The 230,686-nt window shown below is 41.7% G+C and carries 186 protein-coding genes and 2 tRNA genes (2 of these 188 running past the window's edge); 67 read left to right on the top strand and 121 right to left on the bottom strand.

The window, feature by feature from the left end; all coding sequences use genetic code 11:
* Together F2B13_RS13515 and F2B13_RS13510 are read left to right on the top strand one after the other, a co-directional pair.
* Window positions 1-174, top strand: the 3' end of a protein-coding gene (locus F2B13_RS13515; protein WP_149273955.1) for a 3'-5' exonuclease. The gene continues 540 nt to the left of window position 1, outside the view; 174 of the gene's 714 nt are visible here — the last part of the coding sequence; its start codon lies off the left edge, out of view; the stop codon is at window positions 172-174.
* 71 nt (window positions 175-245) lie between these two features.
* Window positions 246-713 (top strand): FKBP-type peptidyl-prolyl cis-trans isomerase, encoded by a 468-nt coding sequence (locus tag F2B13_RS13510; RefSeq protein ID WP_149273953.1) that lies wholly within the window; start codon window positions 246-248, stop codon window positions 711-713.
* A gap of 58 nt (window positions 714-771) precedes the next feature.
* Here the strand turns inward: F2B13_RS13510 and F2B13_RS13505 are convergent, their stop codons facing one another.
* Window positions 772-1,746, bottom strand: coding sequence for an endonuclease/exonuclease/phosphatase family protein (locus tag F2B13_RS13505; RefSeq protein WP_149273951.1), 975 nt, complete (start codon window positions 1,744-1,746; stop codon window positions 772-774).
* Between the two features lie 74 nt (window positions 1,747-1,820).
* On the opposite strand from F2B13_RS13505, the gene hflX reads away from it, so the two are divergent.
* Complete coding sequence (gene hflX / locus F2B13_RS13500) at window positions 1,821-3,032, top strand: GTPase HflX (RefSeq protein WP_149304424.1); 1,212 nt, start codon at window positions 1,821-1,823, stop codon at window positions 3,030-3,032.
* Between the two features lie 528 nt (window positions 3,033-3,560).
* On the opposite strand, the gene F2B13_RS13495 is transcribed toward hflX, so the two are convergent.
* From F2B13_RS13495 to F2B13_RS13435, 13 genes are all read right to left on the bottom strand, one after another.
* Window positions 3,561-4,496 (bottom strand): DUF3078 domain-containing protein, encoded by a 936-nt coding sequence (locus F2B13_RS13495; RefSeq protein WP_149273947.1) that lies wholly within the window; start codon window positions 4,494-4,496, stop codon window positions 3,561-3,563.
* Window positions 4,497-4,552: 56 nt separating this feature from the next.
* A complete protein-coding gene (locus F2B13_RS13490) occupies window positions 4,553-5,080 on the bottom strand; it encodes a DUF2480 family protein (RefSeq protein WP_149273945.1) in 528 nt (175 codons plus the stop codon).
* 110 nt (window positions 5,081-5,190) lie between these two features.
* On the bottom strand, window positions 5,191-5,523 hold the full coding sequence (locus F2B13_RS13485; RefSeq protein ID WP_149273943.1) for a DUF59 domain-containing protein: 333 nt from the start codon (window positions 5,521-5,523) through the stop codon (window positions 5,191-5,193).
* Between the two features lie 65 nt (window positions 5,524-5,588).
* Window positions 5,589-6,011: a SufE family protein gene (locus F2B13_RS13480; protein WP_149304423.1), complete on the bottom strand. Its 423-nt coding sequence runs from the start codon at window positions 6,009-6,011 to the stop codon at window positions 5,589-5,591.
* A 117-nt stretch (window positions 6,012-6,128) separates the two neighbouring features.
* Window positions 6,129-7,343 (bottom strand): aminotransferase class V-fold PLP-dependent enzyme, encoded by a 1,215-nt coding sequence (locus tag F2B13_RS13475; RefSeq protein WP_149304422.1) that lies wholly within the window; start codon window positions 7,341-7,343, stop codon window positions 6,129-6,131.
* Window positions 7,344-7,439: 96 nt separating this feature from the next.
* Window positions 7,440-8,087: a porin family protein gene (locus F2B13_RS13470; protein ID WP_198440129.1), complete on the bottom strand. Its 648-nt coding sequence runs from the start codon at window positions 8,085-8,087 to the stop codon at window positions 7,440-7,442.
* Window positions 8,088-8,574: 487 nt separating this feature from the next.
* Window positions 8,575-8,793 (bottom strand): hypothetical protein, encoded by a 219-nt coding sequence (locus F2B13_RS13465; RefSeq protein WP_149304420.1) that lies wholly within the window; start codon window positions 8,791-8,793, stop codon window positions 8,575-8,577.
* Between the two features lie 120 nt (window positions 8,794-8,913).
* Entirely contained in the window at window positions 8,914-10,230 is a 1,317-nt protein-coding gene (sufD, locus tag F2B13_RS13460) for a Fe-S cluster assembly protein SufD (RefSeq protein WP_149273933.1), read from the bottom strand.
* Between the two features lie 61 nt (window positions 10,231-10,291).
* A complete protein-coding gene (gene sufC / locus F2B13_RS13455; RefSeq protein ID WP_149304419.1) occupies window positions 10,292-11,044 on the bottom strand; it encodes a Fe-S cluster assembly ATPase SufC in 753 nt (250 codons plus the stop codon).
* Window positions 11,045-11,090: 46 nt separating this feature from the next.
* Window positions 11,091-12,536, bottom strand: a complete 1,446-nt coding sequence (gene sufB / locus F2B13_RS13450) for a Fe-S cluster assembly protein SufB (RefSeq protein ID WP_149273928.1) — start codon at window positions 12,534-12,536, stop codon at window positions 11,091-11,093.
* A gap of 47 nt (window positions 12,537-12,583) precedes the next feature.
* A complete protein-coding gene (locus F2B13_RS13445; protein WP_149273926.1) occupies window positions 12,584-12,913 on the bottom strand; it encodes a HesB/IscA family protein in 330 nt (109 codons plus the stop codon).
* A 150-nt stretch (window positions 12,914-13,063) separates the two neighbouring features.
* Window positions 13,064-14,410, bottom strand: a complete 1,347-nt coding sequence (locus F2B13_RS13440; RefSeq protein WP_149273924.1) for a hypothetical protein — start codon at window positions 14,408-14,410, stop codon at window positions 13,064-13,066.
* Window positions 14,411-14,435: 25 nt separating this feature from the next.
* Window positions 14,436-15,680 carry a choice-of-anchor B family protein gene (locus tag F2B13_RS13435; RefSeq protein ID WP_232622894.1) on the bottom strand — a complete coding sequence of 415 codons (1,245 nt, stop codon included), beginning with the start codon at window positions 15,678-15,680 and terminating at the stop codon, window positions 14,436-14,438.
* Between the two features lie 155 nt (window positions 15,681-15,835).
* On the opposite strand from F2B13_RS13435, the gene thiL reads away from it, so the two are divergent.
* Complete coding sequence (gene thiL, locus F2B13_RS13430) at window positions 15,836-16,888, top strand: thiamine-phosphate kinase (protein WP_149273921.1); 1,053 nt, start codon at window positions 15,836-15,838, stop codon at window positions 16,886-16,888.
* A gap of 46 nt (window positions 16,889-16,934) precedes the next feature.
* Window positions 16,935-17,945 (top strand): alpha/beta fold hydrolase, encoded by a 1,011-nt coding sequence (locus F2B13_RS13425; RefSeq protein WP_198439699.1) that lies wholly within the window; start codon window positions 16,935-16,937, stop codon window positions 17,943-17,945.
* Window positions 17,946-18,405: 460 nt separating this feature from the next.
* On the opposite strand, the gene F2B13_RS13420 is transcribed toward F2B13_RS13425, so the two are convergent.
* Window positions 18,406-18,624, bottom strand: coding sequence for a hypothetical protein (locus F2B13_RS13420; RefSeq protein ID WP_149273917.1), 219 nt, complete (start codon window positions 18,622-18,624; stop codon window positions 18,406-18,408).
* A gap of 272 nt (window positions 18,625-18,896) precedes the next feature.
* Between F2B13_RS13420 and brnQ the strand changes: the two genes are divergently transcribed.
* Window positions 18,897-20,183, top strand: coding sequence for a branched-chain amino acid transport system II carrier protein (gene brnQ, locus F2B13_RS13415; protein WP_149273915.1), 1,287 nt, complete (start codon window positions 18,897-18,899; stop codon window positions 20,181-20,183).
* Between the two features lie 6 nt (window positions 20,184-20,189).
* On the opposite strand, the gene F2B13_RS13410 is transcribed toward brnQ, so the two are convergent.
* Window positions 20,190-20,855: a VOC family protein gene (locus F2B13_RS13410; protein ID WP_149273913.1), complete on the bottom strand. Its 666-nt coding sequence runs from the start codon at window positions 20,853-20,855 to the stop codon at window positions 20,190-20,192.
* 109 nt (window positions 20,856-20,964) lie between these two features.
* Window positions 20,965-22,260, bottom strand: coding sequence for an aminopeptidase P family protein (locus F2B13_RS13405; RefSeq protein ID WP_149273911.1), 1,296 nt, complete (start codon window positions 22,258-22,260; stop codon window positions 20,965-20,967).
* A gap of 341 nt (window positions 22,261-22,601) precedes the next feature.
* Here F2B13_RS13405 and F2B13_RS13400 point away from each other — a divergent pair, with 341 nt between their 5' ends.
* Window positions 22,602-25,466 (top strand): beta propeller repeat protein, encoded by a 2,865-nt coding sequence (locus F2B13_RS13400; protein ID WP_232622893.1) that lies wholly within the window; start codon window positions 22,602-22,604, stop codon window positions 25,464-25,466.
* Window positions 25,467-25,854: 388 nt separating this feature from the next.
* Here F2B13_RS13400 and F2B13_RS13395 read toward each other — a convergent pair whose 3' ends face one another.
* From F2B13_RS13395 to F2B13_RS13365, 7 genes are all read right to left on the bottom strand, one after another.
* Window positions 25,855-26,400, bottom strand: a complete 546-nt coding sequence (locus tag F2B13_RS13395) for a type 1 glutamine amidotransferase domain-containing protein (protein WP_149273909.1) — start codon at window positions 26,398-26,400, stop codon at window positions 25,855-25,857.
* A gap of 129 nt (window positions 26,401-26,529) precedes the next feature.
* On the bottom strand, window positions 26,530-27,015 hold the full coding sequence (locus F2B13_RS13390; RefSeq protein ID WP_149304418.1) for a very short patch repair endonuclease: 486 nt from the start codon (window positions 27,013-27,015) through the stop codon (window positions 26,530-26,532).
* 112 nt (window positions 27,016-27,127) lie between these two features.
* Window positions 27,128-27,874, bottom strand: coding sequence for a succinate dehydrogenase/fumarate reductase iron-sulfur subunit (locus F2B13_RS13385; RefSeq protein WP_149273905.1), 747 nt, complete (start codon window positions 27,872-27,874; stop codon window positions 27,128-27,130).
* Between the two features lie 62 nt (window positions 27,875-27,936).
* Window positions 27,937-29,940 carry a fumarate reductase/succinate dehydrogenase flavoprotein subunit gene (locus F2B13_RS13380; protein ID WP_149304417.1) on the bottom strand — a complete coding sequence of 668 codons (2,004 nt, stop codon included), beginning with the start codon at window positions 29,938-29,940 and terminating at the stop codon, window positions 27,937-27,939.
* A 2-nt stretch (window positions 29,941-29,942) separates the two neighbouring features.
* On the bottom strand, window positions 29,943-30,611 hold the full coding sequence (locus F2B13_RS13375) for a succinate dehydrogenase cytochrome b subunit (RefSeq protein WP_149273901.1): 669 nt from the start codon (window positions 30,609-30,611) through the stop codon (window positions 29,943-29,945).
* A 792-nt stretch (window positions 30,612-31,403) separates the two neighbouring features.
* A complete protein-coding gene (locus F2B13_RS13370) occupies window positions 31,404-31,793 on the bottom strand; it encodes a DUF2721 domain-containing protein (RefSeq protein ID WP_149273899.1) in 390 nt (129 codons plus the stop codon).
* 2 nt (window positions 31,794-31,795) lie between these two features.
* Window positions 31,796-32,785 (bottom strand): ThuA domain-containing protein, encoded by a 990-nt coding sequence (locus tag F2B13_RS13365; protein WP_149273897.1) that lies wholly within the window; start codon window positions 32,783-32,785, stop codon window positions 31,796-31,798.
* A gap of 178 nt (window positions 32,786-32,963) precedes the next feature.
* Here F2B13_RS13365 and F2B13_RS13360 point away from each other — a divergent pair, with 178 nt between their 5' ends.
* Entirely contained in the window at window positions 32,964-34,124 is a 1,161-nt protein-coding gene (locus tag F2B13_RS13360; RefSeq protein ID WP_149273895.1) for a methionine aminotransferase, read from the top strand.
* A 2-nt stretch (window positions 34,125-34,126) separates the two neighbouring features.
* Here the strand turns inward: F2B13_RS13360 and F2B13_RS13355 are convergent, their stop codons facing one another.
* The 7 genes from F2B13_RS13355 to trhO all read right to left on the bottom strand — a co-directional run bounded on the left by F2B13_RS13355 (window position 34,127) and on the right by trhO (window position 41,870).
* Window positions 34,127-34,672, bottom strand: coding sequence for a GNAT family N-acetyltransferase (locus tag F2B13_RS13355; RefSeq protein ID WP_149273893.1), 546 nt, complete (start codon window positions 34,670-34,672; stop codon window positions 34,127-34,129).
* 406 nt (window positions 34,673-35,078) lie between these two features.
* Window positions 35,079-35,732, bottom strand: coding sequence for a 3-oxoacid CoA-transferase subunit B (locus tag F2B13_RS13350; protein ID WP_149273891.1), 654 nt, complete (start codon window positions 35,730-35,732; stop codon window positions 35,079-35,081).
* A gap of 61 nt (window positions 35,733-35,793) precedes the next feature.
* On the bottom strand, window positions 35,794-36,495 hold the full coding sequence (locus tag F2B13_RS13345) for a CoA transferase subunit A (protein WP_149273888.1): 702 nt from the start codon (window positions 36,493-36,495) through the stop codon (window positions 35,794-35,796).
* A 133-nt stretch (window positions 36,496-36,628) separates the two neighbouring features.
* Window positions 36,629-38,971: a penicillin-binding protein 1A gene (locus tag F2B13_RS13340; protein WP_149273886.1), complete on the bottom strand. Its 2,343-nt coding sequence runs from the start codon at window positions 38,969-38,971 to the stop codon at window positions 36,629-36,631.
* A gap of 7 nt (window positions 38,972-38,978) precedes the next feature.
* Entirely contained in the window at window positions 38,979-39,485 is a 507-nt protein-coding gene (locus F2B13_RS13335; protein WP_317131619.1) for a gliding motility lipoprotein GldH, read from the bottom strand.
* Window positions 39,454-40,659 (bottom strand): PSP1 domain-containing protein, encoded by a 1,206-nt coding sequence (locus F2B13_RS13330; RefSeq protein ID WP_149273884.1) that lies wholly within the window; start codon window positions 40,657-40,659, stop codon window positions 39,454-39,456. The genes F2B13_RS13335 and F2B13_RS13330 overlap by 32 nt, the downstream gene beginning before the upstream one ends.
* A 179-nt stretch (window positions 40,660-40,838) precedes the next feature.
* Window positions 40,839-41,870, bottom strand: a complete 1,032-nt coding sequence (gene trhO, locus F2B13_RS13325) for an oxygen-dependent tRNA uridine(34) hydroxylase TrhO (protein WP_149304416.1) — start codon at window positions 41,868-41,870, stop codon at window positions 40,839-40,841.
* 624 nt (window positions 41,871-42,494) lie between these two features.
* Between trhO and recA the strand changes: the two genes are divergently transcribed.
* The 6 genes from recA (at window position 42,495) to F2B13_RS13295 (ending at window position 49,869) form a co-directional block, all read left to right on the top strand.
* The gene (recA, locus tag F2B13_RS13320) at window positions 42,495-43,502 is read left to right on the top strand and encodes a recombinase RecA (protein WP_149273880.1); all 1,008 of its coding nucleotides are present in this window, start codon (window positions 42,495-42,497) and stop codon (window positions 43,500-43,502) included.
* A 195-nt stretch (window positions 43,503-43,697) separates the two neighbouring features.
* Window positions 43,698-44,126 carry a hypothetical protein gene (locus F2B13_RS13315; RefSeq protein ID WP_149273877.1) on the top strand — a complete coding sequence of 143 codons (429 nt, stop codon included), beginning with the start codon at window positions 43,698-43,700 and terminating at the stop codon, window positions 44,124-44,126.
* A 163-nt stretch (window positions 44,127-44,289) separates the two neighbouring features.
* Window positions 44,290-44,859: an RNA polymerase sigma factor gene (locus F2B13_RS13310; RefSeq protein ID WP_149304415.1), complete on the top strand. Its 570-nt coding sequence runs from the start codon at window positions 44,290-44,292 to the stop codon at window positions 44,857-44,859.
* Between the two features lie 33 nt (window positions 44,860-44,892).
* The gene (locus tag F2B13_RS13305; RefSeq protein ID WP_149304414.1) at window positions 44,893-46,488 is read left to right on the top strand and encodes an outer membrane beta-barrel protein; all 1,596 of its coding nucleotides are present in this window, start codon (window positions 44,893-44,895) and stop codon (window positions 46,486-46,488) included.
* 712 nt (window positions 46,489-47,200) lie between these two features.
* Window positions 47,201-47,674, top strand: a complete 474-nt coding sequence (locus tag F2B13_RS13300; RefSeq protein WP_149304413.1) for a (2Fe-2S)-binding protein — start codon at window positions 47,201-47,203, stop codon at window positions 47,672-47,674.
* Between the two features lie 20 nt (window positions 47,675-47,694).
* Window positions 47,695-49,869, top strand: a complete 2,175-nt coding sequence (locus F2B13_RS13295) for a xanthine dehydrogenase family protein molybdopterin-binding subunit (RefSeq protein WP_149304412.1) — start codon at window positions 47,695-47,697, stop codon at window positions 49,867-49,869.
* A 48-nt stretch (window positions 49,870-49,917) separates the two neighbouring features.
* Here the strand turns inward: F2B13_RS13295 and F2B13_RS13290 are convergent, their stop codons facing one another.
* Window positions 49,918-50,658, bottom strand: a complete 741-nt coding sequence (locus tag F2B13_RS13290) for a lysophospholipid acyltransferase family protein (protein ID WP_149304411.1) — start codon at window positions 50,656-50,658, stop codon at window positions 49,918-49,920.
* Between the two features lie 73 nt (window positions 50,659-50,731).
* On the opposite strand from F2B13_RS13290, the gene trpS reads away from it, so the two are divergent.
* The 4 genes from trpS to F2B13_RS13270 all read left to right on the top strand — a co-directional run bounded on the left by trpS (window position 50,732) and on the right by F2B13_RS13270 (window position 59,251).
* Complete coding sequence (trpS, locus tag F2B13_RS13285) at window positions 50,732-51,700, top strand: tryptophan--tRNA ligase (RefSeq protein WP_149273865.1); 969 nt, start codon at window positions 50,732-50,734, stop codon at window positions 51,698-51,700.
* Window positions 51,700-52,653 carry a M28 family metallopeptidase gene (locus tag F2B13_RS13280; protein ID WP_149304410.1) on the top strand — a complete coding sequence of 318 codons (954 nt, stop codon included), beginning with the start codon at window positions 51,700-51,702 and terminating at the stop codon, window positions 52,651-52,653. The genes trpS and F2B13_RS13280 overlap by 1 nt, the downstream gene beginning before the upstream one ends.
* A gap of 147 nt (window positions 52,654-52,800) precedes the next feature.
* Entirely contained in the window at window positions 52,801-56,472 is a 3,672-nt protein-coding gene (locus tag F2B13_RS13275; protein WP_149273860.1) for a carboxypeptidase-like regulatory domain-containing protein, read from the top strand.
* A 238-nt stretch (window positions 56,473-56,710) separates the two neighbouring features.
* Window positions 56,711-59,251, top strand: coding sequence for a TonB-dependent receptor plug domain-containing protein (locus tag F2B13_RS13270; RefSeq protein ID WP_149304409.1), 2,541 nt, complete (start codon window positions 56,711-56,713; stop codon window positions 59,249-59,251).
* Window positions 59,252-59,599: 348 nt separating this feature from the next.
* Here the strand turns inward: F2B13_RS13270 and dprA are convergent, their stop codons facing one another.
* Window positions 59,600-60,703 (bottom strand): DNA-processing protein DprA, encoded by a 1,104-nt coding sequence (gene dprA, locus F2B13_RS13265; protein WP_149273856.1) that lies wholly within the window; start codon window positions 60,701-60,703, stop codon window positions 59,600-59,602.
* A 105-nt stretch (window positions 60,704-60,808) separates the two neighbouring features.
* Between dprA and F2B13_RS13260 the strand changes: the two genes are divergently transcribed.
* Window positions 60,809-61,768 (top strand): HU domain-containing protein, encoded by a 960-nt coding sequence (locus tag F2B13_RS13260; RefSeq protein WP_149304408.1) that lies wholly within the window; start codon window positions 60,809-60,811, stop codon window positions 61,766-61,768.
* A gap of 78 nt (window positions 61,769-61,846) precedes the next feature.
* On the top strand, window positions 61,847-62,359 hold the full coding sequence (locus tag F2B13_RS13255) for an acyl-CoA thioesterase (RefSeq protein WP_149304407.1): 513 nt from the start codon (window positions 61,847-61,849) through the stop codon (window positions 62,357-62,359).
* 29 nt (window positions 62,360-62,388) lie between these two features.
* On the opposite strand, the gene F2B13_RS13250 is transcribed toward F2B13_RS13255, so the two are convergent.
* The 19 genes from F2B13_RS13250 to F2B13_RS13160 all read right to left on the bottom strand — a co-directional run bounded on the left by F2B13_RS13250 (window position 62,389) and on the right by F2B13_RS13160 (window position 81,656).
* Entirely contained in the window at window positions 62,389-63,225 is an 837-nt protein-coding gene (locus F2B13_RS13250; protein WP_149304406.1) for an aldo/keto reductase, read from the bottom strand.
* Window positions 63,226-63,284: 59 nt separating this feature from the next.
* Window positions 63,285-64,514, bottom strand: a complete 1,230-nt coding sequence (locus F2B13_RS13245) for a murein hydrolase activator EnvC family protein (protein ID WP_149304405.1) — start codon at window positions 64,512-64,514, stop codon at window positions 63,285-63,287.
* A complete protein-coding gene (locus F2B13_RS13240) occupies window positions 64,504-65,304 on the bottom strand; it encodes a DUF4292 domain-containing protein (protein ID WP_149304404.1) in 801 nt (266 codons plus the stop codon). Before F2B13_RS13240 ends, F2B13_RS13245 begins: the two co-directional genes overlap by 11 nt.
* Before the next feature lie 12 nt (window positions 65,305-65,316).
* A complete protein-coding gene (locus F2B13_RS13235; RefSeq protein ID WP_198440128.1) occupies window positions 65,317-66,219 on the bottom strand; it encodes a tetratricopeptide repeat protein in 903 nt (300 codons plus the stop codon).
* 97 nt (window positions 66,220-66,316) lie between these two features.
* Window positions 66,317-66,751 (bottom strand): dUTP diphosphatase, encoded by a 435-nt coding sequence (gene dut, locus F2B13_RS13230; protein WP_149304402.1) that lies wholly within the window; start codon window positions 66,749-66,751, stop codon window positions 66,317-66,319.
* A gap of 69 nt (window positions 66,752-66,820) precedes the next feature.
* Complete coding sequence (locus F2B13_RS13225; RefSeq protein WP_149304401.1) at window positions 66,821-68,308, bottom strand: lipopolysaccharide biosynthesis protein; 1,488 nt, start codon at window positions 68,306-68,308, stop codon at window positions 66,821-66,823.
* A 313-nt stretch (window positions 68,309-68,621) separates the two neighbouring features.
* Entirely contained in the window at window positions 68,622-69,845 is a 1,224-nt protein-coding gene (locus F2B13_RS13220; RefSeq protein ID WP_149273836.1) for a TCR/Tet family MFS transporter, read from the bottom strand.
* A 112-nt stretch (window positions 69,846-69,957) separates the two neighbouring features.
* Complete coding sequence (atpG, locus tag F2B13_RS13215; RefSeq protein ID WP_149304400.1) at window positions 69,958-70,818, bottom strand: ATP synthase F1 subunit gamma; 861 nt, start codon at window positions 70,816-70,818, stop codon at window positions 69,958-69,960.
* A gap of 77 nt (window positions 70,819-70,895) precedes the next feature.
* Window positions 70,896-72,476 (bottom strand): F0F1 ATP synthase subunit alpha, encoded by a 1,581-nt coding sequence (gene atpA / locus F2B13_RS13210; protein ID WP_149273832.1) that lies wholly within the window; start codon window positions 72,474-72,476, stop codon window positions 70,896-70,898.
* Window positions 72,477-72,535: 59 nt separating this feature from the next.
* Window positions 72,536-73,075: an ATP synthase F1 subunit delta gene (atpH, locus tag F2B13_RS13205; protein ID WP_149304399.1), complete on the bottom strand. Its 540-nt coding sequence runs from the start codon at window positions 73,073-73,075 to the stop codon at window positions 72,536-72,538.
* A 60-nt stretch (window positions 73,076-73,135) separates the two neighbouring features.
* Window positions 73,136-73,636, bottom strand: a complete 501-nt coding sequence (locus F2B13_RS13200; protein ID WP_149304398.1) for a F0F1 ATP synthase subunit B — start codon at window positions 73,634-73,636, stop codon at window positions 73,136-73,138.
* An 85-nt stretch (window positions 73,637-73,721) separates the two neighbouring features.
* On the bottom strand, window positions 73,722-73,913 hold the full coding sequence (atpE, locus tag F2B13_RS13195; protein ID WP_089889166.1) for an ATP synthase F0 subunit C: 192 nt from the start codon (window positions 73,911-73,913) through the stop codon (window positions 73,722-73,724).
* A gap of 94 nt (window positions 73,914-74,007) precedes the next feature.
* A complete protein-coding gene (atpB, locus tag F2B13_RS13190) occupies window positions 74,008-75,135 on the bottom strand; it encodes a F0F1 ATP synthase subunit A (protein ID WP_149273826.1) in 1,128 nt (375 codons plus the stop codon).
* 114 nt (window positions 75,136-75,249) lie between these two features.
* Window positions 75,250-75,642: a DUF6168 family protein gene (locus F2B13_RS13185; protein WP_149304397.1), complete on the bottom strand. Its 393-nt coding sequence runs from the start codon at window positions 75,640-75,642 to the stop codon at window positions 75,250-75,252.
* 243 nt (window positions 75,643-75,885) lie between these two features.
* A complete protein-coding gene (locus F2B13_RS13180) occupies window positions 75,886-76,119 on the bottom strand; it encodes an AtpZ/AtpI family protein (protein ID WP_149273821.1) in 234 nt (77 codons plus the stop codon).
* Window positions 76,097-76,579: a bactofilin family protein gene (locus tag F2B13_RS13175; protein WP_149273819.1), complete on the bottom strand. Its 483-nt coding sequence runs from the start codon at window positions 76,577-76,579 to the stop codon at window positions 76,097-76,099. The genes F2B13_RS13180 and F2B13_RS13175 overlap by 23 nt, the downstream gene beginning before the upstream one ends.
* A gap of 3 nt (window positions 76,580-76,582) precedes the next feature.
* Entirely contained in the window at window positions 76,583-79,135 is a 2,553-nt protein-coding gene (gene porW, locus F2B13_RS13170; RefSeq protein ID WP_149304396.1) for a type IX secretion system periplasmic lipoprotein PorW/SprE, read from the bottom strand.
* A 324-nt stretch (window positions 79,136-79,459) separates the two neighbouring features.
* On the bottom strand, window positions 79,460-80,155 hold the full coding sequence (locus tag F2B13_RS13165) for an ABC transporter ATP-binding protein (protein ID WP_149273815.1): 696 nt from the start codon (window positions 80,153-80,155) through the stop codon (window positions 79,460-79,462).
* A 28-nt stretch (window positions 80,156-80,183) separates the two neighbouring features.
* A complete protein-coding gene (locus F2B13_RS13160; protein WP_149304395.1) occupies window positions 80,184-81,656 on the bottom strand; it encodes a DUF5687 family protein in 1,473 nt (490 codons plus the stop codon).
* Between the two features lie 136 nt (window positions 81,657-81,792).
* On the opposite strand from F2B13_RS13160, the gene F2B13_RS13155 reads away from it, so the two are divergent.
* Window positions 81,793-82,842 (top strand): ferredoxin--NADP reductase, encoded by a 1,050-nt coding sequence (locus F2B13_RS13155; RefSeq protein WP_149304394.1) that lies wholly within the window; start codon window positions 81,793-81,795, stop codon window positions 82,840-82,842.
* A gap of 101 nt (window positions 82,843-82,943) precedes the next feature.
* On the opposite strand, the gene F2B13_RS13150 is transcribed toward F2B13_RS13155, so the two are convergent.
* From F2B13_RS13150 to F2B13_RS13130, 5 genes are all read right to left on the bottom strand, one after another.
* On the bottom strand, window positions 82,944-83,765 hold the full coding sequence (locus F2B13_RS13150; RefSeq protein ID WP_317132011.1) for a patatin-like phospholipase family protein: 822 nt from the start codon (window positions 83,763-83,765) through the stop codon (window positions 82,944-82,946).
* Complete coding sequence (locus F2B13_RS13145) at window positions 83,749-84,114, bottom strand: hypothetical protein (protein ID WP_149304393.1); 366 nt, start codon at window positions 84,112-84,114, stop codon at window positions 83,749-83,751. Before F2B13_RS13145 ends, F2B13_RS13150 begins: the two co-directional genes overlap by 17 nt.
* A 3-nt stretch (window positions 84,115-84,117) precedes the next feature.
* Window positions 84,118-84,417: a thioredoxin gene (trxA, locus tag F2B13_RS13140; protein ID WP_149273807.1), complete on the bottom strand. Its 300-nt coding sequence runs from the start codon at window positions 84,415-84,417 to the stop codon at window positions 84,118-84,120.
* 18 nt (window positions 84,418-84,435) lie between these two features.
* The gene (locus F2B13_RS13135) at window positions 84,436-85,362 is read right to left on the bottom strand and encodes a DnaJ C-terminal domain-containing protein (RefSeq protein WP_149273805.1); all 927 of its coding nucleotides are present in this window, start codon (window positions 85,360-85,362) and stop codon (window positions 84,436-84,438) included.
* Between the two features lie 109 nt (window positions 85,363-85,471).
* The gene (locus F2B13_RS13130) at window positions 85,472-86,995 is read right to left on the bottom strand and encodes a Do family serine endopeptidase (RefSeq protein ID WP_149273803.1); all 1,524 of its coding nucleotides are present in this window, start codon (window positions 86,993-86,995) and stop codon (window positions 85,472-85,474) included.
* A gap of 397 nt (window positions 86,996-87,392) precedes the next feature.
* Here F2B13_RS13130 and F2B13_RS13125 point away from each other — a divergent pair, with 397 nt between their 5' ends.
* The 4 genes from F2B13_RS13125 (at window position 87,393) to F2B13_RS13110 (ending at window position 90,686) form a co-directional block, all read left to right on the top strand.
* Window positions 87,393-88,079: a TIGR04282 family arsenosugar biosynthesis glycosyltransferase gene (locus F2B13_RS13125; protein ID WP_149304392.1), complete on the top strand. Its 687-nt coding sequence runs from the start codon at window positions 87,393-87,395 to the stop codon at window positions 88,077-88,079.
* Window positions 88,080-88,258: 179 nt separating this feature from the next.
* Window positions 88,259-88,594 (top strand): arsenosugar biosynthesis-associated peroxidase-like protein, encoded by a 336-nt coding sequence (locus tag F2B13_RS13120; protein ID WP_149273799.1) that lies wholly within the window; start codon window positions 88,259-88,261, stop codon window positions 88,592-88,594.
* A 153-nt stretch (window positions 88,595-88,747) separates the two neighbouring features.
* Window positions 88,748-89,803 carry an arsenosugar biosynthesis radical SAM (seleno)protein ArsS gene (gene arsS / locus F2B13_RS13115; RefSeq protein WP_149304391.1) on the top strand — a complete coding sequence of 352 codons (1,056 nt, stop codon included), beginning with the start codon at window positions 88,748-88,750 and terminating at the stop codon, window positions 89,801-89,803.
* 265 nt (window positions 89,804-90,068) lie between these two features.
* A complete protein-coding gene (locus F2B13_RS13110; protein WP_149304390.1) occupies window positions 90,069-90,686 on the top strand; it encodes a TetR/AcrR family transcriptional regulator in 618 nt (205 codons plus the stop codon).
* A gap of 9 nt (window positions 90,687-90,695) precedes the next feature.
* Here the strand turns inward: F2B13_RS13110 and F2B13_RS13105 are convergent, their stop codons facing one another.
* The 3 genes from F2B13_RS13105 to F2B13_RS13095 are packed head-to-tail and all read right to left on the bottom strand — an operon-like array spanning window position 90,696 to window position 93,156.
* A complete protein-coding gene (locus F2B13_RS13105) occupies window positions 90,696-91,739 on the bottom strand; it encodes a glycosyltransferase family 9 protein (RefSeq protein ID WP_232622892.1) in 1,044 nt (347 codons plus the stop codon).
* A complete protein-coding gene (locus F2B13_RS13100; protein WP_149273793.1) occupies window positions 91,726-92,328 on the bottom strand; it encodes a DUF4254 domain-containing protein in 603 nt (200 codons plus the stop codon). The genes F2B13_RS13105 and F2B13_RS13100 overlap by 14 nt, the downstream gene beginning before the upstream one ends.
* A 33-nt stretch (window positions 92,329-92,361) precedes the next feature.
* Complete coding sequence (locus F2B13_RS13095) at window positions 92,362-93,156, bottom strand: DUF6427 family protein (protein WP_394348971.1); 795 nt, start codon at window positions 93,154-93,156, stop codon at window positions 92,362-92,364.
* Window positions 93,157-93,339: 183 nt separating this feature from the next.
* Between F2B13_RS13095 and F2B13_RS13090 the strand changes: the two genes are divergently transcribed.
* Window positions 93,340-93,561, top strand: coding sequence for a DUF6341 family protein (locus F2B13_RS13090; RefSeq protein WP_149273789.1), 222 nt, complete (start codon window positions 93,340-93,342; stop codon window positions 93,559-93,561).
* Between the two features lie 51 nt (window positions 93,562-93,612).
* On the opposite strand, the gene purD is transcribed toward F2B13_RS13090, so the two are convergent.
* The 3 genes from purD to F2B13_RS13075 all read right to left on the bottom strand — a co-directional run bounded on the left by purD (window position 93,613) and on the right by F2B13_RS13075 (window position 97,263).
* The gene (gene purD / locus F2B13_RS13085; RefSeq protein ID WP_149273787.1) at window positions 93,613-94,884 is read right to left on the bottom strand and encodes a phosphoribosylamine--glycine ligase; all 1,272 of its coding nucleotides are present in this window, start codon (window positions 94,882-94,884) and stop codon (window positions 93,613-93,615) included.
* A gap of 242 nt (window positions 94,885-95,126) precedes the next feature.
* Complete coding sequence (locus tag F2B13_RS13080; RefSeq protein ID WP_149273785.1) at window positions 95,127-96,494, bottom strand: sugar transferase; 1,368 nt, start codon at window positions 96,492-96,494, stop codon at window positions 95,127-95,129.
* A 22-nt stretch (window positions 96,495-96,516) separates the two neighbouring features.
* A complete protein-coding gene (locus F2B13_RS13075) occupies window positions 96,517-97,263 on the bottom strand; it encodes a glycosyltransferase family 2 protein (RefSeq protein WP_149273783.1) in 747 nt (248 codons plus the stop codon).
* 194 nt (window positions 97,264-97,457) lie between these two features.
* On the opposite strand from F2B13_RS13075, the gene F2B13_RS13070 reads away from it, so the two are divergent.
* The 5 genes from F2B13_RS13070 to F2B13_RS13050 are packed head-to-tail and all read left to right on the top strand — an operon-like array spanning window position 97,458 to window position 103,383.
* Window positions 97,458-98,147, top strand: coding sequence for a DUF4956 domain-containing protein (locus F2B13_RS13070; RefSeq protein WP_149273780.1), 690 nt, complete (start codon window positions 97,458-97,460; stop codon window positions 98,145-98,147).
* A 15-nt stretch (window positions 98,148-98,162) separates the two neighbouring features.
* Window positions 98,163-101,171 carry a hypothetical protein gene (locus F2B13_RS13065; RefSeq protein ID WP_149273778.1) on the top strand — a complete coding sequence of 1,003 codons (3,009 nt, stop codon included), beginning with the start codon at window positions 98,163-98,165 and terminating at the stop codon, window positions 101,169-101,171.
* On the top strand, window positions 101,146-101,868 hold the full coding sequence (locus tag F2B13_RS13060; RefSeq protein ID WP_198439698.1) for a polyphosphate polymerase domain-containing protein: 723 nt from the start codon (window positions 101,146-101,148) through the stop codon (window positions 101,866-101,868). The genes F2B13_RS13065 and F2B13_RS13060 overlap by 26 nt, the downstream gene beginning before the upstream one ends.
* A complete protein-coding gene (locus tag F2B13_RS13055; RefSeq protein WP_149273774.1) occupies window positions 101,831-102,496 on the top strand; it encodes an inorganic diphosphatase in 666 nt (221 codons plus the stop codon). Before F2B13_RS13060 ends, F2B13_RS13055 begins: the two co-directional genes overlap by 38 nt.
* A complete protein-coding gene (locus F2B13_RS13050; RefSeq protein ID WP_149273771.1) occupies window positions 102,493-103,383 on the top strand; it encodes a metallophosphoesterase family protein in 891 nt (296 codons plus the stop codon). The genes F2B13_RS13055 and F2B13_RS13050 overlap by 4 nt, the downstream gene beginning before the upstream one ends.
* On the opposite strand, the gene wecB is transcribed toward F2B13_RS13050, so the two are convergent.
* Window positions 103,380-104,465 (bottom strand): non-hydrolyzing UDP-N-acetylglucosamine 2-epimerase, encoded by a 1,086-nt coding sequence (gene wecB / locus F2B13_RS13045; protein WP_149273769.1) that lies wholly within the window; start codon window positions 104,463-104,465, stop codon window positions 103,380-103,382. The genes F2B13_RS13050 and wecB overlap by 4 nt on opposite strands.
* A 355-nt stretch (window positions 104,466-104,820) precedes the next feature.
* Between wecB and F2B13_RS13040 the strand changes: the two genes are divergently transcribed.
* Together F2B13_RS13040 and F2B13_RS13035 are read left to right on the top strand one after the other, a co-directional pair.
* The gene (locus tag F2B13_RS13040) at window positions 104,821-106,119 is read left to right on the top strand and encodes a fibronectin type III domain-containing protein (protein ID WP_149273767.1); all 1,299 of its coding nucleotides are present in this window, start codon (window positions 104,821-104,823) and stop codon (window positions 106,117-106,119) included.
* Window positions 106,120-106,140: 21 nt separating this feature from the next.
* Window positions 106,141-107,274, top strand: a complete 1,134-nt coding sequence (locus F2B13_RS13035; protein WP_149273764.1) for a WD40/YVTN/BNR-like repeat-containing protein — start codon at window positions 106,141-106,143, stop codon at window positions 107,272-107,274.
* A 1-nt stretch (window position 107,275) separates the two neighbouring features.
* Here F2B13_RS13035 and F2B13_RS13030 read toward each other — a convergent pair whose 3' ends face one another.
* From F2B13_RS13030 to F2B13_RS12965, 14 genes are all read right to left on the bottom strand, one after another.
* Window positions 107,276-108,379: a glycosyltransferase family 4 protein gene (locus F2B13_RS13030; protein WP_149273762.1), complete on the bottom strand. Its 1,104-nt coding sequence runs from the start codon at window positions 108,377-108,379 to the stop codon at window positions 107,276-107,278.
* Window positions 108,380-108,431: 52 nt separating this feature from the next.
* Window positions 108,432-109,685: a hypothetical protein gene (locus F2B13_RS13025; RefSeq protein ID WP_149273760.1), complete on the bottom strand. Its 1,254-nt coding sequence runs from the start codon at window positions 109,683-109,685 to the stop codon at window positions 108,432-108,434.
* A complete protein-coding gene (locus F2B13_RS13020; RefSeq protein WP_149273758.1) occupies window positions 109,682-110,923 on the bottom strand; it encodes an O-antigen ligase family protein in 1,242 nt (413 codons plus the stop codon). Before F2B13_RS13020 ends, F2B13_RS13025 begins: the two co-directional genes overlap by 4 nt.
* Window positions 110,924-110,955: 32 nt before the next feature.
* Window positions 110,956-112,206, bottom strand: coding sequence for an oligosaccharide flippase family protein (locus F2B13_RS13015; protein ID WP_262713971.1), 1,251 nt, complete (start codon window positions 112,204-112,206; stop codon window positions 110,956-110,958).
* Between the two features lie 95 nt (window positions 112,207-112,301).
* Window positions 112,302-113,591, bottom strand: coding sequence for a hypothetical protein (locus F2B13_RS13010; RefSeq protein ID WP_149304389.1), 1,290 nt, complete (start codon window positions 113,589-113,591; stop codon window positions 112,302-112,304).
* Window positions 113,588-114,529, bottom strand: a complete 942-nt coding sequence (locus F2B13_RS13005; RefSeq protein WP_149273751.1) for a Gfo/Idh/MocA family protein — start codon at window positions 114,527-114,529, stop codon at window positions 113,588-113,590. The genes F2B13_RS13010 and F2B13_RS13005 overlap by 4 nt, the downstream gene beginning before the upstream one ends.
* Window positions 114,530-114,786: 257 nt before the next feature.
* Window positions 114,787-115,368, bottom strand: coding sequence for an acyltransferase (locus F2B13_RS13000; protein ID WP_149273749.1), 582 nt, complete (start codon window positions 115,366-115,368; stop codon window positions 114,787-114,789).
* Between the two features lie 276 nt (window positions 115,369-115,644).
* Window positions 115,645-116,190: a dTDP-4-dehydrorhamnose 3,5-epimerase gene (rfbC, locus tag F2B13_RS12995; RefSeq protein ID WP_149304388.1), complete on the bottom strand. Its 546-nt coding sequence runs from the start codon at window positions 116,188-116,190 to the stop codon at window positions 115,645-115,647.
* Window positions 116,191-116,202: 12 nt separating this feature from the next.
* Entirely contained in the window at window positions 116,203-117,060 is an 858-nt protein-coding gene (rfbA, locus tag F2B13_RS12990) for a glucose-1-phosphate thymidylyltransferase RfbA (RefSeq protein ID WP_149304387.1), read from the bottom strand.
* 1 nt (window position 117,061) lies between these two features.
* A complete protein-coding gene (rfbB, locus tag F2B13_RS12985) occupies window positions 117,062-118,108 on the bottom strand; it encodes a dTDP-glucose 4,6-dehydratase (RefSeq protein ID WP_232622891.1) in 1,047 nt (348 codons plus the stop codon).
* Window positions 118,083-119,090: a hypothetical protein gene (locus F2B13_RS12980; protein WP_149273740.1), complete on the bottom strand. Its 1,008-nt coding sequence runs from the start codon at window positions 119,088-119,090 to the stop codon at window positions 118,083-118,085. The genes rfbB and F2B13_RS12980 overlap by 26 nt, the downstream gene beginning before the upstream one ends.
* Before the next feature lie 4 nt (window positions 119,091-119,094).
* Window positions 119,095-120,780, bottom strand: coding sequence for a DUF6909 family protein (locus F2B13_RS12975; RefSeq protein WP_149273725.1), 1,686 nt, complete (start codon window positions 120,778-120,780; stop codon window positions 119,095-119,097).
* A gap of 65 nt (window positions 120,781-120,845) precedes the next feature.
* Window positions 120,846-122,342: a GH3 auxin-responsive promoter family protein gene (locus F2B13_RS12970; protein WP_149273722.1), complete on the bottom strand. Its 1,497-nt coding sequence runs from the start codon at window positions 122,340-122,342 to the stop codon at window positions 120,846-120,848.
* 9 nt (window positions 122,343-122,351) lie between these two features.
* Window positions 122,352-123,218, bottom strand: a complete 867-nt coding sequence (locus tag F2B13_RS12965; RefSeq protein ID WP_149273720.1) for a M23 family metallopeptidase — start codon at window positions 123,216-123,218, stop codon at window positions 122,352-122,354.
* Window positions 123,219-123,407: 189 nt separating this feature from the next.
* Here F2B13_RS12965 and tatA point away from each other — a divergent pair, with 189 nt between their 5' ends.
* The 3 genes from tatA (at window position 123,408) to F2B13_RS20490 (ending at window position 127,012) form a co-directional block, all read left to right on the top strand.
* On the top strand, window positions 123,408-123,590 hold the full coding sequence (tatA, locus tag F2B13_RS12960; RefSeq protein ID WP_149273718.1) for a twin-arginine translocase TatA/TatE family subunit: 183 nt from the start codon (window positions 123,408-123,410) through the stop codon (window positions 123,588-123,590).
* A 353-nt stretch (window positions 123,591-123,943) separates the two neighbouring features.
* The gene (locus F2B13_RS12955) at window positions 123,944-126,490 is read left to right on the top strand and encodes an OmpA family protein (RefSeq protein WP_232625237.1); all 2,547 of its coding nucleotides are present in this window, start codon (window positions 123,944-123,946) and stop codon (window positions 126,488-126,490) included.
* Between the two features lie 348 nt (window positions 126,491-126,838).
* Window positions 126,839-127,012 (top strand): DUF6747 family protein, encoded by a 174-nt coding sequence (locus F2B13_RS20490; protein WP_198439696.1) that lies wholly within the window; start codon window positions 126,839-126,841, stop codon window positions 127,010-127,012.
* Between the two features lie 67 nt (window positions 127,013-127,079).
* Here F2B13_RS20490 and F2B13_RS12950 read toward each other — a convergent pair whose 3' ends face one another.
* The 3 genes from F2B13_RS12950 to F2B13_RS12940 all read right to left on the bottom strand — a co-directional run bounded on the left by F2B13_RS12950 (window position 127,080) and on the right by F2B13_RS12940 (window position 131,122).
* Window positions 127,080-128,075 (bottom strand): DUF4837 family protein, encoded by a 996-nt coding sequence (locus tag F2B13_RS12950; RefSeq protein ID WP_149304386.1) that lies wholly within the window; start codon window positions 128,073-128,075, stop codon window positions 127,080-127,082.
* 13 nt (window positions 128,076-128,088) lie between these two features.
* Window positions 128,089-129,771 carry a LysM peptidoglycan-binding domain-containing protein gene (locus F2B13_RS12945; protein WP_232625236.1) on the bottom strand — a complete coding sequence of 561 codons (1,683 nt, stop codon included), beginning with the start codon at window positions 129,769-129,771 and terminating at the stop codon, window positions 128,089-128,091.
* 160 nt (window positions 129,772-129,931) lie between these two features.
* Window positions 129,932-131,122, bottom strand: coding sequence for a phosphoglycerate kinase (locus F2B13_RS12940; protein ID WP_149304385.1), 1,191 nt, complete (start codon window positions 131,120-131,122; stop codon window positions 129,932-129,934).
* A gap of 166 nt (window positions 131,123-131,288) precedes the next feature.
* Here F2B13_RS12940 and F2B13_RS12935 point away from each other — a divergent pair, with 166 nt between their 5' ends.
* Together F2B13_RS12935 and F2B13_RS12930 are read left to right on the top strand one after the other, a co-directional pair.
* Complete coding sequence (locus F2B13_RS12935; protein WP_149304384.1) at window positions 131,289-132,446, top strand: DNA polymerase III subunit; 1,158 nt, start codon at window positions 131,289-131,291, stop codon at window positions 132,444-132,446.
* Between the two features lie 50 nt (window positions 132,447-132,496).
* Window positions 132,497-132,892: a DoxX family protein gene (locus tag F2B13_RS12930; RefSeq protein WP_149275393.1), complete on the top strand. Its 396-nt coding sequence runs from the start codon at window positions 132,497-132,499 to the stop codon at window positions 132,890-132,892.
* 41 nt (window positions 132,893-132,933) lie between these two features.
* Here the strand turns inward: F2B13_RS12930 and F2B13_RS12925 are convergent, their stop codons facing one another.
* From F2B13_RS12925 to F2B13_RS12900, 6 genes are all read right to left on the bottom strand, one after another.
* Window positions 132,934-133,440: an OmpH family outer membrane protein gene (locus F2B13_RS12925; protein WP_149275392.1), complete on the bottom strand. Its 507-nt coding sequence runs from the start codon at window positions 133,438-133,440 to the stop codon at window positions 132,934-132,936.
* Between the two features lie 358 nt (window positions 133,441-133,798).
* On the bottom strand, window positions 133,799-134,647 hold the full coding sequence (locus tag F2B13_RS12920) for a class I SAM-dependent methyltransferase (protein WP_149273710.1): 849 nt from the start codon (window positions 134,645-134,647) through the stop codon (window positions 133,799-133,801).
* Window positions 134,625-135,185 (bottom strand): hypothetical protein, encoded by a 561-nt coding sequence (locus F2B13_RS12915; protein ID WP_149304383.1) that lies wholly within the window; start codon window positions 135,183-135,185, stop codon window positions 134,625-134,627. Before F2B13_RS12915 ends, F2B13_RS12920 begins: the two co-directional genes overlap by 23 nt.
* A 191-nt stretch (window positions 135,186-135,376) precedes the next feature.
* A complete protein-coding gene (mnmG, locus tag F2B13_RS12910; protein ID WP_149273706.1) occupies window positions 135,377-137,245 on the bottom strand; it encodes a tRNA uridine-5-carboxymethylaminomethyl(34) synthesis enzyme MnmG in 1,869 nt (622 codons plus the stop codon).
* Between the two features lie 113 nt (window positions 137,246-137,358).
* A complete protein-coding gene (ybeY, locus tag F2B13_RS12905) occupies window positions 137,359-137,778 on the bottom strand; it encodes an rRNA maturation RNase YbeY (RefSeq protein WP_149304382.1) in 420 nt (139 codons plus the stop codon).
* Window positions 137,771-141,259 (bottom strand): DUF4175 family protein, encoded by a 3,489-nt coding sequence (locus tag F2B13_RS12900; protein ID WP_232625235.1) that lies wholly within the window; start codon window positions 141,257-141,259, stop codon window positions 137,771-137,773. Before F2B13_RS12900 ends, ybeY begins: the two co-directional genes overlap by 8 nt.
* 82 nt (window positions 141,260-141,341) lie before the next feature.
* On the opposite strand from F2B13_RS12900, the gene gltX reads away from it, so the two are divergent.
* Together gltX and F2B13_RS12890 are read left to right on the top strand one after the other, a co-directional pair.
* Window positions 141,342-142,865, top strand: coding sequence for a glutamate--tRNA ligase (gene gltX, locus F2B13_RS12895; protein ID WP_149304381.1), 1,524 nt, complete (start codon window positions 141,342-141,344; stop codon window positions 142,863-142,865).
* Window positions 142,866-143,001: 136 nt separating this feature from the next.
* The gene (locus F2B13_RS12890) at window positions 143,002-143,946 is read left to right on the top strand and encodes an SPFH domain-containing protein (protein ID WP_149273701.1); all 945 of its coding nucleotides are present in this window, start codon (window positions 143,002-143,004) and stop codon (window positions 143,944-143,946) included.
* A gap of 241 nt (window positions 143,947-144,187) precedes the next feature.
* On the opposite strand, the gene F2B13_RS12885 is transcribed toward F2B13_RS12890, so the two are convergent.
* Window positions 144,188-145,870, bottom strand: coding sequence for a glutamine--tRNA ligase/YqeY domain fusion protein (locus F2B13_RS12885; RefSeq protein WP_149304380.1), 1,683 nt, complete (start codon window positions 145,868-145,870; stop codon window positions 144,188-144,190).
* 225 nt (window positions 145,871-146,095) lie between these two features.
* Between F2B13_RS12885 and F2B13_RS12880 the strand changes: the two genes are divergently transcribed.
* The 6 genes from F2B13_RS12880 (at window position 146,096) to F2B13_RS12855 (ending at window position 165,787) form a co-directional block, all read left to right on the top strand.
* Entirely contained in the window at window positions 146,096-148,369 is a 2,274-nt protein-coding gene (locus tag F2B13_RS12880) for a T9SS type B sorting domain-containing protein (protein WP_232625234.1), read from the top strand.
* A gap of 6 nt (window positions 148,370-148,375) precedes the next feature.
* Entirely contained in the window at window positions 148,376-150,481 is a 2,106-nt protein-coding gene (locus F2B13_RS12875; protein ID WP_149304379.1) for a PorP/SprF family type IX secretion system membrane protein, read from the top strand.
* A 1-nt stretch (window position 150,482) separates the two neighbouring features.
* Window positions 150,483-164,177, top strand: coding sequence for a T9SS type B sorting domain-containing protein (locus F2B13_RS12870; RefSeq protein ID WP_149273694.1), 13,695 nt, complete (start codon window positions 150,483-150,485; stop codon window positions 164,175-164,177).
* A 20-nt stretch (window positions 164,178-164,197) separates the two neighbouring features.
* On the top strand, window positions 164,198-165,151 hold the full coding sequence (locus F2B13_RS12865; RefSeq protein WP_149273692.1) for a PorP/SprF family type IX secretion system membrane protein: 954 nt from the start codon (window positions 164,198-164,200) through the stop codon (window positions 165,149-165,151).
* Window positions 165,152-165,239: 88 nt separating this feature from the next.
* Window positions 165,240-165,602 carry a dihydroneopterin aldolase gene (gene folB / locus F2B13_RS12860; protein ID WP_149273690.1) on the top strand — a complete coding sequence of 121 codons (363 nt, stop codon included), beginning with the start codon at window positions 165,240-165,242 and terminating at the stop codon, window positions 165,600-165,602.
* Between the two features lie 114 nt (window positions 165,603-165,716).
* Window positions 165,717-165,787: transfer RNA gene (locus F2B13_RS12855), tRNA-Cys, on the top strand.
* A gap of 37 nt (window positions 165,788-165,824) precedes the next feature.
* On the opposite strand, the gene F2B13_RS12850 is transcribed toward F2B13_RS12855, so the two are convergent.
* From F2B13_RS12850 to rnr, 3 genes are all read right to left on the bottom strand, one after another.
* Window positions 165,825-166,505, bottom strand: a complete 681-nt coding sequence (locus tag F2B13_RS12850) for a LysE family translocator (protein WP_149273688.1) — start codon at window positions 166,503-166,505, stop codon at window positions 165,825-165,827.
* A gap of 126 nt (window positions 166,506-166,631) precedes the next feature.
* Window positions 166,632-167,315: a head GIN domain-containing protein gene (locus F2B13_RS12845; protein ID WP_149273686.1), complete on the bottom strand. Its 684-nt coding sequence runs from the start codon at window positions 167,313-167,315 to the stop codon at window positions 166,632-166,634.
* A gap of 91 nt (window positions 167,316-167,406) precedes the next feature.
* Window positions 167,407-169,599 (bottom strand): ribonuclease R, encoded by a 2,193-nt coding sequence (gene rnr, locus F2B13_RS12840; RefSeq protein WP_149273684.1) that lies wholly within the window; start codon window positions 169,597-169,599, stop codon window positions 167,407-167,409.
* A gap of 622 nt (window positions 169,600-170,221) precedes the next feature.
* Between rnr and F2B13_RS12835 the strand changes: the two genes are divergently transcribed.
* The 3 genes from F2B13_RS12835 to F2B13_RS12825 all read left to right on the top strand — a co-directional run bounded on the left by F2B13_RS12835 (window position 170,222) and on the right by F2B13_RS12825 (window position 172,122).
* The gene (locus tag F2B13_RS12835) at window positions 170,222-170,653 is read left to right on the top strand and encodes an RpiB/LacA/LacB family sugar-phosphate isomerase (RefSeq protein WP_149273682.1); all 432 of its coding nucleotides are present in this window, start codon (window positions 170,222-170,224) and stop codon (window positions 170,651-170,653) included.
* A 96-nt stretch (window positions 170,654-170,749) separates the two neighbouring features.
* Complete coding sequence (locus F2B13_RS12830; protein WP_149273680.1) at window positions 170,750-171,679, top strand: cation diffusion facilitator family transporter; 930 nt, start codon at window positions 170,750-170,752, stop codon at window positions 171,677-171,679.
* On the top strand, window positions 171,676-172,122 hold the full coding sequence (locus F2B13_RS12825) for a GNAT family N-acetyltransferase (protein ID WP_149273678.1): 447 nt from the start codon (window positions 171,676-171,678) through the stop codon (window positions 172,120-172,122). The genes F2B13_RS12830 and F2B13_RS12825 overlap by 4 nt, the downstream gene beginning before the upstream one ends.
* A 49-nt stretch (window positions 172,123-172,171) precedes the next feature.
* Here the strand turns inward: F2B13_RS12825 and F2B13_RS12820 are convergent, their stop codons facing one another.
* On the bottom strand, window positions 172,172-172,546 hold the full coding sequence (locus F2B13_RS12820) for a hypothetical protein (RefSeq protein ID WP_149273676.1): 375 nt from the start codon (window positions 172,544-172,546) through the stop codon (window positions 172,172-172,174).
* A gap of 506 nt (window positions 172,547-173,052) precedes the next feature.
* Between F2B13_RS12820 and F2B13_RS12815 the strand changes: the two genes are divergently transcribed.
* Complete coding sequence (locus tag F2B13_RS12815; protein WP_149273673.1) at window positions 173,053-174,243, top strand: C40 family peptidase; 1,191 nt, start codon at window positions 173,053-173,055, stop codon at window positions 174,241-174,243.
* An 8-nt stretch (window positions 174,244-174,251) separates the two neighbouring features.
* Here the strand turns inward: F2B13_RS12815 and F2B13_RS12810 are convergent, their stop codons facing one another.
* Entirely contained in the window at window positions 174,252-175,310 is a 1,059-nt protein-coding gene (locus tag F2B13_RS12810) for a Gfo/Idh/MocA family protein (protein ID WP_317131617.1), read from the bottom strand.
* A gap of 123 nt (window positions 175,311-175,433) precedes the next feature.
* Between F2B13_RS12810 and F2B13_RS12805 the strand changes: the two genes are divergently transcribed.
* Complete coding sequence (locus F2B13_RS12805) at window positions 175,434-176,990, top strand: sulfatase family protein (RefSeq protein ID WP_198440126.1); 1,557 nt, start codon at window positions 175,434-175,436, stop codon at window positions 176,988-176,990.
* 23 nt (window positions 176,991-177,013) lie between these two features.
* Here F2B13_RS12805 and F2B13_RS12800 read toward each other — a convergent pair whose 3' ends face one another.
* From F2B13_RS12800 to F2B13_RS12780, 5 genes are read right to left on the bottom strand one after another with little or no spacing between them, the layout of a single operon-like run.
* On the bottom strand, window positions 177,014-179,146 hold the full coding sequence (locus tag F2B13_RS12800; RefSeq protein ID WP_149304378.1) for an outer membrane protein assembly factor BamB family protein: 2,133 nt from the start codon (window positions 179,144-179,146) through the stop codon (window positions 177,014-177,016).
* 39 nt (window positions 179,147-179,185) lie between these two features.
* Window positions 179,186-180,049: a fructosamine kinase family protein gene (locus F2B13_RS12795; RefSeq protein ID WP_198440125.1), complete on the bottom strand. Its 864-nt coding sequence runs from the start codon at window positions 180,047-180,049 to the stop codon at window positions 179,186-179,188.
* Between the two features lie 36 nt (window positions 180,050-180,085).
* Window positions 180,086-181,183: an SGNH/GDSL hydrolase family protein gene (locus tag F2B13_RS12790; RefSeq protein ID WP_232625233.1), complete on the bottom strand. Its 1,098-nt coding sequence runs from the start codon at window positions 181,181-181,183 to the stop codon at window positions 180,086-180,088.
* An 11-nt stretch (window positions 181,184-181,194) separates the two neighbouring features.
* Window positions 181,195-182,304 carry a sialidase family protein gene (locus F2B13_RS12785; RefSeq protein ID WP_149304375.1) on the bottom strand — a complete coding sequence of 370 codons (1,110 nt, stop codon included), beginning with the start codon at window positions 182,302-182,304 and terminating at the stop codon, window positions 181,195-181,197.
* Between the two features lie 8 nt (window positions 182,305-182,312).
* On the bottom strand, window positions 182,313-183,041 hold the full coding sequence (locus F2B13_RS12780) for a phytanoyl-CoA dioxygenase family protein (RefSeq protein ID WP_149304374.1): 729 nt from the start codon (window positions 183,039-183,041) through the stop codon (window positions 182,313-182,315).
* 336 nt (window positions 183,042-183,377) lie between these two features.
* Between F2B13_RS12780 and F2B13_RS12775 the strand changes: the two genes are divergently transcribed.
* Complete coding sequence (locus F2B13_RS12775; RefSeq protein WP_149304373.1) at window positions 183,378-184,484, top strand: acyltransferase family protein; 1,107 nt, start codon at window positions 183,378-183,380, stop codon at window positions 184,482-184,484.
* A gap of 293 nt (window positions 184,485-184,777) precedes the next feature.
* Here the strand turns inward: F2B13_RS12775 and F2B13_RS12770 are convergent, their stop codons facing one another.
* Window positions 184,778-186,880: a family 20 glycosylhydrolase gene (locus F2B13_RS12770; RefSeq protein ID WP_149304372.1), complete on the bottom strand. Its 2,103-nt coding sequence runs from the start codon at window positions 186,878-186,880 to the stop codon at window positions 184,778-184,780.
* A gap of 43 nt (window positions 186,881-186,923) precedes the next feature.
* Here F2B13_RS12770 and F2B13_RS12765 point away from each other — a divergent pair, with 43 nt between their 5' ends.
* Complete coding sequence (locus F2B13_RS12765; protein WP_232622887.1) at window positions 186,924-187,844, top strand: 3-keto-disaccharide hydrolase; 921 nt, start codon at window positions 186,924-186,926, stop codon at window positions 187,842-187,844.
* A 6-nt stretch (window positions 187,845-187,850) separates the two neighbouring features.
* On the opposite strand, the gene gloA2 is transcribed toward F2B13_RS12765, so the two are convergent.
* The 4 genes from gloA2 to F2B13_RS12745 form a co-directional block, all read right to left on the bottom strand.
* Window positions 187,851-188,237, bottom strand: coding sequence for an SMU1112c/YaeR family gloxylase I-like metalloprotein (gene gloA2, locus F2B13_RS12760; RefSeq protein WP_149304371.1), 387 nt, complete (start codon window positions 188,235-188,237; stop codon window positions 187,851-187,853).
* An 11-nt stretch (window positions 188,238-188,248) separates the two neighbouring features.
* Window positions 188,249-189,031, bottom strand: a complete 783-nt coding sequence (locus F2B13_RS12755; RefSeq protein ID WP_149304370.1) for an SDR family NAD(P)-dependent oxidoreductase — start codon at window positions 189,029-189,031, stop codon at window positions 188,249-188,251.
* Entirely contained in the window at window positions 189,028-189,915 is an 888-nt protein-coding gene (locus F2B13_RS12750) for an SMP-30/gluconolactonase/LRE family protein (RefSeq protein WP_198440124.1), read from the bottom strand. Before F2B13_RS12750 ends, F2B13_RS12755 begins: the two co-directional genes overlap by 4 nt.
* Window positions 189,916-190,067: 152 nt before the next feature.
* Window positions 190,068-190,808, bottom strand: a complete 741-nt coding sequence (locus F2B13_RS12745) for a carbon-nitrogen hydrolase family protein (RefSeq protein WP_149304368.1) — start codon at window positions 190,806-190,808, stop codon at window positions 190,068-190,070.
* A 157-nt stretch (window positions 190,809-190,965) separates the two neighbouring features.
* Here F2B13_RS12745 and F2B13_RS12740 point away from each other — a divergent pair, with 157 nt between their 5' ends.
* Complete coding sequence (locus F2B13_RS12740; RefSeq protein WP_149304367.1) at window positions 190,966-191,178, top strand: hypothetical protein; 213 nt, start codon at window positions 190,966-190,968, stop codon at window positions 191,176-191,178.
* Between the two features lie 135 nt (window positions 191,179-191,313).
* On the opposite strand, the gene F2B13_RS12735 is transcribed toward F2B13_RS12740, so the two are convergent.
* From F2B13_RS12735 to rnpA, 5 genes are all read right to left on the bottom strand, one after another.
* Window positions 191,314-191,931, bottom strand: coding sequence for a low molecular weight phosphatase family protein (locus F2B13_RS12735; protein WP_149304366.1), 618 nt, complete (start codon window positions 191,929-191,931; stop codon window positions 191,314-191,316).
* A 21-nt stretch (window positions 191,932-191,952) separates the two neighbouring features.
* Window positions 191,953-192,420, bottom strand: coding sequence for a DUF6428 family protein (locus F2B13_RS12730; protein ID WP_149304365.1), 468 nt, complete (start codon window positions 192,418-192,420; stop codon window positions 191,953-191,955).
* Window positions 192,421-192,466: 46 nt separating this feature from the next.
* Complete coding sequence (locus tag F2B13_RS12725; RefSeq protein WP_149273638.1) at window positions 192,467-192,796, bottom strand: ArsR/SmtB family transcription factor; 330 nt, start codon at window positions 192,794-192,796, stop codon at window positions 192,467-192,469.
* Window positions 192,797-193,028: 232 nt separating this feature from the next.
* Entirely contained in the window at window positions 193,029-194,660 is a 1,632-nt protein-coding gene (locus tag F2B13_RS12720) for a S41 family peptidase (protein ID WP_149304364.1), read from the bottom strand.
* Between the two features lie 63 nt (window positions 194,661-194,723).
* Window positions 194,724-195,101: a ribonuclease P protein component gene (gene rnpA / locus F2B13_RS12715; RefSeq protein WP_149273633.1), complete on the bottom strand. Its 378-nt coding sequence runs from the start codon at window positions 195,099-195,101 to the stop codon at window positions 194,724-194,726.
* Between the two features lie 201 nt (window positions 195,102-195,302).
* On the opposite strand from rnpA, the gene F2B13_RS12710 reads away from it, so the two are divergent.
* Window positions 195,303-197,216, top strand: a complete 1,914-nt coding sequence (locus F2B13_RS12710; RefSeq protein ID WP_232622886.1) for a CBS domain-containing protein — start codon at window positions 195,303-195,305, stop codon at window positions 197,214-197,216.
* A gap of 4 nt (window positions 197,217-197,220) precedes the next feature.
* Entirely contained in the window at window positions 197,221-198,420 is a 1,200-nt protein-coding gene (locus tag F2B13_RS12705) for a succinylglutamate desuccinylase/aspartoacylase family protein (RefSeq protein ID WP_149304363.1), read from the top strand.
* 2 nt (window positions 198,421-198,422) lie between these two features.
* Here the strand turns inward: F2B13_RS12705 and F2B13_RS12700 are convergent, their stop codons facing one another.
* Genes F2B13_RS12700 through F2B13_RS12685 form a run of 4 tightly spaced genes read right to left on the bottom strand, consistent with a single transcriptional unit; the run spans window position 198,423 to window position 203,687 of the window.
* The gene (locus F2B13_RS12700; protein ID WP_149304362.1) at window positions 198,423-200,273 is read right to left on the bottom strand and encodes a M1 family metallopeptidase; all 1,851 of its coding nucleotides are present in this window, start codon (window positions 200,271-200,273) and stop codon (window positions 198,423-198,425) included.
* A 6-nt stretch (window positions 200,274-200,279) separates the two neighbouring features.
* Entirely contained in the window at window positions 200,280-201,911 is a 1,632-nt protein-coding gene (locus F2B13_RS12695; protein WP_149273627.1) for a S8 family peptidase, read from the bottom strand.
* Between the two features lie 14 nt (window positions 201,912-201,925).
* Window positions 201,926-202,828 carry an SMP-30/gluconolactonase/LRE family protein gene (locus tag F2B13_RS12690; protein WP_149304361.1) on the bottom strand — a complete coding sequence of 301 codons (903 nt, stop codon included), beginning with the start codon at window positions 202,826-202,828 and terminating at the stop codon, window positions 201,926-201,928.
* The gene (locus F2B13_RS12685; protein WP_149304360.1) at window positions 202,812-203,687 is read right to left on the bottom strand and encodes an MBL fold metallo-hydrolase; all 876 of its coding nucleotides are present in this window, start codon (window positions 203,685-203,687) and stop codon (window positions 202,812-202,814) included. The genes F2B13_RS12690 and F2B13_RS12685 overlap by 17 nt, the downstream gene beginning before the upstream one ends.
* 317 nt (window positions 203,688-204,004) lie before the next feature.
* Here F2B13_RS12685 and F2B13_RS12680 point away from each other — a divergent pair, with 317 nt between their 5' ends.
* A complete protein-coding gene (locus F2B13_RS12680) occupies window positions 204,005-205,888 on the top strand; it encodes a cation:proton antiporter (protein ID WP_149273620.1) in 1,884 nt (627 codons plus the stop codon).
* Between the two features lie 98 nt (window positions 205,889-205,986).
* On the opposite strand, the gene F2B13_RS12675 is transcribed toward F2B13_RS12680, so the two are convergent.
* The 3 genes from F2B13_RS12675 to lepA all read right to left on the bottom strand — a co-directional run bounded on the left by F2B13_RS12675 (window position 205,987) and on the right by lepA (window position 210,989).
* Window positions 205,987-206,220 carry a GTP-binding protein LepA gene (locus tag F2B13_RS12675; protein ID WP_149273618.1) on the bottom strand — a complete coding sequence of 78 codons (234 nt, stop codon included), beginning with the start codon at window positions 206,218-206,220 and terminating at the stop codon, window positions 205,987-205,989.
* 155 nt (window positions 206,221-206,375) lie between these two features.
* Complete coding sequence (locus tag F2B13_RS12670; protein WP_149304359.1) at window positions 206,376-208,976, bottom strand: hypothetical protein; 2,601 nt, start codon at window positions 208,974-208,976, stop codon at window positions 206,376-206,378.
* A gap of 216 nt (window positions 208,977-209,192) precedes the next feature.
* Complete coding sequence (gene lepA, locus F2B13_RS12665; RefSeq protein ID WP_149273614.1) at window positions 209,193-210,989, bottom strand: translation elongation factor 4; 1,797 nt, start codon at window positions 210,987-210,989, stop codon at window positions 209,193-209,195.
* Window positions 210,990-211,093: 104 nt separating this feature from the next.
* On the opposite strand from lepA, the gene F2B13_RS12660 reads away from it, so the two are divergent.
* From F2B13_RS12660 to dusB, 3 genes are all read left to right on the top strand, one after another.
* Window positions 211,094-213,529 (top strand): TonB-dependent receptor domain-containing protein, encoded by a 2,436-nt coding sequence (locus tag F2B13_RS12660; RefSeq protein WP_317131616.1) that lies wholly within the window; start codon window positions 211,094-211,096, stop codon window positions 213,527-213,529.
* A gap of 148 nt (window positions 213,530-213,677) precedes the next feature.
* On the top strand, window positions 213,678-214,934 hold the full coding sequence (locus tag F2B13_RS12655; RefSeq protein WP_232622885.1) for a M28 family peptidase: 1,257 nt from the start codon (window positions 213,678-213,680) through the stop codon (window positions 214,932-214,934).
* Between the two features lie 54 nt (window positions 214,935-214,988).
* Window positions 214,989-215,984: a tRNA dihydrouridine synthase DusB gene (gene dusB / locus F2B13_RS12650; protein ID WP_149275384.1), complete on the top strand. Its 996-nt coding sequence runs from the start codon at window positions 214,989-214,991 to the stop codon at window positions 215,982-215,984.
* 48 nt (window positions 215,985-216,032) lie between these two features.
* Here dusB and F2B13_RS12645 read toward each other — a convergent pair whose 3' ends face one another.
* On the bottom strand, window positions 216,033-217,226 hold the full coding sequence (locus tag F2B13_RS12645) for an ABC transporter permease (RefSeq protein ID WP_149273610.1): 1,194 nt from the start codon (window positions 217,224-217,226) through the stop codon (window positions 216,033-216,035).
* A 4-nt stretch (window positions 217,227-217,230) separates the two neighbouring features.
* Window positions 217,231-217,623, bottom strand: coding sequence for a 30S ribosome-binding factor RbfA (gene rbfA / locus F2B13_RS12640; RefSeq protein ID WP_149273608.1), 393 nt, complete (start codon window positions 217,621-217,623; stop codon window positions 217,231-217,233).
* Window positions 217,624-217,691: 68 nt separating this feature from the next.
* On the opposite strand from rbfA, the gene mce reads away from it, so the two are divergent.
* The 4 genes from mce to F2B13_RS12620 all read left to right on the top strand — a co-directional run bounded on the left by mce (window position 217,692) and on the right by F2B13_RS12620 (window position 221,284).
* Window positions 217,692-218,108, top strand: a complete 417-nt coding sequence (gene mce / locus F2B13_RS12635; protein ID WP_149273606.1) for a methylmalonyl-CoA epimerase — start codon at window positions 217,692-217,694, stop codon at window positions 218,106-218,108.
* 68 nt (window positions 218,109-218,176) lie between these two features.
* Window positions 218,177-218,250, top strand: a tRNA-Ile gene (locus F2B13_RS12630).
* Between the two features lie 268 nt (window positions 218,251-218,518).
* A complete protein-coding gene (locus F2B13_RS12625) occupies window positions 218,519-218,980 on the top strand; it encodes a (2Fe-2S)-binding protein (protein WP_149273604.1) in 462 nt (153 codons plus the stop codon).
* Window positions 218,981-219,031: 51 nt separating this feature from the next.
* Window positions 219,032-221,284: a xanthine dehydrogenase family protein molybdopterin-binding subunit gene (locus tag F2B13_RS12620; protein ID WP_149273602.1), complete on the top strand. Its 2,253-nt coding sequence runs from the start codon at window positions 219,032-219,034 to the stop codon at window positions 221,282-221,284.
* A gap of 449 nt (window positions 221,285-221,733) precedes the next feature.
* Here the strand turns inward: F2B13_RS12620 and F2B13_RS20485 are convergent, their stop codons facing one another.
* Window positions 221,734-221,874, bottom strand: coding sequence for a hypothetical protein (locus F2B13_RS20485; protein WP_198439692.1), 141 nt, complete (start codon window positions 221,872-221,874; stop codon window positions 221,734-221,736).
* Between the two features lie 470 nt (window positions 221,875-222,344).
* Here F2B13_RS20485 and F2B13_RS12615 point away from each other — a divergent pair, with 470 nt between their 5' ends.
* Together F2B13_RS12615 and F2B13_RS12610 are read left to right on the top strand one after the other, a co-directional pair.
* Window positions 222,345-223,703, top strand: coding sequence for an undecaprenyl-phosphate glucose phosphotransferase (locus F2B13_RS12615; RefSeq protein WP_149273600.1), 1,359 nt, complete (start codon window positions 222,345-222,347; stop codon window positions 223,701-223,703).
* A gap of 431 nt (window positions 223,704-224,134) precedes the next feature.
* Entirely contained in the window at window positions 224,135-226,327 is a 2,193-nt protein-coding gene (locus tag F2B13_RS12610; RefSeq protein WP_149273598.1) for a hypothetical protein, read from the top strand.
* A gap of 2 nt (window positions 226,328-226,329) precedes the next feature.
* Here the strand turns inward: F2B13_RS12610 and F2B13_RS12605 are convergent, their stop codons facing one another.
* A complete protein-coding gene (locus tag F2B13_RS12605) occupies window positions 226,330-227,427 on the bottom strand; it encodes a sugar-transfer associated ATP-grasp domain-containing protein (RefSeq protein ID WP_149273596.1) in 1,098 nt (365 codons plus the stop codon).
* A gap of 204 nt (window positions 227,428-227,631) precedes the next feature.
* Window positions 227,632-229,365 (bottom strand): c-type cytochrome, encoded by a 1,734-nt coding sequence (locus F2B13_RS12600; protein WP_149273594.1) that lies wholly within the window; start codon window positions 229,363-229,365, stop codon window positions 227,632-227,634.
* Between the two features lie 86 nt (window positions 229,366-229,451).
* Between F2B13_RS12600 and F2B13_RS12595 the strand changes: the two genes are divergently transcribed.
* Window positions 229,452-229,661: a hypothetical protein gene (locus F2B13_RS12595; RefSeq protein ID WP_149273592.1), complete on the top strand. Its 210-nt coding sequence runs from the start codon at window positions 229,452-229,454 to the stop codon at window positions 229,659-229,661.
* Here the strand turns inward: F2B13_RS12595 and F2B13_RS12590 are convergent.
* Window positions 229,653-230,686, bottom strand: the 3' portion of a protein-coding gene (locus F2B13_RS12590; protein ID WP_149273589.1) for a phenylacetate--CoA ligase family protein. It continues 304 nt past the right edge of the window; the window shows 1,034 of its 1,338 coding nt (coding positions 305-1,338); its start codon lies beyond the right edge, outside the window — the gene reads right to left on this strand; the stop codon is at window positions 229,653-229,655. The two genes, F2B13_RS12595 and F2B13_RS12590, sit on opposite strands and share 9 nt — an antisense overlap.

Here is a 230,686-nt window from a genome sequence, read left to right as displayed (position 1 = left end):
CCTTCCCCAAAACATGATATTGACGGAAGTATGGTACGCAACGTATTCTACGATGACGGTGACCTCGACCGTATTATAACGTATTGCGAACTTGATGTAGTGACTACCGCCCAGGTGTTCTTAAAGTTAAGAGGTGAAGCGTTATTGGATGAGAAAGACATCAAGAGCGTATAAAGCCATCCTTTAAAAAGCCAATGTAAACGGATAATCTTGTTTTACTATATTAGCACTCTCAAAAAATAGCTATGAGATATCTGATGCCCTTACTACTTTGTGTTATGTTGGTCTCTTGTGGAGGCGAGAATAATTCGGAAAATACAGAACCCATCGATTACCGCCAACAGAATGATAGTGATATTCAAGCGTATATCAAGACAAATAACATAGAAGCCCAAAAGAGCGATTCTGGGCTTTATTACGCTATAGAAGAAGCTGGGAATGGCACTCGACCCACTACTACGTCTGACGTCACCGTAGCTTACAAAGGTTACTTTTTAAACCAAAAAGTTTTTGATCAGAGTGATGAGAATGGAATCACGTTCAACCTTCAACAAGTCATAAAAGGGTGGACCGAAGGAATTACCTATTTCAATGAAGGCGGAAAAGGGTTGCTATTAATACCGGCACATCTTGGGTACGGCAGTTTCGACTCTTATGGTATTCCCGGCGGATCAGTTTTAATTTTTGAGATCGATCTCATTTCCGTCAATTGAACCTGCTATTTTAAAATAATTTTCTTTTTAGCATCCTTTCTTACGGTGAATGGCCTTTTTATCGGTTAAATTTTAATTGGATGTACACCGGAAAGTGATCGCTATACCCCCCAATATATTTATTCCCTACATACGTACGAAAAGGGTTGCCCTTGAACCTTCCCCTGAATTCCGTCAAAAATCGTTCATCGAATATATTCGCATGTGCAAAGCTATGGGTGCCTTTTTCATAATTGAGAAATGTATGGGAAAACATAATCTGATCGAACAACATCCATGATCTTCTGTAGTTTGCACTGCCCCGGTCTGGTGACAGAAGCTTCTCCATGGGATTGTAGAGACGCTTCGATTGCATTAAGACCCCAATACTTTCCGATGTTGGACCGTCATTGAAATCTCCCATGATTATAAAGTTTGGGTTGGCCTCCGTACGCTCAATTTTTTCCATGAATCCATTGATTGTTTCCGCGGCCTTTATCCTTTTATGGCAGGTTTCATCGTTTCCCTTTCTTCGGGAAGGCCAGTGGTTGACAAATATGTGGACCCTCTCATTGTTCAACGTGCCAACGACGTACAAGATATCTCTGGTCGTGTCTCTTTGTCCGTTCCCTTCGAAAACAAGCAATGTAATTGGTTCGGAATAAATTACTTCGAAATGATCTTTATGGTATATAAGTCCGCAATCAATTCCCCTTTCATCAGGTGAATCATAATGTACATATCCATAATCGACACCTCGTAATGGATCAGCGCGTAACAGGTCTTCCATTACCGTTTTATTCTCTACTTCGGCCACCCCGATAAGAACAGGTGGGCTTGAGGTTTCGTTATTCCCTATTTCGGAAAGCGTCTTCGCAAGTTTGAAAATTTTCTTTTTATACCTTTTGACCGACCATCTTTTAGTACCTTTTGGAGTGAAATCATCATCGAGCGTGTGTGGATCGTCAACGGTATCGTAAAGATTTTCCAGATTATAGAACACGATTGTGTTCAAATGTCTGCCTTTTTTTCGCTTAAAAAAAGAAAAAATCATAGGTATGTGATTGGGGTATTAAATTTACGAAAATAGGTCGATCAGTATTGCTTAAATTTGCATTTTACAATTCTATGTTAGAAAAGAAAACAATTGACCATGAGAGGGCCGTACTTATCGGCGTCATCAATAGAGAGCAGAATGAGGAAAAAGTAACCGAATATCTAGACGAGCTCGAGTTTTTGACGTACACCGCGGGAGGCGAAGTAATCGAGCGCTTTGTACAGCGCATTGATACCCCAAATCCTAAAACGCTTATTGGAAGTGGAAAAATGGAAGAAGTGGCCCACTTTGTAAAGGAACATGACATTGGCTCCGTAATTTTTGATGATGAGTTGACCCCTGCACAGCAACGTAATATCGAGAAGAAACTACGGTGTAAAATAGTCGACCGTACCAGTTTGATTCTTGATATTTTTGCACAACGTGCCCAAACGAGTTATGCACGCACCCAAGTCGAGTTGGCACAATACGAGTACCTTCTTCCAAGATTAACCGGCTTATGGACACACTTGGAGCGCCAACGTGGTGGTATCGGTATGAGAGGTCCAGGTGAGACCGAAATCGAGACCGATAGACGTATTGTTCGTGATCGAATTTCCCTATTAAAAAAGAAATTGGAAAAAATTGATCGCCAGATGGAAACCCAGCGAGGTAATCGTGGATCCTTAGTACGTGTGGCCTTGGTCGGGTATACCAATGTGGGCAAATCGACTCTTATGAACGTGATCAGCAAGAGCGAGGTCTTCGCCGAGAACAAATTGTTCGCTACCTTAGACACCACAGTGCGCAAAGTTGTCATCGGCAATCTCCCCTTTCTATTAAGTGACACGGTCGGTTTTATACGCAAATTACCTACACAATTGGTCGAGAGCTTCAAAAGTACTTTAGACGAAGTTCGTGAGGCAGACCTCCTATTGCATGTAGTCGATATTTCACACCCTCAGTTTGAAGAGCACATAGCTTCGGTAAACCAAATTTTGGCCGAAATAGATTCTGCAGATAAAAATACCATTATGGTCTTCAACAAAATAGACCTATATAGACATGCGGTCATCGATCAAGACGATATAATAACCCAAAAAACCGAAAGGCATTTCACCATCGATGAATGGAAAAATACATGGATGGATCGACTGGGCGACAACGTTTTATTCATTTCTGCCCTTAATAAGGAAAACTTTGACGAGTTCCGCAAAAAGGTTTATAATGAGGTCAGGGATATTCATGTCACTCGTTTCCCTTACAATAATTTCCTATACCCCGAACATCTTGATCAATATTAATGCCTAGGAGCCGACAGTTCATCGGAGAAAATGGACCTCTTGTATTTTTTACAACAAATTTGTTTTACTTCACAACAATAGTTACTACATATTTCAAAGTAAGCGTAGTTTTACCCTGTGATCAAATGATAGTCTTGACCCAAACCAGATTATAAACTTGACCTACTTTTAAAAGATAATGTGAAAATCGATAGTAAACGACCGATTGTAAAAGTAACTCAAATCGAACCAAACCTACTTCATGAAAAAACCCTCCATTTTGTGGAGGGTTTTTTCATCTTACAGATTAAGAAATACCTTTTAGGCTATTTCACCACAAAAAAAGGGTACTTCACAACAAATATTTACCGAATTGGGTATTGCCTGTTACATTCGTTTTGTATTTGAAATTTAGTGTTAGTCCCAAATAACAACTACTTAACCTAAAGGTTTGATTTTTATTGACTGCAACCAAACTTAACGTACACCTACTTAAAAAAAAAACGCCCCAAAATTTGGGGCGTTTCTTTTATTACCGATTACAAGTTTTTAAAAGGCATAATTAAGCCCGAATAAATAATAGCTCTGTAATTTGTTATCGAGGTTTTCAAAAGTAGGCGTTGGAGTAGGTATCGGAGTTTGTGCCAGCGCAGCGGCCAATGCCTCTTGCTTATTGTTTCGAAGACCAAACTCAAAACCGACACCTATATTCTTCCACAAGGTGTAACCAAAGGAGTTGACCCATGTCCAGTTTGAATAATCTCCACTTTTATAACTCTGAAAGGTGGAAAAATTTGTCTTAAAGTTAACGCTCCCCAAAAACTTTTTGGTATAATCGACAACGATTTTAGCCCCCGCTGAAGATTCATAGACATTATCTCCACTACTGAAAACAAAATTGTAGTTCAAAGGGTGAATTACAACAACCATGTCCGCAATTGGGGTCCATGTTGCCCCGACCCCGAAATCGAGATAGCCTGGATCGTTAAAATTATTAATGATGGACGTTCTGTATTCCCCTAATGCCGAAATAGCAAAGTTCTTGGACAATTTGTACCCGTAAAGGGAGGAAATATTAAATACATCAGTAGTTCCTTCAAAACCCTCCCTATCGGTAGGATCATTCTTGTTGTCTAATTTCACCCATTGAAGATTGATATTTCCCGAATTTCTCCAGAAAAATTTTTCCCTGTCCAAATTAGCAAAGCCATTTACCGTTACTCCGATATTACCCGAAGAATTATCTGGCACCCCTTGAGAGTACCAATTATTGAATTTCGATAAGTTTAGTCCAATGGTTCCAAAAGCTCCTTTTTTCCAGCCTGGAAAGGCATCAATTTTACCTTGTAGTGCGTCTACTCTGCCTTTTATGGCCTTAATAGAATCTTTTTTAGCCGCTTGTTCTGCCTTTAATTCGTCAAGAGTTTGTGCCGAACCCATCGAAAATGCCAGCATGGCAAATAATGTAAATACTAGTTTTTGCATGGTTATAGTGTTTATAATTGAGGCTCAAAAGTAAGAATTGCCAACAAAAATATTCACTACCCGAGATTATTTTTTTTGAAGAGCGGTACGGAAGAGCAAGCCTCTCCGTACATTAAGGACTTAACCACAGGTTGCAATCGTTCAATTGCCAATAAATACGCATTGGGAGGAACCGGCTTTTTACTACATCCTTTTATGATTACCGGTTTATCCTTGAATTCAGAAACATCCAAATTCTCCAAGATAGATTGGTAGAGAAGTGCCTCCATTTCTTCCAATGAACCTTGTATCACTTTTTTGGCATAAGGTTGTAATTTAGTTGCCAGTAGCATAAAGGCCCAACCAGGAACGATAGCATCGGTAGCACAGTATAAAGCCACATAGTGGTCTTGGAATTTCGACCAATCATAAGCGGCTACCATTGCCCTAAATTCTTTTTCCCTAAGAATAAGACCGTCATATAACCATCCTGAAATATCGATCGCTATACGTTCTCCCTTGGGATAATAATCCTCAAGATTGAAAGTTATGAGTTTGCTTTGGGCAACCCGATTCAAAATCGGTTTTTCGTTATTATCTGACATATTTAGAAAATTTGTCGGGTAGGCCAATATCCATAAATTTATGGATAGACTTTTTAAGTTTAAATCCGTACTAAAGGAAAGGAATTAAACACTTCGAGGAGGCGATATATTTATAGCAGACCGAGTTCCAATTTTGCCTCCTCACTCATCAAATCTTGGGTCCAGGGAGGGTCAAAAGTAATTTCTACTTCAGCATCCTTCACTAGATCCAAAGACTTTACCTTCTCCTCTACTTCGACAGGAAGCGTCTCCGCCACGGGACAGTTGGGCGAGGTCAAGGTCATTAAAATCCTTACCTCATTATCTTCGTTGACCAATACATCGTAGATGAGGCCCAACTCATAAATGTCGACGGGTATTTCCGGATCATATATCGTTTTTAGAACTTTTACAATTTTCTCGCCAAGTTCTCTAGTGTCTATTGTTGATGTTTCTTCGCTCATTTTAATAATTTTGGTAATTAGTACAGGGTTTCTTGGATAAGACAATGAAGTTTTCTGAACTGAAACTAGCTCAGTTGCGTCTGATAAGCAACGGCATACAATTTCATTTGTTTTATCATACTTAGCAGCCCATTGGCCCTTGTCGGGGATAGGTGCTCCTTCAAACCGATCTCATCGATAAAACCAGTATCGGCGGCGATAATATCTTGTGGCTTTTGATTGCTGAATGCCCTGATCAATATAGCAATGATGCCCTTCGTAATGATGGCATCACTATCTGCAGTAAAAACCAGCTTATCTTCATCGAGTTCGGCATGCACCCATACTTTGCTTTGACAGCCCTTGATTATATTATCTTCGGTTTTATATTTTTCGTCAATTAATGGAAGTGATTTGCCGAGTTCGATCATATACTCGTATCGCTGCATCCAATCATCGAACATAGAGAACTCATCTATAATTTCCTGCTGTATTTCCTTTATGCCCATGTTTACTTACCCTTTACTACAAAAATACAATAAGTTAAGCTGCTATTCAACGGATTCTAGCAAAAGCATCTTTCGATTTGCCCATAATTCATTTTTATAACGAGCGGAAGGATTTTTTTATTGAAGCATGTCTTTGGCCCGCCGAACCCCTTCTACCAAAGTGTCAATTTCGGTTTTCATATTATAAAAAGCGAAACTTGCCCTAACGGTTCCAGGAATCCCATAAAAATCCATAATAGGTTGGGCGCAATGGTGACCAGTTCTCACGGCAATCCCCAATTTATCAAGAATGGTACCGATATCATATGGATGCAGACCTTCTATGTTGAATGAAATTACCGAAGTTTTATGCTTAGCTGTACCATAAATTTTAAGCCCTTCGATACCCAATAGTTTTTGGGTGGCATAATGAAGTAGCTCATTTTCATACGTTGCAATATCATCAAATCCAATAGAATTCATATAATCAAGTGCCGCCCCAAAAGCAATGCCTCCACAGATATTCGGGGTGCCCGCTTCAAATTTATGGGGTAAATCGGCATACGTTGTCTTTTCAAAAGTGACCTCGGCTATCATTTCACCTCCACCTTGGTAAGGGGGTAATTCGTTAAGCCACTGTTCTTTTCCATAAAGTATGCCTATCCCCGTCGGACCACACATTTTATGGGCCGATACGGTGTAAAAATCAACATCAAGTGCTTGAAGGTCGGCCTTAATATGAGGAGCAGCCTGAGCCCCATCAATTAGTACCTTCGCTTCCACCTGATGTGCTTTCTTGATGATTTCCTCAATGGGGTTGATGGTTCCCAAGGCATTGGAAACGTGATTACAAAAAACAAGCTTCGTACGTTCCGATAGCAGCTTTTCATATTCGTCCATAATCAATACCCCATCCGTATTCATTGGGATCACCTTAAGAATCGCTCCGGTACGCGCAGCTAACATCTGCCACGGCACAATATTCGAGTGGTGCTCCATTGCAGAAACCAAAATCTCATCGCCCCTTTTTAGAATTGATGAATATCCATTAGCGACTAGGTTAATGCCATGTGTCGTTCCCGAAGTAAATATGATTTCCTTGGATTGGGCAGCGTTGAAATGAACTTTTATTTTTTCTCTTGCCTGTTCATATTTGTCGGTAGCCTCCTGCGATAACGTATGTACACCTCTATGAATATTGGCATTGTACCCAGAATAGTAGTGCACGATTGCATCAATGACTTGTTTCGGGGTCTGGGAGGTAGCTGCATTATCAAAATATACCAATGGCCTGCCATTCACTTTACGGCCCAGAATCGGAAAATCAGCCCTTATTGTATTGACGTCGAACATGTTTATTCAATTGAAATGTAAAGATACCTACTGTATTCTAATTCTACGAGGATATATTCTTTAATACGCCCTGTTTGAAGACGGAAGCTTTAGAAATCAATCGAAAATATAATTGATCGAAAGCTGCAGGGAAACATTATAGTTTTGAAGGTTATCTTCACGCCCGTTCAGGCGATTCCGTAGCCCCAAATAAAATCTTGGCGTCATCGAAATATTTGTGCCGAATTTGATATCGATACCGGCCGCGACTCCATAATCTAGAAGAAATTTTCCCGAGGTCGAAGCTTTGCTTTTCGCATTGATGCCATCGGGTTCGTCTAAACTTTTGATTTTGGTGACTTGGTTAAGCAGAAAAGCAAACTGAGGACCAAAATGAACCGAATAACGCTCATTAAGAGCGAATGTGCCCAGCACTGGAATTGCCAAATAGTTGAGCTGAACATTTGTTCGAAAATCGTTTCCGGCAGGGAGAGGAGCTTCACTTTCAATCGAAAAAAGGTCGGAACTGTACTGAAAGCCTTGGGAAACATATAATAATTCTGGCTGTAAGGTGAAACCTTCGGAGAACTCGAACTGGAGGAAAATACCTGCATGACCGGACAACCTAAATTTTACGCCATCGGTCAAATCACCCACTACAGAAGAATAGTTTGCCCCTGCTTTGGCCCCGTAATGCACGTCCTGAGACTGTAAGGGCACGAAATAAAAACAAGTGAGAAGCAAGAACCATTTTAATTTTACCATGTCTAAAACTAGGACAATTTTCCAAAACGGCCAGAAGTACTTCACGGAGCGTTTCAAAGTAAATGCACAAAGGGTCATCGCTTTTATGAAAACCTAGCCTTCGAATGGCATAGAACTAAAGTCTCAAAAACGAAAACTTACCCCAAACTTTAAAAGACTGATATTTTCCTTATAGACATAATCTATAGTCTGTCCCTCATGGGTCATCGAATTTTTTGATTTCAGGTGCGTAATACCGTACTGTGCTTTTAGAAAAAGCTTATTCGACATATCGAACGCTAGTCCGGCATTAGCATTCAAACCCCCGATGGTCTCTCCATAGTCAAAATTGTTTTCGCCATCATAACTTCCAGAAACATCTTCGCTTTACAAAGAATACCCTATACCGAGAAATGGATGTAATCTATGTATGTTTATCTCTCCCAAGATATGGGGTTGTACAAAAAATAACGTTCCGTCAGGCCCTAGGTTCGAACGCCCAGATCGGTTACGAAAAAGCCCACTGTTCAATCCTGCCCCTAACTTCACCAATCCGGTCTATAAAGCTATATTTGATTCCTATATCAATGACCCCATTGTAGTCCCTGAAAGAATTTTCGTCCCCTAGAAGTACTGGATAATTGGCCTCGATAGCCCATTTATGGTCTTGCGCCCAAGAAGAAAGTACCCTTATTAAAAATAAGGTACTGCATACAAATCTTTTCACCCGATACCTTCTGAAAAATACCGATCTGTTTATTCGTTGGAAAAAAGTTTTTTTAATATATCGACGCAAAATTTACCATGCGTTGACGGCCCCTACATTTCTTCTTGGTGGCCAGCTATCTTAGAGATTGAAACCAAGGTTAACCCCTAATTTTTTGGCTATAAGTTTATTGATACGAGTCTTCAATTCAGGAATGCGGACACTTTCCAACACATTGTTGGCAAAGGCGTACATCAACAAAGCTCTTGCTTCCCTCTTTGGAATACCCCTTGATTGAAGATAGAACAAGGCCTCTTCATCTAACTGCCCAATGGTACAGCCATGAGAGCATTTCACATCATCGGCGAATATTTCCAATTGTGGCTTGGAATTGATAGTTGCCTTATCGCTTATCAATATATTATTGTTTTGCTGAAAGGCATCGGTCTTTTGAGCAATTTTGTCAACAATAATCTTTCCGTTGAAGACACCGGTCGAGTTCTCGCCATAAATTCCTTTATAGTCTTGATGACTTTCGCAATTCGGCTGCTTGTGATGCACTAAAGTATGATGATCGACATGCTGCTTTTCCCCTAAAATGGTCACGCCCTTCATCGTGGAGTCGATACGCTCCCCATTTTGATAGAAATTAAGATTGTTACGGATCAACTTCCCGCCAAAACTGAATGTATGTATTTTGACTACACTTCTGCTTTTTTGGTCTATATAAGTGTTGTCTATTAATGAAGCTTTACTATTATCATTTTGAATCTTATAGTAGTCTACAATGGCATTCTCCGCCGCAAATATTTCCGTAACTGAATTGGAGAGCACATCATTGGAAGTTAAGCTTTGATGGCGCTCGATTACCTGTAATTCCGCATTTTCTTCGGCAATGATCAGATTTCGAGGCTGTAGAAGCAAAGATGCCTCGTTACCCGTAGCAAAATGAATAATTTCAATGGGTTTTTTAGGTATCTTGTTCTTTGGTATATAGATGTAAGCCCCTTCCCGGCTAAAAGCGGTATTCAGCGAGGTCAACGACTCGTCGCTAGAAGCGACTTTATTAAAATATACATCAATGACGGGTTTGTACATGGGCTTGGTCAAAGCAGAACTCATCAAACAGATATCCACACCATCATGAGTAGTTTCCGAAAGGTAAGAACTATAGATTCCATCGATGAAAACAATTTTATACGTATCTATTTCGTGTAAGAAATACCGCTTGACATCCCTATATTCCAATGCGTTTTCTTCCTTAGGGAAAATGCTAAAATCAATTTTCTCAAGGCCTTTCAACGATGTGTATTTCCAAGCTTCTTCTTTTTTTGAGGGAAAGCCCTTCATCTCGAAATTCTTCATGGCCTCGGTGCGTACATCGTGCACCGGGTGCTCGATATCCACATTGTTCTCAAACGCCATGAAAGATGATATTAGTTTATCTTTTAAATCCATTTCTTTTTTCATTTGGTAAGGCAGCCTTACATCAGAAGTTTAATATAATTTCTAATGCTAATTAAACTGCCGCCTCGTGTTTCAACCAGTCATATCCCTTCTCTTCTAGCTCTAGGGCAAGTTCTTTACCCCCTGATTTTACGATTTTACCATCATGTAATACGTGTACAAAATCGGGCACGATATATTCTAGCAGACGCTGATAGTGGGTAATCACAATAGTCGCCCTATCTCCGCTTCGTAATTTATTCACTCCATTGGCCACAATTCTCAGGGCATCGATATCGAGACCTGAATCGGTCTCATCTAAAATGGCCAATTTCGGTTCCATCATTGCCATTTGAAATATTTCGTTCCGCTTTTTCTCTCCACCGGAAAACCCTTCGTTCAATGAACGCGACAAAAATTTTCTATCAATATCCAACAGTTCCGATTTCTCGCGAATCATCTTTAACATTTCATTGGCCGGCATATCTTCCATCCCTCTGGCCTTTCTAGACTCATTGATTGCGGTTTTCATGAAATTGGTTACAGAAACGCCAGGAATTTCAACAGGATATTGAAACGATAGAAAGATGCCTTTATGGGCACGTTCTTCGGGAGCGGTATCTTCAAGGTCTTCCCCGTTCAATTCGATAGAACCCTTGGTCACGTCAAACTCTTCCTTTCCGGCGATTACCTCGGCCAACGTACTTTTACCTGATCCGTTCGGCCCCATAATGGCATGTACCTCTCCGGGGTTTACCTCTAAATTGATACCTTTTAATATTTCCTTGCCCTCTACACTTGCATGTAAGTCCTTTATTTTTAGCATTGTGTTTTTGTTTACCTAATTTTTAATCATTTACTTGAGCCAACTCCTAGCCTACCGAACCTTCAAGACTAATTTCCAAAAGTTTTTGAGCCTCGACAGCAAATTCCATGGGTAGTTTATTCAACACTTCTTTACTAAAGCCGTTTACGATCAGCGCAATGGCCTTTTCAGTATCGATACCCCTCTGGTTACAGTAAAAAATCTGATCTTCCCCAATTTTGCTTGTAGTGGCTTCGTGCTCTATTTGAGCCGTTTTGTTCTTCGCCTCAATGTAGGGAAACGTATGTGCCCCACATTCGTTGCCCATTAATAGGGAATCACATTGTGAAAAGTTACGTGCATTCTCGGCCCTACTGTTTATTTGTACCAGCCCCCGATAGCTATTTTGCGATTTTCCGGCGGAAATTCCTTTAGAAATAATTGTACTTCTGGTGTTTTTCCCTAAGTGTATCATTTTAGTTCCCGTATCGGCTTGCTGAAAATTATTGGTCACCGCTATAGAATAAAATTCCCCGATGGAATTATCGCCTTTCAATATGCAAGAGGGGTATTTCCAAGTTACCGCAGAACCGGTTTCTACTTGCGTCCACGATATCTTCGCATTTTTTTCACAAATTCCCCGCTTAGTTACAAAATTAAAGACTCCCCCTTTACCATCCTTACCCCCTGGAAACCAATTTTGTACCGTTGAGTATTTTATTTCGGCGTCATCTAAGGCTATTAATTCAACAACTGCGGCATGTAGTTGGTTCTCATCACGAGAGGGAGCGGTACAACCCTCTAGATAACTCACATAACTGCCCTCTTCAGCAATGACCAGTGTTCTTTCAAACTGCCCTGTTCCGGCCTGGTTAATCCTAAAATAAGTAGAAAGTTCCATAGGGCAGCGTACGCCTTTTGGTATATAACAGAAAGAGCCATCTGAAAACACGGCCGAATTAAGTGCTGCGTAAAAATTATCCCTTTTGGGTACCACGGAGCCGATATACTTTTTTACCAGCTCAGGATGTTCTTGAATGGCCTCCGAAATCGAACAAAATATAATACCTTTTTCTGCCAAGGTCTTTTTGAAAGTAGTAGTGACGGAAACCGAATCCATTACAATGTCGACCGCCACACCAGCCAATTTTTTTTGCTCGTCTACTGAAATTCCCAGTTTTTTAAACGTTTCGAGCAGCTCTGGGTCGACCTCATCCAAGCTGTCGTACTTTGGCTTGCTGTTCGGTGCAGAATAGTATGAAATGTTCTGAAAATCCGGCTTTTTATAGGTAACGTTAGCCCATTCGGGTTCTTCCATTTCCTTCCAATATTTAAAAGCCTCCAACCTCCAAAGTGTCATCCATTCAGGCTCATTCTTCTTTTTGGATATCGCGATTACGATTTCTTCGTTCAAGCCTTTAGGAAATGTGTCGGATTCAATATCGGTATAGAAGCCGTACTCATACTCTTTGGTCTCGAGCTCCTTTTTTAGTTCTTCTTCAGTATATGCCATAAATCTTAGTTAATATATTTAAAGACGGGTGCCTTCAAATGCCAGGTTTATAATGAGAAGCTTTCTCCACAACCGCAGGTTCGCTGTGCATTGGGATTATTAAAGACAAAACCCTTTCCGTTTAGACCACCCGAATATTCCAAGGTCGTGCCGACCAGGTATAAAAAACTCTTTTTATCTACGATGATGCGCACGTCATTATCTTCAAAAACCTTATCAGTCTCTCCTACTTTATCGTCAAATTTAAGCTCGTAAGACAATCCACTGCATCCGCCACTCTTTACACCCACTCGTATAAAGTCTTTGCTAGCATCATAACCCTCTTCGGTCATGAGGAGGACGACCCTTTTTTTAGCTGTGTCAGAAACTTGTATCATTGTTTAATATCATTCTAAATAGGTTACAAATATACGGTTTTAGTAGGGTTTAACCACAGATCATAACATTATTATAACGAATGTCGAAATAGGTTAATTCTATAGATAAAAGTCTAACGTGCGTCTGTAAAAAAGAAGATAGGATAAGGGTTATTTTATTTTAATAACCACCACGTCTGACTTGCCCTTGAAGTCAATATCCGGAAAATCAGGACTGGAGGTCTCACCCACACAAAATATATGTCCTTGCGGGGTTTCTACCACATCAAAACCAAAATCGATTCCAGTACCTCCGAAGGATTTTTGCCACATCATAGTTCCCTGAGCATCAGTCTTTATTATCCAGATGTCATTTTCCCCAACATTGGACGCCAGATCAATATCGTTGCTCTTTGAATTTCCCACAACTATATATCCACCGTCATTGCTGAGGGCTACGCCCTGGGCATCCTCAAATTCCGTGCCTCCAAAGGTTTTTTCCCAAATCAAATGACCTTGATCGTCTATCTTAATCAACCACACGTCGGAAGCGCCCTTATTCATAGAAACATCACTATCGTTACTAAAGGTATTCCCTGCAATGACATAACCTCCATCGGCGCTCTTGACTATATCTTGGGCAATTTCTATTCCGGTTCCCCCGAAGGAACGTTCCCATACCAAATTTCCTTTGCTATCGACTTTGACCACCCAAAAATCATAGCTTCCCTGAGTATCGCTAACATCGAAATCGTCACTTTCCGAAAACCCCGCCAGTACAAAGCCCCCATCATCCGATTGCACTACGGCATGTGCCCTGTCATTATTGGTTCCCCCGTAATACCCACGCCATTGAAGGTTACCCTCTGCGTCAATTTTCGTACCCCAAAACTCACCGACCCCATGTGCGGTCAACCCATTCGTTTTTTCGGTATTTCCATCCGCTCGAGCCGATGTTATATCCAAAAATCCAACAAAAAAGAAACCATCATCATCGGTTTGCAAAATATCATAGGAGTGATCGTGACCCGAAAAGCCAAAGCTCTTTTCCCATTCGATGGTGCCTTGGGCATCGAGTTTCAAGACCCAATTATCATGAAAGCCCTCATTATTGCTGCCATCTCCGTCGCTACTCATGGCATAACCCGTTAAAGCAAAACCTCCATCGGCAGTCTGAACCAAACTTTGACCTCTATCATCCTTACTTCCACCATAGGTCTTACTCCATTGTACCATACCCCCGCCATCCAACTTTAATAACCAGTAATCATTAACTTCATCGGTCTTATGTGACAAGTGTCCATCAACGCTGTTGGAGTACCCCAAAATAGCAAAGCCACCATCGTTGGTATGTATTACGGAATGTGCCGTATCTTCGCCAGAACCCCCATAATTTCTCACCCATGCCACTTCCCCCGAAAAATCGTCGGAGACCTCGTCATTGAGCCCTGCCAACTCCTTGTCATTTGAACAAGACAATAGCAGCATAATGGCCAGTAAACAAACAACTTCTTTCATTTTGAAAGCTTATGTATATATTGTTTCAATTCGACTTTTTTATGACAAAAAGTCCAGCGCTTATATCGCTTACTACGACCTTACCGCTTGTAAAATAAGGGTACACACTCCAAACTCCATCAAACCTGACATCATCGCTGATCGGAAACGTATCGAAAAAACCTGCTTCTACGATTTGTTTTTCTTCAATTTTTGACAGATCCAATATCCTTACCCCTGCGGTATAATTTGCTAGAAAAAAGTCATTCCCCTGAACATAGCCGTTGTGATCAATGGCACTAGTAGGGCCTAAGTAAGTGTCGTGCAATGTTGGGCTATCCAAATCGGAAAAATCAAAAACCAATGTACGTGACTTAAAACCTTGTCTCACCTCGTCGAGCTCATCTCCTAACAAGAAGAACCGATGGTCTTCGGTAAACCATCCTTGGTGCGTGTATTCAATGTTTGGATATAGCACTGTGGCTATCTCTACCGGATTACTTTTATCGGTAACATCAACAACTACAATTTGACTTTCATTGGCGCCAACATAAATCTCCTTGCCGTTATAAGACGGATCTGGGCCTCTATAGGTTATTACCTGTGCATCGTGGGAATATCCTTTTTCTCCATAACCCCCGGCCCCGATGGGGTTTTTAGGGTCTTGGATATTTACAAAATGAACTCCTCCATTAAACGCATCATCCCTGGCCGTGCCTACGACATAAGCAAACCCACTTTCCGCATTGATTACAATATTATGGGCGTTTCCAAAACCGGTGTAGCGGGCATCAGATTCGAATTTTTCAGGGGGGGTTTGAACATTTCGCAATTTGGTCAAATCAAAAACCTGCATACCGTGTTCTTCTGCCTCAGACACAATAAATGCGTGGTCGTTGTAGACCTTGATGTCTCGCCAATCGCTATTAACCGTTGCCGTCGGCAACTTTCCAAGATAAATCAAGTTTTCGGTGTCCGTAATATCAACGAAGGCGGTACCATTATCGAGACCTATCAAGGCATATTCCTTACCCGTTGAAGTGTCCTTCCATCCCCAACTATCGTTGCCGGCATCAGCATCAAAATCCGATAATGAAATATGGCCTAAAAGGTCGTATCCATTACAAGGATATATCCCAGCCATACCATTTTCACAGGGGGCAATACCCTGGGGGTTGTTATCATCGTTCGGATCTTCGTCTTGTATCGCTGCCGTATCATCAGAAGAGCAAGCGAACAACAACAAAGAAAAGCTGATAAAAAAACCTATTTTATTCATGGTACCGCCCATAGTTTTCGTTTCATTAAGCGCCTATTTGATTTTACTTAAGTCTTGCAAATTACCTCAATAATCATACCTAAACAACTATCACCTGCCTTTATAAAACATACGCAAAATACGTAGACACTAGATTACTTTGAAAAAAATACCTTTACTTTTGCCATATGTTAGAAGATAAAAATCAAGAACGTACTTCACTGGAAGCGTTGGGCGAATTCGGCCTTATCGATCATTTGACCAAAAATTTCGCGCTCGTGCACCAGTCGACTATAAAAGGTATCGGTGATGACGCTGCCGTACTCTCCTTTACCGACAAAAATACAGTTGTTACCACTGACCTTCTAGTCGAAGGGGTACATTTCGACCTGAGCTATATGCCTCTTAAACATTTGGGCTATAAGGCAGTAATGGTAAATTTATCCGACATCTATGCCATGAATGCCTCAGCCACTCAAATCACTGTTTCCATTGCAGTGTCGAACCGATTTCCCCTAGAGGCCCTTGAAGAACTATATGCAGGTATACAATTGGCCACAAAGCTTTATAAGGTAGACCTTATTGGAGGGGATACTACGTCTTCGAATACAGGACTATTGATTAGTATAACGGCCATCGGTGAAGTTAGAGATAAACAAATAACCTATCGTAAAGGAGCCCAAAAGAACGACCTTTTAGTGATTAGTGGGGATATAGGCGGGGCCTACATGGGACTCCAAGTTCTAGAGCGTGAAAAAGAGGTTTTTAAGGTCAACCCAAACAACCAGCCCGATCTCTCGCCCTATTCCTATATTGTGGAGCGGCAATTGAAACCCGAAGCCCGAAAAGATATAGTAGAACTTTTGGAAAAACTGAAAGTGGTGCCTACATCAATGATCGATATTAGTGACGGACTTTCTTCCGAGATTTTGCATTTATGTAAAAATAGCGAGGTCGGTTGTGACCTACATGAAAATAAGATTCCTCTAGACCCTACCGTAATAGCGGCTTGCGAAGAGTTTAACTTAGATAGCACCCTAATCGCATTAAGCGGGGGTGAAGACTATGAGCTATTGTTTACGATCGATCAAAAAGACTTTGATAAAATAAAGGGGAACCCCAATTTAACCATTATTGGACACATGACCGATAAGCGTGAAGGGACACATTTAGTGTCTCGAAGTAATGCTAAAATTCCATTGACCGCCCAAGGATGGAATTCACTCAATACATCCAATTAGTACCGTTATTCCGATGCCTATGCCAAGAAGGGTCTTATCGTTCGTTATGCCAATTCTAATTGGGATTTCGGTTTATACCTGTGCTTCGGTTCCGAAGCTTTCGAATCAAACAGAAGAGGCCATAAAGAGCGTTATCAAAGAGCCCATTCCAGATATGGTGACCGGAAAGACCGGTTTGGCCTCTTCTGAAAACTGGAATGTCTGGTACGAAAGTATACTACCGGATAGCAATCCAAAAGGGACCATTATCCTCATCATGGGAGCTGCAAACGACGCCCTGAGTTGGCCTCCTGATTTTTTATCCAAATTTCGAGATGCCGGTTATCGGGTCATACGATATGACCATCGTGGAACGGGACTTACAACGCAAAAAGACGGGGCAAAAGACAAAACCCCTTACACATTGGGCGATATGTCAAAAGATCCCATTGCCATTCTCGATACCTTACATATTCAAAGGGCCCATGTAGTGGGCGTATCCATGGGAGGAATGATTGCACAAAAAGCCGTAATGAAGTACCCTGATCGATTTGAAAGTTTAACCTCAATAATGTCCTCAGGAAATATTTTTGATACGATGTTACCCCCTATGAATCAAGATATATTGCCCAAAATGATTTCGGCGGTAATAAAGCATGGAATGCTCGGGGGCAAAAAGGGGAAAATAAAATTACAGTTCGTCCACAAAAAAATATTGATGGGTGATGCCACAGGGAAAATCGAAGCCAAGCCCCTAGCACAATCGGCATTATACAATCTTGAAAAACGAGATGGTTATCATTTTATAGCTGGCAAGAAGCACCAAAAGGCCATTGAAGCATCAGGGTCTCGTTACGATGGTCTTGCGAGACTCAATATACCGGTACTCATTATTCATGGAGAGAAAGATCCAGTAATACCTATTGAACATGGAAAAAAAATGGCTTCACTAATTGCAACCTCAGACACCCTCTGGTTAGAAAATATGGGACATGACCTTCCTGATATACTCATGGATACTATATGCCATAAGATTTTGAAAACTATTGAAAAAGCCTCTTTGTCTACCGGTAAATAACTGTTCTAATGTAAGCCCTTATTAAGATCAACACATTAGAAATTCATAATCCGAACCATTATTCCAGAATGGGGAACCTAGGGGTGTTGGGGAGACTTTTTTACCCTTTTTTCTTTTCAAGCCATCATTTTCAACCTTCGTATTAGCATTGTGAGTAAGTGGCGGTTACTAAAAAATTCGTTTCTATGATAGTTGAGAAAATGGGAATAAGTGAATTGGCACATGAACCCATAAAATTAAAAACTTGTCTTTGACAACTTGCAAAATATCTTTGAACAAAGTCGAGTGGTTTGAATTGGAAATACCTAAAAATATAAAAATTCCCGAAAAAAAGAGCAGACCTAACTTTACTGTTGTGGGGCAAACGACAGTGGAGAACGAGGTTGCTACTTAATTTTCGGGAATAAGTTAAAATCCTAATTCAAAGAGTATGGACTAGGATTCAGGTGCCAAAGCATAATTAGGCGGCATGCTCTGCTGCCCGATGTCTTCTTTGATAAATATTTTCTAATGTTTTGTTGATGTCTTGCAGCTCCGGTGTCAAAATCGAGAGGTTTCCACTAACGTCTGTAGTCACTTCTTTTCCGCAGTGTATACATTTATATTCCTTGATGTGGAGGGTAACTTTTTTCGACACGGCATAGTGATGGCCAAACAGGCTGCAAAAAAATCTTTTCATGGTTGTAGGTTTAAAACGCTTTGGTCGGTTTTGGGAAACCGCTTACTGCAATAATTGAAAATTTGGATTGGTTTAAATTGTGTTTTTGAACACTTTCATTATACGAACGCACTTAGATATCTTTTATTGAGCATAAAGCACTTATCGAGGTCTTTTTTCGATGAACTGCATTTTTTTCGACCAACGGTATGCTTTCAAAGTTGCTCAGAGGACTTGCCATGCTACGATTTTGGGTATCTTAGTCCGTGAGCTATTGATAAAAGAATACATTTTTGAAGAACATCAAAGAAACCTTGGTAACTGCTTTTGCCCTATTCTCGTTGTTTTTCGGCGCAGGTAACCTGATTCTACCACCACAGTTGGGCTTTAAGGCAGGTGATCTTTGGTGGGTGGTGGCGTTAGGGTTTTGTCTTTCGGCGGTAGTCATACCCTTACTGGGTATTCTTGCCCATGCACAACAGCAGGGTACTATTTATGATTTTGGGAAAAAAGTCTCCCCGGTATTTAGTTTAGTCTATTGTTGTATTGTGTATGCCATTTCCATAGGTCTGCCCTCACCTCGAACCGCATCGGTCACCCATGAGATGGCTATCGCCCCTTTTTTTGATACTCCTTCGTTTTTAACCAGTATGGTTTACTTTTCTTTGGTATTTATATTTGTTTTAAATAGATCCAAGCTTTTAGATATCCTAGGCAAAATTTTGACCCCCGCCATAATTCTTATTCTGGCTATCATAATGGGTGTTGTCTTGTTTTCCGTGGATGCCGATCTTGGCGCAACCACTTTTTCCAATCCATTTACAACAGGAATTCTTGAAGGCTACCAAACCTTTGACGCCATCGGTGCGGTAGTGGTAGGAGCTGTTATCATTGTTTCGATCAATCAGAAGAAGAGCCAAGCTGGCTATACCGAAAAAAAGTTGCTCATTAGACGAGCTGGAGGCCTGGCCGGGCTTTCCCTTTTTCTTATTTACTCAGGCCTTATTTTTTCCGGGGCTACCATGGTCCCCTATTTCGATCCCGAAATTACACGTACAAATCTCTTGACGGGGATAAGCATAAAGACCTTGGGAAATAACGCCCATCTTTTTTTAAGCCTATTGGTCGGTCTTGCTTGCTTTACGACGGCCGTGGGTATCGTTACGGGAACGGCTGATTTTGTTAGGTCCCGTTGTAAAGATTCAAGAAAAGCATATATTCTTACTGCAGTTGTCGGTTGTATTCTGGGTATTGTCATGGGGCAGTTCGATGTGGCCTATATCATAATAGTGGCACTCCCTGCCCTTATGATTATTTACCCTATTACTATTGTACTGATTATTTTAAATGTCTTACCTCGAAAATTGGCCCCTCCTCTTGTGTTTAAAGCCGTCACGGTTTCTACAGTTATCTTTAGTGTCCCTGATTTCTTGGGAAGTATGGGACTGAACAGCTTTGTTGATGAATTATATGGCTATATTCCACTTAGTCAATTTAGTATGGGGTGGGTAGTGCCGGGCGCTCTGGTTTTTCTGATTATTAACATCTGGTTGAAATTCAAGGAAAGTCCCTTCACCTAAATACAACTATAGAAAGGTCAATATTCCTTTCTTAAATGGTGCTTTATAAGGAATGTCCCTCTCCATAAATTCTATTTCAAAATCGGATGAAAAGGGTTTGTCTCCATTCGGATACCAATCTTTTTTGCTCGGATCGATGCATATAAAGAGTCCTTTTTCATCTCCAATGGCACAAAATCGTTCAAATGTTCCATCGAATATGGTCATTTTTGCCGTCTTATTTAGTACATCAAATTGTTGTTCGATATGATTGGTCACCAATCCTATTTCTGACAATTCAAGAAATTGACAAGATTCAAATTCTTGTTCTTTATCATTGTTCAAATTTTTTCGCGCAATCAGTTCCACGATATTTTTGTCTTTGTCATAAAAGTAAATGGACTTGGCATTCCAAGCTTCGAACTTTTGAATTTCGTTGTGGCCGTCCTTTAAGACCGCCACTCTGGATTTAATCCAATTCAGGGCCTCCTCTGCTTTATTGGCCGGTATATTAATTGCAAAATGATAAGGCTTGGCTTCCCTTTTTTCTATCATGGTCATCAAAGAATCGCCTATTTTGAAGGTAAATTCCGAAACACTCGTTTTTTGAATGCCCAATCCTAGAACTTCGGAATAAAAACGGGTCTGCTCCCTTATTCTCGGGGTATACAGCTTGAGTTTCTTGATTACCATATCATAAAGGCGTATCAAAATGAGCCATCATTCTCCCTTCTGCGATCTCCATCTGGAACAAAGTGAATGCTCGAAAAGTTTTTAATGTACTAGATGGAGCCTGTTCTGGTCATGAAGCATTCATCAACTCCTCAATCTCTTCGACCTCAATTGGAATATTGCGCATTAAATTAAATGGATCGCCAGTTTCTTGAATGACAACGTCATCTTCTAAACGAACACCCATTTTTTCATCAGGTATATAAATACCCGGTTCGACCGTAAAGACCATATTAGGTTCCATAGGTGTCTTCAGTTCTCCATAATCGTGTGTATTCAAGCCGATATGATGGCTAGTGCCATGCATAAAATACTTCTTATAGGCAGGCCAATCTTTATTTTCGTTTTGTACATCGGCCTTGTCCAAGAGTCCGAGTCCCAAAAGCTCAGAAGTCATCAACTTTCCACATTCTTTGTGGTACTCGGCCCAAATTGTGCCGGGAACCAACATTTTAGTAGCTTCTTTTTTTACTCGTAAAACCGCTTCGTATACCGATTTCTGTCGCTCCGTAAACTTACCATTTACGGGAATAGTTCGCGTTAAGTCACTAGAAAAGTTCGCATATTCAGCCGCAGCGTCAATAAGGATCAAATCACCATCTTTGCACCGTTGATTGTTCTCAAGATAATGTAACACATTAGCATTGTTGCCAGAGGCAATAATAGGCGGATAGGCGAACCCTTTAGACCTATTGCGTACGAATTGATGTAATAGTTCCGCCTCAATTTCAAATTCCCAGGCACCGGGTTTCAAAAACTCGAGTACTCGTCGAAACCCCACTTCGGTAATATCGCAGGCCTTTTGTAATAAACTGATTTCCTCGGGTTCTTTCACCCCCCTTAATTTCTGTAAAATAGGATTGCTCTTTGCTACTCGGTGTGCCGGGTATTTTTGCTTGCAATCTAATATAAATCGGTCTTCACGGGTTTGGGTTTCAACGGCTTGGCGATAGTGTTCGTTGGTATTGAAGTAAATCGTTTCTGCCTCGGTCATCAAGTCGAAAAAAACCGAGTCGAATTCCTTGAGCCAGTAGACCGTTTCAATACCCGATATATCGGTTGCTCTCTCCTTGGTCAATTTCTCCCCTTCCCAGACGGCAATATGTGCATTCGTCTCACGAACAAATAGTATTTCTCGGTGATTCGCATCCATAGCTTCCGGAAAAAGCAATAACATCGTTTCTTCTTGATCGGCACCGGTTAAATAAAATATATCTCGATGCTGCTCAAATGGCAAAACGCTGTCGGCGCCAATTGGATAAATATCGTTTGAATTAAAAACCGCAATGCTTTTGGGTAGCATAGCAGCCATGAATTTATTGCGATTCTTCTTGAAAAGGTTATTTGGAATTTGCTCGTATTTCATACGTTTCAATATTATTTTTTACTCGTTATGTGCTATCCTTTTTTATTCCATATAATCAACAGCGTATATCATTGATGATTTTTCGCTGAAAAATTTAAATCAAACCAATTTTTCGACATATAGTAATCTTCATGTTGCATTTTACCAAAAATAACGAACTCTAAAACAAAAAAAAGCCCGAAAGGTCTAAAACCTTTCGAGCCTAAATTAAAAGTTGGTTAATTGACCGTGAATTAACAAAATTTTAAGTTATTGCGCAACTTTAATAGAATTTGTTTTCTAAAATACAAGTTATAGTATTATTTTCAGCAGGGTTTAGCTACCCCTCCCAATACAAAGGCATGCGTATCTCAATGTTGAACCAATTTGTACTTTTTGCAACGCTCCTCTCTACATACACGATTATTGCCCAACTTAAACCGACATCTTCACAAGTCATAGAAAGCACCTTTGGCAACTTGAAACAGATGGAAGCCAACTCTTTGGTCAAACACATGCGTCTAAAAAACATCGGGCCTTCCATTATGAGCGGTAGGGTGGTCGATATCGATGTCAATGCCGATAATCCTATAGAATTTTATGTCGGCTATGCCTCTGGTGGGTTATGGTATACTGATAACAATGGCACCTCATTTACACCTGTATTAGACAATTCACCCACACAAAATATAGGTGATATCGCCGTTGATTGGACGACTGGAACCATTTGGGTCGGCACAGGAGAGAGCAATGCATCTCGCTCTTCCTATGCCGGCATAGGAGTTTTAAGATCAGACGACAAAGGTAAAACATGGCAACATATGGGGTTAACCGATACACACCATATTGGCCAAATGCTTCTTAACCCCGAAAATTCGAACGAGATATTGGTCGGGGCTACCGGGCACCTATATTCTAATAATAAGGAGCGGGGAGTATACAAATCCAGCGATGGAGGAACTACTTGGCGAAAAACCCTATTCATTAACGATCAAACGGGTATTATTGACATGGCCAACGTCCCCAATAATTTTGAAATTGTTTACGCCGCGGCCTGGGAAAAAGACCGTAAAGCTTGGGACTTTTTAGGCAATGGTAGTAGCTCCGGTATATATAAAAGTATCGATGGTGGAGACTCTTGGACAAAAGTCTCTGTCGAAGGGAGTGGATTTCCTACTGGGGTAGGAGTCGGTCGAATCGGCCTAGCGGTTGTCAATGAAAATACCGTATATGCCCTCCTAGACAATCAAGATAGGCGAGAAGCATCGGAAGAGGGAAAAGGGCTCTCCAGAGAACTGAACACCGATGACTTCAAATCGATGTCGAGAGAAGAGTTTTTGGCGTTGGACGATAAAAAACTAAACAGTTTTCTTAAAACCAATGGCTTCCAAGAAAAATACAGGGCCGAAAACGTAAAACAAATGGTACGCAGTCATACTATAAAACCGGCTGATGTAGCCCATTATCTTAAAAGTGCCAATGCGATGCTTTTCGAAACGCCGGTAATAGGCCCAGAAGTCTATCGTAGTGACGATGGGGGCATGTCGTGGCATAAGCAAAACACCGAGTATATTGATGACTTTTTTTATAGCTACGGCTATTACTTTGGTAAAATATGGGTAGACCCTAACAATTCCGATAAAATTTACCTTGGGGGTGTGCCTCTTATTGCCTCGGATAATGGTGGCCAGAACTTTGTATCAATCGATGGTGACAATGTTCATGCCGACCATCATGCATTATGGGTCAATCCCAAAAGACCGGGTCACCTTATAAATGGTAATGACGGGGGCATTAATATTTCTTATGATGATGGCGCTTCTTGGATCAAAAACAATTCTCCATCGGTAGGTCAGTTTTACACAATCAATGTCGACAACCAAGGTCCCTATCATGTGTATGGAGGGCTACAGGACAATGGGGTTTGGGAAGGGCCTCATGATGCCAAAGAAGACAACCGTTGGCATCAAACCGGAGACTACCCTTGGAAATCGCTTTTGGGAGGTGATGGAATGCAGGTACAAATCGACAGCCGAAATCACAATATCGTCTATACAGGGTATCAGTTCGGAAATTACTACCGTATCAATAAAGAAGAAAAAAAGCGAAAATATATTCAACCCAAACATGATCTTGGTGACCTCCCTTTCAGGTTTAATTGGCAGACACCTATTGTACTATCTCCCCATAACCAAGATATTGTGTATATAGGCAGCCATAGATTACATCGGTCTATGAACCAAGGAGATCAATGGGAAACCATTTCCGAAGACTTGACACAAGGAGGTAAAAAGGGAAATGTTTCCTATGGTACCTTAACAACCCTTTCAGAATCTCCTTTCAAGTTCGGCCTGCTCTATACCGGAAGTGATGATGGACTCATTCATGTCACCCAAGATGGTGGTGGGAACTGGCTTAAAATTTCAGAGGCCTTGCCGAATGATATGTGGGTAAGTCGCGTGGTAGCCTCTCGTCATAAAAAAGAACGGGTATATGCAGTGCTGAATGGATATCGTTGGGACGATTTTACACCCTATATTTATAAAAGTAACGATTATGGCCGAACTTGGAAGAATATTGGGGCAAATATACCCAACGCCCCTGTAAATACAATTCTAGAGGATACTGAAAACGAAAATCTACTGTTCGCCGGTACCGATAATGGCCTTTATGTTACCTTCGATCAAGGCAACCATTGGGAAGCATTTCAAAACGGCCTTCCTCGCGTTGCGGTGCATGACTTGATTATTCAACCCAGAGCCAAGCATCTCCTTGTCGCTACCCATGGACGTAGTATTTATAGAGCGGACATTGCCCTTCTTCAAGAAATCACCCCAGAAATTTTGAACCTCGACCTGCATCTTTTTGATGTACGAAATATTAAATATTCTGATGATTGGGGCAACCCCAAAAGCCCTTGGGCCAAACCCGATACCCCAGGTCTAGACCTGACCTTTTATTGTAAAAAAGCGGGGCGTTATACGGCCAAGATTCAAACCCTTGAGGGTATTGTAGTAAGTGCAACCGAGGTTGATGCGGATAAAGGCCTCAATGTTATTTCCTATGATCTTGCCTTTTCGAAAGCCGGTAAAGCCTCATTTCTTAAAAAGAACAAGGTGAAATTAAAGAAAGCCAAGGATGGAAAAACGTACTTGCCCAAAGGCACCTATACCATCGAGCTAAAAGGTCAAGGTTCAAGTAAAATGGCAGAATTCAAAATTGAATAGCTTTTAATGAACGAACACAAAAAGGCCCCTTTGATAGGGGCTTTTTTGTAAACAAGTAGGTCAATTGTAAAATTTGGTTCTGAAAATTTCAGTCTAACTTATGAAGGTCAAGCTCGGATTTTTGGGGAAAACCTCGCTCACATTTGGTTAAGTTGTAATTCGATTTGGGGTCTAAACTATCACTTAATAACAGGGTAAAACTACGCTTGTTTTCAGTATCATTTAAATTTTTGTTGTGAACCTTGCCCTCTTTGTTGTGAAAAATATAAGAGGTCATTTTTATCGTTAAAAAGCAGTATTTTTTCTTTCTCTACTGGTTTGTCGATGTTGTATATAAAAAAATCCCGACTTTATGTCGGGATTAATTTATCAGTCAGCTATCTGTACTCTATGCGTGCTGTGCTTCATGTTTACCTTCCTTAATCTCTTCAATCAATTTAGAGTTAAAGGCCGGTAGGTCATTTGGATTTCTACTAGTTACAAATCCTTGGTCAACCACAACTTCTTGATCTACCCATGTGGCTCCCGCATTGATTAGGTCGTCTTTAATAGAACTGAACGATGTCAGTTTTCTTCCTTTAACGACGTCGGCACTAATTAGGAGTTGGGGTGCATGGCATATTGCCGCCACGGGCTTTTCTTGTTTGAAGAAATCGCGTACAAAAATTAGGGCGTCTTCATTTCTTCTCAATTTATCCGGATTGATTACACCACCCGGAAGCATCAGTGCATTATATTCTGAAGCTTTTACTTCAGCTAATTTTCTATCTACTTTATAGCTGTTCGACCAATTTCCATCGGACCAACCTTTTATTTCACCCAGTTCCGGGCTTACGATATCAACCTTGAAGCCTTCTTTTTCCATAGCCTCTTTTGGTGATTTTAATTCACTCTCTTCAAATCCATTTGTAGCTAAAATTGCTATCTTCTTCATGTGTGTGTTTGTTTTAATGATTAATAACTTATTTCATATATAGTATAAGCAAATTATCCCGAAAACTCCGTTAAGGCCTTATTAAACAATAGCAGCTAAAGGTTAAAGGTTTCTTAACCCAGTCTATCTCTAGGTTTCTTCACCCTTTTTAACAATTTCCAAATGGCTTACAACCTCTGAAAGACATCGATCGAGTTCCCTTTTAATTTCAGACTCCCAAAATCTAAATACCGTATAACCTAAACCCTCCAATGCCGAGTTCACCTCTGTATCGCGTTGCATATTCCGTTCAATTTTGGCGATCCAAAACTCTCGATTGGTCTTGACCTTGGGCTTGCGTTCCTTCCAATTATGTCCATGCCAGTACTCCCCGTCTATAAAGATGACCGTTTTGTATTTATTTAGAGCAATATCGGGTTTACCTACTAATTTCTTGTAGTCTATTCGATATCGGTAGCCAGCCGCATAAAGGGCCTTGCGAAAGGTGAGTTCGGGTTTGGTGTTCTTACCACGAATCTTGCTCATTATTTTAGAACGTTCAGGGGTGGTATAAAACCCCGAGGCTTCGTTAAAGCGAGGTACTTTGATACGTTCTTTCGAATACTTCTTCGACATTTTTAAAAATAGCAAGAAGTCTTTACAAAAGCTGTTAACCTAATGTAAAGAAAAATCCCAAAATCGTGTTTCATGATTTTGGGATTATTAGTTATAATATAGGTAGCCTTACTTAGCCTTCTACCGTTGCGCTAAGATATTCACGATTCATACGGGCGATGTTCTCTAGTGAAATTCCCTTCGGGCATTCTACTTCACAGGCGCCCGTATTGGTGCAATTTCCAAAACCTTCGAGATCCATTTGTCGTACCATGTTCTGCACGCGTTCGGTAGCCTCAACCCTACCTTGAGGTAATAGAGCGAATTGTGACACTTTTGCGGAAGTAAAAAGCATGGCACTTGCATTTTTACAAGCTGCGACACAGGCCCCGCAACCGATACAGGTAGCCGCGTCCATCGCTTCATCGGCTGCATGCTTCTCAATAGGAATCGCATTTGCATCAACGGTATTTCCTGAAGTATTTACAGAAATAAATCCGCCCGCCTGTTGTATTCGATCAAATGCACTGCGATCAACGACCAAATCCTTAATTACCGGGAAGGCCGTAGCGCGAAAAGGTTCGATAACAATGGTATCGCCATCGTTAAACTTACGCATGTGCAGCTGGCATGTGGTAACCAGTCGATCTGGACCATGGGGCTCGCCATTGATTTGTAGGGAACACGTTCCGCAAATACCTTCGCGACAATCGTGATCGAATTCTACGGGTTCCTCTCCTTTATTAATGAGTTCTTCGTTAAGTACATCCAACATTTCCAAAAACGACATGTCACCCTCAATCCCATTAATGGAATAGTCGACCATTTTTCCTTTGGAACTAGCATCTTTTTGACGCCATATTTTTAATGTTAATTTCATAGCTACTTAATTTTTCTTTGTCCGTTGCCAGTATTCATTTCCATTGAGAGTACCTATTTGAACTATTTATAACTTCTTGTTTTAAGTTCAATATTCTCATAAGTCAGTTCTTCTTTATGCAATACAGCATCTTTTGGAGCTCCTTTAAACTCCCAAGCGGCAACATATTTATAGTTTTCATCGTCTCGCAGGGCTTCCCCTTCGGGGGTTTGATATTCTTCCCTAAAATGCCCTCCACAGGATTCGTTCCTGTCAAGTGCATCTTTGGCAAAAAGCTCCCCTAATTCCAAGAAATCGGCCACCCTTCCAGCCTTTTCCAATTCTGCATTCATAGCATCCGCTCTGCCTGGGATTTTAACGTTCTCCCAGAAATCTGCTCTAAGGGCTGCTATATCTTCGATTGCTTCCTTCAATCCTTCCGCGTTTCGGGCCATCCCACATTTATCCCACATGATTTTACCCAATTTTTTATGGTAATAATCTACAGAATGTTGGCCATTGCCGGACATTAGTTTTTGTAAGCGCTCCTTAACCGCGGTTTCAGCGGCGTCGAACTCTGGCAATTCGGTCGGAATCTTACCTGTTCGAATATCCTTGGAAAGATAATCCCCTATGGTGTAGGGCAAAACAAAATAACCATCTGCCAAACCTTGCATCAATGCGGAGGCTCCCAAACGATTAGCCCCGTGATCGCTGAAATTTGCCTCTCCGGCGCAATAACAACCTTCGATGGTCGTCTGTAAGTTATAGTCGACCCAAAGACCGCCCATTGTGTAATGTACCGCAGGGTAAATCATCATTGGGGTTTCGTAAGGATTCTCATCAACAATTTTTTCGTACATCTGAAAAAGGTTACCGTACTTTGCCTCGATCACTTTTTTGCCAAGACTGGTAATCTCATTTTCCGAAGCGTCCTTTATACCGTGTTTTAATGCTTCTTCTTTTCCGTAACGTTGAATAGCGGCGGCAAAATCTAAATACACCGCTTCTCCCGTTTTGTTGACCCCAAAACCTGCATCACAACGCTCTTTTGCCGCTCTTGAGGCCACATCCCTTGGCACCAGGTTTCCAAAGGCCGGGTATCTCCGTTCCAAGTAATAATCCCGATCTTCTTCTTTAAGCTGGGTAGGCTTCAACTTTCCCTCACGAATCGCTTTGGCATCGTCTAAATGCTTTGGCACCCATATACGACCGTCATTTCGCAATGATTCGGACATCAATGTCAATTTAGACTGATGGTCTCCCGAAACCGGAATACAGGTAGGATGAATCTGTGTAAAGCATGGATTCGCAAAAAAGGCGCCCCTACGATGGGCACGCCAGGCTGCCATTACGTTACTTCCCATAGCGTTGGTCGACAAAAAGAACACATTACCATAGCCCCCCGTCGCTAGCACCACCGCATGAGCGGAATGACGTTCTATTTCACCCGTCGTTAAATTACGGGCGATAATACCCCTTGCTTTACCATCCACCAAAACGAGATCCATCATCTCATGACGATTGAACGATTGTATTTTTCCACGATTAATTTGTCGGTTCATCGCTGCATAGGCACCCAACAATAACTGTTGCCCAGTCTGTCCCTTGGCATAGAAAGTTCGGGAAACCAGTACCCCCCCAAAAGAACGATTATCTAACAGCCCCCCATATTCACGGGCGAAAGGAACGCCTTGGGCGACACATTGATCTATAATGTTAGCAGATTCCTCAGCCAAGCGGTAGACATTAGCTTCTCGTGAACGGTAATCCCCTCCCTTGATGGTATCATAAAAAAGGCGATAGGGACTATCTCCATCACCCTGATAATTTTTGGCGGCATTGATACCTCCTTGAGCGGCAATAGAATGGGCCCGTCGTGGAGAATCTTGGTAACAGAATGTTTTTACGTTATAACCCAATTCAGCCAAGGTAGCAGATGCCGAGCCCCCAGCAAGGCCTGTACCGACAACAATGATGTCAATATTCCGTTTATTCGCTGGGTTGACGAGGTTAATGTCGTTTTTATGCTTGGTCCATTTTTCGGCCAACGGCCCCGATGGAACTTTAGAATCCAATATGCCCATATCTAATGTGTTATTGGGTTAAAATGATGGTAAAGTGCGATAAAAATGAAGCCTGCGGGAATCACTATCGAAAATATTTTGGTAAACGTCTTAATGGCGGGTGTATATTTGTTATTGACTCCCATTGATTGAAAAGAAGATGCAAATCCATGCCATAAGTGCAATGCCAAAAGTACAAATGCGATGATATATATGATAGTTCGCCAGAAAGGTTCAAATTTAATAACCGTCTCTTCATAGTATCTAGTAGGGTCTTCTGGATTGGCTTCAATGTATTTATAGGCCATTTCATGAACCCAAAAATCGTACATATGAAGCCCTATAAACGCAAGTACTACCAATCCCGTAACAATCATATTCCGTGACATCCATGAGGCATTGGCACTGCCACTGTACTTTTTATATTTTATAGACCTGGCCTTGCTGTTTTGTAGCTCCAAAACAATACCCATCACAAAATGCACTATGATTCCCGCAATGAGCACAGGCTGTAAAATATACTGAACAAGTATATTATAGCCCATAAAATGCGACCACTCATTAAAAGTCTCAGGTGCTATTACCGAGGTAACATTAATGGTAAAATGCTGCGCTAAAAAAAGGACCAAAAAAAGACCCGAGAGGGCCATGACCACTTTTCGGGCTATCGAAGATTTTATCAATCCGCTCATTATATTAGTGTAGATTAGTTTAAAGACTGCTTACAAAATTACTGCATAGGCTTGGCTTTAACAAACTTTGTCTAAAGTTCATACCGTATTTAGAGTGATTTTAAGCTACATCCCTAAACAGTCCCCTTACTTTTGTTGCCCATACTAGTAAATCAGCTGTAAACCCTATACTTTAGACTCACTCTTGGCTCAAGGAATAGCCTAAAAGAATCATAAAATCGTACGTACATATCGAAGAATAGCAGGAATAAATACGAATGTTCGAACGCTAATTCTGACTCATCAAAATTGGAAACCGTTTTCTCACAACTCTTGGTCGCAGCAGTATTAAATAATCCCTACACTTGTCCTAGCCCAATCCATCATAAGTTTCATCAATACCTGTATTACCACACTATCGCTTCGGGCACCACATAAATCGGTGCCTGGAGATGTTCCAAGGCATTAGTTCGTTTTATAAAACTCAAACCTGATTAAATGTAAGGTATTAGCTTAATATAACATGGACATAAAGGAAACTATGCATTCAATAGATGTATAATGGTGCTATAGCTAATCTATGACCTCCCTGCAAAGATTGCAAAAGAAACAGACCGTTCAGTTTACTAAGGAAGGTTAATTATGAAAAAAAATCAAATCTGAACCGGTCGACGGTATTGTTCCTAGAAGAGTCGATTATTTTAAAGAAATCTCAATAGGTGCTCCATCGATTACCGACCAATGGGTCGGACCGCCATGAAAATAAAAGATGGTATGCCAACCAAATACCAATGGATGACTTTACAATGCGTTTTAGCGCTCCATGTCCTTTAATTGTACGGAAAGGGCCTGCGTGGAAAGTTGTACTTCTATAAGTGAGAGTACAAGGGAAACCATTAAGGCCAACAAGCTGACACCAAATATCAAATTGGCCCAAAAGGATAATTTCACATATATAAGCGACATGGTAATCACAGCCAATAAAAAACTGAAGATAGCGGTCGCCTGCATATTTTTGATTATGGAAAGTCGCTTTCTCAGCTGTTTTACCTGTAATGCTATGGCTGGAGAACCCGTTTCCAAGTACTTTTGGTGCAATTGGCGAATCAATGCCGCAATAGCCAGATACCTGGCATTATAGGCTAGCATCGTCAAAGAAATAGCAGGAAAAAGAAGGGCGGGAATACTTAGCGTAAGCTCCATATTTACTCATCAAATTGCCAAGAGCTCGATTTTTGGGCCGTTGGAAAATTTTTTGGGATTTCTTGAGTCACTTTGCCCGTCGCGGCCCATTCGATACCTCGAAGCATGGAGGTCAGAAAACCTACACATTCTATCGAATAATCCGCATGCCCCATAATGTTGTGAAAGACACGCCCTTTGCCATAATCTATTACCATTAACGCCGGTTCGTGCCTACCCGTACCCTTTTTTTCCGAATCAGAATAGGCAGTAGCCAATATCTTCATATGTTTTGCAGGGCCTCGAAGACGGTCGTAAAGCTCGTCTTGGGTATGCATCCATATTTTCGGCATCCCTTTCGTAATAGGGTGGTCGGTTTCTCTTACCTGTATTTGATACTCATGTTGCGGGCCGTGCGAGCCGGCACTACCCGGGGCAGAATCACGCACCTCCTCTCCCGCTTCATTATAATATACGTACGGACCGTCTTTTTCGGTGCGATCTCCCCATCCCCCCAAGCCGATCATCTGATTATAAGCCTCCCACTTTGGGAAGGAATTGTCAGCTGCGTGAAAAACAACCAGGCCCCCGCCGTTGACCATATACTTCTCAAAGTGTTCTTTGGTCTTTTCTGGCCAAGGGGCAGCATTCCATCCAAAATTGCAAATGACTACATCATAGGCTTTAAAATCAGGACTATAATTTGGGTCTTCCTTCGGCTTTTCCAAAGCTTCCGTTTCTGGTATCCCCTCGATGTTATACTTTTCTAAAAACTCTTCTCCGTTCCACGTATAGGCCGAACGCTCCACGTCAACGTTAAATAACCCCGTTTTCTCCATTTCCTTCTTTAGCATATAGGAAATTTTAGGCCATTGAACATGATTATTCTGACCATCTATGATGAGCACATTTATCTTAGAGCCCGATGATTCCATGTCAGCTTGCGAAAAGTTCGAGATCCATACCATAGTAGAAATAAAAAATACGATGACTGTCTTCAGGTTATAATACATAGGATAATTTTTAATTCAATAAATATAAGATATTGAAACCCTTTTGCTCAATAAGTTTGATAAAATATCTTCAATACTATACGCCTTACAGCATTGCATTATCATTTACGATAACTTGTTTTAAAAACGTCTTTGTATCTTCAACACTTCTATTTTTCATATCTAATCAGCTTCAACTATGGCTCCTATCAAAAAACTAACCGGCCCTTCTAAACTACCTGATGTAAAAACGACCATTTTCACTACGGTCGGCAACTTGGCCAGAAAACATGGGGCTATAGATCTTTCACAAGGCTTTCCCAACTTTGAAGCCGACAAAAAACTGATGGAATTGGTTACCCTTGCTATGCACCAAGGCCATAACCAGTACGCTGCCATGCAGGGCTACTATGGTCTTCGGGAGATCATTGCCAAAAAAATCGAAAAGCTTCATGGCAGGGTCTATCACCCAGATGAGGAGGTTACAATAACCGTAGGAGCGACTCAAGCGATATTTACGGCAATCACCGCGTTCGTGCATTCCGGTGACGAGGTCATCGTGATTAAACCAGCTTACGACTGCTATGAACCTGCCATTGTTTTGAATGGTGGAATTCCGGTATATGTGCAGTTGAGCAAAAAGGATTATAAAATTGATTGGGAAGACTTAAAAGGTAAAATCAATACAAAAACCAGAATGCTGATTATCAACACCCCGCATAATCCAAGTGGGCGTATTTTCTCAAAAGACGAGATGCTTCAGCTTCAGGAAATCTTACGGCCGACCGATATTATTGTGGTGAGCGACGAAGTCTATGAACATATTGTTTTTGACGGAGAAGAGCATGAAAGTGCTTCACGCTTCGATGCTTTGGCAGAACGCAGTTTCGTATGTGCATCCTTTGGTAAAACCTTTCATGTAACCGGATGGAAAATGGGCTACTGTGCAGCTCCATCAGACTTAATGCACGAATTCAGAAAGAGCCACCAGTTTGCCGTGTTCTGTGTTGATCATCCTGTACAACGGGCTATGGCCAAATATCTAGAAGACGAGAGACACTACTTGGAACTCAATAGTTTTTACCAAAAGAAAAGGGATTTCTTTTTATCCGGTCTTCAACAAACCAAGTTTAGGTTTACCCCTTCCCAAGGCACTTATTTTCAGTTATTAGATTATTCCGAACTAACCGATGAGCGTGATGAAGATTTGGCCAAACGCTTGATTATCGATTATAAATTGGCCAGTATTCCAATCTCTTCTTTTAATACAGGGCAGCGTAACGATGGCGTATTACGCTTTTGCTTTGCGAAAAAGAAAGAAACTCTAGAAGCTGCCATCGAAATTCTAAGCAACGTATAGGTTTAATGTGTACAATCAGCACAATCATCAACGCGAACATTAAAGCGCATCAGCCAATCTGTTTGCTTATCGTTTCCAACATAGTATGGATGTACGCCAAACTTTGAAAACCCGTGCCGTCGATAAAATTCAATCGCCCTAAAGTTCTTTTCCCAAACCCCTAACCATATAAATTTCTTCCGCCTACGAAGGGCTATTTTTTTTATCTCGTTCAAAGTCCAATGGCCTATTTGTAGACCTTGAAAAAGATGTCGTATGTAAAGGCGTTCCAATTCAATAGCCTCGCTTGATTTAATATCGGTTTGGGCCTCATTCTCGTTAAGTTTCAGATACCCCACCAAATCGGAACCGTTCAAGATAAAATAAAAATCAGAATTGATATTACTCAATTCGGCGCGTAGTCGACTTGGGCTAAATGCGGTATTTAAATAGGCGTTAAAATCATCTGGATTATTCTCTTGCTCGAAGGCTTTCGTAAAAGTGTCTTTTGCAATTTCCGCCAATAAGAATAAATCATCGAGAGTACATTCTTGTAGTCTTGGCGGCATTTCATTTGTTTATCGTCTTCCAAAAATAGTAAAATAAAAAAAGAGCGACCTTTGGGGAGAATCGCTCTTTCTTTTAAATTCTTAAAAAAATTCTATAGCATAAACAACTTTCGTGTCAACATAACGATTCCGCTAAAAAAATCATTCTTGTACACTTGAATTTCTTCTTGGGTTTGGTTCATTTGGGCTTCCATAGGAAATAGGTTTTATTCGATTCGGGTTGACTTACAATCAATAACATTATAAAAGTAACGTGTAAGATCACAAAATTGAAATTCTTGTTGTGAAGTGTTCAAAAAATGTTGTGAAAAAAGTAAATCGTAAATCCTTTTGACAAATCATAAGAAAAAAGGAAGCGTATCTAGAAAGATAGGTGTGTCATATATGGGCCTTCCCTTCAAAAAGGTTATATCACCATTTCAGGTACATCGCCAGTTATGATCATAGTACCCTCAGTAGCTTTTTTGATATCTTCGATACTCACGCCGGGAGCTCTTTCTTTGAGCAGAAAACCTTCTGATGTTACCTCTAAAACGGCCAAGTTGGTCACAATTTTCGTGACGCAGCCCACCCCGGTCAAGGGTAGGGTACAACGCTTTAATAATTTAGAGTGCCCCGCCCTATTGGTATGCATCATGGCTACAATAATATTCTCGGCGGAGGCTACCAAATCCATAGCACCGCCCATACCTTTAACCATTTTACCGGGAATCTTCCAGTTGGCGATATCCCCATTTTCAGCTACCTCCATCGCTCCCAATATGGTCAAATCGACATGTTGGCCCCGGATCATACCAAAGCTGGTCGCCGAATCGAAAAAGGAGGCCCCGGGTAAAGTGGTGATTGTCTGTTTTCCTGCATTGATGATATCGGCATCCTCTTCCCCTTCCAAAGGAAATGGCCCCATTCCCAAAACCCCATTTTCACTTTGAAATTCTACATCGATATCATTGCGAACAAAGTTTGCTACTAAAGTTGGGATACCAATACCCAAATTAACATAGTAACCATCTTTAACTTCTTTCGCAATACGTTTTGCTATTCCGTTCTTGTCTAACACGTTATTAATTTAAAAAGTTTAAAATGAAGTCATTTCTATCATAGAGGTAGAAAAAAACCCATTAAACAGTCTTACGAACTGTGCGCTGCTCGATACGCTTTTCATAATTACGGCCTTCGAAGATACGCTGTACAAATATGCCTGGAATATGAATCTGGTTCGGGTCTAAAGCACCAGCGGGCATCAATTCTTCAACTTCGGCCACCGTTATGGCCGCTGCCCCACACATACAAGGATTGAAATTACGTGCTGTCCCCTTAAAAATAAGGTTTCCCGCCTCATCTCCCTTCCAAGCTTTTACAAAGGCAAAATCAGCTTTAAAGGCTTCCTCAAGCACGTACATTTTTCCATTAAATTCGCGTGTTTCTTTACCCAAAGCAACTTCGGTGCCGTATCCTGCGGGAGTAAAAAATGCAGGGAAACCAGATTGTGCTGCGCGACATTTTTCCGCCAACGTTCCCTGCGGGGTCAACTCTACCTCCAATTCACCGCTCAGCATTTGTCGCTCAAATTCGTCATTCTCTCCAACATAGGAAGAGATCATTTTTTTTATCTGCTTTTTCTGCAGTAATAGTCCAAGGCCAAAGTCATCTACTCCAGCATTGTTGGAAATACAGGTGATATTTTCAATATTCAAGCGAACCAGCTCGGCAATAGCTTTTTCCGGTATGCCGCAGAGGCCAAAACCTCCCAACATAAAGGTCATTCCATTTTCAACGCCCTTGAGCGCCTCTTGTACATTATCAACAGTCTTACGAATCATCTGGTTACAATTTGTGTAAATATTGAATTTAGCCGTTATACAAGTTACGTCTTTTTCAATGAAAAGTGCCCTCGGTCTTATAAGAGATCGAGGGCACTTTTCAGGATAAATGTCTTCTCAAGAATCAAATAATCTAGAAGTTTAAATCTTCAAGATCGTCTTCCACATCAGTTTCTTTTTCAATTTCTTCAGTGATTTTATCACAGTCAACAATAATCGACATATTATCAGGTTCGGTAAAATCGCCATCCGAAATACCTAGTTTTTCATTGGCATAGTTCTTCTTCATGTAAAGACCCCATATGGGCAAGGCCATTGAGGCACCTTGACCATATGTAATGGTTTTAAAATGTTCAGACCTATCTTCTCCACCGACCCATACTCCTGTCACCAAGTTGGGCACCATACCCATAAACCATCCGTCACTTTGATTTTGAGTCGTACCAGTCTTCCCTGCAATTGGGTTGGTAAAATTGTAGGGATACCCTGTGATAATCTCCTTGTACTCGGTGGCATTCTTCTTATAGCTATGACGCAACCGGGTACCCGATCCGCCTTCTGTCACGCCTTTCATCAAATCTATCATGGCATAGGCCACATCTTTACTCAGTACGTCTTTTGTTTCAGGGACGTATTCATAAAGCACCGTTCCATTCTTATCTTCGATTCGGGTAACCATAACCGGCTTTACATAGACACCTTGATTGGCAAAAGTTCCATAGGCCCCTACCATTTCGTAAACGTTAAAATCTGGTGTACCTAAGGCAATAGATGGTACTTCCGGAATTTCCCTTTCCAATCCTAGGTTCTTAACAATGGAAACTACCGATCCAGGCCCGACCCGATCAATCAATTGGGCCGTAACCGTATTAAGTGAGTTGGCCAATGCTTGCTTTAGAGTAAACTCACTTCCAGAATAGCGACCGCCATCATTGCCAGGACACCATTTTTCTGGATTACCGTGTTTGTTGGCTTCAATACAATAAAGAATATCAGGGAATTTATCGCAGGGAGACAACCTTAACTGATCAATGGCCGCGGCATATACAAATGGTTTAAAGGTAGAACCTACTTGCCTCGCACCTTGATACACATTATCATATTGAAAATGCCTGTAGTCAATTCCACCCACCCAAGCCTTGACATGGCCCGTTTGCGGTTCCATAGACATCATGGCGGCCCTGAGGAAGGTTTTGTAATACCGAATGGAATCTAACGGGGTCATGATAGTGTCTTTTTCGTTGCCATCACTATTCCAATCAAAAACGGTCATTTCCGTCTTTTTTGTGAACGAAGCACGAATCTCCTTTTCGGACTTTCCGTTGGCTTTCATCTCCCGCCAACGAGGCGAACTTTTCATAGCCCGCTCCATAATAGCATCAATTTCAGACCTTTCAAGGTCTAGAAAGGGAGCTGTAGGATTTCGATCTGGGGTATTCTGATGGAAAAACTCGGCCTGTAAGTTTTTCATGTGTTGTCGAACAGCGTCTTCTGCATTGGCCTGCATACGGGAATCAATGGTAGTATAGATTTTTAAGCCGTCTAAATACAAACTCCACTTATCCCTTGCTCCCTCAATGGCAGGTTTTGGATTTTTAGCTATCCAATCGTTCATATACCTCTGTAAGTACATTCTAAAATAGGTAGCAAGCCCCTCCTTGTGGGATTCAGGATTAAAATTGATATCCATTTTCAATGCCTGTAAAGAGTCTTTTTCGGCTTCGGTGATATAGTCATTTCTGTACATTTTCTCCAAAACCGTATTTCTGCGGTTGGTAACCAATTCTTCCCTTCTAATCGGGTTATAATATGAGGAATTTTGTAGCATCCCCACAAGAACGGCCGATTCTTCGGTCTTTAATTGCTGTGGTTCCTTCCCGAAATATATTTTCGCCGCAGAGCGTATGCCATCGGCATTGTTCAAAAAGTCATACTGATTGAGATACATGGCGATGATTTCCTCTTTGGTATATTGCGTTTCAAGCCGAGTTGCAATGACCCATTCCTTCACTTTCTGAATAATTCGGCTAATCGGATTTCTCGAAGCCCTTTCGGTAAACAAGAGTTTTGCTAGCTGTTGCGTAATAGTACTCGCTCCACCGTCTTTTCCCAAATAGACAATCGCTCTTAATGTACCTCTCGCATCTATACCCGAATGTTCAAAATAACGTCTATCCTCCGTAGCCACCAGCGCATTAACCAAATTTTTGGGTATACTATCGAAGGAGATCGGGGTTCGGTTATCGTCGAGGTAAAACTTGCCTAAGGTCTTTCCATCCGATGAAATAATTTCAGTAGCCAAATTAGTCTGTGGATTCTCTAAATACTCATACTCGGGCATAGGGCCGAAAATACCCCAAGAGGCCAATAGAAAGAGGAAGACAAAACTTAACACACCCAAGCCGAACAGAAGCCAGAACCATTTAATGAATTTAAAGAAACCCTTTTTTTGTTTCTTTTTAGCAGCCTTTGCCATATGTTATCTAATTGCTTTTTTCAATTTCAAAACCCACATCGGTAATCCCCTGAAGATTTTCAATACCATTTACACTACCATTCTTTCGCATGGCATGTGTGAGCTTCAATGTATATACGCCAGAAGTGGGAAAAACGATGTCTTCTTTATACCACAATTTATTTTCTTTAACACTACCATTCCCTTTTCCTAGCCATGTTCCATCGGGCAGCGCCATTTGATACTCCAGTGTATCCTTCGCCGTTTCACCATTGGGAAACCCAAGCTCGGCAATTAAAAAGAGATTATTGTACCGAAAGGTATTATCATTGCGAACTGAAATGAACACATTATGTCGATCAACAGTGTCGATTCCTGAAAAGCTAAACTCGACAGGGGTATCCTTATTCCAAACCCCATTTTCAGTGGCTTGGTAGTCCGATTTAATGAGGTTCTGGTTACACGAAAAAGCCAGTGTTATCAAAATCGACACAAGCGAAAGCTTACCCGTTTTTTTGCCGCCTATTTTTACCACTTCTGTTGTTATTACCTCTTTTATTATTCGAATGGCCCTGTTTATTTTTAGTATTTTTCCGGTTTCTGTTCCTTTTTCTCTTTGGCCGGTCGAATCGGGTCAGACTGTCCTGGCCCACTACATTCTCAAATACCTTTTCTTCCCTAACGAAATTATCTACGGTATATTCCTCTAGGCTTGCAACTTTTTCCTTCTTTTTATTTTTTTCTAGGATTTGCTGTACCTGTTCTTTGGTAAGCGTATGCCAATTTGAAGGGTCTTCTTTATAAGAAAACCAAAGTAGCCCCTTGAAAATGTCTGTTTTTTGGCAGAAGGCGAGCCCCTTTTCGGTATAGAGTTTAGTATCTTGAGAAGGGAAGTCTTTCAAAGCCTCTAAATACATGTCGAGTTCATAATTGAGACAACACTTAAGTTTGCCACATTGGCCCGCCAATTTTTGTGGATTAAGAGACAATTGTTGATATCGTGCGGCCGAAGTGCTTACCGACCTGAAATCTGTCAACCAAGTGGAGCAACAAAGCTCGCGACCACAAGATCCGATTCCCCCCAATCGCTGTGCTTCCTGTCTGTAGCCGATTTGACGCATCTCAATTCGAATTCCGAAGGCTTTTGCCATATCCTTGATCAGCTGTCGGAAATCTACACGTTCTTCGGCGGTATAATAAAAGGTGGCCTTAGATCCGTCTCCCTGAAATTCGACATCGGATATCTTCATTTGAAGTCGGAGTATAATAGCAATTTCACGCGCTCTCTTTTTAATCTCCTCTTCACGCCCACGACATTTTTGCCATTTGTCGATATCATTTTGGGAAGCCTTTCTATAAATCTTGGGAAGCTCTTTGTCTTTGGGGTCTACTTTTTTGCGTTTCATTTGAACTTTGACTAGCTCACCCACCAAGGTAACCATACCAACATCGTGCCCTGATTGTGCTTGGGTAGCAACAATATCCCCAATCGACAGGGAAAGCTCTTTACCGTTTCTAAAAAACTCTTTTCTACTATTCTTAAAACGCACTTCTACACAGTCGAATGGCTTTTCCCCATTGGGAAGCGACATATTCGAAAGCCAGTCAAAAACTGTTAATTTATTACAACCATCGGTACCACAAGTTCCGTTGTTCTTGCATCCACGAGGTTGTCCGTCCTTACCGGTCGAACAACTACTACAGCCCATATATTATATCTTGATTCGGCAACACCCGTCTTCTGCATGGCAAAAGTACCGTATGAGGCCAAAAAAGGTTCATACTTAATTCAATTGTAAAGGTAATGAATTTTTAATCCGATGTGAAGTAAAAGGATTTCACCCCTTAAGGCACCTATCGCCTGGGTGCATGACACTTCCTTTGCAGCCTATTGTTTAAACTTTAAAACTTCCGACCTACCTTTCTTAAAAATCTTGTTGCTTGCCTTCTTCCCTTTACGCAGCTTTTTTTGCTCTTCGTAGGGCAATTGATGTACTTCTTTACACGCATTCGAACAACAATTGTTCATTTGGTCGGCACATTCCTCGCATTGAATAAACAATAAATGGCAAGCTTCGTTGGCACAGTTCACATGGGTGTCACAAGGCTCTCCGCACTGATGGCACTGTGCGATTATATCATTGGTGATTCTTTCGCCCCTACGGTGATCGAACACAAAATTCTTTCCCAAAAACTTATTTTCAAGGTTCTTTTTTTGAACTTGTCGGGTGTATTCAATGATTCCTCCTTCCAACTGATATACCTGTTTAAACCCTTTATGTTTGTAATATGCACTAGCCTTTTCGCAACGGATCCCTCCCGTACAATACATGACCAACTTCTTATCTTCTTTGTGATCGGCCAAGTCTTTTTCAATGATATCCAATGAATCTCGAAAAGTATCGACATCAGGTGTTATTGCATTTTTAAAATGTCCGATTTCACTCTCGTAATGATTGCGCATATCTACTAATAAGGTATCGGGATCATCAATAAGCTGGTTGAAATGCTCAGCATCTACATGTATACCTTTATTGGTAACGTCGAATGTCGCATCATTCAGCCCATCGGCAACAATTTTATGTCGCACCTTTACTTTCAATTTCAAGAAGGAAAGATTGTCTTGTTCAATAGCAATGTTCAGACGTACCCCTTTTAAAAAAGTAATGCTGTCGAGGTGTTCTTTGAAAGCCTCAAAATTTTCGGCAGGTACCGATAATTGGGCATTAATGCCTTCATGGGCCACATAGATACGCCCCAATACCTCAAGTTCGTTCCAATGGATAAAAAGATGGTTCCTGAAAATTTCAGGGTTCCCTAGATGTGCATATTTGTAGAAAGAAATTGTCAGGCGTTCTTGCCCGGCCTCTTTGATAAGGTCAGCTCTTTCCTTTGCACTTAACGTATTGTACAGTTGCATGCTATACTAATGATTAAGTTTAAAGAATTTGATTGTAGTCGCCTCCCGAATTTGTCGGAAAACCGCGTAAAAATAATCAATATCGGCCATGTAATCAATAAAAAAAGAGTTCCGATGTATTCGAAACCCTTTTTCTGGCCAGTCCTATCTTCTTTTTCACAGCATTCTTTCAGAATTACAGAAGGAAAAGGCCACCGTTGCTCCTTTGCATGGTGCAAAGGAATTTGTGTTTGAGTTAGCTTCCATCTGATGGCCATATACATATAACCAACGGAAGTATATTTAAAAACAAGATGTTATAACGACAAAAGGGTTGCGTCTTTTCTTATAATTTATTTACACCCGCTTTAATGACATCAGAATTATAGACATTCTACCTAAAAACTTTACCTTTTATGGTAAGTACACAGCCAACCCAACGTGCATCCTTTCTTTAGAGAAATGAACTTTAGAACTGGTTTTATGAAAAAAGAAATGCTAATTTAGCATCCCTGTAAAATTTTCCCGAAACATAGGAGTACCTAAGAAGTTTGAGGGTTTACATGATCTGGATTAGCTACTGTAAAACCTTCGACATGTTCGGTCGGCCCTTTTACATTGAACCCAAAAAAAGAAGAATAACATATGAGCTCAGAAAAAGACGCAAAATTAAAAGCCCTAAAACTGACATTAGACAAGTTGGATAAAACTTACGGAAAGGGAACCGTAATGAAAATGGGAGACGACGTCGTACAAGATGTCGAGGTTATTCCGTCAGGTTCCTTAGGGTTGGACATCGCTTTGGGCGTAGGTGGATATCCGAGAGGCAGGGTAATTGAAATCTATGGTCCTGAGTCTTCTGGTAAAACAACCCTTACCCTCCATGCCATAGCCGAGGCACAAAAAAATGGGGGTATTGCGGCCTTCATAGATGCCGAGCATGCCTTTGATCGGTTTTATGCACAAAAGTTGGGTATTGATATCGACAACCTTATCATTTCACAGCCTGACAATGGAGAACAAGCTTTGGAAATCACCGATAACCTTATTCGTTCAGGCGCTATAGATATTGTAATTATAGATTCCGTGGCTGCGTTGACCCCAAAGAGTGAGATCGAGGGTGAAATGGGAGATTCTAAAATGGGACTTCATGCCCGGTTGATGTCGCAAGCCTTACGGAAACTTACGGCATCTATAAGCAAGACCCATTGTACCGTCATTTTCATCAATCAGTTACGGGAGAAAATTGGTGTGATGTTCGGAAACCCCGAAACAACCACTGGCGGCAATGCCTTAAAATTTTACGCGTCGGTAAGACTTGATATTAGAAGGTCGACACAAATAAAAGATACCGATGGTGGTGTACAAGGGAATAAAACCCGGGTGAAAGTAGTGAAGAACAAAGTTGCCCCCCCATTTCGTACGACGGAATTCGATATTATGTACGGGGAGGGAATCTCAAAAGTTGGCGAAATTATTGATCTTGGGGTAGAATATGAAATTATCAAAAAAAGTGGCTCATGGTTCAGCTACGGAGATACCAAACTCGGCCAAGGACGTGATGCGGTCAAATCACTTTTACTTGACAACCCTGAACTCTTTGAAGAATTGGAGGGAAAAATAAAAGATGCCATAAGCGCCCTAAGCAAGTAACCCCTTCTTTCCATACTCGTAAAGCCCTATTTTGATGGCGACCATTGAGGTGCCGTCTGGATTCTTGTATTAGGAAACAAAGTATCAATGTTCTCGTCTTTCCAGAATGGGCGACGGAGTACTATTCCCCAAACTCATGGTGAATAAACGCAACCTTCGTAACGGTTTTTCATCTAATAGAAAAACGTAAATGTTATGAAACGTATGTATTCGATACTGTTCGGTGCAGTATTAACTCTTTTCTTTGGATCATGTAGTCTCGATGATGACCGGGTAAATTTTCAGTATGTCCCGCTAGAAATCTTAAGTGCCTCTGTACCGGACACCTTTGAATTCGGTCAGGTCTATGAAATCAACGTGAATCTACTAAGACCCAACGAATGTACATTGTCGGAGGGTTTTGATGTGCATAGGTCCGCAAATGATAGCATGAATATACGAACGGTTTCAGCCATCGGCATTCTACTGGATGAAGATGATTGCCCTGAAATCAATCAGGAAGTCGAGGATTCTTTTCAATTTGAAGTCGTTTATAGCAAACCGTACTTATTCCGTTTTTACACTGGAGATGATTCTGAAGGAAATCCTGAATTTCTGGAAATAGAAGTTCCTGTAAATAATTGATATTAACCTCTTTTAGACTTTTTAAAACCGCAACCTAACTATTTTTGCCTGCACCAATTATAGAATCAAAGATTTTGACAGATATCAGTTCATGAATGATATAAAAAAGGATGAAATAAAAATGATATATTTCGAAAAAGTCTCTTTAACCTAACCAAAAAATTTGAGCCTGGAAGAACTTATACGTGACTGTAAGAAGGGAAATAGGAAGGCACAAGAACAATTATACAGGAAATATTCCCGAATCTTGTTCGGCATTTGCCTTAAATATTCCCGGAACAAAACGGAGGCGGAAGATAACCTTCATGACAGTTTCATGGTTATTTTTGAAAAAATAGGGCAATTCAAGTCGAAAGGTTCCTTTGAGGGGTGGATAAAACGTATTACAGTCAACTCTGTGTTACAAAAGTACCGTAAAGAGGAGTATATGAGCGTGGTTTCTGAAAACACCGAAGAAGAGACCGAAGTAGACATGATTTATGCCGATTTGAGCTTAGATGTACTTTTGGGCTATATACAAGAACTCCCTAATAAATACCGGTTAACTTTTACCATGTATGTGCTCGATGGGTATACGCATAAGGAAATCGGGGAAATACTCGGTACTTCTGTAGGCACATCAAAATCAAATCTGGCACGGGCTCGAACCATTTTAAAAGAAAAAATCGAAACCACTAAGAACAAGGCCATTATTGGACTACTTATTTTCTTCATTTTCGAAGTCTGTACGTAGTCTTAAAAAGAAACCACACCTAAGACATTTATAATGAGTAAGAAAAACATTGATAAATTCTTTCAAGAGAGGTTCAAGGACTTCGAGCAGGTTCCGGATGAGAAAGTCTGGAATGCCATCGAGGCGTCCTTGAACGGAAAGAAAAAGAAACGCATCATTCCCCTTTGGTGGAAATTGGGGGGTGTCGCGGCCATTTTGGCCCTAGCATTGATTGCACTAAATCACTTCAATACGCACGAAGTTGAGAATGATAATTACATCATAACCGATACCCAAAAAGTGGAAGATGAAGATTCAGGCGCAAGAACCGGGAATGACAATGATTCTTTCTCAATTAAAGAGAACAGCGGGGCGGCAGTGGTAAATAGTTCTACGGATGTGAAAGAAATCGATTCCATTACCCACAGTCAAACTCCTGAATCGGTCGCGACGGGCGATCAAAATGCGCAAGAAACTCGAAGATCGTTCGTTGCTAAATCAGGTATAAGCTCTTCCGATACTCTGAATTCGAATGATAGGCGCCTTACCGAAACTAAGGGTAACGAAGGCGGGGCCATTTCAAAAACTTCGATTTCCGAAGAAGTCGTTAATAGTGATTTCAATGTCGATAAAGACCGTAACCCCCTTTCTAATCCAAATGCCCCAGAACAGTTAGAACCTTCTATTGATAAAGAAGGTGATGCCCTTGCCGCCGAATTCCAAAACGAAGCAAGGAAAAAAGAATCTAGAAAGCCCATAGTTAAAAATGACATTGAACGCAATAGTGAAGGGTCAGTGACCGGACGTGAAGATCAGGACGTAGAGGGTCCTCAGGAAGGTAAAAAGAAATCCATTCTCGAGGCCATAGCTGATGAATCCGAAGAGGAAGTCACTTCGGATGAACGTGGCGGGCGTTGGTCGGCAGGCCCCAATATAGCACCCGTCTATTTTAATGGTTTTGGTCAAGGCTCACCTGTACATTCAAGTTTTGCACAAAATACCAAATCGGGAAATACGAATTTAAGTTATGGCCTGTCAGTAGCTTATCAAGTCAATCGTAAACTAAGGGTAAGATCGGGTATTAATAAGGTCAATTATGGTTATGATACCGATGACGTCGCCTTTTCTTCGGCACTTCAAGCCTCCGCCGATTCTCAAATCAAGAATATCGATTATTCGTCCACGGCTAAAAACTTGGTCGTCAAAAGCGAATCCAATTCATTTTCAAACCTTGAATTGGCCAGCAATAATTTTGCGCTAGATGCGAGTTCAGCCAATAGCGCCTCCCGCGATGGGGTGATGGCACAGCAGTTCGGGTATCTTGAAATACCAGTAGAAATTGATTACGCCCTGATCGAAAGCAAACTAGGCTTGAATGTGGTGGGTGGGGTAAGTTCTTACTTCTTGCTAGACAATTCGGTGAGCCTAACCTCTGGGGAACTTACTACGGAAATTGGCGAAGCCAACAATATTAATACGGTAAACTTCAGTACCAATATTGGTTTCGGTGTCAATTATAGGTTCACTCCTAAAATTCGATTGAATATCGAACCCGTTTTTAAGTATCAGCTCAATACATTCTCTAATGTTTCGGGAGATTTTCGACCCTATTCCATCGGGGTCTATAGCGGCCTAAATTATAGATTTTAAGAAGTTGGTTGGTAGGCCTATAGGCAAGCTACCCTCAAAAAGCGCCCTGTTTTGACAGGGCGTTTTTTTGTCCATTACGTGCAATTAGCGCCATGGATCGAGGTCAATATTAATTATACCAATAAGTATTTATTTGTGGGCTAGCTTTGCCCACTACATTTTTCTAAAGGGCCTGTCGTTCTTATAATTGCCCCTAGGCCTTCACTCCATTCAAGGTTGCAAATGGACCGCGTTAATCTGAATTCTTTATATACAACACGTTGCTCCTTAGGCCAAAGTTCTCTTTCGTACGATTGGAGCTATCTTACCCATAGCCGAAAATAACCTGTAAGGAGTTTCTGAAATCAGAATTAGGATAGAAAAAACACCTCCCAAAATGGAGCGTCGGACATCCTTAAGATCTTTAGAAGGACAATATTCGAATCTAAAGCGTTCAACATTTTTGGATTTGGCCCGAACCAGTTCCCTCAATGGCACCCACAAATCCCTGCGGGAAGAACTGTAGCATCCAAGTTTCCCTTATTTTACTTAAGGTGCCTGTAAACGTCAAACAGTGATTCAATTCATAGCTATTTCTCCAGAAAATTTGCTTTTGCTCCTTCAAAACATATACGCTGTGGTAATTCCTAAAGTCCTATCATATACCCTTAAAAATACTTTTTATGGGGTCATTTTCCTTCTTTTTCAGTACCTTAAGACTAAACAAGCAAGAATGCCAATTTTCATCCTGAACATTAACAACAAGAAACACACTGTAGAAGTTGCCGAGGGGACTTCACTGCTATGGGTACTTCGGGAACACTTAGGGCTTACCGGAACCAAATATAGCTGCGGAATAGCCCAATGTGGGGCATGTACCGTGCATGTCGACGGAACGCCAATGAAAGCTTGCGTATTACCAGTCGATAATTTTGCCGATGGGCAAAACATAACCACAATAGAAGGCCTTTCGCCACATAGCGATCATCCAGTTCTAAAAGCCTGGATTAAAGCCCAAGTACCTCAGTGTGGGTATTGCCAATCTGGTCAAATTATGCAAGCCGTGGCCTTGCTGAATGAAAATCCGAATCCTACAAGGGAAGCTATAAAAGCGGGCATGAACGGGGTCTTATGTCGCTGTGGCACATACCTTCGAATTATCGAAGCTATAGAACTGGCGGCAAGTACCCCTAAACAAGAAAGTTAATCAATACACAAAGAAACGGCATGCCCACAACCCAAAAACAAATAGATCGAAGACAATTTTTAAAATCATCGAGCGGAGTAGCTCTTTTTATAGGAGTGTCCGGTATTTTGCCCCAATTGGTTTCCTGTAGCAACCCTGATAGGGTTCAAGAGCAAATCAGAAAGCATAAACTTACCGCCTGGGTACAATTGACCCCTGAAGGTGCGCTCACAATTTATAATCCAGCCGCGGAGATGGGCCAAGGTTCTATGACCTCCCTCCCGGTGATATTTGCGGAAGAAATGGATGCCGATTGGTCAAAGGTCAGTGTCGAATTCTCTCCGCAAGAGCCTGAAATATATGGTTCGGAGGGGTGGTCCCCGGGTAGTAAATTGATGTTCACCGTGGGAAGCCGTATTACCAAAAGTAATTACCCGCTTATGCGCAAAGCAGGGGCACAGGCCCGGCATGTGCTTATGTATTCCGTAGCAAAAAAGTGGAACGTACCTCTGGAAGAACTGAGTACCGCCATTGGTTTCGTAATGCACGAAAAAACAGGTCAAAAAATAAACTACGGCGCTGTGGTTCCATTTTTACAAATTCCTCAACACCTCCCAGATTTCACCGACGAGCAATTAAAAAGCCCGAAGGATTTCCGTTTAATAGGACAGGAGATCGCCCGTACGGAAATCCCTTCCAAGGTCGATGGTACGGCACAGTTTGCCATCGATATTCGCCTACCTAAAATGGTCTATGGTGTTTTGGAACGTGGTAAATTGCACGGATCGAAACCCAACCTTTCGAACGAGGTCGAAATTTTGAATATGACAGGAGTCCTAAAAGTAGTGCCATTTGACTATGCCATCGGGGTGGTAGCAACTACACTAGAACAGGCCTTAGCGGCCAAGAAGAAACTTAAAATTACTTGGGGCAAGGCAAAGGCTGAAGGTTACGACTCCCAAGCTATCTACAAGACGTACCTCAAACGTGCTCAAAATGAAGAGGAAGGCGAGACAATAGTAACGCAAGGCGATGTCAAGCAAAGCTTAGAGCGTGCGGCCAAAACGTATGAAAGCGACTTTAAAAATGATTACGTGTACCATGCTCAGATGGAGCCGCTTAATGCGGTTATTCAAGTCTCCGAAGACACAAAAAGTGCAGAAGTATGGGTAGGAAGTCAGCAAGGTGTTGACCCGAAATTGGGCGTGCCCGATGTTCTTGGCATTCCCCCGGAAAATGTGAACATTCATTTGCAATACCTAGGCGGCGGATTCGGAAGAAGGAGCATGAGCGACTTCGTTGAAGAGTGCGCCGTATTGGCCAAGGAGATGGCACCACTTCCTGTTAAATTGATTTGGACACGCGAAGATGACCTCACATACGGTACGTTCCGTCCCATATCTCTGCAGCGATTAAAGGCCGGTGTGGATAAAAACGGTACGATCACATCGCTTTCACATTGTATAATTGGTGACGGGGGAAATCTAGTAGCCAGTGGAGCGAGAAACGACCACTATAATATTCCAAATCAATTGGTAGAATGGCGGGAAGCAAATCACGGTATTCGACTTAAACATTGGCGTTCTGTAGGACATGGCCCAAATAAATTTGCCATTGAATGCATGTTGGACGAAATTGCTTACGGGGAAGGTATTGACCCCATGGACATCAGGAGTACATTAATGACCGGATCGCCCCGTGCCCTGGCCACCTTGAACAAGGTCAAAGAACTATCGGATTGGAATGCTCCAGCAATAGATGGAAGGGCAAAGGGCGTGGCCTTTGTAGAACATGGGTCTTTGGGAACAGGAGTGTGTGAAATATCCGTAGACCATAATTCAGGAAAAATCAAGGTGCACCAGTTTTGGGTGGCCTTAGATGCAGGAACCATTATTCAACCCGACAATGTTAAGGCCCAAATCGAGGGCGGACTCATCATGGGAATGAGCAGCGTGCTCAAAGAACGGGTAACTGTTGAAAACGGCAGGGTACAGCAGTCCAATTTTCACGACTATCCGTTGCTGCGAATGGAAGACGTACCAGACCGAATAGAAACAGCACTTCTTCCTTCAAACGAACATCCGGAGGGCGTAGGGGAAACAGCAACCCCTATGGTGGCTTGTGCCATTGCGAATGCCTTTTTTCGTTTGACGGGAAAGCGATTGAGGCACCTGCCTTTTACCCCGGATAGGGTGTTGGAGGTTTTGAGCGCGTAGCCATTGATCATTGCATGCCTCCTATATATACCTTCAAGAGGTTAGACTTTATTTTGCCAAAAGTTCACGCCAAATAACATCCCTTACCTGTTCACGGAGCTTGGCCTTATCGATTTCCGACAAATGCTGCGTATCAAAAAATGAATGTACTTTCGCTCGAAGCACTCCTGGAGACCCACTGAAAAAAGAGAACGAAAAACGTTCTTTATTGTCGTAAAAAACAATGGGTACCACAGGTATATTATGGGCAATCGCCATTTTGAAAGCGCCATCTTTAAATGTATCCAATAGAACAGTTTCATCATCTGGCACACCCCCCTCGGGAAAAATACAAATACTCAACCCTTGGTTCAAACGACGCTGGGCTCTTCGATAAACACCTGTTCTGCTTTTTGCGTCATCCCGATCAACCAATATACATACCCGCTTGTAAAAGAATCCGAATACCGGAATTTTGACCAGCTCTTTCTTGCCCACGAAGACGAATGGATTCTTAGATACACAGAGCATCAACATGATATCTAACATGCTAGTATGGTTCGCCACGAGCATATAGCTTTTGCCTTTCTCCATCTTTTCGTCGTACCTGATCTTTGGAGGGCATCCCATGCCATAAAGAATAGGAATAGCCCAAAAATTACGCGCCAACCAAAAAAATTGGGGATATAATTTCTCCGATAGTGTAAAGAGTAACAGAAAAGGGAAAAATAGGAAAATAGGAAGGGCTACCAAAATATAGAACCATACGCGATATAACGTATAGCCCACCTTTTTCAGAAATGACACCATAAAATCAAAAGTAACAATTTTACGAGGGTTTTCTGATTTCTTTTATCTTTGACCTTCTTTGAAAAATAGGCTCATGGCAAGAATTCTGACCGGCATACAAAGTACTGGCACACCGCATTTGGGAAATATTCTTGGGGCAATCGTCCCAGCAATAGAAATGGCGAGCGATCCCAAGAATGAATCGTTTTTGTTTATTGCCGATATGCATTCGCTAACACAAATTAAAAATTCCGATGAATTACGGAAAAATACGTATGCTATAGCATCTGCTTGGCTGGCTTTTGGCCTTGATATTGAAAAGACTGTTTTCTATCGTCAAAGTGATGTGCCTCAGGTTACCGAGCTAGCATGGTACTTAAGTTGCTTTTTTCCCTATCAACGTCTAACCTTGGCCCACTCCTTTAAGGATAAGGCGGATCGCTTGGAAGATGTGAATGCCGGCCTCTTTACGTATCCGATGTTAATGGCCGCCGATATTCTATTGTACGATGCCGATATTGTTCCGGTTGGTAAAGATCAATTGCAACATCTTGAAATGACAAGGGATGTTGCTTCCCGTTTTCATGCGCAATTGGGAGAAACATTTATTTTGCCTGAAGCCAAGGTACAAGAACAAACGATGTATGTGCCCGGAACCGACGGTGAAAAAATGAGCAAGAGCAGGGGTAACCTTATAGATATTTTTCAGACAGATAAGAAACTAAGAAAACAGATAATGGGCATTCAAACGGACAGCACACCCATGGAAGACCCTAAAGATCCTTCGACCGATAATGTGTTCGCTCTATACAAGATTCTTGCCTCGGTGCCCCAAATCGAAGAAATGAGCGCGAACTATCTTGCCGGAAACTATGGCTATGGCCATGCCAAACAGGAACTATATGAACTCATTGTTCAAGATTTTGGCGATGTACGGGAGAAGTTCGATTATTACATGTCCAACCTCAACGAAGTCGATGAGGCACTATCCATTGGGGCCAATAAAGCAAAAAAGGTCGCAGATTCCGTTTTGGGAAGGGTACGCAGTAAACTCGGATATTGATGACTCATACTTTGCGAATTTATATCTTATTGTTCTCGATTCAATTAGCCCAGGGCCAAACCGATATCACGACTCAAGAAATATATGACCATATCGCATTTTTAGCCTCAACGGAGAGCGCAGGGCGATATCCTGGGGGAAAGAAAAATAAGAGGGTAGTAGCATATATTGCAAAAGATTTCAAAAAGTCAGGTGTGCAGAAGGTACGGGGAACCTACCGTCAAAAGTTTAAGGCAACCTTAAGGATCGATTCCGCAAAAAAAGCTCCTGTAGTTTCTACCTTCAATGTTATAGGCACTATCCAAGGGAGCGATTCCCTCTTGAAAAATGAATACATCGTTTTAGGTGCCCATTATGATCATCTCGGATTGGGCGGACCTAGTTCTAAATCAGAACAACGACACACGGTGCACCCTGGAGCCGACGATAATGCAAGCGGAACGGCGGCTCTATTAGAAATAGCCGAGAAATTGGCTTCGGTAAAAAACCGCCTCGATCGCAGTGTGCTGTTCATTGCCTTTGGTGCCGAAGAGCAGGGGCTGTTGGGAAGTAAGTACTTCGTAGAAAATTCTCCCATTTCGATAGATCAAATAAAACTAATGATCAATATGGATATGGTGGGAAGGCTTAACGACCGACAACAGATTTATATGGGTGGGGCTGGCACTTTTCCGAAAGGGCAACAACTCATGAAAGACCTCGGAAAGGAGTCCGATTTAAATCCTGTGGTTCATGCAGGCTCGGTGGGAGGTTCGGACCATGTATCCTTCTATAAAAAGAACATCTCAGTATTGGGAATACATACGGGGGGACATCCACAGTACCACACCCCTGAAGATACCCTTGATTTGATAGACCTCGAAGGTGAGAAAATGGTCTGTGACTATATCTTTAATACCATTCTCACCTTGGCTTCTTCGGATTATCCCTTGTATTTTATTCCACAGGATTAGACTTGATTTGGCAAAGACGCTTCTTGGTCGCCAAAAAGACCCCAACGATTGTTCGGATGCCTTACTCAGAAAATAAACGCTTTTTAAATTATACGTAATCGGATTGGCTATTAATTTGTAACTTGAGATTGGTCAAAAAAACGATTAATGGAGTTTAACAGATACCGGGCTACCTGGCTTTCTTTGGGGCTATATTTTATAGTGAATACGCTGCTAGCGCAAAGCGAAATCAATGGGAAGGTTGTTGACCAACAAACAGGCGAGGCCATTCCATATTGCAACATATCAGCTAGTTCGTCTTCTATTGGCACGGCCAGTAATGAGCTCGGCGAATTTGTTATAGCCGTCGATTCCCTCCCCGCTCGATTGGTATTTTCCCACATCGTTTATGGTCAACAAGTAGTAGAGGTCACCCAGGTCTCCGATATTACCGTGGCCCTAGACCCTTATGTGGCCAATCTAGATGAGGTCGTAGTTCTTGCATCAAAGAAAGATGTCTTTGCTGAAAAATTAGTGAGGCAGGCCTATGAGAAAGCGGATAAGGCCTCGAACAGCGAACTTTACGGAAAAGCGTTCTATCGCCAAAAAACGAAAAACGGAAATAATTTCTCTGAATTTTCGGAAATCTTTTATAATATCCGTTATAATTCTAGGGGGATAGCGGACTGGAATATCGTTGAAGGGCGCTACGCCCTAAATGAAGACGCTGTTCACAACAGAAACTTTACGGCCCTCTCTCGATTATTGAGACCGTTACAGCCAAATACTGAAGAGTTAATTTTCCCTCTACACCCTGGTTTTGAAGTGTATTATGAAGTGTCTGTTTCCCAAATCATTGAAGCGGGGTCGTCCAAAATAGCCGTAGTACAGTTTCGCCCGCTCGACGATATAAAAGCCCCCATTTTCGAAGGAAACGTATACATCGATACCAATACCTATGACATTCTTCAGATCAACGGCAAAGTGGAACGGGACGATTTGAAACTATTAAAACTGAGTACCAATAACGGCTATTGGAAAGACTATACCCTTACTTATGAAATCGTGTACAAGCCCAACGGTAATACGCGATTACTCGATCATATCAAGGTTGACCAAGCGTTTGACTACTATAAAAACGATAAGTTACTTTATCATTCGATAACGACGTCGAACCTTACATTTTATGAACATTATGCCCCCGGTTCTACGCGTAGGTTGGGCGGAAAAATAACCAGGGACCGAAGTGATTGGGAGAACCTTGACGAGATTGGTTACAACCAACGCTTTTGGGCCAATAACCCCATCGTAAAAAGAACGCCGGTAGAAGAAGAGGTCATCCGCTCGTTTGAGCAAGACAATGCCTTTAGCTCCATATTTCTCAATAGTGCCGAAAACATAGCCCTTTTAGAGGCCAATTTGTCAGAAGATCCCTTTATCAAAAAATTTACCAAAAGCGTAAATAATTACAACGCCTATAACCCTATCGAAAAGGTGTTTCTTCACACCGACAAGGAAATCTTTTCATCGGGAGAACCGCTTTGGTTCAGTGCCTATACTGTTATTGGCCCCTTTCATGAACTGACGGCCGCAAGCCGAGTCTTACATGTTGATCTTATAGCGCCCGACAATGAAATAGTGCTGTCTCAAACCCATGAACTATTGAACGGAAGGGGATCTGGCCTTGTCGAACTTCCTAAAAATCTCACTACGGGCGACTACCAAATACGGGCCTACACACAATGGATGCGCAACTACGAGCCGGAATTCTTTTTCACCAAAACAATAAAAATACTGAGCGGTACATCTACTGATCGGACGGTTGTACCTTCGGAACAGCCAATTGACTTACAATTTTTCCCAGAAGGGGGCCATGCCATCGCAGGAATAGCTTCTAAAATAGCTTTCAAGGCCATCGGTGCCGACGGTTTGTCTAGATCGGTCAAGGGCAAGGTTTTCGATGCCCAAGGTCAACCCGTAACGCAAATAAACTCCCTCGATCGGGGTGCCGGTTTCTTTCAGTTATTGCCCAAAGATAGCAGTCAATTCGTAGCAGTTCTCGATGATGGCTCCAGACATCCCCTACCCAAGGTGCTCACATCAGGTTACACCATGTCAGTCAACAACACTAATGAGAGAAGCGTAAAGGTCATTGTTCAGGCCAGCCCGTCCCTAAGAGGCCAGTCTTTTTACGTTATTGGTCATATGCGCGGATACAAATACTATCAGGGTGTTTTCAATTTCGACAAGAATAACATAGTCTCCTTTGAAGTTCCAAAGCAATCAATGCCAAGTGGGGTCTTGACCTTGACCCTGTTCGATGCGGACCAAAAACCACGTTGTGAACGACCCGTTTTCGTAAATAGCGGGGAAGATTTGATTATTAATGCCAAAGTGGAGAGTCAAAACCTGAAAAAGAGGGGTAAAATCAATATGACGGTCAAGGTTACAGACGCCTATGGAAGACCGGTGAAAGGTGATTTCTCCGTCGCCGTCACAGATAAAGGACAAGTCGAAAAAAGTCAAGACGGCCAAAACATGCTGACTCAATTGTTGCTACAATCCGATCTCAAGGGAAATATAGAAGAACCTAACCAGCTTCTTAAAGACCAAAAGCGGTCGACCCTGAACCGGTTGGATTTGGTGATGCTCACCCACGGATGGCGGAAATTTCCATGGCAAGAAGTAATGGATGGCCAACTTGACCAGAAGGTCTTTTCCTTTGAAAAAGGCTTGGTATTATCAGGCAAAGCAACGAGTAAATATGGCAACCCCTTGCCCAATGTTACCTTGAATATAGTGGCCAAGTCGGGTGAGGTCCTTGGCATGTACACCGCTAAAACCGAGGTTGGAGGGAAATTTACCGTGCCCGACTTCAATTTTAATGGGGAAACCCAGCTAGGTATTCATGCCTTCGACCAGCGAGATAATAATGTTGATGTTAAGATTACGCTTGACAAAAACGTTAGAGTAGGGCCCCCGGCGCCACAGTTTACAGGCCATACTTTGGAAGCATCAAAAGCTTTTGATGATTATCTTACTCTTGCGCGTACACGCAATCGATTCAATTCATTGTATGATTTTGACTCGGTTACCGCGTTAGAAGAAGTAGTGGTTACGGAAGATTCTAAAAAATCAAGAAAAGCAAGTCCATCGACTTATGGGCAGAATCCTGACGCAACTATCTATGCAGAAGATTATATAGCAGCACAAACGGTCTTGCAATTGGTTCAGCTTTTCCCTGGGGTTTCGGTAAACGGCACAAGTGTTAGCATTCGAAATAGTGGTTCCCCGTTATGGGTACTTAACGGTATTCCTATCTACGATGAGAACCGCCCTTCGACCCAAAGTGCTTTAGTTACCGGAGGAACAGGTAGCCAAGCGCTCCCTGGTTCAACCTTGTCTATAGAACAATCTATAATGGCAAGACCGGCTCCAAGTTTTGTAACCACTATGGACACCTATACCATCGAACGTATCGAAATGTTGAGAGGGGCCTCCGCTGCCATATATGGTTCACGAGGAGCCAATGGCGTAATTCTCATCTACACCAAAAAAGGGGAAGGTAGGCCTCCGGTTCTATCCGGTGACCTGATGGTCACCGGCCATACCGCCACCAGAGCATTCTATTCGCCAAAATATTATTCCCCTTCAGAGCGACACGAAAAACCTGATTACCGCGCTACATTGTACTGGAATCCATCTTTTACGACCGACACCAATGGTCAGGCCGAAATCGAATTTTTTAATTCCGACAATGCTGAACGTTTGGAAATCGACATACAGGGCTTGACTCCCTCGGGAATCCCAGGGGCGTATTTAAAGACATTTGAGAGGTAAACGACCCTCTGGTCGGTTTTTAGGATTAGGTATTTTTGAAACTTGATGAGCCCCTGCGACAAGCTTTTACATTTCGTCGATGAAGTTCACATTTCAATGTGTCTGGAGATGGAACCAAAGGTGTACCGACCTATGGGTCGGTTTTGGTTCGAACTTTGGTTCACTACCTATGGCGAACGCAGAGCGAATAACCCTGCATTTTAGTTTTTTTCGTATCTTCTAGGAGAATTCGGTAGACATGATTCCAGTACAGCTCACACACAAGAGCCTTTTTTTGATTTCTTCGATTATACTGGTATTTATCCACCAGTTTTCAGAGGCACAGGAAGCTAACCCCCTTGAGAATATCATTGGTGGCCTAGTTACCTATGCCGATATCAATACCCCTGAAAAGGTGTACCTGCAAACCGATAAGGATTTTTACATCAATGGGGAAACCATTTGGTTCAAAACCTATGTTTTGAACGGCATTACCCATTCACCGAGGAGTAAAAGTCAAGTAGTTTACGTTGAGTTGGTCGATTCTAAAGATACAATTGTCGCACGTCGAAAACTATATACGGCATCGCTTGGTGCTTCTGCGGATATCACGCTATCTGAAGATTCTCAAGAAGGTATATATACATTACGCGCCTACACAAAGTACATGCTCAATGCGAAAGAGCCGATCTTTTTTAAAAAGCAAATTATAATTGGGGCGCAACGCAAAAACCCCAATGAAATTACGGAAACCATCTTCGAAAACGAAAAAACAGACACCCTTGAGAAGAAAGCTGTATCCTTGGGGCCTGACAAACCCATCGTACAATTTTTCCCTGAGGGAGGAGATTTGGTAACGGGAATTGAGAGTATACTGGGAATAAAAATCACCGATAAAGAAGGAAACGGTTTAGCATTGAAAGGAAAAATTTTCGATCAAAACGGCAATCTCGAATCCGTTTTCGAAAGTTACGAATTTGGCCTTGGCCAAGCCCAGTTAGCGGTGGCGCCCGATACCAACTACTACCTACGAATTCAAATCGAGGACAAGACATTCGATTACCCGGTACCGGCTCCCCTTTTGAACGGGTACACCCTTAGAGTAATGAACATGGGGTCTTATCTAAAGATAAGTGCTGCCACTAATATCGCTAACGGGCTCAGAGGCGCATTATTGGTTGGCCATCTGCGCGGCGGATTAATTTATAAGGAAATATTAAAAAAGAATGTCGAAAATAGGTATACCCTAAAATTGTTAACCTCAAAACTGCAAGACGGAATTGCACATTTTACACTCTTCACTCCCAATGGCGAACCCGTATGTGAGCGACTTACTTTTATCGAAAATGCTAACAACGCTGTAAAATTGTCGATCAAAACAGATAAGACGGACTATGGTCTACGAAACATGGTCAATGTAGACATGGCCTTGGTTGAAGATGATGGTAAACCTCTTGACGGCGATTTCTCAGTCAGCGTAGTAACACAGAAAGGGCTGCGAAAGAATCCCGAGACCATGAAAAGCTGGTTGCTACTGAATTCCGATTTGGGCGGAGTGATTCCAAATCCGAACTTTTTTTTCCAAGAGGATTTGAAGGGACGAGAATTTCTTCTTGATTTGCTTATGCTCACCCATGGCTGGCGGAGGTTTGAATGGACGTCTTTTTTAAAAGGAGGAGTACGTAAGGCATTGGATTTTCCGCCGGAGAAGGGCATTATGATAAATGGAATCACCACGGCATTCGACAATCGACACCAACCCAAAAGAGCACTGACTACCTTAAACGTATTTACGGAAAAAATAAGTCAAGAAGTAAAACAGACCAATGCGCAAGGCAATTTCAGCTTTGGCCCTTTCTTTTTTCAAGATAGCATAACGGCAGTTATTAATGCAAAGAGCTTACCTGAGAACAAAAACAGCCATAATCAAGTTTCGATTTATTTAGACCCGCCATTTCCGAAAATAAAAGTAAACGCCCAAAAAGAGCAATTCGCAAAAAGCACAACCAAAGTTTATGCCCGGCCCTACTTTATTGAAGCTCAGCGCCAAAAGATTACTGATTATAAACATGGCCCAAAGATTACCCGTTTAAAGGAAGTGGTAGTAAAATCGAAACGTAAGACCGAACAAGAACGTATTATCGAGGAACTGAATTCAAGAACATTATATGGAGAAGCTCGAAACCGTATATTTCCGGACTCCGTTCCATGGATGCAAAACGCACTAAGCATATTTGATATATTAAGAACCGTACCAGGGGTACAGGTCTTTGGCTCTTTTCCCAATCAATCGGTTCAAATAGCAGGTCTTATTAGTTTCAGGCCCGTACCTCCGCTCTTTTTAATAAATGGTATGCGTGTCGATGAAAGCTTCATAAGAACTATGCCCATCTTCGATGTTCGGTTCGTGGATGTACTTAAAGGTGCCGATGCAGCCATTTACGGAATGCGCTCGGCTGGCGGCGTAATAGCAGTTTATACCAAAACAGGAAGTGATATGCCCGTCACTCAAAAGCGGTTTCCCGGGGTGGCCAATGCCACCATTCCAGGTTTTTATAAAACAAGGCAATTCTATGCTCCGAACTATGCCCTAACCATTCCTGACCATAACAAGCCCGACTATCGCACCACTTTGTACTGGAACCCCGACGTCGCCATTAAAGGTGAAACATCATCAAGTTTGAACTTTTATACCGGTGATAGTGCCGGCACATATATCATCCGGGTAGAAGGCATAACCTCTGATGGTAGACCGGTTAATAAGCTATTCGACTTTCAGGTGTTAGAAAGCTTTCCATAACTGTGGTCTAAGAAAAGGAGGTGTAAATCCATTCGATTATTTTAGTATTCAGTTATCCATTATCCAATGTAATACGTCGCTATGCCATTGCGCGCCCCACTCTAAAAATGCCTATTTATCGCTCCTTTACCAAATCGAAATGAACAGAAGTTCACTGATATTCAAGAAAAATAAAGAACGTATCAAAACCGACCGTATAGTCGGTTTTTGATATTATTAGTTTAGCATCTATATTGATTCGTCTCGGGCAAGTTTACGTATTTCATCGACAACGTACTTTATACGTTGTCGGTCTCGGCGTTTTTGAGAAGCTACAGACCGATCGGTCGGTTACCCCATAGCTTAAATTCAGATCGCCTCGAACAATTTTCCCGGCAACGGTCGTATGACGCCTTTCATTTCCATGGTCAAAAGCGTTGATGAAACTTTGAAGACAGGTAACTGACAGGCCAAGGCAATGCTATCCAATACTTGTTTGCCATTTTTCTGAAGATAGTCATAAATCGATTGTTCGGTATCATCGAGGTCGACGAAGAGTTCCTTTTGAACTGAAGTAGGGGTAGCATGATCTACATCCCACCCCAATAGATATACCAGATCGGCGGCCGAAGTCAGCATATGGGCTTTTTGCTGCTTGATCAAGTTATTACACCCTGAACTATATTTGTCATGGGCGCGGCCAGGCAAAGCAAAGACATCACGATTGTAACTATTTGCGATGTCGGCAGTGACCAAACTGCCCCCTCTTTCGGCCGATTCAATGACCACCGTCGCCTCGCTCATTCCCGCTATAATACGGTTCCTTTTTAAAAAATTCTCACGGTCCGGATTGCTCGTACTCCAAAATTCGGTAACGAATCCTCCGTTACGCGCTACTTCATCCATATATCTGGCATGCGATTTAGGATACATTTGATTAAGACCATGTGCCAAACAACCGATAGTCTGAAGACCGTGTTTTATAGCCGCTCTTTGGATGGCAATATCGACGCCGTAGGCAAAGCCGCTGACAATTATGGGATCTAATGGTGCAATATCCGCTATAAAACGGTCGCAAAAAGCCACCCCATAACTCGTTATGTTTCGGGTGCCGACTACACTAATAATTTTATGTCCACGAAGGTCGATCTTTCCTTTTTTGAACAATAATATAGGGCTATCGATGCAATGCTTAAGATACTTCGGATAGTTTCCATCTAAAAAATAGGAAACTGCAATACCAGCTTTTGAAATATAAGTATACTCTTTTTCGGCGGCTTCCCTATGTTCGGCATCATAGAGCCCTTTAAGGGTATAGGTACCCACTCCATCAACTTTGAGCAAATGCTGTTTTTTTTCTGAAAAAACCGCCTCCGGACTGCCACATTTTGAAATCAACTTCTTGGCGGTAACATCGCCAATGTTAGGTACATTTTGCAAGCGCAATACTGCAAGAAGTTCAGCAGAAGTCATTTATAGGCGTATGAAAGTTATCCACAAAATACAGAAAATATAATGTTAATAAAAAGTTATGCCTTGCCTGTTCTTCCCCCTAAATTTTTTTAATATTTGCCCTGCATGGGATTGGAACATTATATATCTGACTTGCTATATCGGTACAACTGCGTTATGGTGCCGGGTTTTGGCGCTTTTCTGACGCAGCAAAAATCGGCCATTCTCGATGAGAACACACGCACCTTCTATCCTCCGATAAAAGTTATTTCCTTCAATCAGCAGTTGGTTTCCAATGATGGCCTTTTGGTCTCCTATGCGGCCGAGAGTCAGCATATTTCTTTTGAGGAAATGCTTGCCCAGGTTGAGGAAGAAGTAGGGGAATGGAAGCTTAACCTTGAAAAAGGCAAGCGACTTACCTTGACCCATATTGGGGAACTTTGGACGAATACCGAAGGTAAAATTCAGTTTCAACCGGAAGAAAATATCAATTATCTAACCTCATCTTTTGGGATGTCTTCTCTGGTTTTGACCCCTATTACCCGTGAGATCTTAAAAGAGGAAGTTGCGGAATTGGAAGAGAAGATTCCTTTTACCTTTACCCCAGAGGCCCGTGAAGCGTCTACCTTGCGGCATTATTTGAAATATGCCGCCGTTGTGCTATTGGCCCTTACGACCGGATTCGCCGGTTTTCAATGGCACAAAAAGAACCAAAGCACCCAACAATTGGCTAGGGAAGAAGCTCAACAACAGGTTACAAAACGGATCCAGGAGGCTACTTTTTTCGATGCCGCGCCTTTAGAACTCCCTACAATTACCCTGAAAACCGCTAAAAAGGCTACGGCAAACCCTTCATCTGAAAAAATACATCATATAATTGCCGGGGCTTTCCGGTACCGTACGAATGCCGATAAAAAAATACAACAGTTGAAAAAACAAGGGTTTAACCCTGCCTATCTTGGCACCAATCCATTCGGACTCCATATGGTGGCTTATGAAAGTTTTACCGATGCCGAAGAAGCTTTGGAAGCACTACATGCGATCAAGCGCACACAGAAAGATGCCTGGTTAAAATCAGTGCGATAAAAGGAGCACTTCCCTAAAATTACCGCCTTCTTTTTTTGTACCCGGCAGATACCGCTATCTTTGCCAAAAATTGGATATATGGAGGCAAAAAAGCCCAGTGATTCCCGAACTATCATGACCGACATGGTACTGCCCAGTGAAACCAACCCTTTAAACAATTTGTTTGGTGGAGAATTATTGGCGCGTATGGATAGGGCGGCCAGCATAGCTGCTCGGCGCCATAGCCGGCGTATTACGGTTACGGCCTCCGTGAATCATGTAGCTTTCAATCAGTCGGTTCCCGTGGGTAGTGTACTTACGGTGGAGGCCGCGGTTTCCAGAGCCTTCAAAACTTCGATGGAAGTCTATATCGATGTGTGGATGGAAGATCGTTTCAGTGGCGAGCGTTCGAAGGCCAATGAAGCCATCTATACCTTCGTAGCCGTTGATGAAACAGGAAGACCTACGGAAGTGCCGCGATTGGAACCAGAGACCGAACTGGAAAAACAGCGCTTTGACGGGGCCTTACGCCGAAAACAATTAAGCTTGGTACTTGCCGGGAAGATGAAACCGAAGGAAGCCACCGAATTGCGCGCCCTATTCATCGATTAATGATATATATCTTCTGAAAAATTGTTCTCTTAAAAGCTAAAGTTATCAGGATCAGGACCGTTACGCTTACCTTTGTCAAAGCTATCGAGGTAAGCGAGCTCTTGCTCGGAAAGTTCAAAATCAAAGACCTCTGCGTTTGACTTAATACGGTTTTCATGTACTGATTTTGGAATCGTTACCACACCTTTTTGTAAATTCCAGCGTAGCACAATCTGAGCGGCCGATTTATTGTATTTTTTCTCTAAATCTGCGGTGATATCCAATTGAAAGAGCTTTCCTTGCATAAAAGGAGACCACGCTTCGTATTGAATTCCATTTGTGTCACAGTAATCGATAAGCTCTTGTTGTACGAGATGCGGGTGAAATTCCATTTGGTTGACCATAGGATTCACTTCGGTATCTTTCATGAGATCTTCTAGGTGGTGCCGCAAAAAATTGCTTACCCCAATAGCCCGAACCCGTTTTTCTTTGTACAAGGTTTCAAACGCACGCCAGGTATCCTTATATTTCTCTACGACTGGCCAGTGTATTAAATAGAGGTCTAGGTACTCCAGGTTCAACCGCTTTAGACTAGCCTCAAATGCCTTTAAAGTGTTGTCATAGCCTTGATCGGTATTCCAGACTTTGCTCACTACGAAAACAGCCTCACGATCGACATTGCTTTCCAAAATACCTCGTCCTACCCCTTCTTCATTATTGTATAAAGCTGCGGTATCAATATGTCGATAGCCCATTTTCAAGGCATACTTGACCGCATGTACTACTTCCTCATCATTATCGGCCTGATAGGTGCCTAAACCCAAATAGGGCATTCTAACGCCGTTGTGAAGTTCAAAAGAGCCTTGAAGATCAGTAATAGTTTTCATAGTCTAAAATATGGCTATTGATTATATATTCAATTGTATCTAGCAAAAAGTCAAGTGCTTCAAAGTTGAAATATCCACTCCTCTGGATTGAGTTTAGCGGTATCTTGGTGAAGATAAAACTTTAGCCTGGTTTGACCATTAAACCGATTGGTATATATATCGCCCAGTTCAGCCTTTGCCTCGACCCTATCTCCCTTTTTAACGTAAATGTTCGAAAGATTGTAATACGTACTGATATAATTACCATGCTTGAGCTGTACCGCCTTATTGCCACCGGGAATCGATAATATAGCGATAACTTCCCCTCGAAAAACTGCCCTGGCCTTAGAGCCTTGTTCCGTAGTAATGATAACTCCGTTGCTTTCATGCTTGATGCCTGGGTAGATAGCATCGGCATACACTCCGAAACCCTGACTTTTAAACCCTTTCTCTACCGGCCAAATCAATTTACCCTTATTGGCCGAAAAGCTATTGGCCAAAATAGCCGCCTCTGGGGTGAGAAGAAATTTACTCGGATCGTTACTCTCCTTTTCTGAGTCCCGATTTGCGGCTGCAATGGCTTCTCTTATAAGCCGCTCTATTTGTTCATCAATTTCCTTCGCCTGCCGCTGCTTACTTCTGATTTGAGCGGCATATTTAGTCTCATTTTTACGAATGGCACCCAATAACTCTTGTTGTGCTTTCATTTCGGCAACCATTTCGTTCTTTACCCTGCGATTTTCGGCTAAGAGCCGCTCCTTTTCCTTGCGCTGTTGGGTAAGTTTAATATTAAGCTCGGTGAGTTCTTCGGTTTTTATCAAAATCTGCTCTCCTTGTTTTCGCCGAAAATCGGTATATTGTTTTATATATTGGAATCGTTTGAAAGCCTGATAAAAAGTTTCCGACGACAATAAAAACATCAGTTTACTTTGCTGTATCTTACTCTCATAAGATTCGCGAATCATCATTCCGTAATCCTCTTTTAGTTTATTCAATTCATCTTTGAGGTCAGCAATATCCTTTATGTTTGCATTTATTTTTTGATTCAACAAATTCGACTGTTGATCGGTCACGTTAATAAGTTTTTGGCGCACATTGATTTTATTATCAAGACCCTCCATTTGATCGATGATGTTACCTCGCTCCTTTTTCTGGGCAAACAGTAAATAGTTGATTTGTTCTATTTCCTTTTGCAATTGTTTGCGGCGCAACTCCAAAGTTTCCTGTTGATCGGTCTGAGCCAAAAGTACATGCCCCGCTAGGGAAAAGCAGATCAGGAGAATCAGGGTGTAGTGATGTCTAACGCGCATCTTGCTCTAAAACGATTTCTTTAAAACCCTTTGGTATTTTATAGGGGAAATTGATCGGGCGGTTAAATTCAATATTGCGATATTCAATATCTATGGTATTACGTTGATTACCGTCTATGGCAGCTACAGTGATTTCTTGAGGCAAGATCCATTTATGAATTTTCTGATAGTCGGTATAGTTCACCTGTAATAGCCGCTTTCTTAATGGCTGGGACAGCTGTTGTGAAGCTATCCTAAAATTTTTAGGTTCAATATCAAAAAGAACCTTGAAAAGTTCCAAAGGCCTTTTAGGTTTAAGCCGATAGGTACCATTGACAACGGCCAAGTCGTACCGGTTCTCTTTCAGGTTAAAAAGAGCTTGGCCCAAAAGAAGGCTTTGCACTTGCTCAAAATTCAGTTCAGTGCCCAAATATTTGCTCAGATAACTGAAGTCGCCGTCAAAGTATTCGTTCTGCAATTTATTGTAAAAAGTAACCCTGTTAGGCGTTATAAATGCTTTGACCATTCCTAGAGGGGCGCTCATCCAGATAGCTTTGTCCTTTTCCATTCGTAGACTTACCGAAACACCTTGCGAGGCTTCCCCATCGCTGTAATCAATTCTCACTTTTCCGCTAAGGGTCTTAAAATCTATAGCTTTATCGTAATGTTCTTTAATGACCATCTTTGCCGAAAGTTTGGCATTGGCAGTTCCATCGGAAAGTACGTTCGTTGATTTACAGGAAAGAACCAAGGTGGCAAAAACGGCTCCCAAAATTACTCTTCTTACGCTACGATACACTGTTGCCCTCATGCTATTACAGATTTAGAACCCCGGTTTTATCTTACGAAGATACATATTTGCCTTGACGGAATTGTTAATGGAATTATAAGCCTCGGCCAGTTCTTGATACATCTTGTTGGCGAGCACGTCATCATCAAACAAATAATCCAAACCTGCTTCCATAGTATCTATCGCCTCTTGATATTTTGCATTTCTTAAGAGGGCATAACCATGTGCGTAATAAAAATAGGGTTGAGAGGGATATATTTCCAACGCCTCTTGGGAGATTTTCTCTAGTGCCGAAGCACTATTAGCGGACAGTAATGTTTCTATTCGATTTTTATAATCTTCTAAAGAATCAGAAGCTGCAAATCCTTCATCCGCCCCGGACAAGCCTTCTTGGGTAGCCTCCTTATCCTTCAGTTCAATAGAGTCGTTGATTCTTGAAGAGAGTTGGGTCGTGAAATCCGATTTCTTGGCCGCCTTTAAAATGGAAAGTGCGACCTCGTAATTTTTTCTTTTGAAAAAGACCCACGCCAAATTTTCTTCAAACTTTGAAGACCCAAAAGGAAGCTCCGATTTGACCTTGTCAATAGATTTTCCTTGTTTAAGCAAAGTTTTCACAAAGGTATCGGTATACCACAGGTTCTCAGGATCGGCCCGTAATGCAGTTAAGCTATACTCTTCGGCCAGGGGGTATTGCTTCTCTTCAAGATAAACCTTTGCCAATTCATGGTCTACGACGCGGTTAGAGGGATCAATTCGTTTGCATTCTAACAAATAGTTAATAGCCTTGTCATAATTTTCAATACCCTTTTGTTTCAATGCTTCGAAAAAATTCTCCTGAAATTCATCGGAATACGCTTCAAGAAACAGCTCTGCACTTTCCTGAACTTCAAATTCAGGAGTCTCTTGCCCCAAAATAGGTGTAAGAAATAATTTCATGAAACAAAATGTTATAAAAAATGTTTTCATTATCCTTAATCGATACATATGCTGGTCACCAAAGTAGTTTACGTCTTACGACTTAACTTTAAGGGGCCTATTTTGTGCCAGTACTTCCGAAACCACCCTGTCCTCTTGAAGTTAAGGATAATTCTTCGACCGGTACCCATTCGGCCCTTTCATGTCTTGCAATCACAAGTTGTGCGATTCGCTCCCCATTTTCAATGGTAAAAGGTTCTTTGGATAGGTTAACCAAAATCACGCCAATCTCACCGCGATAATCCGCATCTATCGTTCCAGGTGCGTTCAGTACGGTAATACCTTTCTTTGCTGCCAAACCGCTTCTTGGCCTTACTTGGGCCTCTACGCCTATGGGCAATTCTATAAAAAGTCCTGTTTTGATGATGGCCCGCTCCAAAGGTTCTAACGTGACAGCTGACGAAATATTGGCACGCAGATCCATTCCTGCAGACGCCTGTGTCTCGTAGTTTGGGAGATTATGGGCGGACTTGTTAATGATTTTTACATTCATAATTATACGGTTAAGAGAGTTTAATCACCTATAGGAAATGAATAGATGTATGAACACCCGATTGCGTTTTTATTTAGGGGTTACGTTCGTTCTTTTTGTACGGCTAAAAAATATTTGTTTCAACGTATCATTTTCCAACTTAAACACCAAGCCTAAGAATAACAAAAGTAAGCTACTTCCGATATAAATATTCCTATCAAAAACATAAAAGGATAACGCAGAAAATACAATGGAAATCCCCAGATAGAATAGAATTTTTCTAAAGTTGTACGGAATGGGATAACGCGATTTACCAAAATAATATGATAGAACCATCATGCTCCCATAGGCGAGTACCGTAGCAATTGCAGAGGCCATATAGCCGATTACCGGAATGAAAGCATAATTTATACCGATTGTTATGACGGCGCCAATAGCTGATATAAAAGCGCCATAGCGTGTCTTGTCCGTTACTTTATACCAAACCGATAGGTTGTGGTAAATACCAAGAAAGAAACTAGCCAAGATTATAAGTGGTACAATATCCATAGCGTCCCAATAGGCCTCGTTTCTTACGAATAATTTCTTTAACACATCGGCATATACTACTACTGCCAAAAGAATAACGCTGCCCAAGACCACAAAATAATTGGTAATCTGCGCATAGGCCTTTTGTGGATTTTCCGATCCCGCATGGCTAAAAAAGAAAGGCTCTATTCCCATGCGAAAGGCGGTTGCAAAAAGGGTCATGAACAATCCTAATTTATAACAGGCCGAATATTTGCCCACTTCACTTTCCGCAATATCATCGGGGAGTAGGTTCTCCAATAGAATGCGGTCGAAAACCTCATTGATAGTAAATGCAATACCGGCAATTAAGACGGGCCAAGCATAGCGCATCATTCTTTTCCATAAATCACGGTCAAAAACATAGGTATTACTGACATATAACTTCAACATCAACAACAATGTAATACTACTTGCAATCAGATTGGAAATGAATATGTAAGATATTTCAAAATTCGGGCGATACATCCAGGCCCATGCGGTCGTCGGTGTGTTTTGTACGATTTCGGGCAGGACCAAGAGAAAAAAAACATTCAGACCCAGATTTACGGCCACATTTAAAATTTTAACGATCGCATATTGCATGGGCTTTTCATTGGCCCTCAACCATGCAAAAGGGATGATGACCAGAGCATCTAACGCCAATATACAAATGGCATAGCGTAAATACCTCAATTCAATATCAGTTACTGCGGCCATCGGTTTTTGAAAAAGAAAGGCCAATAATACAAATACAGCGGTACTGCCAGCTATGGAAAGGAGGGATGTTGACACCACCGTGGCCCTCTGATCAGAACCATTATAGAATCTAAAAAAAGCGGTTTCCATACCGTATGCCAATATCACATTGAATATAGCGAACCATGCGAAAATGACAGAAACCTCGCCATACATCCCTGTAACTAGAACCGAAGTGTAAACAGGCACTAAAATAAAGGATAGCATTCTCGGTAATACCGTAGCTACACCATAGATGGCTGTTTGTTTAAATAGTTTTTTGAGAGGGTTCAATAGGGCGCCTTTTAAAGTCTAAAAGTACCCATTTAAACCCATGTGACAAAGTACCATAAGATCTTGGCTACTATGAAGGCAAACGTTTTATTCATTTAAAATACCGTTTAGTATAATGGCGGAGCGTTGCTTATATATCAGACATGAGCCCTATTATAACCTTCCTAAACTCCACTCATCTATAGAAATAGTATGCAATAGGTGGTCTATCATTCATAATTTAACTACCACTAAGGAAGATAAATTCCCATAATCTGGCTTTGTAGTAGCCCATTTTATCCCATCACCCTAAAAACCTATAGGGTTAAAACCATTATTCACCTTTTTGAATATTCATTCTTCTCATGGCCCACAACGCAAAGATAAAGGCCGTCATTAAAAAGATTGAAGCCAGAACATAAGGAGCTCCTGGAAAATATACGACTCCATGAGGGCGTATAAAAAAATAAAATACCGGCGAGAAGACGAGTTGTCCCAAAATCGATGTTACGCTTAGGAGGCCGGTTATGGCCCCCTGCAAGTTTCCTTGTTCCTTTTCCGATACCTCATTTGAAATAACCCCTTGTATGGTAGGTCCGGCCACCCCCCCTAAGGCATAGGGAATCAAAAAGGCATATAACATCCAAGGTTCGGAGGCCAAGGAGAATAAAAACATTCCAATAGTCCAGAGAATAAAGCCTATCGTAATCACCTTTCGTTTTCCGAACCTATTTACGGCTTTCCCTACCAGAAAACCCTGAACCACTGCCACCAAAAGGCCCACCACCATTAGGGAAACCCCAATTTCCTTAGGACTCCAATTATAACGTTCAATCCCATAGTACGACCATGTAGAGGGCAATGCTTGCCCGGCTAGGTTTGCCAAAAAGAAAGCTGTTATTAATAATAAAACCCCTCTGTAATTCTTAAGACTTACCAAAGATACGCCAGGTATCATTTTATTATAAACAATCTTTCGCCTGTTCTCCGCTTTTAGGGACTCTGGAACAAAAAACCAACCGAATAAAAAGTTTGCAAAAGTCAGGCCAGCCGCAATGTAGAACGGTAAACGAATATCGAGGTTGCCAAAAAAACCACCTATCCCCGGACCTATGATAAAGCCAAGACCAAAAGCCGCTCCGATCAGGCCAAAATTCTTTGCCTTCTCCTCTTTGGTGCTTATATCGGCAATATAAGCAGACGCCACGGTAAAGCTAGCGCCCGTTATACCGGCAAGAAAACGTCCGAGAAAAAGCCAGGTAATCGTAGGTGCCCAAGCATGGATCAAATAATCGATGCTCAGTCCTAAAAGGGCTATTAAAAGTATAGGCCTCCTTCCGTACTGATCGGATATCTCTCCTAAAATCGGGGAACACAAAAACTGCATTCCCGCAAAAGTAGTTGTTAGCCACATACCATAGATTACAGCCCTATGTACACCCTCTCCCGTTAGTTCCATGATCAAATCCGGAATGATGGGAATAATGATGCCAATACCAATTACATCGACTAAAATGGTAATGAATATAAAAAGTAGCGCTGATTTTTTAGATGTCATAAAAGCCCGAGCCTACGAAGAAACCTAAGTGATAGATTTATAAAAAAACCTCACGCAAAGATGAGGTTTTTTAGTTACAGTATTTTGAAAGAAAAAAGACGTCGCATCCATTCTAGCCGTTGAGGGCTTCCGCTCCTCCTACAATTTCCAGAATTTCGTTGGTAATTGCTGCCTGTCTTGCCTTATTATAGGTCAGTTTCAACTGGTCCCTTAATTCCGTGGCATTATCGGTAGCTTTGTGCATGGCCGTCATACGGGCACCGTGTTCGCTTGCGAAAGAATCACGAATTCCCTTATAAAGCTGTGTTTTAAGTGATTTAGGAATCAATTGAGCTACAATTTCTACCTTAGAAGGTTCAAAAATATAATCTACACTCAAATTTCCATCGCCTTCCGCAGGTACAATAGGCAAGAACTGTTCAGTGGTTACCAGTTGTGTCGCCGCATTTTTAAATTTATTATAAACGATATCGATTCTGTCGTAATCACCCGAAGTGAATCGCTCCATTAACTCTTCAGCGATATCGGCGACGGCCTCGAAAGTTAAATCTTCGTACACGCCGCTATGATTCGCTATGACCGTCGACTTCTTTCTTAGAAAATCATTGGCTTTCTTGCCAATGGCCATAAAATCGACCTGCTTTCCTGCATACGTCTCATTGGCCAATACGGTACATTGCTTTAATATATTCGAATTAAAGGCTCCTGCCAACCCCCTATTCGATGTAATGGCCACAATCAAAACCTTTTTAACCTCACGCTTATCGGAATACTTACTACCAGAATCACCGTCTATAATGGCGCTCAGCCCTTGTAAGAGTTCCGTCAGCTTATCGGCATAAGGGCGCATGGCCGTAATCGCGTCTTGGGCCTTCTTTAATTTGGCCGCAGACACCATTTTCATGGCACTTGTAATCTGCATCGTCGAAGATACCGACGAAATTCTATTTCGTATTTCCTTTAAATTGGCCATCTAATGTTTCGTGTTTAGTAATTGGTATTCAGCAGCTAACTCATTAACTACTTTACACGTCAAACTGTTTCCCCGACCTAGCTTCTGTACTTACCGGAAAGGTCTTTTGCAACAGCGGTCAACGTATCGGTCACCTCATCAGTCAATTTGCCCGCCTTAAGGGTGTCTAAAACATCGCGGTGCTTGGCATTCAAAAATTCCAGATAATCCCTTTCAAACTCCTTTACTTTATCTACCGGAACGTCTCGCAACAAGTTCTTTGACCCTGCATAAATAATAGCAATCTGATTTTCAACGGTAAACGGATCGTTTTGTGCTTGCTTCAAAATCTCTACATTGCGTCGCCCTTTTTCGATAACGTTCAACGTAGCCGCATCAAGATCGGATCCAAATTTCGCAAATGCCTCCAGTTCGCGGAACTGCGCTTGATCAAGCTTTAATGTTCCCGCCACTTTTTTCATTGATTTAATCTGCGCATTACCTCCCACACGTGATACCGAAATACCCACGTTGATCGCAGGCCGCACCCCTTGGTTGAAAAGATCTTGCTCTAAGAATATCTGTCCGTCGGTTATTGAAATCACGTTGGTCGGAATATAGGCCGAGACATCACCCGCCTGAGTTTCGATAATCGGCAAGGCAGTTAAAGAACCTCCTCCTTTCACCATGGGTTTCAATACCTCTGGCAAATCATTCATGTTCTGGGCTATACTATCATCATCAATAATCTTTGCCGCTCTTTCCAATAATCTGGAGTGCAGATAAAAAACGTCACCTGGATACGCCTCACGTCCCGGGGGCCTTCTTAAAAGAAGGGATACCTCACGATACGCCACTGCTTGCTTTGACAAATCATCATAAATAATTAATGCAGGACGTCCTGTATCCCGAAAATACTCTCCAATAGAAGCACCGGCAAAAGGCGCATAAACCTGCATTGGCGCCGGGTCGGAAGCGTTGGCCGCTACGATGGTGGTATAAGCCAAGGCACCCTTATCCTCCAAGGTTTGGGCAATGGCCGCAACCGTAGAGGCTTTTTGCCCAATCGCTACATAGATACAATAAACAGGTTCTCCGGCATCATAAAATTCCTTTTGGTTAAGTATCGTATCGATACACACCGTGGTTTTACCCGTTTGACGGTCTCCGATGACCAATTCACGTTGACCGCGACCCACTGGGATCATGGCATCTATGGCCTTTATTCCCGATTGTAACGGTTCGGTAACGGGTTGACGGAAAATTACTCCAGGTGCTTTTCGCTCCAAGGGCATTTCGTAGGTTTCTCCAGCGATAGGCCCCTTACCATCAATTGGCACACCCAAAGTGTCGACCACACGGCCCACAATGCCTTCACCTACATTAATAGATGCAATTCTTTGTGTACGTTTGGCGGTGGCGCCTTCTTTAATCTCCTTAGAGGGCCCCAACAGTACAACACCTACATTATCTTCTTCAAGGTTCAAAACGATACCTTCCAATCCCCCCTCAAACTCTACCAATTCACCATACTGAGCGTTCGATAACCCGTAGACACGGGCGATACCGTCACCTACTTGTAATACCGTTCCCACCTCGTCTAAAGTGGCGGTGGCTTCAAACCCCGATAACTGTTTCTTTAAAATTGCCGATACTTCTGCGGCTTTTACTCCTGCCATTTGTATAGATATAAACGTTAGACTTTAGGCCTGAGCCTAATTGCTGTCACTGGTTGTTATTAAAGACTATTTGTAAATTCTCTCTTTAAATTGTTCAATTTATTCGAAATGCTGGCGTCATATTGCAAATCTCCAACGCGCAATATAAACCCTCCGATAATACTCTCATCTATTTTGTTTTCAATAGCAACCTCATTTCCGGTCAACTGCGCCACTTGCTTTAATACCTTTTTCTCCAAAGCGCCCGATAGAGGAACGGCAGTGGTCACATAGGCGACACCCTTTCCTTTGAGGTCTTCATGAAGAATGATATATTTTAAGGCCACCTCGTTCAAAAGGGGAATACGCCTATTTGAGGTTAACGTATCGATAAGCCCGACAGTTATTACATTACTATCCCTAAAAATTAGCTTAAGCGCCTCTTTTTTGGTCTGCCCAGACACTACAGGATTTCCCAGCATATTTCTCAAATCCTTACTATCAGAAATAGTAGAAACAATCGAACGCATATCACTTTCGACTGCATCGGCCGACTTTTCGGAAACTGCCAGGTCTAAAACCGCTTTGGCATACCGTAAGGCTGCTCTTGATTCGCTCATTGCTTAGTATAAAGGTTATTAACGTTGGATGTTCAAGAAATATAATTCCTGAACCTTCGATTAATTCAATTTTACATCACCCAACATACTCTCGACCAATTTTAACTGCTTGTCTTTGTTGGATAACTGTTCTTTTAAAACTTTTTCCGCAATCTCTACTGAAAGTTCGGCTACCTGATTTTTTATGTCAGCTACCGCGGCTTTCTTTTCGCTTTCAATCGCAGCTTGAGCCTGTTTTATCATTTTATCTCCTTCTTCCTTTGCCTGCTCTTTCGATTCAGCAATCATTCGTTCTTTGATTTCGCGAGCCTCTTTCAACATGGCTTCACGTTCCGTGCGAGCCTCTTTTAATAATTTTTCACTATCAGCGGTCACATTTTGCATCTCTTTTTTAGCCTCTTCCGCTGCCGCCAATGCATTCTTAATACCTTCCTCCCTTTGGTTTACCGCATTTAATATAGGCCTCCATGCAAATTTTCGCAATAAGAAAAGCAAAAGCAAAAACAGTATTATCTGCCAGATGAAAAGTCCGAATGAGAAATCGTTTACTAGTTTATCCATAATCGTTCAGTATGCTATTTTAGGTTGAACAAATGATAACGAACGGTTGCAACCAACCGTTGCAGCCGTTCGTTTTTGTTAAGGTTTATCCGGCAAAAATTGCAGCGAAACCAATTCCTTCAATAAGCGCTGCTGCAATCAGCATCGCTGTTTGAATCTTACCATAGGCCTCAGGTTGACGGGCTATAGCCTCCATCGCCTTACCACCGATCATACCGATACCGATACCTGCACCGATTACGGCTAGACCTGCACCTATTACACTTGGAATTTCCATAAAATATATAATTAAGAATTAAACAAACACTCTTCTAAAAACAATCAATACCTCTATTTGACTCCGTAATAAAACAGTCGCCAAAAATAATTTTTTATAAATGGGCCAATTCGGGCTCATCGTCATGATCATGCTCTTCCGAGGCAAAACCAAAATAAAGGGCCGCCAACATCGTAAAAATATAAGCCTGTAACAAGGCCACAAGCACCTCTATCAGGGAAATAGCAAATGAAAGACCAAACGATAGGGGGCCTCCCACCCAGCTCTTAAATATAAATATCAGTCCGATCAGACTCATCAAAACAACATGGCCTGCCGTCATGTTGGCGTATAAACGAATCAAGAGCGCAAAGGGTTTTATAAAAAGGCCGAGAATTTCTATCGGCACTAAGATGATATATATGACCATTTTTCCGTACCACGGCATTCCATCACCCAAGGGGTCAAAAATATGTTTCCAATAATCTTTGGTGCCCGTAAAATTCGTCAACAAAAAGACCAAAACCGCCAAAGCCGTAGTAACGGCTATGTTTCCCGTTACATTTACCCCAAGGGGGGTAAGGCCGAACATGTTCAAAAACCATATAAAGAAAAATACGGTCAAGAGGAACGGCATGTATTTCTTGTATTTCTTTTCGCCAATATTCGCAATTGCAATATCATCCCTAATGTAAAGGACAATCGGTTCGAAAAAACGCCCAATTCCCTTCGGAATACTTCCGTTCTTGGCGTAGCTCTTGGCAAGGCTGCTAAAAAGCCATACCAGTAACAATCCAGTCACCAACATCATAACGACGCTTTTAGTAATCGATAAATCCAATGGCCTCACATTGGTCGGATGTTCGCCATGAGCTTCATCATAGGAAATGGTTCCGCTGGAATCGGTCTTATAAATTTTTCCATGGTACAATTTGTAATAACTACCATCGACTTCTGCGAGCTCTTCCCCGTGGTGAAATTTAGAGGATGAAAACACCTTAAGACCACCGTCCCAAAGAATAACAGGCAAAGGAAAACCATAATGATGGACTTCCCCACTTTCATCGGTGCTTGAAAAAAGCGTGAAATCGTGAGAATCTTGTAGGTGATGGTCTATATATTCCTTGATTTCGGTCTTCGTGTCCTTTTCGGGTGCCTCAGAGTGCTGGACAATATCATTTGCCAAAGCGAAGTTGCCTATAAAAAGTAAAACAGCACAACTGAATTTTGTAATGTACGTCATGGTCCTATTGCTCAAAAATATCGTTCCCTAAAAATCGCTGCAAATGTACGGTATTCTTTCAAAAAGAAAAAAGCAATTCAAGGCTTTATTTTTCAAGGATTTCAGAAAACAAGGTCAGTTCATTTTTTGTAACATTTTAGCCATAAAAACCGTTTCTACAACGAGAGAGATAGCATATGGAACAAAAAAAGCCGCAAATTCAAGTGCGGATATGGTGTCATCGGCCTTATACGAAGGATATAATACCAAGAAGAAAACGATGAACTTTAGGAAACTGCCCGCTATAAAAATGAAGCCGATCTGCGTTTTAATCTTATCTTGAAAGCTAAACAATCCGATATAAATAATCGCGGCCATCAAAAAATTAAGCACATAAGATAGTATGATGCAATTGCCATATTCAGGATACCCCTTCCAAGATAAAATTGATGTATGTATAAAAAATACGGCGGCCAATAAAGGAACCAGAATGACCAGAAAAAGTAGTATTGGATTTTTATTGTCCATGTAGGAAACCTCCTTTATAATTACAGCAGTACAAAATAAAGCTTTTGTATCAATGTAACCCGAATGAAAATCACTTCAAGTCGAAATTTCTTTATTTCAGGAGGGGCTTCTTGCGAGGTTGAAAAGTGTCTTCATTGGAACATCGCCGGTTACCACAGAAGTCGGCTCCTCTATCATCTAGTAACGCATTGCAACCCTTTAACTTTAATTTTTACTCGTATCGACTAATGAGATCTAGTGAATTTAGTACTTGATACGTTTTATCTGCCGTAGTACTACCCAAATAGCGATAGCCACACCAAATAGTGTGGCTATTGCCGTATACAAACGTTTTTCGTTGTGGTAATGTTCGTCTAGCCATAGACCGCCCTTTGCCGCCAAAAAAATAATGGCCCCCATTTCAAAAGCAATGCCCGATAGCAATGCTACGTTTCTGAGGTTTTTGCCGTTTTTTTTAGGAGGCTTTTGCTGTCTCATTCGTTGTTGTAGCGCTGCCTATGGATGATTTTAAGCTACCGTTCGACGAACTCGAATTGCTTGAGTTTGAGCCTAAAGAGCTCGTATTGCTCGAAGACCCCTTGCCTTTCATCGTACAAGAAGCATTGAATGTGGCACCAGGCTCTACGGCCAATTTGGTCACCGAAACGGTACCTTCGATTACCGCAGATGACTTCAATGATAAAAGGTCGGAGACGAGAAGTTCTCCATTAAAGCTACCTTCAATATCGGCATTAACACATTCAACCTTCCCGTGAATGTAGCCATCTTTACCGATGACCACTTTTCCGGTAGTTTTTACATTACCATCTAACTTTCCGTCGATTCGAAAATCTGCTTCGGAAATGATGTCGCCTTTAATTTTGGTGTGTTTTGAGATTCTGTTGGGTTGTGCGCCGATTTCGTTCATAGTTCTAGGTTTTTTGTTGTCAGAAAACATTTTTTATGGTTTTGGGGTTAAAATATTAGCCTTGTATTCTTGTAGGTTTTTATGAACCTGTACAATTTTATAGTTGTTCGATAAAATTACAAAATTCTCATTTTCGATGCGGTAATCCTTGTTGATTCTCAAAAGTTCTACGAAACCAAGCGCCCTAATCTTCGACTTAAAGCCATGAACTACGACAAACTGATCCTCTAAAGTATAGATATCTTTTGAAATGATATTATCGTAACGCAAGTCTTTTATAATATCTTCTAGCTCTTGTTTTATTCTCGAAGCTATTTGATCGTTACTTCTTCTAAACGGAAAAACTACCTTCCAATTGCCCGCACCTTCAGATTCTGTCTCGGGGGAAAATTCCGTCTCCGCAAGTTTGGGCAGTTGTTCCTCTATAATCTGTCCCGCTTTTTTGCCTTCGGGGCTATTCGGATAGGTCAACGCGACATAATCCAATGCCTCCTTAAATTCTTCAAAACCGTTGAGCCTGCCTATTGCATTGGCCTTGAGCATCTCAAGTTTTGGCACTATAGGATCCCCTGTAAATTTTTCAATGTTCTCTTCGGCTCCTGTAATTGTTTTTAAAAATTCTTGCCGTTGGTATCTTTTATATAAAGCGGCATAACGTGCATCGGGACTATCGGTATCTCCTTCCAACACCGCTCTAGGGTTCAATATGATTTCTGCATATCTCGAATCTCCATGGTTCTTTAAGATATCCGCTTTCATCGTTTGCATCAGCGCACTGCCCTCTTCTTCATAGATTTTATAAAGATTATATTTTGAAGGGAGTATTAAGCGCTCTTCAGGGTCATTGGCCAGCACGGACTCCAGTTTCTCAGCAGCCAACCTATTTTCCTTGAAATTCTCTTTGTAAATCAACCCTAATTGATAATTCGCAAAATTACATTCCGATTCTAGGCTATCTATGATCTTGCTGTCTTTCGGAACTTGCTCTAAATAGTAGTCTAAAGAGAACCTATCATCATTTTCCGGGGCTACGCCTTCATTTTCCGATGTAATTACCTCTCCAGTAGCCTCCGACGGCAGAGCACGCCTTTTATCACTCCAACGCCAATCATCGGCCAATTCGCGCTTGCCCCATCTGGTCACAAAATCATTCTTTCCATAGCCCAAACTGGTCAGGTTGTAAAAGTAAAATTTTCCTTGGTTCTCTTTCCCCCCTTTTGTTTTGGCAAATTGCGCGAACCCTGATGTAATTCGTTCTTCCTCCTTTTTAGCAGCCGCAGCCCTTGCCTCTTCCAATCTATTAATATGGGCCTGATAGTAGGCTATTCGATCATCGATAGACATATTATAAACCGATATAACACTATCGACATGCTGAGCGATGTCTTCATATTTGATCACATCCTCCAGGTTATCAAGCTTTCTTTTGGTAACCCTATATTGTTTGGTGTTTTCATCGAGATTGACCAAAACACTATCATAATACGCTCCCGCCAACCTGTAGTCATTCCTATCGAAGTTATATTCGGCAAGATTCCCATAATTAAGCACATTCAACTTGGGCTCGTTCTGTGTGGCGCGAAGAGATCTATTAAAATACATCAGGGCCAAACTGTCATTCTCTTGTTGAAGATGATATTCCGCCAACTGACGGTAAATTTTATCTAAAAATGGTCGATTCTCCCGATTTTCCTCCATATCTGTAAGGTACTCCAACATTTCTGCCTTATTCTCAGGAGTTACTTCGATGTTTCTCAGTTTTTGTATTTCCGCATTGACCATGTACACTCTTGGCGATTTACGGTTAAGCTCAATAACTTTGTCAAAGGCGTAATTTGCGCTATCTTTTCGACCTAGTTCGTTATATAATTGGCCAATAATATAATAATACCGGCCTTTTTCAGGATTCTTTTTGGTGTAATACGAAGCTATTTTTAGTTGTTGTATCGCCGTATCAATGACCGCTTCATTTATGTAGGCCTGGGCCATCATCGCACGGGCATCGGCATACTCTTGATCTTTGAGGTCTTCATATTTGAGAAGATTTTTAAGGTTTTTAATGGCCAATTCGTCATTGTGCAACCGGATATTGACCTTCTCCCTCCAAATACGGGCTTCACCCAATTTATCGCTATAGTCATACTTATTGATGATATAGTTGAATGCCTCCAAAGCGGGTATGTAACGTTGGTCAAAATATCGTGCTTTTCCCAAGAGAAGAAAGGCCTCATCGGTTTGGGGATTTCGCTCAACATCCTTGATATCCATACTGTGCTTCTGAATGGCTTTGGTCGCCTTCTCCTCGGCCCTGATAAAGTCCGGGTTATTATCTTCGGAATCTAGCTTGATATCTTCGGTTACCTCCAACCGTTCTACGGGAAGAATTTCCCAATAATCATCTTTGTAATTCTCATTCAACGCATCCCTCCCTGTCTCGAAAGCGATATTACCGTTATAGAGCACATTGTATTTGGTGTTCAGTGCATGCCAGTTACGGTTGATGAAGGCATCTTTTTTAGTAGAACAACTACTTGCGAAGAAGCCCCCCAATACAAGGATAGGAATAAGTTTATAATGAAATTTCAAAATTGATTTACTAGGTACTTTACTTTAACTGAAAAAGAACCAGATTATTATGTAGTTCATCGATAAAATACACTTTTACTTGGTTCTGTATTAGAACATATAAAATAATTGGTCCGGTTTTCACAGACCGGTTAGTTCATAGCCCTTGATAATTGATAAAAAATAGTGGGTGACAACTACCTTTACCGCCACTTCAGTCAATTACATCGACGCTGAAAGATCTGAAGACTTACTTTCGATTTAGGATAACCGACTTTTTGGTCAGTTTTAGACATTTCTGTACAACATCTTTAAAGTGCCTTTCTTACCACGGGTTTTAAAAACTTAACCCGCAAAAAAGGACTCCAATTCTTTAAGGGTTTCCGCAGAAGTCCGTATGTCTCTTACGATTTCCCCTTTGTTCAATACCACAATTCGTTCGCATACCTCTGTAACATGTATAAGATCGTGACTGGAAACCAAAACCGTGACTTTTTCCTTTGCCGCTAAATCTTTGATAATACCCTTTAAACGAATTTGGGTCGTAGGATCCAAGTTGGCAAAAGGTTCATCCAATATCACTACTTGGGGGTTTCCAATAAAGGAAGCGACAATGCCTGCCTTTTTTTGATTTCCTTTTGATAAATCACGCAAATATTTCTTCTGCCCTAAAATTTCGCCATGAAAAAAATCTTCGAACTGCACCAAAAATGCGTCTATGTCGGCCTTGTTTCGGCCCCGAAGTTCTCCAATGAAATAAAAGTATTCTTCCGGTGTGAGATAGCCGATTAAAAAGGATTCATCAATAAAGGAAGAGGTAAATGATTTCCAAGCTTCGCTTTGATCTACCCGCACCCCGTTGCTAATAATATGACCTGTAGTCGGTTGAATTAAATCGAGTAAAAGGCTAAAAAAGGTGGTCTTTCCCGCTCCGTTATTGCCAACAAGTCCGAAACTTTGGCCTCTGGGGATTTCCAAATTTTCAAGGTTCAAGACTACTTGATCGTTATATCTTTTAGTAAGATGCTCTGCTTCTATCATAATTAAAAAACAAATGTACATTGTAGATCTAAGAAGCCTGTTTATAGGCCAATAAGGTTTTATACTTTTCCTTTTTATAGATTTTTTCAATTTTTTTGAAAACATAGTTTTTAAAGGCGAAGCCAGCGATACCGGTCAATACCACAAAGATATAACCTGCGGTAGGGCTAATCGTATAGTGTCCGACACCGTAGATCATCAACGGTAATACCAATTTCGGCATGGTCAACAACATGGTCTTGAGATTGAACGACTGTTTGTCGCCAAAGGCTTTCTTATTGGAGGTAAGGTCAATCGGAGTCTTGATATACGCCCCACCCCAAAGCACCAGATAAGAGTTCACACCCATGTTATATACGGCGCCGACCAAAACAGCCAAATATGCATCCCAACCAAAGTAGAGATAAAAAGCGGCAATTAGGGTACTTATCAAAGTAGCGATTACGACCAAATACCATTTTGAATTCAAATAGTCTTTATAGGTGATGTTCTGGCTCATCAGGAGAGGGTAGTATGAACTGTCCCAACTGGGCACGAACTGGCCGAATGTAAATAAAAACCCGCCTGAAATAAAAATACCGGCAAAAATTTTCCAAACAGGGCCATCGTAAGATTCTATAGCCCCAGTAAAGAACAACAAGCCATAAAACAAAAACAAAATACTGGTAAGAACGGTCATTTTTGAGCGTTTGTTTCTTTTGATAAGCTTAATATCGTTCTTTAAGAAAATAGCCAAACTGCCAAAACGGTCGAGCCATGTAAAATCTTCGGTTTTGGCGAAGGTCTTTTTTTGCGACAGGCCCGCATCGAGATACATGTGCTTCTTAAAATAGGTGAAGGCAGTGAAATAAAGGAATATCGCTAAAGCCCATGGCAATAGGGTAAACCATGGGGAATTATAAAATGCTTGAAATACCGGGGCCATGTAGACCGTAATATCAAAGAACCCATAATACTGGCTTATTACCAAAACAGTAAAAATGCCAGCTATCGGAATGAGTACACTGTCCTTATTGTTCAATAGTACATTTAAAAAATTGTTCGAATAAAAAAGGGCCATCATCGCCAAATGCCAACCGATAACCCCTAAGGGGGCATAACCTTCTATTACTAACACAATCGAAAAGGGAACAAAGAAAAAGGAATGTACCAGATTAAAGAACGAAATCGCCGTCTTTACCAAAGAAAAGTGAACGATTTTATTCGTAGTAATAGGCAGATATAATAACGGTTTGATGTTAGTGATTGGCATTTTCTGAATCGCATAACGGAACGCCAAATCAATCACTAGATAATAAATAAGGTACTTATTCACAACCTGAAGCGGATCGCCCAAATCTTGCTTTTCTATAAGGTAATACGACCCTATACCCAATGACGTAAAAATCACAATGAAATACAAGGCCATAAACCCCATAAAAATCTTTAGCATCAGATTGGCTTTGAACGAAGCTGATCTAATAAACGATTTCCATTGCAGGATGATAAAGTGTTTGAACATAAGTTACCCAACTTTGGTTTTGTTGGTCTCTAAAATATTTGTTTTGTTACTTCAATACCAGATTTTTTAGAAATTCCGTTTTAAAACGACCACCTAATGCTTAATTTTGCTGTCCATTAGACCAAAACCAGATTTTATGGCCCAATTTCATCCCCTAACCGTCAAGCATATCAAGCCGCTCACTCCTAATTCAGTGGCAATTACCTTTACCATTCCCAAAGATTTGATACAAACCTTTGATTTTCTTCCAGGGCAATATATTACTATTAAAAAAGAAATTAAAGGTAAGGAATTACGCAGGGCCTATTCGATATGTTCTTCGCCCAAAAGCGACTGTTTTACTATCGGTGTCAAAAAAGTTGATAAGGGAGGCTTCTCCGATTATGCCCATACGAAGTTAAAAGAAGGAGATACGCTTGAGGTGATGGCTCCTGAAGGACGTTTTACCTTTTCACCTACGGGGAGTCCGGAGAATGTTGCGGCCTTTGCGGCGGGAAGCGGGATAACCCCTATCATGAGCATTGCAAAGGCCGTGCTCAACAGTCATCCGAAAAGTAAGTTCGTGCTTGTTTACGGGAATAAATCCTACGAAGAAACCATGTTCTATACCGATTTGGTAAAATTAGAGCTGGACCATTCCGATCGATTTTTCGTTTACTTCATTACCAGCCAGACTCAAGAAGATGATTCTTTGTTCGGCCGTATTGATGCTTCAACGGTCAATTATGCCCTAAAAAACAAGCATAAGGATACTGTTTTCAATGCCTATTATCTCTGTGGTCCAGAAACCATGATCAATTTGGTTTCAGATACGCTACAAGAAAAGGAGATACCAAAAGATAAAATTCACTTTGAACTGTTTACCACCACCGAAATTCTAGATGAACTACCGGTAGATGTGGAAGGTCAGACCCAATTGACGGTCACTGTCGATGATGAAGAATTTAATCTGGTCATGGATAAAAAAGAACGTGTCTTGGATGCCGTATTGAAAGAAAACATCGACGCACCCTATTCTTGCCAAGGCGGGGTCTGTAGTAGTTGTATAGCACGAATTACAGAAGGCGCTGCCGAAATGGTGAAAAATCAGATATTGACCGATGGCGAGATTGCCGAAGGGTTCGTCTTGACTTGTCAAGCGTTGCCGACAACACCTATTTTAAAGGTCGATTACGATGATGTATAAATTGGTTTTGGCCCAGTACTGGTGTAATTTAAGCTAACGTTCCGTTCATTGTATAACTCTTCCGAGCGAAATTGACTATGAGTTGGAGCGGGGCCACTTTTCTATTTTTTTATTAGCTCATCAAGCTTTTTAGAAGCATATTCATAGCCGATTTGATAAGCCTTCTCAATGCCTTTCCGATCTAAAACCCCAATTTTTTCGAGTTCCTCATATTCCACTAAAAAATCGCAGGCCTCTAATTTTTGGTGGTTGATTGCATAAATCATAAGTCCCGTAACCCGCCCCGTGATTTGTAGGGAGTTCTTCAGTGCGTTCTTATGAAGTTCGCCTATTGCAGAAACGTTGCTGCCGATAATAAAGTCGGCTTTATCTACGACCGGCTCCAGGGGAAAATTGTTCATAATACCTCCATCGGCAAATAACTGATTTTCGATTTCGACGGGACTGAATACGGGAGGTAAAGCAGCTGATGCCAAAAGAGGCCGAATCAACTCCCCATCGGAGAAAAAAAGTTGTTCCCCTTTTTGGAGATTCGTGGCTACAATATGAAGTTCCCGTTTTAAAGCCTTAAAACTATTTTCGGGGAAATATGCCCTAAACACCTTAACATATCTATCGGTATCTATGAAGCCTGGTTTCAAAATGGTCAAAAAGCTATATTTGAACAAGGGTGTTTCCTTGAAAAAGGTCAGCATGTCATCTACCGAATTTTCATTCGCATACAGCGCACCCACTAAGGCACCCACACTGCTCCCACTGACCACTTGGGCAGAAATATTTCGCTCGTTAAGGGCCTTGATGAGGCCAATATGTGCCATCCCCCGTACGCCACCTCCGGAAAGTACCAAGCCTACGGATTTCATCCTGTTAGTGTCAATATTCACCAGTGTGTGTTTGGGCATATAGCTACTGTAATTTCTCAAGAAATGCGTTTAGCATCTCAAGCTGAAGGGCCCCTGTGTAGGGATTTCTCGGAAGACCATTAGAAAGCACCAGATAAAAACCTAGTTTAGAGGCTCTCCATTGCCTAGAGGTTTGCCCTTTTGAAATGTCTACCCTATAAAAGTAGCCGAAGTGTTGTTTAGGATCGATTCCCAAACCCTTGAAAACGGACATGGTTCTTTTTAAGGCCAGATTAATCTCATCGGAACCCGAAAAACCATAGTGCGTCAAGGTGCTCAAATCATAACAAAGTTCGCGATGGGTCAAGGCTTCATTAAACGCCTCTAAAACCGCCTTTAACCTTGTGTCGAAGAGTACAATAGTTTCCATGTTTCAGCTGTTAGTATTAAAAACCGATAACAACTCATTTTTATCCGCCACACCGGATTTTCGCCAAACAGTTTCGCCTTTCTTGAACATCATAAGGGTCGGAATACTTCTAATCTGAAAGCGATTGGCAACCTCTTGGTTTTTGTCTACGTCAACTTTAATGATCTTTGCCTTATCCCCAATGATTTCCGACACTTCCTTTAGAATGGGCGCCTGTATTTTGCATGGGCCGCACCAATCGGCATAAAAATCGATTAGAACCGGTACTTCCGAATTGATGAGTCTGTTGAAATTTCCTTTCATAGTATTTGCTTTTAGGCCTTACCGGCTGTCTCTTGCTTGTTTTAATAATTCTTTTTGTTTAGGGCTTAAATTCTTAGGGAGCTCAACGCTTAAGGTGACGTAGAGGTCTCCATAGTGCCCCGATTTTCCATACACGGGCATTCCCTTTCCCTTCAAACGCACCTTTTTACCATTCTGCGTGCCTTCGGGAATTGTTATATTGACTTTCCCTGAAAGCGTTATCACCTCCTGCTTTCCACCTAACATAGCTTTAAAAACATCTACAGGAATCTCTACATTCAGGTCGTTACCATCTCTTTTGAAAATAGGGTGTGGCTCGACCCTAACATTAACATACAAATCTCCCCTCTTGGTTCCAGTTCCTTTTTGTCCTTTTCCCTTTGCCCGAAGCTGCAAGCCTGTATATGCGCCGGGTTTGATCTTCATTTTTATTTTATTGCCGTCAACATCCAGTAGACGTTCGGTGCCCGTGTAGGCTTCCATAAAACTAATCGCAATTTCACCCGAAACGTCAGCTCCTGGGAAATCATGGGATGTACGGCCCCGTTGACCACCTCCTCCAAAAAAAGCCTCGAAAAAATCGGAAAAACCACTACCCTCTTCAAAACCTTCAGAGCCCGAGGTATATTCATACCTTCTGTTTTGCCCGCGGTTCTGGTCTTGGCGATATTGTCGCCTTTGATTCATGAAGTCATCATAGCTCGCCCCCGATTGCTGAAAGTGTTCCCAATCGGAACCTAACGCATCATACTGCTTTCGTTTCTCGGCATTACCCAATACCTGATAGGCCTCGGAAATCTCCTTAAATTTTTCTTCCGAGGCTTTGTCGCCTTTAGTTTTATCGGGATGATACTGTATGGCAAGTTTGCGATAGGCTTTCTTAATCTCCTTTTCGCCTGCATCGCGCTTTACTCCCAAAATGCTATAATAGTCCCTAAAATTCATTTTTGTTTAATCGGTAATTCTTCTTAAAGATACTATGAATCGTTTTTCTTTCTGCCTTTTCATATTAAAAATAGGCTACAAAAAAGGAGGCTTTCAAGCCCCCTTTTATTTAAGAATCCATTCCAATGGCATAATAATATTTGTCGGGGGATCCTTCATAGACTCCTTCCAACATTACACCACCCTTCTTACCTTCTAGCGCGTCGGCCACATCTTCGATATCTTTGACCTTTTTACCATCGATATGGGTGATAATAAATCCTTCGCGCATTTGGGTCTCTTTTCTGACCTTTCCAGGATATAGTCGTGCCACTTTTACGCCCCCCTCAATATCCATTTTCTTCGCAACATCGCTATCCAAGGTTTCAAAATCTGCCCCCAAAAGATTCAAAACTTCTTTCTTCTCTTTTCTTACGATATCCGTAGTGCCGTTGGCGTTTTCTAAAATAACGTCAAACTCTTTTTCTTTTCCGTTGCGGTTTACAGTTACCGTTACCTTGTCGCCTGGTCTTTTACTGGCAATAATTTCCTGAAGTCTTGGAGAAGTTCCCACTAAAACCTCATCGACTTTAACGATGATATCCCCAGATTCTATGCCTGCTTTATCAGCCGCACTTTCTTCTCCGACCTGTTCGATCCATACCCCGTGGGTAAAGTCGACATCTTTTTCTTTTGCCAAATGACTATCCATGGTACGGATACTCACTCCCAGCATGCCGCGTTGAACATTACCGTATTTTAGCAAGTCTTCAACGACTTTGGTAACAATATTACTCGGTACGGCAAAGCCATATCCGGTATAGGTACCCGTTCTACTGGCAATCGCCGTATTGATGCCTACCAAATTACCATCAAGATCGACCAAGGCTCCGCCGCTATTACCAGGGTTGATGGCTGCATCTGTCTGAATGAAGCTTTCAACAGCGAATTTATCCTTATTAATATTGATATTTCTTGCCTTAGCACTTACGATACCGGCCGTTACCGTAGAGTTTAAGCCAAGAGGATTACCCACGGCCAACACCCATTCTCCCACTTCTACCTTGTCGGAATTCACAAGGGGCATCACCTTAAGACCTTCGGCCTTGATTTGCAAGAGCGCCAAATCGGTTGAAGGATCCGTTCCGATAACTGTTGCTTTATATGACTCGTTATCGTAAAGGGTGACTTCAACTTCATCTGCATTTTCAATCACATGATTGTTCGTAACGATATACCCTTTATCGTTGATGATAACCCCTGAGCCGGTACCGACCATGGGACGGGAGGGCATTTCTCCCTCAGGAACTTGTCCTTTAAACATGTCACCAAAAAACTCCTTGAAAGGATCGGGTAGCTGTCGTGCGTCTCCCATAGCACTGCGAGGATTTGTTTGGGTGGACTTAATATGTACGACAGCATCTAAAACCTTTTGGGAAGTTTCTGTAAAATCAAGTGGTTTTATGTTGCCTTCATCATCTGCCGTATACAAAACCCTTTGACCGGGCACTTCAATGGCATGTGTTATTGGACTACTTTCATCCTCTGTAGTCCATTTGTTGAGCCCGATAACGGTCAAACTGACAGTCAGGGCTATCAAAGCGGAAAAGAAATAAGTTCTTACCGCATAAGCGTTCTTACTTTTTGTGCTCATAATAATTGCGTTTTATTTTATAATATTCAGTGATGTATTTACTGTAGTACTATCAACATACGCTTAAAAGACAAACGTTGTGCCAGAAGGGCATTGTCAGGTGCTAAAAAAAAATTAAAATTTAATTGATTTTTAGGGGTTTATTAAGACTAATCGGTCTGGCGGGTACCTCCAGCATCTAAAAACCTATATGGTGCCTTTATCTGACCGAATTTTTTAGACCCTTCAAGGAGTTTACAGAAAGATAGGGCATGCTTCAGAAACCAAATACCGACTTATGGGTCGGACGCCATTTAAACCTGAACAACAATAAAAATTGAATGTCAGGAAGAAAAAGAATTGACGACCAACATAAAGAACCTTGAATATTGTACCTTAGTAACAAGCCTTTTAATACATGCATTTTTCGCCTCCCCCGAATACCTGCGTTTTAATTTTTGCGCTCTCCTCTCAAAAAGAAGCGCTGCGTAAAGGTATTGTGAATGGTGAGGGCTTGTTCAATGAGCTTACGCGACAAACCATATTGAACGTTCAAAAAACCAAGTTACCTTATATTCATTGCACAGAGAACCTTCAAAAAGGAGATTCATTCGGCGAACGATTTGTCAACGCCATTACATCAGTTTTCGAAGCGGGATACGAAATTATCATTACCATCGGAAATGATGCCCCTCAGCTAAAACCTGAACATATTTTTAACGCATACGGGCAATTGCTAGCGGGCAAATCGGTCTTGGGGCCCTCTGTAGACGGAGGTTTCTATTTAATGGGCTTACAAAAGAAAGATTTTAGGGCCGCCGACTTTGAACAATTGCCTTGGCATGGTCGTCAATTACTAGACGAAGTCACCAATTTATTAAGTACCGACCAAGCATCACCAGAGTTCCTCGAAAGGCTAAATGACCTTGACCATATCGGTCATATAAAGTTGATTCTGAGCCGAACGAAAGTGCTTCCTAAAAATTTGGTCGCCATTCTTCTCGCCCTAATCAATTCTTTTTTCTCTGAACACAAGTTTATAGAAAAATTCTATTCCCCTAAAACAATACCTTCCTTATACAACAAAGGATCTCCCTTAGTGTAGGCCAACTAATATTTCTTGAGCGCTACGCTGAAAGATTCCTAACCCTTTATAGGTATTTTAAATGTCTTTGACAAAGGGGAAGAAATGACTTTCTTGAAATAACAAGAAATAAAGGAACTCTATTATACTAGTAGTATCATTTCATTTTAGAAAATCATTAAAAATTCAAACCCATTACTATGGCAAATAGTTATTATGACCCGGCCGATTTAAGGAAATTCGGCAATATAACCGAGTGGAGCGAAGAACTCGGAAATAAGTTCTTCGAATATTATGGTAAAGTTTTCGAGGAGGGCGCTCTTTCCGCTAGGGAAAAATCGTTGATCGCCCTCGCCGTAGCCCATGTCGTTAAATGCCCCTATTGTATCGATGCATATACCAAAGATGGCTTGCAGCGTGGTATTACCAAAGAGGAAATGATGGAAGCAGTACATGCTGGCGCGGCCATTGAAAGTGGTGCTACCTTAGTGCATGGCGTACAAATGATGAATAAATACAACAAGCTTTCCATGTAAATAGAAATTGAGCCGTCGCCCCAGAGAAAGCACGGTTTCCCTGAAGACTTGGACTTAATCCAAAGCATATTAGGGTGGGCCGTAAGCATTCGTTCATAGCCGCAGACATTTTTTTGCACATAGCAAATAAGCTGCTAATCTAAAATTGAAAACATGGCTACAAAATCATTGAAGGCAAGACACAAAGAACTTGCCGAGCAAAATAAACAATTAGAAATTCTCAGCGGAGGCATTTTTGCTGATGGTGAGCTTCCCTACTTTAAAGACAAAATTGCCGACATCGGCCAATTTCCATTACGGCCCAAAAAGCTAGAGGTTTTACAGATCAATGTGGGCTATATGTGCAATCAAGTATGCGCACACTGCCATGTCGATGCAGGACCTGATCGTAAGGAAATAATGACCCGTGAGACCATGTGGCAATGTCTAGAAGTCATCAAGAACACCGGGGCACATACATTAGACCTTACGGGAGGGGCCCCCGAGATGAACCCGGATTTTCGGTGGTTTGTTGAGGAAGCAGCCCAAGCAGGAATCAAAGATTTCATCGTAAGGTCTAATCTGACTATAATAAAGGCCAATAAGAAATATCAAGATCTTCCCGAGTTTTTTAGGAAACACAATGTACATGTGGTGTCATCGATGCCTCATTATACCCGAGGTAAAACGGATAAACAACGTGGCGATGGAGTTTTCGACAAATCCATTCAAGCGCTTCAAGCACTCAACGCTGTGGGCTATGGTCTGCCCGAAAGTCCATTGCGCCTCGATTTGGTATATAATCCATCGGGGGCTTACCTTCCTGGGGGCCAATCGGCCATGGAACATGACTTTAAAAAGGCGTTAAAGGAAGATTTCGACATTCAATTTCACAGTCTATTTGCCATTACCAACCTTCCTATAGCCCGCTTTTTGGACTATCTAATCGCCTCCGAAAATTATGAGGACTATATGTATGCCCTGGTCGAGGCCTATAATCCGGCTGCGGTGGAAAACGTCATGTGTACGAATACCATTTCGGTAAGTTGGGATGGATGGTTATACGATTGTGATTTCAATCAAATGCTCGATTTAAAGGTGGCCAGTAGGGTAAAGCACATCAAAGACTACAACGAAGATGTACTCAATGACCGCAATATTATTATTTCGCAACATTGTTACGGGTGTACGGCAGGTGCGGGAAGCAGTTGTCAAGGGTCAGTAACCTAAAATTATTCCCTTTTTCGAGAAAAAATGGCCGGTATCTCATGGGTTCCCGGCCATTTCTTTTAATATCGAATGCGATTTGTCCTAAAAAACGACCCGTTAAACCGACCACTCGGTTTGTCAACTTTGTCAAAAAAGAGGCCATTCACCGAGGTTTTGAACTTTGACCGAATTTTTCCGTACATACGTCCGATTACCTTTAGTGAAAAATCAATCTGAGGGTTCTTTGTACAGACCAAACGGTCAATATAACCCAAATCTTGAAATAATGGACAAAAACCTAAAACGCATGGCTACCATGCAACGTATGCAAGTCACAGGACTGGCCTTATTCTACCAAAATGGCTTCTACAACACTAGTGTCGACGATATTTTAAAAGAATTGTCACTATCAAAAGGTGCTTTTTATTATCACTTCGATTCAAAAGAGGATTTTTTTATCCAGATTATTGAGAATCTTTTGGCGCGAAAAATGTACAGCATGCTCATCGAGCCGCTCGAAGGCCATGACAATACACTAGACCAGATTACCCAGTGTTTTGAGGATGCCTTGGAAACCGCTGTTCACAATGAACTCGATTTTGGTTTTGTGCTAAGCAATTTTGTTAATGAGTTCAATGGTAGAAATGATAAGATTATGAAACATCTCAACGACATTCTAAGAATTTGGGAGGTGAACCTAGTTTCGGCCATTCAACGCGGGAAGTTCAATGGGTACATTGATCGCCATGTTGACAGTGAAGGTGTAGCGGTATATTTGATGAGTGCCTATATCGGAATTCGTACGCTAATGGTCGAAGTGGCCCCTAGTGCACGCAAGTATAGGTTTATGTCACAGCTTCGCCAATATTTTAAATCATTGGAGCCCAAAGCTAAAATGGTATAACCCTATTTTTTAAGCAAGTATTCCAATAAGTTTTTTCACTATCATTTTTGGAGTGGTAGATGCTATTGCCTCTTGATAGCCCTCAGGATATTTGTTGCCATAAACCGAAGTGGGGGTTAGGGGAAATTTCTTTCGATCGGCAGTCATTTGATTTTCGGGGGGTTGCCTGAACGCAGTAAAGCCCGCATACGGATGTGTTATGCCCCATAAGGTAATTACCGGAACCCCGTACATAGCCGCCAGATGACCGTTACCGCTATCCATGGAAAGCATGCAGTCTAAGTTGGAAATAATTGCCAGTTCTTCCGAAAAAGAAAATTTACCGGCAGTATTGACGCAATTTTCAAATTTGCTTTGCCAAGATTCAAGTTGTTGTCTTTCTTTTACTCCGCCTCCAAAAAGAATTATTTTATATGTTGTGGTTCTTTGAAGCTCTGCGATTACCTTTTCCATTAAAGAAAGGGGATACATTTTACCACTAAAAGCGGCAAAAGGTGCCAAACCAAGCCATTTTTTGGAATCCGTTCCGACAAATTGACGGCACGCATCGGATAGCTCCTCTTTTTGAAGCATGGTCGCTGTCGATAAATCTACCGGGAATCCCAATTCTCGGAAAACATCCGCATAACGCTGATGCGTAGATTTCAACGGTTTAAATATCTTATTTTTTTTCCTCGTTAACGCTTTCTTCCCTTCCCTTCCCTTGTCTATTTGATAAAAAGGAACACCATAGCCCTTAAAGTATAGTTTTAGAATGTTACTTCGAAGTACATTATGTAAATCTGCAACGCCGTCTAGATGAGCCTCCCGAAGTTCCTTGAACAATTTCCAAAGGCCTGGTATCCCCTTGTGCATTCCGTGAACATCGGCAACATGTACCGTAACATTGGCAAGCTGTGAGAACATAGGAGCGTAAAAAACCCGTGTTAAAACTGTAATTTTAAGATTTGGATACTGATTTCTTAGTGCCGAAAGTACGGGTATCGTCATTGCGACATCGCCCATGGCGGAAAGGCGTATGACCAGTATGTGGGTGCCGCTATTTTTGTCCACGAAGAACGGGGTTCATATCTTCGTCGTTATACATCTTCATCTGCCTGTACACTTTCATGTATTTTTTTCCTGCCTCGATATCGGCTAGTAGTTGATCTATGGCGCTTGACAGATCTTTAAGCTGCTCCAGTAAAACATCAAGTTTTTGCGCACATTTCTGAATATGGTGCTCTGAAGCATCTTTTCTAGCCACCTCTTCTTGCATATGATAAATTTTGAGTGCCAAGATTGAGAGACGGTCAATAGCCCAAGCAGGACTTTCCGTATTGATAGTAGCGTCTTCACGAACTTCTACCGATTGGTATTTTTTTAAAAAATAGTCGTCAATGTGCTCTACTAGATCAGTGCGGTCTTGATTACTAGCATCTATTTTTCGTTTAAGCAGCAATGCTTCTTTGGGTTCAATATCAGGATCCCTTATAAGGTCTTCATAATGCCATTGCACGGTGTCTATCCAATTTTTTCGATACAGCAAGCGGGTGATATCATCTTTAGGATAAGGATTTACGAACTTTTGGGACACCTCATCTTTAACATGATATTTTTCAATACTTTCTTCGAAAATCTTGTAGGCAAAATCACTGAACATCTCGATTTAAATTTAATGTAAAGGTACCGAATATTAATTTATCGCCATACTTGAAAAAAGCACTAAAAATGGGATGATAACCGCTGAAACAAGGACTATTTCCCGAATCTTTGGCTTCTTAATAGACTCTATATACTTTGTTAGGAGCACAGCCGATGGGAAAAAAGTAACCATAACAGGGTAGACATTTTCGGATAGCTTCAAGACATTAAAAACAACCCCTATAAAAAAGGAAAGTGCGATCAACCTTAAGTTAGCCACCTTTCCCATGCCGGACTTCCCAAGTTTCACAAAGGCAAAAATACTCGTTATCACTGTTAGCAAGACAAAACATATCATTTTCGTACTATGCCCCCAGTACGAAAAATATACGATATCGGGAGCGACCAAAAATTGATAATGTTTCAATAGAAATTCACTATGGCCTGTAAAAATAAAAATGCCATTGGCGATCATGAAGACCGTAAAAAAGCCAGCGAAAGGAACCAACCAGTTTCTTACATTCTTGGGGTCGTACATATATATAGTGGCAAAAACCAAAATCAGAAACAAAAGGGCCCAATCGTAAAAAAGACTCGCTGCCAAAATCCATATAGTTGCATCGAATATTTTGAATTTAATATTCTTTAAGGAGCTGATGCTAATTAACCTTCTCATTGCCAATAATAAAAAAAAGCTAGATATGATGGCATTTGGGTCAAGCAGCGTTTCCGGAAAGACTACGGTTAGCAGAGCGTAAAAAAGTATGGTGAACGAGTTGCTTCCCGTTATTTTATTTCGTTTTACGATAAAATCGACAACAAAAATACTAAAGAGCAAAAGAGCCAAAAAAAGAATTTGAAACGGTATTTCGTCTGGGGAAGAAAATCTTTCGAACAAGAAAAAATGCACTGTCCAATAGAAAACAAAGAGGAAAGCTAGTACAATTATGAAATTTATTGGTTTTGTTTTGCCAAAAATGATTGAAATCATCCTGCCTTTTTATATTTTTGTACGGTAAATATAGCTAAGATGACTTCATTTTTTAGAGGAATAGAAGATTTGTTCGTTAACTACCTATTTTGGCCTTTGGACCAATTGAGGTATATGGACAGTTGGTGGGGAGCCAATTTTTTCAACTGGCTCTTAGCCATAATCGGCATGGCCGGCTTTATCTATTGGATGCTTCAATTGAAGCAGTACAATGACAATGGAGAGGAAGACAAAAGCATTACCTCACATTCCTACTTATAGCATCGTTCCTCGGTTTTTTTAAGCAACGATGTGGGGTGACCCTTTGTGGAGTTAAAGGTCATATCCTATATCCTTTCTGTAGTTCATCCCATCAAAATGTATTTTTTCGATATTGCCATAGGAAGTGTTGAGGGCCTCCTCAAAATCTTTTCCGTAAGAGGTGATGGCCACCACACGGCCTCCGTTCGTGAGGACTTTACCGTCTTCAATCCGTGTACCTGCCTGGAAGACCAAGGAATCTTCGATTGATTTTAACCCTGTTATCTCCTTGCCTTTGTTATACGTGCCAGGGTAACCCCCAGACACTAGCATGACTGTACTTGCAGAGCGTTCATCAATGCTCAATTCAACACCGTCCAAGTCTTCGTTTGCAACAGCATCAAAAATATCGATCATATCATTTTTGATACGTGGAACGACCACTTCGGTCTCGGGGTCTCCCAAGCGCACATTGTATTCGATAACCTTGGGCTCATTTCCGACCTTTATCAATCCTATAAAAATAAATCCTTTATACGGCAGATTGTCCTTTTTTAGCCCCTCTATGGTCGGCTCGACAATACGATATAGAATCTTATCCATTAAGGCCTCGTCAGCAAACGGAACCGGGGAAATCGCACCCATGCCCCCGGTATTAGGTCCGGTATCACCTTCTCCGATTCGCTTGTAGTCTTTGGCAGTAGGCAATACTTTATATCCTACTCCATCGGTAAGTACAAAAACGCTAAGTTCTATTCCACTTAAAAATTCTTCGATTACGACTGTTGCACTAGCTTCACCGAACTTTGCATCGACGAGCATATGTTTCAGTTCTTTCTTCGCATCGTCCAGATTATTTAGTATAACGACGCCCTTACCTGCTGCCAATCCATCGGCCTTAAGCACATAAGGGGCTTTCAACGTTTCTAAAAAAGCATATCCCTTATAAAGACTGTCTGCTGTAAAACTTGCGTAAGAGGCAGTCGGAATATTATGGCGTTTCATAAATTCCTTGGCAAACTCTTTACTTCCTTCCAGTTCTGCAGCCGCCTTTTGCGGACCGATGACCGGTACTTTTCTCAACTCACTATCTTTTAGAAAATAATCGTGGACCCCATTGACCAAAGGGTCTTCAGGGCCTACCACGACCATGTTTATGGCATGTTCAATCACCGCTTTTTTGATGGCGGCGAAATCGTTTACACCAATCGGTATATTTGTAGCGATATCTGCAGTGCCTGCATTCCCCGGGGCCACAAAAAGCTTCGTTAGTCGTTTGCTCTGATTGATTTTCCAAGCCAAGGTATGCTCACGCCCTCCCGAGCCCAAAATAAGAATGTTCATATGGATAAAGTTTCGTCAAAAATACAGTTTGCCTTGGAGTTTATACCAACACTTTGAAAATAATAGTTATGTATAGGGGTTATCAAGTTTCGCACTACATCCCCCAAATTATTTCTATTTTTAGAATACAACGTATTGAATATCAATATTATGTAATTAAAATTATACTATCGTATACGATTAATGTTTTGCAAAGCCACTATGAATCTTTTTGAAAAGTTAGAGATGTGAGAATTCACAAGTTAAATTCCCCGCGAGAAAAGCACCGTGGTTACCGTTTTAAATATTATTCTCAAGTCAAGTGTAATGGACTTGTTCTTGATATAGTAGAAATCATATTCCAGCTTTTTTATAGAATCCTCCAAATTTACTCCATACCGATACTTGACCTGTGCCCAGCCCGTTATCCCTGGCCGGATCAAATGACGCACATTGTAAAATGGTGTGATCTTGTTCAGCTGTTCGACGAATACTTTACGTTCGGGACGAGGACCGATAAACTGCATGTCACCATTCATCACTGAAATTATTTGTGGCAGTTCATCAATACGGAACAATCGCAATATCTTACCAAAAGGCGTTATCCTTGCATCGTTCTTGGTCGCCATCGCAGCACCGGACCTCTCCGCATCGATTACCATAGACCTGAATTTGTAAATTTTGAACTCCTTGCCGTGCAAGCCTACCCGCTTTTGGGTATAAAATAACGGCCCCCTGTTAAAAAAGAGGTTAAAAAACCAGACAAAAGGAATGAACAGGACAAAAATAAGCCCTGTGAAAAAGGATAAGAGAAAATTTATTGAAAAGCTAAAAATACGTTGTACATAACGTATTCGACGATTTCTCAACTGTAAAAGCTCGTAAAAGCTATCGTTATGCGAACGGATTGGCAAGGCTTCATAGGTGCTCTCATAAAAAGTAGTAAATGAAATAACCTCCTTTCCAACCAATAGTGAGCTCAAAATTTTATTCTCGATTTCGGGAGGTAAATGGTCGTATCCTGAAGTATTAAGAATCCAGGTATCGATTTTATCTACGGCCGATAGAAAAAACTGCTTGTTTCCGATACTGTTCTTTTCAAGGGAATAGGTCAGCTTTACCTTATAGAAGGTTTGCATCTCATTGCCATTTATCATATCAACATCCGTACGTAACGTATTGGCGGCATCTTTATCATAAATATACAATACGTTTTTTGTGACCGGAATAACACTGAAAACATTGCGGTAAAAAAAACGCCAGAGCCCGATTTCCAATGGGGTAAGCACCAGGAAAAACAATAGGGGCATCCTCCAAAAACTGGCATCATATACAATAACACAAAAAATGAACACTACAAATACGAAAAGTGCAGTGACATAGAGCGACTGTGATATCACATATCTTCCCTTAGACACTTTTTCAAGCTCATAAAACTCCAAAATATAAGCTAAGGCCAAATAGGCGAATATGCCAAACGAGAAAACCCCTACCTTCAGGCTAAGTGAGATAAATTCTGCATCGATGGCGAAGTTTACCAATACATTGATAGAGGCGAGAATGATACATAAATCACCTACCAATAGAATGAACTTACGTTCAATCGAATTTAAAATAGAAGGTCTCGGCATTCCCTAAAAAATATTCAATAGTTCAAAAGTAACTTTTCATTTTTAAAATGATTGCCGAAAGCAAATAAAATAAGGATTTGCCAAAAGACAGGCCTTCTTCCTCCCTGTAGATTTTCCACTCATATTTAATCAAGTCCATTTTATTGGATGAGATCGATGTGTTACCGGTGCGATAGCTTGAAAGAACTTCGTCGAGCCCAAAGGCATCGGTTTTTTTAAGAAGTTTTAACCACAACGCATAATCTTGACGCTTACGTATTTTAGGCATGTACTGCTTTCCGAAAAAACCGACATCATAGATTACCGTCAAGCAGCCAATGGGGTTTTTATACAAAGCGGTATGATGGGTAACCCTGGGTTTGATCGTTACCTTTTTCTGAAGCGGATTGCCGTTTTCATCAATTTTATCATAAGCAGTAAACGTAAAGTGATGGTTATTGGCGGTCATAAAGGCCAATTGTCGTTCGAGCTTTGTAGGGTGCCAAAGATCGTCACTATCTAAAAAGGCAATGTAATTACCGGATGCAGCCCTGATAGCCGTATTTCTTGCAACCCCAGCGCCACTATTGACCTCAAGCCCTATGTACTTGACCCTAGTTTCATTTTCAGCATGCGCCTTGATTATTTCTGCACTACGATCCGTAGAACAATCATCGACCAAAATGTGTTCCCAATTTGGGTAGGTCTGGGCCTGTACCGATTGAATGCAAGACTCCACATACCGCTCAGAGTTATGTACTGGTGTTACAATAGAAACTAATGCCTGCATTTTTAATTACTAAAACTGTATATAAGATCAGAAAATAGGTTTCCGCAAACTTCACCGATGACCCGTATTTCAGGGGTCGATTATTGCAAAAATAATCGAAAACCAAAGCAATGGCGAATCAAGCTTTTTTTATTAGGCATTAGTTTACGTTCTTTGTAAAGAAATTGTTACCAAACGATTAATATAGAAACAAAATGAACGACCTTCTTAATCAATTTGCCATAGATTCCGGGGAAACATTCTCTTTAGTAAACTACCTTATCAATATTGTACTTTGTGCTATTCTTTTATATCTCCTGTCTTTGGTGTATGTGCGATTCGGACGCTCTTTATCAAACCGTACTCAATTATCAAAGGTACTGATCGTAGTTGGAGTAACCACTTTTATCATTATCAGCATCGTAAAGTCGTCATTGGCCCTTTCCCTTGGTCTCGTAGGGGCTCTATCGATCATCCGATTCAGAACAGCCATCAAGGAGCCCGAAGAACTAGGGTATTTTTTCATTGCCATTGCTATAGGCCTGGGGTTTGGTGCTAATCAAGTAGTTCCTACAGTCGTCGGTGCTTTTGTCTTATTTCTAATAATCTTTCTAGCAGGAAAGAGCGCGTCAAAAAATATGATCAATCAAAATATTTTGATTAGCAAAGTATCCGCGGATGAAGAAGACAGAACAGAACTACAAAAAAGTATCATGTCTATACTCGCCCAAAACTCCTCAAGAACAGAACTAATTCGTATGAATGTCGATAAAAACCAAATGAGCTACAATTTTCTCATCGTACTCAAAGACCTCAACAGCATCAATGAAATTACCAAAGATTTGACGAAAATGGACAACCAACTGTCAATCACCTTCATAGATAGTCAGAATATGACCATATAATTTAAAAGTAACGCTATGCTTATCCATTCTAAGAAAAGTTACAGTAACAGACGCATTATTTTATTGGCCCTCATTGTGTTCTTAGCCCTTGGATTTTTTAAAATCTCCGTTGATTCAAAGCCCCAACTATTTGGATTTACGAATGAAAGCGATAAACAAGAAACTAAAAAGAACGCGCCTGTTATTCTCAGCTCGACGCTCTATACCAAAGACCTCTTAAACACGGATAAGAACAAAATTTATTCAAAAGACAATCTTTCACTTTATTTGAACAAAGAGTTAGGGGCACCTACCTTAATGATAGTTTACAAAGACTCGATTACCGATTTAGAACGCAATGGTAGGTTCATTGCTTTCTTATATTTAAAAGACCCCAAAGCATGGAGGGCCGTAAATCAACGCTATGATCATATCGTATTGCGCCATGAGCAACTTGTTCCCGTTAAAATAGAAAAGGGAAGCGATACCTATTTTGTATTCAAATTTCGATTGGAACACCCCTACTTTAACTACAACAACCTAAAAAAGCTCGAGTTTGTAAGACATGATCGCCAATTGGGAAGGTTTACAGAACTTTTCTTCGAAAAAGACAGCCTCCCTTCACTGACTACTCCCGTAGAGAACTCTTTAAAGGACTTTAGATTAACCTTGAAGTCCAAAGCCTACCGGAAAATTGAGAAAAAAAGAAACGAGGCCTTAGAATCAGGTATTTTGGTGTCTGGTGATGACGATATGGTCAAAGCCGATATCATCGCCGAAGGAGAAACAAGAACGGAAGCTTCCATTCGGTTGAAGGGAGATTGGACCGATCATCTAGAGCACCCTACCAAATGGTCGTACCGCATTGAACCCGATGGCGAAAATACGGTGTTCGGCATGCGAAAATTTTCGATACAACACCCGAAGTCAAGAAATTATATCTGGGAATGGCTCTTCAACAAGGTGGTTAAGGATAACGACATTGTTGGTCTTCGTTACGATTTCCTGAACGTCGATATTTTGCTATCCGATATTGATTCTATTGTGCCCTTGGGGATTATGGCCTTGGAAGAAAGTTTCGATAAAATATTGATCGAGAACAACCGAAGAAGGGAGGGTTTGATCTTCGGGTTCGATGAAACCATGATTTGGGATGACAGAAAGCAAGTAAGAGATCTTCAACTCGACTACCCTGAAGACCTGAACAGGCCAAAAAAGGGCGAGTTGCCCTTGAAAGTATACAATGAAAACAAAACACTGAGCAATCCGGCGCTATCTAAACAGTTTCAACTTGGTAAAAACTTAATTTTAGGCCTGCGTGACGATAAGTTGGCACTCTCGGAAGCATTTGATGTAGACAGACTGGCCTTCTATGTCGCCCTTTGTAATCTGTTCGGTGCTGATCATGGTTTAATGATCGAGAACATAAGAATATACTACAATCCGGTGACCCATAAATTAGAGCCCATTTCCTTTGATTCCAACTCTGGTTTTAAAACACGTGCTTTACGTGACTATCCCATTGGGGTCAAAGATGCCGCTTATCAAGCCAAACTTATGGAATATTACGAATTGGTATCTTCTGAAACTTTTATAAAGGATTTTTTGAATAAATATATGGGCGATCTAAACAGATTGGGGCTTGAACTTACCGGTGAGTTCAATGAAGCAAGCGTCGATATTGATATTCTACAGCATAATGCCAATCTGATAAAAAATAAAATACACCCGAACACCAGTATACAATCGACGTTATTGTCTTTTAGTGATAATACGATGCGGTTAGAAGTAAAGAATTTTTCCGAGTTTCCCATTCTTATAGATGCGCTGGTCTTAGAGAACGGCAAATCGTTGAATCAAGTCGGTCGATCATGGACCATCTCACCCAGGGATACACTAAATATTGATTTTCCCCTAAAAAAAGCATTTAACAATGCCTTTGTATCCAAAAAAAATAAGGAAGGAGGGTTTAGATATCCAAAAGATCTTGATAAAATTCAGGTAAGACACCATCTAATCGGTTCCTCTGAATATTTACGCGGAAATATTAAGGCGTTCAGTTCTACCCTAGATGGGCAAATTGTAGAAAGTGTGTCCCTTTCCGATAATACCGACGAATTCGCTTTCATAAAAATAGATGAATCGAAAAGAACTTTGACCTTTACCCGTGGTCAATATCATTTGGACAAAACACTTTTTATTCCTTCGAAATATAAAGTAGTTGTTGAGCCTGGTTTCTTTTTGGATTTCACAAAGGAAGCCTCTATTGTTTCTTATGCTCCCTTTTATAGCATAGGAACGGCCGATACGCCCATAGAGTTCATTTCAAGCGACAATACCGGAGGGGGCATTTTTGTTTCCTCGACAAAAGAAAAGTCCAAATTAGAATACACTACCTTTAAAGGGCTATCCATTCCTAAAGTAGGGTTTTGGGAATTATCGGGCTCTGTAAACTTCAACGAAGCAACGGTAGATGTTCGGAATTGTGTTTTTGAAAAAAATCGTTCGGAAGACGCCCTGAATATCATCCGAACAAGCTTTACTATGGATCAATGTACATTTATTGACACCTATTCAGACGCTTTCGACGGTGATTTCGTGGAAGGTAGTATTACCAATTCAACTTTTGTTAATTCGGGTAATGATGGAATCGATGTTTCTGGATCTACATTGACCTTGGCCGACATTGTCATAAAAAACCCTTCGGATAAGGCATTGAGCGCAGGAGAGGGAAGCACAATGAATGGAAGCGGCATAAGGATACAAGGGGGTGAAATCGGCGTGGTAAGCAAAGATTTATCTACCATAACCCTAACCGACGTGGCCATAGAAAATACGCGTCTGGGCGTGGCCTGTTTTCAGAAGAAAAGCGAGTTTGGGCCCGGTATCGTGAACTTAAAAAGGTTAAAGTTTTCCGGTATAGAGGTGCCCTATTTGATTGCCGAAAATTCCGATTTGGTAATTGATGATAACATTATCCAAGAAAAATCGGATAACGTTATTGATAAAATGTATGGCAATGAGTACGGAAAAAGTAGTAGATAAGACAAACGACCAAAGCACCCTTCGTTTTGAACGGAAATTCCTCTTTCAGAATTGCCATGTTCAAGATGTAATTCTCAGTGTACTTCGAAATTCTTACTGCTTTCAAGAAATTTTTCACCGTAGAAAAGTAAATAACATTTACTTTGATGACTCGAACTATAATTTCTATAAGCAAAATGTAGAGGGAGTGGCCCATAGAAAAAAAATGCGCTTGCGCTGGTACGGGGACACTACTTCAAAGATTCAAGACCCTACCATTGAGGTTAAAAAAAAGATGGGCGAAGTAGGGGATAAAGATTCTTACCCCTTAAAGGGGGTAGCATTTGATTTAGATATGCAAAAGCCCACTCAAATACAGGATTTGCTCAAAGAAATAACTACTTTGAAATCAGGTGTCTACGAAGCGTTAAAGACCTTGCACCCCACCTTGATCAACACCTACGAACGTCGTTATTTTCTATCTTTCTGTGGGCGTTTTCGCATTACCGTCGACTTTAACCAAGCGTTTTATAACCCTAATTATATGTGCTTGGAACACGGGCAAAGAAAAACTTCGGATATTGTTCTAGAACTGAAATATGCCTTGGGTTCCGACCATGAAGCCCGTCTTCTTTCCCAACAGATAAAGACCCGCCTCTCTAAAAGCTCTAAGTACGTAAATGGCATTAATTTATTGTACCATAATGCATTGGTTTAGAAAGGCTTCCACAGATTTTGCTATGAGTGAGCACAAATGTACCGTTCCTTTTATATTTCTGTTGGTTATATTGTCCTCAGGATGTGCCGCTACGGACTATTACCACATACCGGCGCAAGACGCAAAGGGTGCTTACAATGCCGTCATAGAAATACCTGCCGGGACGAGCAAAAAATTAGAGTACGACCCCATTGAAAAAGAATTTCAGATAGACCGAATCAATGGGGAAGATCGCACTATTGATTTTCTACCCTATCCTGCTAATTACGGGTTTATCCCTTCGACACTTTCCCAAAGCGAGTACGGAGGTGATGGCGATGCCCTGGATGTTTTGGTGATATCCGAGGCAGAGCCCACAGGTACCATCATGTCGGTGCTACCGGTCTGTGTACTAAAACTTATTGATGATGGGGAGCTTGACTATAAAATTTTGGCCGTACCTGCCGAAAAAAGTAAACGGATTATTAGGGCCACCACATATGCCGAATTTAAATCGAATTATAATGAGCTTCTTGAAATAGTAGCACTCTGGTTTCTAAGCTACAACCCTGAAGATAGTAGTTCGATCCAAGGTTGGGGCAATGAAAGCGAGGCAATTGAAGAAATTAGTCGTAGTTTAAAAAAATGAAAGAAATGCGCATTTCCGTTTATCTCTTAACCTTCATATTGCTCGCCCTCTGTACATCTTGTGAAAAAGAGGAAGATGCAGGTTACAGCTTTTTCGTAGCAGGACATGTGTATGGAGCCCACGGAGAGGCCGAAATTAATGAAGGCGTACACCCCCCTTTTAAGGAGAAACTTGACCTTATCAAAAACGATCCTAGCATTGCATTTGGAGTCTTAACGGGCGACATGGTCTATGATGGGAGCCTGAAAGAATGGGAAGAGCTCGATGCCGATATCGCCTATATGGGCAAGACCGTATATTTTGCCCCCGGGAATCATGACATCGGCAACACGAAAAAGAGAAAAACTTTCACGGAACGCTATGGCCCTTCCTACCGGAGTTTCATGCATAACAATGATCTTTTTATAGTTTTGGACACCAATCTAGAACCTGCCGATGTCTCCAAAAACCAATTGAAGTGGCTGAAAGGCGAGATTGCCGACAAGGCAGATAGCAGTAGAAATATTTTTGTGTTTTTTCACCATATACTATGGTGGCAAAAGGATAACCGATATAGGGATTCCCCATTGAATTCCACCAAAGGCAGGGATAAAGAGAATAACTTTTTTACGGAAATATACCCTATGTTTCAATCCCTTGAGAACGAGGTATTTCTATTTGCCGGGGATACCGGTGCCTACGAGCGGGGTATTATGTACGACAAGACCGATAATGTACGGTTGATAGCCTCAGGAATGGGGGGCAGAAAAGAAGACAACTTCGTGATCGTTGATATCGCCGATACTGGTGTCGTAAGCTTTGAGCTCATTGCGTTGAACGGGCCTTCGATAGATGGTATGGGAAAACTCGAAGACCACAGTCTTACCGATTCAGGGCCGGCCAATTAAAACTTTATCAGTTCGTGTACGATTTCATGCCCAGTACTGCCCGTACCGTATAAATGCTTGTTAAAATCGATGTCGTTGTCTTTAAGGTCTCGATAGGCCTGTACTATGGCACTCTTATTGGCGCCTGTCAGCACATTATATCCATTTTCGATCAGCTCTACCCATTCCGTTTCTTCACGTACGGTCAAACACGGTTTTTTAAAGAAGAAAGCCTCCTTTTGCAGTCCACCGCTATCCGTAATGACCATAGTGCAATGCATCAATAACCATATCATTTCAAAATAGCCTACGGGATCGATTATTTGAATGTTTTCATCGGGTTGAATGCCCAATTGTGCTATTTTTTTAACCGTTCTCGGATGTAGGGGCAATACTATTGTCCTATCCTTGGAAATTTCCCCAAGGGCATTGAAAATACTTTCCAGGTTTCCTTCTGTATCGGTATTCTCTTGCCTGTGGATAGTGGATAGCACAAAATCTTGCGATACCTTCAATCGCTCAGGTTTTTGTGCCTTGTCGGTATAATAGAGCGCGGCATCGTACATGACGTCACCGCATAGTACTTTTTGAATGTCGATGTTGTTATAGCCCTCCTTTTCAAGATTATCCATGGCCGTCTGCGTTGGGCAAAAAAGAATGTCACTTATTCTATCTGTCAGAATTCTATTGATCTCTTCGGGCATACGCGTTTTAAAGGATCGTAGACCCGCTTCGACATGGGCTACTTTGATATGCAATTTCTTTGCGGCCAAGGCCCCTGCAATGGTAGAATTGGTATCGCCGTAGACCAAGACCCAATCGGGTTCTTCCTTTAGCAATACGGCTTCGATCTTTTCTAACATTTTACCCGTCATGGCCCCGTGCGACATGCTATTGATCTCAAGGTTGTAATGAGGCTTCGGAATATGCATTTGTTCAAAGAAGACCGCACTCATATTCTCATCGAAGTGTTGCCCCGTATGTACGATGAGCTCTTCGATATTCTCCTTTGGTGCCTTTTGATTGTATTCGGCAATTGCCCTGCTTACCACGGCGGCCTTAACAAATTGGGGCCTCGCCCCGATTACGGTGATTATTTTCATTTAATATTATTTTCTAACTGCTATAAAAAAATTATGTCTTGTTATAATTGCGGTATCTGAATACCGTATTCAAGAGCCTACCATGGGAATGATGGAAAAAATTATTGTTTTTTCGATTTCCTTTTTGACTTGGGCATATATAGAGCCTTGCCAAAATTAGTACGCTGATATTTTCCCTTTAGATATTGTTACTGGGTATAAAATTAAGCATAATAGTCCGTGAAATTAATTTTCAAAACAATTCAAATAAAATCATCAAGAATATTCAATTATTTGAATATTTTTCTTACAATAATGTAGCTGTTTCTATGTTATACAAGAAGCACCTTGATTTTGTTCAATCGAAAGTAGAACTATGAAAAAAATGCTTTTCCTTCTTTTTGTTTTTTCTTTGACTATTAACTGTACCATGGAAGAGGCTGAAAATGAACAATATTCCGTATCTGGACTTCTTACCAACGGAATATTCCCTGTGACAGATGCCACAGTCGATATTGATAATCTAGTTCAGTATCGGGTGAAATCCGACGCCGACGGTTTTTTTAAAATCGACAATATACCCGAGGGCACCCATGAGCTCAATTATGGGATAACCATCGAAAATGGAAGCTTTTCAACTATGAGCGAAACCATCAACATCACTTCGGACTTATCGTTAAACGCCCTGATGCTGCCGGATCCCGTTATTTTGGACAACCCTACGATTCAAAGAGATTTACAATCAAACGAGGTCAATTTGTCATGGAATAAATACACAGGTGAAGATTTCAGGGAGTACAAAGTATATCAGCATAGTAGTAGTGGGCTTGACGAAACTACGGGAGAACTCTTGCACGTCGCGACCTCGTTAAACGATACCCTATTCACAACCACTCTGCCCCATTCATCTGAAACCTATTTTAGAGTCTTTGTTCGGGATGATTTTGGATTATTGGGTGGAAGCAATATTGTTGAAGTGCCCATAGGGATGTATGAATCGGACCCAGAAATTACGGTTGGTGTTGAAACCAGCTACTATCTATCTGCAGAGGAGGAGCAAGAACTCTATTTCGACACCCCCGGTCCCGGGTTATACTCGATTGCTTGGTTTGATCAGTGGTTTGATGAGTACGACGCTGGTAGTATTGTAGTTTCGGCCTATAATAGTGATAAGTCTAAAACTTATTTTCAAAATGAGCGACTTATTCAGATGAACGGTTCCCCGTTGCCCGTGTATGTGCCGAATGCGGAGCGGGTATACCTGAAAATAGATCACTACGATGACCGCTTTCCGGGCACTTATGGAGTAAAGGTAACTCCTTTGAATGAAAGTGACTTTAGCGCTCTTGAAATCGGTGTTCATACATTGAAAACAATCGGTTTAGGGGATACCGAGCTTTTTACTTTTGAGGCAGGGGCGGGAACTGCTTACGAAATAACTTTGGTCAACACTATAGATACCGGTGCTTATGGCGATGGTGCGGCCACCTATATCTCCATTTACGAAGAGGGTGCAGATCAATTTAGCACCTACAAGGAATCTATTTCTTTCCCTATGGGAACTCCTAAAACCATCGAACTAAGTTATGAAAGTGCTACGAAGGTGTTCCTTATCATAGATAGTGCCTATTGGTATGTGGAAAATTCTGTGAATTTCGTTATAAACGAAATATAGTAAAATTGCCCAATAACTTATATGAAAAAGATATCATTCATAGCAGTGGTGCTGTTACTAATAATCAACTGCTCAAAATCATCCGACCCCAAATCAGAAACTGAACCAGAGGTTGATGTAAGTGAAGGTCAAACCAATTGGACGAAATTTGCATACTATGATACAATATCAAACCCTCGCCATGAGCCACTTTTTACTGGTGAGGTAGGTGTTTACGATATTGCCATCAAGGGGAATACGATTCTTCTAGCTGGCTATGAAGCAGATTTTGAATCCACAGGGCTTATTTGGGGCAGTCAAGATGGTGGTGAAACGTGGGAATACAAAAAAGGTCTAAGCTGTGGTGCAGGGTCTTATTATACAAATATCGTTTTCGCTTCAGATACAATTGTTTATGCCGTAGGAAACTGCATGGGTGATAATTTTATAATCAAATCTAGTGATGGAGGAGATACATGGAGTAATAAAACTCGCCTATTTTATGATACCTATTCTTCCTATCCCTATTTTTCCGCAAAACCCTTGTGGTTCTTTGACGAAAAAAGGGGCATATTTGGCAATCGAAAAACCACAGATGGGGGTGCTAGTTGGACAACTATAGAGCATTTATCAGATTTTCCAAATTTTCAAAAAAACAATTCAGCAATAGTTTCGCATTTTTTCGTCAACGATTCTTTAGGATATTGTAATAGTCAAAAAAAGGTCCTAAAAACACAGGACGGAGGTGAAAGTTGGTTGCTAATCTATCAGGATGAAACAGAGGAATTTAGAAATATTTATTTCTTAGATGAGGTCAATGGTTTTCTTGTAACCAAGACTCATCTACTCAAAACCCAAAATGGTGGTGAATCATGGAAGACAGCTTATTCCAATGAAGTGCGTAATATATCATTTGCCAATCAACACATAGGTTTTATAACTACAGTTAACGGTGTATACAAAACCCTCGATTCAGGAGAAAATTGGCAAGAGAACTATACCTCACAATTTTATGTTTGGGGAACTGATTCCAATGGAATACCGACTACCTTTGCACCTTCAATTGTTGAATTTGAAGGTGAAAATATTGGAATTACAACAGGTAAGCAAATAGGGCTTTCTACATTGCCCAACGGCAAGGCCTATATCGCTCGTACAACTACGCTAGGGGAATGAATTAAGCCAACTCCCTGTAGATTTGAATTAATTTCTTCTCTTCCGATTCCCAATTATAGGTGTTGAGCACAGCTGACCTTCCATTTTCGCCCATTTGCTGTGCCTTTGCCTTATCGCCCATCAAAAGCTCAATGGCCTGGGCAATGGCTTTGGAATTGCCTGGATCAACACAAATGCCGCAGTTTACCTTTTCTATAATGGCTTTCCATAGCTCAAAATCAGAAGCCACCAAGGGAATACCTTGCGCCATATATTCAAATAGTTTGTTGGGTTGCGAATGGGTATGGTTTCCGAACGGCAGAAAGGTCACAAGACCGACTTGTGACTGGCGAAGTACCCGCTTCACCTCATCACGATCAATCTGGCCCAGATACCGGGTATTCAGCCAGCCCTTTCTTGCGGTTAGGTTTTCTTTAAACGATGGAGGAGCAAAACTTCCGGCCAGGTTTAACATAATCCCAGGTAAATATTCCATCGCATCAATGACCTCTTCCAAGCCCCTAATCTGAGTGATACTACCAATATAGCAGACCTCGTTTTTCTTCTTGCTCCAATCCGAAGCCTCGGTATTCAATTCACTCAGCAATGGATAGTTGTTGATGTCCAAAGAGTTTTTGTTCAATTTGGAAAATCGTTGCCGGATATGGGGCGTTGCGGTTATTACAAAGTCAAATTTTTTAGAGGCATAATCTTCATACCATTCTAGGAGCACTGAAATTGGTTTGCGCAAAAGAAAATTGATGTAGTGTTTGCTCATCAACTGCCGAGGGAGGTCCTCATGAGAGTCATAAATTACTTTCTTTCCCTGTTTCTTTAATTTAATACCAAACGGTATGAGTTCGGCATCGTGAAAATGATATACCTCGGCATTAAGTTCCAGACCCTTCTTGTATACAGCCTTGGTGGCCTTTAAAAAACGAGCCATACGACCATTCGCCCTTCCGGTATCATGAATTTGAATTCCCTGATAATTCTCAAAGCCCTTTCCATCGGCAACCACTAAATGTACCTCGTAGCCTTGTCTATGTAACGACAAACATTCCTTTAATAATATTCGCGTATCGTAACGATGATGTACGGAGCTAAGGTGACAAACTCTCTTCATTCCTTTTAAATTAAATCATAAAATTATATGAAACAACTTCATTCTGCTTCACCTATTCTTTACTGTTCTTTAGTAGAAAAATGGATACCAAGATCAAGGCCACCCCGCCATGGGTTAACAAAACCGTAAAAACGGAAGAACTTAAAAAAGAAAACATGGCCAGCACAAAAAGCCCAAAATATTTTGCGGGTATCTTCAAACTGTTCAATACCATAAAGAAAGCCGATACGATCGCTATGTTGATTAGCACACCCCAACCTCCAAAATTCATATAGCCTTCCGAAACCAGCCCATTATTGGCCGACATATCGGGCCTGTTGAAATAAAACTCGCCGATAAGGTGGGTGGGGCGAACATCATAGGGGTATTCCACGAATCCCTTTAAAATCGATTCCGACCAATACAAGGGTTTGCCTTCAAAAAAATCGAGATAGCAAATGTCCAATAAGGTAGGTAAAAAATGAACCCGTCGAAACGATAAGATCCAAGGGTAATCATACCCGATCAGGGCTAAAAGAATGCAGGCGATAATGGCCAGACTACCATATTTAACAATCATCTTTACGGACTGTGCAAAGCTAAACCGGTAAAATACCAAAACTACGATAAGGCCGACGTACACGGTTTTATGGGCCCCAAATAGATAGAACAAGATGAGGTAAAGCGCACCCACAAGTGTCCATACCTTTTTTTTAAGCTCAAGCGAGAATACGATAATAAGCGGAATGAATATCTTGGTAAACAGGGAATAGGTATATCCAAAATAGGCATTGCCCAAATTGCCCATGGTGCTCCTGGTCTGGTATACATCGATTAAAACCAAGTTCTTCAAATTGATATGAGGACCGTACACGATTAAATAAGGTACGACTCCCAAGGTTGTCAATATGAGCAACAAATAGAGTGCTTGGGTCTTGTTGAGTACCGGAATACGGCTAAAATCGATCTTTATCTTCGAAAGAAAATATAGTCCGAAAAACAATGCCTGATGATACCACAAGAGCTCTGAGGAGTACATATCTGCCGATGTAAAGGCAATAAGCGAAGGAATGGTCAACAAAGCAAAGAACAGGGCCAGCACAATAAAAATAAGTTTGGTGCGTCGTATGCTGTTCAGTAAGTAGAGATTAAAAAAGAACAGCACCGTGGCCGACAGACATCTAAGGAAAGAAAAACCAAACTCCCCGTCTTTCAATTCCGCAATATAATCCCAATAGAAATAATGCTTTACCTTATAATGATAGAGCACCATTAACAAAAGGAAGTAAAGCACAAAATAATGTCGTATCGCGATCCTTAGTTTCATTCCCTTAGCTTTCCTTCCTTTAATGCCGAAAAAATATAACAAACCCAAAAAGAAAAAAAGGAAATACCGGAAAACCTGTTGAAGAGCCCTTCGAACATCGAATTAATCAATAAGAGCAGTACAAAACTGAACAACAGCCAAGTATCTTGTTGAAAATTGCGAAGCTCACCAAGCAGCAGGCTGAATATAGCCAATAGAACTAGTATCGCTAAGATGCCATTTTCAAGCCAAGACTGCAACCATAGGTTGTGTGCATTATAACTTTCTTTCAAGGGGTGGATATACCCCTTTTCTTTATAATACCGATTGAGGGCCGTTTGTGTGTCTCCATACCCATAGCCCCATATCGGCCGCTCTTTAATTAACGAAATGGCAGCATCCCAGGTGAGCAGTCGCGTGGCAAAACCGAACCGGGCTTCAGGGTTCAAAACCAATGCGCCCTCGGCTACCTTCTCCAAGCTTTCTTTAATTCTGGGGTTCACGGCTAAAAAGGTTGCCAACACCAAAAAAACACTAACGAATCCAATAATTTTTTTTACTCGCTGGCCTTTAAGGGTCAGTAGGCGAAGCAATAAAATAGTGGCCAAGCCAATAAAACTGGCCTTGTTCGATACCAAAAAAATAACCACTATAAAAGACGCCAATAAAATCCAGCGTTTCCTGCTCTCGAATAGATTAGGCCTGAACAATAAAACGGCCACTCCTGTGCACACATAAAGGGCAAAATATACGGTCTGATGAAAGATCGAGAAATGTCGACCGAAGAAATAATTGCCCCCGTAAAGAATCGATTCCATAAAACCCTTCCCTTCCAGTACATTTGCTTGAAAAGATATGATACCATTTTGAACCTCGATCGAATGGTAAATTGCCATTGCCAAACAGGCCAAGGCGGCACCAAGAATGCCCCAAACAAAAGTCTTTAACATTCTATTGCGTTCGCCCGTGTCATATGCATGCATATAAAAAAGCAAGGGAAAAATAAGAAGCGACAATTTGTGCTCTAAAAACTTAAAAGACGGACTATCAGCTGTGTACAAACCTAAGAAATAGAGTGAAAACAGAATCGGTAAAAGCCATAGATAGCGTTTCTTAACTGTTGTAGTTCTATTAAAACTAAGGATAGAAAGTACCAACCACAGGATGAGCAATAAGGTAACGAGCTTTTGTGAAAACGGAATTAAAAACACATAGAGCAGCGCACCATAATAATATCCCCGATGTTGTAATTCTTTCACGTTCGCTCTATTAATACGCTCTATCCCTAAAGTTATGTACTGCGTTGGTCAATCATTCGATACTGCAGCAAAAAATAAATACCGTAGAGTATAATTTCATGGGCCACATATACCATTAAGAGTTGAATGATATTTAATTCAAAGACCAAAGCACAGCATAAAAGCGTTGCAAAGGTGGTGATAAAATACAACACCTGCCACCTTGAAGCAATCCGCAAGGTATTGGTGGCATTAAAAACAGAGGAAAGCGGACTTACCACCAGTTTGACCACAAAGCTTACGGCCAGTATCGAGGCAAATTCACCGGAGCGCACCCATTTTGCACCAAACACAAAACCGAACAAGGGCTCACCCCATAAAAACAAAATTATGCCAATGGGCAATCCCATAAGAAATAGGGCCAGGGTTGACTTTTTAAAAAAAACGAGGGCTTCTGGATTTCGCCCTTGATTCATTAAATCTGCCATTTTCTGATAGAAAACGTCTTTGAACGAAACCCCTATCAACCCCAATGGGGCGCTCAACACCATGAAGGTAAGGCCATAATAGCCCAAATCGTCAGTGCTGTAAAACTTGGTGAGGATTAAAATAAGTGCCTGCAAGGAGATGGTGTTCAAAAAAGCAGGCCAAATGCCGTATTTCGGATAGTCAATATATGTTGTTGCGACTCCTTTTAAATCACTCCACCCCATGAACCTAAAATGGCCGGCCGTTTTTTGGGAAAGAAAAATCCAGGAAACGACCGTTCCAACAATTTTAGCAATGACCAGTCCGAAGGCCAATACTTTAGAAAAGCCCAATACCAGCGCAGCCACTATATAGCCCCCCGCCTGTAATACTTTTGAGACGGCATTGGAGACGAAACTTTTATGTCGTATGGATACGTTGATATAAGAACTCCAAATACCAAAAAACAGTACATAAAGAGGCACATAATAAAGGACCGAGTCTAAATTTTCCGGGAAAAACCGATGGAACCACGGAAGAATGAGTGCAATGGTAAGTGCGTATGCTATCGTCAAGTAGATACTTAATACAAATATTTTGTTCGCATCCCTTTCGTCTTTAGGCAATACAATAGCCAAGTGGTACTTTCCTCCGACGGCTACCGCAAAAATACTGGCCACCGCAAAAAAGGAGGTATAAAGGGCAAAGTCTTCTTCGGAAAAAAGTCGCGTTAATAGCGGCGTGGCCAAAAAGGGCAATGCTTGGGCTAGGCCGGTTCCCAGCATTTGGGAGGATACATTCCTTGAAAACTCCGAAGAAAAGAAATTAGACCAAATATTACGAAAACTATCGATGGCTTTTATATTATGTATCGAATTAAACCTTGATCAAAAAGCGTTTGCAAAACTGAAGCCCAGATATCCAAGCTATTTTACTTTACTATTTCAAATGTATCGTTTTTACTTATTTCATACGCTTGCTCAGCAATGAGCTTAGCTAAACCATTCGTAAAAAAATCGGGCCATTGAAAGAGCTCGTTTCTCTTCCTACTGGTATTGGGTCCCACATAAACGGACAATATTTCCTTATCCAAAGGGTAACTATTCTTGTAACGTCGGTAAAAATCTTCTGTGTCTTTCAAAAAGCAGTACCACGCAATCCCCAATGTTCCTGAAAGATTATAGGGGCCGTACCCTTCTAATAATCCGTTCTTGGTTGTCTTATACTTATATCGGTAAATACCGTTATAACCGGTTACAAAGTTATTTATAAAGACTCCCTTTTGAACCTTTACGGCAATATTATGATTAAACTGTTTAGAAAAAGCCAAGTATATTTTAGAGAGTAATTCAGTGTTATTTTCATTGCCGTGGTAATAGCTCATAAGCCAAAGCGGCCATCGATGGGCATGTGAAGAGTCTTTGGTTATATCTTCAACTTTTTTGGGTTGTAAATTTTCCCCTAATTCTAGGTTGCCGCTATAGGCAAAGTAGGGATGATCCGTCCAAAATCCGGCCTGAAAAAGCCAACCTCCATTTTCTGTGAATGACCCTCGGGATTTCAAAACGGTTAGAAGATATTCATTAATCTCATTCAGTAACGCCCGGTCACCATCGTCATACATCTTAAGGCCCTTGAGTACAAAACCCATATCTGAAGCAATGGCAAACAGAAAAAGTTCATAGTCGGTAATTACCCGATAATAGGATGGTTCATTCTCGGGTGTTTGGTTTTGTAACGCGTAATCAAGCCGATTTTTTAATCCAAAAAAAGGCGGCTTGCCCCATTGAAAAGCGATATCGTGTTTCCACTTTATTAAAATGTATTTCAAAATTCTTTTTGCAAGAAAGACATCGGCTGGATCTTCAAGTTTGGTAGCCTTCTTTTTTAGTACGAGATACTGGCTTGCCAAATATAAAATGTGAACCTGATTTAATTGTCCCTCAGGAAGTTCAGCTCTTCCCATTGTATCAAAGAAGTCTTCAAATTGGGCTATTGCAACACGATCATGAGTTACAAAGGCGTGATGTAGGGGAATCATCAGGGTGTGGCCAGCATCGTAGGAATCTTTTGTTTTCCAAAGCGGTTGCTTTAATAGCCTACCGATAGTCTCTTGCCAAACACTAGTGGTGGAAAGACCCTTTCCATCGATAGATGATTGAGCTTGCGAGCTGGTGAAAATAATAATAGAAAGAAATACAAATGACGCCTTACTGATCATGATTTTAAAAACTCATGATATTCCCCTACTAAGCCCACCGGTTGCGCAGCACGTATATCGTGTACGATTTCAATCGCTGTTCTGGCAGCCTCTAGGCCATACCCTTTTCCCTCTAGAATATCTTTATAAACCATGGTGTGAAGATCCGTAAAGCCACCGCTGAACTCTAATTCTTCACCATTAATGGTAATGGATCGAAAGGTGGTCTGCCCTTTTTCCTTTACCGCTTTGGGCAAATATTCAGAATTTATGGACAAAAACCAGCGTACCCTCGCGTTTTCGAACTCTAGATATCCAGAGGCACGGTCATCTTCGTGTACATGTACGATGTTCTCTTGTACATCGCCAAAAATCCAAGAAAGCATATCATAAAAATGTACGCCGATATTCGTAGCTATCCCTCCTGATTTGCTTTTATCGCCTTTCCACGAGGTATGGTACCAGTTTCCTCTCGAGGTCAAATATGTAAGATCCACTTCGAATTTAGTGTCACTCTTGGCGTTTTTAACCTTTTCTCTTAGTTCAATGATACTCGGATGCACTCTTAGCTGAAGAATGTTATATATTTTCTTGCCCGTTTTTTCCTCTACATGTTTTAGTTTGTCTACATTCCAAGGGTTCAAGACCAATGGCTTTTCACAAATGGCATCGGCCCCGCTTCGTAAAGCAAAGCGAATATGGGCATCATGCAGATAGTTGGGTGAGCAAATACTTACGTAGTCTAAATAAAGGTCTTTTTCATACTTCAATTTTTCGATATGGCGATCGAATCGTTCAAACTCCACAAAGAAGTCGGCCTTTGGAAAATGCGAATCGATGATTCCCACGCTATCCCCCTTATCAAAGGCCGCTATCAAATTGTTCCCCGTGTCTCGTATCGCTCTCATATGTCTAGGGGCTATATAGCCCGCGGCCCCGATTAATGCAAAATTTTTCATCTAAAGTAGTTTTATCAAATTTGTGGTTATATGGTTAAATAGATTCTCGCTTATGGTGGGCAAAGCCCATAGATGTTCTTTATTAGGAGTTTTGACCCAATTGTGAATTTTCCTTGAAAAGCCAAACTCTGCGAATCATGTCTGGTCATAAATGAATGCGCCAAGTTCCAGCTCTACATTTCCTTTACCTAAAAAATAGGGCAAAACGAATATTCAACTTCCACCTTTAGCTTTGTCTATTATCTTTTATCTTCTGTTTATTTCAAACGAACAACCTTCTGGTGTGCCAACCTATAGACCTCATCGCTTTCGGGACACTTCGCCAACCCTTCAGCGTCAAAATGTAACCGATGGCCATATTCACTCACCCAGCCTACTTGCCTGCCAGGGTTCCCAATAATAAGCGCATAATCTGCTACTTCTTTGGTCACTACACTGCCGGCCCCAATAAGACAAAACCTTCCCAAGGTGTTCCCGCAGATAATTGTAGCATTAGCCCCTATAGACGCTCCTTTTTTAACCAAGGTCTTCACATAGCTATCCCGCCTGATTACAGCACTTCTCGGGTTAATAATGTTTGTAAATACCATTGAAGGCCCTAAAAACACATCATCCTCACACTCAACACCGGTGTATATTGAAACGTTGTTCTGAACCTTGACGTTGTTGCCCAGAATAACTTTTGGCGAAACCACCACATTTTGCCCGATATTACATTTTTTACCTATAGTACAATTCGACATAATGTGGGAAAAATGCCAAATCTTACTACCCTTGCCCACGGTACACCCTGCATCAATAACAGCCGTCTCATGGGCGAAAAACTCTTGATTTTCCATAGGTGGTTTAATATTAAAAATTACTCTTTGGCTTTGGGGCAAAAGTACGATAATTCTTCACTTTCACTAGTCATATCCCTTTTGCAACACATTTTTCCGCAGCGTATCAAAGGTCGATTCGCACCAAAAAACAGGAGTTTCATTTGTTATATTTCAAATTATCTTGGCTTCATAAAACCGAAAAAATCAAATCTGGTACATACGCTACTACATTTCAGTGATATTTCGGGCAACGGTCATGATACTCTTTCATTAAGTACAACATCCAATTTCGGCCTATGGGAAAAGTTCTTCAAAAGTAGACAGACACCTATCTTTGTTGGAAAGAACCATCTTTTCATGGGGATATTCCCAATCGATATTCAACGTTTTATCGGAATAAATGATACCGGCTTCCGAGGTGGCCTTATAATAATTATCACATTTGTAATAAAAAAGGGCCTCATTGCTCAGGGTTACGAAACCATGCGCCATACCTCTTGGTATAAAAATTGCGATTCCGTTTTCCTCCGAAAGCCTGATTTTAAAGTGTTCACCGAACGTAGCACTACCCTTTCTTAGGTCGACTATTACATCAAGCACCTCTCCCTTAAGTACTTGTACTAACTTTGCCTGTGCAAACTCTCCTGATTGAAAATGTAATCCTCTTAATACGCCTTGCTTCGAAACTGAACAGTTGTCTTGCACAAAATCGATGTTCGCGCCTAAGGCATTGTCGAACCGTTCCTTTTGATAGGCTTCAAAGAAAATGCCTCGTGCATCCTCAAATTTCGTAGGGTGTACTGTATAGCAATCATTCAAAGGGGTCTTCTTCATTTTCATACGAAGCACAGATTAGTTAAGTTGCATTAAATATGCTCCATAGCCACTTTTAAGCAAAGGCCGAGCCAGTTTATGCAACTGGGTCTTGGTGATGTACCCCATACTATATGCGACCTCTTCTATAGCCCCAATTTTAAGGCCCTGCCGTTCTTCAATCACCTCAACGAATTGAGAAGCCTGCATCAAAGAGCTAAAGGTCCCTGTATCGAGCCAAGCAGTACCACGGTCTAATATGCTTACCTTTAACTTGTTCTTTTGTAGATATGCCTTGTTCACATCGGTTATTTCGAGTTCTCCCCTTTGGCTTGGCCGTATGTGCCTAGCGATTTCTATTACCTCATTGTCATAGAAATAAATTCCGGGTACGGCAAAATTCGATTTAGGATGTTTTGGTTTTTCTTCAATAGATATGGCCTCACCTCTATCGTTGAATTCAACGACACCATAACGCTGGGGATCTTGCACGTGGTATCCATAGATGATTCCGCCGTCAGGATCATTATTTGCCTGTAGCAACTTGGCTAGGCCCGAGCCATAAAAAATATTATCCCCTAAAATTAACGCCACCTTGTCGTTGCCAATAAACGCTTCCCCTATTAGAAAGGCTTCAGCCAAACCATTGGGTTCATCTTGAACCGCAAACTCGAAGTGACAGCCCAATTGACTGCCGTTTCCCAGAAGTTTACGAAATAATGGAAGATCGTAAGCGGTAGTAACTATCAATATTTCTTGGATACCTGCCGACAATAAGGTCGCCAGAGGATAGTAAATCATAGGTTTGTCATATACGGGCATCAATTGCTTGCTGACTGCTAACGTGAGAGGGTGCAAACGTGTTCCTGATCCACCGGCCAAAATAATTCCCTTCATTTTATTCTAAATATTTTTGAGCAAACCACTGGACCGTTTGACGCAATCCTTCTTCAAAATCAGTAGTTGGCTGCCAATGTAATTGGCTATTTATTTTTCGGGCGTCTATAGCGTAGCGATAGTCATGCCCCGGCCTATCCTTTACAAAGGTAATCTGTTCCGCATAGCTACCATTTTTTTTGGGATGCCATTCATCTAAGATGTGACATATTTTTCGGGCTATGGAGAGGTTATTTTGCTCATTATTCCCGCCGATTACATAGGTCTCTCCCGTCACACCGCGCCTAAAAACCTTTTCAATTCCTTCGCAATGATCCTTAACGAACAGCCAGTCACGAACGTTTTCACCACTTCCATAAATAGGGATTGCCTGGCCTCTCAAGCCCCTTCTTACAATGGTCGGAATCAATTTCTCATCGTGTTGTTTAGGCCCATAGTTATTTGAGCAATTGCTGGTCACCACATTCAATCCGTAAGTATGATGATAGCTCCTGACCAAAAAATCGGAGGCCGCCTTCGATGCACTGTATGGACTGTTTGGGGCATAAGGTGTGTTTTCGTTGAAATAACCCTTTTCCCCCAGCGTACCAAAGACCTCATCCGTAGAAATATGATGAAAACGGGCATTTTCAAAACTTTTCCTTGGTTGGTACCGATCCGTAAGCCATAAACTTTTGGCAGCCTCTAACAACGTGAAAGTGCCATTTATATTTGTATCGATAAAGGCCTTAGGGCCGGTTATCGAATTGTCGACATGGCTCTCTGCAGCAAAATGAATTATGGAATCAATGTGATAGTCACCGAAAATATCATGTATGAGATCTTTATTGCAGATGTCACCTTCTATAAAATTATACCTATTGTTATTTTCAACCTCTGAAAGATGTGCCAAATTGCCCGCATAAGTAAGCTTATCAAGGTTGATAACGATACTGTTAGGGTTATTTTTTAAATAGTAGGGTATAAAATTGCTGCCGATAAAGCCTGCGCCACCGGTTACCAATAGATGCCTTCCAATGTGCTCAGGCTGCACCACGTTCCATTTCATTAGCTTTGACATTTAAATACTTCACAATGGAAACCATGAAGAAAAATATCAAAAAAACGATGGGAATCACCAAAATTCCTTGGGTATATACAGGTTTTTTAACTTTTTGGGTTTTTCCGAAATTAACTACCTTGATTACATCCTTCTGCTCGGCAACCTCCAGCTTTTTCCTTTCGATTTCCTTTAGAAGGGCATTTTTAAGCGACAGTAGGCTTGGAACCTCCAAACTTTTCTCATTTTCTAGAACTACCGTTCCTTGTTCCACTCGACCACTTTCTGAAAGATTCTTGGTATACCCATAGATTAAAGAGTCTATTTGTGTGATCAACTCTTGATTTCGCTCGATCTTTGTTAGGGCATTTTCATTATAAATATCCTTCAAATTGTTGAGGTATTCATTGGAGTTGATATACTCCATTAATCCTTTGGCGGCTTCTCGACCCTGTAAGGCCTTTTTATAGAATATCGTAATTCTATGGTTCATTCCACTTTTCTTCAGAATTTCAGCCTTGACCACATCAGAAATAAAACTGTCATCTTTAAAATTTTGAAGGATTTCTAAATATTTTAGGTCCTCTTCATCGGTTTCTACCTCTTCATTCTCCTCGATGGGTTCAATTTGAATCCTTAGATTTTTTAGCTCCGGGGTAACAATACCGACTTCTTCAAAAAAAACAGTGTCCCTCGCCCTAAGATTGGCTTCTATTTCTTCAACGACGTTATAGAGATAATCTTTGCTGTCAAAGTTCGGTTTCACGATGATTTCTGTCTTTAACTCATCGGATATGAGCAATTTCAGGCCGATTCCCATGGCCAAGCCGATAACAACCAGAAGTGAAAGCGTTAGCAAGTTGTTCCTCAAATAAAGGAAAAAACGCAAAAACGATCTGAAAAGGTTATTAAACCCCCTCCCGATCATCTTAAACAATTGTCCCAAATCTATCTCGTCAGAAGATTGGGGTTTAGAGGGTTGTTCTGCCATATATTTATGAATTAAAAATTTGTTTAAGTATTCTATCGGTTATGAGGTATGTCGGCTTAACGCCTGTAGTCCCCAATCCGCCAGAGGCCAAGGTGCTTCCCGTTACCAAAGGATTATCGGAAGCGTAATAGGCATATCGTACTTTCACGTCTTCTCGAATACTCTTACGTATTTTCGAGGCCGATTGAATCGCCTTTTGGTAGTGGACGCCTTCCATTTCCAGGCCTACCACATTCCACGTAGACTGGTGAAAGAACTTAAGAATATCCTTATTTTGTAAGGAGGTACCCAGAACGGTCACCATAGTACCTTCAAACACCCTCAAGCCATAGCCCTCAAAGTCATCCGCACATAGTTCGTTCTCAAATGGATAGTTATCGGCGGTTCCCTCAAAAATGTGAGCGGAAGGTATCATTATATCACCTTTTCCTCCTTCGAGTATGCCGGCCTTCCCCATTATGGAAATTGATTCAATATTCAAAAAAACAGGGGGTTTATCGTTCTCCTTAAAGGGCTTTAAAAGCTCATCTATCGTTTCATACGCCTGCTCTCCGAAGGCATAGTCCATTACAAAGATAATCGGTTTTTCCTCCTCTGCTTTTTCCTTAGGAAATCCATAACAACACGAACCTTCCCTCATTTTGGCGGTATCAAATAGTTGAACGTCGATATTCGTACCCGAAAAATCGTCAATGGCGATCATGCCATTTTTTTTAGCGGCAGTCGTTACTTTTTTCCTCAACGCCGTATTGATCGAAGTGCTTAGGGCCTGATAGACCTCAAGGTCATCTTCTTGCGGGAATTCCTTTTTTAGGGCCTTTCTGGCGAACAACGAATTCATCACGCTATGCATATTGGCACTTATGATATGAATAGGCCTTTTCAATAATCCATTTTTACGAAGGGTTTCCTTGATGGTGTCCGCCCACCGTTCTCCGTGAATATGATGTCCCAATCGCTCCCGAAGCAGTGCACTAAAGGTAATCGTGCGCTTATTGCCGGTCACCTCTTCTTCGATGGCCAATTTGCCCAGCCAATAGATAATCTCTAGAAAACGCTCAGGCTCTTCCTTGGTCGCAAACTGTTCGTGAACGGCCATTATCTCAATAAATGGGCGACCCAAAATATTCGCGGTATGTATCACGGCCACTTCCCTTTCGGCCAGGGTCAGTTCGTTCTTATTTACGGCCTCTTCCAGTTTTACCCAATCACGAATAGTCCTATCGGTATCCTCGATCAATACCCGATTACAAATCTTCCCTGATTCGATAAAAAGAAAGGTTAAATGAGTAAGAATATCGTAAATATCAGAACGCCCCCGTGTTATTTCAATGTTCATTTGCTCCGAATCAATACGATAACAGTTTCGCCTTCTTTTCGGAGGGATAATAGGATCAAAATGGGAACGGCCATACCCTTCATCCGAGGTTAGGTTGATAAAACGACATTGTTCTATACCTTTCGGTAAACGCTCAAGCACATATACTAGACCATTAAGTTCCGCTTTTTCCTCTGCGATAGAACCATAGATTTCGGGCCGTAATTGTAGTAACGCATTTTTTAAAGATTCCCCAGACACACCTGCGGGTTTATAGAACCCACGGTTGAAAAGGTGCCGCATGGTAATGTACAAACGCTCAATGGCATTCGTTGAGTCTTGAGCGCGGGTAGTATTGGTTGTATTGCCCATATGCGGATTTAGAACAAAATTACAATATAAAATTTATAAAATTCTTCTGAACCACCTAGAATTCATTAGGCCTTGTATGCTTCCAGTTCATCGGCGACACTTCGATCGTTCGCAAGCCGCTGAACTTTATTCTGACCCCCTAACTTACCCTTAGATTTCATGAAGGCATTGAACCCCCCCTGTCGAATCACAGTGATTTTTAGTGTCTGAAGTACTTTGCCCTCGATAAGGTCAAAATAGTAACTGTTCTGTTTTTGAAGAGACCTATCAATAGTTTCAATAAGCTTTTTCATGTCCGAGGGTTTTTTCTCGAATTCAACAAACCATTCGTGAAAGGGCAGCTCATTACCTCGGGGCGTAATTTGAGGTGCCACCGTAAATTCATTTATACTGGCGCCTGTGGCCAAAAGGCCCTGATTCATGGCCTCTTCGACTTCTTTTGCAATCACATGCTCACCAAAAGCCGAAATAAAATGTTTGATGCGTCCTGAAACTATTATTCTATAGGGGCTCAAAGAAGTAAACTGAACGGTATCCCCTAAGTTATACGCCCAAAGGCCTGCATCAGTCGATATAATCATCACATAATTCACACCCAACTTTACATCCTTGAGCGTGTATCTATTAGGATCTGGCTCAAAGAATTCATCGGCCTTTACAAACTCATAGAATATACCCGAATTTAAAAGTAAGAGCATCCCCTTTTCCCTTTGAGAATCTTGATAGGCAAAGAACCCCTCGCTCGCAGGGAAAAGTTCGATACTATCGACCTTTCTGCCAATGAGGTCTTCAAATTTGGCACGATAAGGCTCGTAGTTCACACCTCCATAAATAAATAACTTAAAATTCTGAAACAATTCACCTACCTTCTTTTCTGATTTGGCATGTAACCTTTCAAAATACATTTGAACCCAAGACGGAATACCTGCAATTACCGTCATATTTTCATCTATGGTCTCTTCTACTATGCTATTAACCTTAGTTTCCCAATCTTCGATACAATTTGTTTTCCAACTTGGCAGGCGATTTTTTTGAAGATAGTTAGGTACGTAATGGGCCGATATACCGGAGAGTCTGCCCAACTTTATTCCGTTCTTTTCCTGTAGTTCGGGACTACCCTGCAAAAAAATCATCTTTCCATCGACAAAATCGGCATTCCCGGTCTCATGAATATAGTTGAGAATTGCATTGCGCGAGGCTTCCACCTGATTCTTTATGGACACCGCCGTTATTGGAATGTATTTGACCCCGGAAGTTGTTCCTGAAGTCTTTGCAAAATAGATGGGTTTCCCGGGCCATATTATATTCTCCTTCCCTGCAACAACTTCCTCTATGTATATTTTTAAGGCTTCATAATCCCTAATTGGTACGCGTTCTACAAAATCGGAATAAGAGGATATCGCCTCAAAACCATGGTCCCTTCCGAACTTAGTCTGAGTGGCAGTCTCAATAAGATGTGTAAAGACCTTATCCTGGGTTTCAATAGGTCTGGTTTTCCAGCGAGTGGTTTTACGGGCGATATACCTCGCAAATATTTTGGCCATGAACGACTTTAGGGACATATTTCGGACTTAAAAATCGATATAGTCTAAGGGGTTGACCGCATTACCGTCTCTCCACAGTTCAAAATGCAAATGTGGCCCAGTGGTCAGTTCGCCGGTATTTCCGACAGCTGCAATTACCTCTCCGACACGAACAATATTGCCTTGCTCTTTGTTCAGTGAACCATTATGCTTATAAACGCTGAGAAGGCCATCTTTGTGCTCAAGGATTATGACATAGCCCGTTTCCGCCGTCCACTCAGAAAAAATAACAGTACCATCTGCTATAGCCTTAATAGGCGTGTCTTTAGGTGCAGTGACATCAATGGCATAATGATGCTGTTCAGGACTATAACCCTGAGAAATTGCTCCCGTCAAGGGTGGAAAAAGCACCAATTCGACATTCTCGGTATTTCGCTCGAAGAGATTGTATTTATCTTCCAAGGCCACCTCGGCCCTAAGTAACGAATCTTCTTTGATCGGGCTAAGATCGATACTCGAAGGATCCATCTTAAATTGCTCCCTCAGGGAATCCAGATCCATATTCGTACTCTCTATGTCGCCCCTCAGCACTTGTCGAATTCTTTCAAGATACTTATTGGTATTATCCAAGGTTCGAACAAGTGAATCAGTTTTATATGTCAAATCCGTAGCCTGCTTTTTAAGCCTGGTTGAGGAATATCCAGGAATGTATTCCCGTAAAGGTGTAAAGGCTATCAAAAGGGTGGTAAGAGCAATAAGTGCTATTATACAAAGAGATCCGGTAACGAAAACGTTCAATCGGCTCAATTTGAAGGATATCTTCTCTTCAAAAGTACTTTCGTTCAAAATGACCAAGCGATACTTATGAAGTAGCTTTCTTTTGATTTCCTTTCGCTTCTTGACTTTTTTAGCCATAGTACACAAATATAAGGATGGAATTGAATAGTAGATCGCTTATCCTCAAAATTTATAAATCAAGCTAAAGTCAACGGGCTTTATCATAAGCAATTTGTGCCAAACAAATCAATTAACGCTTTTAGGCGAAAGATTAACGGATACTTATTCACTTTTTTAGTACATTTGTTATTCATTAAATAGTAATATATGACAGCTTTACAAATATTTTTAGCTATAGGGCCTTGGCAAATTGCCATTGTTGTGTTGGTGGTTCTTTTATTGTTCGGAGGAAAAAAAATTCCCGAATTAATGCGAGGACTTGGAAGCGGTATAAAAGAATTTAAAGATGCCTCTAAAGAAGACGATACCTTAGAAGAAAAAAAGGACTAGAACTTTAAGAATTAAAATAAGCTAAAACCCCTGTGTATCAAATACACAGGGGTTTTTTTTGATCTTAAATATACTGAAAGGTATTGGCGTTGAGGCGACAGCGTTAGTAAGCATGTCTTAAAAAAGTTTCATCGTTGAAATAGACAGCATACTGCAAAATACTATTGATTCACCTCATGAACTATTGGTTTCACAACAAAAAATCGTCCCCAAGTAACCTTTGCACGATATTTACGTTGTTATGGGGTGAATATCGGCACGATATGACCTTTTTTTAAAAGGCACTCCCTTCTGATATGACAATTTTAACTAGTAGCCAAACCCATTTCTAGTTTTTCAATAGCCTTGAAACCATGAAAAAACGAATTGCCCATTTCCTTTTCTTTGTCACCCTAACAATTAGTGCCCAAACCTATCAGGATTTGAATTTGGACGGAGCACAATCTACTGTTGGGATGGACAGTTTTGAGGATAATTTTACAGAAGAGACCTTTTCACTTACAGAATCGTTTGAAGAGGCCGCCAAAAGAAACAATATTCCCCATCGCAAATTTGAAGGACTCGCTGAAGTTGAAAATGGCTATTATATTATTTCAGGAGTGTTCAGTAAAGGAAAAAACCTTAAGAAGACCATCAAAAAATCACAACGAAAGGGGTTCAAAGATGCTGGGTATATCGTAAACCCACAGAATGGCTTAAACTATGTGTATTTGAGCTATTATCCCTTCGGGTTGGAAGCCGTCGATGCCTGTGCGTCAAAACTGGATGGACAATATACGGATGACCTATGGATTCTAGAGGTAGAGAACAGTGTTGCCATCGGAGGAGAGACTTTTGATTTACAGCAAGAAATAGAGAATGCTGAAAACGAATCCGCACAATTGCTTTCAATCGACAACTTCGAGGAAACCAAAAACTCTTCATCCGTAGAAAACCATAACCAAGAATCAAATGAGCCACAAATAACTAAAAGAGGACAACCTAACAAGAGCCTCATTATTCAGAGGGCTGATAGTTATTTCGATAAGCTCTGGTACGCCGAGGCCGCCAAACTCTACGAAGAGGCACTACAGAAGGAGGGAGATAACTACTCTTATGAAGTTATCCAAAAGGCAGCTGATTGCTACTATTACAATACCAATATGGAAAAAGCATATGAATGGTATCATAAGCTATATGAACATTATGGCGATGAAATGTCTGCCGATATGCTGTTTAAGTATTCCCATGCTTTAAAAGGTACCGGAAAATACAAAAGGGCCAAGCGATTGATGCGCCTATACAATCGAAAAACAGACGACGCTCAACTGTCTCGAAAAAAAGAAGTTGTCGATAGTGAGACCGCACGTGACGAAATTGTATTAGATAGGCTTTTAAAGACTGCGTCAGAGTATGAAATAAAAAATCTTGCTGTAAATACAAAATATTCTGATTTTTCACCCATGTTTCTGGACTCAAGCCGCATCGTATTCTCCTCGGCAGCAGATTCCTCATTTTTTACCACCAGAACATATAAGTGGAACAACCAACCATATCTCGACCTTTACGTTGCCAAGTTGAACCAAGAATCCCAAGACCTTAGAGAAGCCATTAAGTTCTCCAAAAAGATAAATACTAAATACCACGAGGCGTCGGTTACCTTTTCACCGGACAATACTACCATGTACTTTACGCGAAATAATTATGGTAAAAAACTAAAACGCGATAAAAAGGGAATCAATCATCTTAAAATTTACAAATCAACTAAAGTTGACGACGAATGGACCGAGGCCGTTGAAGTTTCTTTCAATAGCGATAGCTATTCAACGGGTCACCCAGCACTAAGTCCCGATGGCAAAAAACTTTATTTTGTCTCCGACATGCCCGGAAGCATTGGCAAGACCGACATTTTTGTGGTAGATGTTCTCGAGAATGGTTCATTTTCCGAACCGCGTAACCTTGGCCCAAATATTAACACCGAACACAAAGAAATGTTTCCCTTCATTAATGGGCAAAAGCTATACTTTTCTTCCGATGGACACACTGGTCTAGGTGGCCTAGACATATATCAATCCCATTATGATGCAGAAAAAGGGTTTGGTCAGGCACAAAATATGGGGAAACCTATCAATAGTAATAAGGATGATTTTTCATACATCGTGAATGACGAAAATCAACAAGGATACTTCGCTTCGAACCGAAAAGGAGGAAAAGGGGACGACGACATCTATTCGTTTAAAAGATTGTTAGTAGAAGAAGTTCCGGCAAATCTCAATGCTATAGCCGGTGTTGTGACCCAAGAGATTACCGGTGATAATATGCCAAAAGCCTTGGTACAACTTTTAGATGAAAACGGTATAAAACTCAAAGAGATACTTACTCAAGAGGATGGCAGCTTCATATTCGAAGACCTTGAAAGCAACAAAAAATATACCGTCAAAACCGTTCAGAGCAAGTTCTTTGAGAACGAACAAATCGTAACAACAAAAGATAATCAAAGGGTTAATATTGATGTTTCTATGAAGCGCCTAGAAGAAATGATCGCAGTCGAAGAAGGCATCAAAAAATTGAAAACCGAAATGATTTACTTCAACTTTGACAAGTGGAACATTCGTTCCGATGCCTCAAAAGAATTGAACAAATTGGTCAGCGTCATGAAGGAGTACCCAGGTATGGTCATTAAAATAGAATCACACACCGACTCAAGGGGTAGTCGGGTATATAACGAATACCTTTCCGATAAAAGAGCCAAATCGACCCGCGATTATATAATCTCCCAAGGTATAGATCCAAGTCGAATTGAAAGCGCCATTGGGTATGGTGAAAGCCGCTTAATCAACGAATGTGATGGCACGGTACGCTGTACCGAGGAAGCCCATTTTCTGAATAGGCGTTCTGAATTTATCATCGTAAAAATGTAGTATACTAAACTTTCTTAAACCAATACTGCAAAAGCCGTTGTCAAATGACAACGGCTTTTTTGTGCCCTCACCAAAACGGCCTGCGTGGGTCAAAGCACTTCGTCGGCCTTGAAATAAAACCACTCTTAACGATTTGTAGTTGGTCAAGATGGCGCAGCAAAAATATAGTGCTAAATTTTTATGATATGGTAGATGTAGGCGTACCGTTCATCGGCTATTATGCCCTTATATCGTATTGTTATAATAGAAGGATTATTATCATCGAAATCCTTGGTGATTCATCCAATTAATTCTTGTAGGCTCTTGAAGATAGTCATCTTTGGAACAGAAACATTTAAAATTGAATCTATGAAGAATTTATTACTTATGAGAGAGATTTATATTGAGGCCTTTAAGGATTGGACCTATAAAGTGCTTCAAAAGTCATTCAAGGCGTATTCATGGTTTTGTTTTGCCTTGTTATTGATTACCCTTTATGCATTTATCTACAGGGTTTCAACAGGCTTTCATTTCGGAATCTAATAGTGCCTAAAAAATAAAAAACGCCCCTCTCATGAATGGGCGTTTCTCTTTTAGTTCGTTTTACCTGTTATCTGTCGGTCGATTCGAATTTCAGTGTTTTTAAGATGGCCTCCAGTTCGAACATATCGTTTCGCTTCTCTGTAGCCGGTGCAAAAACAAATCCCTCTAGTACTAATTTTCTATTGTTCTCTTTGTCGTTTAAAATGTAGGTTAAAAAGGGCCCTGCCATAGGATAGTTCTTTATGTCCCATAACCCCCTTACCTCGACACCTTTCTTTCCCGCAATCTCTACAGGATAAATATAGGGTGCAAATGCCGGCTCTGTTCGCATATGCGTAATTTTACCGGTCACATCTGGGCCGGGAATATATTTGGCCCCTATAGAATCGCGCATCGAGACAATATCTTTAACTAGAGTAGCTTCATTGTTAAAGCTATCTATCGGCATATCATAGACAATAATATTTGCCGTGCCTTTAAGTATCTCACGATCGATCCACACAAAATTATCCTCTTGCTTTCCGACCTTATAAATCGACGGTATTTTCAAAGAAATACCGAACTTTTCCTCAAGTACATTTTCCTTGTTCAGGGAACGCTCAAAACGTTTTTGTGCTGCTTCAATTTCCATAGCTTTGAAGGCCTCTATGATTTTTTTGGCCTCACGCCCTATATTATCAATAATCTCCTCTTCATTTCTGCCCTTGATTACCCCCACCTTTTGAGGAGTGGCATACATATCGGTCTTAATATGCCCCAAGCTCAAAGAATCTTCCATGACGTACAAAATCGACCTGTTATTCTTTATAGAACCAGTGAAAAATTTAGGGGCTATTTGATCGATGCTAAACAAGGGTTCATCCATGGGCATACCGACTATCGGAGCAGCAAAGTACCGACGAATGGTATCGCCTACACGCCCTTTCCATAGTTCGTTGTCGACTACAGCTACCATTGAATTTATGGCGCCAGTAGATGTGGGTAGATAACTTTGGTTCTTTGAGTCTTTACAAGCAATTAGTACTACGAAAAAAATAAAAAATAGTGTTCTGGCTTTTTTCATTTTTGGTCTTGATTTACGATGAACAATCGCACAATTTAAGTTTTGTGCCCGGTATTAGATTACTACCACTAATACCGTTCCATTCTCGTAAATTCTCCACAGAAATTCCAGGATATTTTTTAGAAATCGTCCATAGCGAATCTCCACTCCTCACGGTATGGACCTTGGCTCCCAAAGTGCCACCTCCTGTAGAAGAAGCTTCGCCTTCTGTAGAAACCGTAGCCGTTCTCGGCATTCTTCTGGGAAAAATCGTTAATCTTTGCCCAATTCTTAGGTTATTGCTCCTTAGGCCGTTCCACCTTTTTAATTGACTCACACCGACGCCATATCGCTCGGCTATTCGACCTAAATAATCCCCACTCCTCACTTTATAGCGTATTCTGTTTTCTTCGGCTGCCTTTACCAATTGGGGCAAAGGGCTTTCTTTGCTCTCCAGTTCTTTTTTAACATGGGCATAGATGGCCTCTTCGTTGGAAACAAATTTACCAATGGCCCTTTTGGGCAAACGCAATGTATTTTCCTTGCCTTCGATATAGGGTATGACATTCAATTTATAGGAAGGGTTCAAAATCTTAAGTTCTTCAAGGCCAACTCCTGTCAAATCGGAAACTTGTTCAAACGTAATCAAGCTTTTTACGTGCACCGTATCCGTTTCGAAATATGGCCGTTCTACCTTTATATACTTGAGGTCATGTTCCTTGGCATACTCAAAGATATACATGGTCGCCAGAAATGCAGGCACGTAGCCTGCCGTTTCACGTGGTAGATAACTTCGAAGATTCCAATAGTTCTTATACCCGCCTGATCGGCGAATGGCCTTGTTTACATTACCTGGGCCGGAATTGTATGCGGCTAGGGCCAAGTCCCAATCTTCATAGATATCATACAGTTTGGAGAGAAACTGACAGGCGGCCTCGGTTGATTTAATCGGGTCGCTACGTTCGTCTACATAGCTTGAAACATCAAGCTTATACTGTCTTCCTGTACCATACATGAATTGCCAAAGGCCTGTCGCTCCCACCCTAGATCGCGCCCTGGGGTTCAAGGCAGATTCAACGATGGAAAGGTATTTCATTTCCAAGGGAATGTCGTAGTTATCGAACTGTTGTTCGAACAAAGGAAAGTAAAATTGACTGGCTGTCAACATACGCTCCATCAAACCTCTCTTTCTTATCAAAAACGATTTGATAACACTTTCTAAAGATGGGTTATAAGCTACGTTGAAGGGAGTTTTCTGGTTTAGCTTATACAACCTCGCTTTTAACGAATCGGTTGGTAAATCGTACACATATAGTTCTTCCTCTTCTTCATTTAAGGGGTTTTTTTGATCTATTACCAGATTCGAAACCTCATCATACATCTCGTCAAAAGATGAAGCATATTCATAAAGTTCCTTCATCCAAAGGCTGTCCAACCGTGCCGCCTCGGTATGGTCCTGTAGATTATATTTGCCTGCCTTTCCCTCTGCCAATAAAGCCATGGCGTCTGCGTTAATAATGGTGTCGGATGCCATCAGTTCCATTTGCTCGACCGGGTCGACTTCTTTGGCCAAAGTATCTATGGATGAAAGCCCTTCCGTAAAGGGAACAACCTTTCGCTCCTTCTTAGAAGCTACAAGAGAGTCCTTTTGTTGTGCCGCCATTGAAAGAGAGAAAACCAGGCATAAACATGCAGTGATAGAATTTTTTGCTGTCATTTATAAGGAGCTCATTTTTTAATTGGCCTATACCTACATTTTAGTAGGGCAGCCCTTTGGGCTGCCCTACTAAAATCGTCTTTTTTTTTCTAAAAATAAAATTTTCGTGTCCGGTAACTTTTTCTTGAACTTAATTACCCTTTCATCGATAACGTGTTTATTAGTCAATTATTGCAGCGATGCCGGGCAAGGTTTTGCCCTCCAAGCTTTCCAGCATGGCACCACCTCCTGTAGAAACATAACTCACTTTGTCTTCAAAACCGAATTGTTTCACCGCGGCCACGGAATCTCCGCCTCCAACGAGTGAAAAAGCACCATTTTTTGTGGCTTCATCTATTGCATTGCCCACTGCTATTGTTCCCTTCGCAAAAGACTCCATTTCGAAAACCCCTACAGGACCATTCCATAATATAGTTTTGGCCTTTAAAATAACCGCTTTGAAGTTCTCTAAAGTCTTTGGGCCGGCATCTAGTCCTTGCCATCCATCCGGAATCTTGTCTACATCTACTATTTGGGTATTGGCGTCATTGGCAAAGCTATCTGCGGCTACCACATCGACTGGCAAATGGACCTCAACCCCTTTTTCTTTGGCCTGTTTTAAGATATCCATGGCCAGCTCCTTTTTATCGTCCTCACAGATAGAGTCTCCGACCTGCCCGCCCCTGGCTTTAACAAAAGTATACGTCATTCCGCCCCCAATAATCAAATGGTCTATCTTATCCAAGATATTTTCGATAATCGTAATTTTCGATGAAACTTTGGCACCTCCTAAAATGGCCAATACCGGTTTTTCACCGGTCTGCATAACTTTGTCTATAGCTTCGATCTCTTTAGCGAGCAGATAACCAAAGCATTTGCTTTCTGGAAAGAATTGCGCCACGATGGTTGTAGACGCATGAGGCCTGTGAGCTGTTCCAAAGGCATCGTTTACATAAATATCTCCTAGCTTGGAGAGTCTTTCCGCAAAATCTTTATCTCCACCTTCTTCTTCACCATGAAACCTGAGGTTTTCCAATAACAACACTTCACCAGGCTGTAAGGCTTCAACAGCTTTCTCGGCTATTTCACCCACACATTCGGGTACAAACTTTACATTCACCCCAATTACTTCCGAAACCGTTTTAGCGATATGTTCTAAGGATAAATCTGGGTTGCTTTTCCCTTTAGGTCTCCCTAAGTGGCTCATCAATACGGCACAACCACCATCTTCCAATACTTTTATAATTGTGGGCTTTGCGGCTTCAATACGGTTCGTATCGGTCACCTCGAACTTTTCGTTGAGCGGAACGTTGAAATCAACACGAATAAGTGCCTTTTTATCCTTGAAATTAAAATCGTCGATAGTCTTCATGTCAATGTGGTTTTAGAGAATCGCAAAGGTACTAAAAAGGAAGAAGGTGTGTTAGCCACGGAGGCATGACTTTGCAAAAATCCCTGATATAAATATTGATTTTTGAGGGGAGGGTTGACTATTTCCAAATGCAGTCGGTCTATCTAAAAAAAACTATATTTGAAATATGTTGTTTGAAGACATACTGGGACTCTCGCATATAAAGAATCATTTAACTACCAGTGCCGCTGCGGGTCGCGTACCCCATGCCCAAATGTTCGTGGGGCCTGAAGGTTCTGGAACACTACCTATGGCATTGGCCTATGCCAGATATCTGATCTGCTCAAACTCAGATGGTGAAAATCGAAGTGGAAATGCAGTTTGTAATCAAAAGTTCAACACGATCTCACACCCCGACTTGCATTTTGCATTTCCAGTCTCAAATTCAGACAAGGTCAAAAGCCATGCGGTCAGCGACCATTATATGGAAGAATGGCGCCAGTTTTTAAAGAGCCAACCGTATGGAAACCTTTTTGACTGGTATCAACTTATCGGAATCGAAAAAAAACAAGGTCAGATTGGGGTAGAGGAAGCTTCCGAAATTGTTAAGAAATTGTCGCTGAAATCATACGAGGGCGGGTATAAGATAATGGTAATATGGATGGCGGAAAGAATGAATGTCTCGGCCGCAAACAAATTATTAAAACTTATCGAAGAGCCTCCGAACCGAACCATATTCATTTTAATCGCCGAACATGAAGACCAAATAATTCAAACGATACGTTCCCGCTGCCAAATCTTACACTTTCCCCCCTTAGCCGAGCATGTAATGGCCGATGCTTTGGTGAGAAAAGGATTGGAAAGGGAGGTTGCCTTGCGAGTTGCACATGAAGCTGACGGAAATTTCAATAAGGCTATCGACTTGATGAACAACGATTCGGAAGATTTAGTCTTTGAAAAATGGTTTGTACAATGGGTTCGCAGTGCCTTTAAGGCAAAGGGCAACAAAGCAGCTATACACGAATTGATTCTTTGGAGCGAAGAGGTTTCAAAAACGGGAAGGGAGACACAAAAAAAGTTTCTGCACTATTGTGTTGCGGTAATTCGGCAAGCCATGCTAATCAATTATAAAGCAGAAGATCTTGCTTTTATGCGTATTCATGTCGATGGTTTTCAGTTGGAAAAGTTTGCGCCTTTCATACATGAAAATAATGTGCTGAGCATTGTTCATGAACTTGAAGATGCCATCTATCATGTCGAGCGCAATGGTAATTCGAAAATAATACTGACCGACCTGTCCATAAAATTGACCCGATTACTGCATCGAAAGGCTATAATCGCTTAAAAAATAAATCGACTATCCCGATAAATCACAAAACGACCAAGTTTATGGCAATGGAAAAAATTTTGGAAAATGCTGCGGAAATACTATTGTTACTCTTTTTGATCATCGTGTTTCTTCAGAGTAGTATTGACAAAGTCTTCGACTGGGCGGGAAACTTATCTTGGCTTAAGGAGCATTTTTCAGGAACGCCGCTTAGCAATATTGTTCCTATTCTTTTGATGATTGTGCTCTTAACCGAAATGGTATCAAGTGTTCTTTGCACTATCGGCCTATATCAAATTGCTTTTTTTAATGAAAATACTTTAGCATTCTATGGGGCCCTACTATCGTGTTTATCACTTTTAATGCTGTTGTTTGGCCAACGTGTTGCTAAAGATTACGAAGGAGCCAAAACCATTGCAGTCTATTTTATGCCTGCTGCCTTTCTTGTCTATCTACTTCAGTAAGGTATTACCTACCAAGGACTAACGATTCCTTATAAAGGGATTTATTCGTTATATTTATCGTTCAAAATTTTAACGATTTCATCTGTAAGATCGTTGGATTCTTTTCCATAAAGTACGCTTCCGCCATCTCCACCTCCGAGAATATAGGAATAGCCATGAGCCTCCCCATAGGCCTTCACTTCTCGCTTGACCTTACTAACAATGCTATCCATTTCAGTTTGACCACTTAATTGAAGTTGTTGATCTTCTTGCTGCAATTGCTGGCCAATCATTTGACCTTTCTGCTGCATGATGCCATACTCTTCTTGTGCCTTTTGCTGAGACATCTTCTGGGCCTTTTCCTGAAAAGCTTGTGCCTCTTTTTGGAAAGCTTGTGAAATACTATCCCTTTTCTTACCCAAAGCCTCAACCTTGGTTTGAAATGAAGCTTCTACATCGATTTTTTCTTGATACTCGTTCATAAGCCTTGTATTATTTACAAAGCCGATTTTTTCTTGTTGACACGAAGTCAATCCTAAAAGTAAAAAGAGTGTTACAATATTTTTCATCATTTTTTAAGTTTTGGTTTTTCTGCTGAAGCTAGTACGTATTCGTACAGCTTTTACCTATACAATTCACCATGCCGTTTTTCAAGCTGCGCAAAAATAGGAAAGCTTTTTGAAATCAATCGTATCTATTTATGTAATTCTATGCTTACTTGATTTTTTTCAATAGATATAATTCTATTTAGAAAAAGTAACCCTCACCCCTTATAATAAGTAATATTTATGCGTAGCATACAAATTCATCATTCAAAACTATTGTAAATAGATGCTATAAAGAGCTTTTTTTTAACGATCTATGTGGGGCAAAGGTATTCGTTGACCAAGCCTTAGATGGCCTCTTAAAGCCGCTTAAAACCACGTATTAGTCTTTGCGCCCACTCAAAGTATCGTTTTGTATGATATAAATCAGTGAAGAAAACTCTTTATTTATTAAAGCTTTAATATTAGAAAGTAGTCCGACAGCTAAAGCTGGAAAAAGACGTTGCCTCCCATTTTTATATTTTTCGGAAAGTAATGCCACATAAAAAGCGTCGAACCACATCGGCTTTGTGTTAATTACTTTCATAGAGTGCTTGGAAAAAATTTTATGTATAGAGCTTCTTGAAAAGTGCCATAAATGTCTTGGCGTGTCGAAGGCGGCCCAAAATTCTTTGTAGTAGGAGGCGTCATAGGATTTATAATTTGGAACGGCTACAAGCATTATCCCATCTTCTTCCAGATGCTTTTTTAATAGTTCTATTTGATTCTCTAGATCCGGCACATGTTCAAGTACGTGCCAAAGTGTAATGACCTGAAATTTTGAATCGCCTAAATCGTTTATACTCTGGTATAATTCCATTCTTTTTTCACGAGATCGCATCCTCGCATCTGGATTAGGCTCGACCCCGGCGACCGACCATCCCTTGCCCTTCGCCGTTATAAGAAAATCTCCAGTGCCCGCGCCAAAATCCAATAATGTTTTGCGTTCAGCGCCATACTTATGAATCATGTTAGTTTTTAACCATAGATTGAATTGTTTCACAGTATGATAGACCCTGTCCATAAATGTGTCTTTCGAATCGGTATGTGAAATGTAGTTCTCGCTGCGATAATAAATCTCCAACTCCTTTGGCTGGGGCTCCGTGACCAAGAGGTCTAGGTCTTTGTCGTAGAGCAATTGGAAATCTTCGCCGGTAACGGAAAAGTCTTTAGTTTTTAAATACGGTCTCATTATAATTATGGGTGGTCAGGTATTCATTTTTAATGCTGGTAAGGTATTGTAGAAGCCGTTTTCTTGAAAAAGAATCTTCCGCTAAGCAATCATTCTCAAGGTCACTATATACCTCAATCGCAATATACCAATTTCCACGTCTATAGACACCGTCGTTGGGCGTAAAAATAGGCTGGTACTCATCACTATCAAGCGCCCTGCTTATCAAGGCGTCTGCAAAAACTCCCAGTATTGGAATCGCTTTATCTTCAATTTCCACCTCATAAAACGAGAAAAAATACAACCTATTCTCAAGCATGAAGGGAACGTCGTCGTCCACATTATTATTATCTAGACCGTATTTTATATTAACATAGTTGTAGAACTCATTCGCTGCCTTTGGATCTTCAAAGACAAACATCTCACGTTTCGGCAATCCTCTCTTAAACTTCTTCCCTTTTGTCACGCGATAATCCTCAATATTAGGTGCGATTCTAATAGGTATGCAAGAACCTAAGAAGAGCAGTAATGCTAGAAAAAGGAAGGGGGATTTTTTCATCTCGCTCGCTTTATTTTATTCCAAAAGCAATATCAAAATTGAGGCCAACCTGAGTATTTTAATCTTCTAATCCTATTTCTGGGAACTTATTTAATTCAACAGTAGCGTTGCCACTGCCCTTATAAAGAAATGGGCGTTGAGCTTGATTATGAATCTTATCTTAGGAGATGTTCCACGTGGAACATGAGCACTTATCTTCCCAAATATACCAACAATACACTTATGTCAGAAGGGTTGACCCCGCTTATTCTGGACGCTTGAGCTATGGTAACGGGTTTGATCCCATTTAGTTTTTCTCGCGCTTCAAATGAAAGGGACTTTAGTTTTGAATAGTCAAAACCATCAGGAATTTTCACATTTTCAAGCCGCTGCAACTTGTCGGCATTGTTTTTTTCTTTCTCGATATATCCAGAATACTTAACCTGAATTTCGGTCTGTTCAAGCACTTCACTATCGAACCCATTGGCTTCGGCGAAATCCAACACATGATCGAGTTGAAGCATGTGGTGCATTGTCATCTTTGGTCTAGAGAAAACTTTGAACATTTTATCGGACTGTCTTACAGGGGAAGATCCTACAGCCTTCAGAATAGGATTGATATCCTCAGGTTGTACGCTGGTTTTCTTGAAAAAATTCACAAAAGAATTGGATTGGCTCTGCTTCTCTTCCATACGTTTAAGTCTTTCACTACTGGCAAGTCCAATGGCATACCCTTTGGGCGTTAGTCTCAAGTCAGCATTATCTTGTCTTAGCAAGGTTCTATACTCTGCTCTAGAAGTGAACATGCGATAAGGCTCCTCGGTTCCTTTTGTAATAAGGTCATCTATCAGGACACCGATATAAGCCTCGTCCCTATTTAACGTGAACGCCTCTCTTTCATGTATTTTTAAGTGGGCGTTAATACCGGCCATAAGACCCTGTGATGCTGCCTCCTCATAGCCCGTTGTACCGTTAATCTGACCGGCGAAATACAAATTTTGAACAATTTTAGTCTCCAGCGTATGTCTCAACTGTGTGGGAGGAAAATAATCATACTCAATGGCATATCCAGGTCTAAAGAATTTGACCTTTTCAAAACCTTTTACGGAGCGCAGTGCATTAAACTGCACTTCTTCAGGAAGCGAAGTTGAAAAGCCATTAACGTACACCTCAACCGTTTTCCATCCTTCGGGCTCTACAAATATTTGATGACTACTTTTATCAGCAAACCGATTTATCTTGTCTTCAATTGAAGGGCAGTATCTTGGTCCAACACTCTTTATTCTGCCATTGAACATTGGAGACCTATCAAACCCTTCCCTTAAAAGATCATGTACCATTTCGCTGGTATGCGTCATGTGACAATCTCTTTGTTCTTTTAAAATCGGGGTTTCTAGATATGAAAAACGTGAGGGTTGTTCATCACCTGGTTGCGGAATCATAACGTCATAATTCAATGAACGTCCGTCTACCCTAGGTGGAGTTCCTGTCTTCATCCTTCCACTTGAAAAGCCTAAATCAATCAATTGTTCCGTAATACCCGTAGCAGCTCGTTCGCCTGCGCGACCGCCCCCAAACTGTTTTTCTCCAATGTGAATCAACCCATTCAAGAAGGTTCCGTTTGTCAACACCACCGCTTTGGACCTTATTTCAATACCAAGGGATGTTCTAACCCCTACGGCCCTATCCCCCTCTATCAAAAGGCCACTCACCATTTCTTGATAGAAGTCGACATTGGGATTCTTTTCAAGTGCCAACCGCCATTCTTCGGCAAACCGCATTCTATCATTTTGAGTCCTTGGGCTCCACATAGCAGGACCCTTTGACTTGTTTAGCATTTTAAACTGAATCGATGACTTGTCAGAAACAATTCCACTATAGCCGCCAAGGGCGTCAATTTCCCTGATTATTTGACCCTTTGCGATACCTCCCATGGCCGGATTGCAAGACATCTGACCAATGGTTTGTAAGTTCATAGTCACCAAAAGGGTTGAAGAGCCCATACTCCCGGCAGCCGCCGCGGCCTCCGCACCTGCATGGCCACCCCCAACCACAATCACATCATATTCTTCTGAAAACATACCAATTATTCCTTTTTTGATCTATGAAGAGAATGCGCAATAAAACAAGCCTGTGTTTCAAGCACAAATAAAGTGCAATCCTTCTCCATAGGACATCCGTGCCCGGTGTTAGTTCAATGTTCCACGTGGAACATTTTTATCTTTTCATTTTCCTTTTCCCTCATTGCCATACATTCTTTTTCAGATTTATCATTGTACCCCAGAAGATGGAGCACCCCGTGTGACATTACCCGCAACAACTCCTGATGAAACCCTGTCTTGAACTTTATGCTGTTCGCCTTTACCCTTTGCACGGATATGAATACATCTCCGGCTATCAATTCATTTTCGGTGTAATCAAAAGAGATGATATCCGTATATGTATCGTGGGACAAAAATTTTTTATTAATGTCCAACAAATAAACATCATCGCAAAAGATATAGTTCAGCGCCCCTAAACTCGCCTCTTCAGAAATCACAACCCTACCTATCCAGTCGGAATACTGGGGTTCATTTGACAACTTAAAATCAGTTTCATAAAAAAACTCAATCATCGTTTTTGAAATACGCCTTCACTTTGTTCTGAAAATTTTGGCGCAAAGGTAAGGCTTGTCTATTCAAAATTTCGGTCTCTCTGCGATAATTCTTTAGCACTTCTGGCCTGGTTCTGATCGGGGTTTCAAAGCTTTTTGTATTGGAAGAACTCTCCCGCTCGGATTTCCTTCCCTGTTCCATGGCGGCATTTTCCAGCTTGAGTAATTCATGCTGAATATTGTTCATTTTATTCATACTACGCTGCGTCAGACCGTTCTCTAACAAATCATTTTCAAAGTCTTCCATTTGTTTGCTCAACTTTTCCGCCAATTTTCTATCACTGGTCTTGATCATGTCGTTCAGTTGCTCTTCTAACCTTTGCCGTATGAGCTGTTGTGCCTTGTATATCTCATAAATCTCTGCCAATTCGCCCTCGCTGAGCTCATTCTGACCTTGTCCTTGATTTCCATTTTCCCCAGAATTTCCAGCATTACTTTTATTTCCTGAATTTCCATCTTGGCCTTCCTTATTACCACTTCCAGAACCCCTTTGACCTATCTCGCCTTCGGATCCCTTTCCTTTCTCTCCATTACCACGACCCTCCTGTGGATTTCCCTTGCCAGATTGACCCATGCCTTCCATTTGTTGTTGAATCTTGCTCTGTTGCTTAATGATATCAGGTAATTGAAAATCTAGACCTTGACCCGCCCCCTGGCCGGGCATCATACTTTGCTGCATATTATCAAGTACATGGGCCAAAAAATCAGCCAGCTCATTAGAAGCAGTCAATACATACTTTTGGTAGGATGCTCCTTGATACAGTTGGCTTTCTGCCAAGCTCTCCAAGGTCTTGTCAATATTATAATATACCTCTGTAACCTGTTCGTTAACGAACTCAGATAGCTCGGCACGGCGCATCGATAGCGTAAATAGGCTATCATCTACATGCTGAAACAAATCACGTAGTACCTGTTGTTCCCTAACGATGGACGAGAACCTTGGGTTTTCAACATCTACCTCCTGAAGGGTATCGAACAAGTCCTCTTGTTTAAACGAAAATGTGACCAGGTTGTCAAGTATCTGTCGAAGCATCTCAGCATCTTCAGTTTCGGTGGCCTCTGAACTTGAAGAAGAAGCCTGCCTAAGGCTTTCACTCATTTCTTTCATTTTCTGGGATGCGGATTTTTGCTTTTTTGAGGCCTCTTCTTCCGCCTTTGACTTCTCGAGGGGTGACGAAGATTTCTGATAGTCTAAATACTTATTAATCTCTTCGAGCACTTCCTTTTGATCCTTTTTGACGGCTTCCTCTTTCTTCTTATCTATTTTCAGTTCCAGTGGTTTTTTAAGGGCCCGATTATCTTGGTCCAATTCTTCCATCTCCTTGGCAAGTTCCTCAAATCGTTCATTCAATTTCTTTTGCGTTTCTTTTTCAAAATCTTGCCCGATTTTTTGCTTCGACAGTGCCTCTTGTAGACTGGCCTCATTTTCCAAATCTTTGGCCAATTGGTTGGCCTTTTCAGAAACGTAGTACCGTTTGGTAAGTTCCAACAGCTGTTCTAAATTTCTTTCACTATTCTGTTGTTTCTTTCCCAATTCCTCTAGTCTTTGTGAAAAATCCTCTTTTTTGATCTTATCTGCCACTTTTTCGAGCTCTTCGAGTAGTCTGGCATTCTTCTTGGCTTCTAACTCTTGCCGTTCTAGACGCTCTTGCAGAAGTTGTGAACTTTCATCGTCATCTCCCCCAATCTCAAGGTTTTCCTTCAACTGTTTGCTGAACTTCTGCATCAGATTCTCCTGATCCTTCTGCTTTCTTAAAAAATCCCTTATTTCCCTTTGGTCATTGAAACTTAATTGCTTGCGCTCTTTTTGACTTTGATTAATTTCCTTAAGGCCTTTTTTCTGCTCTCTAAGATTGCTAAGGGACTGGTTCAGATTATCAATTATTGACTGCTGGGATTTCAGTGCCTCATTTCTCAATTCGTCATCATCTAGTACAGCCATGGAGAAGACCCGACTTTTCGTAGATTTTCCACCATGTATAGCGTCATTATCCGTGGCCTCAAAATAATACAGGTATTTTATTCCAGTCTCGAGCTCCAGACCGGAGGGAAACGTATAAAAGAACCTATTATAGTTCGTGTTGGGCTCCTCTAGCATCAAGCTTTTAACCGTTTCGGGACTGTTTTCTGGATAATAGACCAATTTTATACCTTTTAGTTTATAATCGTCGGTGGCTTCCCCCATATAGTAGGCTGCGTTTGAGTTTACCGAATCGATCACCTGTTCCATTTTGATAGTGGGGTAGGCATCCTTTACTACATTGAATCGATATGCCAATTTCTCGTAATCAGATACGTTCTGATTTGAGGTTGCCAATTCATAAGACATATCTGAATAGACCTTCTTATCCAGGGTAAAACTTTCACCATCATTTGCCTTTGAAAATATGAGAAATGTATCTCTGCTAATCATTTTGACGCGATCCGTATTCCTGCCCGTAATCTCCCACCGTACTCTTGTTCCCTCAGGAACAGTTGCGTTTCCCGTACCTTTCAACACTTCAGGTGATCGACCTGTATATCGAGGATAATCGAGTTCCATTACGAAGTTCTGTATGCTGGGAGTTTTTAAAGCATTCAATACATAGTTACGTGACGACACCTCATTGGCTCGGAAATAAAACTCCGTACGCTGCAAAGGTGGTGATAATGTATATTTAAACTTACCGCCTTTATTTTGCATTAAATACTCCCTTTCTCCAATAACAATATAAACGGTCTCTGGCTGAACTTCGCCCAACGTTTCAACTTCAATCGTATACGATTTAGACTCCAAAACGTTCAGTTCATTGGTTAAAAGTTGAAAAACGAAAGGAGCAGGCGGTTCGTACATAGCTCTGTAGTGCACTACTCTATCAGCAGACCCAAAAAAAGAGGACAAATTGCCAGAAAACCAGACTAGAGCAACAATCAGTAGAGGAATGATTAAATACTTGGCATATTTTAAATTCTCCCTTAAATCTACGGCCTTTGTAAAAGGAACTGGCTTCAAGTTCTGGGAGCGCTGCTCAATACTTGCCAACAACAATTCTGTTTTAACTCTATCTTCTGCCAAATCCAATAGATTATAGAGCTTGTCACCCACCTGAGGAAAATACTTTCCGATCAACAAGGAGGCCTTCTTGTTGTCTATGCCACTTTTTAAATGAAAAAGGTAGAAAATAGGGGTTAGAATGTACCTAAAAAGAAGTACGGCCTCCACCAAAACAAAGGCCAACAATAAAATAAGTCTTCCTGTGGGCGGTAACCAAAGGAAATATTCTATGCCTAAAACAGCCAGCATAAAGAGAAAGCCAAGACTAACAAAAAGCAACCCGCCCCTAATGAGCATCTTGGTATAATACTTTCTTATAAAGCCTTTGAGTTTATCTAAAATGTCGGTATAACTACTCATAAAGCGCAAAGATACGTAATGCCCTTTAACCCAAACGTTAACGCGCATACTAAAGTATTGTTAGATTTACTTTAATCGGGGCAAAAGCTTCATGTACTTTTTATACCTTTGTCCCATAATATTTCCTAATATGAGCCAAAAAGTTCGTGTCCGCTTTGCGCCAAGCCCTACGGGCCCCCTGCATATCGGAGGAGTTCGTACTGCCCTATTTAACTACTTGTTTGCTAAAAAATACGACGGTGACTTTATTCTCCGTATTGAAGACACCGATCGGAGTCGTTATATTGAAGGTGCCGAGGATTATATTATTAATGCATTGCAATGGTGTGGCCTGCCTTTCGACGAAGGACCAAGGGTGCAAGGGCCTTACGGCCCCTATCGCCAGAGCGAACGTAAAATGCTATATCGTAAATACGCCGACGAACTCATTAAAAAGGGAAAAGCTTATTACGCCTTTGATACTGCCGAAAAATTAGACTACCATAGAAAGAACCACGAAGCACAGGGCAAAACTTTTATTTATAACTGGCACAACCGACTGAAATTGGACAACTCTTTGTCACTGATGCCCGAAACGGCTCAAGAACGTATAGCTAATGGCGAAGAATATGTAGTTCGTTTCTTGACCCCACCCGATGAAAAACTCCAATTAATAGATATGATACGGGGTTCTATAACAATTGACACTAATACCCTAGACGATAAAGTGCTTTTTAAAAGCGATGGAATGCCCACCTACCATCTCGCCAATATCGTCGACGATCATCTCATGAAAATCTCACATGTCATTCGTGGCGAAGAATGGCTGCCGTCTCTGGCGCTACATCAACAGCTGTACGACGCCTTTGAATGGCAAGCCCCATCATTCGCCCATCTTCCCTTAATAATGAAACCCACAGGAAAGGGCAAATTAAGCAAGCGCGATGGTGAGAAGCTTGGTTTTCCAGTATTTCCATTGCAGTGGAAAGATTCCATCGGCTATCGAGAAACCGGATATTTCCCCGAGGCCGTAGTAAACTTTTTAGCCCTTTTAGGTTGGAATCCTGGGACCGAACAGGAAATATTCAATTTGCAAGAGCTTATTAAAGCCTTTGATATATCGAGGGTCAACAAATCAGGGGCGAGATTCGATCCTGACAAAACCAAATGGTATAATCAACAGTACCTACAAAAAAAGACCGATGCTCAACTTGCATCGCTTTTTCAGCCTATTCTGGAAGCCCACGATCTTCCAGATACCAAGCGAAACCCTACCTATGTTGAAAAAATCGTGGCACTGTTAAAAGACCGAGCTACTTTTGTGAGTGACTTTTGGGAACTATCAGAATATTTCTTTAGACCCCCTGAATCTTATAATGAAAAAGCCTTTCAAAAGCAATGGAAAGATAATACCTCGGAAATTATGGGCCAATTAGTGTCCTTTCTAGAAGGGCTATCTGATTTCTCAGAAGATATATTAGAGCAAAAAGTAAAAGGTTGGATAGGAGAAATGAAACTCTCGTTCGGTAAAGTATTACCGCCACTACGTTTAGCCATAGTCGGCGACATGAAAGGACCTCATCTCTTCACAATTATGTCGCTGATCGGCCAATCGGATAGTATTGAAAGAATTCAGAGGGCAGCTGTCTTATTGGGCAAGCTTAGTAATAAATAATGACTTTGAATTTCTTTTTCCTTTTTTAGTTGCCCACATTTCCCAAATATCTTGAATATGTAACAATTCGATAAAACGAAAGACTCATATACCAAAGTGTTTTCGTAATTTCAATCATTCACTAAAATCAACACATATGGGCTCCTTCTTTCTAATTCCGATCCTTTTTATTGCGGTAGTTATACTGCTTTCCTCATTTTTTGTGGTCAAACAGCAAAGGGCTGTAATCATAGAGCGATTTGGTAAATTTCAAAGTATACGAAATTCCGGTCTACAAATGAAAATTCCTCTGGTAGACCGTATTTCTGGGCGGTTGAGTCTTAAAATTCAACAATTGGATGTTATCGTCGAAACGAAAACTTTAGATGACGTTTTTGTCAAACTCAAAGTTTCGGTACAGTACGTCGTAATTAAAGAAAAAGTGTACGAAGCCTTCTATAAATTGGAATACCCCCATGACCAAATTACTTCCTATGTATTTGACGTGGTGAGGGCAGAGGTTCCCAAAATGAAACTTGACGATGTGTTTGTTAAGAAAGACGACATTGCCATAGCTGTTAAAGCAGAACTACAAGACGCCATGTTAGAGTATGGGTACGATATCATTAAGACCTTAGTTACCGATATTGACCCAGATGCTCAGGTTAAGGCGGCCATGAATAGGATAAACGCCTCGGAGCGAGAAAAAATTGCAGCCCAATTTGAGGGGGACGCGGCTCGAATTCTGATTGTTGAAAAGGCAAAAGCCGAAGCGGAAAGCAAAAGACTTCAAGGTCAGGGCATCGCCGACCAGCGTCGCGAAATTGCCAGAGGTCTTGAAGAGTCCGTTGAGGTATTGAACAAAGTAGGCATTAACTCACAAGAGGCTTCTGCCTTAATCGTGGTTACCCAACATTATGACACCCTACAATCTATCGGGGAGGAAACGAACACGAACCTAATCTTATTACCCAACTCTCCCCAGGCAGGTAGTGATATGCTTAACAATATGGTTGCTTCATTCACCGCCAGCAATATGATTGGCGAACAAATGAAAAAGAACAAAAAATCTCTCGGAAATAAGGATCAAAACAAGGACTAAAAAATATTTGGTCGTTATAACCTCAATAGAAGACATTTTAAAGCGCTAAATACCTTTGGAAAGGTATAGAGTTCGGCCATAAGCCCAAAGTCGCTTAAACCCTTTTAAAACAATTGGTTTTTTATAGTTTTTGCCGATTTTTCAAGGGGTTTTCATAAAAAATCCTTATGGTTCAGAAAAAGGATGTTACGGAATGAGCCTTCCCTTAAGCGGTAACTAGATTTTTTTCTGCCTAGTAAAGCTATCGGTTCTGAATTTTGGCCCAAGTATCCCGAAGTCCCACTGTTCGATTAAAGACTAACTTTTCATTCGAAGAATCAGAATCCACACAAAAGTAACCCAACCTTTGGAATTGTACCCGTTTCCCAGCCTCCACGTCTTTGAGGCTAGGCTCTAGGAATCCCTTTATAACTTGTAGCGAATTCGGATTGATAAACTCCATAAAATCTTTGTCCTTATGTGTATCGGGGCTTTCATCTATAAAAAGGCGATCATATAAGCGCACCTCCGCTTCGATAGCGTGTGCTATGGATACCCAGTGCAGTGTTCCCTTAACCTTTCTCAGGCTTTCTTCCGAACCGCTTCCACTCTTACTTTTTGGATCATACGTGCAATGCACCTCAGTAATATTCCCATCGGTATCTTTGGTGCAGCTTTCAGCTTTAATAATATAGGCCGACTTCAAACGCACTTCTCCGCCTAATTTCAATCTGAAAAACTTTCGATTTGCTTCCTCTTTAAAATCATCTCGTTCAATATAAATCTCACGGGAAAAGGGTATGTTTCGAATTCCTGCCGTATGGTCTTCCGGATTATTCTCGGTCTCCAACCACTCTACCTTTCCTTCGGGATAATTGGTAATGACAACCTTAATGGGGTTCAGAACTCCCATAACCCTGGGAGCCACTTTGTTGAGATGCTCCCGCACATGAAATTCCAACAAACTCACGTCAATCAAGTTCTCCCTCTTGGCAATTCCTATGGTCTCCGCAAAATTACGTATAGATTCGGGGGTATATCCCCGTCTTCGGAGTCCAGAAATCGTGGGCATACGTGGGTCATTCCATCCCGTGACAACGCCTTGCTCAACCAACTGTAATAACTTTCGTTTACTCACCACCGTATGGCTAAGATTTCTCCGAGCGAACTCTCGTTGCTTCGGGCGTAGCTTTCTTGGTTCGACCACTTGATCTAAAAACCAGTCATATAGTTCACGATGCATAGCAAACTCCAAGGTACATAGGGAATGTGAAATCTGTTCTATATAATCACTTTCGCCATGAGTCCAATCATACATGGGGTAAATACACCAATCGGTATTTGTGCGATGATGCGCTTTATGTAACACTCGGTACATTATTGGGTCTCGCATCAACATGTTCGAAGAGTTCATGTCGATTTTAGCGCGAAGCACATGCGAGCCCTCCTCAAATTTACCGTTTTTCATCCCCTCGAACAACTCAATATTTTCGTCAATGGAACGATTACGGAAGGGACTCTCCGTGCCTGACTCCGTAGGAGTGCCTTTTTGCTTTGCCATTTCTTCTGAGCTTTGACTATCTACGTAAGCCCTTCCATTCTTGATGAGCTGTAAAGCCCAATCATACAGTTGTTGGAAATAATCGGAAGCATACCGTTCGGTATCCCATGAAAAGCCTAACCATTCCACGTCCCGCTTTATAGCGTCCACATACTCTTGTTCTTCCTTGGCGGGATTTGTGTCGTCGAATCTCAAATTAACCGGTGCGTCATATCGAATTCCTAATCCAAAATTTAGACATATTGAACTGGCGTGGCCAATATGTAAATAGCCATTGGGCTCGGGTGGAAACCGAAAGCGTAAATCCTGCCTTGAATACCCATTTCTCAGGTCTTCCTCAATAATATGTTCAATAAAATTTAACGATTCCGCAGCCTCGCTCATAAGGTAGTTTTTTAAGGCCCTAAAGGTAGTCAAAATGCATAAATAGTCCCACTTTGAATGACCTTTCATACAAATACCATCATTTCACAACACTTTTCTTCCTTAATACAACATTAAATTCACTACCCTCGGAATATGCACCATATTTGTTATAGTATATAGTGCACGTTTCATCCCAAATCAGACACGGCACACTCGTAGTAACCCCCAAAACTACACCTACTTATGCGCACAAAATTCAATACATCACATCTATTCTTCATGGCCCTTCTATTCATGGCCGTAACCGAGCTATCGGCCCAAGCTGTGGCTATCAACGCTCCCAAACCTGCAAACAACCCAAACATTACCTGCAACAGCGGAAACTGTCAATGGAACAGAATATGCGCAGGTAACAACGGAGGGTTCAACCAATACTATGCCACCGTAGACTGGGCAGGTAGCCCCAACAGTGGCAATGAATGGATTTTAGAACTATCCGACTTTAATGGTGATTTTACAAACGCTGTCGAACTTGCCCGTGAATCGAGCAATAGTGTCGTACAAGATCCGGGTTTTGAATTTTCCATACCCATCGACACCCAAGGAGACGGATACAAATTAAGGGTTCGAAGTACCAACCCAGCATCTACTGGCCAAGCTTCACCGGCCTATTCTATGTATTATTTAGGGTATACCTCTAATCTACATATCAGCCCTGATGGTGACGGTACAACGCCAGGAACTCTTCAAGCTTGTGGAGGAAACTCCATTACCTTGAGCGTTGACAATGTACCTTCAGCCGATTTAAATACCTATCAGTATTCTTGGTTCAGGAGTGGCACTCAACTTCCAGAAACAGGACCCTCCATCGAGACAGATGGCTCAGGAGAATACTTTGTATATATAGACTACGGAGATTGTACCTTCAATGCAAACACAGAGTCTAACCATATCATAATAAATACAGGAACAAGCTCAGGAATAGCCATCAACACGCCCACTTCAACTTCGCTTTGTGCGGGAGATCCGGCTCCTCCATTAGAGGCGAATGTGCAAGATGCGAATTATATCTATACTTGGTTCAAGGATGGGGTCACCGTACAACCCGCACAGATAGGCGGATTCTCCTATACCATAGACACGAATAATCCGGATTTTATCGGTGATTATACTGTTGAAATAAAAGGCACAGGACTTTGTACCGAAAGATCGGAGCCGGTTACAATAAGCAATTCAGGGGCATTTACCGTTTCGCGGGACAATGGAGCCAATATAGTTGTTTTACCAGGCCAGACCCAAGCACTGACGGTTACCACCGACGCCAGCGTTCCAACCTATGAATGGTTCTTAAACGGGGCTGCTATACCTAGCTCCAATTCTGCGGTATTGAATATCACCCAACCCGGAACGTATTACGCCGCTGTAACACAAACGGGGGGCGCTTGTTCGTCAACCACAATAAACTCCGAACCGACCGAAGTCGTAACCCCTACAGCATTCCGCCTTGAAATAGATTATGGAACTAGCTACGAATCTTGTGCCAATTCTAGCATTGTGCTCGAAATCGATAAAATCTATGCCGTATTGGCCGATATGTCAGAACTAGACGTTACCGCCGATACAAGCTCGTCGTTCACCTTTCAATGGAAAAAGGATGGAACAATAGTTTCAGCAGAAACATCACCTTCTATAAGTCTGACCGCCAGTACAGAAAACGGCACGTATGAATTAGATGGCGCTTTGGGCGGCCTCACCACCACTTCAAATACGCTGCCTGTTCAGCTAAGCAGTAGCGAAACGCTTACGATCAATAGTTCGAGCACCGTATACTGTAGTACATCAGACGTTATTACTATAAACACCGCGGCAGATCTTAATGGAGAGACTTTCGCCTGGCAGCGAAATGGTTCATCCATAAACACATCGGACCCACAGATCAATGCCACCCAGCCAGGAACATATCGATTGGTAATCTTAAGGGGGGACTGCCCAGTGCTATCGAATGAAATCGATATTCAACCATTAAATCCAGACCTCATTGCTTTGGATGTTACCGGTGACGTAGTTTTTCCTGAAGGAAGCTCTAAGACCGTAACCGCTAGCGGTGGAACGTCTTACCGTTGGTTAAACGCCGACAACATTGAGATAAGTAGCTCTGCTTCAGTAACCTTTTCAGAAGAAGGCAGCTATTTACTTATCGCAAATATCGACAACTGTGAAATAAGCAGACCCATTACGGTTTCTTATCTAGACCTATTTAATATACCTAACGTTATTACCCCGAATGCCGATGGAGCCAATGATCAATGGGTGATTCCGAATTCATATTCCAATAAATCAGATGTTAATGTTGTCATATATAATGCTAAAGGAGTAGAAGTTCTGAATTCTACCAATTATCAAAACAACTGGCCAGAATCTTCAATGGTTTTCCCAAAACAGAACATGGTCTTCTATTATGTCATCAAAAACGCCACAGAAACTTTAAAACAAGGTACCATAACCGTTATCAGATAACCCACCATGAAATTTGTTAAGCATATAGCCGTGGCTCTTTTTGCCATGCTGTCATTTTCACAAATACAAGCACAAGAAGATGACCCGGTACTATTGTACAGTCCCGCCTCCCAAAACCTGTTGAAATTCAATAGGTTTTTGATCAATCCTACCTTTTCTACAGTTCAGGAAGATAAGTCCTATATCAACCTTCTACACAGAAACCAATCAGTAGAATTCAAAGATAATGATCAAACCTATTTTTTGAGTTATAGCGGTCGAATAGGTGATAGAAGCGGATTAGGACTCAGTCTTTACAATCAAAAGATCGGCCCCGTTTCCAATACAGGGGTTTTAGCGAACTATGCTTACGGAGTCAAACTCAGCGAAAAAAGCAACTTTACTTTTGGGGCAAACCTAGCCTATTACAGTACCGGTCTTAATAGAAATAATATCGACGTTGTAGACCCCAATGATTTTCGCCTCAACGGTACAGAAGACAGCAACGTCCTATCCTTTCAACCTGGGTTCAATATATCATTTGGAAATTTTGACTTCGGTATGTTTGCCGAAAATCTCTTTGATTACAATCTCAAAACCAGTAAATCATTAACCGATTTCGCTGATAAAACCTACTCGAGCCACCTTCAATATACCCATCGGTTTAATAATGCCTCGGGTATCATGGAAAGTGCTCGCCTTATGCCTTTGGCACGAGTGCGCATGAACGGCCAAAACCGTTTTGCTACTACCGAAACACAAGCCCAAGACCTTTCGTTCGGAGGGAGTCTTATTCTTGATTTGCCGAAACTGGGCTGGTTACAGGGAGGCTATGACAGCTTCTACGGCGCATCTGCCGGAGCCGGCTTTAATATTAACCGAAGACTTTCCCTAGGGTATACCATGGAAAAAGGTCTGGGGGGTGATTTTGACAACCTGGGAGTGACCCATGAAATCTCATTTGCCTACTCATTTACACCCAACCTAACCGAAGACAGGGTCATGCTGGAAGAAGATTATGAAGACGACCTTGTAGACAAACAAAAGGTTGATCAGAATACAATGGCATCCAACGAAGAAATAGAAGAGCTAAAACGAAAGCTCGCAGAGAACGATGCCATCATCGAAGAACTAATGTTTCGTCAAGACTCTTTGGAAAATAGTCGCCAAAAGGACTTGGAAAGACGTTTTAACATGGTCATGAACATGGTTCGTAACGAAACCAACGGTCAAAGACCCGATCTTGAAAAGCGTGCCGAAAACTTGTTTCTAAAAGGCCAAGAGCGCTCTGCCCCACAAACACAGACCGCCTATACGGATGCTGAAAAACCAACTGCTACACATAATAGGGCTCTTTCAAAAGATGCGTTGGCGCAAAAAGGGCAGAACATGCATAGACCTGTTTCGGTGCAAGACAAAACACGAAACACATTTAAAACCGTTAAACCAACGACTACCTCGGTCAAAAGCCGCAAGTTCAAAAATCTCGATGGCGTCGAAGACGGGTATTATGTGGTAGCAAATGTATACAAAGGCGGGCGCTATATGGAAAAATTCATCAACGACCTCGATAGAAAAGGTGTCTCGGCCGATTACATATCGAATCCAGATAACGGTCTAAAGTATGTGTACCTTAAAAGATTCGATACTTGGCAAGAGGCTTTGGAGGCGCACAAGACAAACATGAACGGCGCCTATACCGGTGACCTGTGGATTATGAACGTCGACAATAAATACAGCAACGAGTCGTATGCCAGCAATGTGGACAAAATCAAAGAAAAATCCGCCAAATATGAAGGTGATGTTCTTCAGGCCAATGTCATCGTAAAAGATCGTGTGTCGGCGAACGAACTAAATCCAAAAACCTATAAAATTGAAGGTATAGGTTCAGGCTTCTACATTATAGCCAATGTTTTCGCCAACCCCAAGAATGCGAATCGCTTTGTTAAGCTCTTAAACTCCTATGGGCTTAGTGCCAGTTACTTTATAAACCCGGAAAACAACTGGAGATACGTGTATTTAAAAAGGCACGAATCGTGGAACAATGCCCTTCTTTCTTACTATACCAACCTGAACGATACGTATAACGACAAAATGTGGATTATGCGTGTCAAACCAAATCACTTGGCCTAAAATGAACAAGAAGAATATTCCATCATATTACAAGTACTTACTATTATTTGGGTTTTTGTGTGCTTTTTACAATTCCTACTCCCAAGAAGTAGCTCCCTTTACTCCACGATTAAATGGGGGCAATATCGAGATAAGGGGTGATATTGAATTCGTCGGAAACAATATTCTGAACCGTGCTTCAGAATCAAATCCCGCCCAAGCAAACGACCCCTATAACGGGACAGCGAATAATAATTCGCTATGGATGGAATATATCGATATCGACGGGGACCCTTCAACCTTTAGCTCCAGTAGCGCAGAACTTAATATAAGTGACCCCTCTTGTTCCCAAGTACGATATGCTGGGCTTTATTGGGCAGCAACATATCCAAATGAACGCAGTACGAACGGAGGCGCCCCGTTTAGTGGCACCCCTAGAATAGAAGATTGGTTCAACATAAAATTTCGTGTGCCAGGTGGCAGTTATGTCGACTTGACTGCCGATACTGCTGCGGATCCTGTGGGTCAGGAAGACGACATTATCTATGATGGCTATGATTACACCAACATCAATAATTCATTCAAGGACTCTCCTTATATATGTTATAAAAATGTCACGGACCTGGTACGTTCCAACACCAATCCGAACGGTGAATATACCGTTGCCAATGTAAGGGCCACTAAGGGACGCCGACAGGGGTCTAGTTCGGCAGGATGGGTAATGGTCATTATCTACGAAAACCCTAATGAATCCGGTAAATTCATATCAACATTCGACGGATATGCGGGTATGTCGAGCGCAGCCGGAAATGTCGATGTTGCAGTAAACGGCTTCCGGACATTACCAAACCCGTTCCCCGTACGCGCAAGAATAGGGGTAGCGGCACTGGAAGGAGATCGCGGAATAACTAATGATCGTTTTTTTTTAAGGGCGAATTCCAGCGGAAGCTTTACCAATTTATCAACCGGGCTCAATCCGGCAAATAACTTTTTCAATTCCACCATTACCAATGATGGGAACGAGGTACCGACGAGAACGCCCTATGGCACAAACACCCTCGGTACCGATATCGATTTGTTCACCCTCAACAACCCCTTAAATTCGGTTTTGCCCAATAGCGAAAGCGGTGCCATCTTACGGTTTACATCTACCGGGGATGGATATGGCTCTTTTCTGGCGGTATTTGCCGTTGAAATTATCGAACCCAATATCGTCTTGGAAAAGAAGGTAGAAGACATTTCGGGTAACGACATTACAGGACAAGGTGTTCACTTGGGACAATTGCTGGACTACGTCCTATCCTTTGAAAACATCGGCAACGACGATGCTACAAATTATACTATTCGAGATGTGTTGCCAATAAATGTGACCTTGGACGAATCGAATATTACCATGCCGCCTGGCACTACGTATGTCTATAACGAGGCCTTAAGAGAGGTCATCTTTACCATACCCGATTACCTCGTAAATCAGGGTGATCCAATTGCCCAAATCCGCATGCGGGTTCAAGTGGCAGAAAACTGCTTTGACTTTATCGATGCCTGTTCGGATCTTATTCAAAATTTGGCCTATTCTACCTATCGTGGTGCCATAAACAGCAATCAAATTACGGATGATCCTAGCGTTACAGATTTCGACAACTGCGGTTTCATCGTTCCAGGCGCCACCAACTTTTTATTGGATGATCTTTCCGATTGTAGTTTTTCGCGCACGGTTCAACTGTGCGGCGACAGCGTTGTACTAGATGCCGGTGACAATTTTGATGATTATATCTGGAAACGTGATGATAACGGAAATGGCGTTTTCGATGCGACCGACACCACGATAACCGACGGCGATCCCGATAATGATCCCAGTACGATGACCGTTTCCCAAGAGGGTACTTATATCGTCGATAAAATTGTAGCCGACCCTTGTAAGGGCTTTAAGGAAATAATGGTAGTCGAGCGCTTCGGAAGCGATCGAACCAACCCCATCATTGAGTACTACAACACCATTAATAACGATGCCGATCCAACAAACGACATTCAGGGGGAAATCGTGCAATGTTCAGTTGACGGTGATTTACTGCCAAAAATATTCCTCTGTGGTTCCAACGATGAACAGCCTATTCAAATAAATATTCTCGACGCACAGAGTATGTCTTGGGAAAAGTTGGATGAGGCGAGCTGTGATGCAGCTCCGGATGATTGCGCCAATAAAAATCTCACTTGTGTCTGGAACCAAGTCGCTACCGGTAGCGACTATACAGCCAATACTGCAGGAAAATACCGATTGGTAATTAACTACCAGAACGGATGTTTTAACCGGTATTATTTCGATGTCTTTCAGAACACCCTTGACATTCAATATAACAAGACCGATATGCTATGCGGAAATGATGGCAACATTACTATCACAAATTTAGGAAGTAATTATGGCTATCAGTTGGTCAATGTATCGACCAATTCAATCATCGTTCCCTTTAGCGCCAATGGCGGCCCTAGTTTTGATATTGCAGGCAACGGTTCGTATCGCGTTGATGTCGTACAATTAGATGGGTCGGGCAACCCAATCGATGGTGCCTGTATTTTCAGCACACCAGATATCGGTATCTTGAACCGTATATTCAATGTTGATGTCGAAAAAACCGATGCCTCCTGTACAGGTTTCGGTTCGATAACGCTTTCTGCCTTGAATGCGGTAGGCCAATATTACTATGAGGTATCGCAGGGCGGAAACACGGTCGACACCTTTGGCCCGTCAGACGACAACACCTATACGTTCACCAACCTAAACCCTGGAATATATGACTATATGGTGACCACCGACGATGGTTGCGCTGAAACAGGTCAAGTTGAGATTATTGACAATACCGATCTGGCTATCGAAGCCAGGGTCTCACAACACATTACGTGTAAAGAGGGCAATATTCTCATGAGTTCCGATGGCGGAAAGACGCCGCACACCTATGCTATTTGGTCATATACAGACGATAACGGGGTATCAGTCACTTCATATAACAATCCAAGTGAAATCCCCGCTTCTGAATATCAAACGAGTCAAATTTTCGATATTTACGACCCCGGTTTCTACACCTTTATTGTCGTCGATCGAAATAACTGTGTTGCCTTTTCGAATACGGTAGAAATTGAATTTAGGCCCGCGGCAGAATACGACCCGACCTCGGTGACTGATGTACTTTGCTTTGGGGATGCCACGGGAGCGATTCAGTTCAATTTGGTAGATGATAATGGCTATCAACTTACCTATTATCTCTTCGACGGAACCACTTTTGACGAAGATAATTATGATTATACCAATGCCATTGCGACCAATGCTTCTGGAAATTTTCCAGGACTTCCTGCAGGCGACTATGCGGTGGTCATTAACCAGCGTAAGGGCAGTGCCTCATGCGATTATTTTGAATACCATACAATTAGCACTCCCTCTACTGGGTTGGACGCGACCTCGGTGCTGATTCAAGAGTATACCTGTACCCAAGACGCTATCATCGAAGCACAAAATGTTACAGGAGGAACGGCTCCTTATTCATATAGCATAGATGGTATTAACTTTACTCCCGATAGCACTCCAAATGCAAATCGTTTTGAAAATTTAATCGATGGAACGTACACCATTACCGTACGTGACAACGCCGGTTGTACTTTCCTTACCGACCCGATTACGATAGCGCCGCTAAATGAGCCTAGCGACTTAACCTTTATGGCTACACAGCCTCTCTGTCCGGCACTGACTTCAGATGTCACGGTTTCGGTACTTGACGGAAACGCTCCCTTCACCTATGAAATAACCGCTCCAGCTGCAAATGTGGTAAACAATGGGAACAACGCCGTGTTTTCGGGACTTTCGGCGGGCACTTATACCTTTAGGGTAAGCGATGCAAAAGGCTGTTCCATTTCTGAAAGCTATACCATAGCCCCAACCATACCCTTAACGGTCAACGGGCAATTAGACAACAATGTAACTTGTTTCGGCCTTTCCGATGGGGCCATTACCTTTACCGTATCAGATTTCACCATGTCTTATGACTATGAAATTACGGGGCCAACCACCGTTTCGGTGAATGCCGAAACCTCGAACACCATACCCTTATCGGGCCTGTCAGCAGGAACCTACAGCATAACGGTAACCGATAACGACACCAACTGTACGGACACAACGAGCATTACGGTTTCCGCACCGCCATCGGCCTTGGTCATTTCAAATCTGGATGTTACCGATATTACTTGTTCAGCAACAGGAACTAACCCCGGTTCGGTCGTGATTACAGCTTCAGATGGGTGGGGCGGCTTTGAATATGAGCTTGAAGACCCAAGTGGCGCTGTTACCGGACCCCAACCTACCAACTCTTTTACGGGGCTGACGGACACTTCAGGAAACTATATCGTTACGGTCAGGGATGCCGGAGGATGTGAGGTCACCCAGACCTTCGCTTTGACACCTTTGGTATCTCCCAATCTAGATGTGTCGGCCAATAGCCTTTGTTACGATAGTACGACAGGCCTTACTTTGACGGCCAATGTTGTTTCCGGTGGGGTTGCTCCATTTCAGTACCGGCTAAATGGAGGGTCCTATCAAAGCAATACCAGTTTTACAGGTTTAGGACCTGGAAGCTATACCGTTGAGGTTATAGACGGCAAAAATTGTACGGGCTCGGCCAGTATCGACGTGTTTCCAACGTTAGCCGCCTCGGCCAGCCTTATCAAAGACCTTGACTGTAGCGCAACGCCCGATGCGGAAATAAATGTCACTATTACAGGGGGAAATCCTAGTTTCACTTATGAGGTTTTCCGTGACGGCAGCTCGATACAAGCCGCTGTTGCCGCTCCTAGTAATCCCTTTTCATACTTCACCACGACCGCCGGAACCTATGAATTTGTAATTACCGATAGTGAAAGCTGCACCGTAACCACCAACCAGGTAGCGGTAACGGCCAATACTCCTCCAACGGTCAACGAAATATCCACAGATCCCCTGTGTAATAGCAGTACTGACGGAATCGCCGAATTACAAATTTCGGGAGGCACCCCTCCCTACCAAATTGTATTCGATGGTAGCGCCCCTTCAGCCCAAGCCACTTACACCGGCCTTTCTGCGGGAACATATGCCTATTCGGTAACCGATGCCAAGGGATGTGTCGTTACGGATGATATTACCTTAAATGCCCCGCCGGTATTGCTTCCTGGCACCATTGATGTAGTTCAAGACTATCGCTGTGACAATACCTCTGCAGTACTTCAGGTCATTAACTATGGCGGAGGAACCCCAGGATATACCTTTAGTATCGATGGCATAAATTTTCAAGCCTCCGACACTTTTAATACGAACATAACGGCCGGCACCTACACGATAACCGTAAGGGATTCCAACGGCTGTATCGCCCAAACCCCAGCTGTAACCATCGATTCTTTAGATCCTCCAACGGATTTAAATTTTGCACAGACTTCTCCGGTTTGCCCGGCCGTGGTCTCCGACGTTACCGTTACGGTAACCGGTGGTACCGCCCCTTTGATGTACGAAATTATCGCTCCGGCAGCCAGCGTCGTAAACAATGGCGGCAACAACCTGTTCTCAGGTCTAACCCCAGGAACCTATACATTTCAAGTAACAGATGATAGGGGTTGTACGATACTAGAGAACTATACAGTAGCTGACATTCCAAGGGTAAGCGTACTTTCCCAGTTGACCGGTAATGTGAGCTGCTTTGGCCTCTCGGATGGCGAATTTACCTTTACCGTCACCGACTTTGTATCAACCTATAGTTATACGGTAGAAAACAGCTCGGCGACCATCGTTCAGAGTCAAACCAATATTAACCTGACCGTACCCGTTGCCGTCACCGGATTGGTGGCAGACACCTATACAGTAACCATCACGGACGATACCACGAACTGTACGGACACCTCGGTTGTCACCGTTGACGGTCCTGCAGCGGCTTTGGGTTTCTCCTTTACCAATACTCCGGTAACCTGTATCGAAAATGCCACAATTTCTGTCTCTGCCACGGGAGGGTGGGGCAGCTACGAATACCAATTGGAGAATACGGTCGGCCCCGCCATTGTATATCCTTATCAGGGGTCTAGCACATTTACCAACGTGCCTTCAGGTTCTTATACCATTTATGTTCGTGATGCAGGTGGGTGTGTTGTTGACCGGCCAATAATCATTGACCCGGCGGAAACTCCTACAATTGCCGTTAGTGCCTCTTCCGATTATTGTTTTGATGGCACTGATCAAGCAATGTTATTAATTGATGTTACGGACGGTGTGGCCCCTTATTCCTATAGCATCAACGGAGGGGCGCTAACCTCGTCCGGTGGAAGTCCGATTTCGATTTCAAACCTAATACCTGGTACTTATAACATTCAGGTTACCGATGCTTACGGATGCGTTTCCAACGTCATCACCGGAACCATAGAACCTCAATTAACTGCAAGTGCAATAGTCAGCAAGGCCTTGGACTGTACGGCTTCCCCAGACGCCATTATCGATGTTGCCATAGCAAATGGTTACACACCCTATGCCGCCTATGAAGTGAGTTCTGACGCGGGAGCTTCGTGGTCTTTACCAACAGCAATCGTTGGTAGTGGGTTTTCCTACACGACACCATCTGCAGGCACCTACCTATTCAGGGTTACAGACAATAGGGGCTGTGCCGTGAGTGCACAAGCCGTAATCGAACCTATTGATTCCCCGGATATTACTTCTATAGTTCAGACCGCCGATATCTTATGTAACGGTGATGCAGGGGCTTCGATTCAGATCAATCTAGACAATACAAGGGGAGTGGCCCCATACGCTATATCTGTGGTTAACACCACCACTAGTACAAACTACGGTAGTCAAACTTCTGGTTTGCCCGCAGGCACCTACGAAGTGACAGTCACCGATGCGAAGTCGTGTTCTGACATGGAAGTTATTGTAATCGGAGAGCCCGATCCCATAACCTATAACATCAATTTGATGCCAATTACTTGTGATACGTCATCTGGCACCAACCCAGGATCGATCACGGTTGAAAACGTTACGGGCGGTACCCTTGGGTTTACCTATTACCTCACCGGAAACAACGGTTATAGTGCCTCGCAAGTCGAGCCAACGGGTGGTGACTATACCTTTACCATTCTTGAGTTCGGAATCTATGAAGTAGATGTGGTTGACGCAAACGGTTGCTCCGTTGTAACCACCAACATTATCGCTTCACCGCCAGACGACCTTGACATCGATGTTTCTACGGCAACAGCGGACTGTGTCACAGGGGGTACCGCTGTGGTTACCGTAACAACCGCGATTCTAGGCACCAATTACGAATTCGGCATTCTTGATAGTTTTGGGGTGCCCTATGCCTCCACCTATTTCCCGCCAGACGTTTCAAATGGGCCCACTCGCACGTTCACAGGTCTAACCCCGGGTATTACCTACACCTTTGTGGTACATGACATTACGACTAATTGTTATTATTTTGAAACCGCGGCGGCCCCTATTGACTCGCCCTCCAATCTAACCGCCACCCTCGATGCGGTGAACAATATTACGTGTACGGGAAGTGCCGATGGCAACGTAAGCTTTACCTTTGATAATTATGCCGGAGATGCCACGAGTGTAGATTATGAAATCTTTAATTCACAGTCAAACCTGACTACCGGTATTACCGGTTCCTCTGCCGTAAACCCTCCCGGCGTAGGAACAGGCGTCAGTGTGTCGAACCTTGGTCCTCTGCCCTATGGGGTGTATTACATCTTGTTTACCGAAGTTGGTGGAACCTTTGCCGGATGTACATCCGCTTCCGCACAATTTACGATTACCGAATCGACCAATTTGTTGCAAGTTACGGCCGCCCTTGAAAGAAATGATAACTGTTATACGAACGCCGGACAAGTGTCGGCCGTAGGTCAGTTTGGAACCGCTCCCTACGAATATCAGATAGCCTTGGCTACCGATCCGGCTCCGACGGCGGCAACATGGTCTGGTGGTTCCACCAATGTCTTTAACGTCGAAGGAGGCAATTACACCGTGTATATCAAAGATGCCAACAATTGTATACAATCCGACGGGGTGGTAGTTCCAACCGATCCTTCTTCTGAAATTAGTGTGGTGGCCGCTGATCAATGCACGGCGGACGAAGGGACTTTCTCCGCAACGATAACACTGGACGTAGGGGGTATTGCGCCTTATTCCATTCGTGTCGATGGGGCTGCACCCCAGGCAGCCCCGGCTTTAGCGAATGCCGGCGATACGATGATAGTCACGGGACTTTCCTCCGGGGCCCACACATTTGAAATTTTGGATGCCAATGGTTGTGGTGAGCTTGAAAACATCACTCTTTTTGCCCCGTTGACCGTTTTGGCCAACCTTACGGCTGACGAATTTTGTAATCCGGCCAATTCTGGTGAAGTAACCGTCACGGCAAACGGAGGCTCGGGCACCTACAGTTATACCCAAATTACTCCTGCAGGTCCGACGAATGCTTCGGGAATATTCATAGGCCTGACCCACTCTATAAACTATACTTTTGAGGTTGAAGATACCGTTACAAATTGTACGGCCCAAGTATCGATAACGCTTCCAGCACCCTCTGTACCCGCCTTCAGCCTAGAAGCAACAGACGTGAGCTGCTTTGGAGGAAGCGATGGAACCATAACGGTTACACTCGCCCCTGGTAACATAGATGTTCCCTATCTCTATAGTTTGGATGGAGGAACAACTACTCAGGCGTCCAATGTGTTTACTGGGCTCACCCAAGGTACATACAATGTAACGGTCGTTTCGAGCAAAGGCTGCGACGATACTCAAAGCATAGATATCGCCGAGCCTTCCCAACTGGACATATCGGCTTCAGCCTCTGCTTTCAGTTGCGACGATTCCGCAAGTACAATCACGGTGACTGTAAATAATGATGGTTTGGGCAACCCTTCAGGTACTGGCCCTTACGTATATAGCTTTGACAACGGTGCCAATTATCAGGCCAGCAATTCATATCAGGTACCGTTCGGGTCACCGGACATCAATGTGGTCGTAAGGGATGCCAACGGTTGTACGGATTCTGAAACAGTACCTATTCCGGTTGTCCAGCAAGTTACCGCTTCAATCAATCAGATTCAAGCCATTGATTGTAACAATGGTGCTGAAATTATTGAAATAGTGGCGGCGAACGGATCAGGCTCGTACATATATACCGAGCTTCCAAGCGGTGCCGTTATTGCCGATCCCACAAACATCACTATTAATCAGCCTGGCACCTATGCTTATGAGATAACGGATACGGTTACCAACTGTTCGGTCACGGTCGAACACGTTGTTGCCCCGTTTGACCTAATTGACGCCACAGCCACGGTAATCAGCGATGCAACATGTAGTGAAAGTGCTGACGGAACGATTGAAGTGACAATAACGGGGTACACCGGGACCTTTAACTATCAGGTTTTGGATAATTTCGGAGGGTTTATTGCCGGAGCTTCAGGTGCCGACAACGCCACCAGCGACCCTTACACTTTCGGTGTGCCAACATCTTTGCCCGCAGGCACCTATACCGTTCAAATCACCGAGACAGCATATCCTCAGTGTGTAGCCGAGACAAATACCGTTACCGTTGACGCACCCGAACCGATAAGCCTTCAATTAGTAGACAATGTAAATGCCAATTGTAACGAAGCCAACGCCATCGTTACCGTACAGGCGACAGGAGGTACTGCACCCTATACCTATGGCGCCACAATAAGCGGAGCCGGAATACCCGGAAGTTTTCCGTTCGATGCTACTGTAGAATTGGACCCTGCGGTGAGTCTCGATTGGGATATTTATGCCAGGGACAGTAATGGGTGTATCATTGCAGCGCCTTTGGCCGTTACGGTTGGCGCGGATACCTTACCTGATATTACACTTGCGCTCGACGATAAATGCGCAGACGAAGGTAGTTTCTCGATTACTGTTTCCCTAGACGCAACAAATAACGGAATTAGCCCTTATACCATGAGCATCAATGGATCCGCCTTTCAAAGTATCCTCGGTTTTCCATACACTTACACCAACCTGACTTCAGGGATATATGCTATTGAAATTAGGGATGCCAACGGATGTGGAGAAGTTGAAAATATAACAATCGATCCCGAATTGCGAATTACGGCCGACGTGGTCAGTCAACCCTCCTGTAACACCAACGATGGTATAATTCAGTATACTGTTATCGGAGGTGATGCAAGCAACGCTGTTTCATTGCTCAATGCCTCGACCATGGCCGATACAGGTCTGACACCTACAGGAAACCAGTTTACAGGGGTTCCTTTTGGCAATTACATTGTTCGTGTTACGGATACACCCATAACAGCGACATCCTGTACAGCAGATGCTCCAGTGTCTTTAGAAGAGCCGACGCCGGTAACGTTACTTGCCTCCGACAAGACGGATGTGAGTTGTCCAGGTGCCTCCGACGGCACAATTACCGTGAACTTGGCACCACCCAGTGTTGGTGTAAACGACAACCCTCCCTATACTTTTGAAATTACGGATGGTTCCACTACCATTACACAACTTTCAAACCTGTTTACGGGTCTTGCAGCGGGTGTATATGATATTACGGTAACCTCAAACAGAAACTGTATCGCCACTGATCAGGTTACCATTATTGAGCCAATTGCCCTAGACGCCAATGTGACCAATGTGGTACCGTTTGCCTGTGATATGAATAATGCGGAACAAGTAGCCCAGATTGAGATCACTATTACACCTGGAACAGGAACACCCGATTATTTTTACAGGGTTAATGGCGGTAGCTTCCTGCCTACCGGTGGAACAGTATTTACCTATGACGTGCTAAACGCAGGGACTTACGACTTTGAGATTCGTGATGCCAACGGATGTACATTTCTCTTGCCGACCCAAACCATTGACCCGATCAATTCTTTTGTGCCTACGGTGTCCCAAGTTGCATCGATTACATGTGCTGGGCCGGAAGAGGTGCTAATTACCGTAGCCGACGATGGAAACCCACATGTTTACACCTTCGAATTGCTACCTATCGGAAATCCGAACGGCGTACAAACGGCTTCCACCAATACAACGGCAAATTATAACTTGACTGCGGTGGGAAGTTATACTTTTAGAATTACGGATACTGCCACGGGATGTTATGTTGATACTGCCCCTTATGAAATTTTGCCTTATGACCTTATCGACGTCGTCGCTACGCCGACATCATCGGTCACCTGCTTTGGGGATAGCAATGGCATCGTTGAAATAAATATAACCGGTTATTCTGGCTCCTATGATTACGAAGTACTCACACAAGCGGGCGCAAGTGTTCAGACGGGATCTGGTAACACGTCCACCAATCCAATGGCCATTACAGGGCTATCTGGCGGAAACTATTTCGTAAGGGTCACGGAAACCACGGCTCCAGGATGTTTTGAAGATTCGAACACAATAACCATAGCATCTCCAGACATGCCGCTTGTCGCCGATGCAACTCCTGTAGGAAGTGCTACTTGTACCGATGACCAAGGAGAAATTTTAGTGGACGTAACTGGTGGTTATGGGCCCTACGATATCGTATTGAACAATACGACTTCGGGCCAGACTTATACCGCGAACAATGTACAAGCCATGTTGTTTACTGGTCTTTCCTCGGGTAACTATGATGTTACGGTAACCGATAGCGGTGGTTGTGTTGCAACGGATACCGAAGTGCTAGCAACTCCTACCCCCATAACAGCAAATGCCATTCCCTTAGTCACCGACTTGTCGTGCTATGATAACACGGATGGTACTGTTACCGCCGTGGTAACCGGCGGAGGAAGCGGCTCCTATGAATATCGCCTGAACTATTACGATGCCGCAGGGGCGACAATTGAATTCTCTTCTGGCCAACAATCATCGTCTACTTTTACAGGCTTAGGTGAAGGTGTATACAGTGTAACCGTCGTTGATGGCTGGAACTGTGATGTAGAGACCAATCAAGTGCGCATCAACGAGCCATCCGAAGTGACCAGTTCGCTAACTCAAACTAGCGCTATGACCTGTGCAACCGAGGCCGAACTGCTGCTTACTGCCAGTGGTGGAACGGGCCCCTATCAGTACAGTACCGACAATTTGAACTTTGTGCCCATGAGCGGCGGCAATACCCACACCTTCAATATAGCTGCCGGAAATGAAGGCACCTATCAATATTATGTCATAGACGCTCAAGGTTGCGCGGCCAATGTTTCAAATAGCGTTAGCATTGAAGCAATCCCGGAACTGATATTGTATGTCGATAATAGCTCGGCGGTAATAAACTGTACAGGTGAAAATACAGCTATCATTTACGCCGACGCGGAAGGAGGATTAGGTAATTACAACTATGAGCTTTATAACGCTTACAACGGAACCGCACTTAATGCGGCCGATCGAATAGCGGGTCCTCAGACTTCGGGAACCTTTGCAGACCTTACTGCCGGGACCTATTACGTAAACGTGACAAGTGGCGATTGTATGGCACCTCCTCAAGAGGTTATTATAACCGAGCCCTTGCCGCTCACTTATACGGATAGTGTGTCGAATGTAACCTGTGTTGGCGAGAACGACGGTAGCATTTCGGTAACCCTTGAAGGAGGTTCTGGCGGATACCAATACGCCATTTCACCTCGTTTGGATAAATTCGATACCGAAAACGTTTTTGATGAACTACCAGGATCCCCAACAGGAATTACCTATACCGTAATAGCCCAAGACCAAAATGGCTGTTTTATTGAATTACAGTACACCATTTTTGAACCAGAACCTTTGGTGGCTACTGTAGTCACTACGCCTGAAACTTGTGAAGAAGATTTAGACGGTACTATTACCATAGAAATTACAGGAGGCACGGCCCCATTCAGAACTAGCTTGAACAATTTAGATGATTTTGAGCAAGACAGATTGATATACACCGGACTTGCCCCGGGCGCTTACTTCGTATACGTGCGGGATGCCAATGATTGTGAATACGTAGTGCCGGCCGTTGTTGATCAAGGTGTAAATCTCAACGCAGAAGTGACTCCTGTGTACGGTTGTAACGATACCATTCCAAATAACTACGTCAATATTATCCTTGAGGATGAAACTATCGCTGGAGACGTAATGTATGCCTTAGATTCTACCGATCCGCTTGACATGCAGCTCAACCCTTATTTCAGGGATATGACTCCCGGAGCACATTTCGTTACCGTGGCATCATCGTCGGGTTGTATCAAGACCTATGACTTTGAAATCATGGATTTTGAACCCTTAACCTTGACCTTACAGCAAAATAACATCAACGAAATCACTGCTATAGCTCAAGGCGGCCGAGAGGCATATACCTTTTATTTTGGAGATATTGATAATGGCCCCGATAACACCTTCGTTATCAACAGAACAGATACTTATGAAGTTACCGTGGTCGACGAAAATGGATGTGAAGCCCTGGCCAGCATCTATATAGAATTTATAGATATCGAAATTCCTAATTTCTTTACCCCAAATGGGGATAATGAAAATGATTTTTGGAAACCAAGGAATATACAGCAGTTCCCTGAGATACTAATAAAAATTTATGACCGTTATGGTAGGGTGGTGGCTCACATTTCACAGGATCATACCGGATGGGATGGTAAATACAACGAAAAAGAACTGCCCTCGGGAGATTACTGGTACGTCATTCAGCTAAACGGTGAAAATGATGAACGAGAATTTTTTGGCCACTTTACCCTATATCGATAAAACTTAACCTACAATGCACCATGCGTAAATTACTATGGACCTTACTGCTCTTGTCAAGCTCTATAACCTCATGGGGCCAAGAGCTCAATTCCCCCCAATTATCGCAATATCTCGCAGATAACCCTTTTGTCTTATCTCCCGTGTATGCGGGCATCGGTGACCATGTCAAGATAAGGCTCAATGGACTTGCCCAATGGGTTGGAATTAAAGATGCCCCCCAAACCCAATCGTTGGCCGCTGATATGCGTTTGGGTGAAAAGTCAGGTATTGGACTCTTTTTATACAATGATAAAAATGGATACACCAAACAACAGGGAGCTCGTGTTTCCTTTGCCCATCACCTAACATTAGACCGATACGACGATGAATTCTTGTCTTTTGGTATATCGTACAACTTCAACCAATTCAGGATAGACATCGACCAGTTTATAGATGCCAATTTAGATCCAGGGGTTATCAACAATCGCCAAACGACTAACAATAATTTCGATGTGGGTGCCATGTATCGTTATGGTAAATTTTATTTTAGTGCCAATGCCTCTAATCTTTTGGGTAAAGACCCGACAAAATTTACTTTCAACGCTGATGAACCCAATGAGCTAAGAAATTATTACGTTTACACTGGTTATCGATATAGAAAAAACAAGAATTCAGACCTCGAGATTGAACCCTCACTTTTGTTTAAAATATTTGAAAGTGATGGCCGTTCGGAAACAGATTTGAACCTAAAATTTCGATGGTATGATTTTGAAGACTATTATTATGCTGGTATAAATTATCGTTTTTTGAACGACCAAATAGGTGATCCTCTTTACATCGCGCCCTTTGCGGGTCTAAAAAAAAGCAATTTTTATTTTGGCTACTCCTATCAAATAATATTGAACGAGATTATTTCCTACAGTACAGGAACCCACGTAGTAACCATTGGGGTAGATCTTTTCCAAGGGCTTAGCAATTGTCGATGCACCTACTAATAAGCCATATGTTTTACGAGAACTAATCGTGAAAGCAGATGCTTTTTTTTCATTAGATTCCCTTAAGTTTGCAAAAAGATTGTGGACAGTGGGTAGGGTTAAAGTCAAAAATATAAGGGTCTATGCCCATCACGGATGTTTGAAGGAAGAAACAGCTATTGGCAGTGAATACCTCGTCGACGTTACGGTTGCGGCCAATCTTTCGAAGGCTTCTCTTTCCGACCGGTTATCAGATACTGTAGATTATGTACACATTAACCACATTGTAAAAGAAGAAATGGGGAAACCCTCAAAACTTTTGGAATATGTGGCTAAAAAAATAATTGGTAGAATTTTTAAAGAAATACCTATAGTAAAAAGAGCTAAGGTTTCCGTGTCCAAAATAAATCCACCTATAGGTGGAGATGTTGAAAAGGTCACTGTAGTGCTTAAAGAAAAAAGAGAGGGTTAAGTTTTCAAATCATTAAAAACCACTTAACTTTGCAACTTCGTTCGTATTTCAGCTACTAACGGAATTCAGAATTATAACTAGTGCCACCTTAAAGGTTTGACCATTTAAATATCTGGCATCGTGGCCGAGTGGCTAGGCAGAGCTCTGCAAAAGCTTGTACAGCGGTTCGAATCCGCTCGATGCCTCAATAAAATCCCGCATAGAATGCGGGATTTTTATTTCTTATTGATCATAAACACTTCGTTCTATTTGCTCAATACCTTCTTCGATATTGAGGCTATCCTTCGGTAAAAAACCCTTTACGATAAGTATCAGACCACAAATCAATAAAATGATTCCCAGTCCTTTTTTAATCCTGTGGATTCTTCTCGGGGTCAATTTTTTTTTCAACTGTTTCGCCAATAAAATCTTGAAAATATCAGTGACAAAATAAGCCCCCAGCATGGAGGAAAAGAAAACCGTGATACTAGTGGCATCATTTTCTAGACTAGGGCCAACCACAATTATTAGTCCTAGCCAAAAGACAAGAACACCAATATTGATAAAGTTCAATAAAAAGCCCTTTATAAAAAGACTTAAATAATCGCTTTTGCTCGTTTTTATATTAGCGGAATTATTTATTGGTGGTTTTTTGAAAAAAGTAGTGAGACCATACACAAAAAGTATAACGCCCCCGAACACATATAGTCCTGGCTGATTGCTAAGATTTTCCAAGAGCTGAAAACTACTGAAATAAGCGATAACCAAGAAAAAGGCGTCCGCTATAATAACGCCTAAATCAAAAATGATAGCAGCTCTGAAGCCCTTTATGGCACTTGTTTCTAGTAGTACAAAAAAAACAGGCCCGATCATAAAGCTCAAAAAAAAGCCCAATGGAATCGCTGCCTGTATATTGTCTAACATTTGTTTAATCAATAGAGGGTTGATCCTTTAGGTTTGTTCTATAAAACACCTTTGTAACAACCCAACATTTACTTACCGTTCAAAAAACTGGAAAGAGGAGTATGTAAAACTATAGCGGATTACCTATCACATACGAATGACTTTTCCGCCGAAAACCGTTTTTTCGTCCATTTTGTCCGGATCCCCATAAACTAAGACTTCACCTCCGGCTTTAACTGTGGCCTTCACATAATCTGAGGCAAAAATTTCAGCCCTTGACCCTGCGTTGACATTGACCGTAGAAAACTTGGTCTTCAATTCCTTTCCTTCGTAGACTCCTCCAGTGTTTATAGCAACATCTTGCAAGTCTGAGGAACCTGTAGTAGTAATAACCCCTCCTGTAACCGTTTTTATCAATAATTGTTCTACCTCGGCATGTATCGACAGTTCTCCCCCCTCTTGTGCCTTCAGCTCGAGAATATCTTGTTTAAAAGTCTCTTGGGATGAAATTCTGGCATCTTCGTTTACGTCTATAATAACCAGTTTTTCCGTGTAATAAAGATCCACAAAAGTGTGATATCCACTAAAAATCTTATCTATTTGCATGCGTATTTTTAGTACGCCATCATTGTTTACAATAGCAACCTTCTGAATATTGTCTCCCGTAATTACAGCCTTGTTCACATCAGATTTAACCAAATTTACAGACAGCCCATCATAGGCCTTTACCTCTGTAAACCGAGTAAGATCTTTAGTTACCTCTGTATTCTGGGCTGACAACAACTTTAAAAACCCAGTACATAATATCACAAGCAACACGAACTGTTTCATGTATTCGTTTTATAAGACAGACCGTTTAGGCCCTAAGGTTCTTTTTGATCGATTCCCTATTCTATAAACAAAATCAATTCCAAAAAATTGTCTATTCCTCTGGTTTTCCCAACAGGGCAAAATCTAGATGGCGCTTTATCAAATCGGTATTTTTTACCATAACAATAACTTCATCACCAAGTTGATAGGTTTTGTTGGTGCGTTCCCCAACGATTGCATATTGTTTCTCATCAAAGATATAATAATCACCCTTTATATCACTTATTCGAACCATGCCCTCGCACTTGTTCTCAATAATCTCTACATAAATACCCCATTCAGTTACGCCGCTAATTACACCCACAAATTCTTGATCTTGATGATCTTGCATAAACTTAATTTGCATATACTTAATTGAATCACGCTCGGCACTTGACGCCAAATATTCCATATCGGAGGAATGTTTACATTTCTGTTCGTATACTTCTGATTTTACTGAATTTCCTCCGTTGAGATAGTGTAGCAAGAGGCGATGTACCATGACATCGGGATATCGCCGGATAGGTGAAGTAAAATGGGTATAATAATCAAAAGCCAAACCATAATGTCCAATATTTTCAGTGGTATAAATAGCTTTGCTCATACTTCGTATGGTTAACGTATCGACAAGATTTTGTTCTTTCTTGCCCTGTACATCCGCTAAAAGTTGATTTAATGATGCGCTTATCGATTTTTTATCCTTAAAATCCAACCTATGGCCAAAACGGGAAATAATTCCGTTGAGAGCCATTAATTTATCTTCGTCTGGATCATCGTGAATACGATAGACAAACGTTTTCTCAGGTTTCTGTTTGCCAATATACTCAGCCACCTTTCTATTGGCCAATAACATGAACTCCTCAATGAGCTTGTTGGCCTCTTTTGACTCTTTGAAATAAACTCCTTCCGGCTCGTTATTTTTATCAAGGTTAAACCTAACTTCAACCTTATCAAAAGAAATCGCTCCTTGCTGCATGCGTCGTTTACGCATTATCTTCGCTAATTTATTTAGTTCTAGGATCGCTTCAACGATATCTTCCGAAAGTGAATAGGACGTATCCCTTATGGATACTTCTTCTGGAATATAGGACTTTTCTGTCTCAATAATATGTTGGGCTTCTTCATAGGCAAGACGTTCATTCGAATCAATTACCGTTTTTCCGAACCATTGTTTTTTAACCTCAGCCTTCCTGTTCAATTCAAAAATCGCAGAAAATGTATACTTTTCTTCATTGGGCCGCAAAGAACAAGCTTTGTTTGAGAGTATTTCAGGAAGCATGGGAACAACCCTATCTACAAGATATACCGAGGTCGCCCTTTCGTAAGCTTCATCGTCTAACAAGGTGTCTGGTATCACATAATGCGAGACATCGGCGATATGTATTCCGATTTCAAAATTGCCATTTTCCAATATTTCAAAGGAAAGGGCATCATCAAAATCTTTTGCGTCTTTCGGGTCTATGGTAAACGTCAATACCCTACGCATATCTCTTCTTACCGCAATTTCTTCTTCTTTAATGGTCGTGTCGATTGTATCTGCAAAACGTTCGACTTCAGCTGGAAATTCATAGGGAAGTCCATATTCCGCAAGAATGGCATGTATTTCCGTATTGTGCTCCCCAGGCCTTCCTAATACCTCCTTTACCGCTCCGATAGGGGAATCGCCGCTCTCTGGCCAACTTTCGTAGGTAACAACAACTTTATCGCCATTATTGGCACCCCTTATTTTCTCCTTAGGAATAAAAAAATCGGTATACATTCTAAAATCGGTAGGCCTTACGAAAGCAAATGTTTTCTGCATATCCAAAATTCCTACGAATTCCTTTTTCTTCCTCTCGATTATTTTAATGATCTCGCCCTCTTGTTTCTTACCTTTCTTGCGTGTGTATACCTGAACTTCTACAATATCACCGTGAAAGGCCTTATTTAGTTTATTGAAAGGCACAAATATATCGTCTTCAATTCCTTCTACAACAATATATGCGTTCCCTCGACCGGTTAGGTCAACACGCCCTTCAAGATGGTTTTTATTAGTACCCAATGCACGATATTTACCAGGTTCTTCTTCAACTATTCTTTTTTTATCCTTTAGTTGGCCCAATCTTTTTATTAATTGGTTCCGGTCTTGGGTATTTGTTAAAGTGAGCTTTGAAGCTATTTGTTTATAATTAAAACTTTTTTTGGGTTCTTTCTCTAGTACCGTAAAGATACCTTTGGTAATCTCATTATTTCTATGGTTTCTAGCCTTTTTCTTATTCTTCGACATTCATCATATTATTAAGTTCGAAAATTACGAATTATAATTCCATCAGGCCTTGTAAGTTCTATTTTCTTACAAACCCAAAGGTTATCAACAATTAGTATAAGTATTATTTTTTCTTTTTAAAATTTAAATAAAAAATGATGGTTATGATACTCTGTTAATAATGCTAACAAAAAAAAAGATAAAAACTTGCTTCTAACCAATTGTAGTATTTATTGACAACTTGTACCAAGTCGATATATCTCTTAATCAACAGATTAAATTAGTTATCAAAATAGGTTGATAACCCATATCAACATTAAAATATTGATAAGTGAACTTTAATAGAATGTTAATTAGAAGATAGTCTGTGATAATATGTGGGTATTAAGTTTCAAAAAAATAGTTATGTTCTTTTAAAGTGTTTTTGTAAAGAACATTCGAAACCAAAAATCAAAATTTAGTAATGATTTTATTTTAGAAGTTTATTAACAACCCAACCACAATTAAGAGACACAAATCAACAGCTATTTTTAGAAGTTAAAAAATGAATGTTGTGAAGTGATCATAGTATGTGGTAAAGCATTTCAATTTTGTACCTTTGATATAGAGGCAAAAGTGGTTAAGATATATTAAAATAATACCCATGAAAATAGCTATAGGAAATGACCATGCAGGTACAGAATATAAATTAGCCATTCTCGGGCTACTTAAATCTATGGATGTCGAGGTTATAAATTATGGGACAGATGGCACTGATAGTGTGGATTATCCTGATTTTATACATCCCGTAGCAATCGATGTGAACGATAATAATGTGGATTATGGTATTATTGTCTGTGGAAGTGGGAATGGCGCATCGATGACGGCCAACAAACATCAAAAGGTGAGATGTGCCCTTTGTTGGACGAAAGAAATAGTTCAATTGGCCAGAGAGCACAACGATGCAAACATATTAAGTATTCCAGCCCGGTTTGTTGCTTTACCACAAGCCTTAGATATGGTGAAGGAGTTTTTGAAAACTGATTTTGCTGGAGGGCGCCACGAGAGGCGCATTGAGAAAATAGCCTGTTCTTAGATTGAACCCGTAGGGTCTTGTAATTGAAATCCAAGATGGGGTTTAAAATGAAGTATTCTATTTCTGTCGATAGACATCGAAACTTTTAAGATCGATATGTCCCATACCCATCATAATCATTCGCACAGCCATAATCATGCCCATTCCGACCTAAAAGGAAGGAACCTTATAATCTCTATCTTTCTCAATATTGTCATTACGGCTTCACAGGTAATAGGAGGGGTTATTTCTGGTAGTTTATCCCTTCTTTCGGATGCACTTCACAATTTTAGCGACGTACTATCGCTTGTAGTTAGCTATATCGCTACCGTTCTTTCTAGAAAAGAAGCATCTCCAAAACGGACCTTTGGGTATAAGCGGGCTGAAATAATAGCTGCTTTTGTCAATGCCGCGACCTTGGTTGTGGTAGCTATTTTCCTGATTAAAGAGGCCATAGAACGCTTTTTCAATCCACAAACTATAGCGTCCGATTTGGTCATATGGTTATCTCTATTGGGAATACTGGCAAATGGGTTTAGCGTTCTTCTGATAAAAAGAGATGCTGCCCATAACATGAACATGAAATCAGCCTATCTTCATCTGTTAACGGATATGATGGCCTCGGTGGCAGTTCTTGTGGGAGGCCTCTTGATGAAATTCTATCAGCTTTATTGGGTAGATGCCGTGCTAACTATGGCAATAGCCCTTTATTTGATATACATGGGATACAATTTGTTAAAAGATTCGACGCGTGTACTAATGTTGTTTACACCCCAAAAAATTCAGGTGCAAAAAATTGTTGAGATAATTGGCCAAATAGAACCAGTTAAAAATGTACACCATGTACACCTTTGGCAACTTAATGAAAATGATATTCATTTAGAGGCACATATCGATTTTGACGAAGACATTAAGCTTTCTCAATTTGACCTCATTTTATCTAAAATTGAAGATGAAGTATACCATAAGTTTGGTATAAACCATGTGAGTATACAACCAGAGTTCGATAGGTGTGATGATAAATTAGTAATAGCTCAAGATCGATGATACATATTACGGTTAAGAAGTTCGAGAAACTAAGTATTCATGAGCTTTATGATATTATGAAGCTTAGAAGTGAAATTTTTGTGGTCGAACAAGACTGTGTGTATCAGGATATCGATGGAAAGGATAAAAAAGCTCTACATGTTATCGGAAAGAAAAATGGTGAAATAGTAGCTTATACCAGGATTTTTAAGTCTGGTGATTATTTTGATGAAGCTTCCATAGGCCGGGTTGCCGTTAAAAAGACGCAACGCAGTTTTGGCTATGGAAGGAAAATTATGAACGCCTCGATAGAGGCCATTCGATTTTATTTTAACGAATCGACAATGAAAGTCTCTGCACAGCTATACTTAGAGCGATTTTATTATTCTTTGGGTTTTGAACAAATAGGAGAGGGATATCTTGAAGACCGAATTCCCCATATTGCGATGATATTAAAAAAATAACGGGAGTATTTCACTCCCGTTATTTTTATTCTAGCAATTATGTGTCATTTTAAATCTTAATCGGTTCTTTATTCGTTAGATTAATGTCTTCTAACATAGTATCGGTGAATTTGTAATGTCCTCGAGTGGTTATGATTCTAAATCTGTTTGAATTCATACGACTAAGGGTATCCAAAAAGAGCCATTTAGTTTTAAGAAGTCTGGGTTTAGCCGACTTCAAACTAATTTCAAAATAATATTTTCTACCATTTTTTAGGGCGACAATGTCGGGGGTGATTTTGGAATCACTTCCTTTTCGAATATATGATTTAGGAGTTTCATATCCTTCTAAATCGGCTTTAATATCTTCAAAACCCGTTGCTTCCAAATGATTGATCGACTTCTCTAAGAACTCCTGATTTTCTGACTTTTCTACCTTTACCATAACAGGTAATATAAAATAAAATAATGAAAATCCAAACTTTATGGACTGATTAACAGTTTTTTAATAGTTTAGTCGAATTTGTAGTTGCTACAAAAGAAAAATAAAAAAAGACTATATGATCGGTTTTTATTTTCAATAACAATTCTCTCGAACAATTTTATGCGGACTAATATTACTTTTTATCGTTAAAGGGTAAGGGTTGAAGCCTTTGAAATTCCCAATCCCAATAGTAGGGACCAAATGGTCGGTTTGATACGTCTTTGAAACATCTTGGGCGCTTATTCAGATCCGTATAATTCAGGTTATCAAGGCTTTTTTTGGTTAGAATTCTATGAATACTCCACTACAAAACTTGTGTTTAGCCAATGAACCCTTTTAGACTCTACATGGAACTACCATAGTAATAATCTTGACGAGGCAAACCATCGACTCCAGCAAAAAGTTCTATAACTTTGAGGTTCTCAATATAAATTCAATTAATAAGGGATGCTCACAATATAACTGCAATGAACAAAAAAGGTACACAAATCAGCATTTTGGCATTATTATTCATCGTTTTGTTTTCATGTTCACCGAAAACAAAACAAAAGCAGCTACTTCTACAAATTAAGGAGGTCAGAGAACAGTACGCGCCCGATAAAAGAACGGCGCTTTTCGATGTGCACGTCTTTACGGATGCGACGAAATATATTTTAAAAGGAGAGACGGACAAGCCTGAAGCCGTTAGCGCTTTAGGGGAGCGGCTAGAAAGAGCCAATATTTCTTTCATTTCAGAGATTAAAGAACTACCATCGAAATCATTAGGGGGTAAGACCTGGGGCGTCATCACTAATTCAGTAGCCAACTTGAGAAGTAACCCAAAACATTCTGCAGAATTGGCAACCCAAGCCACTTTGGGAACCCCCGTAAGGGTACTAAAACAAGATGGCGGATGGTACTACATTCAAACCCCCGACAAATATTTATCGTGGGTAGATGATGGGGGGGTAGTTCTAATGAATAAAAAGGAAATGGAACAATGGAGGGTCTCCAATAAAATTATATTTACCAAAACCTATGGCCACGCTTTTAACGACTTTGAAGAGAAGAGCATCGTTTCCGACTTGGTCGCAGGAGATGTTTTGGTACTTTTGGCCGAGACAGAAAAGTATTATCAGGTTCGATTTCCTGATGGTCGAGAGGCCTATATAAGAAAAGAGGAGGCCCTAAACTATGATGAATGGTTGAACAGCTTAAACCCTACACCGGAGAGACTGGTTTCGACTTCTAAAACACTCATGGGAGTGCCGTATTTATGGGGAGGGACCTCCAGTAAAGGAGTTGATTGTAGCGGTTTTACGAAAACCATTTATTTTCTGAACGGAATGATAATACCGAGAGACGCGTCACAGCAGGTACACACGGGTAAACCAATCGATTCGGTACAACATTTTGAAAATCTGCAGAAAGGTGATTTGCTCTTCTTTGGCAGGAAAGCCACCGACTCTACCAACGAAAAAGTGGTGCATGTGGGCATGTGGATCGGCAATAATGAATTTATACATTCATCCGATAGGGTAAGAATCAGCAGCATGGATCCCAATGCCGACAACTATGACGATTATAACCGCCAACGCTATTTGCGCACCAAACGAATCTTAAGGGAAAAAGGGGAGGCGCTTATTAGCCTATCGGAAACCCCTCTTTTTAAGGATTGAAATAGCCTTTAGAGCATAATGGTTTTTCCCGTGCGAAAAGACGCATCGGCCGCCAGTACAATTCGGAGACTGTTTACGGCATCGCGCAAATGGTCCTTGAGATCGAGGTCATTTTGAATTGCCTTCAGAAAATAGTGCTGTTCCAAAAGACATAATCCATCATGGTCCGGTTCATCGGACGTGTCGATCAGCTCGTCCTTTTTCGTAAATCGTCCTTGGTCATCCGTCATGCTATGGTGCAGTTTGAGCGCACCTGTTTTCGAGTGGCTATCCACGTCATCTGAATCACCTTTTGCTTCATCTATGATAGAGACACAACCTTTAGGCCCGATCACATCTTTCACAAAAAAGGCGGTTTCGCTCATCATGGGTCCCCATCCCGCCTCGTACCAGCCAACAGAACCGTCTTTAAAGCGGACCTGTAATTGTCCGTAGTTGTACATTTTTTCATCAATCTCATCCGAAAGACGCGCTCCTATCGCACTTACGCTTAATGGCACCGACCCCGTCATAAGGCACATAACATCAACATAATGAACACCACAGTCTACGATCGGAGACATCGAATTCATTAATTGCTTATGCGTATGCCAATGGGCGCCGGAACTTTGTTGGTTGAGGTTCATGCGCATGACCAAGGGCTTGCCGAGACTTTTGGCCACTTCGACAAATTTAGCCCAAGCAGGGTGAACCCTTAGGATATAGCCCACAACCATTTTTTTGTCTTTTTTTTGAGCCATTTCTACTAATGCTTGGGCATCTTCAACGGTCAAGGCAAGGGGCTTTTCAACAAAAACATGTGCATTGGCCTCGAGGGCCTTTCTAATGTAGTTCGCATGGGTGTCCGGGTAGGTGTTGATCGACACTGCGTCAGGCTTTGTGTTTTCTAGAGCATTGTCATAATCGGAAAAAGTGGGATATCCTCCAAGTTCTTTTGAAAGTCGCTCACGGCTTTCTGGCGTTCTACTCACCAAACCTACAATTTCGAAATCTTCTAATTTATGATAGGCTTTGGCATGTGAAGAACCCATATTGCCACAGCCAACTACCAATACTTTTATTTTCATAATGTGCGTTTTCTCTATCGATTTTTGCTTCTAACCTTATCTGCCAATAAACAGTGCCGAACAAAAATGTGTTAATTGATTTGTCCTATATTTATAGAAATGTATTCCAACGAAAATTAAACAATGAAAACGATAAGACCAACTGCTGCGTTGAACTTGTTCCTACTAATCTTTCTTTTGGCCATGTCACCGCCCTCAAATTCAGAAAAAAAACCAGAAAAGGATTCAACTAAATTAAGAACAGCGCCCAATATCCTTTTTATGATTGCCGACGATTGGTCGTACCCCCACGCAGGGGTGTATGGCGACCCTGTGGTTCGCACACCGACATTTGACCGATTGGCGAACGAAGGGGCAGTGTTCGAGAATGCCTACTGCGCGGCACCTTCGTGTTCGCCTTCTAGGGCGAGCATCCTACTGGGCCGCTACCCTCATCAGAATGAGGCAGCCGGGAACCTTTGGTCGATTATACCTGATAAATTTCCAAATTGGGTGAGCTTGTTGAAACAATCTGGATACCATACGGGCAAAAGCAGAAAAGGCTGGGGACCTGGCGACTACAAGTCTGGAGGCTACGAACACAATCCTGCCGGTAAGGAATATCTTGATTTTGAAACCTTTTTAGACGATAAATCGGATGATCAGCCTTTTGCCTACTGGTTTGGAAGCCAAGACCCACACCGCACCTACGAAACTAATACGGGCGTAAAGACAGGTATGGACGCGGAGTCGGTTGTAGTACCGGAATTTTTACCCGATACACCTTGTGTGCGTAATGATATTATGGATTACTTTTTTGAGGCAGAACGTTTCGATCGCGAATCAGGAAATATTATCGATGTCTTAGAGCGGAAGGGGCTTCTAGACAACACATTAATTGTTATGACAAGTGATAACGGCATGCCTTTCCCCAGAGCTAAGGCCAATTTATACGATTACGGCACGCGCATGCCATTGGCCATGTATTGGAAAGGCCATATCGAAGGTGGACAACGAATTACCGAATTCATGAATTTCATCGATTTTGGACCTACATTTTTGGAAGCCGCTGGAGTGGAGATACCCAAAGCATTTAGTGGCCATAGCTTAATGGCTCTTTTTAGTGAAGAACCAGGGGTAAAAATAGATCGAACCAAAGTTTTCTTAGAGCGTGAACGCCATGCCAACGTGCGTAAGGGTGACTTGAGCTATCCGGTAAGGGCGATACGCACAAAAGATTATTTGTATATCAAGAATTTTGAGCCGGATAGGTGGCCCGCCGGGGACCCCCATGTACACCAATCTGTTGGCCAATATGGCGATATTGACAATTCGATTTCCAAATTCCTGATTATGGAGCAAGAAGGCAAACCTACTGATAAAGACTATTTCGAACTTGCGTTCGCCAAAAGACCAAAGGAAGAATTTTATGTCTTGGCCAGTGATCCCTACAATCTGCGGAATGAAATCGAAAACAAGAACTATGGGAAAGAAATCGCTTCTCTTAGGAAAGAACTACAAGAATGGATGTCAGCAACCGATGATCTCCGGGCCAAAGCACCTCACACCGTCTATTGGGATACCGTATTGTATACCCCAGATTATCAGTTTAATGATTACGATTTGAATCAAAAAATAAAGGAGTACGATATGTTGGTAAGGAAAGGGGGCCTGTTTGAAGGTGCCAATTGTCTAGAATAATTTAGGGCCTATACAAAATGACATCATGGCTCTAAAGCAAAAGCAACGATTTGATTTCCCTTCGGCGTCCCCAGTTTTTCGCCTCCACAGGCAAGAGCAATATACTGCTTGCCGTTGACCTCGTACATAGCAGGTGTAGAAAAGGCAGGTGCGGGCAATTTGTATTCCCAAAGCAGGGCGCCGTTTTTTTTGTCGAACACCCTAAAATAACCATCTCGTGTTGCTGCGATAAACAACAATCCGTTTTCGGTAACTACGGGTCCCCCATAATTTTCGGTGCCTGTGCCAATCCCTTCTTCACCGAGCTCGGGAGTGTTGCCCAAGGGAATGGACCAATTATACTCACCGGTATTTAGATCGATGGCATGTAACGAACCCCAAGGAGGGTTTATTGCGGGTAACCCTTGACTGTCCAAAAATTTGATGTAGCCCAAATGTTTATAGGGCAATTGATAAATTTCTTTTCCCTCGGAATTCTCGGAAACATTATGCTTGATTTCTTGGTTGAATAAAAAGCGAACCAATGCGGTTTTCTCTTTGTCCGTAAGCTGGGGAAACCCCGTCATCATCCCTTTACCATTAGTGATAATTTGCCTTATTTCATCGCTTCCTTTACGCAATTCAATATCGATTAAGGAAGGAAAACCACTGTCTGCCAAACCTTTTCGATCTATTTGATGACAAGACACACAGTATTTTTTATAGGTAGCCTCCCCTAATGGAAGGTTATTTAAATCTTCGTCAGCCTTACCCATTCGTAATATCCATGCCATTTCATTGGCATTGACATACAATATTCCCTTATAGGGATCTGCAGCGGCTCCGCCCCATTCAGCGGCCCCATCGTACCCAGGAAGCAACAGCACAGGATGTAGGCTTGGCGGTGCGTATAGTCGCTTGTCGGCCTTCATAAGAATATCTCGCAGTGAATCCGCATTTTGGGCAAAGGGACTGATATTGCTTTCTGTCAAATCGATAGATTGACGGGCAAAGGGCTTTGGTCTTAGGGGCCTGGGTTGTGTGGGCCAAGTTGCTTCGCCCATGAGCTCCGATTCAGGTGCCGAAAGCTCCTCAATGTCGAACAGAGGCTCACCGGTTTCCCTGTTAAAAACGAACACATAGCCCTGTTTGGTGACTTGGGCTACAGCCGCAATTTGTTCACCGTTTCTTTCAACGGTCAATAAGTTTGGTGGAGCAGGAGGATCTCTATCCCAGATATCGTGATGGGTAAATTGGAAATGCCAAAGTCGCTTTCCAGTATTCGCGTCTAATGCTAACAAGCAGTTTGCAAAGAGATTACTTCCTTTACGAACGCCTCCATAAAAATCAGGAGCGGCCGAACCTGTGGGAATATAGATAATTTCCCGTTCCTCGTCCACGGCCATGCCGGCCCAGTTATTTGCAGCGCCTACAACATCACTTTTATAGGCGTCTCCGTTTTCCCAAGTGTTGTACCCCTCTTCTTTGGGATGAGGAATGGTATGAAAGACCCACTCCAAAACCCCAGTAATTACATTGAAGGCCATAATATTGCCAGGCGCAGCACCCGCTCCTTCGGAAAGGCGTAAGGGCATAATGATAAGATTTTTGTAAATGGTACCGGGCGTGTTGGAAATCACGAATTTTTCCCGTGCGCCGGGGTGCATTCCTTTTCGCATATCCACCTTACCGTTGTTTCCAAAAGAAGAAATAGGCTTACCCGTCAAAGCATCCAAAGCGAAAAGATGGGGTCCACGAGTGCATAGAATGCGTTTGTCGTTTCTACCTTCCCAATACGAAACACCCCGACTTGTTGAATGCCAGACCTGGACCGAATCCCCGAATTGCCAAATTTCCTTTCCGGTAGCGGCATGTAGAGCGACCACACGGAGGGCGGCGGTGACTCCGAAAAGCATACTGTCAACGACTATCGGACTCATTTGCATCTGCCCCCAGTCGGGTGCCTCATAAGACCAAGCCATTTTCAGGCCTTCTACATTTTCCGGGGTTATTTGTGATAAAGTAGAATAATGAGTTCGGCCGGCGTCGCCTAAATAGGAAGACCACGTGCGATATTCCACGTCTTGGGACCTTTCTTTTTCCGGTTCACATGATACCGTCAGAAAGGTGTACAGCAAGCACCATAACACGTAATGGAAATATTGTTTATAAATCATTGATTTGGTGAAACAGTTTTTTAAAAGTAGGTAAATTACTTAAAAATATCGTTTCAAAATCGGCATGACCGATGACTTATAAGAGAGGCCGAATAAATTCAGATGAACCAGCAGGTAATATAGTTGATATAGGTCGCTTCGCTCCTTTTCTCCCCCGACCTCCGGAAAGTGTTCGGCATATGCGCTGTAGAAAGTTGGTTCAAAACCCCCGAACAAACGGGTCATGGCAATATCTACTTCCCTATGTCCATAATAGGTAGCAGGATCGATCAGCACAGGGGTGCCATTTTGGGCGATAAGATAATTACCGCCCCATAGATCGCCATGTAAAAGTGCGGGTCTCACCTTTGGAAAAGTATCTTGACATCGCTTTAACAGGGATTCCTCAGAGGGAAGTTCCGAAGGGGATAGGAGGTTTCTGGCCCTAGCGAGCATAAGTTGGGGCACAAGACGTTCGCTTACATAAAAGGCTGACCAGTCCAAATGCCTTTTGTTGGATTGATGGAGGCTTCCAATAAAGTTATCGGATTCCCACCCAAAGCCGTCAGGGCTTGATTTTGAATGCAAATCCGCCAATTGATGCCCGAAGCGTTCCATGTCAGTTGGGGAGGGCGATTTAGATTCGATATACTCCAATACCAGAAGGGAACATGAATCTAGCTTTTCACAACCCAAAACTTTTGGACTCGCCACCGTAGCTGTTTGCGAAATGGCCTCTAACCCCTTTTTTTCGGCCAAAAACATAGAAAATGCGTGGGGCCCGTTATTCACCTTACAGAAAAAATGTCCTTTCTGTGTTTGTACCAGATAGGCCTCTGAGATATCCCCTCCCGAAATTGAACGTGTTCCGGAAATTTGAACCGATAGTAGTTTTTCAATATGGTCGACGACAGGTTTTTTCAAACGCTTAATTCTTGTATGGGTCAATCGATTAAAATATTACATGCCGCTTTGAATGGCCTTGATTTTTGTAGCATAGGCCATGGCATATTGTTGCATACCTAAATCGGTAGGGTGAGTGCCATCTACGAAGGCGTCGTTTGAGAGGCCGATATCTTTTTTTGTGAGCATATAAATATTCGAAATGCCTTCAGCTTTTAAGCTTTTGAACGATTCTTCAAGCCATTCGTTGAGGGTTAAGTACACCTTTTCGCGGGCAGAGTTTACCAACCCATCTGAATAGCCGGCGTGCTGCGTGAGTAAAATGGGTGTTCTAGGATGTTTGGCCCTTAGGTTGCGAACACTGCTACGTAAACGATTTTGAACCTCTTTTTTAGTGTTTTCTTTATTTGGTGAGAGATTTGGTAGGCAGTCAAGTATAAAGAGCGAGGCTTCGATTTGCGTTATGAGGTCAATGACTTCGGGCTCTAATCTTCCATTACCGGAAAACCCAAGATTGACCACAGGACGACTCAGTGCTCTTGAAAGGATATGGGTCCACGCCATACCTGGCCTTGACGCACAAGCTCCTTGGGCTATACTCGTTCCGTATACCACTATAGGTTTCTCTTTAACAGCATCCCGGAAAAGAAATGTTTTACCGTGGGGGACCCCAATTTTCAAGTTTTTTATAGTATTGTAAAGAGGAAAATACATGGAATAGGTTTTTAGACCCTTAGAAAGATTATTCATCACAAAATCATACCGAACAGTATCTTTGAAGCTGTACTTTCCCCTACACCATAGCCATTCGTTATTGCTCTTTACGTATAAATCTATGCCACTTACACCGGTTGCTGGCATATGATGCATAAATAAATTACCATCTACCTGGTATTCAATTGCAATGGAATCGGCATCGGACTCAAATTGTAGGCCTAGACCCGCCGCATGTTGGGAGAGTGACCATACGGCATCCCGCACTACGCCTTCTGCATGATTTGGTAAGCGATGGTAACCAATGTGGCTCCAGCCCTGTCCCTCGAAACGTTCTATTGTCTCCACGGGGTCGTACCAATGATATTTTTCATTTTCCTGTGCGAAAAGGCCTTTTCCGCACAATATTAAAAACAAACCTAAAAACCCAATATGCCTCACTTGCATCGTTTTTAATATTTCTTTTTCGAATGTTTGTTCAATCTATCTTTTCCATCAGTAAGCCATTCTAATGAAAATTGAGTGAAATAGTTTTTGGTATACCCATCGCCCTCGAAAAGAAGGCCAATATTTCCGTTTTCCAATATAGTCATTGTTGAGTAGGCGGCTAATCCTTGATATATGGTCTTGCCCTCGCCCCAACTCTGTCCTTCGTCGTAGCTGATACGCACCGTCATATTTTTACGTTCCCGGTTATTCTTGGCATTAGAAAATAAAATTCGATTCTTTGAGAAACCATCTGCTTTTTCGGTGTAACGAATCATACTGGCGTTGCAACTTGGGTCTATCAGTTCAGGCTGGGGCTCGGCATGCCAAGTAGCTTCATTCTTTCCTGAAAAGTGCGCATATCGCATCCCTCCACTGTTCACACGACTGTTCACCATTAAACTTCCGTCGGCACGCTCAACGACCTTCGATTCATCGCCGGGCAATAAGGGTTTGTCCCTTACAAAAAAGGTTTTTCCGTGGTCATCACTTCCAAATAAATGGAGACCATGTTCTAAATTCACCAACGTATGCAAAAGTTGTCCGGACCGCCTTTGAATACCTCTTCCAGAAGTTATAAATTTAAAATCACGGCTCCAATCCTTTTCGCTGATTTGAGAAGTAATATCCTGTGGTGCCGACCAAGATTTTCCATTGTCATTACTTTTCATTACATGAAAGTAATACACGCCCTTTTCTTCGTTTACATTCATATAATTGTAAAACAATAAGATATTTTTGGTCTGCATATCTACTATAAAAGAAGGATCGGAGGCCGACTGGCCTTCAGGAAAATCAGCGACCTTTTCTATTTCCGACCATGTCTTTCCGTGGTCCGTACTACGGCGAAGTACAATGTTGATGTTTGGATTAGTGCCCAAATCGCTACAAGAGGCAACCCGTTCATCTATGGCCGCCAAAAGGTCGCCATTTGGCGCAGTAGTCAAAGCTGGAATACGATAGCAGGAAACCTCCTCTGAAAGAGTAGCATCGAATAGATTTTGAAGCACCAACTTCTCTTGGCCAAAAAGACCGAAAGAAAATAGTACCGTTAAAAGTAAGAACAAACTCTTCATGATATATATTATGCTTTTACCTCACGCTCTCCGGTATGGTCTACTCCCTGCATACGCTCCATTTCAATCATAGCCTTGGGCCGAAAATTCGTGATGAAAGCCCTTCGATTATCGGCGGTTGAATTTCCACGACTGTAGTGAAGGGTACCTCCCTGGTGAAAAACGCAGGAACCAGGGCTTAACTCAACAAAAACGGAATTTTCTTCGCCACCCTCACATTTCAAAGCTCCTTTATTGCCAGTTTGCACGTGTGGCAACACTGGATTCTGATGTGATTTTGGAGTATACCACATACACCCATTTTCTTTGTATGCCGGATCTATGGCCACCCAACAACTAGCAGCCCGTTTGTCAGGCATATCGATCCAATAAGCGGCATCTTGATGCCATGGAGTAATAGTATCGGTATAGGGCGCCTTATTGATCAACATATCAAAATCAAGTTCGATATCATCGCCCATAAGCGCCTTGGCCATGGCCAGTGATTTCTGATGTAAAGATTTTTCTAACAGTTCTGGAACCAGCTTGCTAGGTACCATGATTTGAGTGATTTTTTCTTTTGTGTCATTACTTCCCGATAGGTCGGACCGGAATTTTGAGGCATCAATCTCGTTGTTCAAAAAGGAATTGTAAAGATCGCTGTAATAGGTGATTTCTTTTTTCGTCAGCAAATTTTCTACGACAAGGTACCCCTCTTCCGCGAAGAAATGTTTTTGTTTTTGGGTCAGTTCGCACATAAAAAAATTGTTTGTTTTTTCTAAAATCAGATTAAACCCCTTTGTTTTCATTTGTGAATGAACTTCTTGATATCCTCATGCTGTTTGGGTGTTTAGCAGGCGTTTTCCACAAATTCTTTTTTCTAACTTTTCAAGGCATATTCTTCTTGATGAAGGTGAAGTTAGCTTCCATAAAAAACTTGAAAGGTTCAAATGATTGGTAAATAAAATGATAAAGTTCAATCAAAAAACGAATATAAATATAAATACGACACACATAGAATAGCGTTGCACTTTACTGGCTTTCGAGATATTTTTTTCTACATTAGAGGGGTTAACCACCAAAACTTTAAAAGCATGTCTCAATTCGCCGAAAATGTCTCTAAGCGTCTTTTTTCTTTGGATGTTTTTCGTGGCCTTACTATGTTTCTGCTCGTTGCGGAAGCCGCGGGGTTCCACCACAATTTCTCGGAATTGGCTGAAGGAACGTTATTTTCTGGACTTGCCCATCAATTGCATCATCACCCATGGAATGGACTCCGATTTTGGGACCTGATTCAACCCTTTTTCATGTTTATTGTGGGGGTGGCCATGCCTTTCTCCTTGCGCAAGCGATTAAGCCGAGGAAGTCGAAGTGAGGTAACCAAGCATATTCTCCGCCGTTGTTTTCTGTTGTTTTGGTTTGGGGTCTTATTGCATTGCGTGTATTCGCATGCGCTGGTTTGGGAACTTTGGAATGTATTGGTGCAGTTGGCTTTTACCATCTTGATTGCCTATGCAATTATGAACCTGTCCAACAACACACAAATCGGTATTTCGGTTGGTCTATTGGTGTTGACCGAAATTTTATATCGGGCGTACAATCCAGAAGCCCCCTATGCGCAGGGGCATGATAGTTTTGGCTCTTATATCGATATGTTGGTTATGGGCAAGATAAATGATGACTATTGGGTTTTCGTCAATTTTATTCCTACCGCGGCCCATACTATTTGGGGTGTCGTCTGCGGAAGAATGCTATTATCGCAAACACCTGCCAGTGAAAAATTGAAATCTTTTTTGATTTGGGGAACCGTCATTTTGGTACTGGGTTTCGCCATGGATTTGCTGCATATTACCCCTATCGTTAAGCGGATCGCCACGAGCTCGTTTACCTTGGCGTCGGGCGGAATTGCCATATTGGTCTTAGCTTTATTTTATTGGACCATCGACGTAAAAAATAATCATAAGAATTGGCTAAAAGTGTTTTCAGTGGTGGGTACCAATTCCATTTTTATCTATTTGTTCGCGGAAACGGTAGGTGCACAATGGTTTCGTGGGTTTGGAAAAATCTGGACCGAAGGTTTGTTGGCTCCCCTAGGAATTTCGGAACAAGTGATCATGGTAATCAATGCCCTATTCGTGCTTTTTATCTTCTGGTATATCACTTATTTTCTGGATAAACATAAAATATATTTCAAGGTGTAGCCGTAATCTTTGCTTAATTTATGTAGTTACAGGCTTTACAAATCAAACCGACCCTTGGGTCGGTTTTACATGAATAAACTAGTCCGTTATTCATAGTACCAGAAGGGCAAAATCCTTAAAAGACCGGCAAAAAACCATGACATAACCGTTACGGAAGTGGAACCGCCAATGTACCGACCGCAAGGTATTTTTTCTTCTGGCGGTTCTGACAAACTAATTTTCCTTAAGAATATTTTTTGCGGGAATAACCACGGCCTTTATCTGTAATTAGGTCTCAGGTACAGTTCTTAAGTTTATTTTTTCAGGGCGTCTTCATTTTCCAGATAAATGGCATTGTCGAGCTTTTTTTCCAGTTTTTCGAAAAATAACATCTCGGCATAGAACTGCCAATCGAAGTTGAGCGACTGGTTGGCCAAATGGGCATGATGATCTTGATCTAAAATATAGTTCTCCGGTTTCATTAGAATACGCGTTTGTCCGTACACCCTTTCCAGCTCGGCCCTGCGATCCTGAAAGTCAATTCTCAGGCTATCAAGATTTTTTAGCGCCGCTACCTTTGTTTCTGTTCCTTTTGCCCTATCGTACTCACTTAATGCCAACAACAACTTTGCCGGCAGTGCAGTCATCTCGTTCACTTGTTCATATACTTCTAGGGTATACGCATTGCGAATTGTTTTCGATCGATTCCCTTTAAGTATAGACCGTATGCTATCGGTCTTATGAAGTATTAGGGCCGCTTCTTTGAGTCGCGGCGCGTAGGTTTCGCTCCACGAGCCTTCGCTGCTTTTCGTAGGAAGATCGATGACCCCGTCTTCTAAAGGATTCTCCATTTTTTTTAGATAATTCCTCTTATTTCCCTTAAGAAGGGCATTTTTCCAAAAAGCTACGGGTGTTTCAAGTTGATCTATAAAAGCACTTGAGGAATCAGCCAGCGCATGGGAAAATTCACGTTGCCTATACGCAGATTTCAAACTTTTTTTGTCCCGCCTGTCCCCGGCCCAAGTATATTCTGAAAAGAACAAAATTCCACGGTTGTACAGTTCGAAATGGGGCGAATCATCATCCCAAAGGGTCAACAATAGGCCTTGAGAGCCACTTTCAATGGAATTTAACGCGAAAGATTTTATGTTCTCCATATTGCTTTCTTGTTGGGGCATTAATACCCAACGGGTTTGACCGGCGGTCGCTCCCATGACCTCTAGACCATTATTTCTGAACCAGTCCATGGCTTTTAAATTACCCAAGGCCTCTGGAGAGCTGTAGTTCCATCGCATGTATATACAGTTTTTTGGAAATTGACCGAGAAAGGCGGTCAATTTATGTTCATTTTCACGCCAGACACTATCCACTTCTTTTTGGGTCATCTCGGGTTTGAACATTGGGGCATATACATCCGCCTGCTTTAAGGGCATATCATCCCAAAAAATAGGAATACGGTCATGTGCGGCGGCAAAACTACTTACCTTTTCAAGCCAAAGCAATTGTAACTCCAGAGCCGATTTTCCACTGTTTCGGCCTGTTGTATGCACCTCATCGCCACCGACGTGCAAGTATTTACCATGAGGGGTGGCCTCCATGGCATCTAGATATAGGTCGAACTGAACCTTATAGGTTTCTGGGTCTAAAGGATTAAAGGCCCAATCACTATTGGGATCGTCGCGTAGTTCGTAGAATTCCGGATGTTTTAGTACATAAGAGGCGTGGCCAAGACCCTGGACCAAAGGACTTATTTCTATATGTCTGGCTTGGGCGTAATCGCTCAGCGCTTTCCATTCTGCAATGCTCAGGGCGTCTTCTGAGGCCACTAAGGGCCTACGTTGAAATTTTATTTTGTCTTCCGTCTCAAGAATAATAGCGTTGACTTTATACTTGGCGAGCTTGTCAATCAACTGATAATAATACTCCTTCTTTTCAAGGTGGTGCTTTACATCAAGGTGTACGGCGCGATAAGCCAATAAGGGATAATCCTTAATTTGACAACGGGGCAAATTTGCTCCTTGCTCCTCGGCATCTTCAAGCAGCTGGCCCAATGTCATGCAACCATAGAAAAGCCCGGCATCATCTTTTGCCGAAATTGCCACTGTTTCATCCGTGATTTTCATGGTGTACCCCTGTTGAGGAATGTCGAGCCCGGTATCGATTATGAGGGTTAGCTGTGCTTTTGAAGGCGAATCGACAGGTGTAATATGCTTTAAATTTTTTCCTAGGGTGGCGGGGTCAAACATCAATGTACTGTAAAAACTTTTAAGGTCATTTGGGCCTATGTCGCTCACCCCGCTTATTTCATATTCCTGTGGAATGGGCAACAACTTAAAATCACCGGCTTGCGGTTTTGAAGGATTACAGCTTATGAGTATGATCACAAATGCCGCGGTAAAAAGGGTTCTTAGGTACATTTAGAAGGTGGTTTAGCGGTAAAACCTCCAAAAATAAGGAAATATGAAACTTAACGGACGGTTTCGCATAAAGAATCCCTATAAGTTTCCATCGGGGAAAGAAACACTGAAAAAACTTATGTATATTGGCACATCTATTCTACATGACATGGGCATAGCCAAAACAACTATATCGGGACTAATTTTGGCCTTCGCCATCTTTTTTTCATGTTTCGGAGGTACTACTAAGAAAACTGCAGTTTTAGGAACTGACGAATGGGAAATGCTTTTCAACGGGGAGAATCTCGACGGGTGGACCACCAAAATCCATCATTATGAAACCGGGGACAATTATGGGGATACCTTTCGCGCGGAAGATGGAATGATAAAGGTTCGTTACGATAAGTACGAAGGAGATTTCAATGATCGGTTCGGCCATTTGTATTATGACACGCCCTTTTCCTATTTTCATCTTTCCATGGAATATCGCTTTGTAGGCGAGCTTCACCCTGGCGCACCGAGTTATACCATATTAAACAGCGGCGTTATGTTTCACTCCCAAGATCCACGCACCATGCTCAAGGAACAGAACTGGCCCATTTCGGTAGAAATGCAGTTCTTGGCGGGTGTTGAAGAGGGTGTCGATAGGCCGACGGGAAATATGTGCTCCCCGGGAACGGAAATTGTATTCCAAGGGGAATTGTATCCGAGCCATTGTTTGAACTCTACATCGGAGACCTACTACGGTAGTCAGTGGGTAAAAGCAGAACTCATTGTTTTGGGCGACTCCTTAGTGACCCATATTATCAACGGCAATAAGGTTCTGGAGTATTCCAAGCCACAAATTGGAGGGGGAACGGCAGAGGGCTATGACCCAAAAATCAAGCTAGATGGTACGTTACTGAAGGAGGGCATGATCGCTTTGCAAAGTGAAGGCCAACCGATCGACTTCAGAAACATCAAAATTAAAAACCTTAAAAAGTAAGGCTTTCTATTTCTCATAGATTTCAAGAGGAAGTCCATCGGGATCTTGTAAAAAGGTGAATTTTTTACCGTTCGAAGCGTCCGTTCTTATAGCTTCTATTACAACACCTTTTTCAAGCAATTTTTCACCAACGGCTTCAATATCATCTACTTCAAAAGCGAGATGTCGGAGTCCTTGGGCCTCGGGCCTTGAAAGCCGCTTAGGAGGCTCGGGAAAAGAAAAGAGCTCGATGAGGTAATCACCGTTCAAGGCCAGATCAAGCTTGTACGATTTTCGAGTCTCCCTATAGGTTTCTTTTAAAATTTCGAAGCCTAGGATATCGACAAAGAACCGTTTTGATTTTTCATAATCGGAAGAAATGATCGCTATATGGTGAATCTTGTTGAGGAGCATATTATTTTAAACTAGGCCAAATCTTCCGGATACTTTCCTGCCGTAGTCCAGCCCCCGTCGACTGGAATGGTCTGACCATTGATATGGTCGGCTTCAGAGGAGAGCAAAAATAGACAGGTATTAGCGATGTCTTCGGGACTTCCAACCCTTCCATTGGGGTTTAATTTACTCCAAACTCCCGCATAGTCGGGCTGCTCTTGTTCGGTGCGCTCGGTTAGGGTGGCCCCTGGAGCTACCACATTTATATTGATTCGATAAGCACCAAGTTCGTACGCTAAGTTGATGGCCAGCATACGAAGGGCCGCTTTCGTCATGGCATATGTCGTTAGGTGGCGGTAGGCGCGAATGCCTACCTGTGATGACATCAGAACGACCTTGCCGCCACTGCCCTGTGCTATCATTTTCTTTGCCGCGTATTGTACCAAAAAAAATGCCCCCTGCATATTGAGGCGGGTCACTTTTTGAAAGGATTCTGGGGAGAACTCTAAAAATTCACCAAATAAGGTGATTCCTGCATTGGGTATTACGAAATCGACTTGGTGGAACTTTTCAATAGCAAAATCCACCATTTTTTCGATGGTGCCCACATCTCCTGCATCCCCATGAAATGCAATGCATTTGCCCATGGTCGATTTGCTAATTTCATTTGCTGCATTTGCCGCCTTTAGTTTATCAAGGTCGTTGAGCACCACATTAGCGCCGGCTTCTGCCAATGCCTTTGCAATGGCATAACCAATGCCTTCCCCGGCTCCAGTAATGATAGCCGTTTTGCTCTTAATTCCGGAATATTTCATGACTTGCCTTTAAAGTAGGTTATTGGAGTGCCTTTTACTTTCGGCCGATGAGAGAACAGCCCCCCGCTTAATGGATATTTTAGAAGCTGTTTTTCATTAAGACCGCTTCTTGCCGTAGTAATATATAGTGTATCTAAATCCTTACCACCAAAACAACAAGAGGTCACATGTGGGGCGTCTACCTTTACGACTTCCAAAACTTCACCAGTTTCAGGATTCCAACATCGTACACAAAGGCCTCCCCAGTGCGCAATCCAAAGCATACCTTCGGCATCGATACACATTCCATCGGGGCTACCATAATCCTTAGGCACATGTATGGCCACTTTTGCATTCGAAATACCGCCATTTTTAAAATCAAAAGCCCTTACCTCAAAAGTCGGACTATCGATATAATATAGAGTCTTCTTATCCGAAGACCAAGCCATACCATTAGAAACGGAGGTTTTCGGTATTTGTAAGGTGGCATTGAAGTCAGTATCCACCCGATAAAAATTTCCCCTTTTCGGGGCACAACCCTTATCCATAGTGCCTACCCAAAAGTCGCCATCGGGACCTACTTTTCCATCATTAAAACGAATGGATTGGTCGGTGTTTTCAAGCACGTGTAAAGTACTTAATACTTCGGATTCCAAATCAAAGGATACCAACCCCGATTCCATGGGCAACAATAGCTTGCCTTCTTTCATAGGCACAGCGGCTCCGACCATTGCATCTAAAACCCATTCGGTATGATTTTGTGGTGTCGGAGATAGTCGATGTAGCTTTTGACCTTCTATATCGACCCAAAAAAGTGTTTGCTTTTTCCAATCCCAAACGGGGCCTTCTCCAAGAATTGATTTTGTATCAAGTACAAGTTCTGCTTTGTGTTTTTGTAAGGGCACTTTATTCAAATTAGTTCGCCTGAAGATACGGAATTCGTATTGTTTTTATTGATATGCCCCGATCACTTTTCTTGGGCATTCAGGTTATAGCCTTTGTTTTATAAATTCAAAGCATCCTTTTTCTGATGGCGAAAAGATTTAATACGTACCTGTTAAAGCTTGAAACCCTTCTCTTTTTTAAACGCAGCAGAAGTTTGGGTGTCAAAGATTAAAATACCCTCGGTATGGGTTCCTAGGCTTTTCTTTAGAGACCCTTCGGCACCCCAAATTGCACTTTGGCCAGCGCTTGTAAAATTATCACATGCCCCGACACAATTCGACATTAGAATGGGCAAGGAGTGTTTGGCCGCCACTTTTGGGAAATGGCTATACGCTTTTTTAATACCTTTTTCAGATTTGGCTACGCTAGCTAGGTACATTTGTGCGCCAAGATTTTTTGCATTTTCGGCATGCTCGAACAACAAAGACTCATAACAGATTGCGGGAGCTATTAACGTATCGTTGATGCTCAAAAGCAGCTGTTCTTTTCCGGCCATAAAGAAGGGCAGCTCGTCGGCATGTAGTCTTTGCTTCAAATAGGTCTCTTTAGGGCGGTTTGCATGAAAGATAACCATCCCAATGTAGATTTTTGACGCTCGTTTTATGGGCAAACCAACGGCAATATCGATATTTTTTTGTTGGCTTATTTGTTGAAGTATTTCTAGTCTAGTGTCGTTTTGATCGGTTGCCAATTGCCTTGCCAGCGTGGGTTCGTAACCTGTTAAAGACAACTCGGGGAAACAAATGAAATCCGCTTGCTCGGAAACCGCAGATTCGATCCATTTCCGATGGAGTTCAATATTTTTTTGAATATCACCTTGCTGCGGTTTGATTTGTGCGATGCAAATTCTCATAAATTCCTTTGGACAAAAATTATGATCTTCCTTACTTTTTAAATATAATCATTATTCAGCGCGATACTTTCTTGTATTAAACAATAAGCCAGATCGAAGACCTTCCCTAAGTTCAATTTAAAACAGGAATACCGACTGCTGTGCCAATTCAAAATTATTGCCAGTTACGGCCAAGGCTATCGAAGGCGTCTTATCATATCATATGACACAGCTGCGGACCTTGCCGCAAAAATCCGGTGACAATTATGACGGTGAAATAGAAATATACGGGGATAGCGCTGAGAACCATACCCATTGGAATTTGCACATACAATCCTGTTTTCAAGAGGGCACCATTATCTTACTGAAAACGTACGGAATCAAGCCATAATTTACCTAGACTGAAGGGGGTTATATCATGTAAGTGACCCAGATGGCGATTGGTTCCGCTATTCGGGTCGTTTATGGTCTCAGGAAAAGTCGAAGGACAATATCCTCCGCCTGCGCCACTATTTTTTAGCAGCCACTATTTTAACTTAATTTGATTAAATACATAGTGCATTTCCAAGGCGATTTGTAAACTGCGTTCCCTATATTTAGCTGCTTGTTGTGGGGTGTGGTCAAATGCCTTGGGGTCATCGTAGGTGATTGGAATCCGTTTTTCGGCTCCCGTAATAAAAGGGCAGCCTTCATCGGCTTGGGAGCAGGTCATGATAGCCGCGAATGCCAATCGAGGATTAAAAAAAGCATCCCATTTTTTTGAAAACCCAATTATAGGGGAACTGTTGCCCGAATACTTTATTGCATAGATCGGATTGTTAGTATTCGAAAGCATAGATATTTCAAATCCGGATTGCTGTAGGGTCTCGACAACTGTTGGAAATAGTGCCGTTGCTTCTGTTCCTCCTGAGTAACAAAAGCAGTTATGGACGGAGAAATGGTGCGCCATTGTTTGCGCCCACACTTGAGCCAAATGGCTTCTACGGGAATTGTGTGTGCAAATGAAATTTAGGCGAATTTCTTCTTGCTGGTCAACTTTTTTTTGAATGAATTCGACCAAAGGCTGTAGTACTTTTTTCCTTGGCGCAGACAGTGTTGCTTCGGCTAGGGTCGAAATCAATCTGTCGAGTTTGGGATACACCATGATATTTGATTTGTATTCATGTTAGCAACATCCGCTATTGGGCTCACAATAAGAAGCTTTCTGGGCTTCAGCCAATTTTAAATTCGGTTTTTCCGGGTCAACCCCACATTGGTCCTTGGCCAAGCAATCGGTCTGTTTCGGAGTAAGCAAAAAATACACTCCATCGAAATCAAGCGCAAACTTTTGAATAGTCTGCCCTTGATACTCAACTTCGATATCTAAATCTTCGATGTTCAGTGCACTCTCCGATAAATTAATAATATGGATTAGTTTTTCCGGATGCAGTCTATGATTATAATCATTGGCATCCCATAATTGAAAATTTACAACTTCTTCATTTCGAATTTTACCTCCACAGTCAATAAAATGCTTTGTTATTTTGCCAATTTCGGTGACATGAAAGTGTTCGGGCACCAAATCTCCGTTTGGTAGTTTAAAAGAAATGGTTTCCAGTTGCCCAAGTACCGATTTTACCTTTGATAATTTCATATTGATTTGTTTATTGCGATATTACGATTAATTTTATTAAATTTTTTTAACAACAGCTTTCCGAAAGTATGTCCTGATCTAGAAACCCAATCATTAATTTTTTCATATGCATCCAATTTTCGTGATCGATACAATAACAGACGCTGGTACCCTCAACATTGCCTTTTATTAAACCCAAATGTTTCAATTCTTTTAGATGTTGGGAAATTGTGGGCTGTGCCAATCCGATTTCGTTGACAAGGTCACCGCAAACACAGGCCTGGATCTTGAACAAATAGTCCATAATGGCTACTCTGGCCGGGTGACCGAAGACCTTTCCGAACAAAGCGATTTGGTTTTGTCGATCGGTAAAAATTTCTGTTTTGGATAGACCCATACATTCATTGTTTCATTGCAATAATACGATTAATATATGAATTTTTAAAATTGTGGATCAAACTTTTGTGTATACTACAATGAATGTCCACTTGGGCAATAGCTAAAATACCGTTGTGGAGTTCATAATTTTGCAGTCCGATATTTGGCTCGGGCCTAAAGGCTAACTAAAAAAAGGTAATACGTATGCTTTGGATTTTTTTGACCAAAAATGGCTGATTTAGAAATCAAAATTATTGTAAAATACTGTTGTATTTCTGATTGTTGCCTAAAAGTTCGGTAGCCGCTAAAATGGCTTCGTCGTGATGTAAGTAATAAAGGTACAACCCTTCACGATAAAAATAACGTTTAATAATCTCGTCTTCCAGTTTATTTTGGATCTGTCTTTGATATGTAGTCAAGGCAGCCTGTTTACTTTTTTCAATATCCAATAAAAGAGTTTTGAAATCATTTTCTATGGCATCATTTAAAACGACCTCTTCACGGTCTGTCATAGCCGCTTTTAAAGCTTTTTCAGTCTTAGTTTCGAAAGAGAAATTACTCTTTGAGACGAAGCTCTTAAAATTTTGGTAATCGCTATCGGAAAAGGTGAAGTTGTCTACATCTTGAAGTTTATTATTGTAGTAATAGTCTGTCGCGTAGTCGAAAATAATATTATCGTTCAAGAGGGCTGTTGTAAACTCGTTTGCTTTGGCCGTAGTGATTTCAACGTCAGGTAGTACCCCGCCCCCATCTTGCACCTTGCGGCCGTTTCGGGTAGTAAAATCGTTATATACGGTGTTTTTGACGGCATTGCCGAATTCGTCGCGGTTCCAGTAATCCAAAGATTGTATGCACCTTCCGGATGGCGTATAATAGCGACTGATTGTAACCTTTAATTGTGTGCCATAGGTCAATTTCAAAGGGCGTTGTACCAGCCCTTTTCCGAAACTACGCGCTCCCATAACCACAGCCCGGTCTAAATCTTGAAGTCCACCTGAAACGATTTCGCTAGCAGAGGCGCTGCCCCCATTGATCAAAACTACCAACGGAATCTCTGTATCCACGGGTTTATTCCGAGTTCGGTACTCACTATTGAACTTTTTTACCTTCGACTTGGTAGTGACGATAAGCTCTCCCTTGTCTATAAAAAGATTGGTAACATTAATAGCTTCGGATAATAGCCCACCGGGATTGTCCCGAAGATCTAAAACTATTTTTTTCGCTCCTTTGTCCTTCAGGTCTATAAGGGCTTCTTTTGTTTGGCTTGAGGCCTTGGCATTGAATTTCGAAAGCACAATATAACCGGTGTTTTCGTCTATCATTTTATAGAAGGGTACCGCATCTACTTCAACGGCACCACGTGTTATCGTTGCTTTTTTTGTTTCGCCACGCCTTGTATAAGTAACGTCTATGGAGGTGTCATTAGCTCCCTTGAGAAGCTCGCTGGCATTATCTTCAAAATCGGCAATATCAATGGTGCCAATTTTCAAAATCTCATCTCCGGCTTTAAGTCCAGCTTTATCGGCCGGATAGCCCTTATAAGGTTCCACAATCAATAATCGATCTTCATAAGAGCGCACGAGGGCACCAATACCTGAATATTCGCCTGCATTGTTGATACGATAGCTCTCTACATCTTGTTCGTTCAGGAATTTCGTGTAGGGGTCTAAATCATCGAGCATGTTCTTGATGGCGGTATCCATAAGCTCCGCTGGGTTTGTTTCGTCTACATAATTCATGTTCAGCTCTTTGAAAAGAGTGGTAAAAATTTCTATTTGCTTGGCAATTTCGAAAAAATCACTTTTGGCGAAACCACTCCCAATAATCAATACTGCTAAAGCAAAGACCGGGACTATAATTTTCTTTCCTAAAACTTTTTTCATGTGTAGTGAACAGGTTTGATAGGTTTCCTTTTTGGTCTTTCAAAAAAAGTATAAAAAGGAATCTTAATGAGTTTTCTCTTTGACTAAAAATTTATGGAGGAGTTCTACCATTTTCGGGGCTATTTCACCGAAATTCGGCATCTCTTTCCCAAGATATAAAAATAGAAACGCAAAAGTATCATCACTATTGTTAAAAACCTGACCTTTGTTAAGCCGGTAACTTTCTCGAAGTAATCGTTTGATACGATTTCGTCTTACAGCACTTTTAAAGTTTTTTTTTGATACAGTCACACCTGCCTGAATTCTAACGTTTTCTGGTAAAGCCGTACGAAGGTAAATGAGCTTTATCGGGTAGACTGACACCGATTTTCCCTCTTCAAATAGAAGGTCGATCAACTTTTTGCTTTTAAGTTTTTCTTTTTTTGGAAATGCATACCGCATGGTGGCAAATTTAGCTAATGATTGCCTTGGTTCGTTTTGATAATGCGCAAATATCCTGCTTAAAGCTTCTATTTCCTTTGTTTGAATGAGCTTTGGCCCAGTATAGACCTATTAAGATGCTTTAAATGGGAGCTGTAGGGGTAGATTTTGGTATTATGGCCAAGTGGGTATAGCGTATGATTTTTGTCATAGTTATTTTTGTTGTCCAGAGCTATCTTCGACGTTCATGCCAAGAGTTTTTGGTGTGAGGCTAAGAACTTCAATGTGGGCGAACATAGTGTAAAAAAGCTAAAGGGAAGTACTGCAAAGGCTGAATATCTAAAGCATTTATTAGATGATCTCGAGGCCTTACAACGTATGTCGGACCAAAATATGTTTGAGAGTTCCCCTATTCGAATAGGTGCGGAACAGGAATTTTGTCTTGTTAACGAGACATGGGAGCCGGCTGAACTAGCGGTTGAAGTCTTAAAAGGTCTTGATGGCCGGTTTTTTACCACCGAGCTTGCACGCTATAATTTGGAAGCAAACCTGGAACCCTTATCGCTTTCAGGAGAATGCTTCTCTAAAATGCACGCCCATCTGGACTATTTGATGGGCAAGGCCCGAACAGAGGCGGCCAAATATGGTCTAAAGGTAGTACTCACCGGTATTTTGCCAAGTATCGATTCACGGCACTTGAAAAAGAATTACATGACGCCTATAGAACGGTATAAGGTACTTGATGAAACCATTCGTGAAGTACGCGGTGATAATCTTGAACTGCATATCAAAGGGGTGGATGAGCTTAATTTGCGTCACGATTCCATTCTTTTTGAAGGATGTAATACCAGTTTTCAAGGCCATTTACAAATTGATGTTAATGATTTTGCCAATAGTTATAATTGGGCACAGGCCATTTCCGGTCCTATTTTGGCTATTTGCGCAAATTCACCATTATTAATGGGCCGGGAACTATGGCAAGAGACACGCATAGCCCTTTTCACCCAGAGCGTTGATATGCGGCCGAGCACGTTTATTATTGATCAGCGTGAGGCGAGGGTCGGTTTTGGAAAAGAATGGGTTACAGGAAGTATCGTTGATTTTTTTAAGGATAATATTGTTAGTTTTCCAAGTTTATTGACGACCGACTTTGATAGTGCAAGCACCCAATATTTAAAGACAGGAAGGGTTCCTAAGTTAAGAGCCTTGAATCTACATAACGGCACGGTATATAAATGGAACAGGGTGTGCTATGGTGTTACCAATGGAAAGCCCCATGTACGCATCGAAAACCGATATCTGCCCTCGGGGCCGACTACAGCCGATGAAATTGCTAATCTAATGTTTTGGGTAGGGGTGATGAGGGGCAGGCCAAAAGAGTTCGATAATATTGAGACCCAACAGTCCTTTAAAGACATTAAAACCAATTTTTACAGTGCGGCGAGATATGGCATGGCGACCCAATTTTATTGGAATGGGGAATTGCTTACAAGCAAAGAACTACTTCTCGACCATTTTCTACCCATGGCCTATAAGGGGCTTTATAAATTGAAAGTAGCCCCTGAAGATGTGGAGAAATATCTTTCTATTATAGAAAGGCGGATTATGGGAATGAATGCTTCACGCTGGATGGTTTTAAGTTATAGGAAGCTCATGGAGAATGCGAAACCTACTGATGCCTTACACCGACTCATTGAGACCATGTACGCCAGGGAACAAAAGGGTTATACGGTCGATGCGTGGCAACTGGCGACTCCAAGTAGGCCTAGATCAAAGCACAAGAGGAAACTGGTCAGGCACTATATGAGCACGAAAATCATTACCGCCCAACACCATGATAGCGCGGCCTTGGTACTGAAAATGATGCAATGGAAAAACATCCACCATATTCCCGTAATGAACGAACGGTTTGATCTGGTCGGATTATTAACTTGGTCGGATTTGGATGAGCTTTCAAGTCACAAGAATAACTTGGGGGAAAGTGTAATAGAACACATGAAGACCGACTTGATTACTACGGGCCCCGATGTTACGATTGATGAAGCAAAAAAGGCAATGGAAGACCATGGGATTCATTGTCTTCCGGTAGTTCAGGGTAAAAAACTGATAGGAATCCTGACAAATCGTGATTTCTAAGACTATGACAGAAGATGTTGGGGAGATACACATAAATAGCGCCGCCAAAAGAATTATCGGTGAAGTCAAAGGAAACCTGAAAGGGCCTACCTTGGTGTGTTTTGGAGGAATTCATGGCAATGAACTTGCAGGGGTAAGGGCATTGGAACGGGTGTTTGAAGAATTGGTCCGAGGGAACTATGCGATAAAGGGTACGGTGATCGGCATTCGCGGTAACCTACCCGCTCAGCAGGTGGGTAAACGTTTCATAGTTCAAGACCTCAATCGGTTATGGACACCTGAAAGCATTGAGAATATCCTTTGTAAGGATAAGAAAGAACAGACCTCCGAAGAGGCCGAACTGATAGAACTACATACGCTGGTCCATCAGTTATTGAGGAGAGCCGAACCTCCATTTTATTTTATCGACCTTCATACCACGTCGAGCCAGACCATTCCATTTATTACCATAAACGATGCGTTGATTAACCGCAAATTTTCACAGAATTTTCCAGTACCCATCGTTTTGGGCATTGAGGAATATATCAACGGACCGCTTTTAAGCCATATGAACGAACTTGGCTATGTGTCGTTAGGTTTTGAGTCGGGTCAGCACAATGGGGAAGTTGCGATATGCAACGCTCGGTCTTTCTTATGGTTGAGCTTGGTATTGACTGGATTATTGAACGAAAATGATGTTCCCGATTTTAGGAACTTCTACATGCAGTTGCAGCAATCGGTTGGCGATATGAACGAATTCTACGAGGTAACCCATCGCGAGGTGTTGACGGCGAATGATCAATTTATCATGAATTCGGGATTTGAAAATTTCCAGTCTATTAAAAAAGGAACTTTTCTAGGACAGCTTAATGGACGGCAAATACAAGCAGCGCATAACTGTATTCTATTCATGCCATTGTATCAAGAACAGGGTGAAGATGCATTTTTTGTACTACGAAGAACCCCAAGGTGGGCCTTGTGGTTGTCCACATTTTTTCGAAAAATCAGGTTAGACAGCTTTTTAACCCTTCTACCCGGAATCTCTTGGAGCGATAATACCAAAAAGTCTCTTTTGGTAGATTTGAACACAGCACGCTTCTTCACGAAACCTTTTTTTCATCTATTAGGGTATCGTAATCGTGAAAAGGATGAGAGTCACTTTTTAATGAACAATAGGGAGCGTGCAGCCAAAAATGAAATTTACAAGGGTGAAAAATGGTATTGAGCTCAGGGAGCCGGTTGCCAAACATTATCCTCCTGATTGATGTCGGCCATTAGTTGAGATGGGTCTAGCATTATCCCCTTAATACTTTGAAGAGGTTTGTCTATACTAAATTCGTAGCTCGGGTAGGCCCACGGCCAATCGTCCAAAACAGTTCGTTCTAGCTGCGGATAAGGGTTATCTTTTTGGCCGTACATCATTCGAAGGGGCGCATAATAGGTTTCTTGGGTACCATCATTATAAACAACAAGAATGTCCAAAGGCATGGGCATCAATCCCTTACGATTCAGTTTGACCTTCGTTTTACTGCCCTCGGAGATTACTTCTTCTATACCATAGTCTATTGTATTTGTGGTTTCGGTCCAATCGGTAAGATACCAGTCAAGCTCCATGCCCGAAACTTTTTCGGCAGTTCTCTTGATGTCATTGGGTGTTGGGTGCTTGAATTTGTAATCTTCATAATATTTACGTAGCGTTTCCATCAGTTTATCCTGTCCGATAATATAGCCCAATTGCGATAAAAAAATGGATCCTTTGCTATAGGCCGCAATACTATAGGCAAAGTTGAGGTCGTATCGGTCGGCGTGGGTCGACTGGGGCTGCTCTTTACCCGATTTTACCAAATTGTAATAGCCTTTGTATGAATTTTCAAAGGGATTTTGCTTCCCTTGCTGCATTATTTCATTCATGGCCAAGGTCGAAATAAAGGTGGTGAACCCCTCGTCCATCCATTCATGTTTTGATTCGTTGTTGGCCAGCACGTGCTGAAACCAAGAATGCGCCATTTCATGTGCGGTAACCCCAACAAGGCTTTCAAATTTTCTTTCTCCCGTAATCAAAGTCGACATGGCATATTCCATACCTCCGTCACCGCCCTGTATTACCGAGTATTGGTCGTATGGGTAAAGGCCTATATTAGTATTAAAAAACCGCATAAGCTCTGCCGTTTTGGGCTGTAATTTTTTCCAATTGTCAATAATCTCATCATTATTTTTATACAGGAAATGTAACATAGGCCCATTTTCCACACGAAGGGTGTCGTGCAGATATTCAGGATCGGCTGCCCACATGAAATCGTGTACTTTTGGAGCCTTGAAATGCCAAGTCAAGGTCTTTCCCCGTTGTTTTTTGACCTTCGTTCCCGGTGCTTCATAGCCGTGCCCGATTTCCTGCGGGTTTTGGAGGTAACCGCTCCCGCCTACAACGTAGTCTTTATCGATAGTCAGCTTCACGTCAAAATTGCCCCAAACACCATGAAACTCTCGGGCAATATATGGATCGGCATGCCAGCCTTCAAAATCGTATTCTGCCATTTTTGGGTACCACTGGCTCATTGAAAGGGCGACCCCTTCTGCATTATTTCGGCCCGAGCGACGAATTTGTAGGGGTACTTGCCCCCTGAAAACCATATCAAAGGTGGTCTTTCCTCCAGAAGGAATTGGCTTGGCCAACTCTACTACCAACACGGTACCCTCTTCGACATAGCCGACTTCTTCCCCGTCTTGTAATAGCGATGTAGGATGTATATACCCAATTTCCTCCTCTGCTAGCCCTGCAATTCTACTAGTGTTTTCAGAAGTCATCATGCGCCCATCGGGATCCGGTACGTGCTGTAAACGAATATCCATTTCACTCCCTGGCTGAAACGCATTAAAAAAAAGATGGTAATATACACGGGAAAGTTCGTCTGGCGAATTATTGGTGTAAACCAGTTTTTGAGTACCCGTATATTGATAGTTCTCCACATTCATGGTAACTTCCATTGTATAATCTACGTGCTGTTGCCAATAGGTACTGTTTTGGGCAACCAAAGAGGTCGTAACGAGCAGTAATAAGCTTGAAAAAAAAATCTTCATAATACACTATAATTTGATTTTTCCTCGGGAAACGTTATCCGCCATAATCAAGGCGTTATAGGCATTGACGATATTTCCTGAGACAGAGATTTCACCTAGTTTTGCTGTTTTGGATGGGTCTCCCCCTAAAATGACGGGACTTCTTGGTGACAGGCCTGATTTCATAATAATATGCTTTACCTCCGAAGCGCTTAGTTTAGGATAATACGAGCGAATCAGGGCAGCTACCCCGGCCACGGCTGGAGCCGCCATCGACGTACCGCCTTGAAATTCATAATTGTTTCCCGGCATCGAAGAGTATATCTCATCACCAGGGGCAAAAACATCCACATTAATATGACCATAATTTGAAAAGGATGCCACCATTTCAGACCCATACTTAGATGACAATGCCCCCACGGTAATTACATTGTCGGATATTTCGGCACCATTGTTAATCTGGTCGTTCGGAAAGTTTGGATTCGCCGGATCATCTAAATTCTCCCCGGAGTTTCCCGCGGCATGAACAAAAAGTACATCATTGTCTGCCGCATATTTGAGGGCATCATAGACCCATTGTGCATTGGGTGAAAAGGCTTTGCCAAAACTACCGTTAATTATTTTCGCACCGTTATCGACGGCATAACGAATGCCCAATGCAATATCCTTATCGTATTCATCTCCGTTCGGTACGGCGCGTATACTCATAATCTCGACATTGTTCGCCACTCCGTTAACACCGATGCCATTATTACGTTCGGCAGCGATAATACCGGCCACATGAGTGCCGTGGCTCTCATCTTCAACACGGTTTTTTGGATTTCCGTTGCCATACCCCAGGTCGTTAATGTCATAGGGGTTGTCACCTACGACCTTTCGACCATTGAAATCAACATTATAATTATAGTTAATTTGATCCGAAAAGTGGGTTATGCCTTCTTCAAGTTGCTTGATTACCTCTGCAATGCTATCCTCGTACGTGAACATTTGGGTCAAAATACCTATATTTCGCTGCATGGCCTCGGTTTTTGGCTTGATGGCAGCTAAGTCTTCCTTAGTATATTCGGTTTTCCCCAATTCTTTTTTAACGGCGGCATCGGCATCTTTGACAGCTTGAAATATTTGTTCGTACCGCTCTTTGTTTTGTAGTGCCTCGGCATACTCCGTATCTACTTCTGCCTTTGCCCTTGACTGAAGGGCGGCATCCCCAAGTTTAAGCTTTACGATACGTGCGGCCTCTAACTGTTCGTCGTACGATTCCCCTAAGAAATTATATCCGTGAATATCGTCGATATAGCCATTACCATCATTGTCTTTTCCGTCACCGGGCTTTTCTCCCTTGTTGGTCCAAAGAACATCATCAAGGTCTTCGTGGTTTAGGTCGATACCTGAATCCAGTACGGCGACAATAACCTTGTCACCTTTTTTATTTTTAATGATATCCGCGTAAGCTTTATCAACGCTCATGCCGGGTATGGTATCGGACACCAAATCGAGGTGGCCCCAATTTTCTTTTTCGGCATCGGTCAAGTCCGATATCTTTAAGGGCGTAGTATCAATATTTTCAATGGGGGTCGATACCAAGGCAGTAGAGCCGCATCCCGTAAGGAAAATAGCAGCGGAGAAACCCAAAATCGATTTTGCAAAAATTCGTGTCATAGTATTGAATTAAGTTAGTGTATACGTTCATAAAAAGCTCCTGGGTGTAAGGCGGTGAACATTTCGAAACAACCCCTGTCGGCCATGGTAACATAACAGGTTTTGCCATTACTGCCTCCAAAGCAAATATTTGAGGGCTTTTTACCCTTTAAACCCACCTCTTTTAAGAGCTCTCCTTTAGGGGAAAAAATAGCTACAGTTCCTTTGTCGTAACGCGTAATATATAGGTTCCCCTTACTATCGCAGCGCATACCGTCCATGCCAAAGTCTTCGAAAGCTATGAATTTTGTTTTGTTTTTAAGTGTGCCGTCCTCCATGATGTCGTATTGCCAAACATTACGCTGCACTGATTCATTCACGTATAGCTTGCTGCCATCAGGGCTCACTTCGATACCATTGGTGGTACCCATCCCTTCCTCCAAGAGAACGATTTCTTTTGATTGGGTTACCATCCAAATCCTACCGGTATTTTCGGCCCAATTAGGGTCACTTAGATAGATGGTGCCGTTCGGTGCGATAGCCAAATCGTTCGGCTGGCTCATTTCATTGTTATGGGCCCATACAACCGGATTTTGTGTGCCTTTTCTGACTTGAAAGACATTGTGTCCGACATAATCGGCAATGTACATATTGCCTTCCATATCAAAACGTATTCCGTTTCCCACGCTTTTACCGGGAAGTTTTAAAAAAACCGAGGCATTACCCTTTTCATCTACTATTCCGATAGTACCTTGTTCCTTATAGTTTACGGCATAAAGATATCCAGTATGGTCTACGGCCGGCCCCTCGATGCCTTTGGTAAACTCAAATTCCGACAATAAATCGGTACTGGAGGATTTTTGTGCCTTACAAGAGACCTGGGTCGCCAAAAAAACACCAAAGAGTATTTTTATAACTTTTCTAGTTGAAGAGCTCATTGAACGTATATATTTCATGTAACCGTACGCCTTTATCCGTGTGTTGCAATGTACAAATTTCGTGGTGTGCATCGTGTTCAAAAAAAAGGAGGTATTCTTCGGCTACTGCTTTATTTAGAAAAACTTCTTTTTCGGCCAGCGTTAGTAAAGGCCGAGTATCGTAACCAATTACATAGGGCAAGGGGATATGACCTGCTGTAGGAATCAAATCAGCCATAAACACAAGTTTTTTTCCTTGGTACGTAAAATGGGGTAGCATTTGCTTGTCGGTATGTCCATCGACAAAAAGAATGCCAAAACCCAATTCTGACTCATTGATGTATGTATGCCCCCTATCATCCGATTTTGGGGTGTCAATAAAATTAAGTTGCCCGCTCTCTTGCATTGGGAGTAGGTTTTCTTTTAGAAACGAAGCTTTTTCGCGGGCGTTGGGCTTTGTTGCCCATTCCCAATGTGCTTGATTGGTCCAGAACCGGGCATTTTTAAAAGCCGGCTCATATCCCGTTCTATCCTTATTCCATTGAATGCTGCCCCCACAATGGTCAAAATGAAGATGTGTCATAAAAACATCAGTTATATCATCTTTATGAAAGCCGTATTTTGCCAAAGAAGCATCTAAAGAGAAATCGCCCCATAGATAGTAATACCCAAAAAACTTGTCCGATTGCTTATGGCCCAACCCCGTATCGATAAGGATTAGGCGATTGCCATCCTCGATTAGTAGGCTTCTTGCGGCAATATCTATCATATTCTTTTCATCGGCCGGATTGGTCTTTTGCCATATCGTTTTTGGAACAACACCGAACATAGCGCCCCCGTCAAGTTTGAAATTACCGGTTTCTATAGGATATAGGGTCATTGAAAAATGATTAGAAATATGCAAAATAATAAAAAGCGAGAGGTATTTTGGCCCTCCTTGGCGCTTTTTTAACACTATTGGTGGTTGTGTTTTACGATAATGGGAGACTTATCGATTACCATTACTAAAAGGCATGGTTGTGATGCTTTAAATGTTTATGTTTACAGCAGGCCTTTTGGGCGTTCCCGTAGTACGTATAGGGCTTCATTTTTAAAGGTGGTCAAAGCGCATCTTATTTTTTCGAAGACGTCCAAATTGGCACCATAGTAGGCCGATATGCCCCGAAAAATATTATTTTTGAGAAAAATCCCAATAGTATGATAGAACTTGCCGGCATCGTTATACTTGGTATAATTGCGCAGTGGTTCGCCTGGCGCTTCAAGCTTCCCGCGATACTTCCACTTATTTTAATAGGTCTCTTAGTCGGCCCTATAGCTTCCATGTATACGGCTGACGGTTCAAAATTAATAGAACCCGTGTGGACCGGCTCGAAAGGGTTGTTTCCCGGAGAAGGGCTTTATTATTTTGTGTCCCTTGCTATTAGTATTATTCTTTTTGAAGGGGGGCTTACCCTGAAGCGCTCTGAAATTCGCAATATTGGACCAGTCATCACAAAGCTCATTACTTTGGGAAGTTTGGTTACTTTTTTTGTTGCCGCCATAGCGGCACATTTTATTTTCGGCCTCAGTTGGCAAATATCATTTTTATTCTCTTCGTTGATTATAGTTACCGGGCCGACGGTAATCACTCCGATTCTGAGAAACATTCCTTTAAAGAAAGATGTTTCCGCAGTCTTAAAATGGGAGGGCATACTCATTGACCCGATTGGCGCTTTGGCTGCGGTATTGGTTTTTGAATTTATAAGTGTGGGTGAGGGGCAGGCCTACACCATGACCGCCCTTGTCGAGTTCGGAAAAATTCTATTGTTCGGTTTTACCTTTGGGTTTACATTTGCCCACGCCCTGACCTTCGTTATCAAAAAGAATTTTATTCCGCACTATCTCTTAAACGTCGTATCTCTTTCCGTGGTATTGCTCGTCTTTGTTATGTCTGACGTTTTTGCCCATGAATCCGGACTTTTGGCTGTAGTAATAATGGGTATGGTTATGGGCAATACCGATTTGCCCAATATTAAGGAACTGCTTTATTTTAAAGAATCTCTCAGTGTGCTGTTGATATCTATTTTATTCATTCTATTGGCGGCTAATATTAATATGGCCGATTTAGAACTTATCTACAATTGGAAAACGGCAGTATTGTTTCTCATTATCGTTTTCTTGATTCGCCCTCTTGGTGTTTTTCTTAGTGCGGCGGGATCTAACCTCAAGTTCAATGAGAAACTGTTTATCGGCTGGGTAGGGCCTAGAGGTATCGTTGCAGCGGGTATTGCGTCACTGTTCGGATCTAAATTGCTAACGAGAGGGGAACCAGGTGCCGAATACATTACCCCCTTGGTTTTTGTAATCGTACTGGGCACCGTTTTGCTTAATGCCACCACTGCACGCCTTTTTGCACAAACAGTAGGAGTATTCCTAAAGAAGTCGGAAGGTATCGTAATTATCGGGGCCTCCAAGGTTTCTCGCTTGATTGGAGCGTATCTGAACAAAAATGGGCGGCACGTAGTGCTCATCGATAACAACCAAAACAATGTAGAAAAAGCTAAAAAATTAGGCATTGAAGCCCTTACTGCAGATATCTATTCCGATTCATTGACGGATAATATTGAACTCAATGATGTAGGATATTTAATGGCTTTGACGGGTAATTCGGATATAAACGAATACGCTGTAGAGCGATTCGGAAAGGAGTTCGGGGAGAATGGATCCTTCCGTTTAGTCAATAGTGACGAGATGAATGACCCTGAAAATAATCCTAGGGAGGGCCTTTTTTCACATACGGATGATTTTATCAAATTGACGGAAACGGCGCGAAAATATCCTGCGGTACACGAGATTGAACTGAAAGACAATACCCATTATGAAGGCCTTATAGAAATCACCAAGGCTGAAGACCATATCATACCCATATTTTTAAAGACACCAGATGGGGATCTAAAGATAATATCTTCCTTTAGTACGGAATTTACCGACATCGGAGAAGGATACCGGTTGGTTTATTTGGGGAGGGTGTTTGACGTAGAAGACCCTGAAGAAGACGAGGACGATACCGTGACTCATCCAGAGGAAAAGGAAATACAATAACCTATTTCAGAAAAGTCAAGGTCACGGCAAAACCAATCCCGCACATTTCTCTGATTTGTCCTATTCTTCTCTCTAAAGTCGGGCCATCTGCCATAGACCTAGCCCGCAAAGGGCATGGCCTTAAAAATGTGTATTGAAATATCATCACCGACAATTTCCTCCCCTTCTTTCGCGATCAAATTGTAGAAATGAAGTGCCGATTCGCGCTTTATTTTATTTGCTAACAGGGTAGTGTCGATTTCCCCACTCTCTTGCCGCCATATAAAAATGGAGTTCTGTATGGTTTTAAGTAAACGGTGTTCTGCCGTAAACTGGGCTATGTAAGTTGTCATGTATCTGAAATCTATTTTTTAGACTTTCTTAAAACAGCGGACCCGAAAAAAAATTGTTTTCTGAATGTTAATTGTAGGAAAATGTTAAAAACTTCTTGTTCGAATTCCTATTGGCGGAAAAAGACAAGACTGTTTTAAGTACTATAAATAGGTCCCTATCTTTTTAAACCTTGGGACGCTTCATCCCTAACTTCATATGATTTTTCGGCATAGCCCATTAAGCCGTTTTCAGAAATGGCTTCTACAATAATTACATATGCGCCGAGTACGTCCCCATTATAAAATTGAAGTGTAGCGGTTCTGGAAGCATCAAGGTCGAAGAAAGGGGTCCAGTGTACTAACGACCTTAAATCGGGTTTATTCCGATCTGCAGTATCGGAAGTGTCGTATTTAGGAGCATAAAATTCTTTTATAGGTGATAATTGCTCTATGAAGGTCGTCAATGTACCAGGTGTGGCCCTTTTGGCACCATGAACACCAACTTTGCCTTTGGTATGGATTGAAATGATATGGCCTAAGTCAGGTATTTCGAATAGATCGGCATCGGGAAATACGGTAAGATATCTACGCTTAAAAAATTTCGCATATTTGATTAGTTCAATACTTTCTACCACATCGGGTGACATGCTAGGTACAAATTCGTATTGTTCCTTTGGTATCAGTTTACCATCTACCATTATAAGGGTAGCTTCTCTAGATCCGGCCCGCACATGCGCCAGCATAAAACCATCAGGAAATCTTTCGATTTCAATTTGATCACCATAGTTGAACAATAGAATGCTATAAAGGCCGTAGGACCAATCTTTTTCTTTTTCTCGAATCTCCTCTCCTGAAATGATTACATCCGCATCACCGTATAGTTTATAGAACTTTGCTTTCTCTGGTGTCAACCGATTCTCAGAGACCACAACCTCGTCTAGTTGGGTTACACCATAGAGGGAGTCAAAAATTCCATCGATTCGAACCCGCTCCTTTTGGGCATATATGATGGCTTTAAGTACCTTATCAGGCTTCTTTACAACTGGCTTTCTCTGATAAACTACCTTGGGGGTTTGATGCCTTTCAAGAAAAATATCGATCTTGCTTTTTTCGGAACTTTCGGCAATACTGAGTAACGCTTTGATCGGTGCCCCGTAATTGTTGTTCAATAAAAAGCGAAATCGTCCGAGGCTGTCGATTGCCGTCTGATACAATGCAGGGTTCTTTCCAAAAGTTGCCAATGATATGAGACGCCCATCTTTCTTCTTCTTGTCTGGGTATTTTACCCAACCGCTCATTTCGAGTCCCTTTTGAGCAGTATAGTATTGGCTAGAGCTTCTTACTATGGGATATTTATAATCGCGCCAACCTTGTGTGAGCAACAGCGCGTCAATATCTTTTAATCGGTTTTCATTTTGAGCGTTGAAGTAGTAGCCCGGATTTTCAACGTTACCTTTTAGCTCGGAATCCATTAGAAAATAGGACTGTAGGGTATTCACTTCATCTTTGGGCCAATGGTCCTGATGTATGGCCATGGCGAACACTTTTACCTTTTCTTTTTTAGACAACAGATTCTTGACCTGAACTTTTAAATTAGTTGCTTTACGCCGACCATAAGACGCTTTGTCCGTGGTTAATGCCAATTCTAGACGCGCAGAATCGTTTTCGTTAAAGAACAATCTTTCCGCCAGAGGTTGCCCGTTTTCATTGAGCAGTGTAAATACAAGTATGCCCATGGGCAATTGATCGGACCTTAAATCTTTGGTCAAAAAACCATTTTGCAATGGGCCCTCTATTAGAAAATAGTCCGTGCCTCGACAAGACACCTTGATGGCTATGTTGTCTTTAAGGGTATTTGAGGCCACTCGTACCCATACCTTTTCAGTGCTCCGCGATACCGACAATATATGACCCGTCCGCACCACTTCCGGAAGGGGGAAAACATCTGCGCCTGATGGGTCCGCGGGAAAGTCTACCCTTGCATGATAGCTTTTGAGGCTATCTGCGTAAAGGGTAAACGAACCCATTCCCAGGCTATTGCTCTTGAAATCGGCGATATGGTTATTATCGTTATCAAAAATAGTTCCTTCCACGATTTTCCCTTTTCCATCGATACCGACGGCTTTAAAGGCAATTTGATTCTTGAACCCATGAACCAGTTTGCCACTTTCAGGAAAGAATTGAAGGTCCAATGCGTTCGGGTTCAACACGACCGTTTCGGAACGCACTCCATTTGACAAAGTAACCCAATTGATTTTAGAAGGGATTTCATATTGGAAACGGGAGGCCTTTTTGTTTTTATGCTTTAATAGCAGGGAATCTTGCCCATCTTTCCAATGCAAAAAGAGCGGAATCTTGGCATCGAGCACTTCATCGAAACCCCTCTTTTCGAGTGTTCCCGACAATACTACTTTCCCGGATGGTTTTTCCGTAACCAATAATGAATCTATCAGACTTTTTCCTATTTCAGGGTTGGATGAAACTCTTTCGACGTAAGTCTTGAACATAAAGCCTTCCCCGAAATTGCCGTTCCATTGGGTGTAGGCCCGAATTAAATGTCGACCTACAGTTTGGTCGTCATAGGAATCAAAACTTCCGTATCCGGTTCCCTGCGATAGCCTTACCAGTTTGTGCGCCACGATGTTTCCGTTGGGATCAATCAAATCAACGTAGAGCAGTCCGCTACCCTCCGTAGGACGGTGATCTCTTCCATTTACTACGACAGCATTAAACCATAACGTTTGATCGGTTGCCCAAACATGGGATGATAATTGCAAAAAAATTTTTTCAGGAAACAAGCTATCCGATCGGAATTCCGCTTCCTGAGAAAACGGGAAGAAAGAAATCCAGAAAAAGCAGAAAAACAGCCTAGATTGCATTCGAAATACTATAAGAACCCACTTCTTTGACTACGATCAGCAAATACCGAAGTCCATATCCCTTAAAATTAAAGGAAATTTACAAGAATTTAAATTCCTTGTACGATTCGAGACTCAATCGTTTAATTTAAGCACGGCCATAAAGGCTTGTTGGGGAATCTCGACATTGCCTACCTGACGCATACGTTTTTTCCCTTTTTTCTGTTTTTCCAGTAGCTTACGTTTTCGGGAAATATCGCCTCCATAACACTTTGCGGTAACATCTTTTCGAAGGGCCTTAATGGTCTCCCTAGAAATAATTTTTGCACCAATTGCCGCCTGTATCGGAATGTCGAACTGTTGTCTTGGAATAAGTTCTTTTAGTTTTTCACACATTTTTTTACCGATATTATAGGCATTGTCAAAATGAACCAAAGCCGAGAGTGCGTCAACTGGCTGTGCATTTAGTAGAATATCCACCCTGACCAGTTTCGATGTGCGCATGCCTATGGGCGAGTAATCGAATGATGCATAGCCTTTGGAGACCGTCTTAAGACGATCGTAAAAATCAAAAACGATTTCCGCCAAGGGCATATCAAAGGTGAGCTCTACCCGTTCAGTGGTCAAATAGGTCTGGTTTGTAATTATGCCTCTTTTATCGATACAGAGCGACATGATATTTCCCACAAAATCTGCCTTCGTAATTATAGTGGCCTTTATATAGGGCTCTTCTACATGGTCTAGTGTTGAGGGGTCCGGCAGGTCTGAGGGATTATTTACGATTACGGGCACTTCAGGTTCTTTGGTAGTAAAGGCGAAATAGCTAACGTTCGGAACCGTAGTAATGACGGTCATGTCAAACTCCCTTTCAAGCCTTTCCTGTATGATTTCCATGTGTAACATCCCCAAAAATCCACAGCGGAATCCGAAACCAAGGGCGGCACTACTCTCGGGCGTAAAAACCAAAGATGCATCGTTTAGCTGTAATTTTTCCATTGAGGAGCGGAGTTCTTCAAAATCCTCTGTATCAACAGGATAGATGCCGGCAAAGACCATGGGCTTGACGTCTTCAAAGCCTGCAATGGCATTCTTGGTGGGGTTTGCGGCATCGGTAATGGTATCGCCTACCTTGACCTCTCGAGCATCCTTGATGCCGGTAATCAAATAGCCTACATCTCCGGCCTTGATGGTTTGCTTCGGATGTTGAGTCAATTTTAGCGTGCCCACTTCGTCGGCGAAGTAGCTTTTATCGGTGGCTACAAACTTTATTTTCTGCCCTTTTTTAATTTCTCCGTTGATGACCCTAAAATAAGTCTCAACACCGCGGAAAGGGTTATATACTGAATCGAAAACCAAAGCCTGAAGAGCCTCGTCAAGATTACCTTTAGGGGCTGGAATGCGTTCGATAATGGCAGAAAGTATAGCCTCGATGCCAATACCTGTTTTTGCACTTGCAGGGATCACTTCTTCTGGCTTACACCCTAAGAGATCTACAATATCATCGGTGACTTCCTCCGGGTTTGCGCTGGGCAGGTCGACTTTGTTAAGTACCGGAATAATCTCAAGGTCGTTCTCTAATGCTAGATACAGATTAGAAATGGTCTGGGCTTGAATACTTTGGGCGGCGTCAACTACTAAAAGGGCACCTTCACAAGCGGCAATGGAACGAGATACTTCATAGGAAAAATCGACATGGCCAGGGGTGTCTATTAAGTTGAGAACAAAAGGCTCTCCTTGATAGATATAGTCCATTTGTATCGCATGGCTTTTTATGGTGATGCCTCGTTCCCGCTCAAGATCCATACTGTCGAGAAGTTGTTCTTTTTTTTCACGGGCGGTAACCGACCCTGTAAAATCAAGAAGACGGTCTGCCAAGGTACTCTTACCATGGTCGATATGTGCAATGATACAAAAGTTTCGAATGTTTTTCATTATCGATATTCAGAGCAAATTAGTGCGCAAAGATACATTATTTTTGGGGCGTTCTAGGATACAAATAACTTAGTGGCAATCAAGACTTGTAAGATTTTACTTATTTGATTAGATTTGAAGTTCAACCATTAGCATTATTGAGACATTTTGTAGGCCCCTTTCTTATTTATTTGTGTTGTGCGTGTCTTCTACATTCCCAAGATTATAGTATCAGCGGAATTGTTAAAGATATGTCCGAATCGCCTATTTCCTTTGCGAATGTAGAACTTCTTACCGCTCGTGACACGGTGCCCATCGGTGGTGCGTCGACCGATGAAATGGGATATTTCAAGATTATGAGTGTTGTAAAGGGCAACTACTTCTTAAGGGCCAGTTACATTGAAAATAGATCCGACTTGATTTCGGTTATCGTAACTCAAAATGTAAACCTTGGTATGATCCAGCTAGATGATAGTGCCCAGGCTCTCGAGGAAGTGATAGTCGTCTCACAAAAGCCAAGGTTGGAAAGAAAGGTCGATCGCTTGGTCTTCAATATTGAAAATACCGCTATGGCGGATGGCGATATTTGGGACGTTCTAAAGCGAACACCAAGTGTAATTATCATCAACAACAAACTTACCGTAAGAGGAAGTGATGCCGTTGGAATATTGATCAACGATAAAATTGTAAACCTTCCAAAAGACGACATTCTAAACCTCCTATCCGGCACTTCGGCTAGTGATGTACAGGCGATAGAAATCATTACTAACCCACCTGCCAAATATAGTGCCGAACAAGGGGTGTTGATCAATATTAAAATGAAAAGGAATCTTATAGCGGGTTATAACGGTGCCATTTATAATAAGTATACCCAGGGGGTATTACCTAAGCACATGCTCGGTACCGATCATTATTTTAAGGGGAAAAACACTGGATTGTCCGTCAATTATAATTTTAGCCATAACCGTGAAATAACGAGATATACCGATATTACAAATTTTTTTAATTCAGACGGAACAATGTCGAAATGGGTTGCGGAACAAGACTACCTGAGACAACGGAAACGCCATAATATTTCGGCTTTTTTTGATTATGATCTGGATGACAGGAATCGATTGAGCCTTTCCACCATTACCATTTGGCAGCCTTCGGTAAAAAGGGACTATGATACTGAGACGGATATTTCAGGAGACGCTTCCATACCGGATTTCAACACGTTGAACAAATCGCAAGAAAGACGCTTGAACACCTCATACTATATTGATTATGAACGGAAGTTGAATGAAAAGGGGGCAGAACTTTCCTTAAACGCCCATTATACGTTTTTTGATTATTCCAACGGTCAAAATCTGGAGACCGATTTTTTCGATTTAAACGGAAATATTGCCGCAGAAAATGATTTTACTACTGATTCGGAACAGTTTATTAATCTCTTTAGCCTACAATCTGATTTTTCCTCACCGCTAAACGAGACCTCAACTGTTGAAACCGGGTTGCGCTATGCCAGTAGTCGATCAAAAAGCATTATAGTTCAAGAAGGTTTTAATCGTGAACAACCAGGAATAGAACCTACGACCGCTGGAAAATTCAACTATGACGAATCGATATTTGCCGCCTATGCTTCCTTCAAGGCTAAATGGGACCTTTGGAAATTAGATATGGGTCTAAGGACCGAATATACCCACACTATCGGCCGTTGGTCGGCAGGTGATCAAAATAACGAAAATGATTATTTTAAGTTGTTCCCATCTTTTTCGGTGCAGTATTCACCAAACGACAAGCACGACTTCAATCTTTACTATTATAGAAGAATCAACAGGCCAAAGTATGAGTCAATAAATCCCTTTCAGGTTTTTCAAAACAACTTTTCTACTATTGAGGGAGACCCCAATCTTGTACCGGCGACAAGACACTATGTTGCGGCCGGTTATACCCTTAATAGCAATTATACCGTAGAGTTATTTTACCGGAACGAGGTAGATGGTTTGCAAGAACTGGTATTTCAGAATAACGAAACCAAGTTATTACGCTTTATCCATTCGAATATGGAAAGTGCCGTTTCATACGGGATCGATTTGATGTTGAACAAAGATTTCACTAGCTTTTGGAACTGTTATCTTTTAGCAAGTTTGGCGGAAGAAACAAATAGGTTCAAAAATTTAGGTACCGATCAGACGGTTGAAAATAATCTATTCAGCTGGTTTATTAAAACTACCAACGGATTTACTTTTTTGAATGACAGGTCATTGACAGCCGATTTATCTTTTATGTACTTTGGCCCCCAAGTCGGTGCCAATTCAACCTATGATGGCTTTGGGGCTTTGAGCGTATTATTTCGAAAAACGTTGTGGAACAACAACGCGAGTATCTCAATAGGGTTAGATGATATTTTTAATCAGGGCAATCAATTAAGTACCCGAAAATACCTCGATCAAAACAGCACATCGTTGAGAAGGGCTGAGAATCGCTTGTTTATGTTGGGTTTCCGATATAAGTTCGGCAATGTAAGAATCCATGACAATCAGAAATCGAAACAAGTTGACGAGCGCGACCGCTTGTAAGCTTGAGAACATGTATATAGGTGTATATTGCCAAGATCTTTTCAAATAATCTAACCATTTTGCCATTTCGGATCGAGTTTTTTTCTAGGCCCCTGGGGAGATATGCCAGAAAATGAACAAGAGCTCTTGAGTCATAAACCACCACAAAATGATGCACATTCTTAATGAAATAAAGGCGGCCTTGAGTAAACTCCTTTTTCTATCTGTAATCTTTACAGGAATGCTTTCTTGTAAGACCGAAGAAACTATAAGAGTTTCATTAGCCGAAGACATTGCGTTTTTAGCCAGTGATAGTATGCAAGGACGAAAAACAGGAACTCCCTTCGAACGGAAGGCCGCCGAATACCTAAAAGAAAGAATGGAAGGTATCGGTCTTCGGCCTAAAGGTGACCGTGACACTTATTTTCAAACGTTTACCTTTAAACCCAAAATGGACCCGCATGAGCAGATACGATTTGCTGATGGAGACAGTACGATTACGGGTATTAATGTCATCGGTCTTGTAGACAATAAGGCTGGCAAAACGGTGGTAATCGGCGCACATTACGACCATTTGGGCATGGGTGGCGAAGGATCGTTATATGGCGAAGGAGAGGCCGTTCATAACGGGGCAGACGATAATGCAAGTGGAGTTGGCGTGTTACTGCAACTAGCAAGAAGTTTAAGGGATACACTTACCGGAAGTAACTATGTTTTCATTGCTTTTTCAGGGGAGGAGATGGGCCTTTTGGGCAGTAATTACTTTACTAAAAATCCGACGATCGACATGCGAAAGGTAAATTACATGCTCAACCTGGATATGGTGGGCCGCCTTAGAAAAAACAGAACACTGTCTATTAGTGGAACGGGTACGGCGCCTATTTGGCCAAAGGTTTTGCAAACATCCAATTCCAACTTCAACTTAGTCTTAAACGAGTCTGGTGTGGGGCCCAGCGACCACACTTCCTTTTACTTAAACCATATTCCGGCACTACATTTTTTTACCGGTCAGCATGAAGACTATCATAAACCCTCGGATGATTTTGATAAATTGAATTATAAGGGGATGAAAATGATAGAGGAATTTATCTTCAACATTGTCGCAGCACTTGACACGGACGAAAAATTGGTTTTTCAGTCCACCAAGAACGAGAGCGAAAACGTGCCAAGTTTCAAAGTTGCTCTTGGGGTCATGCCAGATTATCTTTTCGAAGGGAAGGGCATGCGTATCGACGGTGTGACCCAAGGAAAGCCGGGAGCTAAAGCAGGACTGTTAAAAGGTGATATTGTGGTACAGTTGGGTGATAGTACAATTGTTGATATGATGAGCTATATGCGAGCTCTTTCAAGTTTTGAAGAAGGCGATTCTACTACCGTAGTGGTAGAACGACGTGGAAAAAGAGTTAAGGCCGTGGTTGCATTTTAGACCTTTTGGGTCATTTAAATTTATGTAAATTTGCAGTCCTTAATAGAGAGCGACATGCCTAAAATTGGTGACATTCAATTGCCGGATTTTCCTTTGTTGCTGGCTCCTATGGAAGACGTCAGCGATCCGCCCTTTCGCGCCCTTTGTAAAGAACAGGGTGCTGATGTGGTATATACCGAATTTATTTCTTCCGAGGGTCTAATTAGGGATGCTGCCAAAAGCGTCATGAAGCTCGATATCTATGAAAAGGAACGCCCGGTAGGGATACAGATTTTTGGCGCCAATCTGGATTCCATGTTGCAATCGGTGGAAATTGTCGAAAAATCGGCTCCAGATATCATTGACATCAATTTTGGGTGTCCTGTAAAAAAGGTCGTCAGTAAAGGTGCAGGAGCGGGAATTTTAAAGGATATTGACCTTATGGTTTCTTTGACAAAGGCCATGGTCAAACGTACAAAACTGCCCATTACGGTGAAGACGAGGTTGGGTTGGGACGATGATTCCATCAAAATAGTAGAAGTCGCCGAGCGTCTTCAAGATGTAGGCTGTAGCGCAATTGCCATTCATGGTCGTACGCGGGCACAGATGTATAAGGGTGTGGCTGATTGGCGGCCGATTGCCGAGGTCAAAAACAATCAACGAATGCACATTCCTGTCTTTGGTAATGGCGATGTCGATTCGCCCGAGGCTGCCAAAAGAATGCGAGACGATTATGGGTTGGACGGGGCGATGATCGGTAGGGCAAGTATCGGAAACCCCTGGTTTTTTAACGAGGTTAAATATTTTTTTAGAACAGGTACAAATTTGGCCCCTCCATCGATGCCGGATCGTGTCGAGGCTGCTAGAAGGCATTTACAGATGGCTATCGATTGGAAAGGAGAAAAATTAGGAGTTTTCGAGACCCGAAGACATTATACCAATTATTTTAAGGGGATTCCGAACTTTAAGGAATACCGTATGAAAATGGTTACTAGCGATGCCGCCGAAGACGTTTTTGCCGCTTTTGATGAAGTGTTGGAGAAATTCGGGGATTATCAGTTCGTAGGTTAGCCCTGCTGAACGCTGTGCCCCCTAAAAAATTCTTTTTTCCTGTTGGCCTTAGTGAGTGATTAATTTTTTGGTAATACGGCTACTGGCTATGTTAGAGGCTATGACCCCGAGAACTATAATCGTACCAAGAACAAGGGCCACATTGGCCAATTGATATTCTACAGGATAGGGCAAGGAGGGAGTTATTTTTAGCCATCCGAAAAATAACTGTGACCATATGAGCAATGAGGCCAAGCCAACTCCGATCAAACCGCCAGCAGCGGTAACCAGTATGCCTTGAACGAAATAGATACGTCTGAGCTTTCTAACGGTTGCACCCAAGCTGAACAAGGTTTTTAAATTCTGTTGTTTGTCTAAAATCATCATGATAATGGCCCCGACCACGTTAAAGAGGGCTATGATCAACACCAAAGTAAAGATGAGGTAGGTGGCCAAGTTTTCTGTATTGAGCATTCGGTGCAAGGTACTGTTAAGCTCTTGACGGTCTTTCAGAATTACTCCGTCTCCCAAAACCGATTTGATCTTTGACCGGAGGGCGTCAAAATCGTAGTTGGGGTCTAATCTAAAATTGAGGCCCGAAACCTCTGCACTATCTTTTTCCAGGAGCTCTTGCACGACCGGCAAAGCGGCAAAGACATATTTTTTGTCCAAATTTTCTTCAATGGCATAGACTCCACTAATAATAAGCGGTTTCGTTTTTAAGGCTTTTGGGGTCAATGCCCCTTTACCGGGTTTTAGTGCTAGTACAACCAACGGGTTTTGGAATTGATTAATGGTTAGGCCCAGCATATTGGCAATACCGATTCCTGCTACACCTTGCTGTTCATTAATTTCCCAAGAGCCATATAAAAGGGTACTGTCTACACCGGTTACTTGATTGTAGTTTGAATCGACTCCCTTTATAAAGGCAATGTGACTTTTGCCTTGATGTTTCAGGTATACTTTTTCTTCCAGTTCCTTGCTATAATGGGTTAGCCCCTGAAGTTGTTTGAGCCGAACCTCTTGTTCATTGGAGAATGAAAAGAATTTACCCGTAGCGGGAAGGGCCTTAAGGTCGGGATCGAAGGTAGTACTAAACGAAAGGCTGAAAGATTTTAGTCCGGAAAAGCCCGAAAGCACAACAAAAAGGGCGGCCGAGCCAATTACGATGACCATAAAGGTAATCATGTTGATAACGTTCACCGCGTTCTGACTGCTTTTCGATCGTATATAACGTTTGGCGATGTAGAGGGGAAAGTTCAATCGGCTATAGCTTTTTTCTCTTATCGAGAAGGTCCCTATTTTCTATAGGGTTTTCTTCTCCCTTTAAAGATTTTTCTATGTTCTCGATATAGTCGAGGGAATCGTCTAAAAAGAATAACAACTCAGGCACCCTTCGTAGTTGGTTTCTAGTACGTTGGGCAAGTTCGTGCTTGATTAAGGGCTGATTCGACTTTATTCCCTTCATAAGTTCTTCCGTATTTTTATTGGGAAAAATACTTATATAGACCTTGGCAATAGAAAGGTCCGAGGTTACCGAGACTTTGGTTACGGAAATCAAGGTGCCTTTCAACCCTCCGTCAATGGCGGCCCTTTGAAGTATATCGACGACATCTTCTTGAATGATCCCTGCTATTTTTTTTTGTCGTTGTGTTTCCATGAGGCAAAAATACGGAGAATTAAGTGTAATTTAGAAGATACAATCTTATCGGGCTCAAAAAAAAAATCGTGGACAAAATTGAACACATAGGTATTGCGGTGAAAGATTTAGAAACTTCGAACCTGCTTTTTCAGAGACTTTTAGGCACGGCGCATTACAAAATTGAAGAGGTAGCCTCGGAAGGTGTGCGGACCTCGTTCTTTAAGGTGGGGAATCAAAAAATCGAACTTTTGGAAGCTTTGGTAGCAGAGAGTCCTATCGCCAAATTTATAGCGCAACGAGGGGAAGGGATTCACCATATCGCCTTTTCGGTGAAGGATATCATTGCCGAAGTGAAGCGGTTGAGCTCGGAAGGATTTGTGGTTTTGAACGAAAAGCCCATGCGGGGTGCCGACAACAAATGGGTTGTTTTTTTACATCCCAAGGGCGTAAACGGGGTGTTGGTAGAGTTGTGTCAAGACATCCCTCAGGCGGAGGTTGAATAGATTTTAGAACAAATGATGGGCAATATTTTGCGTAGTTAGGCGTAATGGTTAAATTTGCGCTCATTTTCGGTCCTATAGCTCAGTTGGTTAGAGCACCTGACTCATAATCAGGTGGTCCCTGGTTCGAGCCCAGGTGGGACCACTGAATCAAAGCCTGCAAAATCGTTGCGGGCTTTTTTCTTCTCTAAAAGAAACCCAGAACACTGAAGTGGGCCTCAGCAGCCAACAAGTGGGTTTAGTAACAGAAATTTTGTTATTTTCAAGATTAGAACCGTTTAAAAAACTATGACGGGGTAAATCTTTTATTTGAGTAGATTTCAAATAAGGTTAATTTTTTCTAAATTTTTTAGTTATTATACCTTGTATTCGTTTAAAAATCAATAACTTCAAAGGGCTAATCAAATATTATTATGGCTGCATATACATTAAACATCAATGGAAAAACACAAGAAGTAGATGTAGATCCATCAACCCCCCTACTTTGGGTACTTCGAGATCATCTTAAACTGGTAGGCACTAAATATGGTTGCGGAATCGCACAATGCGGAGCTTGTACCGTACATTTAGACGATACGGCCATTCGTTCTTGTGTCACACCGGTTTCTTCGGTTGGGAATCAAGAAGTGACCACTATCGAGGGCCTTTCGGAAAATGGCGACCACCCTGTTCAAAAAGCATGGCTGGAAGAAGATGTGCCACAATGTGGCTACTGTCAGGCCGGACAGATTATGTCGGCGGCAGCCTTGCTGAAGAAGAACCCCGCTCCCTCCGATGCGGAAATTGAATCGGCCATGAACGGCAATATTTGTCGTTGTGGTACGTATCTAAGAATCAGAAAGGCCGTGAAATCGGCATCCGGTACATCTTCATAGCATACTACTTTTTTGGAACGAACATTTAACCTTGAAAAAAACATATAAACGATGACACTTGTAAAAACAAAACTTGGGCGTCGTGCCTTTATAAAAAACTCAAGTCTTGCCAGCGGAGGCCTAGTGCTAGGATTCAGTTGGTTGGCCAGTTGTAAGGACACAGTTGCCGAAAAGGCTATGGCCTCGACACTTGAAATGCCCAAAGAATGGTTTGAAATCAACGGTTTTCTGAAGATAGGGGAGAACGGTGTGGTAACTATTATGTCACCAAACCCCGAGATTGGCCAGAATGTGAAGACTGCGATGCCCATGATCGTTGCTGAGGAATTAGACGTAGATTGGAAAAACGTAATCGTTGAACAAGCGCCCTTAAACACCGATGTTTTTACTCGCCAATTGGCAGGGGGTAGTCAATCGATTCGCGCGGGATGGGAAGGGTTACGCATGGCAGGAGCTACGGCTCGGAAAATGCTGAAGGATGCAGCGGCCAAGGCATGGAATGTGCCCGTTGATGAAATTACCACTGAAGGCGGTATGCTACATCATAAAAGTAGCGGCAAGTCGGCCGGATACGGCGAGATGGCTTCAGCGGCCGCAAAAGTAGATATGCCAAACGAAACACCTGACAATATTGAGGTGCCTGAAGAAATCGAATTGAAGGAGCCTAAGGACTTTAAGATTATCGGTACCGACCGAATGAATGTCGATGGGGCTAAGATTGTTACGGGAAAGCCACTTTTTGGTATCGATACGCAACGTGAGGGCATGTTGATTGCAATGATTGTGCATCCTCCCGCTTTTGGAATGAAATATAAATCTATGGATGCATCTTCTGCAAAATCCATGGCTGGTATTAAAGATATATTTCCTGTAGTGGTATACCCGGAAGATGCAGAAAAACAATGGTCCGATGGGGGTGGAATTGCCGAATTGGTAGCTATTGTAGGCAACAGCACTTGGGAATGTATGCAGGCCAAAAAAGCCCTTAAAGTGGAATGGGAACAGGTCTCCAGACTCGAAAGCAGCAAATACCATGATGAGGCACTTACGGAATTGCTCAATAAAGCACCGGATGAACCCGCCAGAAAAGATGGGGATGTCGATAAGGCTTTCAAAAATGCCGCCAAGGTTGTAGAAAGTGTCTATACGGCGCCTTATTTGGCTCACAATACGATGGAGCCTATGAACTTTTTCGCTCATGTAACCCCAGAAAAAGCCGAACTGCTAGGGCCAATACAGACTCCTGAATTTTTAGAAAAGACATTAGTTTCCGTTTTGGGAATGCCTGCCGAAAAAATCGATGTAATGATGACCCGTATGGGCGGTGGTTTCGGCAGAAGACTTTATGGTCCGTTCGGTGTCGAGGCCGCAGTCATATCACAAAAGATTGGAGCCCCGATCAAACTAGTATACACCCGTGAAGATGATATGACGCAGGGCACATATAGACCTTCGTACAAAGTGCGCTACAAAGCCGGACTCGATGATAAAGGGAACTTGATAGCCTGGCACGTTAGAGGGGTCGGAACCAATGATGACCTCGTATTTGAGAACCGTTTCCCGGCCGGGGCGGTAGATAATTACCTTGCCGAGAAACATAGCTTGGAAACCAATATAACCACCGGAGCTTGGCGGGCTCCTCGATCTAATTTTATCGCAGGTGCGGAACAAGCGTTTATGGATGAGGTAGCAGAGGCAGCTGGAAAAGACCCTATCGAATTTCGGTTGGAACTTTTTGACAGGGCCATTAAAAATCCCGTGGGCGACCCCGAGAAAAATGATTATGAACCAGAACGTTATGCCGGAGTGCTAAAGTTGGTCAAAGAAAAAGCAAATTGGAACAGCGATGCAAATAAAGGCAAGTCACGAGGGGTTTCGGCCTATTTTTGCCATAATTCATACGTGGCACAGGTAATGGACCTGACTATGGAAGGTGATACTCCGAATATCGATAAGGTGTGGTGCGCTGTAGATTGCGGAATCGTAATTAATCCTTTAAGTGCGAGAAATCAAGTGGAAGGTGGTATTGTAGATGGCGTCGGTCATGCCACATATAGTGCTTTAACTTTTGAGGATGGTAAACCCGATCAAAGCAATTTTGACAAGTATCGTCTGATCCGTAATATGGAAGCTCCTATGGAAATCGAAACATTTTTTGTAGATAATGAAATCGATCCCACCGGACTAGGAGAACCTTCTTTGCCACCGATTTCAGGAGCATTGGCAAATGCCATGTATAAGGCTACCGGAAGGCGTTATTACAACCAGCCTTTTATTTCCGACAAACCGCCTTTGGTCGGATAAAAAGGATAAAAAAATGTTCGGCCCTGTCTTTATGGATGGGGCTATTACTTTCTATGCCAACCACCCTACTTACTCCCGTAGGGTCTTCACCTAGTTCTTGTGAACGTTGCTTTTGATGGTCTCAGATCCACATATAAATGGACTCACGATTGAAGTAATTGGGGAATCATTTATTTTTAGACCCACTTTTAATCTCCGTTATACTTTGCTCCAAAAAGTATTTAGAGTATGGAAGAAATTAGAAGCCTTTTTATAAATCAAATTCGCAGAGGGATTATGGAACTAAATCCAGGCGATTCCTGCCTTAGTGGATGAAAGCAGCCCTTAGCTTTTTTAGCTCACGCCGTCAATGCCGATTTTGTCACCTGGCAAAACTATTGGTATGCCCAAACTTTTCGAAAACGCTGTTCCCTCGGAAACAAACATCTTCTCAATCGGAAACCATAAATTTATTGACGGAATACTACTTGTTGCGCGGCAGCGGTTATCCCCTTTTGTGAAGGGGCTGTGGCAGAGTCGGTTCTGATTTTCAATTCGTGCACCGTAGTTGCCTCGCTATACCCGTCAAAGACATCGAGTGCAATTAGCACAAAAATTTAGTCATTTCTCAAGCTTAAACCTGCCCACGAAGTGGAGACGAATCCAATTTATATCGCTCGTTCCATTGTTTAGAATAGCCTAAGTATACGGTCAAATTTTTAAGAGAGACAACCATGTCTCTAGCACAATACTTATAAAAAATCGAAGCTAAATAAGTCAATAAAAACGTGCTAAAAACAGGGATATATCAACAAAAGCACTAAAATTATTTATATAGTGTAATCCCATTTTGAATTTCCCATTTTCCCTTGTCGAATGAGGGACTTATAGATATATTTGAACCGGTAGGAGGTACCAATTATGAAAACTTGTACGCTGATAGCCGAAGCGTTAAAGAGATGGACTCGATAGAAATGAATTATAGCTTATATGCTTAATTTTCAAAACGGTTCAAATCTAATTTCTAGTTTCGCATATTGATATATATGCTTTTCGGAATCCCAATTTTACATTAAGCTCAATGTTAAGATTTCATAAAAATTCTGATTGGATTATTCCTATATCCGTATTGATCCATTTGGGCATCATCAATACAATTCTATATGTGCTTACCCCAAACACCTATCTGAATGTCTTTCATATCTTACACTATAATCTATCTTGGTTACTAATCACCTATGGTTTAGATTATTACCCTACGAAACGCAAGGAGCGATTTACGACGAACCTGCCCTTACTATTTCGTTTATACGTGATATATGGCCTGTCCTATTTTGCTTTATTCGGTGTAACGGGTAAGATTTATGAATCTCTTCAATACCAGTTTTTCGTTTATTTCTTGATCTGTCTTGCCCTATTTTGGTATCGCGTCATATTCTATTGGATAAGGAGCAATTATAGAAAGCTTGGAGGTAATTTTGCGAATATCGTAGTTATAGGAAGGGATAAGAACTTAAAAAAGATCAGGAAGGTTTTCGATGCACCTGATTTAGGATACCGTTACCTAGGCTATTTTGACAATAACCCTTCAAAAAGTCCCACCTATTTAGGTCAGGTATCCGATTGCTTCGGATTCATATTGAACAACTATGTCGATGAGATATATTGTGTGGCCTCAAAATTTAATAATGAAGAATTAAGGAACCTTATTGATTTTGCCGATAATAATCTCGTTCGTGTTAAGGTTATTCCAGATAATAAAGAGATATATTCCCGTGCCATGAGCATTGAACTTTATGATTCGGTACCAGTGCTCAATATTCGCGAAGTTCCCCTTGATACGGAATATGCAAGGCTGACAAAAAGAAGTTTTGACATTCTCTTTTCACTTTTTGTAATAATTACAGTTATGTCTTGGCTAATTCCTATTCTCTTCTTTTTAATTAAAAGCGAATCTCCCGGGCCCTTGTATTTCAAACAAAAACGCCACGGATTAAAACGTAAGGTGTTTTGGTGTTATAAATTCAGGTCAATGAAACCTTCTACCGAGGCCAATTCAAAAATGGCTACTAAAAACGATAGCCGCATTACCCGTATTGGTAAATTCATGCGTAAAACCAGTATAGATGAACTGCCTCAATTTTTTAATGTCTTCCTTGGCGATATGAGTGTTGTCGGCCCGAGACCACATATGGAGCTACATACTTCCGATTATGAGGTCTCCATTGACAAATACTTGGTAAGGCATTTTGTGAAGCCAGGCATTACCGGGCTTGCACAAATCAAAGGTTATCGAGGAGAAATTGAGAAAAAGGCCGATATTTTGAATAGAACAAAATTGGATATATTTTATGTCGAAAAATGGTCCATCTGGCTTGATATAAAGATTATTTTTAAAACGGTCATTAATGCCGTTCGAGGGGAACAAAAGGCCTACTAGCTCGTATTTTGGCCGAAGGGTTCTTTAATTCACAGCTAAATATAGTACGGAGTTTCCGACCCTTTAGGTACATTAAAAACTTTCTAAAATATGGTAATAGTCAAATGATGTTAGAGCACATAATCTTATCTTAGATTTACAGGTGTATTTTATACCCATGCCTATATTTCAATATTAAGATTTTGGCTTTTTAATCTTCAATATAGAAGCAAAAAAATACTCACGCCACTCGGGCCATTATATATGTACCGGAATACTGGTAAAAGCTTTAGATACTTAGGTATTATATTAGGGTCAATTTTGACGTTACAAGAGGCTATAGGAATTGTCTGATATAAATAACATATGAAAAATTACCTTCGCCTCTTCGAAAATATCAATTTTAGGGGTGTATCGGGAAGATTGAGTAAATCACTCATAAATGCTACAAAATGAAAAATGTATTCTTGCTCTTTATTTTAGCAATATCCATTATGCTGCTACAGCCGTATGATCAAGAACTCTTTTCAAAAACCAAAAGCCATGAAAAAGTCTTTATCGATGCTGGTAACACTGGTAACCTACCAGAAGAAGATCAATATTTTGAAGCGTATTTTTTACCTCTTTCCCGGGCCGATGAATTGCAAGAGGCTTTAGACACCTATGGTTCGGTGCGGCTTGAAAAAGGAACTTATCAAGGTGCAGAAATCACCTTGAAAACCGGTCAGCGCCTTTTCGGCCATCCCAGGATTACCAAATTTAACAACAATATACATATACAGGCTGGGAGTACAGACGTAAGTATTCATAATATCGATTCAAAAGATTTGGTTTTTGAGCCGGGCGCCCCCATTAAGAACAATCTTTTCAAGAGCCTTCAGTTTACCAATTTGAATTGTACGAATTGCTCTATTGAAGACAATACTTTTGTCAACATGGATAAATGTATGGTAAGCTTTGATTGTAGTTTGTCCGGCTATTTTAGGAATAACAAGTTTATTAAACTCTGGAGCCATTCCACATCGCCTCAGACCGTAATGAAGGGCAATTCAAGAACACCGAGCTATGGTAACGTTATACTTTGGCGAAATTATCTAATTCCTAGGGGTAATGCCACTCATTTTTCTAACCTTGAGTCACTGACGATAGTGGGGATGGATGCAGAATCCTGGAACTTCCAAAATAGGGGGTCAAAACCTCTGTTGTACATGAGAGGGATGGGAAGTTTGAATCTTGGAAGTTTTTCAGGCGTAAATTTTTCGAAGAACAGGACACCCGTATTCGATATTGAAGCCCAAAGTCTTTTCATGTTAGGGAAGAATATTTACTCAAAATCAACGGATGACATTGTCAGAAAGGGGACGAATATGGTAATGCTCTCTGGCCAACATGAAAATTATGAGTTTGAATACAATGATTCTACGTTTAATTTAAAGGCCTTTTTTAACGACAATGAGGTTTATTTAGATGACAAGAAAGTTCAAAGCAAACTGGCAAAGGACACTAGTAATAAGGTGGAACAAATTTTGATTAAAAAAAATGTAATCCCTTGGGCCAGACCCCAATTCCATAATTTACCAGAACCTGTGGATGCTAATATGAGAGCTTCAAGGTACTCAAAGCCTGATCAATCCTCGGAAATTCAAAAACTAATTGATCGACACGGCATCGCCGAACTAGAGGAGGGGATCTACTATATTTCCAAGCCTGTTTTTATAAAAAATGGCCAGGGCATTATAGGTAAGGGCTCCGGTAAAACTGCCATTGTCGGGACTAGTGATGATTTTCCGCTAATAGTAGGAAATGACGACGTTTCCGAAAAACGCAAGACCAGCTCGAAATACTACTTGGCGCACCTAACCCTGTTTGGGGGTGAAAAGGGGTTGTACGTGAACCCAAGAGGCAAAAAGAACAATCACTTTCAATTAAGTTCCTGTACCTTTAAAAACCTAATTTTTAGGAATCAGAAAAACGGGATTCACTTCGATAAATTTTATGGTGTCGACAATAATTTTTTTGATAATGTAAGCTTTGTAGACTGTGAAATAGGCATGTATCAAGAACCAACTCCCGGTTTTGATGTAAACAAGGGCGAGACCAGCACCATGATGTACATGGACAAGAATGTTTTTTACAATTGCCAAATAATAAGATGTACGATTGGTTTCAGTATGGTTTCACTTAGACCCAATAATCTGAATGCATGGATCGATTGTAGGTTCGACCAAAACAATTTATCGGTCAATATGCAGCGACAGATAAACCCTATATTTGCGAATTGTGATTTTGAGAACAATGTGGGGGAATATATCGTCGGGAAAGAAAGGTCCTCGAGCTTTTACAATTGCCGGTTTATCAATAATGCTACGAAAAGTGTTTTCCGATTGGGGCACGCTTACATCGAAGGTTGCCAATTTCTTGATCGTGTGCCTTTATTTTCCGGGTTTCCTAGCAAAGGTTTTGTACTTAACTCCATGGTTAAAGGGAGTCTAGGTTCTATGAACACTGGGCTTCTCGTTAATAATAAGATTGATTTGGACACTTCTTTAAACCTTCGAATGGTTGAGTTGAAAAAAGATAGGCGCATAACCATTATTGATGGAAAAAGCGATCCAACGCCTCAATTTTTGGTAACACAACCTTAGGTTTATGGACTGAACCATCTTCGATGCCGACCCAAGACTTTAGGGGTACGATCATTCTTCCATCCGAGATTTGCAAAACAAGGCCCTTGCGTTGCTTCTGAAAAATTGATATCATTACCGTATCCGTTCCATTCGATCAGGGTAGGCCGTTCATTGGTGTTCACAACAATATCCCACCCGATGCACTTCACCATGGGCATTCGTGTATGCAAATCACGAACAAAATCAACGCATTCCCGATATTGTGGAATTACTTTTTTAGAGAATTTGATCTTAGAATCCGGATGTCTATCAATGATTGACCAGTCGGCCAAATAGCCTTCTTCACAAAGCTCTCCCGAAACCAGATCGACAGGTACCCTAACATGACTTTCCGATTTCACATAAAAATCACGAACTCTTCCCAATCGAAGATAGCAACCGCTCAAAACAGGTTTTCCTTCTTTGGAAATACTGGTAGTCATTCGAATGTTCGCAACAGCTTTAGAACGGAAATCCTTGAAAAAAGCATGTTGGTGAATATATGCCTGTAAGGTTCCGTTTCCTTTCGCTTCCAATTCGCCCAGATCGAATGATTCCGTATTTCTTAAAAAAACACCTTTACCTTGATAGGAATGGTCCAATTTGAACACTACCAGATCTTGCTTGGCAAGAACCAATTTTCTAAGGGCTTTTTTAGGAATCGGCCTGTAGTCGGAATCGAACCACTCACCATGAATAAAATAAGCTATATCTTCATTCGATGGTATCTTTAATAGGATGTTGTTGAGGGGTTTAAGAAATGAAATTTTACCATAATCGCCTTGAATTTCGGGTAGTAGTTCTAAGTGGTAATAGTTGTCAGGAATCCAACCATCCTTAAATCTTCCCTGAATAGCGGTATAAACATACAACCACGGGGCGTAGCCATTCCACCCTAATTCTTCGACGGCATAGTCATCTGCCTTTTTTTTAAGCAATGCACTGAGGGATCCTCTTTTAGTCTCTATTTGCTTCAGTACTTTATGGGCTTTTATTTTGGATAGATGGTTGTAGCGCATGGCATAAACCTTATTTACCGATTTTATGCCCCAGTCTTTGATTCTTTCTACGAATGCCATTGCCTAAATAAAGTTATCCTTGATCTTCTATGCCGAACACAGATTGAAATTTATCTGCCTTTGATACCCAATCATGTTTGAGCATTAGTACATCCGTGATTGTTGGGTACAATTGAATTCAATGGGTATGATGGCTGTTTGCAATCAGCCTTAAGCACCCTTCACTTCTCTAAACCGTTGGTCGCATGCTTTTACGGAACCTTGCTAGTTGGTCAGTGATAATAGAAAAACTTTAACGCTATCAATTTCATTTTCGGAAAGCTTATCTTTCCAGGCCGGCATACTCTGGTCCTCTGATCCATTTCTAATTACCTCGGCAATATTTTCACGCCCGTACGTCCATTTTTCATCAACTAGACTAGGTGCTACTGCCCCGACACCCATGGCCCCATGGCATAGTTGACAATGTCGGCCATAAATTTCTTCACCACTCAACGGGGCTTTTGTTTTATGTACGGCTATTTTGGTTTTTGATATAGGTCTGTCAGACTCTTTTTTGATTGGGTGGAATAGCGTTATCGTTCCAGTACTAAATTCAGATACGTAAATATCGCCTGTTTCAGGGTTTTCAATTAGGTCTAAAGGGCGGCCGTCGACTTCTAGTCCCATTCTTCTTCCTTCATAATCTTGGATGATATCCCCATTTCCTCCTCCGGGCTTTAAAATAACCAAATCTTCATGTACCAGTCTTGCCACTATAAGACAGCCTTTGAGTTTGCCGTCAAATGTGTTACTTCTATATTCAATAAGGCCTGTGGGAGCGACATGGGGTCCAAAATCATAAGTAAAGCCCCTAAAGTTACTATCTGGCCGAACCCCGTCGTATTCATTATTATACACGTCCTCGTCACCGGCGTTGAGCACATATTCAGCTCTTAGAGGATTTGGGTGCCCGTAATACCCTCCGTATTCTACCCGGGCCATAAAATCATTTTGATCGGGTTGTGCACCAAGTACTACCGGTATATTGTTAGGTCCTGAATAGCTGATGTTCACATCGGGTGAAATATAATATGGGGATTCTGGGTCTGAGGTTGGAATGTTCTCGTGTCCACCAGACCCATTAATGGTTGCGTAGAGCTGCCCATTACTATGCCATATCAAATCGTAGGCATTTCTTAATCCTGTAGCGTATATTTTTAATGGCGCTTGAAGGTCATAGGGGTTATAGCTCCCGCCCCCATCATGCGTTTTTACGCTAAGGGGTAGACTATCCGTTAATTTCGGAAGGTCGAGACATAGTATAGCTCCGGAAAGTAAAGACTCCCTCGAGATTTCTTGATTCTCTTTACAATCGCACATACCCATGCCTGTATTGGCACCTTGAGCGAAATAGAGTCTATTGTCGGGGCCGAAGGCAATGGAGTTGGCAAAGTTCTCCTGATTGGGGCCAAATCGAGGCAAATCCTTTAAAACAAGCATGTTACCGAGCACGCTATCAGAAGTAGAACTCAAATGTAAACGAGCTAAGTACCCATCCCAATGACCTTTGTTGGGCGTTTTTTTTACATTAGGAAAGCTTATCCATCCCCCGGTTGTGTCGGAGTAAGTAATCCATACAATTAAGGAATCTGAAGTGGAGATGGGATCAAAGGCCAAACCAATGGTCATTTTTGACCCTTTTCCAAAGGGCTTGTAAATTCTTTCCAGATGTAGGCTACCATCATTCTCAATGACAAAGCGCTTGATCTTGCCATCTATTGAACATGCATATAATTTATGATCAGGGCCAATGGTCAATGATGTATAAATCCCGTCGGTGGTATCGTCAAGCAATATTTTTTGGAACTCCACGCCTTCCAATGTACCCTTGGGAGCAGTATGATACACCCTCATTTGTCTCCTTAAATATCGATTTATCCTATTTGGAAAGAATACTGAAACACCTATCGCAGTGGACAATGCTATCAGTACAACTATAAATATTCTTCTTTTCATTAAGACTTATGCTCCAAATTTGATGCCTAGAAAGAACTGAACGGGCCATGTAGACCTTACCGAATCTTTATGTCAAATGTAAGAATATGGGAAACAATAAAGCTTTGCGCCGACCGTCAAAAATTTGGATAGGATTAAGAGGGTCGAATTACGAAGGTAAGACCTGTGATTTGATCGACCACATGGGGAAAGCCAGCTCTTGGTTGGCCATCATGTCACAGCATTTAAGAATTACGGTGAACCCAATAAGTCCAAGGCTACCAAGGGATGCAGTACCTGGGGCGAAGCTATTTTAAGTGGCTAATGATCAAGGGTTTTTTCTGACCCTTTTTTTCGACCACGTCAACACATTTAGGCTGAATTATAATTTCGTTTCTTGTTTTTGTTTTTAGATGCCCTAGAATAAGTTCGACTTCCTTCTTTTCGTCTGTTTTAGGCTTGGAGACATAACAAAAATCTACAGAATAATCCTCTTTTTGAATCAATTGGATTTCTCTGATGTTATGTAGGTATTTTTCAAAAAGAATGGTCAGGTGCTCGCCCCTAATCGTAAGCCCAGAGGGTGTTCTTAGCATAACAGATTGTCGGCCCCGAACATTTTCCATCAAGGGTAAGGGTATATTGCAACCGCAGGTCGTTTTCAATAATTTTCCTCTATCGCCAATCTCGTAACGTATTAATGGGAATATCTTATTTCTTAGATCGGTAATAAGTATTTTACCTATGATTCCTTTAGGAACAGGATTGTTGTCGTTATCAACGACTTCAACGTGCACCGAATCGTGCATGATATGAAGGCCATTCTGACGGGGACATTCGGCCGCTATAGTAAAGACTTCAGTGTTGCCATATTGATCGCATACAGGGGCCCCAAAGACTTTCTCCATCACTTTTCTTTGGTTTTCGAAAAGAGGTGCCGAGGTAACCCACACCATTTTAGGTGGGTGAATGCGCAAGTCATTATCCATTAGAAAAAGGGCGAATTCATAGACCACGTCTACATAGCCTTGTAAGAGTTCGGGCTTTAACCTATTAATTTTCTTTACAAACTTATTGACTGATTTAAGATCCATCTCCGCACCCGAAAGGAATATCCTCTTAGTGGGCCACCACAACCAAGTGTTGCTGATTTTTTTAAAAAACGGTCGTTTGTACCTATAGATGTAAGCTTGATTTTGATAGGGTCTTACACCCCACCAACTCAGTATGCGCCACTGAAGAACTGTATAGGGGAATCTCATATCATGAAGCACTGAAATCGGTCTTCCTGTACTTCCCGAGGAGCTTACTTTTCTCGAATTTCTCGAATTGGCATTCTTTA

It is taken from the genome of Pareuzebyella sediminis (genome assembly GCF_008367235.1).
Classification (GTDB): Bacteria; Bacteroidota; Bacteroidia; order Flavobacteriales; family Flavobacteriaceae; genus Pareuzebyella; species Pareuzebyella sediminis.
This window is presented reverse-complemented; position numbering and strand designations above follow the sequence as displayed.

Coding starts and splice junctions, on each gene's coding strand:
- F2B13_RS12930 (WP_149275393.1), top strand. CDS start 132,497: ATGGAAAAAATTTTGGAAAATGCTGCGGAAATACTATTGTTACTCTTT.
- dprA (WP_149273856.1), bottom strand. CDS start 60,703: ATGACTTCTGCTGAACTTCTTGCAGTATTGCGCTTGCAAAATGTACCT.
- F2B13_RS13235 (WP_198440128.1), bottom strand. CDS start 66,219: ATGAAATTATTTCTTACACCTATTTTGGGGCAAGAGACTCCTGAATTT.
- F2B13_RS13145 (WP_149304393.1), bottom strand. CDS start 84,114: ATGGAAACTATTGTACTCTTCGACACAAGGTTAAAGGCGGTTTTAGAG.
- F2B13_RS12690 (WP_149304361.1), bottom strand. CDS start 202,828: ATGAGCTCTTCAACTAGAAAAGTTATAAAAATACTCTTTGGTGTTTTT.
- F2B13_RS12805 (WP_198440126.1), top strand. CDS start 175,434: ATGAAAACGATAAGACCAACTGCTGCGTTGAACTTGTTCCTACTAATC.
- F2B13_RS12945 (WP_232625236.1), bottom strand. CDS start 129,771: ATGACAGCAAAAAATTCTATCACTGCATGTTTATGCCTGGTTTTCTCT.
- ybeY (WP_149304382.1), bottom strand. CDS start 137,778: ATGATTGAGTTTTTTTATGAAACTGATTTTAAGTTGTCAAATGAACCC.
- F2B13_RS12605 (WP_149273596.1), bottom strand. CDS start 227,427: ATGGCATTCGTAGAAAGAATCAAAGACTGGGGCATAAAATCGGTAAAT.
- dusB (WP_149275384.1), top strand. CDS start 214,989: ATGCCTAAAATTGGTGACATTCAATTGCCGGATTTTCCTTTGTTGCTG.
- F2B13_RS13340 (WP_149273886.1), bottom strand. CDS start 38,971: ATGGCAAAGGCTGCTAAAAAGAAACAAAAAAAGGGTTTCTTTAAATTC.
- F2B13_RS12705 (WP_149304363.1), top strand. CDS start 197,221: ATGACAGAAGATGTTGGGGAGATACACATAAATAGCGCCGCCAAAAGA.
- F2B13_RS12925 (WP_149275392.1), bottom strand. CDS start 133,440: ATGAAAAATATTGTAACACTCTTTTTACTTTTAGGATTGACTTCGTGT.
- F2B13_RS12695 (WP_149273627.1), bottom strand. CDS start 201,911: ATGACACGAATTTTTGCAAAATCGATTTTGGGTTTCTCCGCTGCTATT.
- atpG (WP_149304400.1), bottom strand. CDS start 70,818: ATGGCCAATTTAAAGGAAATACGAAATAGAATTTCGTCGGTATCTTCG.
- F2B13_RS12880 (WP_232625234.1), top strand. CDS start 146,096: ATGCGCACAAAATTCAATACATCACATCTATTCTTCATGGCCCTTCTA.
- F2B13_RS13130 (WP_149273803.1), bottom strand. CDS start 86,995: ATGAGCACAAAAAGTAAGAACGCTTATGCGGTAAGAACTTATTTCTTT.
- F2B13_RS13440 (WP_149273924.1), bottom strand. CDS start 14,410: ATGAAAGAAGTTGTTTGTTTACTGGCCATTATGCTGCTATTGTCTTGT.
- sufB (WP_149273928.1), bottom strand. CDS start 12,536: ATGGCATATACTGAAGAAGAACTAAAAAAGGAGCTCGAGACCAAAGAG.
- F2B13_RS13370 (WP_149273899.1), bottom strand. CDS start 31,793: ATGGAGCTTACGCTAAGTATTCCCGCCCTTCTTTTTCCTGCTATTTCT.
- F2B13_RS13220 (WP_149273836.1), bottom strand. CDS start 69,845: ATGACATCTAAAAAATCAGCGCTACTTTTTATATTCATTACCATTTTA.
- F2B13_RS12915 (WP_149304383.1), bottom strand. CDS start 135,185: ATGAAAAAATCCCCCTTCCTTTTTCTAGCATTACTGCTCTTCTTAGGT.
- F2B13_RS12725 (WP_149273638.1), bottom strand. CDS start 192,796: ATGGGTCTATCCAAAACAGAAATTTTTACCGATCGACAAAACCAAATC.
- F2B13_RS13030 (WP_149273762.1), bottom strand. CDS start 108,379: ATGAAGAGAGTTTGTCACCTTAGCTCCGTACATCATCGTTACGATACG.
- F2B13_RS13485 (WP_149273943.1), bottom strand. CDS start 5,523: ATGAGCGAAGAAACATCAACAATAGACACTAGAGAACTTGGCGAGAAA.
- F2B13_RS13080 (WP_149273785.1), bottom strand. CDS start 96,494: ATGCCGAGACCTTCTATTTTAAATTCGATTGAACGTAAGTTCATTCTA.
- F2B13_RS13495 (WP_149273947.1), bottom strand. CDS start 4,496: ATGCAAAAACTAGTATTTACATTATTTGCCATGCTGGCATTTTCGATG.
- mnmG (WP_149273706.1), bottom strand. CDS start 137,245: ATGTTTTCAGAAGAATATGATGTGATTGTGGTTGGGGGTGGCCATGCA.
- F2B13_RS12610 (WP_149273598.1), top strand. CDS start 224,135: ATGAAAAATGTATTCTTGCTCTTTATTTTAGCAATATCCATTATGCTG.
- F2B13_RS12980 (WP_149273740.1), bottom strand. CDS start 119,090: ATGGCAGAACAACCCTCTAAACCCCAATCTTCTGACGAGATAGATTTG.
- F2B13_RS13010 (WP_149304389.1), bottom strand. CDS start 113,591: ATGATCAGTAAGGCGTCATTTGTATTTCTTTCTATTATTATTTTCACC.
- F2B13_RS13245 (WP_149304405.1), bottom strand. CDS start 64,514: ATGCGCGTTAGACATCACTACACCCTGATTCTCCTGATCTGCTTTTCC.
- rfbC (WP_149304388.1), bottom strand. CDS start 116,190: ATGAAAATGAAGAAGACCCCTTTGAATGATTGCTATACAGTACACCCT.
- arsS (WP_149304391.1), top strand. CDS start 88,748: ATGGCTACAAAATCATTGAAGGCAAGACACAAAGAACTTGCCGAGCAA.
- F2B13_RS12595 (WP_149273592.1), top strand. CDS start 229,452: ATGGGAAACAATAAAGCTTTGCGCCGACCGTCAAAAATTTGGATAGGA.
- F2B13_RS13270 (WP_149304409.1), top strand. CDS start 56,711: ATGATTCCAGTACAGCTCACACACAAGAGCCTTTTTTTGATTTCTTCG.
- F2B13_RS13090 (WP_149273789.1), top strand. CDS start 93,340: ATGACTTCATTTTTTAGAGGAATAGAAGATTTGTTCGTTAACTACCTA.
- F2B13_RS13060 (WP_198439698.1), top strand. CDS start 101,146: ATGAGTACGGAAAAAGTAGTAGATAAGACAAACGACCAAAGCACCCTT.
- F2B13_RS13040 (WP_149273767.1), top strand. CDS start 104,821: ATGAAAAAAATGCTTTTCCTTCTTTTTGTTTTTTCTTTGACTATTAAC.
- F2B13_RS13155 (WP_149304394.1), top strand. CDS start 81,793: ATGGCCCAATTTCATCCCCTAACCGTCAAGCATATCAAGCCGCTCACT.
- F2B13_RS13410 (WP_149273913.1), bottom strand. CDS start 20,855: ATGGTAATCAAGAAACTCAAGCTGTATACCCCGAGAATAAGGGAGCAG.
- F2B13_RS13315 (WP_149273877.1), top strand. CDS start 43,698: ATGAAACGTATGTATTCGATACTGTTCGGTGCAGTATTAACTCTTTTC.
- F2B13_RS13425 (WP_198439699.1), top strand. CDS start 16,935: ATGCCAATTCTAATTGGGATTTCGGTTTATACCTGTGCTTCGGTTCCG.
- F2B13_RS13390 (WP_149304418.1), bottom strand. CDS start 27,015: ATGTCGAAGAAGTATTCGAAAGAACGTATCAAAGTACCTCGCTTTAAC.
- F2B13_RS13250 (WP_149304406.1), bottom strand. CDS start 63,225: ATGAAAACTATTACTGATCTTCAAGGCTCTTTTGAACTTCACAACGGC.
- F2B13_RS12955 (WP_232625237.1), top strand. CDS start 123,944: ATGAAAAAACGAATTGCCCATTTCCTTTTCTTTGTCACCCTAACAATT.
- F2B13_RS12615 (WP_149273600.1), top strand. CDS start 222,345: ATGTTAAGATTTCATAAAAATTCTGATTGGATTATTCCTATATCCGTA.
- F2B13_RS12680 (WP_149273620.1), top strand. CDS start 204,005: ATGATAGAACTTGCCGGCATCGTTATACTTGGTATAATTGCGCAGTGG.
- F2B13_RS13300 (WP_149304413.1), top strand. CDS start 47,201: ATGCCAATTTTCATCCTGAACATTAACAACAAGAAACACACTGTAGAA.
- F2B13_RS12720 (WP_149304364.1), bottom strand. CDS start 194,660: ATGAAAAAAGTTTTAGGAAAGAAAATTATAGTCCCGGTCTTTGCTTTA.
- sufC (WP_149304419.1), bottom strand. CDS start 11,044: ATGCTAAAAATAAAGGACTTACATGCAAGTGTAGAGGGCAAGGAAATA.
- F2B13_RS12770 (WP_149304372.1), bottom strand. CDS start 186,880: ATGTACCTAAGAACCCTTTTTACCGCGGCATTTGTGATCATACTCATA.
- F2B13_RS12815 (WP_149273673.1), top strand. CDS start 173,053: ATGAACAAAAAAGGTACACAAATCAGCATTTTGGCATTATTATTCATC.
- F2B13_RS13505 (WP_149273951.1), bottom strand. CDS start 1,746: ATGATTTTTTCTTTTTTTAAGCGAAAAAAAGGCAGACATTTGAACACA.
- F2B13_RS13360 (WP_149273895.1), top strand. CDS start 32,964: ATGGCTCCTATCAAAAAACTAACCGGCCCTTCTAAACTACCTGATGTA.
- F2B13_RS12785 (WP_149304375.1), bottom strand. CDS start 182,304: ATGAAGAGTTTGTTCTTACTTTTAACGGTACTATTTTCTTTCGGTCTT.
- F2B13_RS13290 (WP_149304411.1), bottom strand. CDS start 50,658: ATGGTGTCATTTCTGAAAAAGGTGGGCTATACGTTATATCGCGTATGG.
- rnr (WP_149273684.1), bottom strand. CDS start 169,599: ATGTCGAAGAATAAGAAAAAGGCTAGAAACCATAGAAATAATGAGATT.
- F2B13_RS13280 (WP_149304410.1), top strand. CDS start 51,700: ATGACTCATACTTTGCGAATTTATATCTTATTGTTCTCGATTCAATTA.
- F2B13_RS12950 (WP_149304386.1), bottom strand. CDS start 128,075: ATGAAAAAAGCCAGAACACTATTTTTTATTTTTTTCGTAGTACTAATT.
- wecB (WP_149273769.1), bottom strand. CDS start 104,465: ATGAAAATAATCACCGTAATCGGGGCGAGGCCCCAATTTGTTAAGGCC.
- thiL (WP_149273921.1), top strand. CDS start 15,836: ATGTTAGAAGATAAAAATCAAGAACGTACTTCACTGGAAGCGTTGGGC.
- tatA (WP_149273718.1), top strand. CDS start 123,408: ATGACAGCTTTACAAATATTTTTAGCTATAGGGCCTTGGCAAATTGCC.
- F2B13_RS13175 (WP_149273819.1), bottom strand. CDS start 76,579: ATGTTTTCTGACAACAAAAAACCTAGAACTATGAACGAAATCGGCGCA.
- F2B13_RS13375 (WP_149273901.1), bottom strand. CDS start 30,611: ATGAGCGGATTGATAAAATCTTCGATAGCCCGAAAAGTGGTCATGGCC.
- gloA2 (WP_149304371.1), bottom strand. CDS start 188,237: ATGCTCCTCAACAAGATTCACCATATAGCGATCATTTCTTCCGATTAT.
- F2B13_RS13165 (WP_149273815.1), bottom strand. CDS start 80,155: ATGATAGAAGCAGAGCATCTTACTAAAAGATATAACGATCAAGTAGTC.
- F2B13_RS13420 (WP_149273917.1), bottom strand. CDS start 18,624: ATGAAAAGATTTTTTTGCAGCCTGTTTGGCCATCACTATGCCGTGTCG.
- F2B13_RS12935 (WP_149304384.1), top strand. CDS start 131,289: ATGTTGTTTGAAGACATACTGGGACTCTCGCATATAAAGAATCATTTA.
- F2B13_RS13180 (WP_149273821.1), bottom strand. CDS start 76,119: ATGAGACAGCAAAAGCCTCCTAAAAAAAACGGCAAAAACCTCAGAAAC.
- F2B13_RS13035 (WP_149273764.1), top strand. CDS start 106,141: ATGAAAAAGATATCATTCATAGCAGTGGTGCTGTTACTAATAATCAAC.
- F2B13_RS12700 (WP_149304362.1), bottom strand. CDS start 200,273: ATGAAGATTTTTTTTTCAAGCTTATTACTGCTCGTTACGACCTCTTTG.
- trhO (WP_149304416.1), bottom strand. CDS start 41,870: ATGCAACTGTACAATACGTTAAGTGCAAAGGAAAGAGCTGACCTTATC.
- F2B13_RS13065 (WP_149273778.1), top strand. CDS start 98,163: ATGCTTATCCATTCTAAGAAAAGTTACAGTAACAGACGCATTATTTTA.
- F2B13_RS12940 (WP_149304385.1), bottom strand. CDS start 131,122: ATGAAGACTATCGACGATTTTAATTTCAAGGATAAAAAGGCACTTATT.
- F2B13_RS12825 (WP_149273678.1), top strand. CDS start 171,676: ATGATACATATTACGGTTAAGAAGTTCGAGAAACTAAGTATTCATGAG.
- F2B13_RS13075 (WP_149273783.1), bottom strand. CDS start 97,263: ATGCAGGCATTAGTTTCTATTGTAACACCAGTACATAACTCTGAGCGG.
- F2B13_RS12875 (WP_149304379.1), top strand. CDS start 148,376: ATGAAATTTGTTAAGCATATAGCCGTGGCTCTTTTTGCCATGCTGTCA.
- F2B13_RS12900 (WP_232625235.1), bottom strand. CDS start 141,259: ATGCGCGTTAACGTTTGGGTTAAAGGGCATTACGTATCTTTGCGCTTT.
- F2B13_RS13305 (WP_149304414.1), top strand. CDS start 44,893: ATGAGTAAGAAAAACATTGATAAATTCTTTCAAGAGAGGTTCAAGGAC.
- F2B13_RS12970 (WP_149273722.1), bottom strand. CDS start 122,342: ATGTCCCTAAAGTCGTTCATGGCCAAAATATTTGCGAGGTATATCGCC.
- F2B13_RS13490 (WP_149273945.1), bottom strand. CDS start 5,080: ATGTCAGATAATAACGAAAAACCGATTTTGAATCGGGTTGCCCAAAGC.
- F2B13_RS12800 (WP_149304378.1), bottom strand. CDS start 179,146: ATGATTTATAAACAATATTTCCATTACGTGTTATGGTGCTTGCTGTAC.
- F2B13_RS12780 (WP_149304374.1), bottom strand. CDS start 183,041: ATGTGCGAACTGACCCAAAAACAAAAACATTTCTTCGCGGAAGAGGGG.
- F2B13_RS12830 (WP_149273680.1), top strand. CDS start 170,750: ATGTCCCATACCCATCATAATCATTCGCACAGCCATAATCATGCCCAT.
- F2B13_RS13120 (WP_149273799.1), top strand. CDS start 88,259: ATGGCAAATAGTTATTATGACCCGGCCGATTTAAGGAAATTCGGCAAT.
- F2B13_RS13295 (WP_149304412.1), top strand. CDS start 47,695: ATGCCCACAACCCAAAAACAAATAGATCGAAGACAATTTTTAAAATCA.
- hflX (WP_149304424.1), top strand. CDS start 1,821: ATGTTAGAAAAGAAAACAATTGACCATGAGAGGGCCGTACTTATCGGC.
- F2B13_RS12730 (WP_149304365.1), bottom strand. CDS start 192,420: ATGAAATTATCAAAGGTAAAATCGGTACTTGGGCAACTGGAAACCATT.
- F2B13_RS13055 (WP_149273774.1), top strand. CDS start 101,831: ATGGCATTAATTTATTGTACCATAATGCATTGGTTTAGAAAGGCTTCC.
- rnpA (WP_149273633.1), bottom strand. CDS start 195,101: ATGCGGTATGCATTTCCAAAAAAAGAAAAACTTAAAAGCAAAAAGTTG.
- F2B13_RS12775 (WP_149304373.1), top strand. CDS start 183,378: ATGTCTCAATTCGCCGAAAATGTCTCTAAGCGTCTTTTTTCTTTGGAT.
- trxA (WP_149273807.1), bottom strand. CDS start 84,417: ATGAAAGGAAATTTCAACAGACTCATCAATTCGGAAGTACCGGTTCTA.
- F2B13_RS13260 (WP_149304408.1), top strand. CDS start 60,809: ATGGGATTGGAACATTATATATCTGACTTGCTATATCGGTACAACTGC.
- F2B13_RS13070 (WP_149273780.1), top strand. CDS start 97,458: ATGAACGACCTTCTTAATCAATTTGCCATAGATTCCGGGGAAACATTC.
- recA (WP_149273880.1), top strand. CDS start 42,495: ATGAGCTCAGAAAAAGACGCAAAATTAAAAGCCCTAAAACTGACATTA.
- F2B13_RS12890 (WP_149273701.1), top strand. CDS start 143,002: ATGGGCTCCTTCTTTCTAATTCCGATCCTTTTTATTGCGGTAGTTATA.
- rfbB (WP_232622891.1), bottom strand. CDS start 118,108: ATGAAATGGAACGTGGTGCAGCCTGAGCACATTGGAAGGCATCTATTG.
- F2B13_RS12625 (WP_149273604.1), top strand. CDS start 218,519: ATGGCTGCATATACATTAAACATCAATGGAAAAACACAAGAAGTAGAT.
- trpS (WP_149273865.1), top strand. CDS start 50,732: ATGGCAAGAATTCTGACCGGCATACAAAGTACTGGCACACCGCATTTG.
- F2B13_RS13475 (WP_149304422.1), bottom strand. CDS start 7,343: ATGTTCGACGTCAATACAATAAGGGCTGATTTTCCGATTCTGGGCCGT.
- lepA (WP_149273614.1), bottom strand. CDS start 210,989: ATGAAAAACATTCGAAACTTTTGTATCATTGCACATATCGACCATGGT.
- F2B13_RS12885 (WP_149304380.1), bottom strand. CDS start 145,870: ATGAGCGAGGCTGCGGAATCGTTAAATTTTATTGAACATATTATTGAG.
- F2B13_RS13365 (WP_149273897.1), bottom strand. CDS start 32,785: ATGTATTATAACCTGAAGACAGTCATCGTATTTTTTATTTCTACTATG.
- F2B13_RS13005 (WP_149273751.1), bottom strand. CDS start 114,529: ATGAAAAATTTTGCATTAATCGGGGCCGCGGGCTATATAGCCCCTAGA.
- F2B13_RS12675 (WP_149273618.1), bottom strand. CDS start 206,220: ATGACAACTTACATAGCCCAGTTTACGGCAGAACACCGTTTACTTAAA.
- dut (WP_149304402.1), bottom strand. CDS start 66,751: ATGAATGTAAAAATCATTAACAAGTCCGCCCATAATCTCCCAAACTAC.
- sufD (WP_149273933.1), bottom strand. CDS start 10,230: ATGGATTTAAAAGATAAACTAATATCATCTTTCATGGCGTTTGAGAAC.
- F2B13_RS13345 (WP_149273888.1), bottom strand. CDS start 36,495: ATGATTCGTAAGACTGTTGATAATGTACAAGAGGCGCTCAAGGGCGTT.
- atpB (WP_149273826.1), bottom strand. CDS start 75,135: ATGACGTACATTACAAAATTCAGTTGTGCTGTTTTACTTTTTATAGGC.
- F2B13_RS12685 (WP_149304360.1), bottom strand. CDS start 203,687: ATGACCCTATATCCTATAGAAACCGGTAATTTCAAACTTGACGGGGGC.
- F2B13_RS12745 (WP_149304368.1), bottom strand. CDS start 190,808: ATGAGAATTTGCATCGCACAAATCAAACCGCAGCAAGGTGATATTCAA.
- F2B13_RS13510 (WP_149273953.1), top strand. CDS start 246: ATGAGATATCTGATGCCCTTACTACTTTGTGTTATGTTGGTCTCTTGT.
- F2B13_RS12850 (WP_149273688.1), bottom strand. CDS start 166,505: ATGTTAGACAATATACAGGCAGCGATTCCATTGGGCTTTTTTTTGAGC.
- F2B13_RS12810 (WP_317131617.1), bottom strand. CDS start 175,310: ATGAAAATAAAAGTATTGGTAGTTGGCTGTGGCAATATGGGTTCTTCA.
- F2B13_RS13445 (WP_149273926.1), bottom strand. CDS start 12,913: ATGATACAAGTTTCTGACACAGCTAAAAAAAGGGTCGTCCTCCTCATG.
- F2B13_RS12975 (WP_149273725.1), bottom strand. CDS start 120,780: ATGGGCAATACAACCAATACTACCCGCGCTCAAGACTCAACGAATGCC.
- rbfA (WP_149273608.1), bottom strand. CDS start 217,623: ATGGAAACACAACGACAAAAAAAAATAGCAGGGATCATTCAAGAAGAT.
- purD (WP_149273787.1), bottom strand. CDS start 94,884: ATGAACATTCTTATTTTGGGCTCGGGAGGGCGTGAGCATACCTTGGCT.
- F2B13_RS13135 (WP_149273805.1), bottom strand. CDS start 85,362: ATGAATTTTAGGGACTATTATAGCATTTTGGGAGTAAAGCGCGATGCA.
- F2B13_RS12870 (WP_149273694.1), top strand. CDS start 150,483: ATGAACAAGAAGAATATTCCATCATATTACAAGTACTTACTATTATTT.
- F2B13_RS13380 (WP_149304417.1), bottom strand. CDS start 29,940: ATGGGCATATTGGATTCTAAAGTTCCATCGGGGCCGTTGGCCGAAAAA.
- F2B13_RS12765 (WP_232622887.1), top strand. CDS start 186,924: ATGAAACTTAACGGACGGTTTCGCATAAAGAATCCCTATAAGTTTCCA.
- F2B13_RS13125 (WP_149304392.1), top strand. CDS start 87,393: ATGCATTTTTCGCCTCCCCCGAATACCTGCGTTTTAATTTTTGCGCTC.
- F2B13_RS13255 (WP_149304407.1), top strand. CDS start 61,847: ATGGAGGCAAAAAAGCCCAGTGATTCCCGAACTATCATGACCGACATG.
- F2B13_RS13185 (WP_149304397.1), bottom strand. CDS start 75,642: ATGGACAATAAAAATCCAATACTACTTTTTCTGGTCATTCTGGTTCCT.
- F2B13_RS12735 (WP_149304366.1), bottom strand. CDS start 191,931: ATGGTGTATCCCAAACTCGACAGATTGATTTCGACCCTAGCCGAAGCA.
- F2B13_RS13110 (WP_149304390.1), top strand. CDS start 90,069: ATGGACAAAAACCTAAAACGCATGGCTACCATGCAACGTATGCAAGTC.
- F2B13_RS12845 (WP_149273686.1), bottom strand. CDS start 167,315: ATGAAACAGTTCGTGTTGCTTGTGATATTATGTACTGGGTTTTTAAAG.
- F2B13_RS13200 (WP_149304398.1), bottom strand. CDS start 73,636: ATGGATAAACTAGTAAACGATTTCTCATTCGGACTTTTCATCTGGCAG.
- atpH (WP_149304399.1), bottom strand. CDS start 73,075: ATGAGCGAATCAAGAGCAGCCTTACGGTATGCCAAAGCGGTTTTAGAC.
- atpE (WP_089889166.1), bottom strand. CDS start 73,913: ATGGAAATTCCAAGTGTAATAGGTGCAGGTCTAGCCGTAATCGGTGCA.
- F2B13_RS12820 (WP_149273676.1), bottom strand. CDS start 172,546: ATGGTAAAGGTAGAAAAGTCAGAAAATCAGGAGTTCTTAGAGAAGTCG.
- F2B13_RS13400 (WP_232622893.1), top strand. CDS start 22,602: ATGCGTATCTCAATGTTGAACCAATTTGTACTTTTTGCAACGCTCCTC.
- F2B13_RS13025 (WP_149273760.1), bottom strand. CDS start 109,685: ATGAAACTAAGGATCGCGATACGACATTATTTTGTGCTTTACTTCCTT.
- F2B13_RS13050 (WP_149273771.1), top strand. CDS start 102,493: ATGAAAGAAATGCGCATTTCCGTTTATCTCTTAACCTTCATATTGCTC.
- F2B13_RS13330 (WP_149273884.1), bottom strand. CDS start 40,659: ATGGGCTGTAGTAGTTGTTCGACCGGTAAGGACGGACAACCTCGTGGA.
- F2B13_RS13000 (WP_149273749.1), bottom strand. CDS start 115,368: ATGGAAAATCAAGAGTTTTTCGCCCATGAGACGGCTGTTATTGATGCA.
- F2B13_RS13470 (WP_198440129.1), bottom strand. CDS start 8,087: ATGGTAAAATTAAAATGGTTCTTGCTTCTCACTTGTTTTTATTTCGTG.
- F2B13_RS13480 (WP_149304423.1), bottom strand. CDS start 6,011: ATGGGCATAAAGGAAATACAGCAGGAAATTATAGATGAGTTCTCTATG.
- gltX (WP_149304381.1), top strand. CDS start 141,342: ATGAGCCAAAAAGTTCGTGTCCGCTTTGCGCCAAGCCCTACGGGCCCC.
- F2B13_RS13395 (WP_149273909.1), bottom strand. CDS start 26,400: ATGAAGAAGATAGCAATTTTAGCTACAAATGGATTTGAAGAGAGTGAA.
- F2B13_RS20490 (WP_198439696.1), top strand. CDS start 126,839: ATGAAGAATTTATTACTTATGAGAGAGATTTATATTGAGGCCTTTAAG.
- F2B13_RS13100 (WP_149273793.1), bottom strand. CDS start 92,328: ATGTTCAGTGATTTTGCCTACAAGATTTTCGAAGAAAGTATTGAAAAA.
- F2B13_RS13160 (WP_149304395.1), bottom strand. CDS start 81,656: ATGTTCAAACACTTTATCATCCTGCAATGGAAATCGTTTATTAGATCA.
- F2B13_RS13405 (WP_149273911.1), bottom strand. CDS start 22,260: ATGAAATACGAGCAAATTCCAAATAACCTTTTCAAGAAGAATCGCAAT.
- F2B13_RS12865 (WP_149273692.1), top strand. CDS start 164,198: ATGCGTAAATTACTATGGACCTTACTGCTCTTGTCAAGCTCTATAACC.
- rfbA (WP_149304387.1), bottom strand. CDS start 117,060: ATGAAGGGAATTATTTTGGCCGGTGGATCAGGAACACGTTTGCACCCT.
- F2B13_RS13435 (WP_232622894.1), bottom strand. CDS start 15,680: ATGGGCGGTACCATGAATAAAATAGGTTTTTTTATCAGCTTTTCTTTG.
- F2B13_RS13385 (WP_149273905.1), bottom strand. CDS start 27,874: ATGAAATTAACATTAAAAATATGGCGTCAAAAAGATGCTAGTTCCAAA.
- F2B13_RS12755 (WP_149304370.1), bottom strand. CDS start 189,031: ATGAAATATTCCGGAATTAAGAGCAAAACGGCTATCATTACTGGAGCC.
- F2B13_RS12920 (WP_149273710.1), bottom strand. CDS start 134,647: ATGAGACCGTATTTAAAAACTAAAGACTTTTCCGTTACCGGCGAAGAT.
- F2B13_RS12600 (WP_149273594.1), bottom strand. CDS start 229,365: ATGAAAAGAAGAATATTTATAGTTGTACTGATAGCATTGTCCACTGCG.
- atpA (WP_149273832.1), bottom strand. CDS start 72,476: ATGGCAGGAGTAAAAGCCGCAGAAGTATCGGCAATTTTAAAGAAACAG.
- F2B13_RS12965 (WP_149273720.1), bottom strand. CDS start 123,218: ATGGCTAAAAAAGTCAAGAAGCGAAAGGAAATCAAAAGAAAGCTACTT.
- F2B13_RS13275 (WP_149273860.1), top strand. CDS start 52,801: ATGGAGTTTAACAGATACCGGGCTACCTGGCTTTCTTTGGGGCTATAT.
- F2B13_RS12655 (WP_232622885.1), top strand. CDS start 213,678: ATGATGCACATTCTTAATGAAATAAAGGCGGCCTTGAGTAAACTCCTT.
- F2B13_RS12835 (WP_149273682.1), top strand. CDS start 170,222: ATGAAAATAGCTATAGGAAATGACCATGCAGGTACAGAATATAAATTA.
- F2B13_RS13240 (WP_149304404.1), bottom strand. CDS start 65,304: ATGAGGGCAACAGTGTATCGTAGCGTAAGAAGAGTAATTTTGGGAGCC.
- F2B13_RS13355 (WP_149273893.1), bottom strand. CDS start 34,672: ATGCCGCCAAGACTACAAGAATGTACTCTCGATGATTTATTCTTATTG.
- F2B13_RS12620 (WP_149273602.1), top strand. CDS start 219,032: ATGACACTTGTAAAAACAAAACTTGGGCGTCGTGCCTTTATAAAAAAC.